Genomic DNA, 230,686 nt, shown 5'->3' with positions numbered 1-230,686 from the left:
TCGTGGAATTGAACCGCGCGGTGGCGATCGCGATGGCCTTCGGCCCGGCGTTCGGCCTGCAGCTCGCGGACGAGCTGGCCGCGGGGCGGGCGCTGAAGGATTATTACTTGCTGCCGAGCGTCCGCGGCGATCTGCTCGCCAAGCTCGGTCGCCACGCGGAGGCGCGCGCCGAGTTCGAGCGGGCGGCGTCGCTGACGCGCAACGAGCGCGAGCGGGCGCTGATGCGGAGGCGCGCCGCGGAATGCGAGGCCGCGGCAGCCGGCGGGGCAGACGCCGGAACCGCCGCGCCGGAACAACCGCCGAACTCAACACCGTAACAGCCATCGGAACAAACGCCGGAACACGGAAACAACCGCCGAACTAAACTCGAACACCGAATATCGAAACAACCGCCAAAAACACGGAAACAACGGTCGGAACAACCGCCGCAACATTCGCCGAAAGCGAGCGCCCACGGGCCTCGCTTTTTTTTTGCCCGCGATGTCGATTTCGCCGCCGGAGCTTCGTCGCTCCAGTAGAGGCGAAAGCGGGGCGGCGGCGCGAGCGCGCGGCAGCCGCGGATCATTCGCCCTAACGAGGGCAGGACGGGAAGGAGAGGGATCGCCATGCGGTACATGCTGCTGGTGAAGGCGACCGCGCGCTTCGAAGCGGGCATCGCCGGAGGAGCGCCGCACGCCCTGGCGTGGGCGGCGTTCCGCGAAGCGCTGGCGGACGCCGGCGCGCTGCTCGCGGAGGAATGGCTGCGCCCGAGCGCGAGCGGGGTGCGGATCGCCTACCCGGCGCCGGGGTGCCGGCCGGAGCTGACGGCGGGACCGTTTGCCCCGGAGACCGGCACGGTCGCGGGTTACGTGCTGATCGAGGCCGGATCGGCGGAGGAGGCGACGGCCTGGGCGCTGCGCATGCCGGAGCCGGACGTCGGCGGCGAGGTCGCCATCGAGGTGCGCGAGCTGGCCGAGCGCGAGGGGCCGCGAAACTGGCGGAACGAGGCGTCGGCGGCCGAGCTGCGCGACCATCTCGGCATGCTGCGGCGCTTGTAAAAGAGTCATTCGCTTTTTTTTATCGCCGCCGCCGTCGATTTCGGAAATCGCCGTTCGTCGCTGTAGTAGAAACCGAGTTACGCCACCTTACACGAGAGAGGATGTTCGAATCATGGGAGCGCAATTGACGCCGTATTTGATGTCGGAGGACGCGCGGGCGCAGGCGGATTTTTACGTAAAAGCATTGGGCGGGGAGATTCAGTCCGTCATGACGTTCGGCCAGATGCCGGGCGCGCCGGAGGAGATGGCCGATAAGGTCATGCACCTGGCGATGACGGTCGCGGGCGGCAGCGCGCTGTTCTTCTCCGACGGCGGGCCGGCCGGCTATACGCGGAGCATCTCGCTGTCGCTGTCGTACGGCGACGAGGCGGAGGCGCGCGAGGCATTCGCCAAGCTGAGCGACGGCGGAGACGTGAAGCATCCGTTCGCGCCGCAGCCGTGGGGCGCGTATTACGGCGAGGTGCAGGATAAGTTCGGCGTCGTTTGGCAAATCGTCAAGCACCTGTAACGCGCGGAAATCGAATCTACACTAGACATACGCGAAGGAGCGAATCGAAAACATGAACGCGGAAGTGACGACTTTTATCGAAACCATTCAAGAGCCTTGGCAGCGGGAGCTGTGCGCCGGCCTGCGCGAGACGGTCCGCGGCGCGGTGCCGGACGTGCAGGAGCGCATCCAGTACAAGAAGCCGCATTTTCTGAAGAACGGCAAATACGCCGCCGTCATCGGCACCTCGAAGGACGCGGTCAGCTTCACGATCTTCAACGCCGCCGGGCTCGAGCTGCCGGCCGGGCGGTTCGACGGCCCGCCCGAGCGCAAGACGATGAAGCTGAAGCGGGGAGACGCGTTCGACGCGGCGCAGCTGACGGCGCTGGTCGGACAAGCGGCCGCGGGACTGTAAGCGGAGACGGTTCGCCGTCCGCGAACGCACGATCGGATCGACCGGCTCGGGAGCTTCGGCGCCCGGCCGGTCTTTTCGTATGGGCCCGTCTTCGGCCGGGCACGCCCGCGCGCGCCCGCGAGACTCGCGGCCATTGCCCCGGATGCCGTCGAACCCGGTAGGGAAAAGGGGCGATTTGCGGTATAATGGCAGCATCATGGTTTAACGGAGAGGCAGTGAGGAACGTGGAAAGCAGACCTGGGCAAGCGCTGACGTGCGAATGGCAGAAGTACGGCGTCGTGAACTACGCGATGCAGCAAAACTTCGTGCCGGTCGTCCAGAAGATTACGCTGCATAACGCGTCGGAGCGCGATTTGACGGGGATCTCCGTGCAGATCGCGGCGGAACCGGCGTTCGCGCCGCCTTGGCGCGCGGAGGTCGATGCCGTGCCGGCGGGCAAGACCGTGGAGCTGGCGCCCGTCCACGTGCAGGTGAACGGCGTCTACCTGGCGGGGCTCACGGAACGGCTGACGGGCACGCTGACGCTGACCGTGTCGGGGGAAGGACGGGAGCTGTTCGCGGAGACGGCGCCGCTGACGCTGCTCGCTTACGACCAGTGGGGCGGCTTGGCCGCCATGCCCGAGATGGCCGCGGCGTTCATCATGCCCAATCATCCCGCGGTGCAGCAGCTGGTCGGCGAGGCGGCGCCGATTCTCGGGAAATGGACGGGCAACCCGTCGTTCGACGCGTACCAGAGCAACAACCCGAACCGGATCCGGCATCAAGCCGCCGCGATCTATGCCGCGATTCAAGCGAAGCAGGTCACGTATTGCGTGGCGCCGGCGAGCTTCGAGGAGGTCGGGCAGCGCGTCCGGCTTCCGGATGCCGTCATCGGCGGGCGAATGGGCAATTGCCTCGACTTGACGCTCCTCTATGCCGCTTGCCTGGAGGCGGTCGGCCTGCACCCGCTGGTCGTCTTTACGAAGGGCCATGCGTTTCCGGGCGTGTGGCTGGTGCCGGAGACGTTCGCCGAGACCGTGCAGGACGACCCGTCGCTGCTCGCGAAGCGGCTCGCCTCCGGCGTGCACGAGATCAGCCTCGCGGAAGCGACCCTGATGTGCGGCGGGCACGACGAGGCCTACGCGGACGCGGAGCGGGCGGCGATCGGCCATCTGGGCGATCCCGACGCTTTCGTCGGCTTCATCGACGTCAAGCGTTCGCGGGCCAGCGCGATCCGTCCCCTTCCGCTGCGCGTCCAGGCGCCGGGCGGCTGGGAGATCGTGCCGGACCGGACCCCGGCCGCGGGTACCGGCGGAGCGCCGGACGAAGTGACGATCCATGCGCGCCCGGCGGAGGCCGCCTCGATTCCGGTCACGAAGCAGAAGCAGTGGGAACGGCGGCTGCTCGACCTGACGCTCCGGAACGGACTGCTGAACTTCCGGTTGACCAAATCCGCGCTGCCGCTCCTCCAGACGAAGCTAAGCGAGCTCGAAGACGCCCTGTCCGGCGGACGGGAATTCCAGCTCCTGCCGCGGCCCGCGGATTGGGCCGATACGCCCCGGAGCGCGGAGCTGTTCCGGAGCGTCGGCCGCGACGATCCGCTGAACGTGCTGATCGGGCAGGAATTTCTGCAGAAGCGGCTGCGCGCCGATGCCGGCGACCGGGAGCTCGCGGTCAAGGCGATTCATCTCTATCGCGCGGCGAGGGCGTCGCTGGAGGAGAACGGGGCCAACACGCTCTTCTTGGCGCTAGGGCTGCTCAAGTGGTACGAGACCCCGGCCAGCGAGCAGCCGCGGTATGCCCCGATCGTGCTCGTCCCGGTGGAGCTGACCCGCAAGACGTCGAGCGCGAGCTTCGTCCTGCGCGTCCGGGACGAAGAGCCGCAGATCAATATTACGCTGCTCGAGATGCTCCGCCAGGATTTCGGCAGCCAGATCGGCGGGCTCGATCCGCTGCCGCGGGACGAGAAGGGCATCGACCTCGCCGGCGTCTTCTCGGTCATTCGCCACGCCGTCATGCGGCTGCCCCGCTGGGACGTGGTGGAGTCGGCGCTGCTCGGCCTCTTCTCGTTCAGCCGCTTCGTCATGTGGAACGACATTCGCAGCCGGGCGGAGGACCTCGCCAAGAACAAGGTGGTCGCGAGCCTCATGGCCGGCCGTCTGGCCTGGCAGGCGGAGCAGCCGTTCCCCGAGCCGGGCGCGCTGGACGGCTTGTACGCGCCCGACCGGCTCCTGCTGCCGATCAGCGCGGATTCCTCGCAGATCGTCGCCGTGGGCGCCGCCCAAGCGGGGCACAGCTTCGTGCTGCACGGGCCGCCGGGAACGGGCAAATCGCAGACGATCACGAACCTGATCGCCGCGGCGCTGGCCGAGAATAAGACAGTGCTGTTCGTCGCGGAGAAGATGGCCGCGCTCAGCGTCGTGCAGGGCAGGCTCGAGGGAATCGGGCTGGGCGCCTTCTGCCTCGAGCTCCATTCGAACAAGAGCACGAAGAAGGCCGTGCTCGACCAGCTGAAGCGGACGCTGGAGACCGCCCGTTCGGCGTCGCCGGAGGACTGGCGCCGCGAGGCCGAGCGGTTGGCGGCGTCGCGCGGCGAGCTGAACGGCTACGTGGACGCGCTGCACCGGAAGCGCGGCTTCGGCGCGTCGCTGTACGAGGCGATCGCCCGGTACGGCGAAGTCAAGGACGCGCCGGCGCTGGCGCCGTTCGACCAGCCGGTCGCCGGCTGGACGGCGGACCTGCGCCTCGCCTGGAGCGAGCGCGCGAAGGAGCTGCGCATCGCCGGCGAAGCGGCGGGCGGGCCCGCGGGCCATGTCTGGTCGGACGCGTCCGGCTCGGCCTACTCGCCGGCGCTCCGGGCGCAGGCCGAGGAGGCGCTGGCGGCGTACGCGGCCGCGCTGCGGGACGTGAAGCAGGCCTACGGCGCGCTCGGCGGCGCGCTGGAAGGGCCGGCAACGGACCCCGACGGCGCGCAGCTGCGGCAGCTGGCGGCGGCGGCCGAGCTGCTGCAGGGCATGCCGGCCATCGTGCCGGCGGCGCTGCTCGGCGCCGATGAGCTGGAGCCGGCGCTCGGCGCCGCCATGCTTGCGGCCCGCCGCGGCGTCGCGCGCAATGAAGCCCGCGCGCGCGTCGCGGATCGCTTCTCCGCCGAGGCGCTCGCGTTCGACGCCGGCGCGGCGCTGGAGGAGTGGCGGCAAGCCGAGCGGAAGTGGTTTCTGCCGAAGCGGCTCCGGCAGAACCGGATCTACAAGCAGCTCAGCCGAATGGCCGCGGCGACACTCCGGAAGGACCAGACGGCCGAAGCGCTCGTCCTGATCGCCGTCTACCGGACCGAAGCGGCCGAGCTGAAGCAGGCCGCCGCGGCGGCCTCCGTCTGGCTGGGCGCGCGCTGGAGCGGGGAAGACGCGGACTGGGTCGCGGCGATCGCGCTGTGCGACTGGAGCCGGCGGCTCGAGCAGGTACTGCTGCGGCTGCATCCGGACGTCCGCGCGGCGACGGCCGCGCGGAAGCGGCTCGCCGACGCGGCGGCCGCCGGAGGCGCCGCGTTCCGGGAGCGCCACGGCGGCGCGCTGGCGCAGTTCGCGGCGGCCTGCCGGGAGTCCGTCCGGCTGGAAGAGAAGCTGGCCGAACTGCTCGGGATCGATTTCGCCGCCGTGGACCGGCGCCGGTCCGGCCGGCCTTGGCTGGACCATCGCGAGGCGCGGGCGCGGCAATGGACGGACGCTTTGGACGCCCTGCGCGATTGGTGCGGCTGGCGGCTGGTCCGCGAGCGCGCGGCATCCGCGGGACTGTCCTCGCTCGCGGCCGCGTACGAGCGCGGCGAGCTGCGGCACGACCAGGTGGAGCCGGCGTTCGAGCGGGCCTGGTGGCGCGCGGCCATCGACTTCGCGCTGGCCGAGGAGACGGAGCTGGCTTCGTTCTCCGGCCGCTTGTTCGAGGATAAGATCCGCAGCTTCCAGGCGCTGTCGGAGCGGTTCGAGCGCCTGACCCGCCAGGAAATCGCGGCGCGCCTCTCGGCGAACATCCCGCCGCTGCATCAGCAGGCCTCCTCCAATTCGGAGGCCGGCATCCTGCTGCGGGCGATCCGGAGCGGCGGCAGGGGGATGTCGCTGCGCAAGCTGTTCGAGCAAATTCCGAATTTGCTGAACCGCCTGTGCCCGTGCGTGCTCATGAGCCCGATGTCGGTCGCGCAGTACCTTGATCCCAAGTACGCGCCGTTCGATCTCGTCGTGTTCGACGAAGCGTCCCAGCTGCCGACGAGCGAAGCCGTCGGCGCCATGGCGCGCGGCCGCAACGTGGTCGTGGTCGGAGATCCGAAGCAGCTGCCGCCGACCAGCTTCTTCTCGGCCGCGGCAAGCGAGGACGGCGAGGAGGACGGCATCCCGGAGGACCTCGAGAGCATTTTGGACGACTGCCTCGCGCTCGGCATGCCGGAAGCCCATCTGCTGTGGCATTACCGCAGCCGGCACGAGAGCCTGATCGCGTTCAGCAACCGGCACTTCTACGACAACCAGCTGCTCACCTTCCCGTCGCCGTACGAGCGGAGGTCCAGCGTGCGCTGGCATCCGGTGGACGGCTATTACGACCGGGGCCGGACGAAGCAGAACCGGGCGGAAGCCGAGCAGGTCGTGGCGGAGATCGCGCGGCGGCTGCGGGATGCGGAGGGGCCGCGGCGGAGCATCGGCGTCGTCACGTTCAACAGCATCCAGCAGACGCTGATCGAGGACCTGCTCGACGAAGCGTTCCGCAAGGACGGCGAGCTGGAACGGCTGGCTTCGCGGCTGCATGAGCCGATTTTCGTCAAGAATTTGGAGAACGTGCAGGGCGACGAGCGCGACGTCATCCTCTTCTCGATCGGGTACGGTCCGGACGCGTCGGGCAAGGTGGTGCTGAACTTCGGACCGCTGAACCGGGAGGGCGGCTGGCGGCGGCTGAACGTCGCGGTCTCCCGGGCGCGGCACGAAATGCACGTCTTCTCCGCGCTGCGCGCCGAGCATCTGGACGCGTCGCGCACGCGCTCGAACGGCGTCGGCGTGCTGAAGGCGTTCCTGGAATACGCCGAGAAGGGCCATGCGGCGCTCGGGCTGAACGCGGCCCAGCTGAAGCGCGAGGAGACGGGGATCGAGGCGCAGATCGCGGAGGCGCTGACCGCGAACGGCTACAAGGCCGACCTGCATGTCGGAGAGTCTGGCTACCGCATCGATCTCGCGGTCGTCGATCCCGCGCAGCCGGATGCGTACCGGCTCGCGATTCTGTGCGACGGCGACAATTACCGGTCGGGCCGGACGGCCCGCGACCGGGATATGCTGCGCGAGCAGGTGCTGCGTCAGCTGGGCTGGCGCATTCATCGCGTTTGGTCGATGGATTGGCTGGATAATCCCGCGAAGGAGACGCAGCGCGTTTTGGCGGCGGTCTCGGAAGCCGAGCAGGCCGAACGCGCCGAGCAGGCGGAACGCGCCGCGCGGGCGGCGCAAGCGGCCCCGGCCGCGCCGGCCGAGGAGCGCGGCCCGGCGGCCGGCGAACGGCCGCAGGCGCGCGTCGCGGCCGTGCCGCCGCCGGCGCCGCCCGCGGACGGCGTCGAGCCCGCGGCGCCCGCCGCCGCGCGTCCGACGCGGAGAACGGCGTACCGCGCCGCGGAGCTGCCGGCTGTCGGCCGCGCGTCCGATGACTTTTACGCGCCGGCCAATACCGGGCTCGTGCGGGATCAGATCGCGACGGTCGTGCGGGAGGAGGGGCCGATCAGCCGGGCGCTGCTGGTGAAGCGGGTGCTCCAAGCCTGGGGCATCGCGCGTTCGGGGGCCCGCATCGAGCGGCGCTTCGACGAAGTCGCGGGCGGGCTGGCGCTGCGCGCGACGGAAGGGGACGGCACCGTCTTCTATTGGCCGGACGGGGTCGAGCCTGCCGAATACGGCGTGTTCCGCGTGTCCGAGGGCGAGCCGGAAAGGCGGAACGCCGAGGATCTGCCGCCCGAGGAAGTCGCGAGCGCCGTGAAGGAGACGCTGTTCCTGCACGGCAGCCTCCCGGTGGACGACCTGATCCGGGAGACGGTCAAGCTGCTCGGCTATTCCCGTACGGGCAGCGCCTTGGACAAGGCGCTGCGGAGCGGCTTGCAGGCGGCCGTGAGCCGCGGCGACGCGGAGCTCGAGAACGGGCGCGCGCATTATCGCAAAGGCTGACCGCGTTTGCGATCCGCTCGCGCGGACAATGACCGAAACGAAAACCAGACACCCCGCGGGGTGTCTGGTTTTTTGCGTAGGGGAACCGGACCGCTACGGCAGCGGCGCATTCGCCGAACCGGACGGCTGCTCCGCCTGAAGCGCGCGCCGGACCGCGTTCAGGCCGCCGGCTTCATCGATGGCGAAGAGGTCGACGACGACGTTGGCTCCCGTCACGTGGAATCGCGCCTCGTAAGCGGGAAAGCCGACGATGTTGATCGTTCGCAGCGTCGCGCTCAGCGGGGCGAGAGAGAACAGCTGGTGCGCGGCCGGAACGTTGGCGTCGTCCGGCGAGCCCGTCGGCACGAGGAACGCCTCCAGCTCGATGACCGCCTCGGTCGCATGATCTTCGTTGGTGATGAGGAGCTGCAGGCTGACGGCCGGACCGGGATCCGGGTTGGGCATGGCTCCGGTGCTAAAGGACGGCATGGCGGCGGGTCACCTCCTTCGTTAAGGAATGAACGACATGGCGAATCGCGTCCTTGCTTCCCGCGGCCGCATCCGCGCGGGGGGACGTGCTTCTCTGCTTCTCCAGCATATGCGCGTCCTATGAAAATGGCTTGGATATTTCATAGACAGCCGCAGGCAGTCAGTAAATATATGAAAAAAGAATAGAAGGGTACCGGAGCAGCCGACGAAGGAGATCGAATGGGACAAAAAAACAGCCGCGGGCCCGAAAGGACCCGCGGCTGTATCTCGTTCGCGCTTGGCGGAGTGCCGCGCGCGCCGGTCGGCAAGCTTGGCTTACGGCAGGATGTTGCCCGCCGCGCGGTAGATGGCGTACCAGTCTTCGCGCGTCAGACGGATCTCGGCGGCGCGGATGCAGTCTTGCAGACGCTCGATATTCGTCGTGCCGGTAACCGGCTGCATGTTGGCCGGATGGCGGAGCAGCCAAGCAATCGCGATCGTCGTGTTGCTGACGTCGTATTTCTTGGCGATTTCGTCGATTTGCGCGTTCAGTTCCGGGAATTTCGGGTTGTCCAGGAAGACGCCCTCGAAGAAGCCGAATTGGAACGGCGACCACGGCTGAATCGTGATATCGTGCAGGCGGCAATAGTCGAGAATGCTGCCGTCGCGGTTGATCGCGGAGTTGTTCTCCATGTTCACGTTGACGCCGTTCGAGATCATGTTGGCGTTCGTGATGCTGAGCTGCAGCTGGTTGGCGACGATCGGCTGTTTCACGAATTTCTTGAGCAGCGCGATCTGGTTCGGGTTCTGGTTGGACACGCCGAAGTGGCGCACCTTGCCCGAGCTCGCCAGCTGATCGAACGCTTCCGCTACTTCTTCCGGCTCGACGAGCGCGTCCGGACGGTGCAGCAGGAGGACGTCGAGGTAGTCGGTGCGCAGGCGCTGCAGGATTTTATCGACGGATCCGAGGATATGCTCCTTGGAGAAATCGAACTGTCCTTGGCGAATGCCGCACTTGGATTGCAGCATGATTTTCTCGCGCACGTCGTCGCTCATATGTATCGCGTCCGCGAAGATTTCCTCGCATTTGCCGCCGCCGTAAATATCCGCATGGTCGAAGAAGTTCGCGCCCGCCTCGAGCGCCGTTTGGACGAAGCGCTCCGCGCCCGCCTTGTCCAGCTGGTTGATGCGCATGCAGCCGACCGCGAGGACGGGGACCTCCAGATTGCTGGTTCCGAGCTTGATCGTTCTCATGATTCCTTGCCTCCCATTCAAATGAGGAAATTAGGTTCGGCCGGGCGGGTCGACGGTGAATACAAAGGTGGACGAGCCGGCGCTCCCCATCCGATTGTGACACACCGGACGCCCCGTTTCAAGGGCGCCCGGTCCCGCTCGGAAAACATTGCCGCCGATTCGGGACCCCGTCCGGGGCGATCTTTGCTATAATAGAGACGGCGTGCTTGATCGGAGCTTCAACCCAAATACGATAAAAAGAATGTGATGACGTGGAACAACCTGCTTACCGGCAGCGGAGGCAAGCGTTTCTGGAACGGTTTTTGGCGCGGATCGCCATCGGCGATTACCGCGCGCTGCTGTCGCTGTATCTCCCGATCCTGATCGACCAGGCGTTCATCATCGGCCTCAACATGCTGAACACCGCCATGATCAGCTCGTCGGGCGTGGCCGCGGTCAGCGCGGTCAACATCGTCGATTCGCTCAATATGTTTCTCATCAGCGTGTTCGTCGCCGTGTCGACGGGCGGCACGGTCATCGTGGCGCAGTACAAGGGGAGCGGGAATCTCCCCATGGTGCCGAAGGCGGCGGCCAGCTCCGTCTCGTCCGTGACGCTGTTCGCGGTCGTCATCGGCCTCGCGATGATCGCGCTGCACGGCCCGGCGCTGAACCTGCTGTTCGGGGCGGCCTCCCCGGACGTCTTCGCCAAGGCCAAGACGTACTTCATCGGCAGCTGCGCGTCCTTCGCCGGGATCGCGCTGACGGAGGCGGTCTGCGGCGCGCTGCGCGGCATCGGGCGGTCCCGGGCGTCGCTCACGCTGTCCTTGATCATGAACCTGTCGTACGTGCTGCTGAACGTCCTGTTCATCAACGTGATGCACATGGGCGTGCTCGGCATGAGCATCTCGATCAACATCGCGCGGTACGGCGCGGCGCTGTTCGCGCTCTATTACATCCTCAAGCTTGATAACAATCTGCATCTGCGGATCAAGGACATCGTGCGCGTGCGCTTCGAGATGGTGAAGCGGATTCTCCACGTGGGGCTGCCGTTCGCGGCGGAGCAGATGTTCTTCAACGGGGGCAAAATCGTCACCCAAATCTTCATCGTCCACCTCGGCACGAACGCGATCGCGGTCAACGCCATCGGCGGCTCGTTCGCCGGCCTGACGCAAATTCCGTCCGCGGCGCTCTCGATCGCCGCGATTACGGTCGTCGGCCAGGCGATGGGCCGGCAGAACGTGGAGGAGGCCCGCAGGTACACGCGGTTTTTCCTATGCGTCTCGACCGGGTTCCTGCTGCTCACGGCGCTGCTCGTCGTGCCGTTGTTCCACCCGCTCGTCAGCCTGTTCCATCCGCCGGAGGCGATCAAGCACGACATCTTCGTCATCGTGCTCATCAACGCCGCCATGCAGGTGCCGCTCTGGTCGATCAGCTTCATCATGCCGTCGGCGCTGCGGGCGGCGGGGGATTCGAAGTTCACGTCGATCGTCTCGCTGCTGTCGATGTGGCTGTTCCGGATCGTGCTCGGGTACATACTCGGCATCGTGTTCAAGTTCGGCATCATCGGCGTCTGGCTGGCGATGAACATCGAATGGGGCGTGCGGGGCACGATCTTCCTGTTGCGCTTCCGCGGCAAGAAATGGTACCGGCATAAGCTGATCTAACGGGCAGAGATGCTGGCGGAAGCGCTGGGCGGTACGGTGTACCGGAGCGAGCGGAAAGAAATCGGCTGCCGTGCGATGCGACGGACGGAAGCGCGCCATCCGGGCTTCGACGGCTTGCCGGAGACGTTCGCGAGCTTCCGGTGGCACGGCGACACGTTCGCGCTGCTTAGAAGAAGCCAGCCGCCGCAGGGGCGGCATGGCTTACGCGCGCAGGTATCGGATCCAGCCCACGACCGAGATCATCAAAGCCGTCCACAGCAATGCGCTGATCAGCGTTCCCCATATGAGCCCGATCAGAAATCGGGAGGATGAATTGTTCATGCCGCTCGCCGCCTCTCCTCTTATCAGTAAGAAGTATGGTTAGTAGGAAGTATGGCCAGAAACGCGGACCTTTAACGCGATTGCCGATGACTGATCCGGGCGCTTCGGCGCCGCGGATTTTTTTGTGCCGGCCCGGGCCGCGCGAAACCCCAAAATCCGCTCCGGCTGCGAATAGTGTGGGATAGCAAGACCGAAGAGGCCAAGCCCACATTCGAGAATCGGAGGAACGGAGCATGCCCCAGCTTGATAAGGAAATCGAACGATTGGTGCGCAGTCTGGACGAGGACAACGACCGCATCTTGAAGCGCTTTGAATTCGTGTCCGGCCACCAACGGCTGACGTTCGAGGAAGGTTCGCGGTTTCTCGATTTTCTGCGGCGGGCGTTGAGCGAGAAGGACGGCTCGCGCCCGGCGCCGCATTAACGGGGAGGACATGATTTTTTAAGCAGGGGGAGATCATAATGAACAAGGAGCAAACGCCGTTTTACTGCCTCGGCTGCCGCGCCTTTCCGGATCGGGAGGAAGCCGCGCGGACGTTCCGAACGGGCTTTTACCGGGTGATCCATCCCTTGGGCATGTGCCGCTCCTGCGCCGCGGGCCAAGCGAAATCCGCGGAGGAGGGAACGTCCGGGCATCGCGCCTTCGGGACGGACGGCAAGCAGGGGACGGCGCCGTTCCGGTTCGAGCCGCCCGTGCCGGATCGCCGCGAGACGCGCGATCTCGCCGCGACCGCGGGGATGGTCGTCGCGTAGGCGGGAGATCGGCCTGAACGGCGAACGAATATACCAATTTATGGGTAATTTTGGCGGCGCGATGCCCGAGATCCGCAAGAAGGCCGGAGTCGGGCTTCTCCCTTTTGCATGATTAATTATTTTTATTGTCATAATAAAAATAATTTTTAGATTTACCTATAGTCGCGCAGGGCAAAAAGCGATACAGTAGAGGAAGAAGAAAGGCTGCTGTCATCCTCGAAGGGTCTTGTGATAAATTTCACATTTCTCCCTTTTTGCGAATGCGCTTTACCGCGTTCCTCCATTAATGGGATTAAACTTGCTTGATGTCCGGGCAAGTTCATCTTTATGCGATGATTGCAGCTGAGTGAGTGACTACATCTGAAGGAGGCAATACAATGAGTGAAACTATGGTATCGAACCTGGAGCAGCAAGACTCCGCAACGGCTTTGGCGAAATCGGACGTGCTCGATCAACTGCTGAAGCCGGAAGTGCAGGAAGCGCTGACGCAACTGGTGGACCAGCTTCCTAAACTGTCCGAAATGATGGCTCTCATGACCAAAACGTACGATCTCGCGCAAAAGGTCGCGACGGACCGCGTCTTCATCCAAGACACGGTGGGCGGCATCCAAGAAGTCGTCAAGCCGCTGACGGAAAAAGTGAAAGGCTACGCGTCCGCGGCGATCGAAGCCAACGACCGCGCGGAGCAAAGCGACAACGTGATCGGCCTGTTCGGCATGATCAAGCTGCTGAAGGATCCGGAGCTGCAAAAGATGCTTCGTTTTGGCCAAGCGTACCTCGACATTCTGGGTGAAAGAAGAAACCAGGAGTAGCAATAAACGGTCTGCGTAATATAACCAGTTTGCCAAGCGATTCATACTAAGCGAAGCACGGAGGATGAGATCCATGAGAAAAGAAATTCTGATTCTGGGCGGCGGATACGGCGGCTTGCTCAGCGCGCTGTCCGCGCGTCAGCATCTGACCACGGAAGAAGCCGGCATTACGGTCGTTAACCGCGTCGGTTCGCACCAAATCATTACGGAGCTTCACCGTCTCGCGGCGGGCAACGTGGCCGAGAAAGCCGTCGCGCTGCCGCTCGAGAAGCTGCTGAAGGGCAAATCCATCAACGTCGTCGTCGGCGAAGTGCAGAAGATCGACGTCGAAGGCAAGCAAGTGGCGCTGAGCAACGGCTCTTCGTACCGTTACGACAATCTCGTCCTCGCGCTGGGCAGCGAAACGAACTACTTCGGCATCCCGGGCCTGCAGGAGAACAGCCTGACGCTGAAATCCGTCGCGGACGCCAACAAAGTGTTCGCCCACGTGAAAGACCGGATCAAAGCGTACGCGGCGAGCAAGAACAAAGCGGACGCGACGTTCGTTATCGGCGGCGGCGGCTTGACCGGCGTCGAGCTGGTCGGCGAACTGGCGGACGAGCTGCCGGCCGTCTGCCGTCAATACGGCGTTGATTTCGCCGACGTCTCCCTCTCGCTGGTCGAAGCCATGCCGACGATCCTGCCGATCTTCTCGCCGGATCTCATCCAACGCGCGGTATCGAGCCTCGAAGCGCGCGGCGTGGAATTCCTGACGGGCCTCGCCATCACGGAAGTGAACGGCAACGTCGTGACGCTGAAGGACGGCCGCACGATCGAAACGAACACGCTCGTCTGGACGGGCGGCGTACAAGGCAGCGCGCTGGTCGGCAACTGCGGCATCGAAGTCAACCGCGGCCGCGCGACGGTCAACGAGCACCTGCAATCCACGTCGCACCCTGAGGTCTTCCTGGCCGGCGACTGCGCGGTCGTCTTCGGACCGGAAGGCCGTCCGTACCCGCCGACGGCGCAGCTGGCTTGGCAAATGGGCGAGCTCGCGGGCGCGAACATCGCGGCGTCCATCAAGAACTTCAAGATGGACAGCTTCAACCCGGTCTTCTCCGGCACGCTGGCAAGCCTGGGCCGCAAAGACGGCATCGGCGCGATCGGCGAATCCGGCATCGAGCTGAAAGGCACGCCGGCTTCCCTGATGAAGAAAGCCTCCAACGCGCGTTACCTGACGCACATCAACGGCCTGTTCTCGCTGGCGTACTAATCCCGGCCCGAACGGCGCGGTTCGAATCAATAGCAAAAGCCCCGGCTCCATACTGGAGCCGGGGCTTTTTCGCGCGGCCTCGGACGCGCGCTATCCACGGTTCTATCCACTTATCAACAGGGTTATACACAATGCCGGCAGCGATAGAAGAAGGAAAATCCGCCGCTTTTTGATGTTTTGTCAACATATCCACAAGTGGATATGTACACAAGCCGGAGCCATGGTTGAACAGTCGCATGCTTCCCGCCTTCATGCTTACCCCTGGCGCCGTCAGCTCTTCCGCAGCCGCCGGCGCGCCAGGAACTGCTTCCACTGGAAGTACATGAAGCAGCCGAGGCAGAAGCCGCTCAGCGCCAGCACGACGGCCGCCGTGAGCATGCCGAGGCTGACGTAGGCGAGCGTCTCGATGCCGAGCGCGAAGCCGAGCAGCGCGACGGCCAGGAAGAGGATCGCGAGCAGGTTGTTGAACCGGAGCAGCTCGCGGCTCTCGGTCTTGGCGCTGGCCGGCAGGAGCGGCGAGAGCGCGCGAACGAACAGGTTGTACCGCACGCCGTACGCGCGGCCGACGAGCTGCACGGCTAGCGGCAGCAGGAGAATCCAATACTGCTGCGCCGCGATCGTCGCGATGACGCTCAGCAGGATGCCGAGCTGGTTGCCGCGGACGCGGTGGAGGGGCACTTCGTCGATGCAGGCATAAGGGTCAAGCTTCAAAGATGGCGTCGTCATGGGGGCTGCCTCCGTTCGGAATGAGGTCGTTGGTTCCATTATACACCTAATCCTTATTATTCGGGTAGGATATATCTGTCATAACCCGCCCGAATTCCCGCGTGCCATTCACCCTAATAACGGCCAATAATTTGAACAGCGGCCTTACGAAATATTGAATTGTGCGTTCGCGGCGCGGGCGCTATAATTCTATGATGCCTAACGGCATGAACGATTCATGCGCGCAGCGCTTGACGCGCTTAACGAGGCGCTTAACGCCGTGAACGAACGGCGGGCCGCCAATACGACGATTCCGGGCAAGCCCGGATTAAACGGGGGATCCCATAATGACGATGACGAACTGGACGCGAAGCGAAATCGAAGGCCGCAAGGCGTGGACGGGCGACAGCGGGCTGCTGTCCGTGACCGTCGTGCCGGAGCTCGGCGCGAAAGCCGTGTCGCTGCTGAACCGGCGGACGGGAAGGGAGTGGCTGTGGCGCAGCGGGAAGCCGCTCGGCGGCAAAGGCTTCGGCACGCCCTTCGGCGAGTCGGACGAGAGCGGCTGGGACGAGATGTTTCCCGGCATTAACGCGTGCGCGTACCCCGAGGCGCCGTGGCAGGGCGAAGCCGTGCCGGACCACGGGGAAGTCTGGTCGCTGCCATGGCAGGCCGAGACGGACGCGGACGGGCTGCTATGCGCCGTCGAGGGCAAGCGCTTCCCGTATGCGCTCGAGAAGCGTTACAGCTTCCCCGCGCCGGATACGGTGCGCATCGACTACGCCGTGACGAGCCGCGCGGACGCGCCGTTCTCGTTCCTCTGGGCGGCGCATCCGCTCATGCGCGCCTCCGCGGGGATGCGGCTGCGCGTGCCGGACGGCCTGGACGCGGTCGAGGTGTCGTACTCCGCGGGCGATCGGCTCGGCGCGTTCGGCGACGTGCGGCCCTGGCCGGAGGCGGCGCCCGGCGTCGACTTGTCCGTCGTCGAGCCCGATGCGGGCCGCCATGCGGAAAAATATTACTTTGCGGGCAAGCTGAAGGAAGGCTGGGCCGAGCTGGACGATCCGCGGACGGGCGAGGCGGTGACGTTCCGGTTTCCGGCGGAGCGGGTGCCGTACTTGGCGGTATGGGCGAATTACGGCGGCTACGGCGGCCATTACCACGTCGCGGTCGAGCCGGCGACGGGCCGGATGGACGACCTCGCGCACGCCATGAACCGCGGCGAAGCGGCGACGGTCGCGCCGGGGGAACGGTATCTGTGGCATCTGGAGCTGTCCGTACGCTAGAAGGGAAGGCGGGAGCGCATCATGATCAAATGGCTGTTCATCAACCGCAGCATCCGGACGAAGATCGTCTGGAGCACCATCCTGACCTCGCTGATTCCGATGCTCGTGCTGTCGTTCCTGTTCTACGCGACGAGCACCCGCTCGCTGGAGCGGACGATCTACAGGACGACGAACCAGAACGCCGAATATTTGGCCGGCTACCTGAACCAATACTTCCGCGACATCTCATCGTCCGCGCTGCAGGTGTACGGCTACGACAATCGCATCCTGGATCTGATGGCGCACGGCGGGAGCAGCGGCGACGCGGATTTTTTCAACAAGCGGGACGCCCTCAAGAACTACTATCAAGCGGTGGGAAACAAGAATAAAGACGCCATCATCCGCATCCTCATCTACGGCGCGGACGACCGGCTGCGGGATTCCTGGTCGCGCGCGGCGAGCTACGACGCCATCCCGTTCGACCCGAGCATTCCCCATTACGCGGAGATGCTCGATTTGCCGTTCCAGCAGAGCCTGTCGTTCACGTACGCCGACAAGGTGCTGAACCAGAACCTGTTCGTCTACGCGATCACGATCTACGATCCGTTCAAGCATACGAAGGTCGGCTCGCTCGTCTTCTACATCCAGGAGAAGGAGCTGATGAAGGCCGTCGAGGCGAATAACAAGGCGCCGAACGTCATCGTGCTGCAGAATTCCCGTGGCGAAGCGTTTTACGCGACGAACGACCGCTATGCGGACAGCGTTCCCGCGTACGCGCCGCCGCCGGACACGAACGCGCGGACCAATCCGAAGCTCATCGCGTTCGAGAAGCGGAAGGACCTGCTCGTGGGCACCTCCTACCTCGACAACGGCAATTTGTCGCTGTCGGTCGTCTATCCGAACGACGAGCTGGCCCGGCACCGGACGAACACGCTGTACATCACGGTCGGCGCGTTCTTCTTCGCGATGGCCTGCATCGCGCTCTTGTCGATGCTCGCGCAGCAATATATAACGCGTCCGATCCAGCGGCTCGGCGCGGCGATGAAGACGGTGCGCAAGGGCAATTTCCACGTGACGCTGAACCAGCCGATCCATTACCGCGACGACATCTCGGAGCTGACCCGCAATTTCAACTACATGACGGAGAAGATCCGCGAGCTGATCGAGATGCGGTTCCAGCTGCAGCTCCGCAACAAGGAAGCGCAGCTGCTGGCGCTGCAGATGCAGATCAACCCGCATTTCCTGTACAACGCGCTGCAGACGATCGGCGGCAAAGCCGTGCTGAGCGGCGATTACGACATTCACGAGATGTGCCGGGCGCTCGGCGACATGTTCCGCTACAGCTTCTACGAGGGCAACACGGAATCGACGGTCGGCCAGGAGCTCGCGCACGTCGGCAATTATCTCTATATCCAGCAGTTCCGGTTCGAGGACGCGCTCCGGACGGAGTTCGACGTGCCGGCGGAGCTCATGGACGTGTCCGTCGTCCGCTTCGTCATGCAGCCGGTCATCGAGAACGTCGTCGTCCACGCGCTCGGCGGGCCGGACGAGCGGCGGCTGCTCGTGCGCGTCCGCGCGGAGCGGGACGGCGAGGACGTCGTCCTGACCGTGCGCGACAACGGCCCGGGCATCGACGCGGCGCGGCTCGCCTCGCTGCGCAGCGGGCTGGAGCAGCGCTCGCTCGAGGTGTTCACCGGCGTCTCGATCGGCCTGAAGAACGTGCACGAGCGGATCCGCCTCATGTACGGCGACGCGTACGGGCTCGAGATCGACAGCGGCCCCGGCGCGGAGGCGGGCACGGCGATCCGCATCCGGATTCCTTATCGAAAGCGAGGCGAAGCGCATGCTTAAAGTGATGGTCGTGGACGACGAGCCGTGGGGCCGGAAGTCGGTCGGCAAAATGATCGGCGAGCTGGCGCTGGACGTCGAGGTGGCGGCGGAGGCGCGCAACGGCGCGGAGGCGCTGGAGCTCATCCCGATCGTCAAGCCGCAGATCGTCGTGACCGACATGAACATGCCGGTCATGAACGGCCAGCGGCTGCTGGAGGAGCTGTACCGCCGCCATAACGAGATCAAAGTCATCGTCATCAGCGGCCATTCGCAGTTCGAGTATATGCGGGCGGCCATCGCGTTCCAGGCGTGCGAATACGTGCTGAAGCCGGTCTCGCTGGCCGAGCTGAAGAACGCCCTGGTCAAGGCGATGGAGCTGAGCCGCAGCCACCTGAGCGCGCAGGAACGGCGCCGGTTCGCCGGCGAGATGCGCCAGCTGCGGACGGAGACGTTCCTGCAGCACGTGACGGCGCGGCGGATCGCGAACGCCTCCGACATTCTCGCGCAGTCGGCGGAGCTGCTGCCCGTGCCCCCGGCGGCGGGCTACCGCGTGGCGGTATGCATGCTGCGCCGGTTCGGAGACTTGTCCGCGACGAAGTTCGGCGGCAATTCCGACCTGCTCATGTACAGCGTGGACAACATGCTGCGCGAGCTCGCGGCGGGCGGCGAGGCGCTCGTCTACAAGTCGGACGACAAGACGAAGCTGTGCGTCCTGCTGCCCGAGCCGGCTTACGGCCTGGACGGCGCCGCGCGGCTGCTCGCGCCGTTCCACGACGCCGTCAGCCGGATGCTCGATTCGGGCGTCGCCGCGGGGCTGAGCGCGCCGTACGACCGGCTCGAGCGGCTGCCGGAGGCGTTCGCCGAAGCGAATGCGCGGCTGCTCGCCGGGCCGCTGCGCGAGGCCGGCTTCTCGCTCGTCGCGGCGGACGGGCCGCACGGCGCGGGGGGCGCGCCCGCGCCGGAGGTGCTGAGCGGCTTCGACGCGAAGCTGCTGCAGCAGGCGCTGGCCGCCGGCCAGGCCGGGACCGCGCGCCGGCTGCTCGGCGAGCTGCTGCGGCGCATCGAGGCGGCGCCGGGCCTGACGATCCAGGGCGCCCAGCGGGAGCTGCGCCGGCTCGCGGACATCGCCAGCGGCGAGCTGCCGGGCCTCGGGCAGCGGGCCGAAGCGGACGCGTTCGCGCCGCGCGCGGCCGACGCCGTGCTGAGCGAAGCCGGCGCGCGCGGCTTCGTCGAGGCGCTCGCGGCGGCGGTGGAGGAGCGGCTAGGCAGCCGGCCGGCCGCGGATGCGCCGAACCCGGTGCGCGACGTCGCGGCGTACCTCGACGCCCATTATTTCGAGGACGTCAGCCTGATCGACGTCGCGACCCGCTACCACATGGACGCCAGCTACTTGAGCAAGCAGTTCAAGGCCGTGACCGGCGAGAACTTCATCGAGTACGTGACGCGCAAGCGGATGGAGAAGGCGTGCGAGCTGCTGCGCGGCTCGGAGCTGAAGATCAACGATATATCCGAGCTCGTCGGCTACGAGAATCAGCGGTATTTCAGCCAGGTGTTCAAGAAGTTCACGGGCCTGACCCCGTCGGAATACCGCGACGGCGCGGCCGCGGCGAGCCCGGATGCAAAAAATTGAACATGGCGCCGACCATTTATTTTATTACGCGAAGGATGTCCGCGGCGGTACAGTAAGGGCAGGACGGAGACAGCCTCCGCCGTACCGACATTGGAGATAAAGGGGATATGCACATGAAAAGACAGCTGGGTCTCGGCTTGACCGCTCTGCTGCTGACGGCGGCGCTCGCGGCGTGCGGCAGCAACGGCGACGGCAATAGCAACGGCGGCAACGATACGGCATCGACGAACGCGAACGCGGCGGCGGGAACGGACAACGGCGCGGCGAACGGCGCGAACGGCACGGAAGACGCCGCGGCGGGCGGCGATGCCTCGGAGCCGGTGACGATTTCGTTCATGCACTTTAAGAGCGACGTCACGGACGGCATCAACAAGCTCGTCGAGCAGTTCGAAGCGGAGAACCCGAACATCAAGGTGGACGTGCAGCCGGTCAAATACGACGATTACTACACGCTGCTCAAGACGAAGATGGCCGGCGGCGACATCGTCGACGTATTCACGCTGAACGCGGGCGGCCAGACGAAGCTGTTCCGCGACGGCGGCTACCTCGAAGACCTGACGGGCAAGGATTTCATGGCCAACTTCGACGCGAGCGTCCTGAAGGATCAGGCGACGGACGGCAAGAACTACATCATGCCGCTGAACGCAGGCCCGATCGCGGTGTTCTACAACAAGCAGATCTTCAGCGACCTCGGCATCGAAGTGCCGCGCACGTACGACGCGCTCATGGCGGCGGCGCAGAAGATCAAGGACGGGGGCAAGACGCCGTTCGCGCTCGGCTGGAAGGACGGCTGGACGCTCGGCATGTGGCTGAGCCGCGATCTGCCGAGCAACGTGGCGCTCGTCGACAAGCAGGCGGATTTCTTCGACAAGCTGGAGAAGGGCGAGACGAAATTCGCGGACGCCGCGTCGACGAAGACGATGATCGCGCACGCGCAGGACCTGTACAAATTCGGCAACAAGGACCAGCTCGGCGTCGATTACAACGGCGCGGTCGACCTGTTCGCGAAGGGCGAAGCCGCCATGATGTACATGGGCACGTGGCCGCTCGCCGACATCCAGAAGAAGAACCCGGACCTGTACAACTCGCAGATGGGCTACTTCCCGTATCCGTTCAGCAACGACGAGAGCCTGAACAAGCTCGAATTCAACCCGGACGCCTCCCTGGCCGTCAACAGCAAGTCGGAGCATAAGGAAGCCGCGCTGAAATTCCTGGCGTTCATGGCCAGCAAGGAAGGCGGCGACGCGTGGGTCAAGAACACGAACACGCTCAGCTACGTCAAGGGCACGAGCACGGACATCGCGCCGGCGCTCAAGGACCTGCAGCCGTACTTCGACAACGGCCAGCTGTACAACTCCCAAGCCTACATCACGACGACGATCGACTGGACGACGCAGTTCTCGCAATACGTGCAAAAGGTGTTCTTCAACAGCGCATCGCCGGATCAGATCATCAAGGACATGGACGACTGGGTGTCCAAGAACCACAAATAACCGACGAACGGCATCGCGGATCGCCGGCGGCGCGGGCATGGGGCCGGCGCCGCTCGCGGCCCGGGGGAGGGAGTAAGGAATGCAAGCGCTTAGAAAATCGTTCAAACGCGAGATGTGGTACGTGCTGTTTCTCGTGCCGGGCTTGCTGCTGTTCACGTTCGCCGTCATCGTCCCGCTGGTCACGGGGGCGCGCTACTCGTTCTCGAGCTGGGACGGCATCTCGAGCAAGCTGACGTACGTGGGCTGGGACAATTACGTGAATGCGGTCCAGGACGCCTCCTTGTGGACGGCGCTGGGCAACACGTTTAAATATGCGATCATCATGACGGTCATCGTCAACGTCATTTCCCTGTTGTTCGCGCTGCTGCTGGACAGCTACCTGCCGCTGCGCAACCTGTTCCGCACGATGTTCTTCCTGCCGAGCGTCCTGTCGGTCGTGCTGGCGGGCTACATCTGGAGCTACAACTACAGCCAAGGGTTTCCGAAGCTGTTCGCCGCGCTCGGCATGGACGTGACGAGCCCGCTCGGCAATCCGCATCACGCGCTGTTCGGGCTGATCGTCGTCGCCGTCTGGCAGGGCATCGGCCCGCCGATGATCATCTACATCGCGGGGCTGCAGGGCATTCCGGGCGAGCTGCTCGAGAGCGCCAAGATCGACGGGGCGGGCGCCTTCCGCGCGTTCCGCAACGTGACGCTGCCGCTGCTCGCGCCGTCCATCACGATCAACATGCTGCTTACGCTGACGGGCGCGCTCAAAGTGTTCGATCTCGTCTACGTGACGACGAACGGCGGCCCGAGCTTCTCGACGGAAGTCATCACGACGTTCATCTACAAAACCGCGTTCTCGTCGTTCAAGGCCGGCTACGGCATGGCGATGTCGATGATCTTCTTCGCGGTGCTCGTCATCGTCACGGTCGTGCAGGTATCCATCTTCAGAAGACGGGAGGTGGACCTCTGATGCGAAGCGCCAAAATCATCGTATTCGCGGTCGTGCTGCTGCTCGCCGCCGTGTTCATGTTCCCGCTGTACGTGTCGCTGCTCATGGCGATGAAGTCCGCCAAGGAGACGTTCGATTCGTTCTACGCGCTGCCGGGCAGCCTCAACTTCGCGAATTTCGCCCATGCGTGGGAGACGTCCAAATTCCCGGAAGCCATCACGAACAGCCTGATCGTCACGGTGCTGTCGGTGGCGCTGATCATCGTCGTCTCGGCGCTGAGCGGCTACGCGATCGCCCGGGGCGGCAAGCCGTTCTACAACCTCGTCTACCTGCTGTTCCTCTCCGGCATGATGGTGCCGTTCCAGGTGACGATGCTGCCCTTGTACAAGCTCGGCAAGTCGCTGCATCTCTTGAACAGCCACTGGGGCATCATGCTCATCTACGGCGGCTTCGGCGTGCAGTCGGGCGTGCTGTTCTACACCGGCTTCGTGCGCGGCATCTCGCGGGAGATCGAGGAAGCGGCGCGGATCGACGGCTGCTCGACGCCGGGCATCTTCGCCCGGATCATCCTGCCGCTGCTGAAGCCGGTCACGGCCACCGTGCTCGTGCTGAACGCGCTGTACATCTGGAACGATTTCCTGCTGCCGCTGCTCTACCTGCAGGAGAAGGGCTACCGGACGATTCCGCTGCAGCAGTACTTCTTCTTCGGGCAGTACAGCAGCGACCTCAATCTCGCCTTCGCCTACGCGGTCATGGGCATGATTCCGATCGTCGCGTTCTTCCTGTTCATGCAGCGCTTCATCATCAAAGGCATCGCGGCCGGCGCGATCAAGGGCTGATCCCGAAGGAACGCGCGGCGTCTCGCCTCGTTCATGCGGTTAAACATTAGGGTCATCAAGCCGGACGGCATAGGGCGCCAAGCCTTGAGCCGTCCGGCTTTTTCGCGTTCCGGACCGGGTCCTGCAAAAAGTTGAACATCGGCCGCACAAAATTTTTGCTTCCTTTCCGGCGGACGCTGAGGCTAAAATGTTCCGAACGCGCACGCGCGAATCATGCAGTCGAAATGGGGGAGCTAACATTGCCGATTCAAGTTCTGGAGCAAGCGAAGCTGTTCGAGATCCGCACGAAACGGACCTCGTATCTGTTCGGCGTCAACGGGAAGGGCACGGTGCAGCACGTCTACTGGGGCGAGCACGTGGAGGCGGCGGAATGCGCCGACCTGCTGAAGGGGCGCTCGCACAGCTCGTTCGACGCGGACGTGGACCGCGAGACCGAGGAGTTCGGCGGCTGGGGCGGCAGCCACTACGCGGAGCCCGGCCTGAAGGTCGAATTCGGCGACGGCGTCCGCGACCTGAAGCTGGATTACGCGGGCTACGAGCGGACGGGCGAGGACGAGCTGACGATCCGGCTGGCCGACCGGCACTACGCGCTCCGCGTCGACGTGCACTACAAGGCGTACCCGGAGCACGACATCGTCGAGCGGTTCGTCCGCGTGCATAACGGCGAGGCGCAGCCGGTCCGCGTCGAGCAGGTCATGGCGGCCGTCTGGTCCGTGCAGGGGCTGCCGGACTACCGGATGACGCACGTGTCCGGCCGCTGGGCGGGCGAATACCAGCTGCGGACGACGGTGCTGACCGAAGGGAAGAAGGTGCTGGAGTCGCGGCGCGGCTTCACGGGCCCGCACGCCAATCCGTGGTTCGCGATCGACGACGGCCGGGCGGACGAGACGCACGGCCGGGTCTGGTTCGGCGCGCTCGGCTGGAGCGGCAACTGGAAGATCGTCGCGGAGAAATCGACGTTCGGCCATCTGCGGATCGTCGGCGGGATCAACGACTTCGACGGCGCGTTTCTGCTGGCGCCGGACGCGTCGTACACGTCGCCGACGTTCGCGGGCGGCTTCACGGCCGGCGGCTTCGGCGCGATGAGCCGGCAGCTGCACGCGTACGAGCGGGCGCACGTGCTGCCGGCGCGCGGGCCGCGCAAGGTGCTGTACAACTCGTGGGAAGCGACCGAATTCGACGTCCGCGCGGACGAACAGATCAAGCTGGCCCGCCGGGCCGCGGCGCTCGGCGTCGAGCGGTTCGTCGTCGACGACGGCTGGTTCGGGGCGCGCAACAATGACCGCGCGGGTCTCGGCGACTGGCAGGTCAACCCGGAGAAGTTCCCGAACGGGCTGCAGGCGCTCATCGACGAGGTCAAGGGGCTCGGCATGGAGTTCGGCCTCTGGGTCGAGCCGGAGTCGGTCAACCCCGACAGCGACCTGTTCCGGGCGCATCCGGAGTGGATCTACCGCTTCCCGACGCGCGAGGGCACGCAGCTGCGGAACCAGCATCTGCTGAACCTCGGCCTGCCGGAGGTGAAGGCGTTCGTGCTGGACTTCATGACGGAGCTCCTCGGGAAGCACGACATCGCGTTCATCAAGTGGGACATGAACCGCACCGTCACGGAGCCGGGCTCGTCCGAAGCGGGGCTGCCGGTCTGGCAGAGGCACGTCGAACACGTGTACGAGATTTGGGCCGAACTGCGGCGGCGCTTCCCGCGCGTCGAATTCGAGACCTGCGCCGGCGGCGGCGCCCGGATCGACCTCGGCATGCTGCGCTTCGCGGACCAGGCGTGGATCAGCGACAACACCGACGCGCGCGACCGGCTGGCGATCCAAGAAGGATTCGCGTACGCGTACAGCCCGTCCGTCATGATGTGCTGGGTGACGGAGTCGCCGAGCGGCTTCAACGGGCGCAGCCTGCCGCTCTCGTACCGGTTCCACAGCGCCATGATGGGCGGCCTCGGCATCGGGGCGAACATCGGCAAGTGGAGCGACGAAGAGATGGCGGAAGCGCGCGGCTTCGTCGCGCTGTACAAGGAGATCCGCGGCACCGTGCTGAACGGCGCGCTGTACCGGCTGGAGCCGCTCGGCCGCTCCAACGTGGCCGCGTACCAGTACGTGAGCGAGGACGGGGGCGAAGCGGTCGTCTTCTCGTTCCTGCAGTCGCAGCATTTCGGCACGGCGGAGCGCCGGCTGCGCCTGCAGGGGCTGGACGCGGAGACGAGTTACGAGGTGAGCCGGGACGGGGGCGAGCCGGTCTCGCGCCGCGGCGCGACGCTCATGGGCGCCGGCGTGCCGCTGACGCTGCGCGGCGATTACGGCAGCACGCTGCTGCGCTTGAAACGGCTGTAGGCCGGGGACGACCCGGGCGGACAATCGAATAGGGGAAAAGAGCTTGCCCGCTTGCGGTCGCATGACGCGACCGCGGGCGGCAAGCTCTTTTTGGCGTTGGGCGCGTGAGACGCGAACTGCCGCAGGCCGGCGGCGCGCGCCGGAAGCGGGGCACGGCCCCGGCGTGCCCGCTGTTCGAGGCGGACATTCGCTCCGACTAGTTACTCCTTCGGCCAGTTAATCCGCTATGATTGGGCACTTGGCCGGCCGCAAGCTCCGGCCGATTACGGGCCTTGCTTATTCGATCGAACCGGCCGGCTGCCGGCGCACGCCGGCCGCTCCGCGCCGGACTACCCCTTCGGCGCGTTGCGGTATTCCGTCGGCGGCACGCCCATCCGCTTCTTGAACAGCCGGGAGAAGTAATACGGGTCCGGAATGCCGACGGCGGCGGCGATCTCCTTCACGGTCAGGCCGGTGAGGCTGAGCAGCTGGCCGGCCTTTTGCATTTTCATCCGCAGGAAATATTCGATCGGCGGGAAGCCGGTCTCCTGGTTGAACAGGTAGATCAGATGCTGCTTGGAGAGCCCGGCGTGCGCCGCGAGCTCCGGCAGGCCGACGCTCTCGCCGAGCCGTTCGGCAAGATAGCGGACCGCCCGCTCGAGGTCGGAATCGCGCTTGCGGTCGCGCGCCGAGCCGCCGACGCCGAGGCCGATCCGGCCGAGCAGCTGCCCGAGCGCCTGCGAGACGTGGACGAGCACGGGCATGGAGTACGGCTTGTCCGCGAGCAGCGCGTACGCCCGTTCGAATTCGGCCGCCCAGTCGGCCTGCACGCGCGCGGGCAGCCGGACAGGGCCGGCGTCCAGGCCGTACAGCGAGACGAAGTCGGCGACGTGCGCGCCTTTCAAGTGGAACCAATAGATGCTCCACGGCCGCGCCGGGTCCGCGCCGTAGCGGTGCGGCGCCCATGCCGGAATGGCCGCGAGCGTCCCTTCGCCGACCGGCTGCGTCCGGCCGTCCAGCTCGAGCCAGCCCGCCCCGGCGAAGCAGTAGATGAAAATGTGGCTGTCGCAGCCTTCCGGCCGTTCGCGGTAATGGTATTCCGCGTGCGGGAACACGCCGATGTCGCTGACGAACAGGCCGCGCGTGAGCGGGTGGCGCGCCAGCTCCCCGGTCTGGTAGGCGGGGAGCACGTACAGCTTCTGCTCGGGAAAGCCTTCGGGCTTGCGGGGATCCTCCATGATTGGGTCGCCTCGATTCGTGAAAATAAGAACATCGTGCATGAACTGCCGTTATGAAAGCCCGCTGCGGCGATGTTCCAATATTGAAATCCGAATATCCTCCATTATAAACCGAATTTCGTGAATTGGAACGCGCGGCTTCGCGGCGTATTGTTAAAGCATACGAACCATCGAAGGAGGAATGCGTCTTGACGCAGCCGCAAGCGCAAGTCAAACCGGCCGTGAAGGTGTGGGAAGAGGCGGTCGCCATCCCGACGTACGGCATCGGGGAGCCGGACCGCAACCCGATGTTCCTGGAGAAGCGCGTCTATCAGGGCAGCTCGGGCAAGGTCTACCCGCATCCCGTGATCGACAGGATCGAGGACGAGAAGAAGCTTCAAACGTACGCCGTCGCCGTGCTCGAAAACGAATACGTGCGCATCGAAATCATGCCGGAGCTCGGCGGACGGATCTACCGGGCGCTCGACAAAACGAACGACTACGACTTCGTCTACTATAACCGCGTCATCAAGCCGGCGCTCGTCGGGCTCGCGGGCCCGTGGATTTCCGGCGGCATCGAGTTCAACTGGCCGCAGCATCACCGGCCGAACACGTACGGCCCGGTCGAATACCGGATCGCCGGGAACGCCGACGGCAGCGCGACCGTCTGGGTCAGCGAGATCGACCGGATGTACGGCACGAAGGTAACGGCGGGCTTCACGCTGCATCCCGGCAAGGCATACCTGGAAATCTCGGCGCAGCTCTACAACCGGACGCCGGTGCCGCAGACGTTCCTCTGGTGGGCCAACCCGGCCGTCGCGGTCAACGACCATACGCAGTCGGTGTTCCCGCCGGACGTCACGGCCGTGTTCGACCACGGCAAGCGGGACGTCTCGCGCTTCCCGATCGCCACGGGCACCTATTACAAAATGGATTATTCCGCGGGCGTCGACATCTCCCGCTACCGCAACATTCCGGTGCCGACGTCGTACATGGCGTACAAGTCCGACTACAACTTCGTCGGCGGCTACGACCACGGCGTGCAGGCCGGCCTGCTCCACGTCGCCAACCATCATATCTCGCCGGGCAAGAAGCAGTGGACCTGGGGCAACGGCGAATTCGGCCAGGCGTGGGACCGCAACCTGACGGACGAGGACGGGCCGTACATCGAGCTGATGACGGGCGTCTACACCGACAACCAGCCGGACTTCACGTGGCTGCAGCCGTACGAGGAGAAGTCGTTCAAGCAGTATTTCATGCCGTATAAAGACATCGGCGTCGTCAAGAACGCGACGATCGACGCCGCCGTCAACCTCGAGGTCGACGAAGCGACCCGCCAGGCGACCGTCATGGCGTACGCGACGTCCGTCTTCGCGGGCGCGGTCGTCGAGCTGCGCGGCGCGAAGCGCGAATACTTGAACGCGGCGGTCGAGCTGTCGCCGACGTCGACGTTCAAATCGATCGTGCCGATCGACGAAGCGGACCGCGCGCACGAATTGACGCTGACCGTCCGCGACGCGAACGGCCGCGTCCTTGTCTCGTACCGCCCGGCGAAGCCGTCGATCGAGCAGGTGCCGGACGCCGCGAAGCCGCTGCCGGAGCCGGCGGAGCTGCGCACGAACGAGCAGCTGTACCTGGCCGGTCTTCACCTGGAGCAGTACCGCCACGCGACCTTCGAGCCGGAAGCATACTACCTCGAAGGGCTGAAGCGCGACGCGTCCGACATCCGGATCAACGTCGCCTACGGCACGCTGCTGCTGCGGCGCGGGCTGTTCGCGGAGGCGGAGGGCCATTTCCGGACGGCGGTCAAGTCGCTGACCTGGCGCAACCCGAATCCGTACGACAGCGAAGCGCTCTACCAGCTCGGCCTCGCGCTGAAGCTGCAGGGCCGGCAGGAGGAAGCTTTCGCCGCCTTCTACAAGGCGGTCTGGTCCGTCGCTTGGCAGGACGCCGGCTACTTCTCGCTGGCGCGCATCGCCAGCGGGCGGGGCGCGTACGAGGAGGCGCTCGAGCTGTCCGGCCGCGCGCTCGTTCGCAATACGCGCAACTACAAGTCGCGCCATCTGCATGCGGCGCTGCTGCGCAAGCTCGGCCGGGCGGCCGAAGCGGCGGCCTACGCCGAAGAGACGCTGCGCCTCGACGTCGCCGATTTCGGCGCCGCATGGGAGCTGGCGCTTGCCGCTGCCGACCTCGGCGATCCGGTCCGCTCCGCGGCCGTATCGGCGGAGCTGGAGCGGCTCATGCGCGGCGACGCGCATAACTACCTGAACCTCGCCGCGGATTACGCCGAAGCGGGCTTGCTCGCCGAAGCGGTCGCGGTGCTCGGACAGCTCGCGCCGAACGCCGACGCGGACGCGTACCCGATGGTGCATTACGCGCTCGGCCACCTGCACGAGCTGGCCGGCGATGCGGGGAAGGCGGCGGCTTACCGCCGGGCGGGACGCGCCGCGAGCGCGGACTACTGCTTCCCGAACACGCTGTTCGACCTGCTCGTGCTGGAAAGCGCGGCGCGGGCCGACGAGACGGACGGACGCGCCCGCTACTATCTGGGCAACTGGATGTACGACAAGAAGCGGCACGCGGACGCGGTCGCCTACTGGGAAGCCTCGCGCGAGCAGGATGCCTCGTTCGCGACGGCGCACCGCAATCTCGCGCTCGCGTACTATAACAAGCTGGGCGACGCCGACGCGGCGCTCCGCTCGCTGGAGACGGCGTTCGCGCTGAACGACGGGGACGCGCGGGTGTTCTACGAGCTCGACCAGCTCTACAAGAAGCTCGGCGCCGAGGCGGACGTCCGGTTCGAGAAGCTGGAGCGCCACCCCGAGCTCGTGCGGAAGCGCGACGATCTGTACCTCGAGCGCGTCGCGCTGCTGAACGCGCTCGGCCGCCACGAGGAGGCGTCCGCCGCGCTCGCCTCCCGCCAGTTCCATCCGTGGGAGGGCGGCGAAGGCAAGGCGACCGGCCAGCACGTGCTGGCGCGCGTCGAGCTCGCGAAACGGGAGATGGACGCAGGCCGCTTCGAGGACGCGATCGCGCTGCTGAACGAAGCGCTCGTCTACCCCGAGAACCTCGGGGAAGGGAAGCTCGCCGGCGCGCAGGAGAACAACGTGAACTATTACCTCGGCTGCGCGTATCTCGGCCTGAACCGCCCCGAAGAGGCGGCGGAGCGCTTCCGCGCCGCGTCGCAGGGGCTCGAGGAACCGGCCAGCGCGATGTACTACAACGACCAGCCGCCGGATATGATCTTTTACCAGGGCATGGCGTGGCTGCAGCTCGGCAGCGAGCGGGAAGCGAACCGGCGCTTCAACAAGCTGGTCGACTACGGCGAGAAGCATCTGCGCGACGACGTGAAGTTCGATTACTTCGCCGTGTCGCTGCCGGACTTCCTCGTGTTCGAGGACGACCTGAAGAAGCGCAACGAAATCCACTGCCGCTACATGATCGGCCTCGGGCTCATCGGCCTCGGCCGCTACGAGCAGGCGAAGGAGCAGCTGGACGCCGCGCTGCGGCTGGAAGCAAACCATCAGGGCGCGCGGATCCACCGCCGCCTGTGCGAATAGACCGATAGACGCCGCGCCTCAAAGCGCCGGCATGCGCGGCCGCCGGCCGTTCCCCTCGGGGAGCGGCCGGCTTTCCGCGCTCCACCGTCCGCTCGGGACCGGCAGCGCCGACGGCAGGAATCGGCGCAAGCTTGTCCGTGGCAGCGCTCCGCCGGGCAGCTCCGCGCCGGGCCGCGGCGGATGCGTCCGCATGCCTCGGAACGGCGGTCCGTTTTGGCAATGGCCGCGCTTTCATTCCCTTTCAGCCCGATTGACTCGCCGATTTCGCATAGGTAAAATGACTGTAGTTAACCCGGCAAAACGATTGAAGAGGGAAAAGGGGCAGGAGCACGTTGATGGACGCGATCGGATTGGTGTTGGAAGGCGGGGGCATGCGGGCGATGTACACGGCCGGTGTGCTGGAGTATTTTTTGGAGCAGAACGTGTACTTTCCGTATACGGTCGGAGTATCGGCCGGCGCCTGCGTAGCGACGAGCTACCTGTCCCGCCAGAAGGGCCGGAACAAGATCGTGAACGTCGACATGGTGACGGACAAGCGGTACATCTCGTGGGGGAATTACTTCCGCATGGGGCAGATGTTCGGCATGGACTTTATTTTCGACGAAATTCCGAACAGGCTGGTGCCGTTCGACTTCGGGGCGTTCGCGGCGAGCCGCGAGGAATTCGTCGCGGCGACGACGGACGTCGCGACGGGGGAAACGGTTTTTTACCGCAAGAGCGACCCGGATTTCGACGTCCTGACGGTGCTTCGGGCGTCCAGCTCGCTGCCCTTCATCGCCCCGATCGTGGATTTCGACGGGCGCCGCCTGCTCGACGGCGGCATCTCGGATCCGATCCCGCTGAAGCAGGCGGAGAAGGACGGGATGAAGCGCAACGTCGTCGTGCTCACGCGAGACGACGGCTACCTGAAGTCGCCGAACCGGTTCGCCTGGGTCGTGCGGCGCGTCTACCGCAAATTTCCGGCGTTCGTGAAGGTCATGCTGCGCCGCCACCAGATTTACAATGGACAAACCGCGTATATTCGCGAGCAGGAGGCGCAGGGGAACGTCTTCGTCATTCGGCCCCAGCGGCCGCTCGAGGTCGGCCGGATGGAGAAGAACGCCGCGAAGCTCGACGCGCTGTACTGGCAAGGGTACGAGGACGCCAAACGGCTGCTGCCGTCGCTCCGGGCGTGGTCGGAAGCCGCGGGCGGCCGATAACGGCGAGACGCGCTACCGGACGGGCACGACGTCCGCCAGCAGAAGCGCGAGGAAGCAGGCCGCGCTGACCGCGTAGGCGAGCAGCGGATGCCCGAAGTGCAGCCGCAGCAGCAGGAACAGGCCGACGTTGAACGGCGCGGAGTACGGGAGCGTCCAGCCGTGGTCGTACCGAAACGTCCCGGTCAACAACGGAATCCATTCGTTCAGCGAATAGACCAGCACCCATAGGGCCGTCCACGGCCGGGATACGGCGCGCGCCCGCCGGGTACTGCCCCAGGTAGTACAGCAAATCCCCGATGATGAAGAATAAGATCGTCGCGTGGTACGCGCGCCAGTTCCGCCAGTCTCCCCATAGGAGCCCCGCAGCCGCCCGGCTGCTCGCCCCGATGATTTCCGCCATGCCGCTCTGCCCCGTTTTCTCGATGTTGTGTAGATTCCGTATCGTATGGCACCGCGAGGGCCGGGTTTATCCCCAAGCGGAGCCGGGTTATGCCGCCGCTCTGCTCCGCTACCGCTCCGGCAGCCCGCAAGGCACGGTCCGGGACATCCGGTCGAGCGATTGAACGATGCGCTGCAGCATGGGCTTCGATTTGAAATAGCCCCCATGAGAGGCGGGCGTCCAGCCCAGCGGACCGGGGCAGCGCACCTCCACGTCTTCCGTGACGGCCGCGGCGTACTCGGCGTTCAAGCCCTTGAGCGGGTAGGCGATGATGTCGTCCCGGTCGTAAAAGTTCAGCCATTCCCCGATGCCGAGCGGCCGCAGCGCCGGCGCGGGCACCGAGATGGGCAAGCCGAAATGCTCGAAGCGCATCGTCCACAGCGCGATCGGGCTCCCGACGGTGTAGAAATGGGTCAGCGTCTCCCCGCCGACCAGCCGCGAACGGCAGGACCGGACGAAATCGGCCGGTTTGGGCCGCATTTTGCGGTATTGCAGATCGTAGAAGTAATTGCTCGCGATGATCGTGCCGAGGCTGTGCGCGACGATGCAGAGCGGCGCGCCTTCGCCGGCCCTGCGAGACAGCCGCTGCAGCTGCTGGGCGAACCGCGCGTGGATGTCGTCGTAGATGTAATCGTGCGGGCAGGGGTCGCTCGTCTTCGGAATCGCCTGATAGGCGATGGCGTCGCCCAAATAATTGACGACGAACGCGCGCAGCTTCAAGGTCTCGTTCCACCGCAGCCGGCTTGCCGACGTCCGCTCCCACAGCTTCTTCTCCAGCGAATCCGTGATGTCCCCCCAGTAGATGCCCTCCACGACAAGCCGGACCCGCGGATTGAGCCGCACCATCGCTTCCTGCAGCTTCTCCGCGAACGCCGTATGAAAATCACCGGTTTGCTGCCCGATGCCGTGCACGATGCCGACCGCGATCCGCATGCCGCCGCCTCCCGAACGCAGGTCTGTTGTTCCCGTCTTCCATCCTATTCGGGGGGACGACGGGTTTAGACGCGGATTGACAAGAGCGGCGCGCGATTTTGCAAAATTTTCGCGAGCGGCATTCCCGGGCCGATCGGCTCCGTTGCGGCTCCGAGAGAAAGCTCCGGGCGCGTCTCGCCTAACCGATAAAATCGGGCTATTTTGCGCATCCTATCTTTTATTCGGCGCGGCGGAAGGGAATGGCAGCCATGAATGACCATTCGGTCTGGTATATCGGCCTTATCGTGATCAGCGTTACGCTGCTCCTGTTTACCTACTTCAAATCGGGCAACAAACGGAGCGTGCTGCTCTATTTCGGCATGAGCGGACTCGGCTACGGCATCGAATACGTCATTTTCATCCTGTTCGGGTGCTACAGCTACGAGCCGCGGCTTATCCGCGACAAACCGTATTACGACGAGTTGGCCGGCGCGATCGTGTCCAACGCGATGATCCTGCCGGCGATCGCGGTCGCGATCGCCGTGTTCCGCAAGCGGTGGATTCCCATTCTGGCCGCGATCGCGGCGATGTCCGCGGTGGAGTGGTTCTTTATCCGCATCGGCATTTACAAGCATTATTGGTGGCGGACGTGGTATACGTCGATCGGCCTCGTCTTCTATTTCTGGGCGGCGAAGCTGTGGTTCGCCCGGATCATGCGGCCGCAGCGGGGATTCATCCATGCGGTGACGATCATGATAATCCAGTGGGCGTTTACGTCGCCGCAGGCCCTCGAAATCATCTTGCTGGCGGGGCGGGACTACAACGTGCATTGGTTCGGCAGCCGGGAGCACGACAACATCGCCTTTTCCTCGACCTACTGCATCGCGATCTGCGTCTTCTTCACGGGGCTGCTCCTGCAGCGCGGGGGCACGCGTTGGCTCATCTACGTGCTCGGGCCTGCCGCGGTGCTGGGCGTCGACGGGATTCTGGCGGCTTCCGGCATTCTGCTGAGCCGGGGCTGGTGGGATTTCGCGTACCGGTTCGTCACGATGTTCCTGATGCTCTTGGCCGGGGACGCGATCAACCGGCATCTGCGCAAGGGACCGCCGGCGAAAGCGTGGCGGTGAGTCCCGAAAAAAAGGCCGGCCGCGGTCACCGTGACGATGACCGCGGCCGGCCTTGTTCCGCGCGGGAGCTTACAGCCACCAGCCGTGCTCCTTCTCTTCGAGCGTCTCCGCGTTGACGTCGTTCCAGGCGAACGACGTCTCTTCGCCGTTCAGCAGCCAGCGGGCCGGGCACGTATTGTCCAGCCAGTCGAGCGGCTCGGCGGCGGGCTGCGGCTCCGCGGCCAGCTCGAACGCGCGCCGGAGCGCGGCTTCCTGCTCCTTCGTCACGGCGGAAGGGGCGGCGGAGACGAACAGCGGGGTGCCGCTGCCGGCCAGCAGCCGCAGCCAACGCTCGTTCAGCGCCCACGGCACGTCCGGCGTCAGGCCGACGCAGTCCGCGTCATGGCTGTAGAAGGTGCCGTGCTGCGGCATGCGGAACGCCAGCGTGTTCACGCCCATGTAGCGCGTGCGCTCCCACCAGCGGCCGCTCGTGTCGTCGCCGGTGCGCTGAATCTCGAACAAGCCCGCGGACAGATGGCTGAACGTGTTGCAGCCGATGACGTCGGCTTGGCCGGACGCTTCGGCGATCGTCCGGTACAGCGCCAGCGTGATTTCCGCGGTCGTCCGGGACCCGTCGCGGAACGACGGCTTCAGCGCGTGGGGCCGCGACTTCATCGTGAAGCCCCATTGGCCGAGCAGGTCGTACGAGGTGAAGTCGTGCTTCAGCAGGTCGATGCCCCAGCCGGCCATCGCGGCGACGGACGCGCGCACATGCTCCAGCACCTCCGGCACGCTCGGGTCGAGCACGCGGCCGCCGCTGCCTTCGTAGCGGATCCAGTCCGCCGGCACGTCTTCCGCCGTGAGCAGCGGGCGGCACCAGAGCCCGGGCTTGACGCCGGCGGCCTTCATGTCGTCGACGAGGCGCGCCATGTCCGGGAACTTGGCGTTGCCGACCCACGGGCCGCCGTTGCACGCGCCGCCGCCGCTGACGAGCTGCCAGCCGTCGTCGATGACCATGTACGGCCGGTTCGTCGGATGGGCGGACAGCGAGGACATGAACCGCGAATCGGCCAGAATTTCCTCGTGCGAGCTGTTGCCGTACGCGTAGTACCAGTTATTGCCGCCGTAGACCGGCTGCTTCGGCAGGACGGGCCGGTCGCACAGGAGCCGGCAGAACCGCCGCGCCGCCTCGAACGGGGAGACGCCCTCCTCGCCGGGATCGTGCAGCAGCTCGGCGACGAGCAGCTTCCGCGCGCCGAGGCGGACGCCCTCGGCGCCGCTCGTCACGTCCGCCGTGAACGTGATGCCGTCGGCGTCGAGCTGCCAGTAGCAAAACGCGTTCGGGCCGGTCTTCACCCCGAAGCCCGCCGTGCGCGCGCCGTCATGCCGCAGGAAGTACCACGGCAGCACCCGTTCCGGCACGATGCCGCGCCATTCCAGCTCGCCGTAGCCGCGCTCCCAGTGGTCGCCCAGGATAAGAAGGCGGCCTTCCTGCTTCGCGTTCCAGCGCAGCTTGAGCTGGCGGACGGCATGCTCCGGCGCCTCGAGCTCCAGCGCGAACGCGCCGCCGGATTCGGCGAGGGAGACCGCCAGCCCTTTGGCCGTCCAGCCGCCGCCGCCGCCTCCGAGCGCCCGCCAGCCTTCTTCCGTCCGCGCGAGCACGGCGTCCGGCGCTCCCAATCGCATGATAGCTTCCATTTCGCTTCCTCCTTTATAATAGGGACAATGACACCAGTATAGCCGGGCTCGGCCGCGCGATGAATAACTAACCGGGTCGTAAACGGCGGCAATTATTAACCAACTGAGACATCGGGACGAAGGGGCGTGCGAACGGTGGCGGAAAACCGAAAAGCCGCGGGCCGGGCGGGAACGGCGGCGGGAGCGACGGCGGCGGGCGGCGCGGGAGCGGCGGGGATCGCGGGCGGGATGGCCGCGTCCGCGTCCGAAGCGGCGGAGGCCGGCGCGTGCGCCGCGAGCTCGGGCGGCGCGGCGCCCGCCGCCGCGCAAACGTCCGACGCCGCCGGAGCGGTAAGGCTGATCCCGAACCGGAAGTCCGAGGCTTATTTCTACGGGGCGCAGACGGGGCGCGTGCCGGCGGGCTGGTCGTGCCGGCGTCATCTGCATCACATGATGTTCGAGCTCAACCTGGTGCTCGAAGGCACGCAGCTGGCCGAGGTCGGCGGCGTCTCCTACCGCCAGGGCAAGGACGAGCTCATCCTGGTGCCGCCGATGACGCTGCACGCGTACAGGGCCGCGGAGCCGTTCGCCTTCTTCGTCATGCACGTGCAGGTCGACGATCCGGCGTTCCTGAACCTGCTGAACCGCGCCAAGCTGCCGCTGCTGAAGCCGGAGCACGGGCTGAGCCGGTTGCTGCTTCCGGAAGCGAAGCGGATTTTGCGGCTGGTCACGGAGGACGGCGAGGCGCCGAAGACGAAGCTGTTCCGCGCCGTCTACACGATCATGGACCTGCTCGAGACGCACATCGCCGGGCTGGAGGGCCCGGGGGCGCGAGCCGACGTGCTGCCGATCCGCATCGCGAAGGCGATCGAGTCGCTCGTCGCCGACCGTCAGGCCGAGGAGGCGATCGCGGCGGGGTGGATGGAGGCGCTGGCCGAACGGCTCGGCTTCAGCCGCCGCCACTGCTACCGCGTCTTCCGCGAAGCGTACAGCCTGTCGCCGCGGGAATACCTCGCCGTGCTGCGCCGGCAGGAGGCAATGCACCTGCTGACCGGCGGCGGGCACGCCGTCGAGGAGGTCGCGCGGCGCATCGGCTACGACAACGTGCAGAGCTTCATCCGGCAGTTCGTGAAGTGGACGGGGACGACGCCCGGCGCCTTCCGCAAGGAGCGCGCGGGCGAGACGGTCTACTTGACGCCGCTCGAGCTGGAGTGAGCAAGCGGGGGCATCGCCGCCGCATGCAGCGGAATTTCGCGGCCGCCCGGCATCCGCGCGCCGGCAGCCCGCGCGGCGTTGTGACGGCCGCCGCGATCGCGTATAGTGGAGAGGCGAGCGGCGGTGCCGGCGGTGCAGACAAGCGCGCGGGCGACGCCGCGACGGGACGGACAAAGCATGAATGAAGCGCGGGAGTGACGGCAGGATGAGACTTGACGAGGCCAAGAGGGCCGTGTTTTTCGATGTGGACGATACGCTGTACGATCATTTGATTCCGTTTCGCAAGACGGTGGAGCAGGTCGCGGGACCGCTGATCCCGCTCGCGGCGTTTCCGTACGAAGCGGCGTACGGCCGGCTGCGCTACCACAGCGACATGCTGTCGCTCGAGCTCGGCGGCGCGGGCGCCATGGAGGCGGGGGCGGCGACGGATTACATGCGGATGCGCCGGTTCCAGCTGACGATGGCCGAATTCGGGCTCGCGCTGACGGACGCGCAGGCGGAAGCGATGCAGGCGGCCTACATCGGCTGCCAATACGACATCGCGATGTTCGACGGGGCGCGGGAGCTGCTGGAGGCGCTGATCCGCCGCGGCGACGCGGTCGGCCTGATCACGAACGGGGCGCCGGGGCATCAGCGCCGCAAAATCGAGGCGATGCGGCTGGACGGGCTCATCCCGCGCGAGCTGCAGTTCGTCTCCGGCGCGCTCGGCTGGGACAAGCCGGACGCGCGGCTGTTCCGGCACGCGAACGCGCGGACGGGCACGCGGCCGGAGAACAGCGTCTACGTCGGCGACTCGTGGCGCAACGACGTGATCGGCGCGCTCGAGGCCGGCTGGCGGGTCGTCTGGTTCAACCATCGCCGGGCGGCGCGCGAGAGCGGGCACGAACCGACGCGCGAGGCGTCAAGCTACGCGGAGCTGCGCGCGCTGCTGCTGTAGGGCTGATACGATACGGAAGGGGCACGAAGGCCGCGGCCTGGCGTGCCTCTTTTTTGCGTTCGGCGAGCCGCCGGACGCAGAATCGCCGCGTTCGCGAGATTGATAGACAGCCGCCAGGCGTTCAAGGGCGGGCGCTGCGCGAATCCGCGAGCGGCGGCCGGTTTGCGAAATCTTAATCCTTCCGGCGAGCCGCCGCAACGAAGAGCCGCAATTTAATCAAAATGTGTAGGCAATGTTGTCGAATTCGGGTAATAATCTTTTACAAACCCGGTAGGCTTCTCTATAATAGACAATACTTGAATCTAGTTCTAATAGACTACTTATCCTAGAAAGATCTGGTATACTTCCGACGTCATACGACAACGGAACGTTCGGAAGGAGACGTCATGAACGCTACGAAACTCATTCCCGTTCTGCTCGCGGCCGCGTTGCTGTCCGGCTGCTCCCTGTTCGGGCGCGGCGGCGAGGCGACGCCGGGGGCTCCGAAAGCAGCCGGCGCGCCGGCCGTCGCGCGCTACGACGGACCGGAGAGCAAAACCGTGTCGCTCGTCTACACGACCAAGCGCGAGCTCTCGCTCACCTTCGACGGCATGGCCGACAAAGACGCGATGGAGCGGCTGCTGGACGAGCTGGACGCGTACGGGATCAAGGCCACGTTCTTCCTTCCGGGCATGCGGGTGGCGGAGGAGCCGGACATCGCCAAGGACATCCTGGCGCGCGGCCACGAGATCGAGAACAACACGCTGAGCCGGCCGGACGCCGCCAAGCTGACGTACGCCGAGACGTACCGGGAAATCAAGCTGGGCGGCGACGTCATCGCGCGCAAGACCGGCGCGGCGCCGCGCTACGTCCGGACGATGTCGGGCGCGATCACGGACGACGTGCGCCTGGCCGCCGCCCAGAGCGGGCTGCGGGCCGTCGTCGGCAGCAGCCTGTTCCTCCACAATTGGAAGGACGAGACGCCGGAGCAGAAACGGAATTACATCCGCAAGTACATCAACCGCGGCGGCATCCTCGAGCTGGATACGGAGGAGAACCGGACGATGGACGAAGACGTGAAGCTGATCGCGGAAGGCGCGAAGCGCGCCGGCTACGGCTTCGTCACGCTGGACCGGCTCGTCCGGGACGGCGGCGAACGCAAGCCGCTGGAGGATATTCCGGGCTGGGACGCCGCGAAGATGAATTCCGATTATGCGGATGCCGATTATAACGTCATGTACGACAAAGCCGGCGACGCCAAGAAGGAGGTCGTGCTGTCCTTCGACGATTGGGGCACCGACGAGACGGTCACGCCGATTCTCGACACGCTCGCCAATTACGGGGTGAAGGCGTCCTTCTTCCTGCGCGCCGACGGCGTGGAGCGGAACCCCAACTTGGCGAGGGCGATCGCCGAAGGCGGCCATGACGTAGGCAATCATACCTATTCGCATCCCGTCATCACGTCGGTTACGCCGGCGCAGCTGCAGGAGGAGATCGTGAAGGCGCACCGGATCATCACGGAAGCGATCCAAGCGCGGCCGGCGATGATCTTCCGGCCGCCGACCGGGGAGTTCGACGCCGAGACGCTGAAGGCGGTCGGAGCGACGGGCTACCGCGACGTCGCGATCTTCGACGTCACGCCGGACGACTTCGTCAAGACGCGGACCGCGGCGCAGATCGCCCGGGCGGTGAAGGCGCAGACGAAGAGCGGCAGCGTCGTGCTGCTGCACATGCTCGACGACATCCAGACGGTCCATGCGCTGCCGGCGATCATCGGGGAGCTTCGCGCCGAAGGCTTCGCGTTCGTGCGGATGTCGGAGCTGATGGGAGCGGGCGCGTCGAAGGGGAAGGCGCCCTAAGCGGCGCATCTTACTTGAAAGAAGAACGAATCGGGCGAAGAACCGGGAACGATCGAATCGACCCCAATCGGAGGGATTTTACGACTTGCAACAGGGGATGAACGAATGGAAACCGCCGCATGGCGAGGCGGCGCGTTTCGGCAAACGGTTCGCCGCGGGCGCGGCGCTGCTGCTGGCCGCCGGCCTGCTCGCGGGCTGCGGCTTGTTCGGCGTCGGCGGAGACGCGGACGGCGGAAGCGAGCCCGCGAAGCCGGCGGCGGAGATCGTCCGCTACGACGGCCCGATGAGCCGGGCGGTGGATTTCGTCTATACGGCGCGCAAAGAGCTGTCGCTGACGTTCAACGGCATGGCGGATCCCGCGACGATGGACCGGCTGCTGGACGAGCTGAACAAATACGGCATCCGGGCGACCTTCTTCCTGCCCGGCATGCGGGTGGCGGAGGAGCCGGACATCGCCAAGGCGATCGCCGCGAGAGGCCACGAGATCGAGAACAATACGCTGAACCGGCTCGACATGAGCAAACTGCCGTACGAGCAGGTGTACAGCGAGATCAAGCTGAGCAACGACGCCATTCGGAAGCGGACGGGCGCCGTCCCGCGGTACGTGCGGACCAAGTCCGGCGACTACACGGACGACGTCCGGCTGGCGGCCGCGCAGCTCGGCATGGAAGCCGTCGTCAGCTACAACATCAACCCGAAGGACCGGGAGATGCAGGGCGCGGCCGAGATCGGCAAGTACGTCGAACGGTTCATGACGCGGGGCGGGATCATTAATCTGGATACGGACGCGAACCCCGAGGTCATCGGCGCCATAGCGTACATCGCCCGTGCGGCGGACGATATCGGCTACAAGCTCGTGCCGCTGCGCGACCTGATGAAGAACGGCGGCGAGCGCAAGCCGCTGGAGCGGATTCCCGGCTGGGACGCGGCGAAAATCAATCCGGACTACAAGCGCGCGCAGTACAAGCTCGTTTACCGGAAGGACGGGCTGAAGGACAAGCAAATCGCCCTGACGTTCGACGATTGGGGCAGCGACAAGACGATTACGAAGATTCTGGACATTCTGGCCGCCGAGGACGTCAAGGCGACGTTCTTCCTTCGGGCCAAGGGGACGGAGAGCAATCCGAACCTCGCCCGGGCCATGATCGAGGGCGGCCATGACGTGGCCAACCACTCGTACAGCCATCCCGTCGTGACGACGCTGTCGCCGGAGGCGCTGCAGGCGGATATCGTGAAGGCGCACCGGGTCATCACGGAAGCGATCCAGCAGCAGCCGACGATGCTGTTCCGGCCGCCGACCGGGGTCATCGACGACGCGACGGGCAAGGTCGTCGCCGCGACGGGTTATCCCGTCATCGCGATGTACGAGGTGACGACGCTCGACTGGGACGCGAAGAACAGCGCGGCCGACATCGTCCAAGGCATCGTGAAGCAGACGACGGGCGGCAGCGTGATCCTGCTCCACATGCTCGACGACATCCATACCATCGAGGCGCTCCCGACCGCCATCGAGCAGCTCAAGAAGAAGGGCTTTACCTTTGTCAAAATGGCGGATCTGATCGGACTTCAACCACAAGGGAGCGGATAGCATGATTACGAGCAGGAGCACGGATACGGATTTGGAGCTGTACGCGCGCATCGCCTCCCGCCGGGAGCCGCTGGCCGTCATCGGCCTCGGCTACGTCGGGCTGCCGATCGCCGTCGCTTTCGCCCGGAAGGCGAACGTCGTCGGCTTCGACGTGAACGAGCGGAAGGTCGACGACTACCGCAAGGGCCTCGACGCGACGGGCGACGTGGGCGGCGAGGCGATCGCAGGCAGCGGCGTCGACTTCACCTCGGACCCGGACAAGCTGGACGGCGCCCGGTTCTTCATCGTCGCGGTGCCGACGCCCGTCAAGAGCGGCAACGTGCCGGACCTGCATTACGTCCGGGAGGCCAGCCGGCTCGTGGGCAAGCGGCTGAAGCCCGGCGCGATCGTCGTCTATGAATCGACGGTCTATCCCGGCGTGACGGAGGACGTGTGCGTGCCGATTCTCGAGGCGGCGTCCGGCCTGCGCTGCGGCGTCGATTTCAAGGTCGGCTATTCGCCGGAGCGCATTAACCCGGGAGACAAGGTGCACCGGCTGGAGAACATCGTCAAGATCGTCTCCGGCATGGACGCGCAGTCGCTCGAGACGATCGCCCGGCTGTACGAACTGGTCATCGAGGCCGGCGTCTTCCGCGCGGAGAGCATCAAGGTGGCCGAGGCGGCCAAGGTCATCGAGAACGCGCAGCGCGACATCAACATCGCGTTCATGAACGAGCTGTCCATGCTCTTCAACGGAATGGGCATCGACACGAAGGCGGTGCTCCGGGCGGCGGGGACCAAGTGGAACTTCCTGCCGTTCACGCCCGGACTCGTCGGCGGCCACTGCATCGGCATCGACCCGTATTATTTGACGTACAAGGCGGAGGACACGGGCTACCGCTCCCGGATCATTTTGGCGGGCCGGCACATCAACGACGGCATGGGCAAGTACGTCGCCCAGCAGATCGTCAAGCTGCTCGTGAAGCTGAAGCAGAACCTGGCGGACGCGCGGATCGGCTTCCTCGGGCTCTCTTACAAGGAGGACAGCTCGGACATCCGCAACACGAAGGTGACGGACATCATCAAAGAGCTGAAGGAATACGGGATCACGCCGCTCGTCGCGGACCCTTGCGTGGACAAGGACGCCGCTTACCGCGAGTACGGCATCGAGCTGTCCGGCATGGACGAGCTTCGCGGCTTGAACGCCGTGGTCGTCGCCGTGCCGCACGCGCCGTTCAAGCGGATGGGCGCGGCGGACTTCGAGCCGCTGTACGATCCGCGGACGGCGAAGATCATGGTCGATATCAAAGGCATTTACGACAAGAGCGACTACGAGCGCGGCGGGTTCCACTACTGGAGCCTCTAAGGAAGCGGGGAGCGGCGTTCGGCCGCGGAGGCTCCGGGAAGGATGAAACGAGTCATGCTGTTTAAACGAAACAAAAAACGCGCCGTCGAGGTGCTGACCGTGCCGCGCGGCGACCGCCGGACGCTCTCGAACGTGCCGGATCCCGAGCGAATCCGGACGCAGACCGACAGGCGGGGCGGCAAGGCCGAGGGGACGGACGACGACGGGACGCGGGACGCGAAGCGGCTGGAGCGCCTGCGGCTGCTGAGCCTGCGCTACACGGCGGATTTCGAGGTCGTCCTGACCGGCCCGCGGCAGACGAAGAAGTCGGCGTACCGGGGCAAGGCGGCGGACGTCTCCTCGACGGGCATCCTCGTGGCGCTGCCGCCGTCCGACGACCGGTACGTCGTCGGCCAGACCGTGAACCTGCGCTTCCAAATCCCGCCCGGCACGATGCCGGAAGGGTTCGAATCCGCGGTCCGGCTGGACGCGCGGCTCGTGCGGACGTTCGCCGGCGAGCAGGACGGAGAGGAACGGCTCATGCTCGCGTTCGAGTTCGCGAAGCCGCTCACGAGCTATTTTCAGCGCAAGCGGTGGGGGTATTCGGTCTATACCGCGAGCGGCGCGCTGTTCCTGGCGGTCTGCCTGATCATGCTCATGCGCGCGGAGAGCATCATCTATTTCAAATACAACCTGATGCTGTACCTGTACAGTCTCGTCGCCGCGGCGTTCCTGCTGACGCGCTACCTGTTCGGCGCCTTGTACCGGGAAGTGCCGATCAACCGCCATTACACGCCCGGCGTCTCCATCATCATCCCGTGCTTCAACGAGGAAGAGTGGATCCACCGGACGATTCTGAGCTGCGTTAACCAGGATTACCCGACCGACAAGCTGGAAATCATCGTCGTCGACGACAAGTCGCTCGACGACTCGGCGCGGCGGATCGAAGAGGTCATCGCCCTCATCCATAAAGAGGCGGAGCGCTACTCGACCAAGGACCGCGTGAAGTTCCACGTGCTCGAGGAGAACGGCGGCAAGCGCGTCGCGCTCGTCAAGGGCGTCGAGATGGCGAAGCACAACCTCGTCGTCTTCGTCGATTCCGACAGCTTCCTCGAGCCCACGGCGATCCGGCATCTGGTGCAGCCGTTCCAGGATCCGCGCATGGGCGGGGTCGCGGGCCGCACGGACGTCGAGAACAAGTACACGAACACGATCACGAAGCTGCAGACCGTCCGGTACTACATCGCGTTCCGGATCATGAAGGCGGCGGAATCGTATTTCGACAGCGTCACCTGCTTGTCCGGTCCGCTGTCGTGCTATCGCAAGGACTTGATCCTGCAGCACCGCGACGCGTGGCTGAACCAGACGTTCCTGGGCCAGCCGGCGACGTTCGGGGACGACCGCAGCATGACGAACTTCATTCTCCGCACGCACCGCACGGGCTACCAGGATTCGGCGATCTGCTCGACGATCGTGCCGTCGGACACCGGCGTGTTCCTGCGCCAGCAGATGCGCTGGAAGCGCTCCTGGCTGCGCGAATCGCTGCGCGCCGGCGCGTTCATCTGGCGCAAGGAGCCGTTCATGGCGCTGTTCTTCTACATCGGCCTGATCGTGCCGATCGCGGCGCCGGTCATCGTGCTGTACAACCTCGGTTACGTGCCGCTCGTGCATCACGTGTTTCCGAGCACGTTCCTGATGGGGCTCTTGATGATGGCGCTCCTCATGAGCCTCGCGCATCTGTTGTTCCGCAAGAGCAGGCTGTGGCTGTTCGGGCTCGTGTTCTGCATTTTCTACGAACTGGTGCTGCTGTGGCAGATGCCGGTCGCCTGGGTGACGTTCTGGAAGTCGACCTGGGGCACGCGCGAGACGCCGCAGGACATCGAAGCCCGCGAGCGCAAGGAAGCGCGGAGGAACAAATCAAAAAAGCGAATCGGATTGGGGCAGTAACGCAAGGGGCGCCGGATGATTCAGGGTGAGGGATGGCAGCAATGGCGATTTGGAAGAAACGCGACACCGTCCTGGACTACCGCAGGAAAAACCGCTTGAAGGCCGCGAAAACGGCCGTGCAGGCGATCGTGCTCGTCGCCGTGGCGGCGCTGGTCTATCGGGCGGTCTGGGGCGCGGCGGCGTACCGGGAACCGGACAAGAGCGCCTGGAGCAGCGACAAGGGGTTCATCGCCCTGTCGTACTTCGGCGTGGGGCGCTCGGGGACGCCGAAGCTCATCGCGAAGGACGAGCTGGACCGGCAACTGAAGGCGCTGCAAGGCCAAGGCTACCGGACGATCTCGCAGCAGGACATTCTCGATTATTACAAGGCGGGCAAGCCGCTGCCGGACAAGGCGCTGTTCCTGGCCTTCGAGGACGGCCGCAACGACTCCGCGCTGTTCGCCGACCCGCTGCTCGAGAAGTACAACGACAAGGCGACGTTCCTGTCGTACGCGGGCAAGCTGGGGAACGGGGACAACAAGTTCCTGCAGGCGAAGGACATGCTGAAGATGCGCAAGACCGGCTTCTGGGAGCTCGGCAGCAACGGCTACCGGCTGTCGTACATCAACGTGTTCGACAACGGCGGCGGCTTCCTCGGCCAGAAGACCGAGAGCGAGATGAAGAACAAGAGCGAGGTCGCGTATTACAACCATTATCTGATGGATTTCATCCGCGACGAGAACATGATTCCGGCGGAGGACCGGCAGCAGATGGAGGCGCGCATCGCCAAGGATTACGCGCTAATGAAGGACGCGTATACGAAGAAGCTCGGCTTCGTGCCCGGGCTGTACATGATCATGCACGCCAATTCGCTCGGAAGCGGCATGAACCGGCTCGTGACGGACGCGAACGAGCAGGACATCCGGGCGTTGTTCCAACTGCACTTCGCCCGGGAGGGCAGCGCGTTCAACGGCAAGGGCGGCAATCTGTACGACCTGACGCGGGTGCAGCCGCAGCCGTATTGGTCGACGAATCACCTGCTGATGAAGATCGGCAAGGATACCGGCCGAACGATGACGTTCGCGCGAGGCGAGAAGGCGCGGGCCGCGCATTGGGAGACGGCGTCCGGCGCGGCGGAATTCCGGGAGAACGACCTCGTGCTGACCTCGGCGCCCGGCGCGGCCGGGCTGGCGTCCTTGAAGGGGAGCGACGACGACGCCGACGTCGCGGTCGCGGCCAAGCTCGCGGGCAACGTCGTCGGCAAGCAGAGCCTCTATCTGCGCTACGACCGGGCGGCGGATTCGTTTGTCCGCGCGGTGCTCGCCGACAACGAGATCGCCGTGGAGCAGAAGAAGCCGGGCCAGGCGGTCGAGCGCCTGTACGGCGCGAAGCTGAGCGACGTGTCGTGGAACGAGGCGGATCTCGCGCTCAGCAAGGCGGCCGTCTACACGAAAGCGCAGACGGCGGCGGGGCTGGCGCCGGACGCGGGCATTCCCGCCAACATCAAGAAGACGCGGAACGTCGACCTGCAGGTCCTCGGCGGCAAGCTGACCCTGCGGGTGGATGGCAAGACGCTGCTCGCGGACCGCGCGATCGACGCGTCCATCGCGAAGGGCGGCGTCGCGCTCGCGGCGGAAGCGAGCAAGCAGAACGCCAAGGACGACATCTACGACGGGCACTTCGTCGACGTGACGGTGAGCGGCGTCGGCGCCGGCGGCGAGCGGACGCGGATCTACCGCAACGCGAACGAAGGGCTGCAGGGCGCGGCGACCGAAGCGATGCACGGCTTTGATCGGGTCGTCGACTGGGTTATCGAGACGTTTTAACAGGATTTCGCGCCCGCGCGGCGGACGGGAGGAACGGGGCATGCCCGGCATACGGAAGAGCGGACGGTCCGGCGGACGGACGGCGGGTCTCCTGGGACTGGCGGCCGCGGCGTTGGCGGCGATTATCGCGGTGATCTACGCGGCGTCGGACCGGCATGGCCGGGACGGCGCGGGACGGCCCCCCGGGGAAGGGGCGGTGCCGGCGGCGCCGCCGCTGACCTTGTCGGCCTGGATCGTGGATTGGCAGTGGGAAGCGGGGCTGGCGGATTTCGCCGCCTCCGCGTCCGGACTGGACGGCGTGCAGGCCTTCGCGGCGTACTTCGACGACAAGGACGGCTTGTACTTGACGGAGGAGGACCGCAAGGCGCTGCCGGAAGTGCTGGCCGCGGCGAAGAAGGCCGGGCTGCGGCGGACGGCGCTGACGGTCGTGAACGACCGGTACGCGGCGGACGGCACGCCGGCGGCGGAGAAGGATCCCGCGCTCGTCGGCCGGCTCCTGGCCACCGAGGCGAGCCGCGGCAAGCACTTGAGCGACCTGATGGCCGCGGTCGATACGTACGGCTTCGGCGGGCTGGAGCTCGATTACGAGCGGGTGCCGGACGGCGACTGGGCGAATTTCGCGGTGTTCATCGGCGACCTGTACGGGCGGCTGCGGGCCGAGGGCAAGACGCTGCGCGTCGTGCTGGAGCCGCGCGCGCCGCTCGCGGACGTCGGGCTGCCGGCCGGTCCGGCGTACGTCATGATGGCGTACAACCTGTACGGCGGCTTCAGCGGTCCCGGGCCGAAGGCCGACGAGGCCTTCATCGCGCAGGTCGCGGCGCGCATGGAAGGGCTCCCGGGCGACAAGGCGATCGCGCTGCCGCTCGGCGGGTTCGATTGGACCGCGGACAAGCAGGCGACCGCGGTCACGGAGGCGCAGGCGGCGGAGCTGGCCCGCGGCCCGGGCGCCGAGCCGGCCGCGCGCGACGCCGCCAGCGGCAGCCTGCATTTCCGCTACGCGGACGGGAAGGGCAAGATCCATACCGTCTGGTACGCGGACGCGGAGACGGTGAAGCGCTGGATCGGCGCGGCCCGGGACGCCGGCGTGCACGAGATCGCGCTGTGGCGGCTCGGCGGCCTGACGGCGGAGATGCGGGACTTCGTGCGCGGCGCGAAGGCGGCGTTCGACCCGTCGCCGGCCGGCGGCGAGGGGGCCGGCGGGGAATCGGTCCCGACAAGCAAAAGCAGCTCAGGCGACGCGCCGTGAGCTGCTTTTTTTTTGAGGGTGAACCGATGTCGAGCTTACGTCGTGCCCGCCGCGGCGGTGCCGTTGAACACGGCGGGGCCGGACAGGACCAAATCGATGAAGCCGTCCGTCGCGATGAACAGCGTGTAGCGGATTTCGCCCGCCAGGACGTCCGCGGCCGGCGGGAAGTCGGCCGCGGTGACGCTGATGGGAAACAGCGGGCCGAGCGCCGAAATTTCGAACTGCTGGTTCAGAATCGTCACGCCCGTTCCGGCCGATCCGTCTCCGCCGCGTTCCACCGTAAGCGACACGACGGTCGGCTCCGCCGGCGGCTCGACGACCGTCACGAAATCGATCGCGGCCGTCCCCGTCAGCGCCACGCGGACGCTCGACGTATTCGCGGGAATCGCGGCGCCGACTTGCAGGCCGATATCCCCGATCAAGAGCGGCAGATCGGATAACGGCTCCGCGCCGCCGAAGTTATCGCTGTGGATCGAGATGCGCGTGTCCAAAAATTGAATCGCCATCTTCATCACCTCTTTCTATCGTTTCTAGTATTCTATGAAACGCATGGCGAAGAGGGACTAGTCGTTGGCGAGTTGGGTGCGCCTGCAAGCGGCGGAAGCCGTCGCGGGTTCCCGGCTTTCGTTATCGGCGGCCGAAGGACCGGGGCTGCCCGATAAGGCGGGGGCGCACGAGGAGCGGTTTCGATCGGCGATATGCATCAAATCCGTCCGGAGCGGGTAAAGAATAACAAGCATGCGGATGCAAACTGCGGGAGGTGGAACGCGATGAACGAAGGAAACGACGTGCGTCCGGAGACGGTGCCGGCGGAAGACATTATCGCGGAGAAGCACGGCAACGGCTATATTTTGAAAGGCGTCGGCGGGCCGATCGGAGAGATCACGTACAAGCTGGTGGACGTGGATACATGGGTGCTGGACCACACGTACGTGGATCCGAAATACCGCGGTGGCACGCTCGCGAAGCAGCTGCTGAACCTCGTCGTGGACGAGGCGCGGGAGAAGGGCCGCAAGATCATCCCCGCCTGCTCGTACGCCCTGGCGCAGTTCAAGCGCCATCCGGAATACGCGGACGTATGGGACAAGTCCGACAAGGAAACGGATTACTCGGACCGTTACGGCTCGGACGGCAACGGGATCTAAGCGGGACGCGCCATTGGGGCGCCGGAAGGGACGGCGGCAAGCCGGTCTTTCGGCGCCTTTTGCGTTCGCCCTCCATGCCGCGGCGCATGCCGGTTCGTGTCGGCGTGCTCCTTGTCCGGCTTGTCCCGGCGCGGGGAAGCGGGTTGTGCCGCTCGTGAAAGCGTTATATAATGGGCGTATTCGTAGGAATGGAGGGGTTGTGCATGATGATGATGGCCGTGTTCTTGACGGTTGCGGTTCGTTAACGCAACCGAATAAGCCGAAGAGCAGCCAGGCGACCGATTCGATACCGTCAGGTTCGGGTTCTGTTTCGCCATGGCATCGCGCTGCTTGCGGCATCAAGAAACGGAACCGCCGTCATGTACAGCCGCGGGCTTCTCCCTCTCGGGGAGGGTCCGATTGGCGCGCGCCGAAGCGCGAATGGCCGTTTGGTCCATTCGCGCTTTTTTGCGTTGCGCCGCCTATTCCATGCGAAGGAGCGGGACGCGATGACGCCTTATTTTGCGACCGTATTGCCGGGGCTCGAGCCCTTGTTGGAACAAGAAATCCGATTCAAACTGCCGGGAGCGGCAGCGCTGGGGAGCGAGCGGGGCAAAGTATTCTTTGCGTCCGGCTTGCCCCTCGAGGCGTTGAAGGCGCTGCGGACGGCGGATAATCTGTACCGGCCGCTTCTCCGCTTCCGCGTCGGACCGCACAAGAAGCATTTGGCCGATCTTGAGGAGGCCGTATTCCGCGCCGGGCTGGAGGGGCTGCCGGCGGAATTCTTGCCGGGCCGCGGACCCGTCCGGTTCAAGGTCAACGCCGGCCGGACGGGGAAGCACGCGTACTCCCGGTTCGACGCGGCGGAGGCGGCCGCGCGGGGGATCGCGAGGCAGGGCGGGAGATGGCGGGCCGAGGCGCTCGGCGGGCACGAGGTGGAATTCCGCCTTGATCTCTGCCACGACGAGGCGCTCTTCGCGGTGCGGTTGACGGATGCCGCCTACCGCTATCGCGGCGGGGAGCGGGCATTCGCCGCGGCGGCGCTGCGCCCCACGGTGGCGCACGCGCTCGTCTGGGCTTCGCGCCCGGCGCCCGCGGACCGGTTCCTCGACCCGTGCTGCGGCTCGGGCACGATTCTGACCGAACGGCTCGGGTACCCGTACGCCCGCCTTGACGGCGGCGATCTGTCGCCGGAGGCGGTGGCCGCTGCCCGCGGCAACGCGGGGGGACGGGAGCGGCTGGCGATCCGGCAATGGGACGCCCGCCGCCTGCCGATCGATGCGGGCGCCGTGGACAAGGCGGTCACCAACTTGCCGTTCGGCCGCCAAATCTCGGCCGGCGAGGCGATGCCCGCGTTGTACGCGGATCTGCTGCGCGAGCTGAAGCGCGTCGTCGCGCGGGACGGCGGCATCCTGTGCCTCACCGATGCGGACGGCGCCCTGCGGGAGGCCGCCGAGCGGCTGCGGCTGGGCTGGGAAGCGGTGGCGACGCTGAGCTTGAAGGGGCTGCATCCGACGCTCTACAGGCTTCGGCACGCGTAAACGGCGGCTTGCCCGGCCGGCCGGTTAGGCGTCGCGTGTGGAATCGCGCATGCCCGAAGAACGACGACAAGCCGCCGAGGATCTCGGCGGCCTTTTCCTTGGGAAACGGAACGGCGCTCGCGTCTAGTGCGCGGCTGGCAGCGGCATCGGCGCTTGGCCGGTCAGGGCCTGCTCGAACAAGTCGATGATGGCAAGGAAATGAACCGCTTCCCGGTACACGTGATCGGCAAGCAGCGGATGGATGATGCTTTTGATCCGGCACGCCTCGATGAGGTCGCGAGCGGTCTTCTTGAAATCGCGCAGGCTCGCGACGGATACGCGGTTCTGGTCGAGGAACTGCGACAGCAGCGGCTTGGTCTGCGATTGCGGCCGCATCGAGCTCAAGTCTTGGGCTTGCCAGAGCAGCTGGTCGAAATCGTTGCTGAACTCCCGGGCTTGATCCACCAGCTTCCGTTCCGACGGATCGAGCAGATGCCCGATGAACTTCGCATGGTCGGCCATGATTTTCAAGAAGAACACGTTCTCGTCGATGATCGCGTCCGGCAGCGGCTCGAGCCGGCCGTTGTTGAGCTCCGCGAGACGATTCCGGAAGTAATTGGCCTCCCGGCTCACGTGGTCGACGAGCAGCGGGAAGTTATTGGCCCCGGGCAGCTGGCAGGTCAAGATCAGTCCCAGTACTTTGCGCTTGAACACCCAGATGTGAGAAACGGCGTTATGCACCTCCGCGTTGAACGCGCGGATTTGCTGCGGGTCGGTAGCTGCCGTAAAGGCATGCGCCCTCGCTTCGATCCCCTCGAACAGCGCATAGAAGCCGTTGGCTTCCTGAATCAGCTGCGTGTCTTCGCAGCGGAACCCCAACCGCAGGAATAAGGAATGCTCCTTCATGATCCTCGCCCAAAAACGGATTTCCTCCAGCGAACGCGCCACGAAAGCGTCCATGCTCCGCCTCCTCCTTTTCGAATCGCACACGGTAAGGATATGTGAGATCGGCGCTTTTCATGAAACCTGACATGCCCTCCCTCATTTCGGCCTTGTCGCTCAGGGGCGGTTTTAGATGGAGGCAAGGCCCGAATTGTCGCGCAGAATCAGCATTTTCGCGCGGTGCGTTTCGAGGCGTTCGAGGATGACCGCTTTGTCCCGCCGCGCATGGCCATAGCTTCATCGGTACATGTTGACGAGCATCGCGAGCGTCTGCTTGTAATTGCCGGGCTCGAGCCCCAGCTTCTGCCGCGCGTACCGTTTCAGGATTCGAACGCTTCTCCGCCAGACCGGCGTGTCCGAATAGACGATCAGATCGGCTTCCTCGAAGCGGCGGCGCGTCCACTTATCGTGCACGCCTGCGACGATCCAGCCGTTCGCGCCGATGGCCGCGTCCAGCAGGGCGTCGCGCGTCTTAACGTCGTTGCGGACATCCGGCCCACCAGGGCTTCGCCGCCAGGCGAGATTATCCGTCTCGCAGTCCGGCACGTCCAGCCGGGCGGACAGCTCGCGCGCCAGCGGGGACCTGCCGCTGCCGACCGAGCCGATGATGCGGATTTTGCGAGGGGCGTGATTCCTCTCGTTTTCGGCGTGAATGGCTGGTTCTTTGCGCGTTTGGCGCGAAAATTAATTTGCCTGTTTTTAATCAATGCCGGTCGCAGCAGGATTGTCGGCGAAATTGCAATTAGCAAAGGAATATAACGAAGTGTCGGGTCAGCGCATTCGGCGTTTTTGCATAATTGTACACAACAAGTATGGAGGCGGATCTGCGCAGGCAAGCGCCGGGGCCGCTTCTTCCTGCCCTTCCGCAAGGGAGGGATGATGTCCTGCCGTACGCCGGCCGCGGACGACGAAAAAGCCGGGACTCGTCCCGGCCGTCATGGCGTTTGCTATTCCTATTCTATACCTGTTCTTATAACTATTCCGCTTCGGCGTTCCGTTCCAGCTGGCGCCGGATGCCCTCGCGGTCGATCTGGATCCAATACTCGGCGATCTTCCCGTCCGCCACGCGGTAGACGGCGCTCGCCAGCTCGACGACCGGCTTGCCCGTAGGCGCGAAGCCGTCGACCTCGCCGATATGCGCGCCGGTCTGCCGCCAGCGGGCATAGACGCGGTCGCCTTGGGCGATCAGCTCCTCGACGGCGAGGTCGAATTCGCCATAGGCATCCTTCATCTCGCGCACATGCGCCGCGTAGTCCGCGGGCGACCGCTCGACGGTCGTCTCCCGCTCGGCCGTCACCTGGCGGGCCAGCACCCGCTCGGCCATGAAGGCCGCCGCCGCATCGGGGTTCCGCCCCGAACGCACCTGCTCGAAAAATCCCCGTACCACGCCGATCGGGTTCATGCCGCCGCCTCCTTATCGCTCATGCTAACTAACGTCCGGTAATGCCGTCCGGCAGCTCGCCGCCGCTCCTGGCGTATTTCTCCGTGAGCGTCGTCAGCAGCTCGATGCCGATCTGGTTTTCGCCGCCTTCGGGGATGATGATGTCCGCGTATTTCTTGGACGGCTCGATGAACGCCTCGTGCATCGGTTTTACCGAGGTCAAATATTGATGGTGAATGGACTGGATCGTCCGGCCGCGCTCCTCGATGTCCCGCAGCACCCGGCGGAGAATGCGCACGTCGGGATCCGTGTCCACGAACACCTTGATGTCCAGCAGCTCGCGCAGGCGCTCGTCCGAGAGCACGTGCAGCCCTTCGAGGATGACGATCGGATTCGGGCGCAGCCCGACCGATTCCGTCTTGGAGCGGGCATGGACGGTGAAATCGTAGACCGGCGCCTGCACGGTTCGGCCGTCCCGCAGCTGCTTCAAATCCGCGATCAGCAGCTCGTTGTCGAAGACGAGCGGGTGGTCGTAGTTGAGCGCTGCCCGTTCGGCCATGGAGAGATGGGGATGATCTTTATAGTAATTGTCCTGGGAAATGAACGTGACGTCGTTCGTGCCGAGCCGTTCGATGACGGAGCGCGCGACCGTCGTTTTGCCGGAGCCGGTGCCCCCGGCGATTCCGATGATGAGCATTGTGCAAAGCAGCCTCCTTGGCGGTGTTCAATCCTCGTATTGTAGCATAACCGAGCCCCCGATTTCATCCCGGCGGGGGGATGTACATGTTGCTAAGGCGCGCGAGGGAGGAACGGCTCCGGCGGATCATGCCCGATTCGGCGGCAGGCGCTTCGAGACGGCGGCGGAGCTTGGCGTGGGGTCGTCGGTAGAGGGGCCGCGGATGGTGACCCAGCAACCTTCATAGGGGGCGAACCGGCCGAAACCGAGGCAAGAAGGTGACCCGGCAACCTACATAGGGGGCGAGTCGGCCTACAACGACCGAAAAAGGTGGCCCAGCGGCATACATGGCCGGCTGAAAAGCCCGGGCAAAACAAACCCGGCGCCGCCCGCGGCATGGAAACGCATTTTCTTCAAGTTCGGACTTGAGCCGGGCCCTCCAACTATGCTATAAAAGGAAGTAGCGTTAGCACTCCGATGGCTTGAGTGCTAACATTATTCATTCCATTTTGGGGAGGGCATTCCGTAACATGGTGAAGCAAGAGTTCAAAGCCGAGTCCAAGCGGCTGCTTGAAATGATGATCAACTCCATCTACACGCAGCGGGAAATTTTCCTGCGGGAGCTGATCTCCAACGCCAGCGACGCTATCGATAAAATCTACTACAAGGCGCTGACCGACGACAACATCGCGTTCAACGCGGCCGACTATTTCGTCAAAATCACGGCGAACAAGGAAGCCCGCACGCTCACGATCGCCGACACCGGCATCGGCATGACCGAGGAGGAGCTCGAGAACAACCTCGGCGTCATCGCGAAGAGCGGCTCGCTCGCGTTCAAGAAGGAGAACGAGAGCAAGGACGGCCACAACATCATCGGCCAGTTCGGCGTCGGGTTCTACGCGGCGTTCATGGTGGCGGACCGCGTGACGGTCACGAGCCGCGCGCTCGGCAGCGGCCAGGCGTTCAAGTGGGAATCCGAAGGCGCCGACGGCTACACGATCGAGCCGGCGGAGAAGGCGGCGGTCGGCACGGAAATCGTGCTGCATATCAAGCCGAACGCGGAAGAGGACAACTACGACGAGTTTCTGGAAGAGTACCGCCTGCGCGCCATCGTGAAGAAATATTCCGATTTCATCCGCTATCCGATCAAGATGGACGTCTCGGGCCAGCGGCCGAAGGAAGGCGCCGCCGAAGGCGAGACGCCGGAATTCGAAGCGTACACGGAAGAGCAGACGATCAACAGCATGGTGCCGATCTGGCGCAAAAACAAAAACGAGCTGACCGACGCGGACTACGAGGCGTTCTACCACGAGAAGCGCTACGGCTTCGACAAGCCGCTCAAGCATATCCACATCAGCGCGGACGGCGCGGTCGTCTACCGGGCGATCCTGTACGTGCCGGAGAGCCCGCCGTTCGACTACTACACGAAGGAGTACGAGAAGGGGCTCGAGCTCTACTCCAACGGCGTCCTCATCATGGACAAATGCGCCGACCTGCTGCCGGACTACTTCAGCTTCGTGAAAGGGATGGTGGACTCCGAGGACCTGTCCCTCAACATCTCTCGGGAAATGCTGCAGCATGACCGCCAGCTGACGCTGATCGCGAAGAACATCAAGAACAAAATCAAGAGCACGCTCCTCGGCCTGCTGAAGGACGAACGCGAGCGCTACGAGACGTTCTATAAGGCATTCGGCCGCCAGCTGAAGTTCGGCGTGTACAACGATTTCGGCGTGAACAAGGACGTGCTGCAGGATCTGCTGCTGTTCCATTCCTCCAAGGAGAACAAGCTCGTCTCGCTGGACGAATACGTGGCGCGCATGCCGGAAGACCAGAAGTTCATCTACTACGCGACGGGCGGTTCGATCGAGCGCATCGAGAAGCTGCCGCAGACCGAGCTCGTAGCGGACAAAGGTTACGAAATCCTGTACTTCACCGACGACATCGACGAGTTCGCGATCAAGGCGATCATGACGTACAAGGAGAAGGCGTTCAAATCGGTCTCGAGCGGCGACCTCGGCATCGAGCCGGACGCGGACGAGAAGCAGGAAGCGGAGGAGCCGTCCAGCAAGGCGCTGTTCGAGCAAATGCAGACGCTGCTGAGCGGCAAGGTGACGAAGGTCAAGGCATCCAAGCGGCTGAAGAGCCATCCGGTCTGCCTTACGAGCGAGGGCGAGCTGTCCATCGAGATGGAGAAGATCCTGAGCGCGATGCCGAACAACGAAGGCATCCAAGCCGAGAAGGTGCTGGAAATCAACGTGAACCATCCCGTGTTCCAGTCGCTGAAGGAAGCCGCGGAGAAGGATAGCGAGAAGCTGGGCCTGTACACGCAGCTGCTGTACAACCAGGCGCTGCTCATCGAAGGGCTGCCGATCCAGGATCCGGTGGCGTTCACGAACGATATCTGCAAGGTGATGGTGTAAACGGAAGAAGCGAAAGGCAAGGCAGCAAAACAAAAGAGAAAATCTCCGCCGTGCGGGCCGATACGGGCCGCGCGGCGGAGATTTTTCGGTTGCGGGCGGTACGCGGACGCCAGACTGCTAGCCCGGAACGGCGAATGCCGGACGGGCAAATGCCGCCCGGGAGCCGCCCGGTTAGCGGAGCCGCGCGTGCGTATCGGGCAGCTGCCCTTCATGTCCATCGAGCGCCGCGACGAGCTTCGCTTTCGTGGCCGCGAGCCGTTCTTCGGCGCCGTGCGGACGGAGCGGCTCGCTCCAAGAGACCCCGTCCCCCTCGAAACGGGGAATGAGGTGCAGGTGGTAGTGGCCGAGGTCGTTGAACCGGCCGCCGTTCTGGCACATCGCGATGCCGTGCGGGCGGAACGTCCGCTTGAGCAGCGCGGACAGCAGCCGCGCGGCGTCCATGATCGCATAAGCGGCGGCGGAATCCATCTCCTCGACGTCGAGAACATGGCGCTTGGGCAGAAGGAGCAGATGGCCTTCGTTGAACGGGGCGATATCGAGCACGCAGGCAAGCGTCTCGTTCTCGTAGACGACGTTCGCGTCCGGCTCCAGGCCGTTCGCGATGCGGCAGCCGAGGCAGTCCATGGCGGCGCGCCTTCTTTCTCGTATTAGGGCAACGCATGGGCGCGTCCGCGCGCGAACCCGCGCGGCCGGCCGTTATTCCGGCTCCCGCGCGGCCGCGTCGCGCCGCTCCGCGGCGAGGCGCCGGAAGGCCGTCGGGCTCGCGCCGAAGGCGGCCGTGAACCGGCGCGTGAAATAATAGGCCGACTGGAAGCCGACATAGGCCGCGATCTCGCCGACGGGGCGGCTCGTCAGCTCCAGCAGCTTGGCCGCCTGATGCAGCCGCGTCTCCGTCACCCAGGCCGCGGCGGACTTCCCGGTCTCGGCCTTGAAGAGATGCCGGAACCGCGATTCCGACAGCCCGGCGCGGCGGGCGAGCAGCGCGGGCGCCAGCGGCTCGTGCGCATGGTCCGCGATGTAGAGGAGCGCCTCCGCGATGCGTTCGTCCTGGCCGACCGGCGCGTCGTCGCGGCGCCATTCCCGCTCGGCGTTCTCGTGCAGCAGGATGAGGATCTCCGCCAGCGCCAGCAGGGCCAGCGCCTGCCCCGAGCGGCTGCGGCGGCGGGCGTCGGCGATCAGGCGGCGGAACGCGTCCTCGAGGCGCGGCCGGCCCGGTCCGTCCGCGACGGCGACCGCGTGCAGCCCTTTCTCCGTCCGGGGCAGCCGGAGGTACGGGCGCCATTCCGGGAGCGGGAGGAAATGCGTCCACAGCAGCTCCCAGCCGCCGTCCTCGCCCGCCGCGTAATGATGCGGCACGCCGGGCGGCAGCAGCACGGCGTCGCCGGGCCCGGCGGTCAGCACCGCGTCGTCGACGCGGAAGGCGCCGCTTCCGGCGACCGTGTAGATCAGCAGCCAATCGACCGTGCCCCGCGGCCGATGGCCGTAGAAGCCGTAGGACCGGCGGAAATGGTCCGCCATGAGCACGCCGGACGTCGGCGAAGTTTCCTGCTCGTATTCGTACAGATATTTGTTCGGCACCGGCGGGCCTCCCCGGGCCGCGCGTTCCCGCGCAGCCGTTTTGTGCAACACGACAGCCGGCGCCTTCATTTCCGGGCGCGCCCGATGCCGCTTACAATAAACGTATCACAAAACGGGAGCGGTGAGCGATGGCGATCGGGACGATCTTGACGGAAGCGCAGCGGAGGCAGTTCGAAGAAGAGGGCTATGTGATCGCAAGGGGGCTGTTCGGGGCGGCGCAGGCGGAGGAGATTCGCGCGTGCTTCGCGCAGGTCGTGAAGCAAGGCGGCATCCCGGGGTATTTCGAGCCGAAGACGTTCGAAGCGGCGGGCGGGGAGCCGCTGCTGATGTATCCGCGCATTCTGTATCCGCACCGGATCTTGGCGACGGCGCGGGCGTGCATGCTGGACCCGCGGGTCATGGCCGCGCTCGCGGAGCTGTTCGGCGAGGAACCGCTGGCGGCGCAGAGCATGTTTTACTTCAAGCCGCCGGGGGCGCGGGGGCAGGCGCTGCACCAGGACAATTATTATTTGCAGGCGGAGCCGGGGACGTGCATCGCCGCCTGGACGGCGATCGACGACGCCGATCAGGAGAACGGCGGCCTCGTGCTCGTGCCGAAGACGCAGCGCGAGGCCATCCAGTGCCCGCACGAGGCGGATCCGACGCTGTCGTACTTCCCCGACGAAGTCGACCTGCCCGAAGGGGCGGTCGTCGTGCCGGCCGACATGCGGGCGGGGGACGTGCTGTTCTTCAACGGCAGCACGATTCACGGCTCGTATCCGAACCGCTCGGCGGACCGGTTCCGCCGGTCGTTCATCTGCCATTACGTCGGCGCGTCGACGCTGCGGCTCGGGCATCACATTCACGACGACCTGCACGCGGCGGACGGGCGCGTCGTCACGGTCGCCCGCGGCGAGGGCGGCGGGCCGTGCGGCACGCCGTACGCCGCGGAGCCGCACTGAGCGGCCGGACGCGGAAGCGAGGCCGAGAGGCCGCATCCTTCGCGGGCGTCCGCGGCCGATCGGACGCGGCGATGAAGACGCAGCAGCGGGAGAAGGCCGTCCGGCCTTCTTTTTCTTTGTCCGTCCATGAGGTGCTTGATCGGGAATTCCGAGCCGCCCGGGACTGGCAAGTCCGCGAAGGGACTGCCATAATAAGGGGATGATTGGATCGCGCCGAATTGGCGTACATCTAGAGGACGAAAGGAGGCGGGGACCGTGGAGTACGACATGCTGCTTCGCATCGTCGTCGCTGGCGCGTGCGGGCTGCTGATCGGCTACGAGCGGAAGAACCGGATGAAGGAAGCGGGCATCCGCACGCATTTCGTCGTGGCGGTCGGCTCCGCGCTCATGATGGTGCTCTCCAAATACGCGTTCGCGGACATGCTGGGCGACGACGGCGTCGGGCTCGATCCGTCGCGGATCGCGGCGCAGGTCGTCAGCGGCGTCGGCTTCCTCGGCGCGGGGATGATCTTCACGCAGCGGCAGACGGTCAAAGGGCTGACGACCGCCGCGGGCATCTGGGCCACGGCCGGCATCGGCATGGCGGTCGGCGCGGGCCTCTACGTGCTCGGCATCGGCGTGACCGTGCTCCTCTTGGCCGCGCAGAAGCTGCTGCACAGCGGCTTCGGCTGGATCGCGGCGCCGAAGAACGAGCAGCTGTCCGTGCGGCTGGCCGACGAGGACGGCGCGGTGGAGGCGCTGCAGGACGCGCTGAAGTCGGCCGGCATCGCCGTGCAGCAGTTCCATGCCGAGAAGCGGCGGGAGGGCGAGGCGCCGGAGCTGCGCTTGGACATCGCCGTCAAGGTGGCCGGCGCCGAAGACGCGGAACGGCTGCTGCGCCTCATCCAGCGGCTGCCGCAGGTGCTGCAGGTCGACCTGCAGTAGCCGCGGCGGATTCGGGCCGCGCGGCCGCGGCCGTTCCGCGCGCCTCGCGGCCCGAGGCGCGGCGCGGCCGCGGGCTTCCATCATTTGCACGGCGGATTTTCAGCTTCTCTTAAGCTAGCGGGCGTATAGTGGGGAAAACAGCGGACGGCGGACGTCCGTTTTGTTTTGACGCGGCATTATCGCCAACTACGCGCTAGCAAAGGAGAATCGTATGGACACGCAAACGCAGGCTCCGTTCGAGCCTCATTATAAAAGCAAACGGTATAAGAAATTAGGCAGGCCCAAGCGGTGGCGAAAACGGTTGTCGCTCTTGTTCGCCGGCCTTCTGGTCGCGATGCTCGGCGGGGCGGGCTGGTTTTACCTGACGCCTTCGGGCTCGGACATCCGCTACATGATGGCGGACACGCTCATCACGAGCCAGCACCGGTACCTGGCCAAGTACCTGATCGGCCAGAGCGAGCTCGACCGCCGGGTGGCGGAGTACGCCAAGAAGTTCGACGAGATGGGCCGGATCAAGGACGAGCATAACGTCGCCCTGGCCGCGCATCCCGACAGCGACGTGCAGCTGGAGCGGATCTCGACCGCGAAGTACAAGGGGTACATCATGTACGTGCACGATCCGAAAATGATCCGCGTCGCCACGACGAGCATCGTCGGCTCCGGCGAAACGGTGCTCAGCATGGTGAAGCGCACGGGCGCGATCGCGGGCGTCAACGGCGGGGCGTTCGACGACCCGAACTGGGACGGCAACGGCTTCAAGCCGGCCGGCATCGTCATGTCCGGCGGCAAGGTGCTCTACAAGGGCGACGGCATGCAGGCTTCGGTCAACGTCGTCGGCATCGACCGCGACGGCTTGATGGTGGCCGGCCGCTACAAGCCTTCGCAGCTGCTCGCGATGGGCGTCCGGGACGCCGTCACGTTCCAGCCGAAGTTCATCGTCAACGGCAAAGGCTTGATCAAGAACGAGGCCGACGGCTGGGGCATCGCGCCCCGGACGGTCATGGCGCAGCAGAAGGACGGCACGATCCTGTTCGTCGTCATCGACGGCCGCCAGCCGGGATATTCCGTCGGCGCGACGCTCTACGACATCCAGAAGCTGCTGCTGGCGCGGGGCGCGGTCACGGCCGCGAATCTGGACGGCGGCTCCTCGACGGTGCTCGTGAAGGACGACGCGGTCGTCAACAAGCCGTCGAGCCAATACGGCATGCGCTACCTGCCGTCCGCCTTCCTCGTGTTCGACCATCCGGAGGATTTCGACGCGGGCAACATCTGGAGCGGCATCGACATGGAGCATTTCGACTCCTCGAAGCCGCGGACGCAATCGGCGTCGTAAGCAGCGCGGGTTATCGCGGTTCGATTGACGGCGCGTATCATGGCGTGAAGCGCTTATAGGGTTTAGGATCGGGGAACGCCCGCGGGCGTTCTCTTTTTTTCGCGTCCGCGGGACGAAGGGAAGTTTCGAAGGGAAGTTTCGAACTTCGGCGGGCCGCGACTTTGCCGCGCACGGCATAAAATACCGGTTTCCGTGCCATAGTAAACGTTGATTGCAGTCGGGTTCTCCGACTGGGCAAGGGGGTAGCAGTATGCGCCATGTGGGGTTACGATTGCTGGCCGTCGCGCTTTGTTTGACCGTGCTGTGCGGCTTCGGCATTCCCCGGAAAGACCGGTATTTTTACGAAAGCAGGGGAGACATCATCTGGGAGCTGCCGCTCGAGCGCAAGGAGCTCGCCCTGACGTTCGACGACGGTCCCGAACCGCGGACGACGAACCAGATTCTCGATCTGCTCAAGCAGTACCACGCCAAAGCGACCTTCTTCGTCATCGGCTACCGGGTGGAGAAATACCCGGATATCGTCAAGCGGGAAATCGCGGAGGGGCACGAAGTGGCCAATCATACGTTCAATCATGTGTTCTTCACCAAAGGAGTCGGGTCCGAGACGATCCAGCGGGAAATCGCGCGCACCGACCGTTCGCTCCGGCAGCTGACCGGCAAGAAGCCGTTCCTGTTCCGTCCGCCCGGCGGGTATTATAACGACAAGTCGATCGACATCGCGCGGAAGCTCGGGTATACGACCGTGCTCTGGTCCTGGCACCAGGATACCGAGGATTGGCGCAGCCCCGGGGTGCGGCATATCGCGAACAAGGTGCTGAAGAACGCGCGCAACGGCGACATCGTGCTGCTGCACGACTATGTGTCGGGGGGCTCCATACATACGGTCAAGGCGCTGCAGGTGATCCTGCCGGAGCTGGAGCGCAGAGGCTTCAGGCTCGTGACCGTATCCGAGCTGATCCGCGATAAAACAGGAGAATTGCTGCCGGTCTCGAAATCATCCGGTGTAACAGGATCTTCGAAGAGAGCGGAGTGAACGCATGCAACCGAAATTCATCCGCGAGACGCGCTGCTTCAAGGTGTCCCGCGTGTTTCCGACCGACGTCAACAACCACAATACGCTGTTCGGCGGCAAGCTGATGGCCTACATCGACGACATCGCGTCGATCTCCGTCTCCAAGCTGTGCCGGGCCACGGCCGTGACGGCGTCCACGGACTCCGTCGACTTCCTGCAGCCGATCCGGCCGAGCGATTCCGTGTCGCTGGAGTCGTTCATCACGCACACGGGCACCAGCTCCATGGAGGTGTTCGTCAAAGTGATCCGCGAGGACATGCGCACCGGCGACCGGACGATCGCGGCCACGGCGTTCCTCACCTTCGTCGCCTTGGACGACGATAACCGGCCCATCCCCGTGCCGGGCGTCATCCCGGAGACGGACGAGGAGAAGAAGCTGTTCGAGACGGCGGAGTACCGCACCCAGCTGCGGAAGCACCGGCGGGAAGAGAGCAAGAAGTTCGCGGATTATTTGCTGACGAAGTATCCGTGGGAGTAGGGTAAGGACAGATTTCTACGCGAGCCCCGGGCATCCGATGATGCCCGGGGCTCTTCGCGTCGGCCGAAAGAAGAGATGGACGCGGCGTCGGCTTTTTGGTGGTCGGCTTCATGATTTACCTCATAAACGCTTCGCCAAAGCCTGCACCGCTTGCGCGACGCGGATATCCTCGCCCATCGCGCTCCGTGAGCTCGCATAATCGTACGCGACCAGCGCGTTCGCCGCCGCGTACCTGCCGTGGGCAATCACGTCCGCCGCCGCGGTTTTCTCCGCAAAATCTTCTTCCGCTCGCGTAACGCCCTTCGCGGACGCGTAGAGATAGACGGCGATGCGCTGACCGTCATGGATGACGAACAGGACGGGAGCGACGCCGTTCAATGGCATCGACAGGACGCTGGCGGTCCTTGCTTCGCCGGAAGTCTCCGGCTGCAGCGGAATGCCCTGGGCGGCGAAAGCCTCCTCGATCTGGGCGATGGTCAGAACCGTTTCGGGCTTGCCGGTCCAGGCGGGTTTACAACCCGTCATCAGCGCCAGACACAGACAGAGCATCGCTGCCGGCAGGATCGCGTTTCGCATGCTTCAGCCCCCTTTTTACTCCAAGACGCCTTGCCGCGCAGATAGGTTGCGGTCTGCCGTACGTTCGGCGAAGCGCGAGGGCGTGCGTCCGGTGGGGCGGATTGGCATGCTGAGTCGGACAAGCAGCGGCAAAAGGCAGTCCGCGAAAACGGAACAACGTACACGGGGCAGCCCTGTCGGCGCGCGAGGCGGCTAGCGCCCCGTAACCGCTTTTCCTCTCGCTGACATCTTGGTTCTACCGCCCGGCTTCCACACGGAGAGGATGAACATGAGGAGCAGGGAGATCGTTTGCAGCAGGATCCCGATCCACAGCCACGCATGGTTGACGGTGAAGCCGGGCTCCGCCCAGGCGTTCGCGACCGGCGCTTCGGACAGGCGGACGCCGCGCAGCGTCCATTCATAGAGGCCGACGAAGCCGATGCCGATCGTGACGAGCGTCAGGATTTCTTTGGCGATCAGCCAATAGTAGCGGAAGAGGCCCCACGAGGTGAGCACCGACAGCAGAATGCCGGTCACGGTCGTGCCGATCGTCGAGGCGCGTACGCTCGAGTCGGCGAGCAGGCGCATGACCGCGTAGCACGTGCGCAGCGTGTCCGCGCTGTCCGTCGCCGAGGCCGTCAGCGCGAGAATGATGAAGGTCGCCTGGCCGCCCAGCATGATGGATGCGAAAACAAGGTGGAGCAGCAGCAGGACGCGCCGCTGCGTCAGCGTGAGTTTGGACATGGGTAGCAGCCCTCCCGTTCGGATGTGATGGTTACAGGTTGAAACGGTAGCCGACGCCCCAGACCGTCTCTATGTAAGCCGGCTTGGACGGATCGCGTTCGATCTTGTCCCGCAGCTTGCCGATATGGACCGTAACGGTGGCATAGTCGCCCAGGGCGTCCATGCCCCAGATGCGCTCGAACAGCTCTTCCTTCCGGAACACCCGGTTCGGATTCGACGCGAGGAAGAGGAGGAGCTCGTACTCCTTGGCCGTAAACGCGACTTCCGCTTCGTTCACGTACACCCGGCGGGCTTGGCGGTCGATGCGGATGCCCGGCAGCCGCAGCTCGTCGCGCCGCCATTCGCCGCTGCCGACGAGCCGGTCGTAGCGGGCCAGGTGCGCTTTGACCCGGGCGACCAGCTCGCCGAGGCCGAACGGTTTCAGGATATAATCGTCGGCGCCGAGGCCGAAGCCGCGGATCTTGTCCACTTCCTCCTTCTTCGCGGACACGATGAGAATCGGCACGTTGCTCGCCTCGCGGACCCGGCGGCAAATCTCGTAGCCGTCCAGCCCGGGCAGCATCAGATCGAGCAAAATCAAATCGTACCGGTCGCGCAGCGCCAGCTCCAGCCCGGTCTCGCCGCGGTCCGCCACGTCGGCCTTGAAGCCGCTTGCCTCCAGGTAGTCGTGCTGCACCTCGGCGATGACGGGATCGTCTTCGATGATCAAAATCCGTTTCATGTCGGCGTTCCTCCTCCTGTGGGTTGTTTTCCCGGCGATTCCGTACTCCGGGAACTTCGGTCGGCCGGCAGCGCGATGACGATGGACGTACCCTCGCCGGGACGGCTGAAGGCGCGCACCCGGCCGCCGTGCTCCTCCACGATGCCTTTCACGATGGCGAGGCCGAGGCCGCTGCTCCCCGATTCCGTCCGCCGGGACGGCTCCGCGCGGAAGAAGCGGTCGAAGACATGCGGCAGCGCGTCCTCCGGGATGCCGGTGCCGTTATCCGCGATCCGGATGGCGACGGCCTCGTCCGGGGCGCCGGGCGCCAGGCGTTCCAGCGCGAAACGCAGAATGCGGGGCTCGCGCTCCATATGCTTCAGACTGTTTTCGACGACGTTCAGGATCGCCCGGCGCAGCTTCTCCCGGTCGGCCTGCACGCAGAGCGGCCTTGGATCGGCGGGGGCGGGGTCAAGCTGCGGCAGATCCAGCTCCAGCCGGACGCCGGCGAGGCGAGGGTCGAGCCGCAGCTCCTCGACCGTCCGCCGGACGTACTCGCCGAGCTCCAGCCGCTCGAACCGAAACGGCAGCCGGCCGACGTCCAGCGTGGAATAGAGCGACAGTTCCTCGATCATCCGGTTCATGTCGGAGGCCTTGCCCGCGATCATCGCGACGTACTTCCGCCGTTTCTCCTCCGTGTCCGCGACCCCGCCTTGCAGGCAGTCGACGCAGCCTTGGATGGCGGTGATCGGCGTCTTCAGGTCATGGGAAATGGAGGCGAGCAGCTCCTTGCGGCTGTGCTCCAGCTGCAGCCCGTCGCCGATGGAGTCCCGCAGGCGGACGCGCATCTCTTCGAACGCCGCGCCCAGCTGGCCGATTTCGTCCTGCCGCCGCAGGTTCACGGGCCGGTCCAGCTCGCCTTCGCGGATGTGGCCGGCCGCGGTCCGAAGCGCCTGCAGCGGCCGGATGATGCTGCGCGAGACGAAGTAGGTCAGGACGCCGTTCGTGAGCGCCAGCGCGCCGACGAGCGCGAGCAGCACGGTCGGGACGAAGCGGCGGAAGAAGCCGGCGACCGGCTCCATGTCCGAGGCGATGACGAGGGTGCCGCTTTGGCCGTCCGCGGCGGTGTAGGCGATGCGGTCCAAGCCGTAGCCCCCGGGCTTGCGCGGCGGCCAGGCGTTCGCCGCCTCGGCGCCGCCAGCCTGCAGCTGCCGCGTGATCGCGTCCGCGTCCAGGCCGGGCGACGCGTACGCCGTCCGCTCGCCGCGCAGCACGAGCAGCCCGGCGTCGACCTTCGCCAGCTCCGCTTCCGCGTCCGCGAGAAAGGCCGGATCGTCCAGCAGGCGCGGGTCGTGCGCGGCGACGAACCGCAGCCCGCCCGCGAGCTCGCTTCGCCCGCCGAACAGGTCGCGGAACGCCTCGAAGGGCAGGGCGGGGCGATGCTGCCGCGCGGCATCATGGCCGGATCCGGGCGCCATGTCCCGCAGGTACAGGCCGGCCGCGGTCATGACGACCGCGCCGAAGAGCACGACGGGCACCGCGATCATGGCGATATAAGAAAGCAACAATTTCGTTCGGATGGACATCGGCTTCACCTCCCTTCCAATTGTAGTCTCCAACCGTAAAAGGTCCATAAACCAATTCGAAAAAAAGGCTAAAATACGGCCCGACAGTTGCTTCCTTGGCTCCCGGGGAGGCGCTGCGGTAGGCTCGATGTCGCGAACAGCGACGCAACCGCGTTCGCCAATGCCGCGCCAACCGCCGCGACCCGCAGCCGCGCGCAGCCGGGCGCCAACGCCAAAAAGACCCGCAATCCCATGGGGACCGCGGGTCTCGCGCTGCCTAAAGCCAACCGGCATCGCTTCGCCGAGGCGTTAACTTCGCCCCGTCATGCTTCTCGCCTCGTCGAGCTCTTCGCCCCGTCGCGTTCCGCGCCCGGCCGTCCCTTAATCGAACTGCCAGCAGCTCAAGCTCAAGCTGCCCAGCTGATAGCTGCGGTGCAGCAGGGTGGCCTTGCGGTTCCGGCTGCCGGCGCCCATCGCGATGAGCAGCGGAATAAAGTGCTCGTTCGTCGGTACGGCATCGAGGGCGTAGGGCGCCTGGCTGCGGTAATCGAACAGCGCCGCGGTGTCCCATGCTTCGAGCTTCTCCTGCAGCCAGGCGTCGAACGCCAGCGCCCAATCGTCCGCGATCTCGGCGCCCCAGCTCAGCCGCCGCAGGTTATGGACGGTGCCGCCGCTGCCGATGATAAGCACGTCCTGCTCCCGGAGCTCCGCCAGCGCGCTGCCGATGCGGTACTGCTCCTCGTTGGTCAGGTGACGGTTCACGGACAGCGCCACGACCGGGATGCCGCCGGCGTCGGGGAAGAGCAGCTTCAGGACGGCCCACGCTCCGTGATCCAGGCCGCGCTCGCCGTCGAAGCGGCTCGGGATGCCGTGCTTGTCGAACAACGCGCGGATGTCTTCGCTAAGCTTACGGTCTCCTTTGGCCGGGTAGGTTATGCGATACAGCGCGTCCGGAAAGCCCGAGAAATCGTAGATCGTCTCGTACGTGTCGGCGGTGCTGACCGTCTGCGTCGTGTGCTCCCAGTGGGCGGAAAACAGGACGATCGCCTTCGGCTTCGGCAGACCGGCCGCGAAATCGCCGAGAAAATCGGTATAGGCATGCCGCTCCAGCACGAGGGACGGCGCGCCGTGCGCGAAGAAATAGGCGGGCATCATCGTACATCAACTCCTTCATGGTTTGTGGCCGGTTCGGCGTCCGCGCGAAGCCATGCCGCGAAATCGCGCTGGTTTTCGGGCGTGACGCCATGATCGGCCGGATACGTGTTGAACGTCAGGCGATCGGTCAATCCGCCGAAATATTCGGCGTTCTCGCGGCCGATGGCGACCGGGAACACGCCGTCGAACTCGCCGTGCGAAATGAACGCGGACACGTTCGCCACGTTGCGCAAAGGGTACTCCGTCTTCACGAAGCCCGGCACGTAGCCGTTCAGCGCGACGATGCCTTTCAGCTCGTCGCCCATCGTCAAGGCGAGGGACATCGCCAGAATGGCGCCTTGGCTAAAGCCGAGCACGTACCGCCGCTTCGGATCGACCGGATACGTCTCCGTCGCGTACCGGATGAAAGCCGTCAGCTCCGCCATCGCTTGGTCGAATTGCTCCCGGATCGGGTTGCCGAGGCTCTTCAGGTCGTAGTATTGAAAGCCACTGCCGAGGAGGCGGTTTCCGCGGATGCCGATCACGATGAAATCGTCGGTCAGGGGCTCGACGAGGCCGAACATGTTGCGTTCGTTAGACCCTTTGCCGTGCAGGGTGAAAATCACGGGATACCGCTGGCCCTCGTTGCGGCCCGGCGGCAGATGAACGTCGTAATGAAAAGCCGTCTTCATAAGATTCGCTCCTTCCGTGCCTGAAATATTAGCGATAACGAAATAAAATTTATATCCCTAATTTACTGCCGAACAGGATGGCGTGTCAACCTAAAAATTGATAATATAAATGGAACATACGTATCACTAATATTCAAGGAGGGGATCCGCGCATGGACATCGGCACGAACATTCGGGCGATCCGGAAGCGCAAGAACATGACGATCGCGCAAATTTGCGAAGATACCGGCCTGTCCCAAGGCTTCATGAGCCAGGTCGAGACGAATAAGACGTCCCCGTCCATCGCGACGCTCGAGAACATCGCCGGCGCGCTGGGCGTGCCGCTCGCGTATTTGCTGCTGAAGAAGGAGGAACGCATGCAGATCGTCCGCAAGGGGGACCGTAAGGTCACGACGAGCGGGCCGGAGCGGCTGAAGGTGGAGCACCTGGGCGCCGCGAAGAGCATGCGGATGATGCTCGTCGAGCTGCCGCCGGGCGGATCGACGGGAGAGGAGCCGCGGGCGCATGAAGGCGAGGAAGTGCATCTCGTCGTCCGGGGTCGGATCTACGCCGGACAGGGGGAAGACGCGGCCGAGTTCGGCGAAGGCGACTCCTTCAGCTGGAACGCCTGCATTCCGCATCTCGTGCGCAACATCGGCGAGGATACGGCGGTCGTGCTCATCGCGGTCTATACGGAGACGGAGCAGGCGGAACCGTATTACGATCGTCCTTGACGAAGGAGCCGCGCCAAGAACGCCCGACATGCTTGTCCCCTTGAAGTCCAGCGACGCGACAACGGCCCGGATCCGCCTGATGAGGCGATCCGGGCCGTTAGGGTCCGCGGCTAGGCTATTTCATTTGAGGCTTGGGCTTCGCCCGCCGCGGTTTTCCTTCGGGCCGGCGGGGCGCTTCTTCGAGCTTGTTGAACATGGCGTTGTAGATGACGGCCGACAGCACGGCGAGCAGCGCGAGCGCGGCGAACGTCCACTTGAAGCCGAGCATGCCCGTGAGCGGGATGGACATCGGCGCGATGGTGCGGCCGAGCGTGAAGCGCAGGCTCGCCGCCGCGAAATACTGTCCCCGCATCTCCTCGGGCGCGAGCCGCGCGACGAACGCCTGCTGCGGGCCGGCGGACATGAGCTCCGCCAGCGTGAACACCGCGATCGCGGCCGTGAAGCCCCAGAACGTCGACATGTTGCAGAACATGATCATGCCGAAGGCGTAGAAGAGCGCGCCGCCGATGAACACGATCCGGTCGCGATACTTCGTCATCCACTTCGTCACGATGACCGTGAAGAGGGCGACGAACAGGCCGTTCTCGGAGACGATGAGGCCGAACAGCTGCTGGCCGGTCAGCGTCAGGTCCCAGCCGCGGTACGAGAAGAGCGTCGACAGCGGCACGGTTTCCTTCAGGAAGACCGGGAACAGCAGGTCGAGCTGCATGAACGTCTGCGCGAGCAGCACGCCCGCGATGCTGAACAGCAGAAACACGCGGTCCGCGGCGATGACCCGGTAATCCCGCAGCTGGGCGGTCACCGCGGCGTACCAAGGCGCGCCGGACGCGGTCTTGTGCCGGTCCGCCACGTGCGCGGGCCGCGTCTCGCTCAGCCGGCCGCGCATGACGAGCGCGATCGCCGCGCAGATGACCGCGGCCGCGGCGAGCACGGCGTACGGGTTGTCCTTGTACAGAAGCGACCCGAGCAGCGGACCGACGACCACGGCCATGTTCGAGGCGGTATAGAAGATCGCGAAGACGCTCGACTGATGCTTCTCGTCGACGACGTCCGCGACCATCGCCTGGCTCGCCGGCCAGTACAGGGCGCCGAAGCAGCTCGCCAGCGTGAAGCCGACGAACGCCGGCGCGTGCAGATTCGCCCAGGGCGAAGCCGCGCAGGCGAACAGCGCGTAGCCGAAGGCCTGTCCGCTCGCGGCGAACACCATCATCCGCTTGCGGCCGAACCGGTCGGCGCAGTAACCGCCGATCAGATTGGCCAAAACCGACAGCAGCTGGGAGAGCACGAGCAGCATGCCCGTCCAGCCTTTGCCGAACGCATTCGTGAAATAAATGGACAGGAACGGAAAGAACGTCCAAAAGATGACGTTAAACGCGGTTTCTCCGCCGAGGCGGAGCTTTAAATTCGTATCCCAATCGCGGATTCGCATGTACAACTTCCTCTGGTTGCCGGATTTTCGTGGGTTGGGCTTCCCCATTATACACGGTCGTCCGCGGCGAAGGGAACATGCTTTCGCCCCTTTACCGCGTCGCAGCAGCCCCTCCGGAAGCCGCGCCCGGCTCAGGAATGAAGTTGCAGTAGTCCGTTCGCGGCGCCTGTCGTATGATAGAAGGACGCAAAAGGCACAGACAGCGGGGGAGTTGGCTATGAAGAAACGAAAAGTCGCGGCGATGACCGCCTTGCTGGCGTTCATGGCCGTTTCGCTGGCCGTCACGGCCGTTCAGCTGCTGCAGTTCAAGCGGACGGTCGCGTTCGCGTCGGCCGAGGCGTCCGGGGCGGGCATTCCGGTGCTGTGCTACCATTCGATCGCGGATAACGGAGGAAGCAACGAATACGTCGTCTCGCCGGAGCGGTTCCGCGAGGAGATGGCGTGGCTGAGCGGCCAAGGCTACCATAGCATCGATCTGAAGGAATTCGGGGCGCTCCTGTCGGGCAAGGAGAAGCCGAGCGGCAAGGAAGTCCTGATCACGTTCGACGACGGGTACGAGAACAACTACGCCGAGGCGCTGCCGGTGCTCGAGGAATACGGATTTCGGGCGACGGAGTTTCTCGTGACGAACTGGGTCGGCGGCGCCGGTTATTTAAGCTGGGACGAGGTCAAGGCGCTGCGGGGCGCGGGCTGGGACATCATGGCGCACACGCGCACGCATCCGTTCCTGCCGCTGCATACGGCGAGCGTGCAGCGCGACGAAATCGCCGGCTCCAAGGCGGCCATCGAGCGCGAGCTCGGCACCGAGGTGACCGCCCTCGCGTACCCGTACGGGCTGCGCAGCGAAGAGACGATGCGGCTCGTGAAGCAGAGCGGCTACGCGTACGCCTTCACGTTCGACGACGGCTGGACGGATCCGGGCCAGAACCCGTACCTGCTCAAGCGGCTGTTCATCTCGGGCGGGATGGGGCTGAACGATTTCGAACGCAAGCTGATGCATGGATAAACCGTCCGCCTGAAGGCGCCCCGAAGGGGAAGCGATGCGGATGACGCAAAATAAACCATTTCGGGTCTCCAAGACAGCCGCATGACGAACGAAAGCCGCTCGGGCAACCCGGGCGGCTTTTTCGCTTGCGCATGGCTTCAAGCCCGGCGGCTGTCAACCGCATGCGGCGCTCATGGCGCGTCAAGCATCGCGATGGCTGCATCCGCTATTCGATGCAGCTTCTTCTTGTCCGTGGACGCTCGGGTTAATACGCGCAAGCCGATTATCGTCGCCTGCAGACTGGCCGCAAGCAGGCTGGCATCCTTATCCGCCGGAATCTCCCCCGTCTGCTGGCCTGTCCGAATGATGTCGGTCAGGTATTGTTCTTCGACGTTAAAACTTTGGTTGGTTATTTCGCCAACTTCCGGATCCCTCAGAGCCAGCTCGGTGGCCGAATTGACGATTAAGCAGCCTAGCGGCCGCTCGTCGTTCGCTTCGATCAGATAGTCGATGATGTAGCGAATGGCTTCTTGCGCCGTACGCCCGCGTCTCGCTTCTGCTTTCACGGTTGCGACCGTCTTTTTGTACTGTTCCATCGCCTTCACAAAGAGGCTGTGCTTGTCGCCGAACGTATCGTAGAGGCTTCTGCGATGAATGCCCATATGCGTAACGAGGTCTTGAAGCGAGGTTTTTTCGTACCCCTGTTCCCAGAATAAACGCATTGCTTTTAGAAGGACGTCGTGTTCGTCGAATTCTTTGCTTCTTGCCATCGTGTTCACCCTCTTCGACCTGATTTTAGCATATGAGAACAACCGGTAAAAGATAAATTGTGCTTTCGCCTCAATCATCCCTGGGACTAGCGTACCGAAGCGATAATCGTTTCCCTTATAGGCGGGAATTTTTATGAAATATGAAGTTTGCGTTAGGTAAGTTGACAAAAGAGGCAAACGGGTTTTAAATATGGGAATGATCGATCTAAATACTGCGCAGGTAAAAAATCGACAGCTTAGAGGAGACGCGAGCAACCATGAACCATCCAAAAGCAGGTGCAATGCGCCGGAAGCCGGACAACGAAAATACGTATTTATTCCTGACCGACATTAATTCCATCCTGGTCAGCGGGGAAGACACGAACGGGGAATTTTGCGTGGTGCATTGCTCGGTTCGCGAGAATGACGGCCCGCCGCTTCACGTCCACGGAAGCGAAGACGAATCGTTCTACGTGTTGGACGGCGAGATCGAGATGACGCTTGGGGACGACACGTTTTCGGTGCGAAGCGGAGAGTACGTCTTCGCCCCCCGCGGCATTCCGCATACGTTCAAGGTTAGGTCCGAGCAGGCTCGTTTCCTGGTTACGGCCTACCCGGCGGGCTTCGATTCCTTTGTCAAGGAATTGGGCGTTCCTTACGAGGAGGGCATGGAAGCGAACATGGAGCCTCCAACGCCCGAGCTGCTTCAAAAACTCATCGAAGTATCCAAAAAATACAATATCACCTATCCGGGCCTCTAAAAATCTCTGAACGCTTGAACGGCTATGCCGCACTTCATGACAAGAACGGAGGAACACCTGATGACGAACGCTCTCTCTTCGTCGGAGCCCCTGCAGCACAAGATCACGATCGACGGCGTCATCCACAGCTTCCGCGTCGCCGGCAAAGGGCCGGTTTGCCTGGTCCACCCGGGCGGTCCCGGTTTCGATTGGAATTATATGCGCATGCCGCTGCTCGAACAAACCATGACCGTCGTCTATATCGAGCCCGCAGGGACGGGGGATTCCGGGCTGCTGCCGGACGGAGAATACACGATGCCGCGGTATGCCTATTACGCGCATGAGATCGCCAAGCGCGTCGGAGCCCGGAAGCCCTACTTCCTGGGCCATTCGCATGGCGGTTTTGTCGGACTTCAATATGCGCTCGATTACCCCGATGAGCTCGAAGGTCTCATTCTCTATAGCAGCGCGCCTTGCATGGTACAGGAGCTCGCGGAGGAGCAGGCTCGGCAAATCGAGCTCTACGCCCGGCGCTGGCCGGATCGTCCCGAGGCTCAAGACGCTTGGCAGGCGTGGAAGGACATGGGGTCGGGCGCGGCGCGAGACAATGAATCGTTCCTCCACCTGTTGGGACGGTTGCTGCCCGCTTTCTTCGGCGATTATCGGAACCTCCCGGCAGCCTTCAAGACGTGGCGGGACAACTTGAATTTTTACCTCGTTCCCCGAAAGCCGCATACGTGGGACGCGAGAGAGGTTTTAACCGGGATACGCGTACCGACGCTCATCCTGGTCGGCGAACATGATTTCAACTGCGGCCCGCGCTGGGCTGCGGAAATGGATGAGAAGCTGCCGGATTCGCAGCTTTATACGTTCGAGGCGGGCGGCCATATGAGCCATGTCGAGCGCCCGCGGGAATTCGCGGAAGCCGTGCGCGGCTTCGTCGCTCAGGCGGTCTCGCGGCCGTGAATCCGCGCGTCCGAACGGAGCGCGACGAACGAAAGGCCGCCCGGGCGATCCCGGGCGGCCTTATCGTTATGCGCATGCGCGGCGGCGCCTTGCGGCGCGGGCGCGATTATGGGTTGACCATTTTCGTCAGCGTCAAGGACCAGTCGAGCGCGCTGTAGTCGAGCTCCCAGCCGAGCTGCTCCGCGATGAAGCGCAGCGGCACCATGACCCGGCCGTCGTCGTTCAGCACGACCTTCGAGCCGATGGAGACTTTCGCGTCGTTGATGTCCATCGCGTCCCGGCCAACCCGGAATTTCATGACGTCCGGCCCGGCCCAGACGACCGTCGCTCCGGTCATCGCGTCCCACGCGACCTTCGCGCCGACGCCTTCGGCGAGCGCGCGCACCGGCACGTACACCATGCCCTTCCAGAACATCGGGCTCGTGTCCATCGTCACCATGCGGCCGTTATTGTTCAGCATCGGACTGTTCACCTTCAGCTTCACCGTGTACACGCTCATCGGAGCGGCCGGCATGTCCGCCGCGCTGGACGCCGGCGCCGCCGGTTCGTTCGGCATCGCGTCGGCGTTCGCCAGCGCGGGCATCATCAGGGTCAATCCGAGCAGGGGAAGAATCAGCTTTTTCGTCTTCAAATACGTCACGCTCCTTAATGAATGGGTAGGGTGGGCAAACCGTTCCTGCTGGTGCGTCGTGCCAAGCGGAGCGCATTTGAGATCGTCTGAGAAGATCGTAATGGCCGATGCTGCGGATTGATCCAAATCGCCTATGGGCATGGCGAAAAGTGGGTACGGAGGACTTGTCTGCCATGTAGTTTGATGTTACCCGGCGTAGCGGGCCATGAATCAATGGAGGGGGTACTGCGCGAAAAACGCAAAAAAGGATGGCGCGGGGCCATCCTGATGCCGCTATGCGTACGTTGCCGCGTTGCTCCGTTACTCCGACCAGTCGCGCCGCAGCGTAAACAGCTCGCGCAGCGCGTCCGTCGACAGCTCCGTGATCCAGCCCTCCGAGCTCGTGATGACGTCGTCGCTCAGCTGCTGCTTGCTCTCGAGCATCTCGTCGATCCGTTCCTCCAGCGTGCCGAGCGAGATGAACTTGTGCACCTGCACGTCGCGCGTCTGGCCCATCCGGTAGGCGCGGTCCGTCGCTTGGTTCTCCACGGCGGGGTTCCACCAGCGGTCGAAATGGAACACGTGGTTCGCCGCGGTCAGGTTGAGCCCGACGCCGCCGGCCTTGATCGACAGAATGAACACGTTCGGCTGTTCCGCGTCCGGCAGCTCCCGGGATTGGAACTGCTCGATCATCCGGTCGCGCGCCGTCTTGGACGAGCCGCCGTGCAGGTACAGAACGGGCTCGCCGAGCTCCCGGCCGAGCACGCGCTGCAGCATCTCGCCCATCCCGATGTACTGCGTGAAGATGAGGCAGCGCTCGCCCTCCTCGCGCAGCTCCTTCACGAGGTCGAGCAGCCGTTCGAGCTTGGCGGAGCGGCCGATCAGCATCGCCGATTCGGCGGCTTCCTCGCGCTCGTCCTCCGGCACCGGCACGGCCTCCTTCGTCAGCAGCACGGGGTGGTCGCACAGCTGCTTCAGCCGCGTCAGCGCGGAGAGGATCGCGCCTTTGCGCTGAATGCCCTCCAGCTTCTTGACCTCGTCCATCAGCTCCTTGACCGTCTGCTCGTAAAGCGCGCTCTGCTCGCCCGTGAGGTGGATGTACGTCTTCATCTCGTTCTTCTCCGGCAGGTCCAGCATGATGTTCGGATCCTTCTTCTTGCGCCGGAGCATGAACGGCTTCACGAGCCGCTGCAGCTCCTGCGTCCGCTTCTCGTCGCGCTCGCGCTCGATCGCCTGGCCGAAGCGCTCGGCGAAGGTACGGGCGCTCCCGAGATAGCCCGGATTGGTAAAATCGTAAATCGACCACAGCTCCGCGAGCCGGTTCTCGATCGGCGTGCCCGTCAGCGCGATGCGGTGCCGCGCGGGGAAGCTCTTGACCGCCATGGCCTGCTTCGTGCCGGCGTTCTTGATGTTCTGCGCCTCGTCGAGGCAGATCGCCGACCAGGTATAGCCGCCGAGCAGCTCCTGGTCCAGCGTCGACGTCGCGTACGAGGTCAGCACGAGATCGGCCTCCGCCGCTTCCTCGTAGAACGCGCCGCCGCTCAGCCGCTTGCTGCCGTAATGGAGCAGGATGCGCAGCGACGGCGCGAAGCGGCGCACCTCCTTCTGCCAGTTGCCGAGCACCGAGGTGGGGCAGATCAGCAGCGCGGGACGGCGTCCTCCGTTCGCGGCCGGTTCCTCCGCGACGTGCAGCAGGTACGCGATGAACTGAATCGTCTTGCCGAGGCCCATGTCGTCGGCCAGGACGGCGCCGAGCGCGAACCGGCGCAGAAAGGCAAGCCACGAGAAGCCGGCCTGCTGGTAGCTGCGCAGCTCCGCATGCAGCGTCGGCGGCACGGGGACCGACGGCCAGTCCGTCTGCTGCGTCAGCTGCGCCATGACGGTCGTCAGGCGGGCGTTCAGCTCGACGTCCACCTCCAGCTCGCCTTCGTTCTCGCCGTCTTCTTCGCCGCCGCGCTCGCCGGCCTTGTCCGCGCCCGCCGGCAGGAAGAAAGCGCGGTTGCGCCGCAGATGCAGCTGCAGCACGTCCTGGAAGGACAGCCCCCGCCGCGGATCGACGCCCGCCATCGCCTTGCGGATCTGCGCGAGCAGGGCGGGATCGAGCGGCACCCATTGGCCGCGGAACTGCACGAGCCGCTCGCCGCGGGCGACCAGCTCCCGGAACTCTTCCTCGCTGAGGTCCGTATCGCCGATGGAGACGCGCCAGTCGAAATCGATCAGCGCGTCGAGGCCGAAGAAGGACCGGCCGCCGTCCGCGCGTGCGCCTTCGCCTTCGCCTTCGCCGGGGCGGACTTTCGCGCGCAGGCGCGGTTTCTTGCGGCTCGCCTCTTCCCACCAGGCGGGCAGCAGCACCTGCCAGCCGGCGGCCAGGAGGCGCTGGCTGTCCGCAGTCAGGAACCGCCACGCGTCGTCGTCGGGCAGCGGGGTGTTCAGCACGTCCGCGGGGCTGCCGGCCAGCCGGTCGGCCGGCAGGCTCGCGCGCAGATGCGCGAGCCACGCCGCGGAGCGCTCGCGCACGTGCGGCGTCCAGCCGGAGGGCCACGTCCCGGAGGCTTCGCCGTCCGCGGCCAGCCGGACCGGCGCGAGCTTCGCCGGTTCGAGCTTGTCCTGCAGCAGGAGCGCGAGGCGCCAGCCGCCGGCTTCGCCGTCCTCCGGCTCCAGCAGCTGCAGGAGCGGCCGGAACGGCAGCGTGTCGGCCTTCCAGCCGGCGGCGACGAGCCAGCCGCGCTCGTCGAGGCCCGCGGCCGCCGCGGCGCGGTCGCGCGCGAACAGCAGCGGGAAGTCGCGGCGCAGGTCGCCGGCGGCTTCCTCCGTGCCGTAATGGCGCTGGAACACCGCCGCGGAGAAGGCGGCGCCGAGGCCGGCGAGGAAGGCGGCGTCCGCCGCATCCGACTCCGGGGCTTCCGCGTCCGCGGCATCGCCATCCCATACGCCGTGCTCGTCCCGCACGCCGTCCTCGTCCCGACCGTCGTCGTCCGGTCCTCCGTACAAGCCGCCGCCGCGCGCCCGGCCGGCGCCGTCCGCGAGCGCGCGCAGCGCCCGGCGCGCCTTCGCGTCCAGCGCCTCCGCGTCCCACGTCCACCGCAGCTTGCCGGCCTTGTAGGCCTCGAAGCTCGGGACGAATTTGCGCTCCGCGACGCCGCGCTCAAGCGCCGGCGCGAGCGCGGCGAGCCGCGCGGCGCCGCCTTCGAGCCGCCAGGTCACGTGCATCGGCAGCGATTCGGGGTCGGCGAAGAACGGCAGCACCATCTCCGCCGGCAGCACGACGAGCTCCAGCTCGTCCCGGAGCTTCTCGATCTCGAGCTCCGTGCCGTAGAACGACGGCTCGTGCCGCGCGAACAGCCGCTGCTTGACGAGCAGCCCCGGCGCGTAGCCGGACGCGTCCGCGCCGAAGATCAGCGCGTCGCCCTGTTCGGTCAGGCTCGCTTGAATCGTAAGCGTATCGGCGTACGCGTTCATGACAGCAGTCCTCCTTTGCGCAGTTCTTCCTGCAGCGCCCGCAGCCGGCTGTTCCGGCTCGCGAACGCGGCGATGAACTGCTCCCACCGCTCGCCCCGCTTCAGCCGGGCGTACAGCTTGGCAAGCCGCTTCAGCAGCTTCGCCGCGGCCTTGTAGCCGTCGCGGTTCTTCTGCAGCACGTACCGTTCCACCGCCTGATGGTAGAAGGGCAGCAGCAGCTCCGGCGCGTCCTTCTCGACCGGCTTCAGCGCGGTCGCGCGGAACGACAGCGGATCCTGGCCCATGCACATCTGCAGGTCGATCCACCGGTCCCACCGGCCGTGCGCCGCCAGCGCGTCCTCGTAGACGGTCCGCGAGAACGGCAGCATCGCCTTGAGCGTGCGCCACATCGCCGGTTCCGCCTCGGGCAGATGCGCCACGACCGCCTCCCAATAGTCGCCGTAGGGCGCCAGGTCTTCGCCGCGGAAGCCGACGAGCAGCGGGCCGGTCTCCGCGAGCCAATCCCGCAGCCGGGCCCATTGCCCGCCGCGTTCCAGGATGCCGAGCAGCGGCGCGAGATGCTCCGGCTTCGGCATCAGCGCGCTCCCGCCGCGGGCGAGCAGCGCCATCGCTTCCGCATCGCGCGCCAGATAGACCAGCGGCAGGCATTGCGCGAGCGTCCACGGCAAGCGCGACAAGGACGTTCCGAGCTCCGCTTCCGCCGCTCGCAGCTTGCGCAGCTCCTCCTCGTATAGCGGCGCGCTTCCGGCCGAGCCGGGACCAAGCCAGTGCAGCCACAGCGACGCGTAGACCGACGCGAAGCAGCCGAGCGTTTTGTCCTCGGTCAGCATGCGCTCCCGGAGGAAATCCGCCGTCTCCATCAGCCGGTCCCAGTATGCCGAGCCGTCGCCCGCCAGCGCGAGCTTGTCCTCGAGCAGGCTTCGCGCCTGGCCGCGCAGCCCGTCCAGCGCGAGCTGCGTATGGTAGCCCATGAACAGGCCCGATTGGCGCCAGTCCGCTTGGGCCGGCTTGACCATCCGCTCCAGCACGAACAGCAGGGCGTGGAGCGTGAACAGCTGCTCCAGCGCCAAGGGCAGCTCGGGCCGCATGGCCTGCAGGTCGGCGAGCAGCTCGCCGGCCTCCTGCGCCGTGCGGACGTGCAGGTGCATCGGCCCGCGGCGCGCCTGAAACCGTTCGTGCCACTCGGCCACGGGAAGCCCGGTCAGCTCCGCCTCCGTCAAGGTCGGCCGGACGGGACGGGGGGCCGCCGGGGCGGCGCCGCGGTTCGCGCCCAAGCCGTCGCCCGGCCGGGACGGCGCCTCCGCGCCGGTCCCGATCACGCCGGCGCGGACCGCGCCGCGCCCGCCGTCCGGCGCGGCGCCCGGCTTGCCGCCTGCGGACGCGCTCTTCAAGGCGCTGCGCGCGTTGGCGAGCGCCTGGATCGGCCGGCCGCACAGCTCCGCGTAGCGCATCAGCGCGGCGGCCATGTGCGCGCAGGCGCGGTTCGCGGAGCAGGCGCATTCGCTCGCCGCGAGGTCGTCCAGATCGACGGCGACGTCGTACATCCGGTTGTCCTTCACGCGCGCGTCCACGTGCGCGCCGTCGTCGCGGAGCGCGAGCTCCTCGACCCGGCCTTGTTTCACGTATTGAAAGCCCCGAATGACCGTCAGTTCGTCGAAGCGCTCGGCGACGCCCTCCAGCAGCCGCCGCCACGCGCCGTCATCCAGCATGTAATCCATTTCCATATCCGTTGACTCCCGGTTACGTCGTCATGTAATCTTAAAACTTCGCTCTCTATTATACCAGCTTATTATACCAGCTCTGCCGCCCGCGGGACCCGAACGCCCCTTAAAATTCGGCCGCCGGGCCTCCGCGCGCGGCGTTTCGCGAGATTACGGCATCCGCGATACGGGCAGAGATAGAGGATATCGATTGTATAGTGGCCGTATAATGTATGGCGGCCGTCTAGCGTATAACGGCCGGGCGGGAAGCCCGCGCCGCAGAGGAGGCATCTTGCATATGGATCGGTGCTCCGGTTCGCTCCATTCGATTCGCCGGAGCACGTCCAGCATGAGGAAACCGACGATGACGAGCGCCGGCGCCGTGATGGCGGGAATGCCCGCTAGCACGGACACGACCGGCGAGAAGAACAGCGTCATCGCGAGCAGCGCGCAGACGACGACCGCCGTCAGCCCCGTGCGGCCGCCGATCGCGACGCCCGCGCTCGACTCGATGTACGCCGACGTCGGGCTCGTGCCGAGCAGCGCGCCGGCCGAGGTGCCGACCGCGTCCGCCAGCCGCGCGCCCTGCGAGCGCGGGAATTTGCCGTCCTGCAGCAGCTTCGCCTGCTCCGCGACGCCGAGCATCGTGCCGGTCGTGTCAAACAGTATGATAAGCAGGAACGTGAAGATGACGGCGTACAGCCCTTTCGCGAACACGCCGCCGAGAGGCGTTCAGCCATTGAGCGGGGCGCGGCGGCGCGCGTTTTTTCGCGCGGGCAGGGAGGGATTGGCGGCCGGGCCGTCGAAACGGTCAGGGAGCTTGTCCGCCGGCTCCCGGTTCGGGGAGCGGCAGGAAAAGGGCGGCCGGCGATTCGGGCCGGCCGGACCCAAGAGAAGCGGAGGAAGGGCAGCATTCATGGCGAAGCAAAAATTTTACGTGGTCTGGGTCGGCCGCAAGCCGGGCGTCTACACGAGCTGGGGCGAGTGCCAGGCGCAGATCAATAAGTTCGACGACGCGAAATTCAAATCGTACGAAAGCCGTTCGGAAGCGGAGGACGCGTACCGCGGCGGCTGGCAGAAGCATTGGGGCCAGGGCGGCGGAGGCGCGGCCAAGGCCGGCGGCTTCCGCCGGAGGCCGGCCGCCGCGTTCGAGGAGCCGGGCGAGATCGACTACGACAGCATCTCCGTCGACGTCGGCACGAGCGGCAATCCCGGCCCGGTGGAGTACAAGGGCGTGGACACGCGGACGGGCGAGGTCATTTTCGCGGTCGGTCCGGTCAAGAAGGGCACGAACAACCTCGGCGAATTCCTCGCCATCGTGCACGCGCTGGCGCATCTGAAGCAGCAGGGCAGCGACAAGACCGTGTACAGCGATTCCGTCAACGCGCTCAAGTGGGTGAAGCAGAAGGCGGTCTCGACGACGCTCCCGCGAGACGCGTCCACGGCGGAGATCTGGGGCATGGTCGACCGCGCGCTGCGCTGGCTGCAGACCAACACGTACAGCAACAAAGTGCTGAAATGGCAGACGAAACAGTGGGGCGAGATCAAGGCGGATTACGGCCGGAAATAAGCGCCGGCACGGCAAAAAGGGACTTCGCGGCGAAGTCCCTTTTTGTCGCATCCGGACCGGCCGGGGTCAACGCGCGAAGCGCATCCGGCGCTCGTCGTAGGAACGCTCGTCGGCGGTGCCGAAGCCGTAGCCGCCCTCGATGAAATGCGCCGCGGGGGCGACGGAGCATTGGCAGACGCGCCAGTGCCCGTTTTCCTTGACCAGGACGAGGAACACGTAGTTAATGCCGTTGAGCATGTATTTCGATTCGTTAAATACGTCGTAACGGATGGCGGTGTAGAAGAACCTGCTTTCCGCGCCGGGGGTTTCCAAGCATCGGCCCGTGCCGTTTCCGACGAAATTCAGGCCGAATGCCTTGGGCACTTCGTGATAGCCGACCAGCTTGGCGCGTTTGATGCCCAGCACGCCGACATGGTTATTGCGATTGTCCCCGCTGCCGAAGAAGCTGCTCCACATCGGCTGCAGGCCGGCGGACCACAATCCGGCGAAGGCGGGCCAGTTCTTCTGGTTGATGTAATCGACATATCGGTGCAGCACGACTTCGGCGGCATCGGCGCGGGCGTGACGGGCTTCGGCGTGGGCGGGCCGGCCGGCCAGGCCGAGAAGCAGAAGCGGGACCAGGAGGAGCGAGGCGAAGGATTTGGACATCGGAAGCACTCCTTTCGGATGGTACGAGGATGCCCGTTTTGGGCGGCTCGTAGACCCGCGGAGCCGGTCTTTCGATCCCCGCGCCTTCGCAAACGCTTCGCGAAGCCCTATAATGGTCCTAACGGCCGTCCGGCTCGCGACGTCGGGCGGGCGGCCGCGGCGCCCCGCTCGCGGAGGCGGCAAGTCCGACGGAAAGGCGGCGGCATCCATGGCCATCGAGGAACAGACGGAACGGGAATGGCTGGCGCGGGAGAAAGCGCCGCGCGAGGCGGTGTTCTTCTTCACCCCGCTGTGCGGCACGTGCAAGATCGGGCTGCGCATGCTCGAAATCGCCCAGGCGGCCGGCGCCGACGTGCCGATCGCCAAGATCAACATCAATTACGCGCCCGAGCTGCGCGACGCTTGGCGGATCGCCAGCGTGCCGGCGCTCGTGCTGGTTCGAGACGGCGAGCCCGAGCAAGCCGAATACGCCATGCGGTCGGTCGATACGCTGTACCGGCTGCTTCAAACGTTCTCTTCGTCGTGACGGAGAGGGCGTTTTTGTTTGCGCGGCGTGCAGCCGCGACCCGAAGCGCGCAGCGCGCCAAGCGGCGCCGCAAGCGCCTCCGGGCGAGAGTCAAGCGCAAGCGCCGTCATGCCGAACGAGAGCGGCTTTGGTGCGAAGCACCACGGGAGCGCTCGTCGGCATTGACGGCCCTGGAGCGCGGCTGCCGAGCCGCGATGAGCGCGAAGCGCGGCCACCAAGAGCGGCGAGGAGTCGCGACCCAAAGCGCGCAGCGCGCCAAGCGGTGCCGCAGGCGCCGGGCGAGGGCCGAAGCACAAGCGCCGCCATCCCGAACGAGAGCGGCTTTGGCGCGAAGCCCGCGGGAGCCGCTAGTCGGCATTGACGGTACGGGAGCGCAGCTGCCGAGCCGTCCGGAGCGCGAAGCGCCGCCTTGTTTTTAGCGCCGGCGAAGCTTGACAGGCCGTGGCCGACGGGATAGCATAGGTTCCAGATTGAACCAATAAAGCGGTTTCATCCGTTCGCAAAGGGAGAGGAAACGATGGTTGGTTTTAACGGCTTGGATATGGGCTTGGGCAACCTGGCGAGACTGTCGGACGCGAAAAGCAGGTCGATCAGCGCGGAGAACTTCACGGGCGAGGCGGGCAAGGGCGGCATGGCCGCCGAAGGCACGGGCGCGAACTGCGCGCGCGACCTCGGGCTCGGCTGGAAAGTGTCGCCGTCGGTGGAGATCGAGGCGGGCCAGACGTTCACGATGGGCGAGATCGCGGGGCCGGGCGCCATTCAGCATATTTGGCTGACGTGCGGGCCGAACCTGTGGCGCAACTTCATCCTGCGCATGTACTGGGACGGCGAGGAGACGCCTTCCGTCGAAGCGCCGGTCGGCGACTTCTTCTGCAACGGCTGGCAGGAGCGCTGCAACGTCAATTCCTTCCCGGTGGCCGTCAACCCGGCGGGCGGCATGAACTGCTACTGGCAGATGCCGTTCCGCCGGTCGGCCCGCATCACGATGGAGAATACCGGCACCGAAAAAGGCGTGCTCTACTACCAGATCGACTACACGCTGACGGACGTGCCGGACGACATGGCGTACTTCCACGCGCAGTGGCGCCGCAGCAATCCCGTGGCGTACAAGGACGTGCACACGCTCGTGGACGGCGTCTCGGGCAAAGGGCATTACGTCGGCTGCTACCTCGCGTGGCAGGTCAACAACACCGGCTGGTGGGGCGAGGGCGAGATCAAGTTCTTCCTCGACGACGACAAGGAATTCCCGACGATCTGCGGCACCGGCACGGAGGATTATTTCGGCGGCGCTTGGAACTGGGAGCATCCGCGGGGCGAGTACGGCACCTACTCCACGCCGTTCCTCGGCATGCACCAGGTCATCAAGCCGGACGGGCTGTACCGGAGCCAGCAGCGCTTCGGCATGTACCGCTGGCACGTGCAGGATCCGATCCGCTTCGAGAACGGGCTGCGCGTGACGATCCAGGACCTCGGCTGGCGCTCCGGCGGGCGCTACCTGCCGCAGCAAAGCGACATCGCGTCGACGACGTTCTGGTATCAGTCGGAGCCGCATGCCGCGTTCCCCGAGCTGGCGGACAACGACGGCCGCGAGGTCATTTAGCGCCTGAATCGTTCACGCCGCGAACGGCTCGCGCCGTTCATTAACGCACGCCATAGCCTGCCTTAACCGAGCGCTCCGGGGCACGCGTCCCGCGGGCGCTCGCATTCTGTTTTCGCGGGGAAACATGCTATGATAGGCGTGTCGTTACACTGGAAGAAACGGGAGATGGTGGCATGCCGGCGCGCACGCGCTTTAAGAAAAGATGGCTGCTGCTGCTGTTGGTCTACGCGATAGCCGCGGCCGCCTATGTCTGGTATACCTCGCCCAATAACGTGCCCGCCGCGTACAAAGGCACGCCGGCGGACCCCGCGACGTACTTCACGCCCCGGCAGCTGAAGGACAGCGAGACCTTGAACCCGATCCGCAACTGGATTTTCTTCACCAGCGTGCCGTGGGAGTGGCTGATCTACCTGCTGATGCTCTCCGCGGGCTGGGCCAAATCGTGGCGCTACGCGCTGGGCGGCCTGCCGCTGATCCTCCGCTTCCCGCTGTTCGTGCTGCTCGTGGACGCCGTGTCGTTCGTGCTGTACCTGCCCCTGCAGATCTTCAGCTACGCCTTGTCCAAGAGCTACGGCATCACGACGCAGCCGGTGCCCGGCTGGATCCGGGACAAGCTCGTGGCGTTCGGAATCGGCTACTTGACGATGCTCGCGGTGTCGGCGGTCGCGTTCTGGATCCTCTCGCGGCGGGGCCGCTGGTGGCTGAAGCTGTGGCTGATCTCGGTGCCGTTCACCGTGTTCATGATGTACGTCGAGCCGGTCGTCATCGACCCGCTGTACAACAAGTTCACGGCGCTGTCCGACCCGCAGCTGGAGCGCAAGATCCTCGACCTCGCGGCCAAAGCGGACATCCCGGCGGACCACGTCTACGAAGCGGACATGTCCAAGAAAACGAACGCGATCAACGCCTACGTCACGGGCATCGGGCCTTCGCTGCGCATCGTGCTGTGGGATACGACGCTGAAGCAGCTGACGGAGCCGGAAATCCTGCTCATCATGGCGCACGAGATGGGGCATTACGTCATGCACCATCTGGAATGGAGCGCGGCCGGCGCGGTCGGCTCCTCGCTCGCCGTCATTTGCATCGGCGGGGGGATCTACGTCTGGAGCCTCCGCCGCTGGGGCGAAGCGTGGGGCATCCGCGGCCGGTCCGACGTGACGGCGCTGCCGCTCCTGCTGCTCATCATGGCGGTGCTGTCGTTCGTTTCGCTGCCGGCGAGCAACGCCGTGTCCCGCAACGCGGAATCGTCCGCGGACGCCTACGCGATGCGGCTGCTGAACAGCGCGGAGGGCTCCGTGTCCATGCAGCAGAAGACGGGCGTCATCACGTTGAGCGACGTTAATCCGCCGCTGCTCGTGCGTTGGTTCCGCGACGACCATCCGAGCGACATGGAACGGATCGTCGCCGCGATGAAGTTCGCCCAAGCCCGCGGGCAGAAAGCGGACTAGCATGAGCGCGCGCGGAGACGAGGAGGCGGTGTCGCTGTACCTGCTCGCGGGGCTGGCGACCGCGCCGCAATTCATGGAGAGCTTTCGCGGCGCGTTGCATGCTATACTGGAGCGTGAAGGGTTCACCGTGCGGACGTCGCAGCTGCTCTTCCCGTACGGCGATTGGAGCCGCCGCGCCGTGCCCCAGCTGTGGGAGATCGGCCGGGACATGCGGCTCGCCCCCGGGCGGATCATCGGGCGCTCCATCGGCGGCCGAAGAGCCGTGGACGCGATCGGCGCCGGCTGGCGGCCCGAGCCGGGCAAGGCCGGCCGCATCGCGCTGATCGGCCATAGCGGCGGCGGCGTCGCGGCGGTCCACGCCGCGTGGATGCTGCACGACCTGCTCGGCGGGCCGCCGAGCCCGGTCGTCATGATCGGCTCGCCCCGCTGCCGCATCCCGGCCGCCATGCGGGCGTCGACGCTGTTCGCGTACGCCGGCGGGGCGGAAGGCGCGGCGGCGGGCAGGCGGGCCGACGGCGTCAGCCGGCTGGGCACGTTCGGCGGCTGGCGGCGGGACAAGCACGCCCCGGGCGAGCGCCGCGAGGTGCCGATCATCGGGAAGCACGCGGACTATTTTCGCGAACGGGAACCGTTCATCAACGAGCTGGGGCTGACGAATCTGCGGTTGACGCTGAGCGTCGTCTGGCCATGGCTGAGAGAGAGAATCTGAGGAGGACGAGTGAGGCATGCGCATTGGAGCCATTGAAGCCGGAGGCACGAAGTTCGTCTGCGGCATCGGTATCGAAGACGGCACGATTTTGGAGCGGGTGAGCTTCCCGACGGAGCGTCCGGAAGCGACGCTGGCCAACGTCGTGAATTATTTTGAAGATAAAGGCGTCGACGCGATCGGCATCGGGTCGTTCGGCCCGATCGACATCGATCCGGCGAGCCCGACGTACGGCTACGTCACGACGACGCCGAAGCCGGGCTGGGGCAACTATCCGTTCCTGCCCGAGCTGAAGAAGGCGTTCGACGTGCCGTTCGGCTGGGATACGGACGTGAACGCGGCGGCGCTCGGGGAAGCGACCTGGGGCGCGGCGGCCGGACTCGACAGCTGCCTCTACTACACGATCGGCACCGGCGTCGGGGTCGGCGTGTACGCGGAAGGCAAGCTCGTGCACGGCTTGGTTCACCCCGAGGGCGGCCACGTGCTGACGCGCCGCCATCCGGAAGACGCGTACGAAGGCTTCTGCCCGTACCACGGCGACTGCCTGGAGGGCATGGCGGCCGGTCCGGCGCTGGAAGGCCGCTGGAAGGCGAGAGGCAGCGAGCTCGGCGTCGATCACCCGGCGTGGGGCATCGAAGCGTTCTACATCGGCCAAGCGGTCGCGAACGCGGTGCTGCTGATGTCGCCGAAGCGGGTGATTCTGGGCGGCGGGGTCATGCACCAGCTGCAGCTGTTCCCGCTCATCCGCGCGGAAGTGCGCAAGAACCTGAACGGCTACGTCAACGCGAAAGCCGTGCTCGACGACATCGACGCGTACATCGTGCCGCCGGGCCTTGGCGACAACGCCGGCCTCAGCGGCTCGCTGGCGCTCGGCCTGCGCGCGCTCGGCGCGAAGTAAGGCGCCGTATTGCCCGAAACCAGTCCCGTCCATGGCGGGGCTGGTTTTTTTGGGTTGGGGCGGTGCCGAGCCACGGCGCGCGGGCCGGCGTGGGGGGCGGCACCTGGCGGCGGGGCCGGGGGGCGCAGCAGGGCAGCGGGGCCGAATCCCGGCGTGCATGCCCGCGTGAGTGCGGTACGTGGCTCGGTGAGGGTCGGCCGCTCAGCGCTGCGCTCCGCCGCCTCCGTCACGCCGCCTCCGTTACGCCGTCTTCGCCACGCCGCCTCCGTTACACCACCCCCGCCACGCCGCCGCACCGCTTCCGCCACGTCGCGGTCGCGGTGAGCGCCTTGCCGGCTGCGTTCGGCATAACCCGGTCCGACGCCGCGCAGCGTTCGCGGGGATTTGGCGGCCATGACAGCCGTTATTTGCGCGATGACGGTTTTTTGCGTTTCGCGGCCACGGATGCGCTTATCGGCACTCCGCGGAGCCCGATCGGCTGCGAATCGCGCGGATAGCGGATCCTGTGTCCGCTCAGCTTGCGAATTTCCGCTTTTCGCCGAAATAGCGGATCCTGTGTCCGCTGGATCGTGCCGCAAAGCCGGAGAAGAGTCGGGGCCTGGATGCGGGATCTCGAGGTTTCCAATCGGCCGCCGTGCCGACGCCGGCGCACGCTGCGGAGCGCAGTGGCCGCGCCGCGGTCGCGCGGGTATAATGGTGACAACAGACGAAGCAGGGGAGGCGGGCGCATGTCCACGGAAAACCAAAAAGCGAAGCTGCTCGGCGCTTTCCTGAAATCGCGCCGCGAGAAGCTGAGCCCGCCGGAAGCGGGACTGCCCGCCGGCTACGGCAAGCGGCGAACGCCCGGGCTGCGGCGGGAGGAAGTGGCGCAGCTCGCCCACGTCAGCACGACGTGGTACACCTGGCTGGAACAGGGACGCGCCGCCGCGCCATCGCGGCAGGTGATGGACAGCGTGGCGCGGGCGCTGCAGCTCGACGACCACGAGCACCAGCACCTGCTGCATCTCGCGAGCCTGGACCTCCCGGCGGGCGACAGGGCGGAGGAAGCGGAAGCGGTCTCGCCGGACCTGGCGCGTCTCGTCGCGCAGCTGCCGGGTCCGGCCTTCGTCGCGACGGACAGCACCGAGGTGTTGTGCTGGAACGAGCAGGCGCGCCGCGTCATTTGCGACTTTCCGTCCTTCGCGCGGGAGGACCGGTACATGGCCTGGCTTACGTTCATGGACGGGCGGCTGCGGCGGTCCATCGTCAATTGGGACGCGTACGCGGGGTACACCGTCGCCGTGCTGCGCGGACGGTACGATCGGAATTTGAGGGACGCCGGATTTCAGCGGCTGATCGAACGGCTGCTCGCGGCCAGCCCGGATTTCAAAGCGCTGTGGGACACGCACGACGTCGCCGAGAAGAGCGGCCGCTCGTTCGGGCTGCGGCATCCGGAGCGCGGGGAGCTGTCGTTCGCCGTCAACACGTTCTCGCAGATCAACGGCAACGCGAACATCCACTGCTGCATCTTCGTCCCCGCGGAAGGCACGGGCACGGAGGAGCGGCTCCGGGATTTGTAAACCGGGGCTTGCACAGAACCGGGGCCTCTCGGAACCGGCTGCGGCCGCCCCGCTCAGCGCACCTTCAGCGCCAGCTTGCCGGTCGTCCGGCGCGCTTCGATGCGGCGATGGGCTTCCGCCGCTTCGCGCAGCGGCAGCACGCCGGTCACGTCCACGCGGATCTCGCCGCGCAGGGCCATGGCGAGCGCCGTCGTCGCGGCATCCGCGACGAGCCGCGGCGCGTAGCCGCTCAGCTGCTGCAGGTTGAACCCCAGCACGGCTTTGCTCGCGAACCAGAGCTCGTTCACGGACTGCCGGACGTCGCCGGCGCCGCCGGCGTTGCCCATGGCCACCAACCGGCCCAGCGGCTTGAGGAGCCGCAGCGCTTCCTCCCGCAGCGCGCCGCCGACGGGGTCCACGACGATATCGGCGCCTTCGCCCGCGGTCAGCTCCATGACGGCTTCGGCGTATCCGTCCCGCAGGAAGACCGCGTCGTACCCCAAGTCTTGGGCATACGCGACTTTGTCCGGGCTGCCTACCGTGCCGATGACGCAGGCGGCGCCGAGGCGGCGGGCCATTTGCCCGATCAGGCTGCCGACGCCGCCCGCCGCGGCATGCACGAGCACGGTTTCGCCCGGCCGGATGCGGGCGACCTCCCGGAGGATCAGATAGGCGGTCGCGAGATTCGACGGGCTCGCGGCCGCGATTGCAAGCGCTTCCTCGGAGATCCGGTCCGGCTCGAGCGGAAACGCGAGCTCCGCCGGCACGGTGACGACTTCGGCGTACCCGCCGCCCCCTACGATCGACAGCGCGGCGACGGGCTGGCCGATCTCGAACGCCGTCACCTCCGCGCCCAGCGCCCGGACGGTGCCGGACACCTCGATGCCGGGCACGAACGGCAGGGGCAGCTCCGGCACGCCGCCGCTGCGAAAGAGCACTTCGGCGTAGTTCACGCCGGCATAGGCGACGTCGATGGCTATTTCGCGCGGGCCGGGTTCGGGAACGGGGACCTCGCGGAGCGACAGCACGTCGGCTTCGCCGAACGCGGGGATGACGATGGCGCGCATCGTTTGAACGGCATGCATAAAAAGAACGCCTCCTCGACATGATTTCATGGGTATGGCGTCATTATGAAGCAATGCCCGGAGGCCAGCCAGTCAGCGGTTATGCCGGTATCGGCAGTAACAGGCAACCGCCATATTACACACGAAAAGGGGAGAAGCCATGCGGGGAATCGCGCTGGACTTGGACGGAACGCTGCTCAATTCGGCGAGGCAGGTGTCGGAGCGGAACGCGAACGCGCTGCTGGCCTGCAAGCGCCGAGGAATGCGGATCATTTTCGCCACGGGGCGGCCGCCCCGCTCGGTGCGGAACCTGCTGCCGCCGGAGCTGCTGGACGGGGCGGCGTTCGTCTATTACAACGGGGCGCTCGTCGTGGACGAGGCGGCAGGCCTCCTGCTGCACACGCCGATCGAGCGGGAGACGGCGGCGGAGATCCTCGATTATTGCGCGGAGCGGCTGCCGGGGGATGCGCGGGTCAGCCTGGAGTCGAACGACCGGCTGTTCTCGAACCGCGCCTTGCGGGACTCGGCGTTCTTCAGTCCGTGGAACAAGCCGACGATTTGCGGGCTTAACGACATGAAGCGCCAGACGGCGACGAAGCTGCTGCTGACGGAATTCGGCGATGCCGAGCCCCGGCTGCGGGCGGCGTTCGCCCCCAAGACGCGCTTCATCGCGACGGATCAAGGGAAGCTGATCCAGATCATGCACGCGTCGGTCTCCAAGCTGACCGGCATCCTGGCCGTGTGCGAACGCGACCGCATCGCGGCGTCCGAGCTGCTTGCGTTCGGGGACGATCACAACGACCTGGAGATGTTCGCGATGTCCGTCCACGGCGTCGCGATGGGCAACGCCGTCCCGGAATTGAAGGCGGCCGCGGCCGAGGTCGCCGACACGAACGACAACGACGGCGTGGCGCGGGTGCTGGAGCGCTACTTGAGCTAAACGAAACGCGCGGCGAAGCTGAAGACGGCGTCCGGGAAATCCCGGGCGCTTTTGTTATGCCGATTTTTGCGCATATACATAATTTTGGATTTTTTGCGCATAGTAACCTTGGATTAATTATGAAAGCATACCGATCGATCGCGAAAGGGGGAGGATTTGCATGTCCATGCGCAGCTGGTTAACGTCGAAAGACTCGAAAGGCTCGAATGGTTCGAAAAGCCCGAACCGGAAGACATCCTCCCCTATTTTGGAGCGGCTGGCGGAGCAGCACATGAACGGAAACCTCGAGGACACGCTGAAAGCGCTCGAGGACGTCATGGCGGACGAGTACGATTTTATCGTGCGGCGTTTCAAGGTGTTCGGCCGTTTCGAGGCCGCGCTGATCTATTATTCCAGCATGAACGACCAAAGCATGATCAACCACGATCTCATGAGGCCGCTCATGAAGAAGCCGTCCGACGAGGAAGACCAGACGATCGAAGCGAAAGAGCTGCCGGACCTCATCCTGAACGACACGCTGTACCACAGCAACGTCAACGTCGAAGGCCAGCTGAACTTGGTGGTCGAGGGCATCCTGTGCGGCAATACGGCGCTGCTCGTCCAAGGCCTGGAGCAGGCGATGCTCATCCGGACGTGCAATATCGACAAGCGCGCGATCGACCAGCCGGCGACCGAGCAGGTCATTCGCGGCCCGCGCGAAGGCTTCATCGAACTGCTCGACACGAACATCGCGCTCGTCCGGTACCGCCTGCAGACGCCGGAGCTTCGCGTCCGCTCGATGGTCATCGGCCGCCGCAGCAAGTCGCGCGTCGCCGTCTGCTTCATCGAAGGCATCACGAACCCGGAGCTGCTCGAGGAGGTCGTCCGCCGGCTGTCCGTGATCGATATCGACGCGGTGCTCGATTCCGGGTACTTGGAGCAGTATATCGAGGACAACCATTACTCGCCGTTTCCGCAGGTGCAGTATACGGAGCGCCCCGATAAAGTCGCCGCGAACCTGCTGGAAGGCCGGATCGCCATCTTCGTGAACGGCTCGCCGCTCGCGCTGATCGTGCCGACGGTGTTCAACCAGTTTTACCAAACGGTCGAGGATTACACGGAACGGTTTCTGCTGATGAGCGCCATACGCGTCGCGCGGTTTATCGCGCTCGTGTTTTCGCTCATTTTCCCGTCCCTGTACGTGTCGATCATTTCCTTCAACCCCGAGCTCATCCCGACGGAGTTCGCCGTCGCGGTCGCCGGCGGGCGCGCGGGCGTTCCGTGGCCCGCCGTCGTCGAGGTGCTCATCATCGAAGTCTCGATGGAGGTGCTCCGCGAAGCGACGATCCGCCTGCCGCAGCAGGTCGGGGGCGCGCTCTCGATCGTCGGCGTCCTCGTCGTCGGCCAGGCGGCCGTCGCCGCGGGCTTCGCGAGCCCGATCACCGTCGTCATCATCGCGCTCACGACCATCGGCTCCTTCGCGACGCCGGCGTATAACTCGGCGCTCGCGCTGCGCCTGCTGCGGTTTCCGCTCATTATCATGGCGGGGGTGTTCGGGCTGTACGGGGTCATGATCGGCTTCATCCTGATCGCGAACCATTTGCTGTCCCTGAAGTCGTTCGGCGTGCCGTACCTCAGCCCGCTCGTCCCGGGCAGCTTCCAGGGAATGAAGGACTTGGTCATCCGCGCGCCGCTGTCCTGGATGCCGGAGCGGCCGTCCTTCATGATGCCGCAGGATAAAACCCGCGTCAGCCGGGCGACGATGGACGAAATGAAGAAGCCGGTGCACGACGTGCTCGACCCCAGCACGATCATGGCCAAGCAGAGCGACACGCGGCAAGGACAGACGAACGAGCATAGCCAGCAGAACGCCCACCAAAGCGGCCAAACAAACGGCGGGCAAGGCGGCCAAGGGCAGCCTGGCGGCCAGGAAGGCGGAGGCGGGCAAGACGGCCAAGGCCAGCAAGGCGGCCCGGAAGGCGGAGGCGGGCAAGGCGGTCAAGGCCAGCAAGGCAGCCCGGAAGGCGGAGGCGAGCAGGGCAGCCAAGGCCAACCGAAAGGCCCGGAGGGCGGAGGCGGGCAAGACGGCCAAGGCCAGCAAGACGGCCAGGAAAGCGGAGACGGGCAAGGCGGCCAAGGCGACCAAGGCCAGCCGGGCAGCCCGGCCTCCGGTCAACAACAAGCTGCGCCATCCGGTCAGCCGAACGCGGGGACGAATCAACCGTCCGGCGGCGGAAAGGAGACTTAAACGATGGACCATTTACGCCGTATCACGGCGATTCAATCGTCGGCGGTTTTAGCCAGTACCATCATCGGCGTCGGCGTGCTCGCGCTGCCGCTCTTCGCCGTTCGGGCGGCGGATTCCGGCGCGCCGCTCGTCACGCTGCTCGGCGCGGGGCTCGGTTACGTCGGCCTCTTTCTCATCACGCTGCTGGGCGTCCGGTTTCCCAATCAGTCAATCGTCCAGTACAGCGAGGACATCATCGGCCGCGGGCTGGCGTGGATCGGCAGCGCGGCGATCATTCTCTTCTTCGCCGTCCTGACGTCGCTGGCCGCGCGGGAATTCGGGGAGGTCGTCGTCACCTCCGTCTTGAAAACCACCCCGGTCGAGGTCACGGTCATCGTCATGCTGGCGCTCGCGACCATCTCCAGCCGCAACGACATCATGACGTTCGCGTACATCCACCATTTTTATTTCCCGCTGCTCCTCGGTCCGGGGTTTCTCATCGTGGGGCTGTCCATGAAGAACGCGGACATGATCAACCTGCAGCCGGTCTGGGGCAACGATCCGAGCGGCATGCTCCGGGGCATTATGACCGTGGCGGCGCTATTCCAGGGCTCGTTCGTCATGACGCTCGTCATTCCCGCCATGCGCCGGCCCGACCGGGCGATGCAGGCCAGCTTCTGGGGCATCTTGATCGCCGGCGGGATGTACATGTCGATCGTCATCGCGGCCGTCGGCGTGTTCGGCGCCGAGGAAATCAAGCACTTGCTCTGGCCGACGCTGGAGCTGGCGAAGGCGACGACGCTGCCCGCGAACGTGCTGGAACGGCTGGACGCGGCTTTTCTGGCGGTCTGGGTCACGGCGGTCTTCACGACGCTCCTGTCCACGTACTTTTTGACGATCCGGCTGAGCAGCGAGCTGTTTCGGCTGCGGGACCATAAGCCGTTCTCGACCTTCGTGCTGCCGTTCGTCTTCGTGATGGCGCTCATTCCGCGGAACATCTTCCAGATGTATGACGTCATCGAGCTCGTCGGCACGGTCGGCTTGGCGATCACGATCGGCTATCCCGGGCTGCTGCTGATCGTGGCGCTGATCCGCAGGAAGCGGGGGAATCAACCGAATGAACAGACGATGGAGCAAGCTCGTTAAGCTGTCCGCCGCGTTGTCGATGCTCGTTCCGCTGCTTACGGGCTGTTGGGACCGGCTCGAGATCGAAGACCGCGCCGTCGTGCTCGGCGTCTCGATCGACAAGGCCAAGGGGAACAGCGACAACGACGAGGTGACGCATCATAGCAATACTATGCCGGCTCCGAAAATGGGCTTGATTCGGGTCGCGGTCCAAATCGCGCTGCCCGGCCGGATACCGCTCGGCCCCGGGGAAGGCGGCGGCGGAACGACGGATCCGCAGCAGACGGTATGGGTCATCAACGTGGTCGGCTTTACGCTCGACGACGCGTTCATGAAGCTGCAGCAGCAGGTGTCGAGCCGGATCTTCCTCGGGCATTTGCGCGTTATCATCATGTCGGAGGAATACGCCAAGGGCGGCATCGACAACGTGAACGACTTCTTCCGGCGCAATTCGGAGGTTCGGCGGATGGCGTGGCTCATGGTCTCCAAAGGCAGCGCGCTCGCGCTCCTGAAGGCGGGTCCGAAGCTGGAACGTATCCCGACGCTCTACCTCATGTCCGCGCTGGACGAGGGCATCAACATGGGCAAGTTTCCTCGGGATTACATCGGCATTTTTTGGAGCAACTCGTCCAAAAAAGGCGAGGAAGGCTATTTGCCGTACGTGGCGCTGCGCAAGGAGCAAAACGTCGAAATCATGGGTCTCGCGTATTTCCAAGGCTCGCGGATGATGGGCAAGACGAAACCGCTTCAGATCGGTTCGTTCATGGCGATCAAAGGCTCCAATCCCGCCGGCTATCGCGTCTACGTCATGCTCGAAGGGACCAAGAAAATGGTCATGACCACGACGACGCACCGCAATACGAAGTGGAAGGCGAGCATCAAGGACGGCAAGACCCACTTCTCGATCAAGATCGTCCTGGAGGTCAACATAGAAGAGAAGATGAGCCGCAGCTTCAATCTGAACAACGCGGGCATCGTCCGGCAGATTCAGGACATCGAAGCGAGGAAGGCGGAGAAGTTCTGCGCGCAGCTGATCCGGCAGACGCAGACGGCCGGCAGCGACATATTCGGCTTCGGCGAATACATTCGCGCGAAGAAGCCGAGTTATTGGAACGCCAATATCAAAACGAAGGAAAAATGGCAGGAGGCCTATAAGGAAATGACCTTCGACATCCACGCCTTCGTCAACGTCAGACGCGTCGGCATGAAAGCGACTTGACCGCGCGGAAACCGGAGGGAACGGATGCTAATCAGCGGCTATACCATCAGCTTCGTCAGTTATGCGGCGCCCTTGCTGCTCGTGACCGGTTTCATATTGGTCCGCTTCGACGCCGCCGGCTACAAGAAGAAGAACATGCCGGCGGAGCAGAAGCTGTCCCGGTTCCTCGGCTGGACGAACGTCGTGCTGGGCGTCGGCATGTACGTGTTGAAGGGCGTGTATTTCTGAAACGGTCCGGCGGAGTGCCGCGGAGGCGTGCAGGATGCCCCCGGCGCCCGCGGCCGGTAGGTTCGCGAAAGGACGAGCTTGCCGTTGAGCGGCAGGCTCGTCTTTTGTTGTGCGCCGGCGGGGGGCGGCTGCCCAGGGCTCCCAAGCACGGGGGCTATCGCGGGGCGCAATGGGGAACAAGGAAGGTAACTACGGTGTCAGGTACGGTACGTGCGTCGCCGAGGGCGATTTTCGGAGCAAGAGCGAGCGGTACTTGGTACGGTGCATGCGTCACTATGGGAAAATTTCTGAGAAAGAACGGTACGCGGTACGGTACGTGCGTCGCCAAGGGCGAATTTCGGAGCAAGAGCGGTACGCGGTACGGTACATGCGTCACTATGGGCGAATTTCTGAGAAAGAGCGGTACGTAGTACGGTACATACGTCGCCTAGCGCGATTTTCGGAGCAAGAGCGATACGGATTACGGTACATGCGCGGCGAGGTGCCTTTAAGCCCGTTCATGCTTTGCGGGCCGCTAGGGTATACTTGCTATAGCAAATCATGCCAAAGGAGGAAATGACCATGCATCCGATTGCCGGGTCCGTTCCGTACGGCTACGAGCCGCCGGCGGACAACCGCAAAGGCACTTTAGCCGTGTACGATACGTTTCAGCAGCTGGCCGACGATGCGCTCGCGCGGGCGGCGGAGACGGCGAAGAAGCGCGATTTCGCCGCGCTGGTGCTGTACCCGCTGCACGAAGACACGGTGCGGCGCATGACGAAGGAAGCCGTGCTGCCGTACCATAAGCGGCTCGACCGGCTGCACGAGTGGAAGCGGAGCTATGAGGAGACGCTCATTCGGGCCGGCGTCCGGGTGTTCGTCGAAGGGCTGGAGGGCAAACGCAAGAAATACACGCCGATGGAAACGGCGCTTCGCCATTTGGCGGACGCGTATCCGTCCCCGCTCTTCCTGTATCTCACGCCGGAGATGGCGAATCGGTTCGCTTCGTTCTCCTCGTTCGAGTCTTGGATCGTCAAGGTGCGCCTGCTGCTCGCGTCGGAGCCGTCGACCCTGCATCCCCTGCTGGGGAACATGCCCGCCGCTGGGAAGTCGCGGACCGGGCGTAACAGAGCGGGAACGGGAGCGCGGCCCTGTCCAAGCGAAGAATTCGCGCATGGCGGCACCGATGTCGGAAGGAGGTTGCGCGCGGGTAGGCCAGACCGTTGCAGGCAAGCAGATAACAGCGGAAGGTTCCGGCGCGAAAACCGGACAGCGTCTCGCGCATACCGGAAGATGCGCGCGGGTAAGCCAGGCAATCGGCGACAAACCGGCAACCGGGGAAGAATCCGGCGGTAAGCCGGGAAGCGGCTCGGGTCAAGCGGCAGTCTTGCGCGGGTTGGCGTGGGTTGATAGCGTTTTGGAGACGAACCGGCCAAAAGCCGGAGAGCGGCGCGTGCTAAGCGGCGGTCTTGCGCGGGAGGGAGGGTTCTTCGGAGGCGAAACGGTCGGCTTTTGCGCGAAGCTCGTTCAGGAGGTCGTCCAGCTCGCGGCGGAGCTCGCTCAGCTCGCGGTTGCAGCGGGCTTGCAGCCGGTCCAGCTCGGCGGGGGTGAGTTGGTGTTGGCGAATGCGGTAAATCAGCTTGGTCGTCATCGTATCGCTGTCGCACAGACGGTCGGCGTACACGATGGCCGGGTTCGAAATCATGATTGCGAAGACTCCTTTATCCGTTGAATTGCTCCCAGTATAGCGGCGCTCTATTAACGGGCGATGCCGAAAGTGTGAACGGAATGTAAGAATCGGGACCGTTTGTTCGGCGAATGTTTACCCGCCGCGCCCGTCACGGCGCCCGCGGAATATCCGGGCCGGCGCGGATTTCGGGCCAGCCGGTGCCCCGCGCCCGCAACTTGACGAGCCGTCCCGGCGTCAAGGAAGTAGATAGAAATCGGCCCAAGAAGGGTAATACATGGACGAGGTGATGACCATGAAAAAAGCATTGACCGGCCTCGCGCTCGCCGCCGTGCTGGCGGCGGGCGCGCTGACCGGCTTCGGCGCGGCGGCCCCGGCGCCCGCGGCCGCGGCTTCGGCGTCCCCGGCGCCGGCCTGCCGCACCGACGCGCACGGCCTGCAGCTGAAGGCGATGAAGGACACGTCGGACCCGTACCTGCAGTCGATCCAATTCCTGAGCAAGACCATCGGCCGCGCGGCGGGCAACGGATTCATGATCGGCACGTCGGACGGCGGCTGCCATTGGCAGACGATCTACAACACCGGAACGCTGAACTTCGCGCAAATGCAATTCTTGACCAATACGACGGGCTACGTGCTGGCCCAAGTCGCGTACGGCAAGCCGAACACGCTGCTGAAGACGACGGACGGCGGTTCGAGCTATACGTGGATTCCGACCGGAGCCCATCCGTTCGACCGCATCGCATTCATGAACGGCCAAACGGGCTTCGGCTTCACGCGCGCGTTCACGTACAAGACGGCGGACGGCGGCAAGACGTGGACGAAGCTGCCGACGCCGCCGAACACGCGTTACGCGCATTTCATGACGGAGCAGAAGGGCTGGGCGCTCGTGCTGGCCGCCGGCGGCTATGACGTGAAGCGCACCGTCGACGGCGGGCGGCATTGGACCGGCTCGCTGCGCGTGAAGTCCGATACGGTCGTCGGCGGCATGATCTACGGCACCGACAGCGCGGACGTCTGGGTCCTGCTGTACGGCGCTTCCGGCATGTCGCAGACGTCGTACGCCGTCTACCACACCTCCGATGCGGGCGCGCGGTGGAAGCAGATCCTTTCCCGCCCGACGGCGGGCGGAGGCCCGGCGCCCGGTCCGGTCGTACCGGCCGGCAAGCTGGCCGGACCCGCCGGCAGACCGACCGACATGGCGGTCGTCGGACGCCAGGCGGCCTTCCTCGTCGCGGGCAGCGGGGCGCTCGACGCGCTGCAGTTCGGCCGCTCGCTCGACGACGGCAAGACGTGGACCAACCTGCCGGGCGCCGCGCCGGGCTACGACGCGAAGCTTTCGTTCTTGACGCCGACGACGGGCTACCTGGCGGTCACGAGCTTCGAGAAGCCGGGCATTTACAAGACGGCCGACGGCGGCAAGACATGGACGAAGCTCTTCTCGCTTCCGGCCCGTTCCTAGGCCGGAGGTTGCAGGCGGAAGCCCTCGGGGACGCGGCGAATCGCGGCTTTCGGGGGCTTTTTCCCGCGCCGCGCGCTCATTGCGGAGCAGGCATCAGGCGAGTGAGAGCGCCTTCATGGTGACGGCTTGAAAAAATAAGCCGTTCTTCCTGCTTTTTTTCAGAAAACGCCTCATAAATGGGTCGAAAGCTGTCGATATCACTTCCAAAAGAGACCATAGGAGTGATACCGATTGAAACCAGGCATCATGACATTCGGCGTAGGAAAAAAATTGTTTTTGTCGTTCATGGCGTTAATCGTGCTGATCGGGGCGTTGGGCGCGATCTCGCTGCTGTCGGAGCGGCGGATGGCGGACAAGACGGACAGCATCGCGAAGAACTGGATGAACGGGGTCGAAATCGCGAATAACGTGAATTACTTGACGGAGCACGTCATGACGTTTCAATACAAGATTTTGGCGAGCGTCGATCCGGGCAAAAAGATGAATTACATGGTCGACGCCTCGAGCACGATCATGGCGGTCGACCAGCAGTTGGACGGGTACGCCGCGACGTACGCGAACGCCGAAGACAAGGCGACCGCGGAAGCGCTGCGGGACAAATGGGCGGCCTACAAGGAGCTGTACGACAAAGCGATCGCGTATAGCGAGCATGTCGACCTCATTCACGGGGCGAAAGCGAACGGCGACGAACTCGTCCAGCTGCTGCAGCAGACGGAAACGGCTTACGCCGCCATGCAGCAGGACATGTCGAAGCTGGTGCAGCTCAACCACAAGGGCGCGGCCGACGCGGCGAAGGAAAGCCGCGACATCTACCGCAGCAGCGTCATCGAAGCGATCGTCGTGCTGGCGGCCGCCGTCCTGATCGCCGTCGGGCTCGCGGCGTTCTTGAACGCCCGGATTTCGCGGCCGCTCAAACGCGCGTCGTCCGCGCTTCGCCGAGTCGCGGCGGGCGACCTGACGGTCGAGGCGCTGAAGGCGCGCTCGAAGGACGAGATCGGCCAGCTCGCCGCGTCGGTGAACGAGACGACGGCGAATTTGCGGGCGACGATGCGGCGGATCCACGAGACGGCGGCGTCCGTCGCCGCGTCGTCCGAGGAGCTGCTCGCGAGCTCCGGGCAGAACGCGGAGGCGACGCAGCACGTGGCCGAGGCGGTGCAGGAGGTGGCCGCCGGGGCGGAGCGCCAGCAGCATAGCGCCGATGAGACGGGCCGGGCGATGGAAGAAATGGCGACGGGCATCCAGCGCATCGCCGAATCGTCCTCGACCGTATCGGATTTGTCGGTGGAGGCGAGCGAGCTGGCGGAGCGGGGCAACGTCTCCATCGGGGCCGCCGTCGAGCGAATGAACGCCATCGGCGGCTCGGTGGGCCGCGCCGGCGCGGACATCCGGCAGCTGGAGGCGCATTCCGGCCGCATCGGCGAGATCGTCGGCCTGATCGGCGACATCGCCAAGCAGACGGGTTTGCTGTCGCTGAACGCCTCGATCGAGGCGGCGCGCGCCGGCGAGCACGGCAAAGGCTTCGCCTTCGTGGCGGGCGAGGTCAAGAAGCTGTCCGAGCAGTCGGCGCAGTCGGTCGGCGGCATCGCGGAGGTCATCGAGCAGATTCAGCGGGATACGCTGAAGGCCGCGCGCGCGATGGAGCAGAGCCAGGGCGAGGTGCGGCTCGGCATCCAGGCCGTCGCCGACGCGGAGGAGGCGTTCCGCGGCATCGCCGGGACCGCGCGCCAAGTGTCCGAGCGGGTGCAGGAGGTCGCCGCGGCGGCGCAGCAGATGGCGGCCGGCTCCGAGCAGGTGTCCGCGTCCGTGCAGGACATGAGCGCGATATCCCGCGACGCCGCGGGCGCGACGCAGTCCGTCGCGGCCACGACGGAAGAGCAGCTCGCGTCGGCGCAGGAGATCGCCGCGGCGGCCGAGTCGCTGAGCGCCATCGCGCAGGAGCTGTCCGACATGGTGGGCCGCTTCAAAATCTGACGTCCGCAAGCGGTCCGGCCATGCTATAATAGGCGAAAAAGGCGGTGGACCTCCGCGATGATTCGCCACGAAGGTATTCATCATGTCAGCTTGATCGTAACCGACCTGGAACGGGCAAAACGTTTTTACGAAGACGTTATCGGCCTCCGGGAAATCCCGCGGCCGGCATTCGATTTCCCCGGCGCGTGGTACGGCATCGGGGAAGGCGGGCAGCAGCTGCATCTGATCGTGCATCCGGGCGAGACGCTGCGCGGCGGCGGCATCGACACGCGCGACGGGCACTTCGCGATCCGCGTCGCCGATTTCGACGAGACGATTGCTTGGCTGTCGGAGCACGGCATCGAGCACCGGCATAACCGGAACAGCATCACGGGCTTCGCGCAGATCTTCCTGACGGATCCCGACCGCAACATCATCGAACTGAACGCCGCGCGCTGAAGCGCGGCCGCCGGGCCGGCTGGCCGGGAGCGCCCCTGGGGCGTCCCGGCTTTTTTGCGTCCTGCGCTTTGCATACTTGGGAGAGAGGCGAGCAGCCACGGGCGCGGAAACGATTCGGCGAAGGGGCATTGACTCTCCGCTTAGAGGAGGCTTTACACTACGGATTGAAAGGAGCGAAGGCAAGTGAAGCATACGGTCAAGGAGCTGTCGGAGCTGTCCGGCGCGACGATCAAGACGCTGCACCATTACCACAAGATCGGGCTGCTGCTCCCGGGCGAAATCAGCGAGGCGGGCTATCGCTACTACGGCCGGCGGGAGCTGGAGCGGCTGCAGCGGATCCTGTTCTACAAGGAGCTGGATTTTCCGCTCGAGCGGATCCGGACGCTGATGGACGGCGAGCAGGATCCCCGGGAGGCGCTGGGCGCCCAGAAGCGGCTGCTGCAGGAACGCCGGAAGCGGCTGGACGCGGTCATCGGGACGTTGGCGAAGACGTTGGAATCCATGGAGAAAGGCGAGGCGATGCAGGTGAGCGAGATGTTCGAAGGCTTGAAGAGCGAAGCGGAATGGCGGGAGGCGCTGGACGAGCAGCGGACGTATCTGAAGGATAATTACGGCGTGGATATTTTGGAGACGGCGCCGGACGCCGCGGAGATGAACGAGCAGGCGCGGGAAGCGATGCTGTTCATGAACGGCATGGCGGACGCGCTGCGGGGCGGCGCGATGCATGCGGACATGCGGGTGCGGGAGCTGGTCGGCGGGCACCTGGCGTTTCTGAACGCGCGCGGGCACGCGGTTACGCCGGAGGCGTTCGCGGCGCAAACGGCGTTCTTCCTGCAGGACGCCTTCCACCTGCGCATGCTGGAGGAGCAGCAGACGGGGCTGGCGTATTATCTTCAGGCCGCCGCCGCGGCATATGCGGCGGGGTATTGAGCTGCCTGCCAGGGGGCGTGCTGACCTCCGGGCGCCGAAGCTCCGGGCCTGAGCCGGTTCATCGCAACGCCGCGTCCGCCGTTCGGCGGACGCGGCGTTTTTGGCTACGCATCCGTTCCAAGGCCCCGCGGAATTGTTCCGACATAGCGGTTGTGGTACACTGTTTATGGCGTATACAATTTCGCGAAAGCATCATAACGGAGGATATTGCCCATGCCAGACGGCCATGATTTGGAAGATGAAGCGCTCCGGCGGCTGCCGGTCGGCGTCGCCCTCGCCTGGGGCCTCGTGAAGCAGGGGAAACGGGGGCCGAAGGGCGAGCTCAGCATCAAGCAAATCGTCGGCGCGGCCGTCGCCATCGCCGACGCGGACGGGCTGCAGGCCGTCTCGATGAGCCGCGTCGCCCAGTCGCTCGGCTACACGACGATGTCGCTGTACCGCTATATCACGAGCAAGGACGACCTGCTGCTGCTGATGCAGGAGGCCGTGAGCGAGATTCCGATCCCGCCGGAAGATCCGGCTCAGCATTGGAGAGACGGGCTTCGCGCCTACGTGGACGCGTGCGTCGACGTGTTCGTCAAGCATCCGTGGTACGGCGACATTCCGGTGAAGAGCGTGCCGGTCACGCCGAACGTCCTGCGTTTGATCGACTGGGTGATTCGCACCTTGCGCCCGCTCGAGCTGGACGATTACGAGAAAATGTCCGTGCTGCTGCTGCTGAGCAGCTACGGCCGCTCCGTCGGCCTCATCCGGCGCGACATGGAGACGGCCTTTCGCGCGGGAGGGACGCCCGAGGATTTCGCGGGCCTCTCCATGAGCCCCGCGCTGAAGAAGCTGGTGACGCCGGAGCGCTTCCCCGACCTGTATCCGATCGTCATGTCCGGCATCTATGGCGGCGAGCGCGAAGCCGAAAGCACGGTCGGCGACGATTTGGCGTTCGGGCTGGAGCGTATTCTGGACGGCGTCGAGCTGTATGTGGAGCGCCGGCGGCAGGCGCCGAAAGGCGGATCGGCCGGGCCGGACGAAGGTTAACCGCAGCCGGCCGCATGGCCGCCGCGTAGCCGCATAGTCACGCAGCCGCGCAGCCGCATGGACCGGCATGCCGGTCCGAAGGCGCGGCGGTTGACGCCGTTAACCGTGAACGGCGTTAATCGCCGCCTGTCCTGCGGCGACCGGCCGGCATGAACGAAAACAAAAAGCACGCCCGTTCCGCATCCAGCGGAACCGGCGTGCTTTTTTACGCATGCGCGAACGAATTGGCGAATATCGTTACCGCGAACGCGGCGTCGGGCAGCGCCTCTCTAGCGCTTGCCGGCTTTCCGGCGGAAGGCCGCGATGCTCCACACGATGGCGACCAGCAGAATGCCGAGGCACCAGACGGCAGCCAGCCAGGCGCTGTCGCCGATCGGCGTGCCGGTGAGCAGCCCGCGGATCGTCTCGATGACCGGCGTGATCGGCTGATGGTTCGCGACGCCCTGCAGCCAGCGCGGCATCGTCTCCGTCGGCACGAACGCGCTGGAGAGATAAGGCAGGAAGAGCAGGATGAAGCCGTAGCCCGACGCCGCGGACGGGGAGCCTGCGATAAGGCCGATGGCCGCGAACAGCCAGGTGAGCGCGAGAATGAACAGCGCGATGAGGCCGATGGCGCCCAGCCATTCCAGGAAGCCGGCGGACGAGCGGAAGCCGACGAGGAACGCGACGCCGATGACGACGCCGGTCGCGAGCAGGTTGCGCGCCAGGCTCGCGGCGACATGGCCGGTGATGACGCTCAGGCTGCGGATCGGCATCGTGCGGAAGCGGTCGATGATGCCGTTCGTCATGTCGTGGGCGACGTCCACGGCGGTGCTGGCGGAGCCGAACCCGGCGCACAGCAGGATGATGCCGGGCACGACGTAGTCGACGTAATCGCCGCCGGGATCGATGGCGCCGCCGAAGACGTAGGTGAACAAGAGCATCAGCATGACGGGGAGCATGATCGCCATGATCAGCGCTTCGGCGTTGCGCAGGCTGAGGCGGATGCTGCGGGCGATGAAGACGGCGTTCACGGCGCCGAGGGACGCGTTGCGCGCCGGGACGTTGCGGTCGGCGTTCATCATTGGGCGGCCTCCTTATAATCGGCGGATGTCAGGGCGACGAAGACGTCGTCCATGCTCGGTTTGCGCAGGGTGATCCGGGTGCCGGCGGGCGCTTTGCCCGCGAGCTCGTTCAGCGTCCGGCGGATGTCGTGGAGGGTGCCGTCGGTGGCGTAGACCGCGAGCGCCTCGTCGTCCTCGCCGACGAGCTCGATCCGTTCGCCGCCGACGCGGGCTTTCAGCTCGTGCGCGGTGCCGGACGCGACGATGCGTCCGCCGGCGATGACGGCGATGCGGTCGGCCAGCTGGTCGGCCTCCTCCAAGTATTGCGTGGTGAGAAATATCGTCATGCCTTCGTTCCGCAGCTGCAGGATGGTATCCCACAAGGCGCGGCGGCTGACGGTGTCGAGCCCGGTCGTCGGCTCATCCAGGAACAGCACGGACCGGCGGGCGACGAGGCTGATCGCCAGGTCGAGGCGGCGCCGCATGCCGCCGGAGTAGGTTTTGGCCAGCTTGCCGGCGCTCGCCTCCAGGTCGAACAGCGCGAGCAGCTCCGCGGTCCGGACGCGGGCTTCGGACGGCGAGAACCCCGACAGCCGGCACATCATGGTCAGATTCTCGCGGGCGGTCAGCATGTCGTCGACGGCGGCGAATTGGCCGGTGAGGCTGATGGCGCGCTTGACGGCATCGCGCTCGCGGACGACGTCGCGGCCGGCGACGGCCGCGGTGCCTCCGTCCGGCCTCGTCAACGTGGAGAGGATGTTGATCAGGGTGGTTTTCCCGGCGCCGTTCGGGCCGAGCAGGGCGAAGATCGTGCCGGCTTGCACGTTTAGATCAATGCCGTTCAGCACCGTCTGCTTGCCGAACGCTTTGCGAAGCCCTTTCGTTTCGATCGCGAATGCGGTCATGTGCTTCATGCTCCTTTTCGTTATGGTGTATGTTATAAACAGTATATTGTAATAACAGTATATTATGCATACAGAATTTGCGCAACCGGGAAAATAAAAAATCCGCCAAGTCGTTCTTGGCGGATAACGCGGTCGTATTCGTCGCGAGTCTGGACTGGAGAACAGCGATCCGAGAGCCGGGAGCGGAAGCCGCGAGCCTAACGGTTTCGGCGGGACGGACGGAAGACGCGGAGCCGGGTCAAGCGAGCGTCAGCAGCTCCTTGATCTCGTCCTCGGTCAAGGCGGCGAGCGGCTCCTCGCCGGGGCGGACGACGTCGTCGATCAGGTTCTTCTTGCGCTCCTGGAGCTCGATCATCTTGTCTTCGACGGTGCCTTGGGCGACGAGGCGGATGACCTGCACGACCTTCTTCTGTCCGATCCGGTGGGCGCGGTCGGCGGCCTGCTGCTCGACGGCGGGGTTCCACCACAGGTCGTACAGGACGACCGTGTCCGCGCCGGTCAGGTTGAGGCCCGTGCCGCCGGCCTTCAGCGAGATGAGGAACAGGTCGCCTTCGCCGTCGTTGAACCGGTTGCTCCGCTCGAGCCGCTCGCTCGGCGGGGTGCTGCCGTCCAGGTAAAAGTACGGCACGTTCCGCTGCTGCAGCTCCTGCCGAATCAGCTTCAGCATCTCGACGAACTGCGAGAAGACGAGCATCCGACGTCCCGCGGCGCGGCATTCGTCGATCAGCTCCAGCAGCTGGCGCAGCTTGCCCGAGCCGCCCGCGTAGTCTTCGACGAACAGCGCGGGATGGCAGCAGAGCTGGCGCAGCCGGGTCAGGCCGGCGAGGATGCGGATCCGGTTGCGGTGCAGCGTGTCCTTGTCCAGGTGCCGGAGCGTCTCTTCCCGCAGCTTGGCGAGGTAGGCGGCGTAGAGCCGCTTCTGCTCGGGCAGCAGCGCGGACGCCTGGACGGATTCGATTTTGTCCGGCAGCTCCTTGAGCACGTCCGCCTTCACCCGCCGGAGCAGGAACGGCCGCGCGCGCTTCGCGACCGTCTCGCGGGCGAGCTCGCCGAACGCCTTGCGTCCCGGGAACAGGTCCGGGCAGACGGCGTCGAACAGGGACCACAGCTCGACGAGCCGGTTCTCGATCGGCGTCCCGGTCAGCGCGAACCGATGGCGGGCCTGCAGCAGCTTGACGCTCTTCGCCGTCTGCGTCGCATCGTTCTTGAACGCCTGCGCCTCGTCCAGGATGAGCGTGTGGAACGAATGCGCCGCGTATGCGGCGATGTCGCGGCGCAGCAGCGGATAGGACGTGATGACGACGTCGACCGACGCCCCGGCGGCGAGCGCCGCGTCCCGCTCGGCCTTCGTGCCGTCGGCGACGGCCGCGCGGATATGCGGCGCGAACTTGCGGAGCTCGCTGCGCCAATTGTACGTCAGCGAAGCCGGGGCGACGATGAGCGCGGGCAGCCGCTCCTCGCGGATGGCCGGCAGCATGGCGGCGAGGAAGGCGATGGCCTGCACCGTTTTGCCGAGGCCCATGTCGTCCGCGAGAATGCCGCCGAAGCCGTAGTGGGCCAGCGTCCGCAGCCATTGGTAGCCGTACGCCTGATAATCCCGGAGCGGATGCAGCAGCCCCTCGGGCTCCGGGAAATCGAGGTTGTCCGGGTTGCGCAGGTTTTCCAGCAGCCGGCGGAACGCTTTGTCGAGCTTGACGGCGCCGCCGCGCGGCGCGTCGATCAAGTGCAGGCCGCGGAAGAGCGGGATTCGGATGCCCGAATCGCGCAGGTCCTTCGCCGTGATCCGGCCTTCGTTGATGAACCGGGCGATCTCCCGCATTTCCTCGGTGTCGAGCGGCAGGAGGGCGCCGGTGGGCAGCCGGTGGTAGGCCCGTTTCTCCTCGAGCGATTTCAGCACCGCTTTGATCTCCGCCGCGGGAATGCCGTCGATATCGAACTTCGCCTCGAGCCAGTTGGTGCGTTCGTTCATCGTGAGCGTCACGTTCGGCGGCGCGGCGCCGAGCTGGATGCGCGTCCGGACGGCGGAGGTGGCGTGGACGGTCAGCAGCTGCTCCAATTGCGGCACGACGCGGCGGAGAAAATGGTACTCCCGCTCCTCGTCGCCGAGAAAATACCCCGATTCCGTCTTGGCCATCGCCGCTTCCTCCATCAGGGCGAGGATCCGGCGTTCCTTCTCGCCGTCCCTCACGAGAATCGGTCCGCCGCGGCGCCGTTCGGCTTCCGGCTCCAGCGGATTGACGACCAGGTCGCCGTAGTGGAATTCCAGCGCCGCGAGCAGCCGGTCGCGCACGCGGTCGAGAAACAGCTTCGCCTTCAGCGGCCGGTGCGCGACCCGCTCCGCGACGTCCTCCGCGATCCGGACGCTGCCGAGCTTCAGCAGGCCGGGCATGACGCGCTCCATGAACGGCTCGATTTGCGCCTGCGGCAAGGGCAGCTCGTCCGGCTCGGCGGCGCGTTCCAGCAGCGCTTGCAGCTCGAGCAGCCGCGCGCACGCCTCGGGCGTCTCCCGCAGCAGCTTGCCCTCGGCGAGGACGAGGCCGTAGTCGTCCAGCACCGTCATGTCCGCCAAGCCGCGCACGCGCAGGCGGTACCCGGCGTCTTCGGCCGTTTCCGAGCCCGGCCGTTTGCGCTGCTCCAGCTCGAAATGCAGCGGAAGGCGTTCGTCCGCGGGCGCGATGCCGGCGTAGACGACGTTGTCGAGCTCCAGCACCGCGGACGGCGCCGCGGCGAGCGCGGGCAGGAACGCGTCCCAGGCGCCGGGCGGCACGGGCAGCATCCGCTCGCCGGTCACCGGCGCGGCGTGGGCGGCGTACACGCCGGCGGTGTCGCGGTAGAGGCGCTCCTGCTCCTCCATCGCGATCAGCCGGGCGACGACGGCATAGTCCGCCGCTTGGATGCTGTGCTGCCGCGGATCGTACGTCAGCGACTTGGACAGGACGCACGGCTCGCCGTCCGCCGCGCAGCGCAGAAACTCGCGGATGCGCGGGATCGCGGCCGGCCGCTTCGCGCCGGCTTTGATCTCGATGCCGAGCATCCGTTTGCCGCCGGCGCGGACGAACGGCTTGCAGACGAACGTGAGCTCGAGCGGCGGGCGCGTATCGAAGCGCGTCTCGGCCGCGGGCGCCTGCCGCTCCGGCGGCGCCGGCGGGGCGAACAGGCGCAGCAGCCCGTCCGCGAGCTCCGCGCCGCGCCGGGCGTCGGCTTCGCGCGCGTCGGCGGCGGCGTCCGCGGAAGCGCCGGAGCCGCGGCGGTTCTCTCCCGCCGGGCGGGCTTCCGCCGCGGGCGCGCCCGGCGCGCGGCCCGTCTGCCGCGCGTCGTGGATCAGCAGCAGCACCGCGGCGACGTGCGAGCAGTACTTATCGTAGGACGACAGCGACGGACAGCTGCAGCGGGCCGCGACGTCGCCGTCCTCGTCGATGCGCAGCGCCACGTCGAACGCGTCCTGCTGTTCGACGGTCGCCTCGCACCGGCCGGCTGCGGCGTCGTAGTACGTGACCGCGACCTTGCCGGCGCGGAACGCGGCCTCGCCGCGCTTATAAGAAAGCCGGCCGCACATGGATTGGATGGCGGACAGCGTGAGGGGATGGGTCATGCGGCGATCGCCTCCTTGGTTTTGCCGATCAGGTCCGGGGGTTCGCTTTCAGGGCTCCTATGCCCCGGGTGCCTGCTTGCGATAGTGCCGTCGGCTCAAGTATACCTTCCCGTCCGGCGGTTTGAAAGGGGCGGGGGGCGGGCGCGGGCCGCCGCGCGGCTGTGGGAAAATCAGGGTTGACGCGCCGCCGGCCGCTTAGGTAAGATGATGACGACGATAAAGGAGGTGAGGGCAATGAAGACCAATCGCATAGCATCGATGTCGCAATTCGCCCCCCTTACGGATCGGATGTCCCTCTAGGACGCGCCGCGCGTTCGCGCGGATTCCGGCCGCGGGCAGATTGCCCGCGGTCTTTTTTTGCTTTTTTTTCAATCTCAAACGGAGCAGGAGGCTAAACGAATGTTGAAATTATTCGCCTATAACTGGCAGGTTCGGCAGGATTGGTTCGCTTGGTGCCAAGACGTGCCCGAAGAAGAATTGCTCCGGGAGCGGACGGGCGGGGTCGGCGGTATCCTGCATACGCTGTTCCATGTCGCGGACGTGGAATACAGCTGGCTGTCCGTGCTGCAAGGGAAGCCGGAGTTCACGGAGCCGTTCGACAACTACGCCGATTTGCGGCGCGTGACGGAACTGTCGGCCCGCTTTCACGAGGAGGTGCGCCCGTTCGTCATGGCGTGGACCGGCGAGATGGAAGACAGGGTGCTGTCGGAGATCGCCCCGGGAGGCGACCCCGTCTCCTTCAAGCACGGCGAAATCATGCGGCACGTCATCGCCCATGAAATCCATCACATCGGGCAATTGTCGGTGTGGTCGAGGGAGATCGGCAAAGTCCCCGTGACGGCGAATCTGATTCGCAGGGGATTGTTTTGACCGAAGGCGGCAGCGGCGAATACCCCCGCCTTCGGCTGCGGCCGACCGCGTTCGTTTCATTTAGCCAGCCAGATAGGAAGCTTCTTATTTGCGGCTAACGGATGCCAAAAGCCGGTCCCTCCCCTCCGGGAAGGACCGGCTTCTTTCGCATTTCGCGATTCACGCCCCGCCGGGTTCGGCTTGCCCGGGCATGGCGTCCGGCGCGGCCGTGCGCCGCTCCCGGAGCCGCCGCCAAGCCAGCGCCCCGAAGTAAAACGCCGCCTCCAGCGCCGTGATATAGAAGCTGACCGGCGCGTTCATGTAGTAGCTGAGCGCCAGGCCGCCCCAGACGCCGGTCACGCCGAAGGCGACGGACCAGGCGATCATGCGGGAGACCGCGTGCGACATCTGCCGCGCGGCCGCGGCCGGCGCGGTCATCAGCGTGAACACGAGCAGCGCGCCGACGATGAGGATCGCCTCGGACACGGTGACCGCGAGCAGCAGCAGGAAGCCGATGGACAGGAGGCGGACCGGGAGCCGCGCCGCTTGGGCGCCGGCGGGGTCGAACGAGTCGAATTTCAGCGGCTTATACAGGAGCGCGAGCGCCGCGAGCACGGCGGCCGACAAATACACGATCTCGAGCACGTTGTCCCAGCTGATGCCGACGACGCTGCCGAACAGCAGCGCGGTCATGGCCGTCGCCTTCTTCGTCGACAGCGAGAGGAAGAGCAGGCCGAGGCCGAGGAACAGGCTCAGCACGACGCTGATCGTCACTTCCCGCCGGAACGCTTTGACGCCGAGGCCGCCGATGGCGAAGGCGCTCGCGACCGGGAACAGCAGCAGCCCGCCGATGGGAGTCCACCCCGCGTACACGGAGAAGGCCGCCCCCGAGAAGCCGATATGCGAGAACGTATGGGCGATGAACGATAGCTGGCGGGCAATGACGAACACCCCGATGACGCCGGCCATGACGGCGACGAGCGTGCCCGCCAGCAGCGCGTGCTGCATGAACGCATAATGAAGCATGGTACTCCTCCTCTTCGCGGCGTTACAAGTTAACGGCGGCAAAGGTGATTGGTTTGCGTTCGCTGGCGAAGGCCAGGGAATGCAGCATTCACCGGTACAAACGGTTAATGCCGGCAAATGCCGGGGGCCGGCTCGCCGGTAATGGTCACGAGCAGCTTGCCGTCGGCGCGCAGGACGTCGACCTTGCCGCCGTACAGCCGCTGCAGCACCTCGGTCCGCATCACCTCGTCGACGGTGCCGACCGCGTGACGGCGCGGCGTGAGGTACAAAATCCGGTCGGCGTAGCGGTTCACGAGGTTCACGTCGTGGCTGATCAGCAGCACGGCGACGTTCCGCCCGCGGCGGACGCGGTCGATGACCGCGGCCATCTCCTCCTGCGCGCCGGGGTCCAGGTTGGACGTCGGCTCGTCGAGCAGGAGCAGCCGGGGATTGCGGACGAGCGCCTGCGCCAGATAGATCCGCTGGCGTTCGCCGCCGGACAGCCGGCCGACGGACTTGCGGGCGAGCCGCGCGGCTCCGGTCAGCTCCAGCGCCTCTTGCACGGCGCGCTTATCCGCGCGGTTCAGCCAGGGCCGGACGGCGTGCGGCAGGCCGAGGCAGACGAAGTCCCAGGCCTGCATCGGCAGCTCCGGGTCGATCTGGCGCGACTGCGGGACGTAACCGACCGCCGTTTGCCCGGCTTCCGCCGGCCGGGGGAGGACGATGCTGCCCGCCTGCGGCTTGACGAGGCCGAGCAGGGCGCGGAAGAGCGTCGTTTTGCCGGCGCCGTTCGGGCCCAGAATGCCCAGGAATTCGCCCGGGTTCACATGGAACGAGAGATCGTTCAGGATCGGTCTGCCGTCCAAATGCACGGTTAGCTGCCGGACCGCGAGCGCGGCGCCGCTTGCGCCGTCCGCCAAGGGCGGCACGGGAGCCGGCGAGGGCGGGGCGGCAGGCGGAGCCGGCGCGGGATAAGGCGCGTTGACGGCCAAGGGGTTCATGGCGGTTCCTCCTTCGTGCGTAATCGGCCGAAGCCGGGAGTCAGTCCAGCGCGGCTTCGACTTGGCCCAGAATGTCCGTCATCCACGCGACGTAATCCTTGCCGGCGGGCAGCGTTTCGGTCACCTCGACGACCGGGACGCCGCTTTGCCCGGCGAGGTCGACGAGGTTTTGCACGGTCGGGCTGGTGGCCTGCGCGTTGTTGACGAAGAAGGCGATTTCTTTGCCCTTGATCTCGTCCTGGAGCCGCGCGATGTCCTGCGGGGCCGGGTCGGTTTCTTCTTCGGCGGCCATTTTGAACGTATCGTCCGTGATGCGGAGGTTCAGCGCCCGCGCCATGTAATCGAACACGGGCTCGGAGACGGCGACCGGCAGCGGCTCCGCCTGCTTGAGCGACGCGACCGCCTCGGTCAGCGGCGCCAGCGACTGTTTGTAATCGGAAGCCTGATTCGCGTAGTCCGTCTTATGGTCCGGATCGAGCCGGCCGAGCCGGTCGGCCAAATAATCCGCGTATTTGCCCATCGTGTCCGGGTTGTACCACACGTGCACGTTGTCGCCGTCCTTCCGCGCCATGACGTCGCTCGCGACCCGGATGACCGTCTTGTCCGCGGCCTTGCCGGAGGCGTCGATCAGCTTCTGCGCCCATTCGTCGTAGCCGATCCCGTTGAAAATCACGACGGATGCCTCGTCGACCGCCTTGGACGCGTCCGGCGTCGGCTCGTAATCGTGCGGGTCGGCGTCCGGGCTCGTCAGCAGGGACGTCACGTCGACGTACGCGCCGCCGACCGCCTCCGCGACCTCGCCGTAAAAGTTTTCCGCCGCGACGATGCGGATTTTGCCGGCGTCCGCCGCGCCTCCGCCGGTCGCGCCGTTGCCGCCTGTTGCGTTGGAGCGGTTGGTTGCGTTGCCGCTGTTGCTTGCGCCGTCGCTGCCGTTCGCGTTGTCGCCGCCGGCTCCGCAGCCGCCGGCCAGCACGAGAAGGGAACCCAGCAGGACCGCCGCGGCGCCCCGTTTCATGGCATGCTTGTGAATCAGACGTTTGTTCATTCTTATTCTCTCTCCGTTCCTTATTTGTAATATTTACGATTTAAGGACATGACGCCATTATAGGCGCGGCGACTTTCGGACGTCAATGCCTTTTCGTAAAGTTTACAAATAAAATCGCGCCGAAAAGGCGCCAAACCGTTTGACGCGCTTCGGAAAAGCTTCGTTTCCCGAAGCACCGGCAGCGCCGACAATCGCTACGAAACGAAGGAGGTGTCCGTAGATGGATGCGGAAACGTCCGGGCCGTTCGTATATTTCTTCGTGCGGGGCGATCAGCCGCGAGGCGGTTCCCCGGCCGCTTCCGCGCAGGTGCCGGAGCATGCTTCCGCCCGTCCTCAAGTTCACGCTCACGACCATCATCATGAAACACTCGCATCCTAACCCGCATCATCCTGCTCATCAAAAGCATCCGGCGCATCGAACGCATCGCCACGATCATTCGCGGGGCGCAAGCCACGGACGCGGCCATGGGAGCGGCAACAAGCTCTTCGCCGTTCTTCATCATGCCGGCGGGGAGCTGTTCGACATGGGCGGCTACCTGATCTTCGGCGCGGCCGTCGCCGCCGCGGCGCAGGCGTTTCTGCCCCGGGCGGAGCTGGCAGGCAATCGCCGCAAGAGCGGTACGAGGTACGGTACATGAAGCCGAACTGGCCGAAATCGCCGCAAGAGCGGTACGAGGTACGGTACATGAGACCGAAATTGGCGAAATCGGCGCAAGAGCGGTACGAGGCGCGGTACATGAAGCCGAAATTGTCGAAATCGGCGCAAGAGCGGTACGAGGTACGGTACATGAGGCCGTAATCGGCGAAATCGCCGCAAGAGCGGCACGAGGTACCGCTCTCGCCATCAGCAATCCAAAAAAGGCTAGCCCGCATCATAGCGGACCAGCCTTTTCGCGTTTACTTCGTGCCTTCGATTCGCGCCAGCTCCTGCAGCACGAGCGGCTTCACCTTCGTGCCGAGCAGCTCGATGGCGCGCAGCACGTCCTTGTGCGGCATCGTGCCGACGTTCACGTGCAGGAAGAAGCGCGTGATGCCGAGGTTTTTGCGCAGCAGGACGATCTTCTCCGCGACGTACTCGGGGTCGCCGAGGTAGAGGGCGCCGCGAAGGCTGCGCGCGTCGTCGTACGTGGCGCGCGTGTATGGCTGGTTCCAGCCGCGCTCGCTGCCGATTTTGTTCATCTGCGCCTGCGTCGGCTTGAAGAACAGCTCGGCCGTCGCCTCCTTGTCGTCGCCGACGAAGCCGTGCGAATGCGTCGCGATCGGCAGCTTCTCCGGGTCGTGTCCCGCCTGCGCGGCCGCCCGCTTATAGAGGTCGACGAGCGGCGCGAATTTCTCCGGCATGCCGCCGATGATCGCGAACGCGATCGGCAGGCCGAGCAGCCCCGCGCGAATGGCCGACTGCGCATTGCCGCCGCTCGCGATCCAGACCGGGAGCGGATCTTGGACGGAGCGCGGGTAGACGCCGAGGTTTTGAATCGCCGGCCGGTGCCCGCCGCGCCAGGTCACTTTTTCGGAGGCCCGGATCTGGAGCAGCAGCTCCAGCTTCTCCTCGAACAGCTCGTCGTAATCCTCGAGGCTGTAGCCGAACAGCGGGAACGATTCGATGAACGAGCCGCGGCCCGCCATGATTTCCGCCCGTCCGTTCGAGAGGCCGTCCAGCGTCGCGAACGACTGGTAGACCCGTACCGGATCGTCCGAGGACAGCACGGTTACGGCGCTCGTCAGCCGGATGCGCTGCGTCAAGCCGGCGGCCGCCGCCAGCACGACGGCCGGCGCGGTGCCCGCGTAATCGGGGCGATGATGCTCGCCGATGCCGTACACGTCCAGGCCGGCGCGATCGGCAACGACGATCTCTTCCACCGCCCGGCGCAGCCGCTCGGCGTGGCCGATCACCGCGCCCGTCTCGGGGTCCGGCGTCGTTTCCAAAAACGTACTGATCCCGATTTCCATCGCTTTTGCCAATTCTGCCATGTGAGTGCCCCCTCCATTTTCTCCAGTGTACGCAATAACGGATAGTTTCTCAAGAATAGTAAGTAAATTTCGAATTGGAAAGTCGATGATCGGCCCTGCAGCCCGACTGTTTTCCTAAAAGGACTATGGCGGCGGCAGGAAGAACGCGCATGCATCGCTCGCTAACAAAGAAATATGGTGCGAGACCGCAAAACCGTGTGCGAACCTTTTCTTTTAGTATGGTTCTCCAACGCAGAGGAATAGCGGGATTCCGAAACTTTCCAGCCGAACCCGGCGTCTGGAGAGCAAAGGGGGAGATGGCATGCGCGCGTGCTTATTGCTGTTGCTGGCGGTATTCTTGGTTCTGCCGGCGTCCGGGTGCTCGGGCGGCGGCGAATTCGACCTGCACGGGTATGTCGCCAAAGTCGAAAAGAAGCGGCTGCTGATCGTCTGGGGCGTGTCCAAGGAGGACGTCGGGACGCTATCGCTGAATGAGCTGCTGGATAAGGCGGCGCCAAACGCGGGGGAGTTGAACTACGGCGGCGCGAGCAAGTTCAAGGCGGGGGACAAAGTCCGCGTACGGACGACCGGGGTGTCCGATGATTCTTACCCGGCCATCATGGACGGGAAAAAGGTCGAGCTAGCCGAACCGTAACGCATATCCGCAATCGCGCCGCTGTCCTGCAATCCGTGGCCGGCAGGCCCGCAGCTACAAAAAGCCTCCGAACTCCGCGTCGATAACGGGCTTCGGAGGCTTATGTCAAAGGTTTCGCGAGGTGATCATGCCGCACAGCGGCCTACTTCACCATTCCGTGCCGCAGCGCCGCCACGACGACCTGCGTCCGGTCCTCGCAGCCGAATTTCTGCAAGATCCGGTGCACGTGGGACTTGACCGTGCCTTCGGTGATGAACAGCTTTCGGGCGATGCGGTCGTTGCGCAGCCCGTATGCCATCTCCTGCAAGATCTCCCGCTCCCGCTCCGTCAGCGGCTCCAGCAGCGGGGGCGCCGCGCCCGCATCCGGCACGAGGCAGGCGGACGACACCGCCCGGGACAGCGCGCCCGCCGCGAGGTCCGTCCGGTACACCGCTTCGCCGCGATGCGCGGAGCGGACCGCTTCGAGCATATCCTCCACGTCCGCGTCCTTCAGCAGGTACCCGACGGCGCCCGCGCGGATGACCTCGTAGATGTAATCCGGGTCGTTGAACGTCGTCAGCACGACGATTTTCACGTCCGGCAGCTGCCGCAAAATCGCCTTCGCGGCCTCGATCCCCGTCATCTCCGGCATCTGGATGTCCATCAGGATGATGTCCGGCCGCAGCGCGAGCGCCTGCGCGACCGCTTCCCGCCCGTCGGCCGCCTCGCCCGCGAGCGTCATGTCGTCCTGCAGGCCGATGACGTAGCCGAAGCCCTGCCGGATCATCTTCTGGTCGTCCGCCAGCAGCACCTTGATTTTACCGTCCGTCGTCGTCATCGCGATCCCCCGTTTCCTCGCCGGAGCCGTCCGGCAGCTCCGCTTTGATCTCGAACCCGTGCGGCTCCGCCGCTCGCCACGTCAGCCGGCCGCCCTGTTCCTCGAGCCGCGCCCGCATCGTTTTCAGCCCGAAGCCTTCCCGCACGCCGCCGGCCGCCCCGGCCCGGCCGTCGTCCCGGACAAGCAGGACGATCCGTCCGTTCTCGCGATACAACCGCACGTCGGCGCGCGTCGCCCCGGAGTGGCGGACGAGGTTGGTGATCGCTTCCTGCAGCACGCTGAAGAGCAGCGCGCCGTCCGCTTCCCCGGCTTCGTCCTCCGCCAGCTCCGACCGAAACGCGTAGCCGACGCCGGCCGTCGCCTCCATGCGGGCGAGCAGCGCCCGAAGCGGCGCCAAGCCGGACACCGCCCGATCGTCCGCGAGCGCGTGAACCGACGTCCGGATGTCCTGCAGCCCCTGCCGGGCCACGCCAAGCATGCCGGACAGCGACTGCTCCGCCTGCGCCGGGTCCTGCGCGATCATGTAGCGCAGCGCCTGCATTTGCACGATCAGCGAGGTCAGGCTGTGCCCGACCGCGTCGTGGATGTCGCGGGCGATCCGCGCGCGTTCGTCCAGCACCGCGTTGCGCATCGACGCCGCGGAAGCCTCCTGCAGATGGGCGTACGCCTCCTGCAATTCCGCCAAATGCCGCTTGTTCGCCTCGTACGCGCTGTCGCGCTCGCGGCGGCTCCGCACGTTGACATAGAAGAAGACCGCGATGATGACGAACGAGGCGAAGCTGGTCAGGTTCACTTCCCCGAGCGCCGTGTACAGCAAAGTGACCGCGATCATCGCGGCGAGCAGCGGCACGCGCCTGGGGCCGAGAAACAGTCGGATGGCCGTCGTGACCACGATCGCCGCGAGATAATAAATCAGGACGTTTTCCTTGAACCAGATGATGCCCGCCGCGGTTTCCAGCGCGACCAGTCCGACGAACGCGATCGACATCGCGCGGGGCTGCCAGAACGCCCGCAGGACGAACCGGCTGACGAACGTCGCCCAGATGAGGACGTTCAGCGCGATTTTGACGGGCGAACCCGCGAAGAATCCGTTCAGATGCATCAGCAGGGCGATGAATACCGTGACGGCGGCCGCGCGGATGACGAAGCGCCGGTCCTGCAAGTCCATAAGAGTGTCGCCCCCGTTCGCCGCGCATTCTTGCGCCGGCCGTAATCGTACGTACGCGATTCGATACGTTCATTGTAGCCGCGCCGCAAGCCGGAACGCAACGCGGCCCAAGACCGCCGCCGGCTGTCTCTATCCGTGGATAGAGGCGCGGCTTCGCCGGGTTCTATCCGTCGGCGGTCGAGCGGACAAGCCGGTTCGGGCTATGATGGTACCAGTTCGGCAGCGATTAGACGGGGAGGCGGCAGCAGTGCAGCAGCTTATCATTTTAGTGTTGGTTGGTTTCGTGGGGTATCGGATCGTTCGCAGGGTGAAAGGCAACTTCTCGTGGAGCGCGATTCGTCCGGGCAGGATGGGGACGCGGATGCTCCTGCTGGCGGCGGTCGGCGCGATATTTTTGGCGGAGGGCGGGTTCGGCGCGGTCGGCGTCGTCTCGGATATCCTGGGCATTCTGATCGGCGCGGCGCTCGGCATCGTCGGCGCGGCCATGACGTCGTACGAACGGCGCGGGGCGGATTTGTACTATAAAGGCAACGCGTGGATCGGCGGCATCGTGACCGTGCTGTTCATCGGGCGCTTGGGGTACCGGGTCTACGAGATGACGACGGCTTCCGGCGGCGGCGGCTGGAGCAGCGCGAGCTTCGCCGCGGGCAGAAGCGGCTGGGCGTCCGGGCTCATGCTGATCATGTTCGCTTATTACATCGTTTACTATGCGCTCCTGCTGCGGCAGGGCAAAGGCGCGCCGGTTCGTACGCGGTAAGCGGGGTTATGGCGCAGAACGGGGTGGGGGATCATGGTAAAATCGCAGTAGGCCGGCATCCGCAATATTCAGCGCCGCCAATAATTAACGCTTCTCACGATTAACCGCATGGTCCTTCATGCGGTTTTTGGTTTGCGCCGTTAACCGCTCGGGTACGCTGAGGACAAACGGGAGCCATGCACTCCCTCTCGGAGGTATACGCGATGAAAATCGGCATCATCATCGGATTGACCGCGGTAGCCGCATATGCGCTTCTGCCTGCGGTCTACGGGGCGCTCGTTCGTTGGGACGGGTATGCCGCGGAGCGGCGGACGGAAGCCTTTTTGAAACACGTCCAAGACCAGCGCTTTCAAGCGGCGGCACGGGCGGCGGATGCGTCCGGGCACGCGCCGGAACGGGAACGACGAATGGCGGAGGTCCGCCGAATGGGACTGCGCCTCGCCGCCTACCGGCAGGTCAGCGCCGACTACGACGATGGCGGGTACAATACGGGACATGCGCGGCTTACGTGGGAGCTGAACGGGCGAACGCTCGAGACGGAAGCGATTCTCGCCTTCGGACCGGGCGGCAAGCCCCGCCAGGTATGCGCCGTGACGCCGGCGGGACGCGCGCCGGGCTCGATCCCCGCGCTCGCGGCATGGAACCGCATCCTGTGCGGAAGCGGCTTCTAGGGAAGCCGCGGGCGCACCGTCCTCACGTCCGATACCGCTGGCGGAACGCCTTCGGCCGCGTCCCCGTATGCTTGCCGAAGCAGCGGACGAAGTACGAGAACGTGACGAACCCGGTGTCCTCCGCGATTTTGCCGATCGGCTCGCCGGTGTGGATGAGCAGCTGCTTCGCCTGCTCGATCCGGTAGCGGGTCAAGTAATCGAGCGGCGTGCAGCCGAACGCCTTCTTCATGCAGAGCGCGATGTAGTTGGGGTGAAAATGCAGCTGCTCCGCGAGCGCCTTGTAACCGATCGGCTCCCGGTAGCTGCGCCGCAGGTACGCGGCGGCCTCGTCCGCCAGCGCGAGCTGCGGGTCCTTGGCGGACGCGCCGCCTTCCTCCTGCAGCCGTTCCAGCAGCTGCTGGAACATCCCCTGCTGCCGGAACCGGGCGCCCGCCCCGGGCGTCGCCTGCAGCCGCATCAGCTCCTCGAGCCAGGCGTACGCTTCCTCCTTGACGGGCAGCGCGCCCGCGCGCGGCACATGGTAGACGAACGTCTCGATTTGCAGGTACGGCGCGGAACCGTCCGACGCCGCATAGGGCTCCCGCTCCGTGACCTCGCTCCAGCTCCCCAGCGTCTGAAAATGCAGCCAATAAAAATGCGTTTCCGCGTCGCACGGCTTCAGCGTCCGGTGGGACCGGTCCGGGCGCAGGATGGCGAAGCCGCCGGCGGGCACCGGCAGCGGCAAGCCTTCCTCCTCGAGGTACAGGCAGCCGCGCGTCGTCGCGAGCAGGTCGAACACGCCGATGCCGGTCCGGGCCGCGTGGCCGCCGCCGGCCGGGTACGTGTCCTGTCCCGACGCGATGTAATGCGGCATGGGCGGAGAAGTGAATCGGAACATTGGGTTGCCTCTCCTTTCGATGAACTTTCCTCTAGTATACGGGCCTATCGGGTCTCCCGCCAACCGTTGCTTGTTGCCGGAAAGGTTGCGATCGGTCAATTCGGCGTTGTCATCGGCTATCGGTCCGAGCTGCCTTCGCGTGCTATATTCGGGACAGGGGCAAGGCAAATCGCGAGGCGCAAGGGAGACGTGAACCGATATGCAAACGACGACGAACAAACAGGCCAATGCGGCGTTCCGGGAGCTGCCGCTCGGCGCGGTCAAGCCGGCCGGTTGGCTGCGCGACCAGCTGCGGATTCAGGCCGACGGCCTGACGGGCCATCTGGAGGAGCACTGGGCCGACGTGGGGCCGGACAACGGCTGGATCGGCGGGACGGGCGAGAGCTGGGAACGGGGACCGTATTATTTGGACGGCCTGCTGCCGCTCGCGTACGCGCTCGGCGACGAACGGCTGATCGCGAAGGCGCAGCGCTGGATCGAATGGTCGCTGGCCAGCCAGCGCGAGGACGGCAATTTCGGTCCGGCGGGACCGATCCAGACGGTGAACAACGACCTGAACAAGCAGCAGGATTGGTGGCATTACATGATCATGCTGAAGGTGTTCACGCAGTACGGGGAAGCGACGGACGATCCGCGGGTCGTGCCGTTCCTGACGAAATTTTTCGGCTACCTGGCCCGTTCGATCGAGCGGCATCCGCTGCAGGGCTGGGCGAAGGCCCGCGGCGCGGAGCTCGTGCTGAGCATCCTCTGGCTGCACCGCAGGACGGGCGACGACGCCCTGCTGGCGCTGGCCGGCATCGTGGCCGAGCAGACGACGGACTGGACGGACGTGTTCCACGACTTCCCGTATTGGCGCAAAGTCGAGGAATGGGACTGGACGACGCACGTCGTCAACGTGGCGATGGGCATCAAGGCGCCGGGCGTCCGCTACGAATTGACCGGCGAGGACGTCGAGCGGGACGCGGTGCACCGCGGCATCGACAGCTTAATGACGTACCACGGCCAGGCGCACGGCATGTTTTCCGGGGACGAATGGCTGTCCGGGACGAGCCCGAGCCAAGGCGTCGAGCTGTGCGCGGTCGTCGAGTACATGTTCTCCATGGAGCAGCTGACCCGGGTGTTCGGCGAAGGGCGCTTCGGGGATATCTTGGAGAAGGTCGCCTTCAACGCGCTGCCGGCCACGATCGCCAAGGACTGGGGCTCGCACCAGTACGACCAGCAGGTCAACCAGATCCTCTGCAACGTCGCGCCGCGCAATTGGAGCAACGGGCCGGACGCGAACCTGTTCGGGCTGCAGCCGAACTTCGGCTGCTGCACGGCGAACATGCACCAGGGCTGGCCGAAATTCGCCTCGCATCTCTGGATGGGCGACGGCCGCGGCGGCTTGGCCGCGGTATCCTACGCGCCGTGCGAAGTGACGGCCGAGGTGGGCGGCGGCGCGTCCGCGACGATCGCCGTCGGCGGGGCGTATCCGTTCCGCGACGCGGTGACGATGGACATCGGGCTCGACCGGGACAGCGAGACGTTCGCGCTCTCGCTCCGCATCCCGGGCTGGTGCGAAGCGCCGGAGCTGACGGTTAACGGCGCTCTGGCGGCGCTTAACGTCGTGAACGGGTACGCCAAGGTCGAGCGCGCGTGGGGCAATGGCGACCGCTTGACGCTGACGCTCCCGATGGCCGTGAAGACGGTCTCGCGCAACTTGTACGCGGTCAGCGTCGAGCGCGGTCCGCTCGTCTACGCGCTGCCGATTCGGGAGAACTGGCAGCGGCTGACCAAGCGCGAGCGGTTCCACGATTGGGAGCTCTACCCGGGCTCCGCCTGGAAATACGGCCTGCTCGCGGACGGCGGCTTCGCCGTGCGGGAGAGCGACGTGCCGTACCAGCCGTTCGACGCGGAGCAAGCGCCGGTGACGCTCAAGGCGTCCGGCAAGCTCGTGCGCGGCTGGAAAATGGAGGGCAACAATGCCGGCACGCCGCCGATCTACCCGGACGTCGAGGGGCAGGAGACGGAGGAGCTGACGCTCGTGCCGTACGGCAGCGCCCGTTTGCGCATCGGCGAATTCCCGCTCGTCGGGGAGCGGGAGAAGGCGTGGAAGCGGAAGCTCCTGCAAGGCGGGTTCTGATTCGGCGTATGCACACGAAAACCGCACGGCGGCTATGGCCCCGTGCGGTTTGTTTTTGACGGGTCTTCCAAACGGGGTAAAAAAGCACTTCCTTGAATCCCAATTAATGGTACGATAGGGAGGAGGAATTGATCTTGTCCCGCCAAGGAGAAGCCATGAGCGACAACCGGTACCATCTGCAAATCGCGAAGCTGTGCGAGCGGCTGGGACTCGGCCCGCTCGCCGGGAACCCGGCGGAACGATCCGGAGGTCTGCTGCATCGCACGTTCGCGCTGACGACCGCGAGCGGCAATTACGCGGTCAAGGCGCTGAACCCCGTCGTGATGAGCCGGCCGGCCGCGAAGGCGAATTTCTTGCGGTCGGAACGAATCGCGGCGCGCATGGAGGCGCGCATCCCCGCAATGGCGGCCAAATCCCTGGGCGGAGGCGTGCTTCATGACGTTCAAGGGCAATGGTACATGGTTTTCGACTGGGTCGAAGGCAGAGCCTGTTCGCCGGGCGAGATCAATGAAGGCCATTGCGCGCGCATCGGCGGGATTTTGGCCGAGATTCACCGGATGGACGTCGCGGGATTCGAACTGCCCGGCGAGCAGCCGACCGGCGAACCGCCCGCGCCTGCCGATTGGCTGGGCCTGCTGGCGAAAGGCTTGGACGGCGGATTCGTCTGGGCTCCGCGGCTTCAGGAACTGGCGGAACGATTGTACGCGTGGGAAGCGCTGGCGAACCGGTCCGCCGCGGCGCTCGCACCGGAAGCGGTCGTCAGTCATCGGGATTTGGGTCCCAAGAACGCGATGTGGCATCACGGACGCCCGGGTCTCATCGACTGGGAGGCAGCCGGCCTTATTCACCCGCTGCTGGATACGGCGGAAACGGCGCTGTACTGGGCCGAAGACGCAGCCGGCTTGATCGACCGGGACAAGCTGGGGGCGTTTATGTCCGGGTATGCCCGGGGCGGGAGACTGCCGCGGCACGCCGAATGGCGTCCCGTTCTGGAGCATGGCTTCTTGGGCAAGCTGGGCTGGCTCGCCTACAACCTGGAACGCTCCGCCGGCAGCGGGACCGCAGCCGCGGACGAGCGCCGAATCGGGACGGAACAAGCGGTCGCGACGCTGGAAGCCGTCGTACGGCATGCGGAACGGATCGACGCGCTGGCGCAATGGCTGGAGGCTTTCGGCAGCGAGCAGGACGGACCGGACGCGAAGACGATCGTTTAATTTTTGAACAAGGATGAGGAGGAATCATATGCTGCAGCGCAAACTGGGCAAGACCGGAATCGACATTCCGGCCATCGGGCAAGGCACGTGGAAATTCGGCGAGGATCCCCGGCGCGAGCGGGAAGAGATCGAGGCGCTGCGCTTCGGCATCGAGCAGGGGCTGACGCTGGTCGACACGGCCGAGGATTATGCGAGCGGCGGCTCCGAGCGGGTCGTCGGACGGGCGATCGGCGACGTGCGCGACCGGGTGTTTCTCGTGACGAAGGTCGCGGCGCGCAACTGTTCGTACGAAGGCGTGCTGCAGGCGGCGGAATCGAGTCTCGAGCGGCTCGGCACGAGCCATATCGACCTGCTGCTGCAGCATTGGCCGAGCGACCGGCACGAGGTCGCCGAGACGATGTCGGCGATGGCCGAGCTGGTCAAGCGCGGCATGGTCAAGCATATCGGCGTCAGCAATTTTTCGGCCGCGCTCATGGAAGAGGCGCGGCGGGGGCTCGGCGACGTGCCGCTCGCGTGCAACCAGGTGCCGTACCATCTGAACGACCGGAGCATCGAGCGCGGGATTTTGCCGTATTGCGAGGCGAACGGGATCACCGTGATGGGCTATTCGCCGTTCGGGTACGCGCCGCAGGTGTTCGGCGGGCAGGGCTTCCCCGAGCCGGGCACGGAGCAGCGCCGGCTCTTGGACGACATCGGCGCCAAGCACGGCAAAACCGTGTACCAAGTGGCGCTGAACTGGGTGCTCCGGCCGGAACGGCTCGTGACGATTCCGAAAGCCGCGAGCCGCGCCCACATCGAAGATAACATCCGCGCCATCGGCTGGGAGCTGGACGGCGAGGATTTGGCGCGCATCGAAGCGGCGTTCCCGGTCAAAGCGTAGGCGGGCTGCCCTGCCCGGCTTGGCAGGAGTCCGCATTCCCCGTCGCCGTGGCCGTTCCGAGACTCCGGCCCTATCTTTCGGGATGGGAGCCGGGGTCTTTGCGTTGGGAGAAATCGGTTGAAAATAGTCGGGAATCCGGTATAATGGGAATATATGTTCGCATTCATGAAGGGGGTGTTCGCGCATGCTGACGGAACGGGACATCATCCGGCTGGTCGAATCGGATGCATGGCGGATGGAGGCGCTGCGCGCCGCGCGGGCGCTGGAGCTGCCGGATTGGTGGATCTGCGCCGGCTTCGTCCGCTCCCTCGTCTGGGACGCGCTTCACGGCTATGCCGAGCGGACGCCGCTCGCCGACGTGGACGTGGTCTATTACGATGCCGGCTGCTTGGACGAAGGCGTCGAAAAGGCGCTGGAACGCAAGCTGCGCGACCGGCTGCCCGGCGTGCCGTGGTCCGTCAAGAACGAAGCGCGCATGCACGTCCTGAACGGCAGTCCGCCGTATGCGTCGTCCGTCGACGCCATCGGCAAATTCCCCGAGACGGCGACGGCGCTCGGATTCGCGCTGGACGCGGACGACCGGGTCCGGCTGACGGCGCCCTGCGGCATCGGCGACGCCGTCCGGATGATCGTGCGGCCGACGCCCTATTTCCGGTCGCGTCCCGAGCTGGCGGCCATCTACGAGAGACGTCTCGCGAGCAAGGATTGGTCGCGCCTATGGCCGAAGATTCGCGTGCGGCCGATTCGGGACGCTGATCGGGAAGTCTTCTCCCGGCGCGCCGCGGGCTGCTTCCGCGCGCGTTACGGGCAGAAGCGGCCGGCGTTGAGGCTGCCCGCCTTGATGCGGAACAGCTGGTGCTGCAGCACGTTGTTGCCGAACTGCGGGACCAGCGGTTCCGAGCTGAGCCCCCAGACGTTCAGGACGACGTTGTTGTTGCGGGCGGGCTTCGCGATCCGGACCTCGTACTTGAATTGCACGGAGGAGATATCCGCGTAGACGAAGTTGGACGTACCGGGCGCAAGCGATACGTTGCATTTCTTCGCGTCGCACGGTGTTACGTTCAGGGCCACCGGAAGGCCGCTCGACCAGTCGAAGATTTGCACCGTCATGCACCGCGCGACCCTTGCGCTCAGGTTGACGAAGTCGACGAGCGCGTACGTCGTGCCCGGATGGCGGCGGAGAATCCCGGTCGTAAAGACCGTTCGCGCGCGCCTGATGAATCTGCGCGGCCGCGGCCGGCGGCCGAAGGAGGGCACCGGCTTGCAGCACCGCCACATTCTGCAAGCGGTCGCGGCCGACGGTTTGCCGTCCGCCGCGACCGCTTGGCGCGCGGGCTTCCCGTTCGTGCCGCCGCGCTTCGCCGTCCGGCTTCGCGCGGAGGCGTTCTTCCGGGGCTTGCGCGACCCGGTAGGTTTGGCGATCGTCATCGGTTATCCCTGCTTTCTATCATCTCTTAATCTACCTGAAATGGTTGCTAGTAGTAATAGATGCAGGGACCGGCGAAGTTGATAGGGCGAATGGCCGGCAATGGAGGCATGCCGGCCAGCCGCCCCTCCGGGTTATTTGGCGGGCTTCCAGACGTACTTGCCTTGTTTGTCGATGTAGCCGTAGGCATCGTCATCCTCTAGGGGATAGACCATGGACAACCCGCCGTGGAACGGTTCGACATACTGGAACGGCTGCGGCTTGATTACGAGTTTCCCCTTAGCGTCGATAAACGCCCATTTGCCTTCGGCAACGCTGACGGCCGCGAGGCCTTCCGAGAAGGGAGTCGTTTCCTCGTAAATTGCCGGGATGACCAGTGCGCCCTTCTTATTAATGAACCCCCATTTTCCGTTGATTTCGACCTCGGCCAAGCCTTCGCTGAAAGAGTCCGCATGCGTAAATTGCGGCGTAATCACATAATGGCCTGACGTATCGATATACCCCATCACTTCGTCGTCGGCCATCACGAGCGACAGACCTTCTTGAAACGGTCGGGCAGCGGTGACGCGTAAGTTTTGAAATATCTGTTGGCCTTTTTTATTAATGTAAATGATCTTTCCGTCGCGCATAACCGGCGATATGCCTTGCTTGAAGGAAGGACCGAACTGACCGGTTTTCGTTTGGAATTGTGGTTTTATGACGAAGCGGCCGCTTTTGTCGACGAAGCCGAGTTTTGCCTCGCGCGGATCCGCATTCGCGCCGAAGATGTTGTGGGGCGTGAAAGCGGCTAAGCCCTCCGAAAAACCTCCAAACGGGATTCCGTCGCCAAGATCCGCAACGACTTTGCCTACTGGATCGATGAACAGCGTATGCACGCCGTTCTCTTCGAAGAGCATGGCCACCGCCAGCCCTTCATGAAAATCTTCGACGAAGCTGTAGATCGGCTTCATGACGGTTTTCCCCGTTGCATCGATAAATCCGTATTTTCGGTTTTTTTCCGAAGTCCCGGTACAGATTTGGGCGAGTCCTTCCGAGAAATCTTCCGCACAACGAAACTGCGGTTTGATTATCACTTTACCGGATGCATTGATATACCCGTATTTACCGCCTTGTTCGATGATGAACAGCGGCTCTGGCTTGGCGGGGGCCGCCCAGGCGCCGCCGCGCGAAGTCAATAAAGCGCCGATAAGAACGATGGTAAGTACTTTAATGGCGGTACGCTTCAATATTGCAGCTCCTCTTCAAAGTAGATCCTTATACAATACCATCCAGTTCCTGTAGCTGTAATGGATGTTTTGTAAAGCTGGATGGTCTTCCGCAAGACGGCAAGAATCATCAAGAATCCGCACGGCGGGCCGCGATACAATGAGAACCGAACAAGAGAGGAGCCGGACATTCGGATGAGAACTGACTACCTGCGGCAGATTCAGGCGACCATCGACCACATCGAGACGCACTTGGACGAAGAGCTGTCCTTGTCGCGGATCGCGGCGGTGGCCCGGATCTCGGATTTTCATTTTCACCGCGTCTTCCTGGTCATGGCCGGCGAGACGGTGATGGAATACGTGCGCAAGCGGCGGCTGGCGCGCTCCGCCTATGCGGTCGCCCATACGGACGAACGGCTCCTCGATATCGCGCTCGCGCACGGTTTTCAAAATCACGAGACGTTCACCCGCGCTTTCAAGCGGATGTTCGACATGACGCCGGCCGACTACCGCAAGAGCGGCATCCGGCCGCCGGCGTACGGGAAGCTGGACGTGCTGCAGCGCAATACCAATCCATATTTGGGAGGCATTCACATGGAGTATCGGATCGTCACGAAACCGGCATTCAAGGTGATCGGCTACGAGCTGCAAACGACCAACGACGGGGAGAACCTGAAGCAGATTCCGGCCTTTTGGCAGGAATACCTTCGCAATGGCTGGGGACATAAGATTCCGAACCGCGTTCACGCCGACAGCCCCGCGGAGCTGGGGATCTGCCACGGCTTCAACATGGAGGAGGGGACGTTCCTCTACCTGATCGGCATGGAAGCCACGGACTTCGACAACGTGCCGGAAGGCTTGGCGTGCCGCGAGTTCGGCGAAGCGGAGTACGCGGTCTTCACCACGCCGAAGGTGCCGGAGCAGGAGTTCTCGCCTTCCATCCAAAACACGTGGAACGCGATCTTCACCGAGTGGTTCCCGCATTCCGGCTACGAGCACGCGGGCAAGCCGGAGTTCGAGCTCTACGACGAGCGCTGCGGCCCGGGCAACGAGCTGTGGGAGATGGACATCTACGTGCCGGTCAAGCGCAAAAGCGCGTAATTCGCCGCATGTCGATGCGCTGCGTGCGGCTGCCGCGGCCGTTGCGATAAGCAGCGGCCGCAAGTCCCGCGCCGCGAACGCAAAAAGGATGCCTTCCCGTTGGGAGGGCATCCTTTTTGCTTGCTCGGCCTGCTTCGCGCCCGGCTCACTGCCAGACCGCAGCGATTTTCACGCCTTATGCCTGCTTTGCCTGCGGCCGGCGCTTGAAGCAAGGGGCGTCTGGGCTTCTTGGCGCGCAGCATTCTCCGCGCCGCTCAGCGCCGGCGAATTTCAAAAAACTCGCAGGCCGCGCGGTCGTGGTACGTCACGTCGCTGACGCTGGATTGGCTGACGACGAGTTGGTCGTCGAACCGGATAATAATGCCGCCGGAGTCGACGATATGGTCGTCCTTATAGACGCGCAGCCGAAACTGCCGCTCCATGGCCTCCGTAAAATCCTCGTCCGATACGAGCCGCCGGTATAATGCCATTCCTCATGCTCCTTTCCGTAAAGCCGTGTCCTCGGCTTGCCCCTTACAGGCTGCGCTCGACGCGAACCGCCGTGCCGCCCGTGGGCGCCGCCGTCCCGGCCTCGCGGTAATCGTGGAGGTGCAGCAGCTCGAATTCGCCAAAATCCACTTGCTTATAAAACTCATAGCACGGAAAGCCGTCATGGCCGCCGCGAAGCTCGACGGCGCCGTCTTCGCCGCGCACGGTCACCCGCACCGCGTATCCCGCGGCCGGCGCATCGGGCCGAAGCGGGTTCCCGACGCTTGCCCGCATCGTGAACGAGACCGCCGCCGCTTCCCAGGATTCGTCCTCCGCGACGATGCCGTCCGCGGACGGTTTAGCCTGCCGCTTGACCGATACGCCGTCCGCGCCGGTCTCCCGGATAATCGTCTCGCCGGTATCCGCGAACCGGAACAGCTTGCGCTTCGCGAAATCCACGACGACTTCCTGCTCGGCGCGCGAGCGGCCGGCATGGGCCGCATGCGGCGTGGATTCCCGCGCGTCCCCGGCTTCCTCGTACGCGAGGCCTGTCTCCGGGTCCCGCACGGCGGGCAGCCAGTGCACGCCGCCGACGAAGACGCCGGCCCTGATTTTGACGATCGTCGCCACCGCGATTCCGCCTCCTTTGCGCTTGGTTGTCGGTTCTATTGTAGCACAAGCCTCCGGGCGCCCGCTTCCCGATCGCGGCCTCACATAATTTCCCTCGGCTTGAGGCATAGTACGCGTATGGAAACATCGTTCAACCTGGGAAAGTGGTGGAGACTATGATTAAACGTCGAGAATGGATCATCATTTTGCTGGCGCTGCTCATCGCCTCGGGGTTCGCCTACCTGCGGCCGGCATCCGCAGCGCCGGGCGGCGGGCCGTTTCATTTCGGCTTCAAGAAGAGCGTCGGCGGCGCCCTGCCGTCCATCAAGGAGGAAGGGTTTCAAAACATCCTGCAGCAGCACGGGGCGATCTTCCTCGGGGACACGACGCAGCGCGAGCTGTACCTGACCTTCGACAACGGCTACGAGAACGGCTACACGCCGGGCATCCTGGACGTGCTGAAGGCCAAGGGCGTGCCCGCGATCTTCTTCGTCACGGGGCATTACGTGAAGGATAAGCCGGAACTCGTCAAACGCATGGTCGCGGATGGGCATCTCGTCGGCAACCATTCGTGGAGCCATCCCGACATGAGCGTGATTTCGAGCAGTCAAATCGGCGCGGAGCTGGCGAAGGTGAAGAACGCGGTCGCCGAGCTGACGGATCAGAAGGAAATGACGTTCCTGCGTCCGCCGCGGGGGATCTTCAACGACCGGGTGCTCGCGGTCAGCAAGGAACAGGGCTATACGAGCGTCTTCTGGTCGGTCGCGTACCGCGATTGGGAGCCGAGCGCGCAGCGCGGCTGGAAATATGCCTACGACAACGTGATGGCGCAGCTGCACCCCGGCGCCGTGATTCTGCTGCATTCGGTGTCCAAGGACAACGCCGACGCGCTCGGGCGCATCATCGACGCCGCGCGCGAGAAGGGGTATACGTTCAAGCCGCTGAGCGAGCTGGCGAGCAAGACATATTGAAAAGCAAGTAGAGAGAGAAGCTTCCGGAACCGCGGCCGACGCGGGGACGGGGGCTTCTTCGGCGTGGCGGGGGCGCATCCATGGCGGGGTGGCCGCGTTTCTTAACGGAGACGGATCGAACGGACCGAGCGGCTCCGCTCCATGCCCCGGACGCGCGAAAGCCCCGGCCCCCGGCAAGGGTCAGGGCTTTCGGCGATCCAAGCCTGCCGGCATCGGCATGCCTCAAAACCACATGAACATCGACTTGAACAAGCCCCGCTTGCGGGCGGGCGCATGGACCGGCGGCTTCGTCTCCGCCGCGCTGCGGCGCAGCTCCTCCGCGGGCGTCGGCTGGCGCGTCTGCTCGACCGAGGCGGCCAGCCGCTCGACCATGCGGCGCAGCTCCTCCAGTTCTTCGCGATGCTGGCGGATCTGCGCGTTGACGACCTCGTCGGCCTTCTGGTCCAGGCGTCGCTCCACCTGGAGAATCCGGGTCAGCACGTCGTTCTCGGCGGTTTGGAGCAGCGAGGAGCTGGCGGCCGTCTCGAGGAACGCTTCGAGCAGCCGCGGCTGCTGATCCGCTTCCCCCGCCGGCGCTCCTGCGGGCATCGGCAGCTGGATCTGTTCCATCGTTTCGCCGCGCTCGATCGCGGCCTTGATGAAGCCGAGCAGCGCCAGGTCTTGTTCGTTGAAAATATAATGTCCGAACTGGTCTTTGCGAAATACCGTCGGGTAGTAGGAGGCCCAGCGTTTTACCGTCGTTTGACTGACGTTCAGCGTGACAGCAGCGTCTTTGCTCTTCACGAGACTCAATCCTCATCACTCCGCTTCCGTTGGATTGCTAAGGGTATTCGCGACGCGAACGCCGCGTCCCTGCAAGGGTGACAAAGGTAGTGCGCATTCGCTAAACAAAGTGGTTTTGCGCGAATCCTCGGCACTTCGGACCGTCTGTCATGCGGCTTGGGGCGGAATTTCGGTCATTCGGGCGATCCCCGAGGCGGGAGGCCGCGTCAACGCCGAACGGGCAGCAAGCCCCGTAGGACTTGCTGCCCGTTCCCGCATGCGCCGCGCTTAAGGCCGCGCGCCATGCCGGCGCGGCCGCCGTTTGATTGCGCCGCGCGGCTCGATCGCGCCGCACGGCGCATGCCGAATTCGGAGGCTGCGCCTTTCTTCTCGGCGCGCCGCCGGCCGCGCCGGGCGCTTAAGGCTGCGCCGTGCCGCTCTCCCGCGCCGCCGCGTCGTTCGAGGCATCGGCGGCCGCGCCTTCCTCGTCGGCGCCGTTCGCGCCCGAAGCGGCCGCGCCGCCCGCGCCGGCGCCGAGCGCGTTCAAGTCGATGAACGGCGTCGCCCCGCCGGTGACGCTCGGCAGCCGGCCGTCCCACTTCTCCACGGCCTGCTCCTGCACTTCGATCTGCTTCAGCTGGATCAGCTCCGGCGTCACTTCCTGCTTCTTCAGCTTGAGCGATTCCGCGTCCGCCTGCGCTTGCGCGACTTTTTGCTGCGCCTCGATCTGCACGCGCTTCAGGTCGTTCTCGGCCTTGAGCGCCTGCTGCTGGGCGACCTGCTTCGCCTCGATCGATTGGTTGAACGCATCGGAGAACTTGAAATTGACGATATTAATGTCGTTTACGACCAGGTCGTACCGCGCCAGCCGCTTCGTCAGCGCGTCCCGGACCTCGGCGGCGACGACGTCCCGCTTGGCGATGAGGTCCTCCGCCGGGTAGCGCGCCGTCACTTCCTTGACGATCTCCTGGATCGCGGGATTCACGATGACGTTGTCGAACGCGCCGCCGACGTTGTTCATCAGCTTGTAGGCCGACTCCTTGTCGACGGAGTAGTTGACGGCGACGTGCGTCGAGACGGGCTGCAGGTCCTTGGACGACGCGGACGTGTCGGTCTCCGCCTTCGTCACCTGCACGTTCACTTGGATGATGGTTTGCACGAACGGAATTTTGAGATGGATGCCCGGCGCCAGGACGTTGTCGTTCAGCTTGCCGAACGTTTTGTACAGCCCCACGTTGCCGTACTGGACGGTCGCGAACGAATTGAAGACGACGAGCAGCAAGGCCAGCGCGAGCAGGACGGTCCAGACGACCGTCCGAACCGGAAAGCGCGGCCGGTTGACTTGCGGTTCCACGACATGCATCGATACCCCTCCCATGAATAGCCCTTGCCGGCACGGCCATCGGCGCCGGGCGGGCGTGTAGTAGAAGATACGCCCGGGGAGCGGGAAAGTGGCAACAAATTTTGGTAAACTAAAGGAAAATCGCCGGAGGTGAACGAAACGGATGGAACGCGAGCAAACGGCGGAGGAAATCGCGCGGTGGATGTTGGCGGAGCTGGAAGCGTCGGGCAGGCTGGAGCAGGACCGGGCGGTCGCGCATATCCTGTCGCGCTACGGGGATAGCTACCTCTACCGGCACGAGAACGGCAACGTCTCGATCGACAAGGACGTGAAGAAGCGGTTCAAGAAGCTGCACGGCGGCCGCGCGGCGTGGGAACGGGACGGGTTCTTCTGGGCATGGACGTAGCAGGGCGAACGGGCGGGCATCCGGCCCGTTCGGATCACGCCCGGAAGACGATCACGCTCGGGAGACGCGCCCGCCCGCCGCTCGGCGCATCACGCGTCGTGATCGATGCGTGATGCGCCGAGCGGACTGGCATCGTCGGATAGCGCCCGGAAGACGTTCGCGCCCGGAAGACGCGCCCGCCCGCCGTGCCCGCGCGTCACACGTCGTAATCGATGCGCCCGTCGGCTTCAATGACGAGCTTGGCGGCGGCGGGGTCGTACGCGACTTCCCCGTGCGTGGAGAAGTACCACGTCTTCCGGTCGGTCGAACCCGCCGGTACGAAGAAAATATTCAGCTCGTCGCGATGACGGACGACGCTCTCGGCGAGCGCCGCGTCGTGCACGTCGATCGCGATCGTCCAGCCTGCCCGGCCTTCGGCGGGCGCGATGGCGAAAGGCAATTCGTGCTTCTTGGAATCGAGGAACAAGCGGCCGCCGACGGTATGGCGGATGTACAGATGGTCCATGATTTTACTCCTCCTTGACATGCTAACTATAGCACACTATGATACTTACATAAAGTAAGTTAATGAGCGTTTCGTTCGTAAATTTCTGGGTCCCGCGGGACCAAAAGGAGCGGATATCCTTGATTAGCGTTTACCCGGCTTCATCCCGTTTTTCCGGCGATCTCGGCTGGCTTCAGTTTAATTTTAGTTTCTCGTTCGCGGATTATTACGATCCGGACAACGTGAATTTCGGCCCGCTGCGCGTATTTAACGAAGACTACATCCAGCCGGGGCGCGGCTTCGGCACGCATCCTCACCGCGATATGGAGATCGTCACCGTCGTCCTGAGCGGGGAAGTGAAGCACGAGGACAATTCCGGCGGCTCCGGCGTGATCCGTTCCGGCGAAGTGCAGCGGATGACGGCGGGCTCGGGCATCCTGCACTCGGAGGTCAATCCGTCCGAGACGGAGGTCGCCAACCTGCTGCAGCTGTGGTTCCTGCCGGAGCGCAAAGGGCTGACGCCGTCCTACGAGCAGAAGGCCTACGATCGCGCCGGCATGAAGAACGCGCTCGCGCCGATCGTCTCGAATACGATCCGCGGCGAGTCCGTGCTCGATATCCACCAGGACATGACGATCTACCTGTCGGAGCCGGACGCCGGCGTCACCGTCGCGTACGAGGGGGACGCGTCCCGCAAACTATTCCTCTTCGTCATCGCGGGCAGCGTCTCGCTGAACGGCGGGGAGCCGCTCGGCCGCAGCGACTCCGCGCGCATCGCGGATACCGCGAAGCTGGACGTGCGGGCGCTGTCGGACGCCCGGTTCATGCTGATTGACCTTCCTTAACCGGCAAGCCTTCCGCTTCCGCGCGGTATAACGCCTCCCCGTCCCGTCAACACTGAAGTTAGACGGGAAGCGACGCATTCGGGAACGAAGCGTACCCGGGAGGGGGAGAAGCGGATGGAGTTCAAGCCGGCCATGCTGGACCGCGCCGCGCTGGCGCAGCTGCAGCGGTTCGAGAGCGAGCTGCGCGAGCAGACGTCGGAGGAGATCGTTCTCGTGGCGTATCAGTCTTACGGGAGCGTGCCGAACGGCGCGCAGCCGGACGCGAATCGCGAGCCGTAATCGGTTTGGAAGCGGTCTTGAAGGCGCGAACTGTAACAGGTTCGTGCCTTTTTGCGCGTCTCGGGAGCAGGATTCGCGGGACGGCGGGGCGAAGGGAGTAGGCGGCAACGGCCGATAAGCGAGGAGCGGATAGGGGAATGAAACGCAAGAACACACGATGGATGCCGCCGCTCGCTTGCGCGGTCCTGGCGATCGTCCTTCTGCTGGCGGGCTGCAGCAAGACCGAAACGCCGCTCGCGTTCGCGGACAAGGTAGATTCGGCGAATCTCGGGGCGGAGCAGGCGCAGGTCCCGCTCGGCATCGACGAGCAGGAGCTCGTCAAGCGGCTGGGCAAGCCGATCCGGACGCTCAACGACGGCGGGCGGAGCTTCCTGTTCATGTACGAGGACTACCAATACGCGTCGGTCGACAACGAGGTCGTCGGCTACTCCCTCGGGCCGCGGTCCGCGACGGGGAAAGGGCTGAAGCTCGGCGCGACCAAGGCCGACGTCGTCAAGGCGTACGGAGAAAGCTACTACGAGCGGGGCGGCAGCGGGCCGTCGGCCACGATCGGCTATCTCGACAAGACGAACCGGCTCGCGATGGAATTCGAGCTGAAGGACGACAAAGTGAAGGCCATCAGCGTCGATTCGTTCAAACTCTACGAGTAAGCGATCCCTCGTGACGAAGCGAGAGAGCCTCGCCTGCGCGGCGCGACGCAGCCGGCGGGGCGGCGGTCGCGACGGCTCCTGAATTGATGGAAAAAGCGGCCCGCGCGGGCCGCAACAAACCAGAAGGGCCATCCTGCCGAATCGCGGCGGGATGGCCCTTCTTAGTTTCGCGCGTCTTAGCCGAGGTTCACGTACAGCGGCCCGAACGTCTCTTCCTTGCCGCCCACCGCCAGCTTCAGCTCCAGCTCGTCGCCGTCCGCGAGCGGACCGACCCCCGCCGGCGTGCCGGTGTAGATCACGTCGCCCGCGCCGAGTCCGAGGCGCGGCCCGATGAAGTCGATCAGCCGCTGCAGGGAGAAGATCATGTCGCACGGGGAACCGTGCTGCGCGACTTGGCCGTTCTTGACGAGGCTGAACGCCAGCGCCCCGAACGCGTACTCGCCGGGGAACGGCCGGAACGGCCCGAGCACGGCGGAGCCGACGAACCCTTTGGCCAGCAACCACGGATGGCGCTTCTCCTTCAATTGCGATTGCACGTCGCGCGCGGTCAGGTCGAGGCCGAGCGCGATGCCGTCCACGAGCTCGGCGGCGCCCATGCCCGGCTTATAGTCCTTGCCGATGCGGACGACGACCTCCAGCTCGTGGTGAATGTCGCCGATCTTGCCGGGCAGCGTCAGCTTGCCCGCCGCCGGGTGCAGCGCGTGCGTCGGTTTGGAGAAAATCATCGGCTCCTCCGGCACGTCGTTGCCGAGCTCTTTCGCGTGCAGCGCGTAGTTGCGGCCGACGCAGTAAATGTTGCGGATTGCTTCCATGTTCGCGTTCTCCTTTGCGGCGTTCGTTTCGATTGCGAATGCCCGCGTCCGGCCCGGCGCCGCCTGCGGCAATCGCCGCGTCCGGGCGGCCGCGCGGTCCGCAGGCCATATTTACCAAGCTGCCTTCATCATAGCACGAAGGTGGGCAAACTTCACTTTTCTCCGCTACCGACCTTGAAAACGCAAACCTCACTCCTTAATTTCGCGCATTGTTGAAAAAAGGTTGGTACATGATAATAAGCGTATATTAACCCAAGGGGGAACCAACAGATGGTTAAGAAATCGACGAAAACCGCCGCCATCGCACTGACCGCGGCAGCGCTGGTCATGGGCATGACGGCTTGCGGAAGCAAAAACGAAACCAACACCTCGAACAATACAAACGCGGGCAACACCTCGACCGGCGCGGGCGGCAACGCGAGCAGCGGCGACAAGAACGTGACGATTACGTTCCAGAACATCTACCCGGACCCGGCGACGCCTTCGTACAAAATGCTCCACTCGATCGTCGACCAGTACCAGAAGGATCACCCGAACGTCAAGATCGAGCTGGACTCCCTCAACACCGACCAGCAGAAGCTGAAGCTGAAGACGCAAGCGGCGTCCAAGGAAGTGCCGGACATCACGATCGTCAACCCGGCCGCGCAAATGAAGCCGTTCGTCGACGCGAAGCTGTTCGCTCCGCTGAACGACATGCTGGACCAAAACGGCCTGAAGGACACGTTCCAAAAAGGGCTGCTCGACTACTACAGCTTCGACAACAACATCTACGCCCTGCCGGACGGCAACAACATCGAAGTCGTGTACTATAACAAGGACCTGTTCGCGCAAGCGGGCATCACGAATACGCCGACGACGTTCGAAGAGCTCGTGAACGACGTGAAGAAGCTGAAGGCGAAAGGCATCACCCCGATGGCGATCGGCGAGAAGGATTCCTGGACCGGCTCGTTCCTGTTCATGAACATCCTGCTCCGCACGAACGGCGGCCCGGGCTTCCTGCAGGACGTGCTCGACGGCAAGAAGACCTTCAAGGACGCGGCGTTCACGGACGCGGTATCCGCGATGCAGGACCTGATCCAAGCCAAAGCGTTCGAAGACGGCGCGACGTCCATCGACTACAACACGGGCGGCAACCTCTTCAAGACGGGCAAAGCGGCGATGATGGTCATGGGCACGTGGGAAACGGGCGCCATCGACTCGTCCACGGTCGGCCCGAAAGTCGGCGTCTTCAAATTCCCGACGGTCGGCGGCAAAGGCGATCCGGACCAATTCATGCTCGCGCCGGGCTCCGCGTTCGCGGTATCGGCCAACAGCAAGCACCTGAAGGAAACGAAGGATTTCCTGAACTACTTCATGACGGAAATGCCGAAGAAGCAGTTCGAGCTGAAGAACGCGGTCGGCAGCGGCCAAATCATCACCGGGGACTTCAAAGCGGCGGGCTACTCGCAGCTGGCGCAGGACGTCCTGGCGCTGTTCCAAAACGTCAAAGGCGGCGACCTCGCGTTCGACAACACGATGAAACCGGCCATTGCCCAAGCGCACCTCAGCAGCATCCAAAACATGTTCGTGCAGAAAGTCGATCCGGCAGCCGTCGCGGCCGAGCACCAATCCGCGTACGACGCCAACAAATAAGCACCTTGTGAGCCATGAAGGCGGATCGGGTGGAGCGGCTCCGGCGGCTCCGCCCCGATCTCCTTTCGACACCGAAGAAGCCGTGCCGGCCTCCGGGCCGGCCGCGCGCTTCTCGCAATCCCGCTAAGAATCAGGAGGCAACCCCAGTGAATGTTTTAAAAGTACCGGCCCGTACAATCGCAGTATTCGTCCTGCCGAGCCTGATTGTGTACATCGGACTCGTGTTCGTTCCGATTCTCGTTTCGATCTACGACAGCCTGCTGGATTGGGACAGCATCAATAAGGCGAAATTCATCGGGCTGGACAACTTTAAAACGATGTTCGCCCACGACGCGAACTTCTGGCCTTCTGTCCGCCATACCTTGCTGTACGCCGTGTTCTCCATGGCGGAAATTCCGATCTGTCTGTTCATGGCGGGCTTGCTGAACCGCTACGTGAAACGGGGCAACACGCTCGTTTCGATCTACTTCGTGCCGGTCATCCTGTCCACCGTCATCATCGGTCAATTGTGGAAAACGATCTATAACCCCGCCGACATGGGCGGCATGCTGAACGGCATCCTGACGACGATCGGCCTGGACAGCTGGACGCACAGCTGGCTGACGGAGCCGAAGATCGCGATGTACTGCTTGTATTTCGTATCGCTGTGGCAATACTTCGGGTATCACCTGCTCATTCAATTCACGGGCGTGCAAAACATTCCGTCCGACGTGTACGAAGCCGCGAAGATCGACGGCGCCGAAGGGTTCAAGGCCGACTGGTACATTACGTACCCGATGGCCGTGCCGATCTTCAAAATTTCCATCGTGCTGGCCTTCATCGGCTCTTTGCAGCAGTTCGACCTCGTTTGGGTCATGACGGGCGGCGGACCTGCGCACGCGACGGATACGATCTCCACGCACATGTACAACAGCTCCTTCCTGTCCCTGAAATACGGTTACGGAAGCGCGCTGGCGACGTTCCTCGTGTTCGTGTGCCTGGCCTTTACGGTCGTCATCAATTTCGTGTTCAAAAAAGTCGAAGCGAAGTACAGCTGAGGGGAGAACGGCAATCATGAAAGCATTATCGAAAGGAATCGTCTACGCCGTATTCGCGATTCTCGTGATCACGCAAATTTATCCGTTGTTCTGGCTCATTCTGTACTCGCTGAAGAACAACGAGCAGATTCTCGGCTCCAGCTTCTTCTCGCTGCCGACGACGCCGCAATGGACTAACTATAGAGACGCCTACAAGAGCGGTCACTACTTGCAATACCTGGGCAACAGCGTGTTCGTCACGCTCGTCACGCTGATCTGCGTCATCGTGCTCAGCTCCATGGTCGCCTACGCGATCTCGCGGTTCAAGTGGCGGTACGGGCCGATCGTCACGCTGATCTTCCTGATGGGCATGATGATCCCGATGCAGGCGACGCTGCTGCCGCTGATGGTCATCTTCAAGCACATGCACATCCTGGATACGCGCTGGGCGCTCGTTCTGCCGTACATCGCCTTCTCGACGCCGATCTCCGTCTTCATCCTGAGCGGCTTCATGCGCGGCATTCCCGCTGAGATCGAGGAGTCGGCGTTCATCGACGGCGCGAACGTGTACCGGATTTTCCGCAGCATCATCCTGCCGATCTCGGTTCCCCCGATCATGACGGTCGTCATCCTGACGTTCATCACGATCTGGAACGAGTACATCATGGCCGCGACGTTTATTTCGTCGGAGAAGTTGAAAACTCTCCCGTTCGGCATATATACTTTTGTGAGCCAGTACAACGTCAATTATGGCGCAATCGGCGCATTCCTCGTGCTCGGCGCGCTGCCCGTACTGCTCGTGTACTTCGTCCTCTCCGAACGGATCACGAAAGGCATGGTCGCCGGCGCGGTAAAAGGCTAAGGGGCCGGCGAGGGATGCTGCCACGGAAGGGCGGTAACGGCGGTGACGCGCGGATTTCATTCCATTCAATACCGGTTGTTCGTGCTGTTCCTGATCAGCATGTCCGCAATCGTGCTGACGGTCAGCATCCTGTACTATAACCGGACGACGGTCCAATTTCATCAGAAGATCAGCAGCCTGTCGAAGCAGAACGTCTCGCAGACGGCAGGCTTGTTCGATCTCCTGCTGAAAGGATACGACAGCCTGTCGAAGGCCGTCATCGGCAATAACGATCTTGCTCGCATTCTGAGCAATCCCCAAGTCGACAGCCCCGCTGTCGATTATTTTAATGAGCAGGCCATCACCAATATTTTGGGGGCCGCTTTTTTGTCGCAAGAGGACATTATCGGCATCCACGTGCTGACCGATAAAGGCAAAGTCTACAACTACAGCAATTATGCCAACGTGATCAGCCCGGACTACAAATCGACTTCGTGGTACGCCCAGATCGCGGCGTCGGCCGGCAGCATGGCGTGGCTCGGCGTGTTCGACCATTCCATCATCGATCAGGTCGACGACCGGCCCGTCTTCGCGTTCGGCCGGCCGATCTACGACCTGAACAACCACCGGCCCGTCGGCATCGCCCTGTTCGAGACGAACCCGCAGGCGATCATCGCCGCGATGGATAACCTGAAGCTCGGCGAGCACAGCGAGGTGTACCTGATGAACCGCGAGGGGAATATTATCTCCACGACCGCGTACCATTGGGACCCCGCCTGGCTGAGGAGCCTGCCGCGCCCGCAGGAAGGCGCGCCGGTCGTCGAGGAGCACGACGGTCAGCTGGTCGTGTCGTCGCAGCTGCCGTTCGCGGATTGGACGGTGCTCGGCGTCACGCCGGACCGCGACCTGAACGTCGAGCTGACGGAGACGAAGCGGTTCCTGATCATCGTCGGGGCGATTCTCGTCATCTTCTCGGTGCTGCTTGCGTCGGTCTTCTCGCGGACCCTCTCGTCGCCGCTCAAGCGGCTCATCTCGGAGATGAAGCAGGTCGAGATCGGGAACTTCCGCGGCTCGCTGAACGTGACGTCGTACCGGGAGATCAATATTTTGGTGGCGTCGTTCAATCAGATGGTCAATCACATCGCGGAGCTGATCGAGCGGGTGAAGGTGGCGTCCGTGAGCGAGAAGAACGCGGAGCTGCAGGCGCTGCAGTCGCAGGTCAATCCGCATTTTCTGTACAACACGCTCGACATGATCTACTGGATGCTGGACGAGAAGGGGCATGACCGGCTCGGCGAGGTCGTGCTGTCGCTGTCCCGGCTGTTCCGCTACAGCAGCCATTGGGAGCCGGGAGCGGCGGTCACCCTGCGCGAGGAGATCGAGCAGATCCAGCACTACCTGACGATCATCGTGACGCGGCTCGAAGGCCGGCTGACGGTGGACGTGGACGTGAGCGAGACCTGGCTGACGCGCATCGTCCTGCCGAAAATGACGCTGCAGCCGATCATCGAGAACGCCGTGAAGTACGGGCTCGAGCCGCTGTTCGACCGCCCCGGCGTCCTCCGCGTGCACGTGGAGGAAGGCGACCGGCAGCTGCGCATCCTCGTGGAGGACAACGGCGCCGGCATGGACCGGGCAACGCTGGCGCGGCTGAACGCGCTGCTCGCGCGGGCGAAGGACGATACCGTCCGGGACGTGAACGCCGAGTCCGAGCGCCGGGAAGGCGGCATCGGGCTCGTCAACCTGCAGCGCCGGCTCCAGCACATGTTCGGCGAGGCATACGGGCTTGCTCTGCGGAGCGAGCCGAATCAAGGGACGACGGCGATCATCGCGATTCCGCTCCCGCTGCATAAGGAAGGGGGCGCTGCGCTTGACAGCGAACATCCTCATCACGGATGACGAGCACGTGATCCGCGAAGGCGTGAAACGCACGATCAAACGGGCTTTTCCCGATATCACGGTCCATCTGGCCGCATCCGCCGAGGAGGCGGTGCGGATCCTGGACCAGCATCCGGTCGACATCGTGCTGACGGATATTTTGATGCCGGGCATCGACGGCCTGGAGTTCATGAAGATGTCGCGGCGGCGCTATCCGCAGGCGAAATGGGTCGTCATCTCCGCGCACTCGGAGTTCGCCTACGCGCAGACGGCCGTGCGGCTCGGCGCGCGGGACTACCTGCTGAAGCCGATCGGCAAGCAGCGGCTTGTCGAGCTTATCGCGCAGCTGGCCGAGGAAGCGAAAGCGGAGTCGGAGCAGACGGCGGAGAGCGAGATGATGAAGCGGAACCTGAAATATCTCCGCGAGGCGGTGTTCCAGCGGCTCGCGTCCGGGCTCGACATCGGCAACATGGACATCGCGCCGCTGTTCGAGCGGTACCCGGATTTTCATCTCGTCCTCGCGCATCTCGAGGAAGCGGTCAAGCCGGTGCATCTGGAGCATTTCATCATCGAGAACGTGCTCTCCGAGCTGGTGGACCGCCACGGAGAAGGGTTCGTCGTCAATTTCGACCGGCAGAGCCTGCTCGGCATCGTCCATTTCCCGAGCGCCGCCGCCCAGGACGCGCTGCTGACGGAGCTGAAGACGCATCTCGGGCATTACTTGAAGGTGCCCTTCCACGTGACGCCGTCGTGCAAAATATCGGACTATCGCAACATCGCGGCCGAAGTGAAGAAGCTGCGCCAAGCCAGCTCCGTCCCCGGCCTCGACCGGCCCGAAGGCGGCGACAAGGCGATCGAGGTCGCGCTGCAGTACCTGAAGGCGCACTATAACGAGGAGCTGTCGCTGGAGAAGGTCGCGTCCGTCGTGTTCTTGAACCCGATCTACTTCAGCCAGCTCTTCAAGCAGAAGACGGGGCAGGGGTACAAGGACTACGTCATCAGCCTGCGCATGGAACAGGCCAAGGAGCTGCTGCGCCGGCAGGGGCTCAAGCTCGCCGACATCGCGGAGCGCATCGGCTACGGGGACGTGCGGCATTTCACGCAGGTCTTCCGGAAGAAGATGAACGTGACGCCGACGGAGTACCGGCAGCAGTTTCTCGCGGAGCGGTGACGGGGGGATTTCTCCCCCCCCCCCTGAGCCCCTTCATTTTAATGAGCTAAAATTTATAAGTACATGAGCTTAAATATTACGGGCGTGAAATTCGAAAGCGTTTCGCAACCCTCTAAATTCACAACCTTAAGCGTTTCGCAACCCCCTAAATCCCCCTTGCCTAAGGGGGACCCCAGGGACGCCGTCCCTGGACCCGGAAGGGGCGTGCCCGCGACGGGGCCGTCTTCGAAGCTTGGTTCGGGGGCGGCCCGTTTTTGTCCGCCGGCGCGGACAAGACTTGGGTGCGCGATTCTTACCCGGCTTGTTGCCGCAGCCCTGCCGCCGCCATACCAAAAAGGCCGCCGAACCCGGCGGCCTTCGTCGTTATCCCTGCGGGAAGAACGCCGGCAAATACGCCCGGTTCGCTTCCAGCATTTCGTCCAGCATCGGAGCGGCCACGTTTACGTTCGGCACCAGCGGGTGGTGGACCATTGCCTGCAGCGCGATGTCGCGGTCGCCGGTGACGGCCGCTTGGATGGTCAGGCGCTCGTACGTTTTGACGGCGTGGATGAGCCCTTTGACGTTCTCGGGCACCCGCGTGAGCGGGAGCGGCAGCGGACCGTTCTTCGTCACGAGGCAGTTGACCTCGATCGCCGCGTCGTCCGGCAGGAAGCCCAGCGTGCCGCGGTTCGCGACGTTCAGCGTCTGGATGTCGTTCGTGCCGTTATGGAGCGACTTCATCAGGTTGACGGCCGCCTCGGAATAGAACGCGCCGCCGCGCTGCTCCAGCTGCTTCGGCTTCTCGGCGAGGTTTGGGTCGGCGTACAGCCGGAACAGTTCGTCCTCGACGCGCTTGACGACCGCGGCGCGGTTGCCGTCGCGGCGGAACGCCTCCTGCTGCTCCGCGAGCATTTCGTCCGTCATGTAGAAATACTTCAAATAATACGACGGCAGCCCGCCCAGCGAGCGGATGAACCGCGGATTCCAGCCGGTCGACGGGACGTTCTTGCCGGTGAAGCCTTCGGTCTGCCCGAGCAGCTCCGGCAGCTTGTCGTCGCCGTTCACGTCGACGCGCGTCACCCAGTGCAGGTGATTGAGGCCGACGAACTCGGTATCGATCGCGGACGGCTCCGTCCCGTATGTTTTCGACAGCCACTTCGTCAGGCCGATCGGGGCGTTGCACAGGCCGATGCTGCGCACGCGCGAATGGCGCTGGATCGCTTCGGTCACCATGCCCGCGGGGTTGGTGAAATTCAGCAGCCACGCGTTCGGCGCCAGTTCTTCCATGTCCCGGCAAATGTCCAGCAGCACGGGAATGGTCCGGAGCGCCTTCAGCATGCCGCCGGGGCCGGTCGTTTCCTGGCCGATGACGCCGTACTTCAGCGGGATCGTCTCGTCGCGGCCGCGCGCCTCGAGCATGCCGACGCGCATCTGCGTGCTGACGAAATCCGCGTCCTTGACCGCGGCCCGGCGGTCGGTGGTCAGATGGACCTCGATCGGGAGCCCCGAGCGTTCCACCATGCGCTTGGCCAGGGCGCCGACGATGTTCAGCTTATGCAGGCCGGCGTCGATGTCGACGAGCCAGAGTTCCCGGACGGGCAGCTCGGCATGGAACCGGATGAACCCTTCGACCAGCTCGGGGGTGTACGAGGAGCCGCCCCCGATGACGGCGATTTTCAACCCTTGTTTCTTCATGTACGGTCACTCCTATCCAATCTTGTGTGCGTAAAGGCGCTAGCGGGAAGGGCGGTCAAATAGCGATCTCGTCGAATTGGCCCAAGGCGCGCATGCGCGCGTAGACGTCCTCCGATATCGTCCGGCCGTCCGCTTCCATCGCCGACCAGACGGCGCCGAATACGGGATCGACCGTCAGCTTGACGACCGTGGCACCGGGGGCGACGGCGCGCACCGCGGTCTCGATCGGGCCGCGGATCCAGCCGCCGCGGTCGCCGCGGGTCACGAGGCTGCCGGCGAGCACGACGTCGAACGCGTCCCGCTCCATGCCGAGCCGCCGGGCGACGGCCGCGGCGGACCGGCCGAGCTCCTCGCCCTGCGTCCGCAGAATCGCGAGCGCCGTCTCGTCGCCGGCTTCCGCCGCGTCGAACAGCAGCTTGGCCGCGTCGACCGGTACCCGCTTGTCGTGGTCCAGGAAGTCGTGGAACATCGTCTCCACGTCGGGGTACCCCAGCAGCGCGAGCAGCGGCTCCGTCAGGCGCGTCGGCCGCTCGCGGCCGTCCCAGGCCCGGACGACCGAGCGGAACACTTCGACGCTGAGCGAGCCGCCGCCGCCGAAGTCGCCGTGCATGTAGGCGAAGCCGCCGACCTGAAGATGCTCGCCCTGCTTGTTGCGTCCCGCGCAGTTCGTGCCGGTGCCGCAAATGACGGCGATGCCGTACGGCCGGTCGGTACCGGCGCGAAGGCCGATGATCGTGTCGCATTCGATGGAATGGCGCGGGAGGCCGACGGCGGCCACCATGGGCCGCAGCACGCGGTAGTCCGCTTCCCGGTCCGCGCCGGCGAGACCGAAGTAGGCGTGGCGCACGTCGTCCTTCGCGACGCCCGCCTGCCGCAGCGCTTCCTCGGCCGCCTCCCGGATGCTGCGCGCCGCGCCGGCGGCGTCGATCTGATGGTTGCCGTTGCCGCTCCGGCCTTTGCCGAGCGGACGGCCGTGCTCGTCGGTCAGCAGCGCGTGCGTCTTGGTTCCGCCGCCGTCAATGCCGAGATAATACGTCATGGCGATTGCTCCTTATCGGGTAGAGTGGAATTCGCGGCAGAGGGGGCCGTCGTCTCGCGGCGGAGCAGCTCCGCCGCGAGGCGTCCGCCGCCGGTCCGCTTCGGCGCGCCGTCGATCCGCTTCAAGAGAAGCGAGACGGCTTCGGCCGCCATCCGTTCGGTCGGCTGCCGGACGGTCGTCAGGCACGGCCGCAGCATGGTCGCGATCCGCTGGTCGTCGAAGCCGACGACGGACACGTCCTCCGGCACGCGCAGGCCGGCCCGCTGCAGCGCGTTGATGACGCCCGCGGCGATGTGGTCGTCGCCGGCGAACACCGCGCCCGGCAGCTTGCCCGACGCGGCCCAGCGGCTCGCTTGCGCGTAGCCGAACGCCGCGGAATAGTCCCCGGCGGCCAGCTCGAACGGCTCGAGCCCGGCTTCCCGCAGCGCCTGCAGGAAGCCGCCGCGCCGTTCCCGCGTGCTGCGGTACGGCTCGCTGCCGCTCAGATGCGCGATCGCCGTATGGCCGAGCGCGATCAGATGCATCGCCGCGGCGTAGCCGCCCGCGAAATTATCGACGTTGACGGCGAACGCGTCGTGCTCCGCCAGCTGGTTGTCGATCAGCACGAACGGGATGCTGCGGCGGTTCATTTCGTCGATGTAGGGCGATTCCGCGAGCGGCGAGAGCAGCACGATCCCGTCGACGCGGTCCTCCTGCAGGAGGTAATGGATATCGCCCGGGCCGGGGCTCGCGTAGACCGAGACGGCGAGGAAATACCCGCTGTCCGCCAGGATGCGGTTCATCTCGCCCGCGATCGCGTCGAAGAACGAATCCTGCAGCGTGGGCAAAATCAGCCCGACGACGCCGGTCTTGCCCCGCGCCAGGCTGCGCGCCGCGGCGTTCGGCCGGTAATCCAGCGCCTTCATCGCCGCGAGCACCTTCTGCCGGTTCGCCTCGCGCACCGATTCCGCGCCGTTCAGTACGCGGGAGACGGTGACGACGGACAGGCCGGCTTTTTTGGCGACGTCGAAAATGCTGACTTTCATGCGGCCTGCGTCAGCTCCCTTCAATAATGGTCGGATGTATAAAGTTTAAGCGCTTTAACTTTCGGGGTATAAAATAAACCAGCCCAACGCGGCGCGCGATGCGGCAAATCTCTTTACGGCATTAAAAGTTTAAGCGTTTTAACTTTTGGGTTATGCATTCATTGTAGCGAAGAAGGCAGGGATGCGCAATCGCGAATTTCGGGGGCTGAACCCCATCCTCAACGCCTGTCGCAGTTCCTCCTAATGAACGATTGAAATCGTCGAAAATCCCGGCTACACTCATCGTATTGATGGGCAAAGGATGCGATGCAGCGTATATAACGCGATTGAACGCAGGGCTGCCGGCGCGGCGTTAATCGGAAGTCACGATTCATCATTGCCGGAAGCGGATGCAGGCGCGTCATGTCCGCGCGAGCTTCCGGCTTACCCTTACGCCAACGGAAGCCTTAATCGACAATGAGCGACTATCGCAATCAATGGGAAGCTTTCTTCGACGCGCATGCCCCGCATTATATGGAAAACGGATTTACGGCGAACACCGAGGCGGAGGTGGCCTTCATCGTCGAGCAGCTGCGGCTGAAACCGGGCGACGCCGTCCTCGACGTCGGCTGCGGCACGGGCCGGCACGCGATCGGGCTGGCGCTGCGCGGCTGCGCGGTCACGGGCATGGACCTGTCGGCGGGCATGCTGGCGGAAGCCCGGAAGGCGGCGGACGCGGCCGGCGCCGACGTCGAATGGATCCGCTGCGACGCGACCGCGTTCGTGCCGGCGAAGGCTTACGACGCGGTCGTCTGCCTGTGCGAAGGCGCGTTCGGCCTGATCGGCCGGGACGAGGATCCGGCGGCGCACGACATGGCCATTCTCCGCGGCGTCGCGGCCGCGCTGAAGCCGGGCGGCGGGTTCATCCTGACGACCTTGAACGCCTACGCCAAGCTGCGTTCGCTGACGCAAGGAGACGTGGCGTCGGGCCGCTTCGATCCCGTCACGATGCTGGAGCACTACGTGGAGGAGCTCGATCTGCCCGAAGGCAAGCGGCGGGTGGAGATCAAGGAACGCCGCTACCTGCCGGCGGAGCTGACGCGCATGTTCGCGGAGGCGGGCCTCGCGGCCGAGCATGTCTGGGGCGGCACGGCGGGCCGGTGGAACCGCGGCCCGATCGGGCTGGACGAGGTCGAAGTGATGCTCGTCGCGAAGCGAACGTGACGCATACGGGACTGCCGCGCGGGCGGCGGTCCCGTTTTCCGTCGGCCGTCGGTCGCGCGGACGCGCGGGGCGCGCGGCAGGCCGGATTTTTGCAAGAGCCGCGTCCGTAATGGTATGGTGTAAGTAGCAATCCTAGGAGGATACTCATGGCGAAGGTAAAGAAGAGAAACAAGCAAATGGCCAATCTTTCGCTCGGCGCGATGGCCGCGGGCTTCGCGGCGACGCTGCCGTTCCGCGGCGGCGGGCTCGGGCTGCTTCACGCGGGCTTCGAGGCCGGCGTCATCGGCGGGCTGGCGGACTGGTTCGCCGTGACCGCGCTGTTCCGCCATCCGCTCGGCATTCCGATTCCGCACACGGCCCTGCTGCCCCGCAACCGGAAGAAGATGTCCGACGGCATCGTGCGCGTCCTCGAAGAGCGGCTGCTGGCGAAGGAAAGCATGCTCGAGAAGCTGCATCAGGTCGAGCTGGCCGAACAGCTCCTGCCGGTCGTGCGCGGCGCCCTGCGCTCGGCGGTCGCCAGCGAACGGCTGCCGCTGCTGCTGGCGGACGTGCTGCGGAGCGTGGACGCGGATCGGATCGTGCCGCTGCTGTCCGGCGAGATCGAAGCCGCGGTGCGGCGGATCGACCTGGAGGCGGCGCTGCGCGGCTTCATCCGCAAGGCCGAGGAGGACGGGACGGACGAGCGGATGCTCGATCTGCTGCTGGAGCGCGCCGAGACCTGGGTCGCCACGGAGGGCATGCAGCGCGAGCTGGGCAGCGCGGTGATGACGCTGATCAAGGGGCTCAACCTCGGCGGCTTGATGTCGTTCGCCGTGAACGCGTTCATCGGCTACCTCGAGGAAGACAAGCTCGGGGCGATGCTCCAGCAGTTCGCGCTCTCCAAGCTCGCCGAGCTGAAGCTTCCGGGGACGGAGCGCCGCCGGATCGTCATGAGCAAGCTGCGCGAAGCGCTGGATACGCTCGTGACGCGGCTTGCGGAGTCCGGCCGGCTGGACCTGATGCGCGAAGAGCTGCTGCAGGCGTTCGACGTCGAGAGCGAACTGCGCAAACTGTTCGAGCGCCTGCGGGAGAAAGGACTCGAATTCTTGCGCGCGCCGGATTTCGGCGAGAAGGCGTGGCCGGCCGTCGAGGGGATTATCGACCGGATCGAAGCGAACGAAGGGCTGGTGCGGGACGCCGAGCATTGGCTGAAGAAGCAAGCCGCGGCGTTGATCGAACGCAACCACGCCCGGATCGGTTCGTTCGTGAAGGAGAATCTGGACCGGCTCGACAACGACCAGCTCGTCGAGCTGATCGAGGACAAGGTCGGACAAGACCTGCAATGGATCCGCGTCAACGGCGCGCTCTGCGGCTTCCTGATCGGCCTCGCGCTGCGGGGCATCGAGATGGCGACCGGGAACGTCTGATTCCCGGGCCGCCCCCGCGGCGGGCCGGGGGCCGGACCGGGCGAGCGTTCCGAAGCCCGGCCGCAGGCAGCTCCTGGCAATCGCGGTAATTACGGAAACAGGCCATAAAGTGAGGTAGCGCGAGATTTCTGAAGCTCGTTGCCTTTGTAAGCGTTATATTTGCTCTCGTTGCACGCACAGCGGGATGGAGTGCGCACGGGATTCCTTTACAAACGGCAGGCTCTGGCGTAACATGAGTCATGCTTAACAACGTAATCGACAACGCTGAATTTCCGAACAGGAAAACGGGGGAACCAACGGCATGTCAAGTCCTTCCGAAGCCGCGCGCTTCAAGGCTTGCCATCAGGGGTGAATCGCGGGCGGAGGCGCATGGCCTCGCGTCCCGGGTAGGGCGGCTCTCATGTCCGAATCCGACAGCTAACCTCGTAAGCGACCGAGAGAGGCGACGAATGTGCGTGCGAACAGCCACTTTGGATATAGTGTGCCTAGAAGCCGCGAGAAGCGTTCTCTGAATTGGAGGCCGTCTTTCGCTGGCTTCTTTTTTGATGTCCGTTTTCGTGTCGAGCATAAGATTCCAGGCAACATGCAAATTTATAGGTATAGGCATGAAAGGGGTACAACGTTATGGCCGGCTACCGGCGACAAACTCCGGAGGAACTGCTGTTATCCATCTCCAAAATCCACCGCGGGCGTCTGAAAATTTACGTGGGCGCCGTCAGCGGCTCGGGCAAAACCTACCATATGCTGCGCGAAGGCCAGGCGCTCAAGCAGCAGGGCATCGACGTGGCCGTCTGCGCCGTGTCGACGATGCGTCGCCCGGAAACCGTGGAGCAGCTGGCGGATTTGGAGCGCATTCCGAGCATCCGCTGGATGAAGGGCGACGTCGAGAAGAAGGACCTGAACCTGGATGCGATCGTCGAGCGCAACCCGGAGGTGCTTCTCGTCGATTCGCTGGCGCACGAGAACCGGCCCGGCGCCAAGTTCCCGACGCGCCGCGAGGATATCCGGTTCCTGCTGAGCCGCGGCATCAGCGTCATCACGACCGTCAACGTCTACGAGCTGGAGGGCGTGAAGGAGCAGGCGCAGAAGCTGACCGGCATCGCGCCGGAATGCACGGTGCCCGCGGATCTGCTGGAGATCGCCGACGAGGTGCGGCTGATCGACGTATCGCCCGAGACGATCCTGAACCGGCTGAGCGAGGGCCGGCTGAACAACGTCAAGGACCCCGAGCTGCTGAAGCGCGGCAACGTCGGCAAGCTGCGCGAGCTGGCGCTTCGCCTCATGGCGGAGGGCGTGAACGAGTCGTTGGAGAAATACCGCGAGGAGCAAGGGTTCATCGGACCGTCCGGGGCGTCCGAGCGGATATTGGTCGCGGCGCAGTACCACGTCAACGGGTCGATCTACATCCGCCGCGGGCAGCAGATCGCGAAGCGGCTCGGCGGAGACCTGCAGGTCGTCGTCTTCACGGACGCCTCGCAGGAGCCGACGAAGGAACGGGAAGCGTTCAAGAAATCGATTTTGAAACTCGTCGAGAAGGTCGGCGCGGGCTTCCGGGAAATCGCGATTACGAGCCGGAAGCAAGTGCCGCGCGCGCTGATCCGCTACGCCATGCTCATCAACGCGACGCGGATCGTCATGGGCCATTCGAAGCAGACCCGCACGGAGGAGCTCCGGCAGGGCTCCATCGCCCGCAGTCTGCTGAAGCACGTCCGCAACATCGACGTCTTCTTCATGGCCGACCGCGCGGAGCACGAGGGCGAACGGGTGCTGCCGACGAAGCGGGCCGTGCCGAAGCCGCCGTCCGAGCCGTACCGGCGCTTGAGCGAGCAGGAGGTCGAGAAGAAGATCGAGCGCATCCGCCGCGGCCGGTTCAAGGTGTACATCGGCGCCGCGCCGGGAGCGGGCAAGACGTACATGATGCTGCGCGAGGGCAACGACCTGCTCCGCAAGGACATCGACGTCGTCATCGGCTTCGCGGAGACGCACGGCAGGCCGGACACGGAAGCCCAGATCGGCAAGCTCGCCGCGATGCCGCGCCTGAAGGTCGAAGCGAACGGCTCGCAGGACGAGGAGATGGACGTGGCCGCGATTCTCGCGCGCAATCCCGAGGTCGTGCTGATCGACAATCTGGCTCATCTGAACGCGCCGGGCAGCCGCAACATGCACCGTTACGATGACATCCGCGAGCTGCTGGACGCGGGCATCTCCGTCATCGCGACGCTGAACGTGCAGCACCTGGAGAGCCTGAAGGATTCGATCGAGAAGATTTGCGGCACGACCGTGACGGAGACGGTGCCCGACCAGGTGCTCCGTCTGGCGGACGAGATGGAGCTGATCGACGTCGCGCCGAGCGCGCTGCAGGAGCGGCTGAAGGAAGGCCGGATCTACGGCCCCGACAAAATCGAGGAGAAGCTCGCGGGCGCCTTCAAGACGGGCAACCTGATCGCGCTCCGCGAGCTGGCGCTGCGCGAAATCGCCGACGACGTGGATGAGCGGCTGGAAGCGTGGGAGCGCAACGGCTCGCTGCGCGGCCCGTGGCGTCGCCACGAATCGATCTTCGTCGCCGTGACGACGAGCCCGAACGCGGAGCGCCTCATCCGCCGCGGCTTCCGCATCGCCTACCGCCTGAAGGCGGAATGGCACGTCCATTACGTGCGGACCGAAGGGGACCGCTCCGAGACGTGCACCAAGCGGATCGAGGAAATCAAGGCGCTGGTCGACCGGCTCGGCGGCCGCTTCGAGACGCAGAGCGGCGTGTCCGGGAACCACGTCGCCGACGCGCTGCTCGCGAAGGCGAACGAGCTGAAGAGCACGCAGATCATCCTCGGCCAGTCCCGCCCCGGCTTCTGGCAGCGCATGACGCGCACGCCGGTCATCGATACGATATTGCGGGAAGGCCGCCATATGGACGTGCTCGTGGTGGCGGACTTCAATCCGAACATGGCGCTCGGGGAAGAGGACGAATAGGCTTCCTCCGTCCCATCGGCGGCGCGCATGCGGCCACGGTTCCGCTTGCAGCTATCCGGGGCCGCAGCCGCGCGATAATGGCAAGACGGCATGCATAGATGCGGCGAGCATGCGACGGGGAAGGGTACGCCCGGGCGGCGGGCGTGCCCTTTTTTACGTCCGCGCGGCCCCAAACCTTCCATAAAAGCGTATAATCCGTAGATTCACGGAACCTATGTTAGATTACGTAACAAATTAAAAAATTAATTTGATATTTTCCCTGTGTTCTTGGTAGAATCATCGTAACAGAATCCGAATATTAGAGGGGGAACCACCATGAAGAAACGAGTAACGTTAGGTATTATTACGTTAATAACGGCCGTCTTGCTGTCGGGCTGCGGCGCGAAAAATGAAGCACCCGCCAATAATGCAGCGGACAACGGCACGGCCGGCGGAGGGGACGAGACGACGTACCAATTCGCGAGCGACGCTAGTTACCGCCCTATGGAATACATGGACAAGGACGAGCTCAAGGGCTTCGACATCGATTTCATCGCGGCCGTCATGAAGGAGGCCGGGTTGAAGTATAAGGTTAGCAACGTCGGCTGGGACGCGATGCTCGAGAGCGTCAAGCAAGGCACCGAATATCAAGCGGGCCTGTCCAGCATTTCGATCACGGACGACCGCGCGCAGACCTATGATTTTTCCATGCCGTACTTCGAATCCGTGAACGTGATCATGGTGAAGGAAGACAGCGACATCAAGAGCGCGGGGGACCTCAAGGGCAAGAAGGTCGCCGTGCAGAGCGGGACGACCGCCGACATTCTGATGACGAAGATCATGGGCGAGGGCAACACCGACCTGAAGCGCTTCGACAGCAACGCGGTGGCGCTGCTGGAGATGGATCAGGGCGGGGCCGACGCCGTCGTGGCGGATATCGCGATCGTGCGGGATTACATCAAGGGCAATCCGGATAAGAAGTACAAGGAAGTACAGGATACCACGAACTTCACGCCGGAGTATTACGGCATCGCGTATCCGAAAGGCAGCGAGCTGAAGGCGAAGCTGGATCCGGCGATCAAGGCGATCATCGAGAACGGCACGTACGCGGAGCTCTACAAGAAATGGTTCGACGAGGAGCCGAATACGGCCGCTTTGTTGGAAACGAAATAACGGACGAATAGCGGAGCATGCGTAATCGAACGTTGCGCATGCTCTTTTTATCGTTACAATGCAGGAGAAAGGGCGAATCGGCATGGATTTCAGATTCGATATCATCGGAGATTACTTCCCTCTGATCATGCGAGGGACGTTATACACCATCTGCATCTCGTTCGCGTCGATCATTCTCGGCTCGATGCTCGGCCTCGGCGTCGGCCTCGGCAAAATGTCGCGCTTTTGGATTCTTCGCTGGCCGATGCAAGCCTACATCAACTTCTTCCGCGGGACGCCGCTGCTCGTGCAAATCTTCATCGTGCACTTCGCGTTCGTGCCGCTCGTCTACGGCAAGACCAACGCGATCGCCGCGGCGGTCGTCGCGCTGTCGCTGAACGCGGCGGCGTACACGGCGGAGATCTTCCGGGCCGGCATCCAGTCGATCGACAAGGGGCAAACGGAGGCCGCCCTGTCCATCGGCATGACGCATTGGCAGGCGATGCGCTACATCGTGCTTCCGCAGGCGGTCAAACGCATGATCCCGGCCTTCGGCAACGAATTCATCGTGCTGCTGAAGGATTCGTCGCTGCTGACGTTCATCACGGTGCCCGAAATCATGTACTGGAGCAACGCGATGAAGGCGCAGTACATTCGCGTGTGGGAGCCGTACCTGACGGCGGCGCTCGTATATTTCGTGCTGACGTATACGCTCAACAAGCTGCTGGTGTGGATCGAAAGGCGGGTGCAATAACGATGGCTGCGAAACCGATTATACAAGTGAAGGGGCTGGCCAAGGCGTTCGGCAAGAACGAGGTGCTGAAGAACGTCACGGTCGACGTGGCGCCGTCGGAGGTGCTCGTCGTGATCGGGCCGTCCGGCTCGGGCAAGTCGACGTTCCTCCGCTGCCTCAATCTGCTGGAGCAGCCGACGGGCGGCGAGATTGTCGTCGACGGCACGCCGCTGCTCGCCAAGGGCACGGACATCGTCGCGGTGCGGGCGGAACTCGGCATGGTGTTCCAGCAGTTCAACCTGTTCCCGCATCTGAAAGTGCTGGACAACCTGACGCTGGGGCCGATCAAGATTCGCAAATGGACGGCCGAAAGGGCGCGGGAGAAGGCGCTCGAACTGCTGCGCAAGGTTGGGCTGGAGCACAAGGCGGATGCCTATCCGTCCTCGCTCTCCGGCGGCCAGGCGCAGCGCGTCGCCATCGCGCGGGCGCTGGCGATGGAGCCGAAGATCATGCTCTTCGACGAGCCGACCTCGGCGCTCGACCCCGAGATGGTGGGCGAGGTGCTCGGCGTCATGAAGCAGCTCGCGAAGGAGGGCATGACGATGGTCGTCGTGACGCACGAGATGGGCTTCGCCCGCGAGGTCGGCGACCGCGTGCTGTTCATGGAGCAGGGCCGCGTCGTCGAGGAAGGCCCGCCGGAGGCGCTGTTCGAGCGGCCGCGGGAAGAACGGACGAAGGCGTTTTTGTCGAAGGTATTGTAAGGATACAAACGAATGAAGACAGCCGCGCATGGGGGACCGTCGGTCCTTCGCTTCGCGGCTGTTTTGTTGCGCGCGGAACCCGCCGAAGGATCGCTGAAATTCGTCGTTGACATGTAAAAATTATCCTTATAACATATGTTATATAACGGATGTCATTGTTCATGCGTTTAACGATTGTCGTTCACGATTTTAATTATCCATGTCATTAACGACGCGGAGAGATGCCGATGCCCCCAAAAGCGGAAATCACGAAGGAAAGCGTCCTGAACGCGGCCTTCGACCTCGTACGGGAGGAAGGGTTCGAAGGGCTGACGACGCGCCGGGTCGCGCGGCGGCTGAATTGTTCGACGCAGCCGATCTACAGCGTGTACGGCAGCATGGAGGCCGTCAAGGAAGACGTGTTCGGCCGGGCGGTCCGGTTCGCGCTGGCCCGCATCGAGACGTACGAGAACGCGGACAACGAGCCCGTCATGAACATGGCGATCGGCTGCCTGCTGTTCGCGAAGAACGAGAAGCGGCTGTTCCGGGCGATCTTCCTTTCCGAGTACGGAGCGTACGACAACAACAAGCTCTACGAGGCCATGCGCGCGGCGTTCCTGCAGCTCGACGACCGGTTCGGCGACATGGAGGAACGCCGCTTGCGGCGCCTGTTTTTGAAGCTGGCGATGTTCTGGATCGGCATGGGCGCGATGATCAACGCAGGGGCGCTGGAGCTCGACGTCGAGGAAGCGACGAAGATGATCGAGGAGATGTACGAGGCGTTAAAAGCGCAGGAAGGGTTGGCTTGAGGAATCATTCCATAACCGAGGAGACGTGATCGCGATGCAAGAGTTGCCGGCAGCCTTCGCAACATCCGACATTGAAGCGTGGTTCCGAACGTATTCGCCCCGATTGCACGGCAGTCCGAACGAATTCTATGCCTATCTGCTGGAAAGCGAGCCGCTGTCCGACGTCGCGGACGCCGGATTCTGGGTCGCGTCCCGGTACGAGGACGTGAATCGGATCTTGAAGGACCCGGTATTCGTCCGCGAATACCGCAACGCGCTGCCGGAGCCGCAGCGGCAGGAGCTGCCGCCGCCTTCCGAGGAATGGAAGCCGGTCGGCGAGCTGCTGGACAATTGGATGCTGTTCCGCGATCCGCCGGCGCATACGCGTCTGAGAAGGCTGGTCAGCCACGCGTTCCTGCCGCGCGCGATGGACCGGCTCGAGCCCAAGGTCCGCGGGATCGCGGAGTATCTGGCCGACGAGATGGCCGAGGCATCCCGTCCCGACCTGATCGCGTCGTTCGCGTTCCCGCTGCCGGTCATCGTCATCGCCGAGCTGCTCGGCGTGCCGCCGGAGGACCGCGAGCTGTTCAAAGCGTGGTCGCATGTCTTCGCGGGCGTGCTCGAGGGCGGCGACCGGCCGGCGGGGTTCGCGCAGCGGGCGAAGCAAGCCGCGGAAGAGATCTCCGCCTACTTCCGCGATCTGATCGCGCAGCGCAAGTCCGCTCCGCGCGAGGATATGATCAGCGAGCTGATCGCGGCGCACGAGCAGGGGGAGCGGCTGACGGAACAGGAGCTCGTCGCGACCTGCGTGCTGATGCTCGTCGCCGGCCACGAGACGACCGTCAATCTGATCGGCAACGGCGTCTACTGCCTGCTCCGGCATCCCGATCAGCTTGCCCTCCTGCTCGCGCGTCCGGAACTGGCCGCCTCCGCCGTCGAAGAGGCGCTGCGCTTCGAAAGCCCCGTGCGGATGACGTCGCGCATCGCGTCCGCCGATTGCGCGATCGGCGGACGGACGATCCGCCAAGGCCAGTCCGCGAACGTCATCCTCGGCGCGGCCAATCGCGATCCCGCGCAGTTCGAGCGTCCGAACGTCTTCGACATCGAACGTTCGCCGAACCGTCATTTGGCGTTCGCGTCCGGTCCGCATTTCTGCCTGGGCGCGCCGCTCGCGCGCATGGAAGGCGAGCTCGCGCTGTCCGCGCTGCTGTCGCGCTATCCGCATATGCGCCTCGCGGACGCCGAGCCGAATTGGCGCCAGAGCCTGCTGTTCCGGGGCTTGGAGACGATGCCGCTGTACCTTTGAGGGCTTTTGTCCGCGGCTGTTCGCGTCCGGCCGAGCCGTCCTAGCGTCAACTAAAAAACGGCCGTACGGGAATTCGTTCCCGTACGGCCGTTCTTTATCGCGTTCGGAATCAAATCGCCCAGTTGCCGCCGCGGAACAGCGGCTCGGCCGTGCCGTCGGCGCGGATGCCGTCGATGTCGAGCTCGGCGGAGCCGATCATGAAATCGACGTGCACGAGGCTCGAGTTGAGGCCCGCGGCGATTTGCTGCTCTTCGTTCATGGCTTTGCCGCCCTCGACGCAAAAGGCGTACGCCTTGCCGATGGCGAGGTGGCAGGAGGCGTTCTCGTCGAACAGCGTGTTGTAGAAGATGAGGTTCGTGTCCGAGATCGGCGAGCGGTGCGGCACGAGCGCGACTTCGCCGAGGAACGCGGCGCCATCGTCGGTGCCGATCAGGTTTTGCAGCACTTCAAGGCCTTCTTCGGCCTGAATGTCGACCACTTTGCCGTCCTTGAACGTCAGCACGAAGTCCTTGATCAGGTTGCCGCCGTAGCTGAGCGGCTTCGTGCTGGTGACGGTGCCGTTCGCGCCGCCGCGGAGCGGGGCGGTGAACACTTCCTCCGTCGGCATGTTGGCGACGAAGATATCGCCCTTCGCGTTCTCGCTGCCGGCGCTGATCCAGATATGGCCTTGCGGCAGCTCCAGCGTCAGATCCGTGCCCGGACCGGTGTAGCGGAGCGCGAAATATTTCTTCTCGTTCAGGATGGACGCCTTCCGGTCGAGCACGTCGATGTGCGTCTTCCACGCGGCCACCGGATCGGGTTCGTTGATGCGCGTCGCGGCGAAGATCGCGTCCCAGAGCGCGTCCTGCCGCGCTTCCGGCGCGACGTCCGGGAACACTTTCGCGGCCCAGTCCGCGGACGGCACGGCGACGATCGACCAGCTGACCTTGTCCGACATCGTGTATGTACGCCACGTCTTCAGCGCGATGCCCGCCGCCTTGTTGGCGTTGGCGATCCGCTCCGCCGGGATGCCCTTCAGCAGGTCGGGGTTGGCCGCGACGATGCTGAGGAACGCCGCGTTGTCTTCGGCCATGTCTTCCCAGCCTTTGGCGCGCCATTGCGGATACTCCTGGAACGCCTCGTCCGGGGCAAGCTCGTATTTCGTGCGCGTCACGACGTCGTCGCTCCACTCGACGTGGACGTTTTTGGCGCCGGCTTCGTACGCCTTCTTCACGACCTTGCGCACGAAAGGCGCGGACGTGATGCCGGCGGTGACGACGAGCGTCTGGCCGGGCCGGACGTTCACGCCGACCTCCACGGCGAGAGCCGCGTAGCGCTCGAGTTTGGCTTCGAAATCATTGATCATAGTACAAACACTCCTTACTTCCGGATAGCGTTATTTTACCACAAAAGGCGCCTAAACCCTAAAGCGGAAGACGGCGTGACCGCACCGGCCCGCGGGACCCCGAGAACGGCAGCGGGGGCGGAGCGCAAGCGAACAGTCGAAAATTTTTACGAACATATTTTCGCATAAAATGCGGCATAAACCGAAAGGTTAGGCTATAATAGGTAGAAATCTGGCATTTCGCCCCATGAACGGCCAGCGCCCGCGGGATCTGGCGGGAGGACGTTCGGGGCCGCGGCGCGAAAGGACGGGCGCGAGCATGACGCCTTTTACGGCAGACGTATTGAAGATCGTTTCGAACATCCCGGCCGGGCGCGTCATGACCTACGGCGGCATCGCCGAGCGGGCGGGCAGCCCCCGGGCCGCGAGGCAGGTCGTGCGCATCCTTCATTCCATGAGCGACAAGCACGGCCTGCCGTGGCACCGGGTCATCAACGCGAAGGGCGAGATCGCCATCGGCAGCGACGAGGGCCGGTTCCTCCAGCGCGCGCTGCTGGAAGAGGAGGGCGTGTACGTCAATCCGGCGGGCGTCGTCGATTTGGACGAGTACCGGCATGTACCGGACGCGCCGGAGCGCCAAGAGTAAGGAAGGCAAAGTAAAGCAAGGCAGGGCAGGGGAGTCAAGCCAGATAAGGGCAAGGCAAGGAAGGCGCCGCTTCCCGCCAAGGCGGGGGACGGCGCGGAGCGACGGGGACCGCTTCGCAGAACCGTTCCCGCACTCGAATCGAAACGGAGGAATACGGCGTGTCGTTCGTAACGCGGCTGCAGTGGTTTTTCAAAACGAGATGGGGGTATTACGCGGTGGCCATCGCCTTGATGGCGACCGTGAACCTGCTTCAGACGATTCCGCCCAAAATGATCGGCAACACGATCGACCATATCCAGCGCGGCAAGCTGACCGCGTCCGAGCTGAGCCATACCGTTCTGCTGCTGGCCGGCCTCGCGCTGCTCATGTACGGGCTCGTCTACGTCTGGATCACGACGCTCTACGGCAATTCGGTGCTGCTCGAGAAGCTGCTGCGCGGCCGCTTCATGGCGCATCTGACGCGGATGACGCCGAGCTTCTTCCAGCGCAACAGCACGGGCCAGCTGATGGCGCTCGCCACCAACGACATTCTCGCCATCGGCAATACGGCGGGCTACGGCGTCATGACGCTGGTCAACACGCTGGTCGGCGCGTCGGTCGTCATCATCACGATGATCTCGCTCATCGACTACCGGCTCATGCTGGCGGCGCTCGTGCCGCTGCCGCTTCTGGCGGTCGCGATCAGCTACCTCGGGCGCAAGGTGCGCACGCGCTTCCTGGCCGCCCAGGACGCGTTCGGCAAGATGAACGACCACGCGCTGGAGTCGATCTCCGGCATCCGCGTCCTGCGCTCCTACGTGCAGGAGCACCGGGACCTCGACGCGTTCGACGCCGTGACGACCGGCGTCATGGACCGCAACCGCGAAGTATCGGTGCTGAACGCGATGTTCCAGCCGATCATTTCGCTCATCGTCGGCGTCAGCTATTCGATCGGCATCGGCTACGGGTCTTATTTGGTGTTCACCCACGACATCTCGCTCGGGCAGCTCGTCTCGTTCAACATCTACTTGGGGATGCTGATCTGGCCGATGATCTCGTTCGGGGAATTCATCAACGTGCTGCAGCGGGGCAACGCCTCGGCCGACCGCGTGGAGCGGTCCTTCCGCCAGGAGCCGGATCTCGCCGATCCCGAGCGGCCGGTCGACGTCGAGGTGCCGGAGCGGATCGAGATGCGCGAGCTCTCGTTCGCGTACCCGGCCGCGGAGCATCCGAGCCTGCGGGGCGTCTCGTTCCGGCTGGAGCGCGGGCAGACGCTCGGCATCGTCGGGCGCACGGGCAGCGGGAAGAGCACGCTGCTGAAGCAGCTGCTGCGGCAGTATCCGCTCGATCGGGAACGGCTCTTCTTCTCGGGCGTGCCCGTCGAGGCGATCGCGATCGACCGGGTGAAAGCATGGGTCGCCTACGTGCCGCAGGAGCATCTGCTGCTGTCCAAGACGATAAGCGACAATATCGCGCTCGGCAAACCGGACGCCTCGGACGCGGAGATCGCCAAGGCGGTGGACATGGCGTCCTTCGCCGCGGACGTCGCGCTCATGCCGGAAGGGCTCGGCACGATCGTCGGCGAGAACGGCGTCATGCTCTCCGGCGGGCAGAAGCAGCGGCTCGCGATCGCGCGGGCGCTCCTGATGAACGCCGAGATTCTGGTCATGGACGACTCGCTCTCGGCCGTCGACGCGCGGACCGAGACCCGGATTTTGCAGCATATCCGGCAGGAACGCGCCGGCAGGACGACCCTCATCGCGACGCATCGCCTGTCCGCCGTCAGCCACGCCGACTGGATCCTCGTGCTCGACGAAGGCCGGATCGCGGAGGAAGGCACGCACGAAGAGCTGATGCACTTCGGCGGCTGGTACCGGAAGCAGTGGGACCGCCAGCAGATGGAAGCCGGGCTGGAGGAGTAGCCATTACAAGCGCCCTTGGAGGCACAGGAGGTCGTCCACGATGAAGTCAACGACCGCGGGCAGGCTGGCACGCTATGCCCTCGCGTACAAATACCGCATTCTCGCGGCCATGCTCATTCTCTGCTGCGCCGTCGGCGCGGAGCTCGGCGGGCCGTACATCGCCAAGACCATTATCGACAACCATCTTTCGCAAGACAAAGACGACATCGGCGCCGTCCTTCGGCTGCTCGCCCTGTACATGGGGCTGCTGCTGACGGCGAGCGTTTGCAATTTCTCGCAATCGTATTTGCTGCAGACGACGGCGCTTCGCATCATTAAGAACATGCGGATGGACCTCATGAAGCATATCTCCCGCATTCCGGTGCGGTACTTCGACAATACGCCGATCGGCCAGGTCGTTTCGCGGATCGCGAACGACACGGAAGCGATCCGCGACCTGTTCATGAGCTTCATGGCGACGTTCGTCGTCAGCCTCGTGCAGCTCGCCGGCATCTACGTGGCCCTGTTCGTGCTGGACGCCCGGCTCGCGCTGATCACGCTGGCGCTGCCGCCGCTGTTCGTCGCCATCATGTACGTCCACCTGAAATATTCCAAGATCTATATCACGATCATGCGCGCCCGGCTGAGCGACATGAACGCGATGTTCAACGAGACGATCAACGTCATGCCGGTCATCCAGGCGTTCCGCCGCGAGAAGACGACGATTCGCGAATTCGAGACGCTCAACCACGACCGGTACGCGAACCAGGTGAAGCAGTTCCGGGTGTTCTCGCTCTCTTCGCGCAACATCGTCGGCACGATCGGCGGGCTGTTGACGGCGCTGGTCATCTGGTATTTCGGGAACGAGTCGCTGACGGCGGCGTCGATCTCGTTCGGGGTATTCTACGCGTTCATCGATTATCTGGGGCGGATCTTTAACCCCATTATCGGCATCTTCGACCAGCTCATGAACGCGCAGCGGGCGTTCGTGTCCGGCGAGAAGGTATTCGCCATCATGGATCTCGAAGGCAAGGACGTGGAGGAAGCGGAAGGGACGCCGCGTCCGGAGGGCGCCGTGAAGTTCGACGGCGTCACGTTCGCCTACAAGGAAGGCGAGAACGTCTTGAAGGGCATTTCGTTCGAGGCGCGCAAGGGCGAGACGGTGGCGCTCGTCGGCCATACCGGCTCGGGCAAGAGCTCCATCCTGAATCTGCTGCTCGGCTTCTACGAACCGCAGCAGGGCGTCATCTCCATCGACGGGCGGGATATCGGGACGTACTCGAAGCAGGAGCTGCGCAAGCATATGGGCATCGTGCTGCAGGATCCGTTTCTGTTCGCGGGCGATATCAAATTCAACGTCAGCCTTTATAATAAAGACATCACGTTCGAGCGGGTGAAGGCGGCGCTGCGCGAGGTCGGCGCGTCATCGTTCGTCGAGCAGCTGCCGAACGGGTACGACGAGCAGGTCGTGGAGCGGGGCAGCACGCTGTCCTCGGGCCAGCGGCAGCTCATCTCGTTCGCGCGGGCGCTGGCGTTCGATCCGTCGATTCTCATCCTGGACGAGGCGACGGCGAACATCGACAGCGAGACGGAGGGCTTGATCCAGCAGGCGCTCAAGGTCGTGAGCGCCGGACGGACGACGCTCGTCATCGCGCACCGGCTGTCCACGATTCGCGAGGCGGACCAAATTCTCGTGCTGCATCGCGGCGAGATCGTGGAACGCGGCAATCACCGCGAGCTGATGGCGCTGGAGGGGCGCTATTATAAAATGTACCAGCTGCAGACGGGCGAGACGGCCGCGGCGCAGACCGGGGAAGGCGCCGCGCGGCCGGCGGAGGGCGGATCCCAGGCGGGCGGCTCGCCGGTCGTCATCTGACGCGGCGGGCAAGACGGCACAAGGAAGCTATCGGAGAGGGCGAATGGACGATGGGCGAATGGGCGGCAAGCGATTTCAAGAAGCCGGACGGCACGCTGAACGAAGCGTTGATCGCGGGACGGGAGACGTTGTATACGGGCATGAACGGGCAGCGGGTGGAGCGGTTGTTCCTGAGCACCGGGGCGCTGGTCATCTATAAACCGCTCACCAACGACAGCCAGCTGGGGCGGGAAGCGTGGGTGTACGCCCGCGTGCTCCCGCTGCTGCCGCCGATCTATCCGAAGCTGCTGGCGTTCTCGGGCATCGCGCTGCCGGACGCGGAGCACGCGGGCCAGGACGTCGCGGCGGGAGCCGCGGATCCGGCCGGGCATGGCGGAGCGGGCGAAGCCTGCGGCTGGTGCCTGTTCGAGGACCTGGGACCGCTGTCGCACGCCTTCGATGCGGCAACGGCCGAAGCGCTCGTTCCGTATATCGCGCAGTGGCACGCGCTGCCCGTCGACGGCTTGCTGGACGCCCCGCTGCTCGGACCGAAGCCGATGATCGAAGCGCTGCTCGCGGACGTGCTGAACCGGGAAGACGCGCTGCGCGCCGCGTTGTCCGCCGCCCTGCCGGAGGGGGCGGCCCTGCTGGAGCGGGTAGCGGCACCGCTGCGGGCCGGCGGCGCGCTTCATGCCTCGGCGCCGGGCTGGTCCCGGCGGGTGCTGTCGCACGGCGACCTGCATCTCGGCAACTACGCGCTCGCCGCGGGCGGCGTGAAGGTGCTGGATTGGGAGCATGCGCATCTGAACTGCCCCTACTGGGATTTATACCATCTGATCGATCTGTCCCATCCCGTGTTCCCGAAGACGATGGACGCGGACGTCCGGTCGCGGCTGCTGGACGTCTATGTCTCCGAGGCGGCCCGCGGGGGCATGCCGGCGGACGGAGCCGATTTCAAGCGGGAGTATGCGTTATTCGCCGCCGTGTTTTCGCTTTGGATGCTGCTGCTGATCGAGAAGGATCTTGCGGCGCTTCGGCGGGACGCGGCGTTGCCCGCCAAGTGGTCGCCGGAGCAGCTGCGCCGGCAGCGGACGGAAACGCTGGCCAGCTTCGCGCAGTGCGCGGCGCTGCTGGATGCGGCGGACTAATCGTGAGAGAAAGAGGAGGCGCTTGCCGATGGGAGAAGAATCGCAATCGGAGCTTGAAACGAGCCCGGCCCGCCTGCGCCGGCCGGACGTCGTCCGGCTGCTGGCGGAAGAATTGTCCGGCAGCGAGCTGAATACGCTGCTGTTGGAGGTGTTCCGCGCGCGGACCGCGGCTTCGTCCGCCGCCGACCTGCTGCGCCGGTACCGGGATAACCGCTTCGTGAAGCCCGCGGCGGCCGATCCGATCGCGCTGAAGCGGCTGGAGCTCGAGCTATTGTCGATCGCGGTCCGGCAAGGCGCCGCGCCGGTGCAGCTCTCGCCGGTCGCGCCGCTCGGAACGGCGTCGGTCATCGCGGAGGTCGACCAGAACAACGTCGTCTCCGCTCTGCGGGGGACGGAGGTCGTCTCGGACGCGACCAATTTGCTGGCGCTGCATGCGTGCGAACTGATCCGGGCCGAGGGAGCATCGCGCCGGAGGGACGAGCGGCTGCGGCTGTGCACGACGCACCGGCACGTGCGCGCGCAGTTCTTCGGGGACGCGCCGGGCATGCTGCCGCACTTCCATCTCTTCGGCCAGGTAACCGCCGGACGCGACACCGGCTCCTACGGCTTCGAGAAGCCGGCGTTCTGGGAGCATGTCGCGGTCTACCGGGCGATCTTCCGCGAGCGCTTCGATTCGGACATCGAGGTGGTTCTGAGCGCGCGCGGCGGGTATCCGGACGCCGAAGGGCTGGTGGCGCGGATCGCCGCGGACGGCGAGGCGAACGGCGCGGGCATCCGCGTCTCGATCGGAGAAGCGAAGCCGGACCACCGCTATTACGCGGGGCTGCAGTTCGCGGTCAAGACGACGATCGCGGGCAGGGAGCTGACGATCGGCGACGGCGGCTTCGTCGATTGGACGCAGCGGCTCCTCGGCAGCAAGAAGGAACGGCTGCTGATCAGCGCGATCGGGCTGGATCGGCTGATGAACTGACGGCGATGCCGACAAAAAAGCACTCCGCGAACGGCCATGAAGGCGGTTCGGGAGTGCTTTTTGACGTCTCGCGTTAGTCGGCGGCTTGCAGCCCGCCGGCTTCGGCGATGATTTCGAACGAGCGCAGCCGGGCTTGGTGATCGTAAATCTGGGACGTGACGATCAGCTCGTCGGCCATCGTGTCCCCGAGGATTTCCTGCAGCCGGTTCTCGACGGCGGCTTTGGCGCCGATGACGCCGAACTGGAATTTGGACCGCAGCGCTTCGCGCTCGTGCGGCTGCCACAGCGCGTCCATGTCGGCGACCGGCGGCTTCAGCTTGCCGGGACGGCCGCGGATCAGGCTGAGGAATTGCTGCTGCTGCGACGTCGCCAGGAATTGGGCTTCTTCGTCGGTGTCGGCCGCGACGATGTTGACGCCGATCATGACGTACGGCTTCGCCAGCGCGCCGGACGGGCGGAAGCTGCTGCGGTACAAGTGGATCGCCTGCATCAGGTACTCCGGCGCGAAATGGCTCGCGAACGAGAACGGCAGGCCGAGCTCGCCGGCCAGCTTCGCGCTGAAGCCGCTCGAGCCGAGCAGCCAGATCGGCACCTGCTGTCCTTCGCCCGGCGTAGCCCGGACCGGCATGTACTCGCCCTCGGGCGGATTGAAGTAATGCCGCAGCTCGCTCAGCAGCTCGGGGAAGTCCTCCCCGTGCGTCCGCAGGTCGCGGCGCAGCGCCCGCACGGTCGATTGGTCGGACCCGGGCGCGCGGCCGAGGCCGAGATCGATCCGGCCGGGGTACATCGACTCCAGCGTGCCGAATTGCTCCGCGATGACGAGCGGCGCGTGGTTCGGCAGCATGATGCCGCCCGAGCCGACGCGAATCCGCTTCGTGCCGCCGGCCACGTAGCCGATGACGACGGACGTGGCCGAGCTCGCGATGCCGGCCATGTTATGATGCTCGGCGAGCCAGTAGCGATTGTAGCCAAGACGCTCGGCCAACCGCGCGAGCTCCATCGTATGGCGGAAGGACTCCGCCGGCGTCCCGCCTTCCACGACGGGCGCCAGGTCCAGGACGGAAAGCGGAACGGAACGTTCAAGGGGCATAGGAAGACCTCCTAAAAGTGGTGGGATGATGCGATGCCGGGCATCCGGCGAGATGAGCGGCAACGGCATCGAAAGCCTAATTCGTTTTTGCGAGCGAAGCTCACACCAGGGAATCCCGAATGACAAGCACGCCGCGTCCATGCGAGCGAAGCCTGCCGCAGCTCCCCCGCCTCGAGGGGCCCGGCCTCTATCTCAAACGACAGTAAGACAATCATGAAAGGATACGTTCATATTATGGAACAGGGGTGGGTAAATAGCAAGCAGCTAACCTTTTGTTAGTGCTACAATCCTCAAATCCAGCCGATCGCCACAGCATGCCGGACAACGCGCCAGCCCGTGTATTCTTCCCGAAAATCCCCCTTTTCCGTTTCCATGGAAACGTCCCGCCCATCCCTCGCCGTTGCTGTCGAAATACCGGGCGAAATGGCAGAAACGGCCATATTATTTACCCCCTATTTTTGCTATAGTGGGGGAAAGTTATCCGTGTCCCGGGGGTGTCCGCGCTGACGATCCTGAAACGACTGGCTTCCTTGTCCATCCTGCCCAAGCTTGTCCTGACCTTCCTCCTGACCCTCACGCCGCTCTACATCATCGGCTGGCGAATGAACGAAATCGGCTCGCGCCACGTGCAAAAAGAGCTGACCGATTCGCTCGTTTCCCGGACCTCGCTCTATATGAACATGCTGGAATTCGACCTCGACGGCGTCATCCGGCAGCTGCAGGAATACGTCAACGACGACGACTTGCTCAAGCTCACCTCCTCCTCCGAAGTCATGACCGAAATCGAGAAGATGCAAGCCCAGCTCCGCATCAAGAGCAAGCTCGACCTGCTCAAAAAGTCCAGTAAATTCGTCGAAGATGTGATCGCTTTCATCCCCGTGATGGACCGGACCGTCTCCGCGAACGACAATATCATCGGCGATTTCGACCAGGCGCAGTTCGAGGCGCTGACGCAGTCGACGAACCGGTTCGAGGCGCCGTTCCTCGTCTGGAAGGACCGGATCTTCATCAGTCTGCCGTATCCCGATCCGGCGGTGTCCGGCCGGCAGAAGCCGGTGTTCCTGCTGGCCGTGGAGGTATCCCGGACCAAGCTGGAAGCGGCGCTGCAGGAATTCACCAATGAAGGCGGCCGGACGGCGCTCGTCGGCAACAAGCAGCCGTTCATCATCACCGGCGGCGAGACGGCGGTCGACGAGGCGCTCGTGCGCGATTTTCAGCGGGAGGGCGAAGGGGCCGCGGAGAATCAGCTGCAGTCCGTCAGTTGGAAAGGGACGTCGTATTTGCTCGTCTCCAACCATTCCCCGCGCCTCGACATGTCGCTGCTCATGTACGTGCCCGAAGCGAAAGTGAACGCGTCGCTCGAGGTGTACCGGTTCTGGTTCTACGTGCTGTCGGTCGTCTCCGTCATCCTGGTGCTGCTGTTCTCGTACAGCATCTACCTCATCATCCACCAGCCGCTCAAGCGGCTCGTCCGCTCCTTCCGCCGCATCGAGCAGGGGCAGTTCAACCTGGAGGTGCACTACCCGCTGCAGGACGAGTTCGGCTACCTGTACGGCCAGTTCAACGGCATGGTGCGGCGGCTCGACGTGCTGGTCCACGAGGTGTACGAGCAGCAGTACCGGGCGCGCCTCGCGGAGCTGCGGCATCTGCAGTCGCAGATCAATCCGCATTTCCTTTATAACAGCTACTTCATCCTGTACCGCATGGCGAAGCAGAAGGATCACGACAACGTCGTCTACTTCACGAAGCATCTCGGGGAGTACTTCCAATACATCACGCGCGACGGCTCCGATGAGGTGCCGCTGCGCAGCGAGGTCCAGCACGCCCGCACGTACGCCGAGATCCAGTCCATCCGCTTCTCGGAGCGGATCACGGTGGATTTCGACGAGGTGCCGGAGGCGATCCGCGAATTCCCGGTGCCGCGGCTGATCGTGCAGCCGATCATCGAGAACGCGTACAACCACGGCTTGGAAAACAAACGCCGCGACGGCCTCATCGCCGTGCGCTTCCGCGAGCGGGAGAGCGCGATCGACATCATCATCGAGGACAACGGCGACGACCTGAACGAGGAGAAGCTCCGCACCATGCAGGCGGGCCTGCTGGACAAGGCCGAGCCGTCGGAGCATACGGGGATGCTGAACGTCCATCGGCGCATCATCATCCGGTACGGCGGGGGCGGGCTGACGCTCGAGCTCGGCGCGGACCGCGGACTTAAAGTGACCATGACGATTCCGAGAGAGGCAGGTGGCGGCCATGTACCGCTTATTGATCGTTGACGACGAGCGCTTCACGGTGGACGGACTGTACGAGATGATCGAGGAGATCGAAGAGTTGGAGCTGGACCTGTACCGCGCCTACTCGCCGGAGGAAGCGCTGGACTGGCTGGCGCGGGCCAAAATCGACATCGTGCTGAGCGACGTGCGCATGCCCGGCATGACGGGGCTGGAGCTGCAGAAGCGGATCGTCGCGCAGTGGCCGCGGTGCAAAATCATTTTCCTGACCGGCATCCATCAGCTCGAGACCGCGCAGACGGCGATGCGGACGGGCTCCATCGACTATATTCTCAAGACCGAGGGCGACGAAGCGATCGAGCGCAGCATCCGCAAAGCCGTCGCGGCGCTGGACGCGGAGACGGCGAGCGAAAGCTTCCTGCTGCAGGCCAAGCGGCGCGTCAGCGAGGCGATGCCCCTGCTGCACCGCGACTGGCTGCAGGCCGTGCTGGAGCGGCAGGCGCCGGCCGCGACGGACGGGAAGCTGGCGGAGCTGAACGTTCCGCTGCGCCGCGGGCTGCAAGTGCTGCCGCTCATCGGCCGGATCGACTGGCCGGAGGCGGCGGGCTATCGCGACCGGTCGCTGCTGCTGTACGCGGTCCAAAATATCGCGGCCGAATATTACGAGCCGCTGGCGTTCTTCTCGGTCAGCCTGGACAGGAGCCATTTCATGTGCCTGCTGCAGCCGCGGGCGGCGGCGGACGGCGCGGACATGGCGGATACCGGGGCTCCGGAAGCTGCCGGAGCCTCGGAAAGCGCCGGAACCGCGGAAAAGGCCGGGGCCTCGGAAAGCGCTGCGGCCGCGCGCGATGCAGAAGTCGCGACCGATGTCGGAGCCGCGGACGATGCCGCGTACGAGGCGGACCCGGCTTGGCCGCAGACGGTCGGTTTCGCGCGCGGGACGATGGAATCCGTGCAGCGGACCTGCGAACGGCTGCTGCAGCTGGACGTTTCGCTGATCGGCTGCGTCCGGCCGGTCGCGTGGACGGCGCTGCCGGACGCGTACGACGCCATGCGGCGGCAGCTGCAGATCGGGCTCGGCTCCCGCGACCGGATGCTGCTGCTCTGGCGGCCGGACGAGGGGGACGCCCGGCCCCGGGAGCCGGAGCTGCAGCCGCCCCCGCCGCCGCGCGTCATCGGCTCGCAGCTGGAACGCCTGCTGGAGGAGGGGAACGAGGCGGCATTGACGGAAGCCGTGCGGGAGCACGTCCTGCAGCCGGCCCGTTATGCGGACTATGCGCGGGCGTACTACGCGATCGCCGGCCTGCTCCTCGGGCATCTGGCGCCCGAAGGGGCGGAGCGGGCGGAAGACGACGGGGGCGCCATCGACGCGTTGATGAACCTGTCCGCGCATCGCAGCCGGGAAGACGCGCTGCAGCAGCTGCTGGGCGTCGCGTCGGACATCCTCGCGCGGCGCCGGTCGGTGCAGACGGAATGCACGCGGCAGGTCATCGCGAAGCTGCACGCTTTCATTCGGGCCAACCTGGCGGGCGATCTGTCCTTGACGCGGCTGTCCGAGGTCGTCTATTTGAATCCGGCGTACTTGTCCGTGCTGTACAAGCAGCAAACCGGCCTTAACCTGTCCGAATACATCGCGGAGGCGCGGCTCGAGAAGGCGAAGGAGCTGCTCGCGACGACGCCGCTCAAGATTCAGGACATCGCCGATCGGGTCGGCTTCGAGACGGCGGGCTATTTCAACCGCTTCTTCAAGAAAAGGCTGCGCGTCACGCCGCAGGAATATCGGGCCCGGGCTTAGTCCCGGGCCTTTCCGCGAACAGATTCTATACAAGAGAGAAGAAATCTAAAGATTGTTCAATCGTTCTTGCAAACGCTTCCTTTTATACTGAAAGAGAAAGAAGAAGCAATCAAAGGGGAGGATTCTTGCATGCATAAGACTGTAAAGTGGACGGCGGCGACGGCGATGGCATCGTTACTGATTGTGGCAACCGCTTGCAGCTCCGGCAACAACGAAACCAACAACGCTTCCGATTCAAACGGCACGACAACCAACACGACGAACACGACCAACGCGACCGATACGACGAACACGACCGACGCGACGAACGCGGGCAACGGCGGGAACGCGGCGGCCGAGGCCGACCCGTACCTCGGCAAGTACGATCCGCCGATCACGCTGACGAGCGTGCGGATCATCAACGACACGTTCAAGTTCATGGAAGGCCAGACGATCGACAACAACATGTGGACGAAGGCGCTCGAGGATAAGCTCGGCATCAAGATCAAGTACGACTGGGTCGTCAGCGGCGACCAGCCGGGCGGCCAAGGCGAACAGAAGATGAACGTCTCCATCGCGTCGGGCGACCTGCCGGAAGTCATCCCGGTCAACGCGAAGCAGCTGCAGCAGCTGCAGGACGCCGGCGAACTGGAGGATCTGACGGCCGTCTACGACAAGTACGCGTCCCCGTTCCTGAAGGAAATCCTGAACCAGGACGGTCCGGCGGCCTTGTCCTCGGCGACGTTCGGCGGCAAGCTGATGGCGATTCCGAACACCGGCTCCTCCATGGACGGCGCGGCGATGATCTGGATCCGCACCGACTGGCTGCAGAAGCTCGGCCTCGAACCGCCGAAGACGATGGCCGACGTGCTGAAGATCTCGGATGCGTTCACGAACCAGGATCCGGACGGCGACGGCAAAAAGAACACGTACGGCATCGCGATGAACAAGGACCTGTACGGCGGCTTCGCCGACATTACCGGCCTCCTGAACGGCTTCCACGCCTATCCGAAGCAGTGGATCAAGGACGCGAGCGGCAATCTCGTGTACGGCAGCGTGCAGCCGGAGATGAAGCAGGCGCTCGGCGCCCTGCAGGAGCTGTACAAGAAAGGCCAGATCGACAAGGAATTCGGCGTCAAGGACGGCGGCAAGGAAGCCGAGCTGACGACCTCCGGCAAGATCGGCATGGAATTCGGCCAGATGTGGAACCCGCTCTTCCCGCTCGTGGACAACAAGAAGAACGATCCGAACGCGCAGTGGCAGTCGTTCCCGCTCGTCTCGAACGACGACCAACCGGTGACGCCGCAGGTCGGTTTCTCGACGGGTCAGTACTTCGCCGTGAAGAAGGGCGCCGAGCATCCGGAAGCCGTCGTTAAGGCGATGAACCTGTTCGTCGAGACCGGCTGGGGCGAGACGACGACGCCGGAGAACTACGCGGCCTACTTCACGAGCGAAGGCTTCGAGAAGTTCAAGATGATGCCGTTCCAGGCGTGGCCGTCGCGCAAGAACCTTGACATCTACCTCCACATCACGGCGGCGATCGACAGCAAAGACACCTCCAAGCTGAACGCCGAGGAGCAGGACAACTATGGCAAAATCGCCGCGTTCCTCGACGGCTCGAGCAAGGATCCGCTGGGCTGGGCGTACGAACGGATTTTCGCGAAGGAAGGCTCGTTCAAGGTCATCGACGGCTACGTCAGCGGCAACCTGCTGCAGATGACGGAATTCTACGGCGCGCCGACGCCGGCGATGGTCGAGAAGGACTCCAACCTGCAGAAGCGCGAGATCGAGACGTTCACGAAAATCATCATGGGCGACTCGCTCGACAACTTCGATAAATTCGTCACGGAGTGGAAGAAGCTCGGCGGCGACCAGATCGCGCAGGAAGTCAACGATTGGGCGAAGAGCAAGTAACAGGCGGCGCGGGCAGCGGGGGAAGCCGGTCTTCCCCTGCCCGTCTTGCCGTCCGAACGAAGCGGAGCAGGGAGGAACAACCCCATGTTATGGAAAAAAAAGAGCGAGCGGCTCCCGCTGCATCTGATGATTTTGCCGGGGCTCATTCTCATCGTCGTCTACTGCTACGGCCCGATGCTGGGACTCGTGATCGCATTCGAGAAGTTCGTGCCGGCGAAGGGGATCTTCCATTCCAAATGGGCGGGCCTCGACAACTTCCGTTACGTGCTGGAAATGCCGGAATCGAGCCGGATCATCTACAACACCATCCTGATCGCCATCATGAAAATCGTCGTCGGCCTCGCGGCGCCGATCGTCACCGCGCTGCTCCTGAACGAGGTGCGCAAGGAAGTGTTCAAGCGGGGCATCCAAACGGTCATCTACTTGCCCCACTTTCTGTCGTGGATCATTCTCGGCGGCATTCTGATCGACATTCTTTCGCCGACGGACGGCATCGTCAACCAGGTGCTGGGCTGGTTCGGCATCGAGCCGATTTATTTTCTCGGGGACAACGGCTGGTTCCGGTACGTGCTCGTGGCCACGGATACGTGGAAGGAATTCGGCTTCAACACCATCGTGTATTTGGCCGCGCTGACGAGCATCAACCCGTCGCTGTACGAGGCGGCGATCGTGGACGGCGCGGGGCGCTGGAAGCAGACGCTGCACGTGACGCTGCCGGGCATGATGCCGATCATCGTGCTCTTGACGACCCTCAGCCTTGGAAACGTGTTAAACGCCGGGTTCGACCAGGTGTTTAATTTATATAGCCCGCAGGTGTACGAGTCGGGGGACATCATCGATACCTTCGTATACCGGATCGGCCTCGTCGATTCGCAGTTCGGCGTCGCGACGGCGGTCGGGGTGTTCAAGTCGGTCGTCTCGCTCGTGTTCATCTCCGCGTCGTATTACCTGGCTTACCGGTTTGCCAAATACCGCATTTTCTAGGAAGGAGCGAGTTTGAATGCTGGAGCATTACACGTTTAGCCGCAGGCTGTTTCTGTCGTTCAACTACGTCTTCCTGGCCTGTCTCGGCATTCTCTGCATCTTGCCCATCATCCACGTCCTGGCCTTGTCCTTCAGCTCCAGCGCCGCCGCCCAGGCGGGCTACGTCAAGCTGTGGCCGGTGGAGTTCACGCTGAGTTCGTACGATTTCGTCACGCATAAGGCGGCGTTCTGGAGATCGATCGTCGTGACGCTGAAGCGGGTGGCCGTCGGCGTGCCGTTCAACATGCTGCTGACCGTGCTCGTCGCCTACCCGCTCTCGAAGGAAGTCAAGAAGTTCCCGATGCGCACGCTGTACGCCTGGGTGTTCGTCGTCACGATCCTGTTCGGCGGCGGCCTCATCCCGCTCTACATGACGGTCAAGTACACGGGCATCATGGATAGCCTGTGGGCGATGATCCTGCCGGGCGCGGTGCCGGTGTTCAACGTCATCCTGCTGCTCAACTTCTTCCGCGGCCTGCCGAAGGAGCTGGAGGAGGCGGCGTTCATGGACGGCGCCGGCCACTGGACGACGCTATGGCGCATCTTCCTGCCGCTGTCGCTGCCGGCGCTCGCGACGATCACGCTGTTCGCGACGGTCGGCCACTGGAACTCGTGGTTCGACGGCATCATCTACATGAACTCGCCGGACCATTATCCGCTGCAGAGCTACCTGCAGACCGTCGTCATCAACCGCGACCTGACGCTCATGTCCTCCTCGGACATGAAGTCGCTCGCCGAAGTCAACGACCGCACCGCCAAAGCGGCGCAAATCTTCCTCGGCGCCCTGCCGATCCTGCTCGTGTACCCGTTCCTGCAGCGGTTCTTCATGAAAGGAATCGTGCTCGGGAGCGTGAAAGAGTAGGCGGTTTTGCGTTGGAACCCTCGTGGCCGGACGTCTGTCCGGGCGCGGGGGTTTTTTGGCGTTGGTGGCATGGCGCGGGAGGGCGTGCGCAGCCGCGCAGGCGGCGTGGGCCGGCAGCGGGTCGCCGCGGCGGACGGGGCGCGATGGCCGCGCAAGTGCCGCGGCCGGGCGTGGCGCCGGATGGCAGCGGCGGCTGTGGCGCGATGGCTGTGCCCGGCGCGAAGGCGTGGCCGTGCGGCGGTAGCGCGCCTAGCCGCGCGAGCGATGCGGCCGGGCGCCGCCGGGCCGCCAAGCCGCCGCGACGGTTGGTAGCGCGATAGCCGCGCAAGCGCCGCGGCCGGGCGTGGCGCCGGATAGCAGCGGCGGCTGTGCCCGGCGCGAAGGCGTGGCCGTGCGGCGGTAGCGCGCATAGCCGCGCGAGCGATGCGGCCGGGCGCCGCCGGGCTGCCAAGCCGCCGCCACGGTTGGTAGCGCGATAGCCGCGCAAGCGCCACGGCCGGGCGCCGCCGGGCCGCCGGGTCGCCGGGTCGTCGCGGCGACTGTGGCGCGGATCCATGTCGTGCACGAAATTACGCGAGGAACTACCCCTCAACATACATTTGGCGGCCACCACAGCGCTTATTTCGCCGAAACGGGTCATTCTGCCGAACTGAACCTTCAAAGCTCAGCGGCTAAAAACTAGCTGCCAAAAGACGATCGGCCGAAAGCCGAACCGTCGAAGGGTTGCTGCCAAGCAGCAACTCGCTGATGGTCGAATCCGGTAGGTTCGTGCGCCCGCATGCAGCCAAGCAGCAACTCGCTGATACTCGAATGCCGTGGGCTCGCGCCCGCCTGCTGCCAAGCGCCAACCCGCTGATGCTCGAATCCGGTCGGCTCGCGCCGGCTTGCAGCCAAGCGCCATCCGACTCAGACCCGAATCCGGTACGTCCGCGCCCGCTGACTGCCGCTCGCGACATCGAGCAGCTGCCGCTCGACCAAATCATGCAGCACCCGCCGCGCATGGCGGTCGCTGACGCGCAGGTGACTTTCGAGCTCCACGGGTGAGAAAGGCCGCAGCAGCCGGCGCGCGAAACGGACGGTCTCGGCCTCGAGCCAGGACAAGGAAGCCGGAACGTCCGTTGCCACGAATTTGTCGATGAACGCCAAGACCAGCTGTTGGCATGCCTTGGGCTCGTCTACGATCGAGGGATAGGCGATGGGAAGAAAGGTCCATCCGTCCAGCGCCAGCAAGCAGTGCCGGCGGCATAAGTCCTTGAACCGCACGATGTCCAAGTCGCGGGCGTGCGGCCCGTAGCCTTGTATCTCGATGGCGCCTTTCGCGCCCCCGGGGCGATAGGCGAGATCCAAGTAACGGTAACCGTTGCCGAAATCCCGCACTTCCCACTCCGCGTGCAGATCGTGGAAGTGGCCGACCGCCGGGAACCACACCGAGCGGAGGAAGGCGACGCTGCCATGCCCGAGTCCTCTTCGCGGCAGCTCGTTCCGCCGCGCGTTCGGCTCCTCCGCGAGCTGCCGCTGCATCCATTCCTCATACTGCTGTCCGAATCTCGTCATCGCGATCCCGCCCCCTGAAAATGTGCGCAAAAAAGCCGCCTCGCCGATGCGTCCGGTTCTACGGATGAGCATCGTATCGAGACGGCGTGTGCTTCACGACCTATGAGGGTCATTATCACGTAGGAGGCTGAAACGGACAATAATCTACGCCTCCGCATCTGCCGATATCTGCTAGAATGAAGCGTTGCTCCGCCGGGGCCATTCGTACGCTTGCCGTAAAATGCAGGCTGCGAAGCAAGCGCGCGACCGTAACGTGCCGAAACGCCATCCGGTCCGGGAACGAGCAATCGGAAAAGCGCAGACCGCGGAACTGCCCGCCGTCGAGGACTTCGAGACGTCCGATGGGCTCGAACCGGCCAACAAGCCGGCCGAGCTGCCCGGCAACTCGCGTTTCGCCCGGCTCGCGTGCGACGGCGCCGAACGCGATACCCTCGGCCAACCCGATTACATCGCGGCCGCTGGGGTAATAAAGGATATCGAACCGATGGACCTGCCATCCGAAGGAGGTGCGCCATGAACGTGCTGCCAAACATCGTCCGCGCGATTTCCGCGCTCGCGACGCTGGGCGCGCTGCTGCTGCTCGGCGTCGCGTTCCTGTTCAACGATACCGGCGAACCCGCCTCGACGCTGCTCGCGATCTACGGCGGCTATGCGCTGATCGGGCTGAGCGTCTTCGTCGGCAACGAAATCCTGATCGGCAAACGCGCCTTCGCGCACCGCCCCGTCCGCCGGGCGTACCGGATCTTCTGGGCCTGCGTCGCGCTCGCCGGGCTCTGCGTCTGGGCGGCGGTCGCCTATCGCTGAACAAGCGAGGGCACGCGAGGTTGACGAGGAAGCAGGAACCTGCGCCGAGCAGGTTGGGCGCCCGCAAGTGTACATAAAGCATGTCGGGGCGGTCGGCCCGCCGATCGCTCCAAGTACGCCAAGCCGGCCGGATAAGAAACCGCGACGCCGGCGAGCCGAAGGAGGCTCGTCCCCTTCCGACTTTACGCGGCCTCGTTCGCGCCGACGCAAGCGCAACCGGAAGCCGAGCGTCCGTTCCGACAGAGGAGCGGGCGTTTTCGATTTGTTTCGGCAAATTTCGAACGTTTTATGACAGGACTGATAGCCTTCTCCCAATTGTGGCATAATAAGCGCAATCAAGCGCGACTTCCGTCCTAAGCGGTCCCCGTCAAGACGCGTTTTCCCCATTGCAATTCCGACTAAACCAGTATACAATACTAGGCATTAGAGAGATTTCATGTTAGCTAAGAGAGGGAGAGACATCATGCGTAAACGCACGAGTATTATCGGGGCCGTCATGCTGTCGTTGACGGTGCTGCTGAGCGCTTGCTCGGGCAACAACAACGGCGGAACGAACACGGGCAACACGACGACCGGCAACGCGCCGGCGAACAACGGACAAGCGGCCGACAACGGCCAGCCGAAGGACGGCGGCAGTCTGATCGTCGCGGTCGGCGCGGATCCGGTTATTCTGAATCCGAACTACGCCGGCGACCGCGTCAGCCTGACGATCGACCAAGCGCTGTACGCGCCGCTGTTCCAAGTCGATAACGGCAAGAAGACGTTTTACCTCGCGGACAGCCTGGACCTTTCCGCGGACAAGCTGACCTATACGCTCAAGCTGAAGGACGGCCTGACGTGGCATGACGGCCAGAAGCTGACGGCCGACGACGTCGTGTTCACGATCGACAAGATTCTCGACGAGAAGCAGAACAGCTTCCTGCGCGCGAACTTCATCATCAACGGCAAGCCGATCCAAGCGGTGAAGAAGGACGACCTCACGGTCGAATTCAAGCTCCCGCAGGTCGCGCCGGCCTTCGAGGCGACGCTCGTCCAAGTGTCGCCGATTCCGAAGCACGTCTTCGAGAACGAAGCCGACATCGAGAAGAGCACGAAGAACGCGACCCCGGTCGGTTCCGGCGCCTTCAAGTTCAAAGCATACAAGACGGGCGAGTACGTGACGCTGGAGCGCTTCGATAATTACTTCGGCGGCAAGCCGCATCTGGATTCCATCACGTACCGCATCGCGAAAGACACGAACGCCGCCAACCTGGCGCTGCAGAACGGCGAGATCAACGTGAAATACCTTGATCCGCAGGACGTGGCGACGATTCAAGCGACGAACAATTTCGAAATCCTGCCGTATAGCGAAGGCCGCCTGTCGTACCTGCTCTTCAACGAGAACAGCGACACGGGCGCGCTGAAGAAGAAGGAAGTGCGCCAGGCGCTGTCCTACGCGCTGAACCGCGAGGAGCTGATCTCGACGGCGTACATGTCCGGCGATTACGCGGATCCGGCCAAGTCGATCCTCGCCTCGGACAACATCTACTTCGATAACGACGTGCCGAGCTTCGACAACGACGCCGCGAAAGCCAAGGAACTGCTGCAATCGGCCGGCGCCGGCAATCTGAAGCTGCGCTTCATCACGTCGAGCGGCAACAAGGCGCAGGAAGCGATCGCCCTGTACGTGCAGCAGAAGCTGAAGGCGGTCGGCGTGGACGTGCAGATCAACGCCATGGACGCTTCCGCGTACGGCACGAAGTTCTCGGATCTCAAGTCGACCGATTACGAGCTCGCGGCCGGCGGCTACATCATGGGCTACGATCCGGACGCGTACAGCATCCTGTACGCGACGAACGGCGACGCCAACTATACGCATTACTCCAACCCGAAGGTCGACGACCTGTTCAAGCAGGGCGGCGCCGAAGGCGACACGACGAAACGCGGCGAGATCTACAAGCAGCTGCAGGAAATCGTCGCCGAAGACGCGCCGGTCTACCCGATCGCCTACACCAAGACGATCGTGGCGGTGGACAAAAAATACGGCGGCCTGGATGAAGCCATCCTGAAGCCGGTCGTGATTTTCGAAGATCCGTCCAAACTTTATCTGAAATAAGGATGCGCGGGAAAATAAGCTGGTTCATCCGGCTTATTTTTTTGCTTCATGCAGCTGGGAGAGCGACATTATGCGACGACTCATCGTTCGAAGACTCTTGCAAACCGTGCCGATGCTCTTTTTCGTCTCGCTCGTCTGCTTCGCGCTCGTGAAGGCGGCGCCGGGAGACCCGGTGCTGTCCTTCGTGACGCCGAACATGCACGCGGACGACATCGAGCGCGTCCGGCACAACCTCGGCCTGGACCAGCCCGCGTACGTGCAGTACGTCAAGTGGCTGAAGGAAGGCCTGAGCGGCAATTTCGGCTATTCGCTCGTGAACCATCAACCGGTGCTCGGGCAGATCGTCGACCGGCTGCCGGCGACGGCCGGGCTGGTCGGGGCCGCCATCGCGCTCGCGGTGCTGCTGGCCATTCCGCTCGGGCTGCTCGCGGGCGCGAACCGGAACAAGTGGGTCGACAAGCTCGTCAACCTGCTGGCTTACATCGGCATTTCGGTGCCGCTGTTTTGGCTCGCGATTCTGTTCGTCTATTTATTCGCCATCCGCTTGCATTGGCTGCCCAGCCTCGGCATGCATACGATCGGCAAGAACGGCGCGCTCGACGTGATCAAGCACGGGATTTTGCCCTGCGCCGTGCTCGCGATCGGCTTCCTGTCCGTCTACGTGCGCTATATCCGTTCCAGCACGATCAGCCAGCTGAAGGAGGACTACGTGCAGATCCAATACGCCTTCGGCTCCGCCAAGCGGACGATCCTGTTCCGCCACGTGCTGAAGCATGTGCTGCTGCCGGTCATCACCCTGCTCGGGATGTCGCTCGGCGACCTCGTGACGGGCGCGATCGTGACCGAGACGGTCTTCTCCTGGCCGGGCATCGGCTCCCTCGGGATGACGGCGGTCCGCGGCTTCGACTACCCCGTGATCCTGGGCATCACGCTCTTGTCCTCCGTCATGCTGATCGTCGGCAATCTGCTTGCGGACATGCTGTACGGCTTTGCCGATCCACGAATCAAACTTACGAGGTGACACCATGAATCGGAGCAAATGGCGCAACGTCGGCGCGGAGCTGATGGCCAACAAGCTGGGGATCGCCGCGGCTGCGCTGCTCGCCGTCTTCGTCCTGGCCGCGGCCTTCGCGTTCCTGACGAACAAGGATCCGAACGCGCTGAACGTGCTGGAGAAGCTGAAGCCGCCCGGAGCCGGCCATTGGTTCGGCACGGACGACTACGGGCGGGATTACTTCGCCCGTGCGCTGTACGGCGGCCGCGTGTCGCTCACGGTCGGCTTCCTGGCGATGATCCTGTCGACCGGCATCGGCGTGGCGGTCGGCGTCGCGAGCGGTTATTTCGGCGGCTGGATCGATACCGTGCTGATGCGGATCGTGGAAATCATATTGTCTATTCCGACTTTTCTTATCCTGCTTTTGCTGAGCGTCTACCTGAAGCCGAGCGTCGGCAACCTGATCGTGATCATCTCGCTGCTCATGTGGATGAACATCGCGCGGATCGTCCGCGCGGAGACGCTCGCGCTCAAGGAGCGCGAATACGTGCTGTACGCCAAGGCGTCCGGCCAGGGCGCGTTCGGCATCATCGGCCGGCATGTGCTGCCGAACCTCGCGCCCGTCATCATCGTCAGCGCGACGAACAACATCGCCTCCGCGATCATGATGGAGTCGTCGCTCAGCTTCCTCGGCTTCGGCGTGCAGGCGCCGAACGCGACGTGGGGCAGCATGCTGAACGGAGCGCAGGGCTATATCGTTCAAGCGCCGTATCTGGCGATATTTCCGGGCGTCCTCATATTTCTGACGGTGCTCTGCTTTAACATGCTGGGCAATATTTTGCGCGTCGGCTTCGAACCGAAGCTCGGCAAACGATAGACGCGGCGGCCGAAGGGCAAAGGAGTGAAGAGACCATGACAGAACAGCTGCTGACAGTCGACGACTTACGCGTCTCGTTCCATACCCGCAGCGGGGAAAATCAAGCCGTGCGCGGCGTCAGCTTCCGCGTCGGCGCCGGGGATACCGTCGGCATCGTCGGCGAATCCGGCAGCGGCAAGAGCGTGACGGCCAAGGCGATCCTGGACCTGATCGCCGCGCCGGGCGAAATCAAGAGCGGCGCCATCGCGTTCCGCGGCGAGAGCCTGCGCGGCCTGCCGGCGAAGAAGTGGCGGAGCCTCCGGGGCAACCGGATCGCCATGGTATTCCAGGACCCGATGACGTCGCTCAATCCGGTCAAGACGATCGGCTTCCAAATGGCCGAGGTGATCCGCCGGCACCGGGGGCTCGGCAAGGACGCGGCGCTGAAGGAAGCAACAGAGATGCTGCGCAAGGTCGGCATTTCCGAGCCGGAGCGCCGGATTCGCCAATATCCGCACGAATTCAGCGGCGGCATGCGCCAGCGCGTCATGATCGCGATGGCGCTCTCGTGCGGCCCGGAGCTGCTGATCGCGGACGAGCCGACGACCGCGCTCGACGTGACGATCCAAGCGCAGCTGCTGGACCTGCTGCAGCGGCTGAAGGAGGAGTCCGGCACGGCGATCGTGCTCATTACGCACGACCTCGGCGTCGTGGCGAAGGTATGCACGCGCGTCGTCGTCATGTACGGCGGCATGGTGATGGAAGAGGGCAGCGTCGAGGACATCTTCTACCGCACGGGCAATCCGTACACGCAGGGGCTGCTGCGCTCGCTGCCGAAGCACGGCGGAGCGGGCCGGGAGCGGCTCGTCCCGATCGAAGGCTCGCCGCCGGATCTGATCGATCCCCCGCCCGGCTGTCCGTTCATGGAACGCTGCCCGCACGCGTTCGCGAAGTGCAAGGCGCTCCCGCCGATGTTCGGGCTCGGCGAAGGCCATGCCTCCCGCTGCTGGCTCGTGGACGGCAAGGAGACGCTGGCGCAGGCGCTGGCGGAAGGAGGCGAGGCGCGATGAGCGAGGTCACGAACGGCGGCCTGCCGGCCGGTTCGGCGGGCGAGGCGCAATCAAGTGGCGCCGGCGAGGTGCTGGTGGACGTGCGGAACCTGAAGAAGCATTTCGCGAAAGGGACGGATCTGCTGGGGCGCGGCCGGGACGTGCTGAAGGCGGTCGACGGCGTCAGCTTCCAGATCCGCCGCGGCGAGACGTTCGGCCTCGTGGGCGAGTCCGGCAGCGGCAAGTCGACCGTGGGGCGGTGCCTGTTGCGGCTGTACGATTACACGGACGGCGAAGTGCGTTTCGACGGGCACGATCTCGCGAAGCTCGGCGACAAGCAGCTGAAGCCGTTCCGCCGGCGCATCCAGTCGATCTTCCAGGACCCGTATTCCTCGCTCAACCCGGGGATGAACGTGCTGGAGCTGATCGGCGAGCCGATGAACATTCACGGCGTTCATAAGGGCGACCGGGAACGGAAGGAGACGGTCGGCGCGCTGCTCGAGCGGGTCGGGCTGAAGCGGGAGCATATGCTGCGGTATCCGCACGAATTCAGCGGCGGCCAGCGGCAGCGGATCTCCATCGCGCGGGCGCTGGCCGTGCGGCCGGAGTTCGTCGTCTGCGACGAGCCGATCTCGGCGCTCGACGTATCCGTGCAGGCGCAGGTCATCAACATGCTGGAGGACCTGCAGGCGGAATTCGGCCTGACGTACTTGTTCATCGCGCACGACCTCTCCATGGTGCGGCATATCTCGGACCGCATCGGCGTCATGCACGGCGGCCGGCTCGTGGAAGTGGCGGAGAGCGACGAGCTGTACGAGAATCCGCTGCATCCGTACACGAAGGCGCTGCTCTCGTCCATCCCGATTCCGGATCCGCGCCTCGCGCGCGAGCAGCGTCCGCTGGTCTACGATCCGCGGGCCTCGGGCGAGGGCGGCGGAGACGGCGGGCTGCGGGAGGTCCGTCCGGGCCATTTCGTGGCGGGCCATTGATCTCATGAAGGAGGAAGGGCTCATGGAAACGAAAGCGAAACTGTCCCAATGGGACGCGCTGATGCTGGAAGGGCTGCGCGGGCTGGGCTGGACGGACGAGGAGATCGTCCGCCGCATCCGGGAACGCGACGGACTGCCGGCCGACGACAGCATCTATGAATTCGACTACGCGCAGCTGGCGGACTTCGCGGCCGCGAACCCGGAGACGTTCGAACGGGCGGTGCGCGAAGGCTACGCCATCAAGTACAACACCGTGCGCGGCATCCGCTCGTGGATCAACGTCGCGTTCGCGCAGGAGCCGGAGCTCGTGCTGGAAGCGGGCAACGAATCCGTCGTCGCCAAGCTGACGCCGGCGGAGCGCGAACGGCTGCTGTCCGTCCTGTCGTACGGCTGGGCGGTGCGCGAGGAGCGCCCCGGCGAGGCCGGCACGTACCGGATCGAGCCGATCCAGCGGTAACGGAACGGACGAGCGGGTCATGAAGAGGCGCGGGCGGTTCTCGACCTCGAGCCGTCTGCATAAGCATAGCGGAAGCTGGAGAAAAGCCTCGGAACGCATACGGCGTTCCGAGGCTTTTTTGTCCGCGTCGGGCGCAGGCAGGCGATAATCGGCTTCTTCCGAATCCCGCGAGGCTTCGCCCCGAAACGGTCGAAAAGCCGCGAAGCTGCTCGATGAAACTCACAAAACCCCAATATTAAGCTGCGTTTAAATCCACAAAACCCCTAATTTGTTGTTTACAAGTTGGCGTTGTGCGGGTATTATGTACCCATAAGGCTTCAACAGCCCACATTGAAAGCGCTTCATAGTCGCGAATGCCATCTATGAATGCGGGTTGTTGCGCGTGCGCCTGAAAAATCATCAATTGGGGGAGGATTTTATGAAAGCGCTACAAAAATCTTCGTTCGCGCTCCTGGCCATGGGGTTGGCCGCGGGCACCATCCTGACGGGATGCGGAGGCAACGACAACGCCGGCACGGCCGGCAACGCGGGCACGGCCGGCAACGCTTCGGCGGCGAACGCCGACGTCAAGAAGGAGAAGGTGCAGCTCGACTTCTGGACCTTCTGGGGCTCGACGACCCGCAGGCCGATCATCGAGAAGATCATCAGCGACTTTAACGCCTCGCAGGACAAGATTTTCGTCAAGCACACGTACCTGCCGTTCGGCGACATCTGGACGAAGGAGCTCGCGCAGGTCGCGGCCGGCAATCCGCCGGACGTCATCGTCAACGACATCTCCACGGTGGCGCAGCGCGCGTCCAAGAACCAGAACACGAACCTGAAGGACCTGATCGGCAGCGAGGACATTCAGAGCCGCTTCTTCCCGGAATTATGGAAGACCGCCCTTTATAACAATGAACCGTACGCGCTTCCGTTCGTCACCGATACCCGCGTCATGTTCTACAACAAGAAGATGTTCCAGGAAGCGGGCCTCGACCCGAACAAGCCGCCGGCCACCTGGGAGGAGCTGGAGGCGGACGCCAAGAAGCTCGACAAGATCGGCGGCGACGGCAAAATCGAACGGCTCGGCTACGAGCCGACGATCGCGGGCGGCTGGGACCTGTTCCTCGCCAATTCCGACGGCCAGGCGCTCGTCGACGAATCCGGCGCGCACATCAACACGCCGTCCAAGATCGAAGCGCTGTCTTGGGTGAAGAGCTGGGCCGACCGGCTCGGCAAGAAGAACCTCGACGCGTTCAAGGCCGGCTTCGGCAGCAAGCAGAACGATCCGTTCATCGCCGGCAAGCTCGGCATCAAGATCGACGCCGCGACGTTCTGGACGCAGATTCGCGATTTCGCCGCGAACAAGGACGACGTCGGCATCGCGCCGCTGCCGGAATTCAAACCGGGCACGGGCCACAACAGCGTCGGCGGCGGCTTCGTCGTCGAGATTCCGAAGGGCGCGAAGCATCCGAAGGAAAGCTACGAATTCATGAAGTACTTGACCGACGTGGCCGCGCAGAAGTATTGGGGCCAAATGAACTTCGACAACGTGGCGAACGTGCAGGCCTCGAACGATCCCGAGCTGCAGGCCGATCCGGTCTACAAAGCCGCGGTCGATAACCTTCAGTTCACGAAGGTCGCGACGGTGCCGGTCAACGCGCCGGACTTCCGCAACCTGATCAATCCGGAGGTCGACGCCGTCCTCTTGGGCAAGGAAGAACCGAAGGAAGCGCTTGACAAAGCGCAGAAGGCCGTCGAGAACCTGATGGCCATGAATGCCAAGTAGCGATTCGCGCGACTGGGCACGGAAGCGGCGGAGCGGCGTCAGTGGCGCCGCTCCGCTTTTGCTTGGCGGAGGCGTCCGCCATCATTTTGACCGGGAGGGATAAACCATGAGTCGAATTTGGCCCCGGAAGGGCATCAAGCGGGCGACGATGGAACGGCGGGAGATCGCCTGGGGCTATCTGTTCGTGTCGCCTTGGGTGCTCGGCTTCCTGGCGTTCACGGCGGGTCCGCTGCTGTTCTCGCTGTACGCCAGCTTCACGAACTACGACGTCACGTCGCAGATGGACTGGGTCGGGACCCGCAACTACCACCGGATGTTCAAGGAAGATCCGCTGTTCTGGATTTCGCTTCGCAACACGCTGTACTACGTCGTGCTGATGGTGCCGCTCACGACCTTGTCGTCCGTGACGATCGCCATGCTGCTCAACCGGAAGATTCCGGGCATGCGGCTGTTCCGCACGATGTTCTACCTGCCGTCCGTCCTCTCCGGCGTCGGCGTCTACCTGCTGTGGATGCAGCTGCTGAACCCGGAATCCGGCCTCGTCAACCAGATGCTCTCGTTCGTCGGCATCGACGGCCCGTCGTGGCTGACGGACCCGGCCTGGACGAAGCCGGCGATCATCTTCATGAAAATGTGGAGCGTCGGCGGGGGCATGCTCATGTACCTGGCGAGCCTGCAGGGCGTGCCGGAGCAGCTCTACGAGGCGGCGGAGATCGACGGCGCGGGCGCGTTCCGGCGGTTCCGCACGATCACGCTGCCGATGATCAGCCCCGTCATTTTCTTCGAGGTCGTGACCGGCTTGATCGGCGGCTTCCAGATTTTCCAAGAGGGCTATATCATGTCGGACAATTCCGGCCCCGGCGCGCCGATGAACTCGCTCATGTTCTACAACCTGTACATGTACCTGAAGGCGTTCAAGGTGTTCGACATGGGGTACGCGATGGCCATGGCCTGGTTCCTGTTCCTGATCGTCATCGTCATCACGATCGTCAACATGCTCGTATCCAAGTATTGGGTGCACTATGAAGGAGGAGATCAGCGATGAACGCCGCAACGGTCCGCTCCGGCCGCGGAAGCTTCTACCAGAGCCGGAAACTGAAACGCAGCCTGTCCACGCTCGCCGTGCTCGTCGTTCTGATCGGCGGCAGCATCCTGTTCATCCTGCCGTTCTGGTGGATGGTCTCCACGTCGCTCAAGACGCCGCAGGAAATCGCCCAATACCCGCCGGCGTTCTTCCCGGCCGAATGGCATTGGAAGAACTACGAGGAAGCGTGGCACCTGGCGGACTTCACCCGCTACACGCTCAACACGCTGACGATCGCGGTGTTCGCCGTCATCGGCCACGTGCTGTCCAACACGTTCATCGCGTACGGCTTCGCGAAGCTGAAATTTCCCGGCCGGCAGCTCCTCTTCTCCGTTCTGCTCGGCACGATGATCATTCCGGGCTTCGTCACGCTCATCCCGCAGTACATCCTGTTCTCGAAGCTGCACTGGGTCGGCACGTACCTGCCGCTCATCGTTCCGGGCTTCTTCGGCGGACCGTTCTCCGTGTTCATGCTGCGGCAGTTCTTCATGACGATTCCGAACGACCTCATCGAGGCCGCGAAGATCGACGGCGCGAACCACCTGTACATCTGGTCCCGCATCATGGTGCCGCTGGCGAAGCCGGCCGTGGCCACGATCGCGATCCTGACGTTCAACGGGGCGTGGAACGATTTTCTCGGGCCGCTGCTTTACGTGAACGACGTGTCCAAGTACACCCTGCAGATCGGCCTGGAATCGTTCAAAGGCGCGGTCGGTTCGGAAGGCATGCAGTGGCATTACCTGATGGCCGGCTCGCTGATCGTGCTCGCGCCCGTCGTCGCGCTGTTCTTCCTCTTCCAGCGCTACTTCATCGAAGGCATGAACATCTCGGCCGGCACGAAGGGGTAAGCGGCAGCGAGGGGGAGAACGCGTTTGTAATTAGATAAAGGCAACTGACTTCAATTCATTTACTAGATGACGGTTAATTTCGTCCATTATTCATTGCGATCCAAGCATCAAACCCAAACAGAGACCAATTCAGGATGGAGATGACCTTCCATGCAAACCCGTACCAAACCGGCCAACGTCATTACGCTCAAGGAAGCGCTCGTGCTGGCGGAGCGCCACGGCTACGCGACGGGCTCGTTCTCGCCGCGCTACACCCCGATGATCGTGCCCGTGCTTCGCGCGGCGCAGCAATCGGCTTCGCCCGCCATCGTGCAAATTTCCCACAAGGAGCTGCTCCGGTACGGCATCACGCCGCGGCAGTTTGGCGACGCGTTCTACGAGGCGGTCCGATCGGAAGGCATCACCGTGCCGGTCGTGCTGCATCTTGACCATACGAAGGAAATGGACACCATCGCCCTCGCGATCGAGGCCGGCTTCACGTCGGTCATGATCGACGCCTCCGAGCAGCCGCTCGAGGCGAACATCGCCCTGTCCAAGGAGGCGGCCGCATACGCGCATGCCCGCGGCGTCTCGGCGGAGGCGGAGCTCGGCATGATCGGGACGACCGATTTCGTGGAGACGGACAAGGACGAGGAGCTGTACACCGATCCGGTCGAAGCGAAGCGCTTCGCCGAGGAGACGGGCGTCGACGCGCTCGCCGTCTCGTGCGGCACCGCGCACGGCGTCTACATGGTGAAGCAGCCGAAGATCGACTACGGCCGGCTGCGGCGCATCCGCGAGCTGACGCCGGTGCACCTGGTGCTGCACGGCGGCTCCGGCGTGCCCGCGGACATGATGCGGCAGGCCATCGCGCTGCCGGGCGGCGGCGTCAGCAAGGTCAACATCGCGACCGATCTGGAGCTTGCGCTCCTTGCGGCGCTCGGCCGGACGGAGCGGATGACCGACGCGGAGTGCCGCGCCCTGCCGGCGGAGCGGCTGGAGACGGGCCGCGCGGCGGTCGAACGGACCGTCGCGGACAAGATCGCGGACTTCCTCGGCAGCAAGGGCGCGGCGGCGTTCTTCGCGCGTTAGGGCGGGTGCGGCCATGAGCAAGGAGACGGAATATCCCCCGCACGCGGTCCGGCTCGCGGAGGGCTTCTACGCCGTCGCCGGCGATAAATTGACGCATCCGTGGGACGCCAGCGCGTACCTGTTCACGGGCGACGAGCCGGTGCTGGTCGACTGCGGGAGCGCGGAAGGCTATCCGGCGCTGAAGCGGAACCTGGCGTCGCTCGGCGTGCGGCCGCAGGACATCCGGGCGGTCTACGCGACGCACGGACACTGGGACCATCTGTCCGGCTTCGCGCGCTTGCGCGCGGAGAGCGGCGCGAAGCTCTACGTGCACGAGCTGGACCGCCGGCAGGTCGAGACCGGGGATCCCGAGCGCACCGGCGCGTTCCTGTACGGCCGGCCGTTCCCGCCGGCGGCGGCCGACGGCCTGCTGCGCGAGGGCGACGCGCTGCCGGCGGGCCGATACCGGCTCGAGGTCATCCACACGCCGGGGCATACGCCCGGAAGCGTCTCGTTCCTGTTCGACGCGGCCCCGGGTCCCGTGCTGATCGCCGGCGATGCGCTGTGGGGCGGTTATCATCCCAAGGTCGGCTCCGACCTGGACGATTGGCAGGCTTCGCTGGACAAGCTGCTGGCCCGCCGCTTCGAGCTGATGACATTCGGCCATTTGCCGCCGACGCTCGCGTACGACGCGCATGCGAAGGTCGGAGAAGCGCGCCGGCAGCTCGGCACGTACATGAACCCGTGGTTCAAGCCGTTTCACGAACGGTTTCGGTATTGAACGAAGAAGCGGCTCGCGGACGCGCGCGCGCGAAGCGGCAGGCGAAACGAATGAACAATGGCGATACCATCGAAACCCAAGAAGAGTCGAAACGAACGGACAGAAAGGATGCTGCGTCCATGAAGCACCGCAAGCTCTACATGATCGGCAACGCCCATCTCGATCCCGTCTGGCTGTGGCAGTGGCAGGAAGGCTTTCAGGAAACGAAGGCGACCTTCCGCTCCGCGCTCGACCGGTTGAAGGAATACGGCGATTTCATCTTCACGAACAGCTCGGCGGCCAACTACGAATGGGTCGAGCGCAACGACCCGGCGATGTTCGAGGAGATCCGCGCGCGCGTCGCCGAAGGCCGCTGGCAGATCGTCGGCGGCTGGTGGGTGCAGCCCGACTGCAACATCCCCGGCGGCGAATCGTTCGCGCGCCAAGGCTTGTACGGCCAGCGCTATTTCAAGGAGAAGCTCGGGGTGACGGCGAAGGTCGGCTACAACGTCGACAGCTTCGGCCACCACGGCATGCTGCCGCAGATCCTGAAGAAGAGCGGCATGGACTATTACGTCATGATGCGGCCGATGCCGAACGAGAAAGGCCTGCCGTCCCGGCTGTTCCACTGGGAATCGGACGACGGCAGCCGCGTGCTGGCCTTCCGCATTCCGTTCGAATACTGCACGTGGGGCCAAGAGCTGGAACATCACGTCCGCCGCTGCATGGGCGAGATGAAGGCGCCGCTCGACGACCTGATGGTGTTCTACGGCGTCGGCAACCACGGCGGGGGGCCGACGAAGGCGAACATCGAGAGCTTGCGGGCGATGAACGCGCGGCCGGATTTCCCCGAAATCGTCTTCGCCGGGCCGAACGACTTCTTCGCCGACGTCGAGCGCAAAGGGCTTCGGCTTCCGGTCGTCCATGACGATCTGCAGCATCACGCGAGCGGCTGCTACGCGGCCCATTCCGGCATCAAGCAGTGGAACCGCCAGGCGGAGAACCGCCTGATCGCCGCGGAGAAATGGTCCGCGCTCGCGCAGCGCGTCACGGGCCTGCCGTATCCGGAAGACTTCCGCCGGGCGTGGACGAACGTGCTGTTCAACCAGTTCCACGACATCCTGGCGGGGACGAGCCTGGAGGCGGCCTACGAAGACGCGCGCAACATGCACGGCGAGGCGATGAGCATCGCCGACCGGAACTTGAACGACGCCGTCCAGTCGCTGTCCTGGAACATCGGCATCGAGCAGGTCGAGGGGATGAAGCCGATCGTCGTCTTCAACCCGCATGCCTGGAACAGCACCGTCAACGTGGAGCTCGAGATCGGCGGGCTGAAGGACGGCATGGCGCTGACGGACGACGCCGGCCGGCGGGTCGCGTACCAGACGGTGCAGTCGCAAGCGACGGCGGGCGGCCGGTCCCGGCTCAGCTTCGTCGCGGATCTGCCGCCGCTGGGGTACCGCGTGTACAAGCTGCTTCCGGCCGCGAAGGAAGCGCCGTCCGGGGAACGGCCGTTCGGCTGGCAGCCGGAGGGACAACCGGTCGAAGCGGGCGACCGCCGGCTCGAGAACGATCGCCTGCGGATCGAATTCGATCCCGCGACGGGCTTCATGACGAGCCTCTACGACAAACGGGCGGGCTTCGAGGTGCTGCGCAGCGCGGGCGCCCGGCCGGTCGTGCTCGAGGACCGCTCCGACACGTGGAGCCATAACGTGATTCATTTCAACAAAACCATCGGCGACTTCGTCGCGACGAGCGTCCGACGCGTGGAGCACGGGCCGGTCAAGTCGGTCGTCCGGGTGACGAGCGAGTACGGGCGGTCGACGCTGGTGCAGGACTTCACGCTGTACCGCGAGCTCGATTACGTCGACGTGGCGGTGACGGTCGATTGGCGCGAGCGGTTCAAGATGCTGAAGCTCGTCTTCCCGGTCAATCTCGTGTTCACGAAGCAGACGTACGAGATTCCGTACGGCTTCAAGGAGCGCGAGCATAACGGCGAAGAAGAGCCGGGCCAAAGCTGGGTCGACTACGGCGGCATCGTGCGCGATGGTACCGCGGTATACGGCCTGTCGCTGATGAACGACGCCAAATACAGCTACAGCATCCACAACAAGGAGCTGGCGCTGACCGTGCTGCGCAGCCCGATCTACGCGCATCACGACCCGCTCGTGCCCGATCCGGACGGCCATTACTCGTTCATCGACCAAGGCATTCAACGGTTCCGTTACCGGCTGCTGCCGCACGCGGGGAGCTGGGAGGAAGCGGGCACGGTCAAACGCGCGCTGGAGCTGAACCAGGCGCCGACCGTCGTCATCGAAACGTATCATGACGGCGAGCTGCCGCAGCGCGCGTCCTACTTGAGCGTCGACCGGGATAACGTCGTCGTCAGCGCCGTCAAGCGGTCCGAGGACAACGACGACCTGATCGTGCGCTGCTACGAGACGGCGAAGGAGGCGGTCCGGGCGACGATCGCGCTGCCGCGGGCCGGCCGCTCGTTCGAAGCGGACTTCGGGCCGTGCGAGATCAAGACGTTTCGCGTGCCGGCGGACCCGTCGCGGCCGGTGACCGAGACGAATCTGCTGGAATGGGAGCAGGAAGCATGATTCCGGCCCGAATCAGCCTGAACGGCGGAGATTGGCTGCTGAAGGATTTCGTCGGGGAAGACTGGGTCTGGCGGAACGCGGAGAAGCCGGACACCGCCGACGTCCGCTGGTGGCGGCCCGCCTCCGTGCCGGGGACCGTGCTGCACGATCTGCTGGCGAACGGCGAGGTGCCCGATCCGTACGTGGAGCGCAACAGCCTGCTCGTCGAGTGGGTGCCGCAGCGGACGTGGGTGTACCGCAAGACGTTCGAGGCGCCGGCGGATTGCCGCGGCCGGCGGGTGAAGCTGCATTTCAAGGGCGTCGACTACGCGGCGCAGTTCTTCTTGAACGGCCGCCGGCTCGGGGCGCATGAAGGCATGTACACGCCCGCCGAGTTCGAAGTCGGGGAGCTGCTGAACGCCGGGGGAAGCAACCTGCTCGCCGTCGTCGTCGAGAAGGCGCCCGACGAGCAGCCGCAGGTGAGCAAGACCGCGTACGTGCGCACGCACAAAAGCCGGATGACGTACTGGTGGGACTTCTGCCCGCGCATGATCCATCAGGGCATCTGGGACGAGGTGTATCTGGACGTCTCCGGACCGGCGGCGATCGAGGACGTCTACGTGCGGCCGGTGTTGGCGGACGATTGCGCGCGCGCCGACGTCGAGGTCGAGACGGCGCTGTCCGTCTCCGCCGCCGTGCGCGCCCGGGTGAAGGCGGTGCTGCGCGACGCCGGGGGGCGGCGGGTGGCCGAGCATACCGGCGAGCACGCGCTGGGCGCCGGGGAGACGACGCTTCGCCTGCGGCTGCCGGTGGAGCGGCCGAAGCTGTGGCAGCCGAACGGTTCGGCGCCCGAGGCGGAGGCTTACCGCTACGAGGCCGAGGTGCGGGTATACGTCGCGGCCGGGGCGGAGGCGGACGGCGGGGAGGCGGGTCCGGGGACTGACCCTGCTTCGATGCCGGCTGTCCCGGAGCTGTCCGCGGCGCGCACGGTGCCGTTCGGCATCCGCAAGGTCGCGTTCGCCCGCAACGAGGGGGCGGATCCGTCGGCCCGGCCGTACACGCTGGTCGTCAACGGACGGAGAACGTACGTCAAAGGCTGGAACTGGGTGCCGCTCGACGCGATGTACGGCGTGGAGCGCCCGGCGAAGCTGGAACGGCTGCTGACGCTGGCGAAGCGCGCCGGGGTCAACATGCTGCGCGTCTGGGGCGGGGGCTTGATCGAGAAGGATGCCTTCTACGAGCTGTGCAGCCGGTACGGCATCATGGTATGGCAGGAGTTCGTCCAATCGAGCTCCGGCATCGCCGACAAGCCGAGCGAGGCGCCCGAATTCCTGGCGATGATGGCGCGCGAGGCCGAGGCGATCGTCCCGCGCAAGCGAAACCACGCGTCGCTCGTGCTCTGGTGCGGCGGCAACGAGCTGCAGGACGCCGGGAACCGGCCGCTGGACGACGGCGAGCCGGTGCTCGGCCTGCTTCGCGCCGCCGTGGAACGGCTCCATCCGGACGCGCTGTGGCTGCCGACCTCGCCGACGGGCCGGGTATTCATGAACAGCCTCGAGACGATCGCCCGCGACCCGGACGGCCTGCACGACGTGCACGGTCCCTGGGAGCATCAGGGGCTCGCCGGCCATTACGAGCTGTATAACAACGGCACGTCGCTGCTCCATAGCGAGTTCGGGGTCGAAGGCATGACGAACCGGCGGGCGCTGGACCGGACGATCCCGCCGGAGCGGCAGTGGCCGGCGACCAAGGACAATCCGGTCTATTTCCACCGCGGGGCGTGGTGGATCAACGAGCCGCTCGTCCAGCGTTCCTTCGGCGAGGCGCTCGGCGACGTCGGGACGCTGATCCGCGCGAGCCAGTTCCTGCAGGCCGAAGGGCTCCGCTACGCCGTGGAGTCCAGCATTCGCCGGCAGCCGCGCAGCAGCGGCACGCTGCCCTGGCAGCTCAACGAGCCGTATCCGAACGCCTACTGCACGTCCGCGATCGATTACGACGCCTGCCCGAAGCCGGCGTATTACGCGGTGGCGCGGGCGTACCGGCCGGTCGCCGTGACGGCGGCGTTCGCGGCGCAGGCCTGGGCCGGGCGCGACGCCTTCGCCGCCGAGCTGTGGGCGGCCTCGTCGCTGCCGCGCGCGGCGGACGGCGCGCGCGCGGCATGGAGCCTCGCCGGCGCGAGCGGCCGCGTCTACGCCGCGGGCGAGACGGCGCCCGCGGCGCTGCCGGACGGCGGCGCCGTCCGGCTCGGGGCGGCGCGATGCCCGCTCGCGGACATCGGCGAGGACGCGTTCGTCCTCACGCTGTCGCTCGCGGATGCCGGCGGCCGGCCCCTCGCCGGCAACCGGTACGTCTTCTCGGCGGCCGGCGATCTGACGCCGCTGCTGCGCGTGCCGGAGACGACGCTGCACGCGCGGCTGCTTCCGGCCGAGGACGCCGCGCCGGAAGCAGCATCGGCCGCCGCATCGGCCGCCGGCGCCTCCGCGCTTGGCGGCGCGGCTCGGCCCGCGCACGCCGCCGCGCGCGCCGCGGCCGCGCCGGTCCGGGCGCGGCTCGAGCTCGTCAACGCCGGCGAGGCCGCCGCGCTGAACGTGCGGCTGGACGAACCGGACGGCCCGGCCGACCCGAACGGACCGTCCGCAGGCACCGGTTACGCCTATTTCGAAGACAACGGCTTCACGCTGCTGCCGGGCGAGCGGCGCGCGATCGCCGTCGACTGGCACGGCGTGCCGGATGCCTTGCGGGGCGTGGCCTATTCGGCTTGGAACGCCCCGGCCGCCGCCGTCCTCCTTTCTTCGCCGCGGACATTCGACTAGCTCCCAAAAAATGCGTATAATGAAGCCAATTCATTATAGGCCGAAGTGAGGGTTCCTTATGATCGCGGTCCAGCGCCGGAATAAAATCAAAGAAATGCTGCTTCAGGAGCATAGCGTCAAGGTAGCCGATCTGGTCAAGGAATTCCGCGTGTCCGAAGAGACGATCCGCCGGGATTTGCAGCAGCTGGAGAAGGAAGGCATGGTGCAAAAAAATTACGGCGGCGCGATCCTGACCGACGATTATCAGCAGTCGCTCGCTTCCGTCCTCCCCGTCCAGCAGCGCAAATTCCAGTATTACGAGGAGAAGGAAGCGATCGGCAAGCTGGCCGCTTCGCTCGTCGGCGAAGGGCAGATCGTCGTGCTGGATTCCGGCTCGACCACGTGGTGCATGGCCCGCCATCTGAAGGAAATTCCGAATCTGGTGCTCGTGACGAACGGCATGAACGTCGCGGAAGAGTGCAGTCAGAACGAAGCGGCGTCGATCTTCGTGCTCGGCGGCAAACTGGTCACGAAATCGATGTCGCTCGTCGGCCCGCAGGCGGTCGGGGAGCTGAACACGTACAGCGCCCACTCCACCTTTCTCGGCACCTCCGGCATCGCGCTCGGCAAAGGCTTCACCAGCTCCGACCTGTACGAGGCCGAAGTGAAGCGGGCGATGATCAAGGCCGGCAGCCGCATCGTCATTCTGGCCGACCACAGCAAGTTCGAACGGCAGGCGCTCGTGTCGTTTGCGGGCTTTCAGGACGTTGACGCGCTGATCACGAGCGACCTGACGGACCCGGGCTTGCTGCGGGAAATCGAGGCGTTCGGCGTGCAGGTCATGGTTTGTCCCGTCAAGGGAAAGCTGAAGGAGAGCCTCTGATAAGGAAGGGATCGCGAAGATGGAAACGATCAAACGAATGTTCGACCATGTGAACTGGGCAAACGAGCGAATCTTGAGCGCGCTGTGCGCCGACCGTTCCGGCAGCGCCGAAGCGGCGGGGCTCTTCGAGCACGTCCTGCGCGCGGAGCAGGTCTGGCATGCCCGGCTGCAGGGGCAGGACAGCGCGCACGTGCCGCTTTGGTCGGAGGACGGCGTGGACGCCTGCGTCGAGCTGGCGAAGCTGAACAAGGAGGCGTTCGCGTCCTACCTGGCGCGGCTGAAGCCCGAACGGCTGGACGACGTCGTCGTCTACGCGAACCAGACGGGCCGCGAGTTCCGGACGTCCATCCGGGACATTCTCACGCACGTGGCGCTGCACGGCCAGTACCACCGCGGGCAAGTGAACGCGAAGCTGCGCCGTCTCGGCGGCGAGCCGGTCAACGTGGATTACATCACTTTCGTGCGCTAGCGCCGCGGGCCGCCGCAACAAAACAACCGCCCCGAACGTCAGGAAAGCATGGCGTTCGGGGCGGTTGTTTGCATATGGACTAGATCGTTTACGGGATTATCCGAAGTCGCGCCGCTATACCTGCAGCATCAGCAAAATGATCGAGGACAGGCTCAGGACGCCGCTGATCAAGTACAGGAACGCGACGGCCTGCTTCGGGCTGAGGCCCGCCCGCAGCAGACGGTAATGCGCCTGGCTGGCATCGGCCTGGTAGATCGGCTTGCCGCCGAGGAGCCGTTTGACCACGACGAACAGGTTGTCGAAGATCGGTACGCCGAGGGCCAGAATCGGAATGAAGATGGACAGCACCGTCGCCTGCTTGAACGCGCCGTCGAGCGCGATGACGGCGAGGATGAAGCCGAGGAACGTCGCCCCCGCGTCGCCCATGAACACCTGCGCCGGCGGCTTGTTGAACCGCAGGTACGCGATCGTGACGCCGACGAGGATGATCGCCATCATGGCGGAATCGGACTGCCCTTTGGCCAGCGCGACCACGAACAGCGTCCCCGCGGAGATCGCCGACAGTCCGCCGGCCAGCCCGTCCATGCCGTCCGAGAAGTTGATGACCGTCGTCACCCCGAAGATCCACAGAATCGTCAGCGCGAACTGCAGCCATTCCGGCAGGTTCACGAAGCCGCCGGTGATCGGGTTGTAGAATCCGCTGAACGTAATGCCGGCGGCATAGACGATGACCGCGGCCGAGATTTGCACCAGGAACTTCGGCAGCGTCGGGAAATCCTTGCCCCGCGTCTTGTACCAGTCGTCGACCGTGCCGATCGCGAGCAGCAGCAGGGAGCCGAGGATGATCGCGCCGGTTTGCAGCGTGAAGCCTTTCAAGTAGAACAGATAGGTGACGATGAAGCCCGCGAAGATGGCATAGCTGGCCGTCAGCGGAATCGGCTTGCGGTGGATTTTGCGCTCGACGTTCTCGCGGGGCTTGTCCACGAAATCGAGGCGGAACGCCAGCCGTCCGAGCGGCGGGATAAGCAGGTATACGATGGCGAACGAAACGAGAAACGCGATGACGTACGACATGATTTCATCTCCAATGGCAAGTTTTGGATAATCGGGTCCGAATGTAAGGATGCGCCAAAAGCCGTTCTGCTATTCTCGTCCTGTAAGACGGCCGGATTCGGCAAAAGGTTTCCGAGAACGGCGATTTTGGATTCCATAATATGCTAAACTAGAAAAAGAAACGGGCAAAACCGACAATCGGGCAAGGCAGCGCGCGCCAAACCGGCAGGAATCGTTCGAAACCGGGAGGAATAACGTCATGACGACCTTTCAGAGCTGGCTTGGACTGGTTATTCTGATGCTTGGCTCGATCGCGGGCATCTACGTGCGCAACGTGACGGTCATCGTGCTGTGCGTGACCATCGGGCTCGTCCTGCTGTCGCTGGCGACGATCGCCGAGAGCGCGCAGGGCGCGTATCATCGCTCGCTCGGGCTTCCGATGACGCGGAACCAGCTGCGGACGATCCTCCGGCAATCGCCGACGTACGCGTTCGAATCCGGACTGTTCGAAGCGTACCCGAACGCGGACCGCGCACCGGGGTACCCGCTGCTCCGCTTGGACGGCGAGTACTACGTGCGCGTGAAATTATTTTACCCGTATTTGCGGCAGGAGGACACCGCCTACACGTTCGCGCTGCCCGGCCGCGCGCCGGCCGTGTTGGACTGCGAGGCGTATTACCGCGCCGGCGCGGACCTGTTCGAGCATGACGAGCGGGTCTACGTCAGGCTCGCCGCGCTCGGGCTGCGGTTGCGCGTCCGCGGCGCCCGGGCCGAGCTGTAAGGGGCGGAATCCGCGGATAACCGCGGATTCGGCGACCGGGGGGAGAAGCCATGACGCGCATGCGCGTCGCCGCCGCGCGAAGGGCGCGATACGGTCCATCCACATCCGCGCCCCGGACGGCAATTTGATCGAGATCTCGAATTACCGGGGCACCCGGGCCGCCGCGCCCGCCATGCCGATCGATCCGCACGCGAATTGCAGCAGCCAAATCTTCCAGGCGGGGGGCGCTCGTAGTGAAAAGAATGTTGGCCAAGTTCCTTTTGTGGATCGGGTTATTCGGAATGCTGTTCAGGACGGCGATCGCGTTCATCGAGCGCAAGTACCAGTATTCGCTGATCGACGGCCGGCTCCTGGACGGAATCGAAATCTTGCTCGCCCTGGAATGCCTCCTGGTGGCCGCCATGCTCCTGCACAAGTACGCCGCGCGGGCGAGGTTCTACTGGATCCTGCTCGCGCTCGGCGCGGCGGTGTTGTTCTTCGAATTTCGGGCGGCCGGCTTCGGCGACCTGTTCGAATCGAACGCGAACCGCTATTATTACGACTCGCCGACCCAGCGGTACCGGCTGCTGCTCGAAGAATCGGGCAGCGGCGGTTCGGCGGACGTCCGGGCGTACCAGGTCGAGAACCGGTTCTTCAAGCGGACGTCCGACCGGGCGTTCGTCGCGCTCGGCGCGTCCGGCGAGCCGATTTCGGGTTCGGATCTGGCCGTCGACTGGACACGCGAGAACGTCGCCAAAGTGACCGTCACGAGCGGCGGCAAGTCGCGGAGCTTCGAGCTGACGTTCAACGACAACGGCGTGCTGAAGGCCATCATGGACCGGGCCGACTTATTCTCCGGGGAGGACGAGGCGCGGGCGGCGTCCTAGCCGTTCCCTCGCTTCTTGCATCCCCCGGTACCTAATCATTCGAAACCATCTCGGGATTTCCGGGGAACGCATCGCGCGCCTAAGACATTCGGCGGAGGAGGGACGGCCATGAGCGTCACGACGATTTATGCGGCCCGGCACGGGCAGACGGAGTGGAACGTCGAGCAGCTGGGAGCCGCCGTACATTCATCCGGCCAGCCTGTGCAAGCTCGAGATCGGGAAGGGCGGACGGACATCCTGCTTCACGGCGATATCGGCCATTATCCGAACAGCCGGCGACCGCGGACTAGCATCGCAACACGACCATCTTACACGGAACGAGGCGAGAAGCAGCATGGACATCGTATTGAAGCAAGTGGAGAGCGAAGCGCTGAAGGCGCAGTGGCAAGCGGCGTTCGAGGAACAGCGCATCGGGCGGCCGGACGGCTATTTCGACCGGTGCCTGGCGGAGAACCAGGCGGGGACCCGGGTGACGCTGCTGGCGTTCGCCGACGGGCGCGCCGCGGGCTGCGCGCATTTGAAGTACGCTTCGGACTACCCGCATTTCCGCGACCGGCATATCCCCGAGATCAACGACCTGCACGTGTTTCCGGCCTTCCGCAGACACGGCGTCGCCAACCGGCTCATCGACGAATTCGAGACGATCGTGAACCGGCACCACAATCAAATCGGAATCGGCGTGGGACTCTATAAGGATTACGGCGCCGCTCAGCGCATCTATTGCCGCCGGGGGTACATTCCGGACGGGCACGGCGTCATGTACCGGGACGAGGAAGTGCGCCCGGGGCAGACGGTGCCGGTCGACGACGAGCTGGTGCTTTATTTCGTCAAGGAGCTGGATTACGATTAAAGAGGCGCCGAAGGAAGACTAAAGGGGGCAAAAAGGGCTAACGGGGACGAAGGAAGGCACCTTCGCCGCGCAGCCGCTTTGCCCGCCCGCCGGCGACGCCGTCCCGATGAGGGCGTTCAACGACATCCCGGACCGAGAGGAGCAGCCGCATTGATCATGCCAACCCGCCGCACCGTCGTCTTCTCCGTCGCGATTTTGATACTGGCCGCGCTGCTGGCGAACCGGGCCGTGCAGCAGCACCGGGCCCAAAACAACTTGAGCGCGCTTCAGCAGCGCGTCGACGAGGCGTTCAGAACGCAGCTCAGCCTGGCGGCCTCGAGCCTCGGCACGGACTTCGACGAGGACGAGTCCAACTTCAACGCATGCGTGGCGTCCGTGTCCGCCGCCGCGGCCTTGGCCGGCCAGACGAGCTTCGAGTCGCGCAACGACGTGCTCGACGTCGCGCTGGACCGCTTCGGCAAAATTCTGCTCAATCCCGTCAACCGGCAAGCCGTCACGCAGAACGCGCCGACGCTCCGGGCTTTGTTCGTCAAGCTGAGCGCCGATCCGGCGGACGCCGACACGACGCGGCAGCTGTCCGCGTTTACCGGCAACGTCCGATAATCCCGCAGCGCACGCCTTTGCCGGTACGAACGCGAATCGAATCCCCACCCACGAGGAGAAGCAGCCGGGCGGCCGCTTCTTTTGTTTTGCGCGGCGCGCGGGGAAGGCGCGGCGAGGTCGGTTCCGGGCTCCATGCGGCTTGGCAAATGGCATGCGAAAGCATATATTGATATAAGAATAGCGACGAACGGAGAGGCGGAAGCCGGCTCCGGCGCCTGTCGCGCCTGGAGGTCGACCGAGAATGAGCGAATCCGCTTCGAAGCCGATGTACGAACGCATTTTCGAAACGCTGCGCGACGCGATCATCGCGCGCCAATACGACGTAGGGGACCGCGTCCCCTCGGAGAAAGAGCTCGGAGACGCGCACGGCGTCAGCCGCATCACGAGCAAGAAGGCGCTGGAGCTGCTGGCGGGCGCGGGCTACATCGTCCGCCAGCCCGGCCGCGGCTCCTTCGTCGCGGACCCGGCGGCGGCGAAGGAGCCGGCCAAGGGCCCTGCCGGACAGCGGGTCGTCGCCCGCCGTCCGGCGCGCGCGGACGGCAAGCTGCTGATCGGGCTCGTGATCACCGATTTCGCGGACAGCTACGGCACGGCGCTCATCTACGGCATGGAGGAGGCTTCGCGCCTGCACGGCGCCTATCTCGTGCTCAGGCGCTCGTTCGGCGTTCCCGCTTACGAGGAGGAAGCCATCCGGGGGCTGCTCGCGCTCGGCGTGGACGGGCTGATCGTGTTTCCGGCGCAGGGGGAATATTTCAACGCGGAAATTCTGAAGCTCGTCATCGCGAAGTTTCCGCTCGTCCTCGTCGACCGGCATTTGAAGGGCGTGGCGGCCGCCTCCATCAGCACGGACAACGTCAAGGCGGCCAAGGAAGGGACGCATTACCTGTTCGGGCTCGGGCATGCGTCGATCGCGTTCCTGACGCCGCCGCCGGCGGACACGACCGCCATCGAGGAACGGATCGAGGGCTTCATCCAGGCGCACGCGGAGAAGGGCATCAAGGTCGACCGCGCGCTGTGGATCGAGGACATCGCCTCCTCGCTGCCGCAGGCGAACGCGGAGGACAACCGGCGGCGGGATATCGCGAAGATCAAGGACCATCTGGAGCGGCACCCGGAGATCACGGCGATGTTCGCGACGGAATACAACATCGCGCAGCTGGCGTTCCGCGCGGCGCGGGAGCTCGGGCTGTCCGTGCCGGACGAGCTCTCGATCCTGTGCTTCGACAGCCCCGAGATCAACGGCGCCTTCCCGCTCACGCATCTGAAGCAGGACCAGCACGGCATGGGCACGCTGGCGTTCGAGCACGTGCTGAAGCTGCGGGACGGCGAGCCGCTGCCCCGCAAGACGCTGCTGGACGCCGCGCTCGTCGTCGGCGAATCGACGGCGCCGATGAAGCCGCGCCGGCGGGACGTCTGAGTCCCGCCGCGCGGCACGCGCGGGGCGGGAGAGCCGCGCGAACAAGCAGGCGGCTCGCAAGCCTCCCGGCTTGCCGCTGTCGCCGGAGGCTTGTCGTCCGCCATGCGCGCCGGGATTAGGAAATTGAAGGTCGACATACCGGATGCAAGCTGATATAACAGAATTTGTAACCGTTTTATTTTCCGTCCGCGGACCGCGGGGATTGACGGAAGTTTAATCGGCGGAGCGGCATGCGCGTCTGATCTTGCCCGCTTCGGGGCGGCGGCGAATCCGCGTACCGCCGGCCGCGGACGGACTTTGCGTCCGCCCGCCGGATATGGCAAGATAAAGTGCACACATCGAACGAGGGAGAGTGGAACGCATGCGCAAGGTGCTGGTGTTGGGCGGGACGCGGTTCTTCGGCCGGAAGCTGGCCGAACGGCTGATCGCGGCCGGGGACGACGTGACGATCGTGACGAGGGGCGGGCTGCCGAATCCGTTCGGAGACCGCGTGCGGCACCGACAGGCGGACCGCAAGGACGCGGCGGCCCTGCGCGAGGCGCTGGGGGACGCGGCGTACGACGTCGCGTACGACAACATCTGCTATCTGCCGCAGGAGGCGGAGGAGGCCGCGGAGCTGTTCGCGGGGCGCATCGGCAAGTACGTCGTCACCTCGTCGCTCAGCGTCTATCCGTTCGGCGGACCGGCCAAGACGGAAGCGATGTACGACGCGCGCGGGCGCGAGCTGCCCGAGGCGTACCCGGCCGACATCGACTACGGCGAGGGCAAGCGGCTGGTCGAGTCGGTGCTGCTGCAAAAGGCGCCGTTTCCGACGGCCGCGGCGCGCTTTCCGATCGTGCTCGGCACGGAGGACTATACGCGCCGGCTGCATTTTCACGTCGAGCACGTACTGAAGGGGCAGCCGATCGGCATTCCGGCGCCGGACGTTCCGATGTCGTTCATTCTCGCCGACGAAGCGGCGGAATTTCTCGATTGGCTCGGCCGCACGGGCGCCGAGGGGCCGTATAACGCGTGCTCGAACGGGGAGATCTCGCCCGGCGCCATCGTGCGGCTGATCGAGGCGGCGACCGGCAAGCGCGCGATCGTCGCGCCCGAAGCGGAGGAGGCGGACATGTCGCCGTTCGGCATTCCGGCGCCGTGGGTCATGGATACGGCCAAGGCGCGGGCCGAAGGCTTCGCGTTCCGCGAGCTGGACGGCTGGCTGCCGCAGCTAATCGAGCGGCTCGCGAAGGAGGCAAGCGCGTCATGATCGCGAACGAACGGATCAAGGCGTCCGAAGTGCGGCTGACCGGCCTGGACGGCGAGGACCTCGGGGTCATGACGCGGGACGATGCGCTGGCGCTGGCCAAGAAGCACAAGGTCGACCTCGTCTGCGAATCGCTCATGAGCAGTCCGCCGCCGTGCCGCCTGATCGGCCGGGGCGCGGCGAAGCAGGACATGAACGCGCGCAAGCAGGCGGAGAAGCGCAAGGACGGTCCGCTGAAGGCGAAGGAGATCCGGCTCGCGCCGCATATCGAGGAACACGACTACGAGACGAAGCTGCGGCAGCTGGAGAAGCTGCTGGACGGCGGCTTGGCCGTCGACCTGACGGTGCGCGCGCAGGGCAAGGAGAGCCAGCAGGCCAAGGCGCTGCTGGAGCGGCTGTTGGCCGACCTGAAGGGCCGCGGCAGCCGCGAAACCGGCATCCAAACGAGCGGCAAAGGCGCCGCCGTGCGGGTCGTGCCCGCGCGGCGGCCGTAGCCGCGGCGGGCGGGGAAGCTTCGGCCGGACCGGCCGAAGCTTCCTCACATGCCATGGGAGCGTTTATTGACAATTGGATACGGCTCCATTACGATTAACCTGTCTGATAGGCTGTTGGGAGGAGGAGTGCTGAAATCATGCGAAAAATTCAAAAGGTTCTCGTGCACGAGCAAGTTTCGCAGGAAATCCAGAATTACATTCAAGAGAAAGAACTAGCCGAAGGCGACAAACTTCCCTCCGTCGAAGAGATGACGCATATGTTCGGCGTCGGGCGTTCCTCGCTGCGCGAAGCGCTGCGCTCCCTGGAAGCCCTCGACGTCATTCAAGTGGAGAACGGCAGAGGCATCTTCGTCCGCGACGTCAACACCTTCCGCTTCATGGGCAAGGTCAAGATCGAACGGGAACGCAACTTCCTGCTGGACACCCTCGAAGTCCGCAGAGCGCTCGAAGGACAGGCCGTAAGGCTGGCGGCCAAGCGGATTTCCGACAAGCAGGTCGCGGAGATCGAAGCGGTGCTGGCGGAATACAAGCGGCAGAAGGAAGCGGGGCTCGACACGTCGCAGATCGATCTGACCTTTCACCAGCTCGTGATCAAGGCGACGGGGAACCACGTGCTGCAGAGCGTGCTGGATTCGTTCTCGGTCATGTACGAGCGGTTTTTCAACGAGCCGATGGGCGACAAGCAGCTGTTCGACGACACGTATCCGTACCACATCACGATGTTCGACGCGATCAAGACGCACAACACGGAAGGCGCCATGCAGGAGTTTTACAAGATGATGGATCTCATTGAAAATAAATTGAAAAGCGTAAAATAGTACAAAATTCGTCAACATCTCGCAACTTTTTCATTGACAGGGTGTAGCGCTTTCAATATAATCAAACCTATCAGACAGGATGACTGTATGATACATCTGATGGGGGGAAATCGATATGGCAAAGCGTAAAAAGTACTCGGCTTTACTGCTCTGCGGTGCTTTGTCTGCCGGACTTTTGGCGGGCTGCGGCAGCAACAACGAATCGACCGGCGACAACGGCGCCGGAAGCGGCGACGAGCAAGTCACGCTGCGGATGATTGAAAGTTTGACCAGTCCGAAACGGACAGAACTCATTCAGGCTTCCATCGACAAATTCGAAGCCGCGAACCCGAACATCAAAGTGGAATTGATCTCGCCCCCATTTGACCAAGCCGACAATAAAATCAGAACGATGCTTGGGGCCAAGGAAGATCTGGACGTCGTGGAAGTGCGCGATCTGACCGTAGCGGAATTCGTGAACAACGGGTTCGTCGAGCCGCTCAACGCTTACGCCGACAAGTGGTCGGACTACGCGTCCGTCAGCGCGATCTCGAAATCGGTCGGCTCCATCGGGGACAAGCTGTACTTCATTCCGAACGGCCTCTACGAGCGCCAGCTGTTCTACCGCGCGGACTGGTTCAAAGAGAAAGGCCTGAATCCGCCGGCCACGTGGGACGAGCTGTACGAAACGGCCAAGAAACTGACCGACCCGTCGCAAAACCGGTACGGCTTCTCCTTCCGGGGCGGCTCGGGCTCGAACGGCACGACCGACGCGATGATCCTGGCTTACAACGGCGACAACGTCAACCTCGAGGACTCCATGTTCACGAAGGACGGCAAGACGATCTTCTCGACGCCGGAAGCCAAGCAAGCGATGGACCTTTACCTCAAATTGTATAAAGACGCTTCGCCGCCGGACTCCATCAACTGGGGCTTCCAGGAGCAGGTGCAGGCGTTCACGTCCGGCGTGACGGGCATGCTGCTTCAGGATCCGGACGTCATTCAATCCTTGACGGAGAAGATGACCGAAGGCACGTGGGCGACGGCGCCGCTGCAAGCCGGTCCGTCGGGCAAAGCGCTGCTCGCCGCGGGCGGAGCGGGCTGGGGCATCACGGCCAACTCCAAGCATAAGGAAGAAGCTTGGAAGCTCGTATCGTTCTTGTCCAGCCCGGACGAGAACACGCAATTCTCGAAAGACTTCGGACTCATTCCGATCCACACGTCGGCGACGGAAGACGACTTCTTCAAATCCGGCCCGTACAAAACGCTGATCGACATGTCCAACGCACCGGACAAGTTCGTGAACTACAAGCCGCCGTTCGCCTACCCGGGCACGGGACAATGGGGACAGACGGAGATGGAATCAGGTCAGGCGCTGCTGCTTGGCCAGGCTTCCCTGGACGACACGCTCAAGAAATGGGACGCCTACTGGACCGACCAGAAGTCCAAGGTAGGCAGCAAGTAAGCGACGCGCGTTCAACGATTCGAGGAGGGCGGCGATAGCCGCCCTTACTATATTCCAGAAGCAAGGCGGTGCGAAAACATGAAAAACAGGATTTTTATTCTATCGGGGCTGCTCCCCGCCTTGTTGCTAGTGCTGGCGTTCACGTATTATCCCTTCCTGAAGGGGATCGTCATGGCGTTCCAGGAATACAAGCTGTTCGATCTGCGGAACGTCCACTTCGTCGGCCTGTCCAACTTCAAGGCGGCCTTCCACGATCCGAAGTTTCTCCACGCGCTGACCAACAGCGGCTATTGGGTTTTCTTCTCGCTGATCTTTCAATTCCTGTTCGGCCTGGCGCTCGCGCTTCTCCTGAAGAAGCCGTTCCGCGGCAGAGGCATTTTCCAAGGCTTCGCGTTCTATTCCTGGGCCTTGTCCGGCTTCCTGATCGGCATGATCTGGAAGTGGCTGTTCAACTCGCAAATCGGCGTCATCAACGATCTCCTGCTTCGCATCGGCCTCATCCACGAGCGGATCGGCTTCCTGTCGAATCCGAAATGGGCCATGACCTCCGTCATCATCGCCAACGTCTGGTACGGCATCGCGTTCTTCGCCATCATGCTGCTCGCCGCGCTGCAGTCCGTGCCTTCGGAGCTCTACGAGGCGGCCGACATGGACGGCGCGACGGGCGTCCGCAAGCTGTGGAACGTCACGCTCCCGTACATTTTACCGACGATCATCGCCACGACGCTGCTGCGGGCGATCTGGATTTTCAACGACCCGACAATCATCTACGGCTTGACCAACGGCGGTCCTGCCGGCAGTACCCATATTCTGTCCTCCCTGATGCTGGACCGGATCATTTACGCCGGCGACTACGGCGCGGCCTCGGCCATCGGCGTCATCATGATCGGCATCCTGCTGCTGTACACGATCTTCTTCCTGTCCGTCACCAAGGCGGAGAAAGTGGGTGACTTCTAATGAAGCAGCGGCTCGGCACGGCGTTCAAGGTCGTTTTCCTGGCGGTCTACCTCGTCGTGATGATCTTCCCGCTTTATTGGATCGTCATCACGTCGTTCAAGCCGCAGAAGGACATCTTCTCGTTCCCGCTTCGCTATTGGCCGGAGCGCTTTACGTTCGACAACTACGAGAAGATCTTCAAAATCTCGAAGTTCCAGATCTATATCGGCAACAGCCTGGTCGTCGCGATTCTGGCGGCGCTGGTCGTCATCGTCATCGCCGTGCTGAGCGCGTACGTGCTGGCCCGGTTCAAGTTCCGCGGCCACGGCCAGATCATGCTCGCGTTCTTCGCGACGCAGATGCTGCCGGGCTTCATCGCCCTCGCGCCGCTGTACCTGATGATGAGCCATCTGGACCTGCTGAACAACCGGTTCTCGCTCGTGCTGATGTACACCGTCGGCTTGATCCCGTTCTCGACGATCATGCTGCGCGGCTTCTTCCAGCGGATCCCCTCCAGCCTCGAGGAAGCGGCGATGATCGACGGCTGCTCGCGCTGGTCGGCGCTCCTGCGCGTCATCATACCGGTCATGCTGCCGGGGATCGCGTCCACGTTCATTTTCGCCTTCGTGCAAAACTGGAACGAGCTGTTCCTGGCGGCGATGTTCATCGACGACGACAAGCTGAAGACGCTCCCGGTCGCGATGAACTCGTTCATCTTGAAATTCGACGTCGACTGGGGCTCCATGTCGGCGGGCGTCGTGCTTTCGATAATTCCGACGGTGATCATTTTCGCCTTCGCGCAGCGCTTTATCGTTGAAGGCTTGACACAAGGAGCAGAAAAAGGATGAGCAACGAAGACCAGCGACCTCATGAAGACAGAGAAGGCCGTCTCGAGCGGCAATTCACGCAAGCGGCCCACGATCCTTTCGATTCCCGGCATCACGGCGCGATTCACGTCCCGCTCTATCAGAACAGCCTGTTCGCGTTCGAGACGTACGCGGCGTTCGAGGACGCGTTCAAGGATCTGATGCAGAACCACGTTTATTCCCGAGGAAATAATCCGACCGTCGCGGCGCTGGAGCAGAAGCTCGCGGCGCTGGAGGGCGCCGAGGCGGCGAAATGCTTCGCGTCCGGCATGGGCGCGATCTCCGCGGCCATCATGGGGGCCGTGGGGCAGGGCGACCACGTCGTCTGCGTCGATCAGGCATATGGTCCGACGCGGGAGCTGCTGTCCGTCTACCTGAAGCGATTCGGCGTCGAGACGACGTTCATCGACGGCCGCCTGCTCGACAACTGGCGCGAAGCCGCTCGGCCGAACACGAAGCTGTTCTACCTCGAGAGCCCGACGACGATGCGCTTCGAGCTGCAGGACCTGCGGGCGTGCGCGTCCCTCGCGCGAAGCATCGGCGCCCGGACGATCATCGACAATACGTGGGCGACGCCGATGTACCAGAATCCGCTCGCGCTCGGCGTCGATCTCGTCGTGCATTCCATCACCAAATACATCGCCGGCCACAGCGATTGCGTCGGCGGCGTCATCATGGGCTCGCGGGAGCTGGTCGACGCCATCGGCAACCAGGAGTACATGCTGCTCGGCTCGATCATGACGCCGCAAACCGCGGCGCTCGTCGCCAAGGGGCTGCGGACGCTGCCGCTGCGCATGGAGAGGCACGAGGCGAGCGGCCTGACCGTCGCGGAGCATGTCCGTTCGCTGCCGTTCGTGGAGCGCGTGAACCATCCCGGCCTTCCGTCGCACCCGCAGCATGAGCTGGGCCGCGTCCAGATGGCGGGCTACAGCAGCCTGTTCTCGTTCATGACGAGCCGGCCGCCGGCGGTCATGAAGGAGTGGGCGAACCGGCTGCGGTATTTCAAAATCGGGGTGAGCTGGGGCGGCTTCGAAAGCCTCGTCACCGTCAATCAAGCCGGCAAAACGCCGGAGGACGGCAGCATCGTCCGGCTGTATATCGGCCTTGAGAGCCCGCAGGACTTGATCGCGGACATCGGGCAGGCGGCGGAGTCGCTCGGGCTGAACGATCCGGCGGCCGGCGGCGCGAACGAGGCGCCGAAGCACGAGTCGGCGTAACCGGCTTGGCTTGGCGCAGCTCGGCCGCCAAAGAAGAACGGAAAGACGAAAGAAAAGAAAAATCGCCCTCCCTTGGCCGATCTTCGGCCTAAGCGGAGGGCGATTTATTTGCGTGCCGGCGACCACCGGTCAATAGGAATGCCGGTCATGGCGCTGCTGCCGCTGCACGTGTTCGCGGTGATCGTACGCATCCGTCTCGTCGTCGAGGGCGCCGTGTTCGTCGCGCCGATCGGCGTGGTCGAACGTATGCTGCACGTTGTCGACGAACGCTTCGACCGCGTCGCTGACCATATCGATCGGGCCGAAGCGTTCATGGTCCTTCGGGGTGTTGATGCCGGCCGCGGTGTTCGAGGTCTCGTTGTACATTTCGCCGTATTCGTCCCGGTTTCGCTTCGTCATGAGCGAACGCCGCCTTTCTGCGTGAATTGGAGAGCCATTCCAGCTGCCCCCTATAATATTACCCCGATTCGGGAAAATACACGCAGCGGCCGCCGGCCAAGCGGCCGTCATCGCAGGGCGATGTCGTTGAAACGGTTGCGGAGACGCTCGCTCATGTACGCTTTCGTCCGCATGATCGCTACTTCCTCCGCCTCGGCGGCCTCCCGGAGCAGGGCGATCGCGTAGCAGGAAGCGATCGGCTGCCCGTAGCGGCGCGCCAAATAGTTCGAAATCTTCTGCTCCTCATCCGTCATATATAGAAGCGAAAACGCGTATGTTTTATCCTCGTAGCAATACCCGCGGTACTTCGCCACGTAAAGCAGGGGGGCTGATAAAGAATAGGCCAAGTACTCGATGTCGCGCTGCGCCTGGCGCCTCGAGATTTCGAACCGCTCCGCGAGCGCGGCGCTGTTCGGATACCGGCCTTCTCTGATCTGACCGTCGAACCACCGGATCCGGTGCAAATCGCTCATGGAACCACCCCTTTTATGCAAACGCATTCCGATAGGCGTATTACACCACCGGCGATGCCGTAACGCGTCGTACCGGAACGGCAATTTTTGGCCTTGCGAGGGCGGCTGTGGTATAATCACAGGCAATTCTATTCCCGTTATTCCGGAGGCGATTATGCTTAGTTTCGAACAGAAGCTTTCGATTATGGAGTCCTTCCCCGAGCTCAGCCGGAAGGACGTGTCGCTCGGACGCGTCAACTATCAGTACGAGGAGAGCCTCTACGATAAGAAGAACGTAGCGTTCCACCTGCATCCCAACGGCAACGGCTTCGTCTACGCGGGCCAGCTGGCCGGCTACGAGACGGACGACAAGGGCTTCGTGAACATCCGCGATTTCGACGAGGCCGCGCTGCGCGCGCTCGTGACGGAATCGATCCGCTCCTTGTCGGTCCGCGAGCCCGAACCGGCGCTGCCCTCCCGCAAGCGGGCGGCATCCGCGCGCGGCGGCAAGGCGAACGCGACGGTATGGCACGGCGCGGGCAAGCAGACGCTCACCTTGAAGCACGAGGACGACCTCTGGTACGTATACGCCGGCGCGAACCTGGAAATGGTGCTGGAAACGTACGAGGAAGCGGAGCAGTACCTGCACGAGGAAGGCTTCTTCCTGGTGTAGCGCGGACGGCGCGGTCGGCGCCGAAAGCAAGGCGGCATGCGAAGAGCCCGATCCCGTTCGGTTGAACGGGGCGGGCTCTTTGCGCGCGGGCGCGGCGGAAGCGGCGGAGCAGGGGAGAATGGGGTGCAGGGGAGCGGGCGAACATGGGAGCTTCAAGCTGGCCGCGGGGCACCCGACCGGAAAACGCGCCGCGCGACCGGGACCGGGCGCTCCGCGGCGAGCGGACGTGCGGACTAAGCGTCCGCTCCGCGCGCGGCTTGCTTGCTCCGCCATGCCGTCTGTCCCATCAGCTCCCGCATGGCCGCCATGTAGCGGTCCTCCGATTGCGTCCACCTCAGCCGCGCCATTTCTTCCGCGTCCGGCCCCGCGAGGTAGCGCAGCCGGTCGGACGCGTCATCGGCGGCCAGGAAGATCTGCCCGGCGACCTGCCGCTCGTCCGCATCCTCGAACGGATAGTCCGTCATCGCCCGCAGCATATGGTCGAAATACGCCCGGTACGCCGGCGGAACGGACAAGCCTTGGGAGGCGGCCATCGTGTTCGACGCGAAGCCCGTGGTGCGAATGGCGCCCGGCTCGACCAGCTTGACGGCGATATGCTGGGATTCCAGCTCGTACGCGAGCGACTCCGAGAGGCCTTCGACCGCGTGCTTGGACGCGACGTAAGCCGTGAGCAGCGGGGCGGCCGCCAAGCCGACGCCGGAGCTGACGTTGACGATCGTCCCGCCGCCCCGGGAGCGGAAGTGCGGCACGATCGCCCGGATGACGTTCATGACGCCGAAGACGTTCGTCTCGAAGACCCCGCGCATGACGTCCATCGGCGTCGCTTCGAATATCGAGACGACGCTCGCGCCGGCGTTGTTCACGACGGCGTCGATCCGGCCGAACCGGGAGATGCCCGCCTCGATCGCGGCCTCGATGCCGGCGGGGTTCGTGACGTCGAGCGCCGCTACGAAGATCCGGCCGGGTCGCTCCGCCGCTAAGCGCTCGTCCGGCTTGCGCATCGTGGCGACGACGTTCCAGCCCTCGTCCGCGAATGTCAGGGCCGCCGTTCTCCCCAGTCCGTTCGAGCAGCCCGTAATCAGTACCGTTTTTGTCATGATCGATCTCTCCTCTTTGTTAGGCTTTTGGCGGTGCTGTTCCAGCTTACCGGATGAGAGAAGCTCGAAGTCAACGGCGGTTCGCGACGCCTTGGGAATCGGGGATTTCTTTGCTCGGGCAGCCTTCCGGGCCTTATAATGGCTTAGAGTAACTCTAAGCTTAGCAACGGCCAAAGGAGAGACGCGGCATGGGGTACACGGTCAAAGAAGCTGCGGAGAAGGCGGATATTTCGCCGTATACGCTGCGGTTCTACGAGAAGGAGGGCGTGCTGCCGAGCGTCGAGCGGGACGCGAACGGCGTGCGGCTGTTCAGCGAGGCCGACCTCGAATGGATCGAGACGGTGCAGGCGCTGCGTTCCACGGGCTTGTCGCTGGCCGAGATCAAGCGGTACCTGGCGCTGTACAAGGGCGGGGAGGCGACCTTAGGGCAGCGGAAAGAGATGCTGACCCTTCAGAGGAACAAGGTGGAGGACCAGATCGGCAAGTTGATGAAGACGTTGGAGCGGCTCAATTACAAGCTGGCCTTGATCGACGCGCAGGACAACCGGTTCGACAAGCTGCCCTAACGGCAGCGGTAGGGGCGGCGCCTTGGGAAGGCAAGCCCGGCTCCGTATGATTTGCGCCGCAGGCCTTTGTCTGCGAGGGATGCTGAGCGCGGACGAAACAACGAACAGCGGACGCAATAACGAATAGCGGACGCAATAACGAATAGCGGACGCAATAACGAATAGCGGTTTCAATAACGAAGAGCGGAAGCATACGCAACGATGAAAAGCGGTCGCAATAACGAATAGCGGAAGCAGATGCAACGATGAAAAGCGGTCGCAATAACGAAAAAGCGGAAGCATACGCAACAATGAAAAGCGGTCGCAATAACGAAAAAGAATCCTGCGCGTGCGCAGGATCCGTTCGAGAGATCGCCGTTCTCTTGCCGGCGGCCGAAGGGTGAAGTGCCAAGCCGCCCGAGCCGAATGCTCATGCCCGGTGCGGCTCAGGCGCGGCCTAGCGGCGGCTAGAGGGCGCGCTTTATTCGCCGTCCGCCGGCAGCTTCTTGCGGAGCTGCTCCAACTGCTCGTCGACGAGCGAAGACTTCGACGGGCCGGGCGTGCCGGCATACGTTGAGCCGCTGCCGTACGCGGCGCCGTAGCCCTGCGCGCCGAACGGGCCGCGGGACGCTTCGATGTGGGCTTCCCACTGCGCGATCTTCTCCTCCATGCGCTGGAAGCCGCGGGACGCGCCGCCGCCGTCCAAAATGTTCGGGCCGACGCTGAAGCTCGGCATGGACGTGCGCGATTTGGCGGCGGCTTGCTGCATGCGGTTCACCAGCTCGTCGCGCTTCTTCAGCAGCTGCGGCAGCTCGGATTTGGCCGATTCCAGCCGGATCGTCAGCTCGGCGATTTGGCGTTTGGCGTTCTCGTGCCATGCGCCGTATTCCCGTGCTTTCTCCTCGTAATGCAGCTTCGCCGTCAGCGCCTCGCGGGCATGGGCCTCCTGCCCGGCCTTCATCGCGTCCAGCGCGCGAGCCTCGCTTTGCTCCGCCAGAATGGCGGCTTCCTGCGCCTGCTGCTGCACGCCCTTGGCGAGCGCCTCCTGCTTCAGCAGCTCATGCTGCGCGTTCGCGATCTCGTCCTGTATGCGGCGCACGTACTGGTTCATCATCATGGCCGGGTCTTCCAGCTTGTCGAGCAGCTCGTTGGCTGCGGCTTGCGTCATGTTGAACAGGCGGTTCAAAATTCCCATTTCGCTCATCTCCTAGGTAAGGTGTTCAAATTTGGCGTTTCTTATGAGGCGTTCGTAAGTGATGCGGATTGGCTGGGCGCGATCGGCGGTTAACCGTAGTACCGGAACGGATGGTCCGGCGTCATGACCTCGAACGGCGCTTTCGGCACCAGCACGCTGGCGACGACGTAGACCAGCAGCGTGGCGCCGAAGCTGAACACGCCGGATACGAGAAGGAGCAGCCGGACGATGGTGGGGTCGACCCCGAGCCAATCGCCGATGCCGCCGGCGAGTCCGGTCAATTTGCGGTTCAGCGTGGAACGGTACAGCTTTTTCATAATGAAATCCTCTCCTTTATTGGTGTTCGCTTATGTGGAAGGCCTGCTTGCTTGCGAGCGTCTTTGCGACTGTGTCAACCGATATCCTTATCTTAAAGGGAACGGGGAATCGCCGAAACGGTCCCGCGGCGGTTTTGGCATCTGGCCTTAAGGCGGGGAACGGCTACGACCTAAGACGGCCCGGCGGTAACCAAAACGCCCGCATCGCCGGCCAACCGGGCGGGGGGCGGGCGTGAATGAACGGCCTGCCGTCGCGGTGCGCGCGAGTAATCGGCGCCTCCAAACAAGCGATTCGGGGCAGGCGAACGAAGATCGAGCGGCAGCAGAAAGAGACTCGCATCGGCTGCTTTCACGCAGCGGACGCGAGTCTTCATCCCATTAAAGTTTCAATCAAAGCTTAAAGATAAGGCCTCCATCAAGGCTACCATCGAGAAGGCTACCATCAAGGCTCCCATCAAGGCTTCCGTCGAGGCCCTCCATCAAGGCCCCATCAAGGCAGCAGCTTCACGACGGAGAAGTTGTCTTCGAGCAGCAGCCAGTTTTGCGGGAAGCTCAGGCCGAGCTTCCAGTAGCTGATGCCCCGCAGCTTCAATTCCTTCAGCAGATCGAACTTGGCCTGGACCGAGCGGGCGTCCTCGAACCAGACGCGGTGCTCCTTGCGGTTGTCGTCCCAATAGGTGAAATGGGGCGCCTGGGCTTCCGCGTCGTACAGAATCTCGGCGTTCCGCTGCCGCGCGAGCGAGATGGCCGCCTGCGGGCTGAGCGCCTTCGCGTACGGCCCGCCGTGCACGTAGGGCAGCGTCCAGTCGTAGCCGTACAGGTTTTGGCCCATGAGGATCTTGCCCGCGGGCATTTCGGTCAGCGCGTAGTCCAGCACGTCGCGGACGGGGCCGATCGGCGAGACCGGCATCGGCGGACCGCCGCTGTAGCCCCATTCGTAGGCCATGACGACGACGAAATCCGCGATTTCGCCGTGCGCCCGGTAGTCGTGGGCTTCGTACCACGCGCCCGCTTGGTCCGCGCTCGTCTTCGGCGCAAGCGCCGTGGACATCGTCAGGCCCGCGGCGCGGATCGGCCCGGCGGCCTTGCGCAGAAACGCGTTATACGGCTCGCGGTCCGCCGGAAGAAGATGCTCCAGGTCGAAATGGACGTCGAGGAACCGCAGCCGCTTCGCCGTCGCGACGATGTCGGCGATCAGCTTATCCTGCAGCGCGGGATCGCTCAGAATCAGATGCCCGAGCTCGTCGCTGAACTGATCGCCTTCGAGGTTGGTGACGGCCATCATCATCGCGGCGCGCCGCCTCGCCGCGATGTTCGGAGGTCGCCGAGCGGCGGCGGCTTCACCGTCCCGTCCCGCTGGATGCGGAAGCTCGACGGGGCCAGGTACGTCAGAAGGGGCGCCGCGCCGCGGGCGGCTTCCGTCAACGCGGCGGACACCGCCGACGGCCCGGGGTCGAGGTACGCGTTGACGTACGCCTTGCGCTTCGGCGCCGGCGGAACGTACAGCCTTGTCCCGGCTTGGAGCACCGCGCCGGGCGCGATGCCGTTGACGGCGGCGAGCTTGGCCGCGGTCGTGCCGAACCGGGCCGCGACGGACGTCAGCGTGTCCCCGCGAACGACGAAGTAGTAGCTTCCCGCGACGGGAATGACCAAAGCCTGTCCGATCACCAGCGTCTGCTCGGGCGATAGTTCGTTGGCGGACGCGATCGCGTCCACCGGAATGCCGTATGTCCGCGACAGCCGCCACAAGGTTTGACCGGCCCGCACGACATGGATTTGCATGGTGGTTCCCTCCCCGGTTCGGCCGACGAATCCCGTAAAACGCCTGTTCTAGCGTATTCGTCCGCTCCTCGCCGCATGACCGCGATTTCGCGCCGCCGGCCGGAAGGGGGCGTTATTTGGCCGGAATTTGAGCGTTGACGCCGTTGATGACGGCGGCGATGCCGTTCTCGTAGCCGACGATGCGCGCCTTCTGGTCCGCGATGCCCTTGGACGACGAGACGAGCGCGTTCAACGCCTCCAGCGTGCCGGCGAAGGAGCCGCTCTTGACGCAGGCGTTCATCGTCTTCACGATGCCGGGGAGGTTCTTCTTCATGCCGGAGACGGCGGATTGCGCGACCTTCGTCTGATCGCGAAGGGGGTCGATCGCCGCGAGCTTCGTCTTCAGCGCCTTGACCGTCTTGGCGGTCGACGCCTTGGCGTCCTTCAGCGCGTCGTCGCGCATCCGGATTTCCGCGCGGGCCAGCTGCACGGCGACCTTGACCGTCTCCGCCTGGCGCGAAAGGACGGCGGTCAGCTCCTTCAGCTTGAGCTTGCGGGCGTCCGCGATCCGCTTGTTGAGCGACGCATAGAGGTCGAACAGCGGCTTGTACTTCTCGCGCGCCGCGTTCGCTTCGTTGGCGAGCCGGGCCAGCTTCTCGGCGTCGATCGCTTTGATCCGCTTGTTCACGGCGTCCAGCAGCTGCCCGTTGCCCGCGTGCAACGACTTGTAGCGCTCGTCCAGGCTCGTCTCCTGCCGCTGGTACGATTGCAGGGCGAGGTACTGGGCGTTCAGCTTGTCCTTCGTCGCGGCCGGCGCGGCGGCGATATGCTTGGCCAGCGCCGTCTCGGCGGTCTTGGATATCGAGACCGAGGCGGCGGAGGCCGAGCCGGGAATCAGCAGGGCGAAGGCAAGCAGCGCAAGCAGGATGGATGAAAACGCGTTCATTCTCATAGCATTTAACATAAACTTTTTTTCCTCCTTTGCCGCGGATCGCTTCGGCAGAACGCAAAAAACCCGTAAGAAAGGCAAGATGCCTTTGCTTACGGGTGCTTCCGTCGTAAGTGAAACGCGAACATATGTTTTTGTTTACTATAACCGATCATGCGGGATCCGTCAAGCCGGAAGGCGAATGCGGATTGCCCGATTTTTGCGGCATACGTTATAATCGGAGTATGTAAATCGCTGGAAACGCATGCCGGATGCTTCAGTCACGCAGATTGGCGGACACGCAAATCGAACGATTTTCAGGGAGGCTGGGACGATGAACAATCAACCGGATCGCAAGCTGATTTTCGTATTCACGGGACCGGACGGCTCCGGGCGCAAAACGGTGGCGGACAGCGTCGGCACGACGCTCGGCATCGCCAAGGTGCTTTCGTACGCGACGCGCAAGCCGCGGCCGGGCGAAGTGAACGGCCAGGACTATCATTTCATTACTCCCGAGCTCTACGAGCAGCTCGAAAGCTCGGGCGACTTCATCGAGAGCATCGCCTTGAACGGGAACCGCTACGGCCTGCGCGGCATCGACATCGAGCAGCGCCTGGGCAAGGGCGGCAGCATCTTCCTCATCGTCAACCCCGAAGGCGCGCAGCTGCTGAAGGAGCAGTACGGCGACCGGCTCGTCCGGCTTTTCATTTACGCGGACAGGCGCACGGTGGAAGAACGCCAGAAGGAGTCCGGCGTGGCGCCCGGCATCGTGCAGGCGCGCATGAACCAGTACGAGTCGGCGATCGCCTACCAGTCGAGCTGCGAGCACGCCTTCGAGAATTACGACCTTGCGCATACGGTGTTCGAGATCACGAACACGCTGGAGCACTATTTGCAGCGCAACTTGGTGGAGCGGGATTAACCGTCCCTTCCATCGCGTTTCGCCTTGGGCCGCCCCTTCGTCCGCGAAGGGGCGGCCTTTTCCGTCTTCCGCCGCGTCAGCGCCCCATTTGCGACCGGTACGCCGTCGGCGCCGCGTCCGCGAATTTCTTGAAGATCCGGGAGAAATAGAACACGTCGGAGTAGCCCAGCAGCCCCGCGATGTCCATGACGCTCCTGTCCGTGTTCAGCAGCAGCTTCTTCGCCTCCGCGACTTTCAGCCGGTGCATGAATTCGCCGAGCGGATGGCCGGTGTAATCGTGCACGATCCGCCGCAAGGTCGGGACGGAGATATGATGCCTCGCGGCGATTTCCGCTCCGCTCGGCTTGCCGTACACGGCGCCGGCGAGGTCGTCGAGCAGCCGGTGGACGAACAAGGCGCGGCTGTCCGTCTCCGCGCGGCTGAAGCGCAGCGACATGTCGAAGAGCAGCGCTTCCAGCGCGAGGGCGGCGCGGTCCTGATTGGCCGGGACGGCGCTGTCGAGCAGCCGGAAGATGAGCTCGATTTTGCCGAAGAAGCTCTCGTCGGTGCCGACCGGCCTGACGGTCTCCGGCTCCCCGTACCAGCCGGCCAGCCATTCCTGAACCCGCGCGCCCTCGAGCGAGAAGTAATATTCGTCCCAGAAGCCGCCTTCCTCCGGCCCGTATTGGAACGTCTCGCCGGGATACAGGCAGAACAGCGAGCCGGCCTCCACGGACTGCCGCGGGCCGCTCCCCGCCTGGTAATAGCCGCGTCCCCCGCCGATATAGACGAACGCCCAATGCTCGAACCGGGCGTCGGTCCGCTGCTGGATGCGGCCGGGCAAATGGCCGGCGCCTTGGATGACGAGCGACTGCACGCGCAGCTTCTTCAGATCGATGACGCCGCCGAACAGCCGGATGGGCAGCGGGCTGATCATATTATCCATGTAGGTTGGCATAATGTGCATTCTCCCGTTGGAAACGACGTGGTAAGGTAGAGGCAGGTTTAATTACGATAGTCATGCTTACGTCTTGCAAGGCCATTATAGCCGGCATGGGGCCGGAGGGGAAGGGAGCATTTTATCGTGGCGACGGAGAACGGCAAGCTGCGCGTGGGCGTCATCGGCGCGGGATCGATTTCGGGATTGCATTTGGAGGCGTACAAGCGGTGTCCGGACGCGGAGATCGTGGCGATTTGCGACTTGAACGGGGAGCGCGCCCAAGCGGCGGCGGACAAGTACGGCGCGGCGCGGGCGTATACGGATTACCGGGAGCTGCTGGCGGATCCCGGCATCGACGCGGTCAGCGTCTGCACGTGGAACAACACCCACGCGGAGATCAGCATCGCCGCCCTGGAGGCGGGCAAGCACGTCTTGTGCGAGAAGCCGATGACGCGGACGGTCGAGGACGCGGAGCGGGTGGTGGAGGCGGTCCGCCGTTCGGGCAAGGTGCTGCAGGTCGGCTTCGTGCGGCGCTACGCCGGCAGCGTGGACGTGCTGAAGCGGTTCATCGACGCGGGCGAGCTGGGCGAGATTTACTATGCCAAGGCATCGTGCCTGCGCAGGCTGGGCAATCCCGGCGGCTGGTTTTCGGACAAGGAGCGTTCCGGCGGCGGGCCGCTGATCGACCTCGGCGTCCATATCATCGACATCTGCTGGTACCTGATGGGCCGGCCGAAGGTGGTATCCGTCAGCGGCAACACGTACAACCGGCTCGGCAACCGCGCGCATATCCAGAACCTCTCCTTCTATAAAGCGGCGGATTACGACGCGTCGCGCAACGACGTCGAGGACGCGGCGAACGCGGTCATCCGCTTCGAGAACGGCGCGTCGCTGCTGGTCGACGTCAGCTTCACGCTGCACGCGGCGAAGGACGAGCTGTACATCAAGCTGTACGGCGACAAAGGCGGCGCGGAAGTCGAGCCGGCGCTCCTCGTCATGTCCGAGAAGCACGACGCGATCGTCAACGCGACGCCGCAGATCGACCATGCGAGCTTCGACGCGACGGAAGCGTTCGGCCGGGAAATCGCGCATTTCGTGAACAGCGGCCTCGGCCGCTGCGAGACGCTCAGCCCCGTGGAGGACGGTCTGGAAGTGACGCGCATGCTGAGCGCGGTGTACGAATCGGCGGCGTCCGGCAAGGAGATTCGGTTCGACTAAATTCGGTTCGACCAAGGCCGGCCGATGGGCGGGCAAGCGGCGCGCCCCGGGGCGGCGGCGAGGCGGAAGGCTCGATGCGCCCGTCCCGGCGCGGGTAATTTTCGAAGAGACGAAGGGATGATGGACATGGCGAATCCGCTTGACAATAAAATCGGCGTCATCGTCGACAGCTTCAACGTCGGCGTGCGCGAAGGACTGCGCAAGGCGAAGGACGTCGGCGCCGAAGGCGTGCAAATCTACGCGGTATCCGGCGAGATGGACCCGGCTCGCCTGGACCAAGCGGCGCGCCGGGAGCTGCGCGGCTTCATCGCGGACTTGGGGCTCGAGATCTCGGCCCTGTGCGGCGATCTCGGCGGCCACGGCTTCCAGGACGCGGCGGCCAATCCGCTCAAAGTCGAGAAGTCCAAACGGATTCTCGACCTCGCGGTGGAGCTCGGCACTCCGATCGTCACGACGCATATCGGCATCGTGCCGGACGACGAGCGGAGCGCGGTCTACGCGGCCATGCAAAGCGCCTGCGAGGAGCTGGGACAGTACGCGAAGAGCATGAACGCGTACTTCGCGATCGAGACGGGACCGGAGCCGGCGGCGCATCTGAAGCGGTTTCTGGACACGCTGAGCACGAACGGCGTATCGGTCAATTTCGACCCGGCGAACATGGTCATGGTAACCGGGGACGACCCCGTGCAGGGCGTCGTCACGCTGAAGGACTACATCGTGCACACGCACGTGAAGGACGGCCGCCGGCTGCGCGCCGTCGACCCGCGCGAGGTGTACGGCTTCCTCGGCTACGAGGGCATGTCGCACGAGCAGATCGCGGCGATGGCGTCGGGCGGCCCGGATTTCGCGGAGCTGCCGCTCGGCGAGGGCGACGTCGATTTCGGCGCGTATTTCAAGGCGCTGCAGTCGATCGGCTACGGCGGCTACCTGACGATCGAGCGCGAGGTCGGCGACAACCCGGAGCAGGACATCCGCAAAGCGGTGGAATTCATTAAACGGTACCGGTAAGGTGCCCGGAGAGGCGGAAACGCGGTTATGAAAATCGGGGTCAGCGTATGGAGCTGCCATAAGTATTTGCAGGACGGCACGTGGACCAATGCCGACTTTATCGACTACGCGGCAAGCGTCGGGGCGCAGGGCGTCGAGCTGCTGAGCATCTTCTGGAACGCCGAGACCGACGTTCCGGCGGTGCGCGAGGCGCTGGCCCGGACGGGGCTGGAACTGGCGTGCTTCGGGGCGTGCAACGACTTCGTCCGGCCGTCGGAGGCGGAGCGCGCCGCCGCGCTCGCGGATATCAAGAACTCGGTCGACATGGCGGCGCTGCTGGGCGCGCGGATCGTGCGCGTGTTCGCCGGCGACGTCAAGGACGGCATCGGCTACGACCAGGGCAAGACCTGGATCGCGCAGGGACTGACGGAAGCCGCGGCTTACGCGCAGAGCCGGGACATCGTCCTGTGCCTCGAAAATCACGGCGTGTTCGCCGGCCGGAGCGAGCAGGTGCTGGAACTGATCCGTCAGGTGGACTCGCCGGCGCTGCGCAGCACCTTCGACATGGGCAATTTCCTGCTCGTGGACCAGGAGCCGGGGCCGTCTTTCCAGGAGCTCGGGCCGTATATTTCGCACGTGCACGCCAAGGACTTCAAGCGGGTGCCGGAGGGCACGCCGGGAACGTACCGCACGCTGGGCGGCCAGGCTTATTACGTGGGCGTGGCGCCGACGGAAGGAGACGCCGGCGCGGCCGACATCGTCGCGCGGCTCGAGGGCATCGGCTACATGGGCTGGCTGAGCGTCGAGTACGAAGGGCAGGAAGAGCAGAAGGCGGGCACGGCCAAAGCGGTGAAGCTGCTGCACGGCCTCGTGCCGGATTCGAAGAAGCACGCGTAGCTTCGCGGCGATGCGGGTAATGATCCTCGTACGCGATCGCGACCGATCGCCGAAAGCGAGGGGATAGCCTATGAAGCCGCTAGTGAAGCGGGAACTGTTCGGCGTGATGCATTACGTCCGGGATTTGGACCATGCGAGCGCCTGGTACTGCGAGAAGCTCGGCCTCGAGCTGCGGGGCTACGGCAAGAACGATTTCGTCGAGCTCGGCCTCGGCGGGGAGTACGTCATGCACCTGTTCAAGGACGAAGCCGCGCAGCCGGCGCAGCGCGCGTCGTTCGCGTTCGATACGCCGGATATCGAGGCGGCGCACGGCATGCTGCACGACAGAGGCGTGACCGTCGGTCCGCTCGCGCGCTATAGCGACCATGCGGCGTTCACGTTCCGGGATTGCGACGGCAATCCGCTCATGATGTGCCAATATTTTGCTAATCGGGACCCCGTCTGAACGGGGCGCCGCGAAGTCCGCGGCGGTTGCGATTCCGGGCCTTGAAGGCCACGGCGCAGCCGCCGCGGGCTTTTTTGTTTCTGCCAAATACTTGCTGTTCGGTTATAGAATCGCGAAAGGCATGCAACCTTTTTCCGGGCTCGGGCGTCAACGTGTAAAAGATGGTTCACCTACCGAAAGGAGCGCTGCACATGGCCTATCGTTACCCTAAATTGCTCTCGGCCGCGCTCGCGGCCGCGGCGCTGACGGGCGCCGTCGCCGCGGCGCCCGCTTCCGCGGCGCAGCCGGCCCTATCGCCGGCCGCCGGAACGGCGTTCAGCCAACTCATCGCCGGCAGCTACTACTCCGCCGCCTTGCGCGCGGACGGCACCGTCTGGTCGTGGGGCCGCAACCTGTACGGCGAAATCGGCGTGCTCGCGCAAAACGCGGTGACGAGCATCGCGGCGCCGGTCCGGTTGCCGAATCTGTCCGGCATTGCCGCCATCGCGACGAACGGAAGCGGCATGAACGTCGCGCGCAAGGCGGACGGCACCGTCTGGGAATGGGGCTCCGTGCCCGGCCTGAAGCCGACGCCGCGTTCTTCGACGCTGCCGGCGCAGGTGCAGGGCCTCGCCAACGTCACGGCCGTGACCGCCGTGGAAGCGGGAACCGGCATCGCCCTGACCGGCGACGGCCGGCTGTTGACCTGGTCGCATGCCGGCGCTGACGGCAAGGCGGCCGTAACCGCCGTGCTCGGCACCTATAAATGGACGAATCTGATCGCCTGCGGCGATCTGGCGTTCGCGCTCGATGCGTCCGGCGGCGTATGGGGGCTCGGCGTGCGCCGGGACGCGAACGGCGTCACGACGCTCGCGCAGCCGTTCAAGCTGGCGGGACTGCCGGCCATGAAGCAGTTGTCGGCGCAAGCGAATGACGGCCGGCTGTACGGCGTGGACCGCAGCGGCGGCGCGTGGACGTGGAAGCTGGACCTGTCCGCGTTCCATCGCGAAGGCAAGCCCGGGGCGGCGCGCGTCGACGGCAAGCCGGCCCGGCTGTATCCGCAGCTGAAGGCGAAGGAAGTGCAGGCCGGCGGATACGGCCTCCTGCTGACCGAGAACGGCGAGGTGTGGACGATCGGCAAAGGCCCGAACGGCCAGGAAGGCCGGGTCAAGGGGCTTTCCCGCATCGTCTCGATCGCGTCCGGGGGGTACCATGACCTCGCGCTGGACGCCAAAGGACGCGTCTGGGGCTGGGGAGCGGACAATTGGAACGAGACGGGCAGCGTCCGGCCGTCCGGCGACGGGATGCTGTACGCGCCGACGCCCGTTCAGCCGGCGATCGACGTCTACGTGAACGGCAAACGGCTCTTGTCTCCGTTCCCGGCCCGAATCGACGGGGGGAACGTTTCGGTCCCGATGCGGGACGTCCTGCAAGCGCTGGGCGGCAGCTTCGCGGTCGCGCCGGATTACGCGACGACGCTGACGTACGGCGGCTCGACGGCGGTGCTGACGCAGGGCGGCGGCACCGTCGACGGCAAGCCGGTCGTACTGGCGCCCGTGCGGCGGAGCTTCTCCGGGGTCTCGATGATTCCGGCGGGGCTGCTGAGGCAACTGGGCGTACAGGCGGCGTGGGACGGCAAGCGCGGCGAGCTGAGGCTCGCCGGCCGCTGACGCGGCGGCGCTTCGCGGCAATAGGACGGGGACGGGAAGGTAATCATGCAAACGGAAGCCATAAGCAATTATATCGCCAACATGCAGCTGCATATATCGGAAGCCGCGTACTTTCAGAGTACGGCGAGCTGGCGTCAAACGGACGTGGTATCGGATTTCAATCGGCTTTATTATTTTTTGGGCGAAGGCGCCCAGCTGAAGATCGGAGAGGAGGAGCTGTCTCCGCGGGCCGGCCAGCTCGTCGTGCTGCCCGCCGGAACGACGCTGTCGGTCCGGACAATCGACAACCGCGAGTTCTCCCATTATGTCTGCCATTTCAACGCCAGATCCGGCGATCAGGAGCTGTTCGAGCTGCTGGAGACGCCGAGCTGCGTGACGGCGGCGGATCCCGAGGCGACGACGCGCGCGTTCGGCGAACTGGTGCGCCATTACCGCGGCGGCGAGCTGACGTCGAACTTGCGGTCGAAGCTGCTGCTGCAGGAGCTGCTGTGCGAATTCCTGGAGCAGGGCGGGGGCGCGAACCTGCGCCGGCCGGCCGGCGGCCACGTGGATAAAGTCAGCCGGGTGTTGGCCTTCATCGACCATCACCTGTCGGACGACGTGACGCTCGAGCAGCTGGCGGAGCTGGCGCATTTCCATCCGAATTATTTCATCCGGTTCTTCAAATCGGCGACCGGGCGTTCGCCGATGCAATACATGAACCAGCGGCGGATGGAGATGGCGAAGCAGTGGATGGTCGAGACGAACATGTCCGTCTCCGAGGCGGCCGAGCGGGTCGGCAGCTCGCTCTATCAATTCTCCAAGATGTTCAAGCAGTACACGGGCTCGAGCCCGAGCGAATACCGCAAGACGATGCGCGCGCAGCCGAACGTTTGACGTCGGAGCGGCGCCGGGCGTCGCGCGGCGGCACGGGCGCATCATGCGCGCGTGCCGCCGCCGCGTTCGGAAGGAAGCCTCCGGGCTTCCGGTCCGCGCAGCGGGAAGCGCTGTCAACTTCGAAGCCCCTTAGGGTTTCGGTGCCGGCAAAAGTCGGGTATAGGCGGAGTAACGGATACTTTGTGTTAAATGAAGGCAATTATGCCTAAAGCGAAACCTTTCGCGCGAAGGACCCGTCTACTTACCAACATGAACGGAGAGGGGGTGCCGGCCATGCGGCCTATGAAGCTGGCCTCGGTCGTGCTGGCGTTGACGATCTTGGGGAGCGCGACGACCGTTCTGGCGGACAGCGCGGGCCGGCATGCCCCGTCCGGCGGGCGAGGCGCCGCCGGCGCGGCCCTAACGCCCGACGCGGCCATGGCCTGGACGCATGCCGCGGATCAACCGGGCGACGAGGATCCGACGGGCGGCGGCAGGGTCGCCGCGGACGCGCAGCGGGTGTTCTTCCTGGAGCGCGGGAAGCTGACGGCGGTCATGGCCGGCACGGGCAAAACGCTCTGGTCGTCCGGCGCGAAGCTGAAGGCGCCGCTGCTGGCCTCGGGGGGACGCATATATGCCATGTCCGAGGACGGCCGGGCGGTCGAGGTGGACGCCAAGACCGGCAGGACGCTATGGACGGCCGATAAGCCTGTCCCGGACGCCCGCAAGCTGTACGCGAACGGCGGACGGCTGTACGTTCAGGGCACCCAGGTCGCGGCGTTCCGGCTCGCCGACGGCGCCTTCCTGTGGAAGCAGGGCGAGTTTTACGGCGATCTGTTGTTCGCCGGGCATTACCTCCTGGCGTCGAGCGTCGATTCGGGTGCTTACAGCTCCTACGAGCTGCATGCGATCGACGTCCGCAGCGGCAAGCAGGCGTGGCAGCTGGCAAACGAAAGCCTGCCCATCGACGTGCGCGGCGGGATTGCGTACGCCGCGCGGGAGCAGACGATCATGGATCACGCGCTGCTGACGACGCTGGACGCCATCGACCTCGCGACCGGCAAGATCGTCAAGTCCCGCGTGTACAATCCAGAAGGCGTCAATCCGGCGGCGGTGGTGTATTACGGTCCGGGACAGCTGATGCTGCAGGGAGACGACGTCTTCGTCGCCTACGGCCATGTCGCGTACCGGTACCCGCTGAACGCGGATCCGTCCAAGGTCCGGCCCGACGTTTACGTCGCGAATCAGGCCAGGGGACTGCGGTATGCGGCCGGTCCGTACGACGGGCGGCTGCTGTTCTCCGACGGGGACGGCATCTACGGCGTGAAGACGGCGGACGGCGCGCGCGTCTCCTACAACGCGGGGCTCGAGAAGCCGATCGCGCGTTTCGACCTCATCGGGCAAGGCCTGTACGTCGCCCAGACGGACGGCGCGCTGGCGGTCGTCGACCTCGCGACGGGACGGCCGGCGATGCGGGTGCGGACGGGCGCGCAGGTGACCGGGCCGACGTTGAAGGCCGGCGACATGATCATCGTCCAGGCGAAGGGCAAGCTGCTCGCGTTCAAGGAGCCGGCGGGACTGTCGGCGAAGCGAGCGGGCTGAGACGGAATGCCCGTGCGCATAGAAGATTGGAAAACGGCAAACTAAGGAGCGGCGTCCCCGGCGGACGGCGCTCCTTTTGCGTTCCCGCCGAGGCAGCCGTTCATGAGGGGAAGCGCCGGATAAACTTTCGCTTTTCAAACGGTTTTTAATTGTTTAAAATAACATTGTATAAAATTAAACGAGGTGATTCGTGATGAGCGTGTACGATTTCACGGTCAAGACGTCCCGCGGCGAAGCGAAGCCGCTGGCCGATTACCGCGGCCAGGTGCTGCTGATCGTCAACACGGCGACCAAATGCGGCTTCGCCCCGCAGTTCCGGGAGCTGCAGCAGCTGCACGAGAAGTACAAGGACCAGGGACTTACGGTGCTCGGCTTTCCCTGCAACCAATTCCGCGAGCAGGAGCCGGTCAAGGACAGCGAGATGCAGGAAACGTGCCAGATCAACTTCGGCGCGACGTTCCCGCTGCTCGGCAAGATCGACGTCAACGGCCAGGACGCGGACCCGCTGTACCGCTATCTGAAGAAGGAAGCGCCGGGCTTCTTCGGCTCGTCCATCAAGTGGAACTTCACGAAGTTCCTCGTGGACGCGGAAGGACGCGTCGTGAAGCGCTACTCGCCCGCGACGAAGCCGCTGAAGTTCGAAACGCACATTCAGAAGCTGCTCGCGGGCGCCAAGAAAGGCACGCCGACCGGCTAAGAGCGGTCTATCGAAGCCGCCGGGAGCGGGCCTTCGGTCCGCAGTTCGCCGCGCAGCGCGAACTCCCCGATCATTCCGGCAGCCAACCGGGCGTTGCCGGTTGGCTTTTTTGGCAAGCTGCAGCTCAAGCTGCTTGCCCCGCGCGTTCGGCGCCCGATCAGACCAACCGGCTCCCCGGTTGGTCTTTCTTCATGCCCGCGTCTACGGCGCCAAGCCGCCTCTTCCCGGCGCGGCTTTTTTCGCGGCGGGCGCGATTTTCCGCGCGTCCGGCACGCATCCGGCGAAAAAGGTGAAGTCGCCGAAAAAATCCCATTGAGCGCGGCGCGGGCGCGTTTTATCCTTATACGGAAGCGTTCGACGGAAAAAAAGCGAAGGATCGGCGAGAAACGGGAACATTCGCCGCCTGCGTCGATTTCCGTTCGGACGGCGGTAGAATTACGCAGGCGAATGGTGTAAAATGGACGTTTCTCGGGATTCGTGCCGACATGTCAGCTAATCTGCCATCGCACCGCCGGCTCCGGCAGGATGCGCGGTCCATGCGGACGATCTCGTGTTCTTCCTGGCAGGATGAATTTCGGCGCGCGGCCGGAAAGGCGGAGGAGATCCCATGAACAGCAGCTGGTTTCGCAAATTGCTCTTATCTTATCTTCCCGTGTTCGTCGTGGTCGTGACGATTCTGTTCGTCGCCTTCTTCCAGTCGTTGAGCGAGCAGAACCGGAAGGAGGCGCTGAAGGCCAACGCGTTTCTGGCGGAGCAGGCCGTGCGGTACGCGGACAATTCTTTGAAAGCGCTTGATTACCAGGTGCTGCGGGACACGCTGTCTTCCGCCGACCTGAAGCGGTTCTTCCGCACGAACGGCGACGACGTCTACGGCAACATCCAAGCGACCAAGAAAATCGACGACTGGAAGCTGAATTACGGCATCATCGATTCCGTCTATTTCATCCGGGCGAAGGACCGGTTCGTGCTGGGCGACGGAGCGGGGCAGCGGGCGGACTTCCCGGACGAGCCGTTCATCCGGCCGTACCTTGAGGGCCGCGAGGTCGCCGAGAAGTGGTCGGGGAAGCGTGCCTTCCGGCCGTACGCGGCAAGCACGCCGGCGGACGTGATCTCGCTCGTGCAGGGCTATCCGCTGTTCACGACCGAGAAGCAGGGCTATGTCGTCGTCAACGTCAGCTTGGCGAAGCTGAAGCAGACGATCGCGCCGATGTACAATCCCGAGCAGACGTTCATCCGCATCGGCGACCGGGACGGCGGCGTCCTGATGGACGACCTCCCCGCCGGGCAGCGGACGCGGAGCGTGCTGTCGCGCTACGTGTCGCCGTACACCGGCTGGGTGTTCGAGAGCGGCCCGGCGAGCGGGGGACTGTCGAAGTTCGCGCTCGACTTCTACAGCATCTGGATGATGACCGCCATCGCCGTCGTGCTGCTCGGCGTCGCGTGGGTCGTGCACGTCACGCGCCGCAATTACCGGCCGATCAGCCAGCTGGTGTCGCTCATCCGGACGAGCGCGCTGCTGAAGCACGACATCGGCCCCGGCCGCAACGAGTTCGGCTTCATCCGCGGCGCGCTCGAGCACCTGATGGAGGAGACGACGCGGACGCGGCAGAAAGACAAGGAAACGATCATTTTAAGGAAGAAGCACCGGTTCCAGGAGGCGGTCGAAGGCATGGGGCCGATCCGCGAATCGGAGTGGCAGACGGATCTGCTGGCCTTCCATATCAACCCTGCCGGGGCGCTGGCGTTCATGCTGGAGCTGGAGATCGACCGGTACGCGCGGTTTGCCGAACGTTACGGGCTGCAGGATCAATCGATGCTGAAATTCGTCGTCTCGAGCGTGACGCAGGAGATCGCCGGCCTGGAGGGCGCCTCGGCTTGGGCCGAATGGGTGTCCGACCGGCGGCTGTCGGCGATCGTCTGGGTGCCCGACGGCGAGGACGGGGAGGCGCTGAGCGCCGTCATCGGCGAGCAAATCGTGGAATGGGTGCGCGCGAACCTGTCGTTCACCGTCACGGCGGGCCTGCACGGCATGGCGGCGAACCTCGAGGAGATCCGCCGGTCGCACGCCATCGCGCGCAATCTGCTTCAACATAAAGCGGTGCTCGGCACGGGACGGCTGCTCGTCTCGGCGGACGCGGACGGAACGGACTACCGCGCGCACGATTATTTCGGCACGATCCATGCGCTGACGCAGGCGATCCGGCTGGCCGACGGCGCGTGGCGGAAGCGGCTGGACGAGCTGTTCGGCCAAATCGCGGACGCCGTCTCGTCGCGCAAGGAGATCGAAAGCTTCATGCAGTTCCTGCACCAGCAGCTGAACCGCGCGTTCCTCGAGCTGTCCAAGGATTACCGGAACGTCTGGAAGGAAGCCGACGACGAGCTGCTCGAGCTGCTCGGCGATTGGGAGACGCTGGCCGAGCTGAAGCAGGGCTGCACGCTGATCTTCGAAGCGGCGGCCGGCCGGCTGCAGGCGCTGAAGGATTCGCAGCGGACCCGCACCGTCATCGCCGACATCCGGGCGTATATCGAGGACGATTATTCGAACCCGGAGCTGTCGCTCGATTACTTGAGCGACAAGTTCGCGATTCACGCCAAGAACATCAGCAAGCTGTTCAAGGAGGAATGCGGCTGCAATTTCGTCGATTTCCTGATCGGCTTGCGGATGGACAAGGCGAAGCAGCTGCTCCTCTCGACGGGCGACTCGCTGCAGGAGATCAGCGCGCAGGTGGGGTATTTCAACTATAATTCCTTCAACCGGGCGTTCAAGAACGTGGCCGGCTTCTCGCCGAGCGATTACCGCAAGCAGCAGGCGGCCCGATAGACAGCGCAACCCCGGAATCGCCCGACCTCGGCGGCTTTCGGGGTTGTCTTCGTTTCGAAGGCGGTAAGCGCGGCAGCCGGCTCGCGGCGGGCGGCACGGCCGTCGGATCGCCGCGCCCCGTCCTGGCGAATAACGCGAAGCGTAGAAAAACGCGAAGTCCCCGCGCCGGCTCACCCGTGCACCGTCCCGGCTGACCCGCGCCCCGTCGCGCGGCGCCGCCGGAGAAAATTGCATGCTCCGCGAATCATGCGCGTTGCCGATTCGCGGCGCGGCGGGCTAGAATCGGGCTATCGATCGGCAGCGGCCGGCGCTGACGCGCGCCGACCCGGGATCGCCGAGCGGGCATGATTCTTAGCGAAGGAGAGCTGCGGATGGCGCAAGCCTGGATCAAAGCGAAGCGAAGCTGGGAGCTGTATCTCCTGGTGCTGCTTCCGGTACTCTATCTGATTATTTTCCAATACATCCCGATGTTCGGGGTGGCCATCGCCTTCAAGGACTTCAACGTCGTCAAAGGGATTCTCGGCAGCCCGTGGGTCGGCTTCAAGCATTTCCACGAGCTGTTTCGCTCGCCGAATTTCCCGCTGCTGATCAAGAATACGCTGCTCATCAGCCTGTACTCGCTGCTGGCGGGCTTCCCGATTCCGATCCTGCTGGCGCTGGCCTTGAACGAAATTCGGACGGGCTTCTTCAAACGGTCCGTGCAGATGATCACGTACGCCCCCCATTTCGTCTCGACCGTCGTCATGGTATCGATCATCATTCTGATGCTGTCGCCGCACGTCGGCGTCGTGGACCGGGTGCTGACGTTCTTCGGCTGGTCGTCGACGAACTTCATGGGCGAGCCCAAGCTGTTCAAGTCCATCTACGTCTGGTCCGGCGTCTGGCAGGAGATGGGGTACGCGTCGATCATCTACATCGCCGCGCTGGCCGGCGTCGATCCGTCGCTGTACGAGGCGGCGCGCATGGACGGGGCGTCCCGGTTCAAGAAAATTCTCCACATCGACTTGCCGTCGCTCGTTCCGATCGCGGTCACGATGCTGATCCTGAGCTTGGGCAGCGTCATGGCGGTCGGCTTCGAGAAGATCTACCTGATGCAGAACCCGCTCAACCTGAGCACGTCGGAGGTCATCTCCACCTACGTCTACAAGGTCGGCCTGGTCGGCGCGAACTTCAGCTTCTCCTCGGCGGTCGGACTTTTCAATTCCGTCATCAATCTCGCGCTGCTCGTCGCCGTCAACGCCGTCGCCCGCCGCGTGTCGGACAACAGCCTATGGTAGGAAGGAGGCCGCCCATGCCGGCCAACGTCAAGATTCGGGAACCGTTCGGCGACCGCCTGCTGCTCGGCGCGATCTACGCGCTGCTGGGCGCGATCACGCTGACCGTGCTCTACCCGCTGCTCTATATTCTCAGCTCCTCGCTCAGTTCGCCGAACGCGGTCGTGTCCGGACAGGTGTGGCTGGTGCCGGTGGAGTTCTCTCTGCGCGCGTACAAATCGATCTTCCAGAGCTCGCAGCTGATGCTCGGCTATTACAACAGCATCGTGTACACCGTCGTCGGCACGTTCATCAACGTCGCCTTCACCGTGCTGATGGCGTTCCCGCTGTCGCAGCGGACGATGGCGGGCCGCAAGTACGTCATGATCCTGATGATGATCACGCTGTTCTTCAGCGGCGGGCTGATTCCGACGTACCTGCTCGTCAAGAACCTGCACATGCTGGACACCCGCTGGGCGCTCTGGCTGCCCGGGGCGTTCTCCGTCTTCCAGGTCATCATCGCGCGCACCTTCTTCATGGCGTCGATTCCGCAGGAGCTGCAGGAGGCTTCCCAGATCGACGGCTGCCGCGACACCCGTTACCTATGGAGCATCGTGCTGCCGCTGTCGAAGCCGATCCTCGCCGTCATGACGCTCATGTACGCGGTCGGCCATTGGAACGCCTACTTCGACGCCCTCATCTACCTGCGGTCGGAGCATCTCTTTCCGCTGCAGTACGTGCTGCGCAACATGCTCATCCTGAACGCGGCCGATCCCGAGATGCTGGCCAACACGGCGCAGCAGCTGCGCGACAAGGGTTTCGAGCAGGTGCTCAAGTACGCGTTGATCGTCGTCGCCTGCGTGCCGGTGCTGATCCTGTACCCGTTCGTGCAAAAGCATTTCGTCAAAGGCGTCATGATCGGCTCCTTGAAAGGCTGACGGCAGGAACGGCGGACGCAGCGAATAGTAGGCACGGAGGTGAGGCGCGGCAAAAAGGCGGCGAGACGCGCAAGGGAGGCAAGGGGAGGCCGGCCCGGATTCGCGGGGGCGGACCGACATTCGTACGATCCAAGGAGGAGAGAGCAGGTTGAAAAAGTCCATATGGGTATCGCTTATGCTAATCGTGATCGCGAGCCTCGCGTTATCGGGCTGCGGAGGGAGCGGTTCGGACAACGCCGGCGGAGCGTCCGGCACGGCCGGTTCGGCGGCGCCGGAAGGGACGGCGTCGAAGCCGGTGACGATCGGATTCTTCGCGCCGCAGGGGAAGGCGCCGCTCGAGGATAACGACTACACCAAGTACGTCGAGCAGAAATTCAACGTATCCATCAAGTGGGACCTCGCGCCGACCGACGCGCTCGTCGACCGGCGGCAGCTGCTGCTCGCGAGCGGGGATTATCCGGAGGTGTTCCTGGAAGGGAAATTCACCAACGCGGACCTGTTGACGTACGGCAAGCAGGGCGTGCTGATCCCGCTGAACGGCCTGATCGACAAGTACGCGCCGAACCTGAAGGCGATGATGGACAAGAAGCCGTACCTGAAGGAAGCGATGACGGCGCCGGACGGCAACATCTACGGCATTCCGCGCTTCAACGAATGCTATCACTGCACCTTCTCGCAGAAGTTCTGGATCAACAAGGAATGGCTCGACAAGCTCGGCCTCTCCGTGCCGACGACGACGGACGAGCTGTATGCGGTGCTCAAGGCGTTCAAGACGAAGGATCCGAACGGCAACGGCAAGGCGGACGAAATCCCGCTGACCGGCGCGCCGAACAAGTACGTCTGGAACGGCAACATCGACGCCTACCTCATGAACGCGTTCATCTATAACGACAACGACAAGTATTTGACCGTCGCGGACGGAAAGGTCGATTTCGCGCCGAACAAGCCGCAGTGGAAGGAAGGCCTCGCGTATATGCACAAGCTGTACGGCGAGGGCTTGATCGACAAGGCGTCGTTCACGCAGAACGACCAGGCGGTCGGCCAGCTCGGCAACCGCGAGGGCGACGAGGTCGTCGGCTCCATCACGACGGCGCTGCTCAGCTACCTCGTGAACACGTACGACGACGCCATCACGCGCCATAAGCACTGGGTCATCGTGCCGCCGCTGAAAGGGCCGGAGGGCGTCCGGCTCGCGGGCATGTCGCAGGGCTTCGGCGAGTTCGCGATGGCGATCACCAACAAGGCGAGCGAAGCGCAGCAGATCGCGGCGATTCGGATCGCGGATTACGCCTTCAGCGAGGAAGGCGCGCTGCTGAGCGAATACGGCGTCAAGGAGGGCATCGGCTGGAAGAAGGCGGAGGCGGACGAGAAGAACATCGACGGCAAGCCGGCCAAGTACAGCTTCTCCAACCTGCAGCCGGTCGACCCGAACGTCGTGCGCAACGACAGCTGGACGCTGCTCGGGCCGAAGGACCTCTCGAAGGACTTCCGCGACCTGTTCGCGACGGCGCAGGATCCGCTGACCTCCGCCGGCTACGAGAAGCGTCTCGCCGACGCGACCAAGACGTACGCCCCGTACGCGCCGAAAGCCTTTTATCCGTCCAGCACGTTCATCCGTCCCGAGGACACGGACACGATGGCGCAGCTGTCGACGTCGATCAAGGACTACGTGCAGTCCAACATGGCGCAGTTCATCATCGGCGACAAGAGCTTGGACAAGGATTGGGACGCGTACGTGAAAGGGTTCGACGGCTTGAACCTCGCGCAGTACGTGCAGATCTACCAGTCGGCCCTGGAGAAAAAGTAAACCGGCGCATGCGCCCGAGCCGGCCTTCGGGCCGGCTCTCTTGTTTCGGCGCTCCGGGGCCGTCCCGAGGGAGGCCCAAACGGTACGGACGAACGGAAACACGGAACGCGGCGAACGGGCGAAGGAAGCCGGCAGCCCGCCGTCGAAATGATCCATGCAGAGCGACAATAATCGAAAGGCGGGCTGACGATGACAACGGAAACGAATCCGCGCGTCGTGCCGACTGCGAAGCAACTGGCGTTTCAAGATTGGGAGTTCGGGCTTTTTCTGCATTTCGGGCTGCGCACGTTCTACGAGGGGTACGCGGATTTCGACGTGCGGCCGATGACGCCGGAGGCCTTCGATCCGGCTCGGCTGGACTGCGAGCAGTGGATCCGCGCGGCCAAGGAAGCGGGGATGGCGTACGCGGTGCTGACGGCGAAGCATCACGACGGATTCTCCAACTGGCCGTCCAAGTACAGCCGGTTCACGGTCGCGGCTTCGCCGTGGAAGGACGGCCGCGGCGACGTCGTGCGCGACTACGTCGACGCCTGCCGGAAGCACGGCTTGAAGGCGGGGCTGTACTACTCGCCTTACGACGGCTCGGCCGACTTTTACACGCAGGATGCCCAGGCGTACGACGATTACTTCGTCAACCAGATCACGGAGCTGCTCTCCGAGTACGGCGACATCGGCATGCTGTGGTTCGACGGCTGCGGCTCCGAGGACCACGCGTATGATTGGAACCGGATCATCGGCACGATCCGCGGGCTGCAGCCGGACATTCTGATCTTCAACATGGGCGATCCCGACTTCCGTTGGGTCGGCAACGAGGACGGCATCGCGCCGGTGCCGTGCTGGAACGTCGCGGATTCCGCGGACTTCTCGATCTACACGGAGGAGAAGGAACGGTTCGGCGAGCGGCTGTGGCTGCCGGCGGAATGCGACGTGCAGATGCGGGCGAACGGCAAGAGCTGGTTCTACAGCGACGAAGACGAGCATCTCGTCAAGAGCGTCGACGAGCTGATGGGACTCTACTACTTGTCCGTGGGGCGCGGCGCGAACCTGCTGCTCAACATCGGCCCGAACCGCGAAGGCCTGCTGCCGGCCAAGGATACCGCGCATCTCGCGCGCTTCGGCGAGGAGATCCGCCGCCGCTTCGGCTCGCCGCTCGCGACGCTCGCGGACTTCGCGCGGGAGGGCCGCCAGTGGCGGTACGACGCGGCCGAGCCGCGGCTCATCGACCACATTGTCCTTCAGGAGGAATTGGCGGACGGCGAGCAGGTACAGGCGTTCACCGTGTCGATCGTGTCGGCGAAGTCCCGCCGGCTCGTCGCGATCTACGAAGGCCGCAACATCGGGCATAAAGCGATCGTCCGCATCCCGGCGGTCAAGGCCGCCGGCGTCATCGTGGAAGTGACGGCCGGCAGCGGAGAGCCGAAGCTGCGCGGGCTTTCGGTCCATTACGCGGGCGACCCGGCGCTGCCGTTCTAGAGGCGCGGGGTACGGACAATCGGGCATAAGAAGGCGTCTGCCGTTATCGGCAGA

Annotated in this window: 203 protein-coding genes, 2 pseudogenes and 1 riboswitch (1 of these 206 running past the window's edge); of the genes and pseudogenes, 144 read left to right on the top strand and 61 right to left on the bottom strand. The window is 64.6% G+C overall.

Translation table 11 applies throughout. From position 1 onward, the window contains the following. From BMZ79_RS11035 to BMZ79_RS11015, 5 genes are all read left to right on the top strand, one after another. On the top strand, window positions 1–317 hold the 3' portion of the coding sequence (locus BMZ79_RS11035; RefSeq protein WP_090639719.1) for an RNA polymerase sigma factor. Its footprint begins 1,003 nt before the window's first position; the window shows 317 of its 1,320 coding nt (coding positions 1,004–1,320); its start codon lies beyond the left edge, outside the window; its stop codon occupies window positions 315–317. A 288-nt stretch (window positions 318–605) separates the two neighbouring features. Continuing rightward, window positions 606–1,037, top strand: a complete 432-nt coding sequence (locus BMZ79_RS11030) for a YciI family protein (RefSeq protein ID WP_090639716.1) — start codon at window positions 606–608, stop codon at window positions 1,035–1,037. A 112-nt stretch (window positions 1,038–1,149) separates the two neighbouring features. Beyond that, on the top strand, window positions 1,150–1,545 hold the full coding sequence (locus BMZ79_RS11025; protein ID WP_090639714.1) for a VOC family protein: 396 nt from the start codon (window positions 1,150–1,152) through the stop codon (window positions 1,543–1,545). 52 nt (window positions 1,546–1,597) lie between these two features. Continuing rightward, window positions 1,598–1,939 carry a DUF1801 domain-containing protein gene (locus BMZ79_RS11020; RefSeq protein WP_090639711.1) on the top strand — a complete coding sequence of 114 codons (342 nt, stop codon included), beginning with the start codon at window positions 1,598–1,600 and terminating at the stop codon, window positions 1,937–1,939. 224 nt (window positions 1,940–2,163) lie between these two features. Next, complete coding sequence (locus BMZ79_RS11015) at window positions 2,164–8,094, top strand: DUF3320 domain-containing protein (RefSeq protein WP_177222103.1); 5,931 nt, start codon at window positions 2,164–2,166, stop codon at window positions 8,092–8,094. Window positions 8,095–8,187: 93 nt separating this feature from the next. On the opposite strand, the gene BMZ79_RS11010 is transcribed toward BMZ79_RS11015, so the two are convergent. Both BMZ79_RS11010 and BMZ79_RS11005 read right to left on the bottom strand, forming a co-directional pair. Next, window positions 8,188–8,538: a hypothetical protein gene (locus BMZ79_RS11010; protein ID WP_256252657.1), complete on the bottom strand. Its 351-nt coding sequence runs from the start codon at window positions 8,536–8,538 to the stop codon at window positions 8,188–8,190. Between the two features lie 339 nt (window positions 8,539–8,877). Further along, a complete protein-coding gene (locus BMZ79_RS11005; protein WP_090639702.1) occupies window positions 8,878–9,795 on the bottom strand; it encodes an aldo/keto reductase in 918 nt (305 codons plus the stop codon). A gap of 251 nt (window positions 9,796–10,046) precedes the next feature. Here BMZ79_RS11005 and BMZ79_RS11000 point away from each other — a divergent pair, with 251 nt between their 5' ends. The 5 genes from BMZ79_RS11000 (at window position 10,047) to BMZ79_RS10980 (ending at window position 14,574) form a co-directional block, all read left to right on the top strand. After that, window positions 10,047–11,438: an MATE family efflux transporter gene (locus tag BMZ79_RS11000; RefSeq protein ID WP_090639698.1), complete on the top strand. Its 1,392-nt coding sequence runs from the start codon at window positions 10,047–10,049 to the stop codon at window positions 11,436–11,438. A gap of 554 nt (window positions 11,439–11,992) precedes the next feature. Beyond that, window positions 11,993–12,181 carry a hypothetical protein gene (locus tag BMZ79_RS33575; RefSeq protein ID WP_143088929.1) on the top strand — a complete coding sequence of 63 codons (189 nt, stop codon included), beginning with the start codon at window positions 11,993–11,995 and terminating at the stop codon, window positions 12,179–12,181. A gap of 38 nt (window positions 12,182–12,219) precedes the next feature. Next, window positions 12,220–12,510: a hypothetical protein gene (locus tag BMZ79_RS10990; protein WP_090639695.1), complete on the top strand. Its 291-nt coding sequence runs from the start codon at window positions 12,220–12,222 to the stop codon at window positions 12,508–12,510. A 377-nt stretch (window positions 12,511–12,887) separates the two neighbouring features. Next, the gene (locus BMZ79_RS10985) at window positions 12,888–13,322 is read left to right on the top strand and encodes a helical membrane plugin domain-containing protein (protein ID WP_177222102.1); all 435 of its coding nucleotides are present in this window, start codon (window positions 12,888–12,890) and stop codon (window positions 13,320–13,322) included. A 73-nt stretch (window positions 13,323–13,395) separates the two neighbouring features. Then, a complete protein-coding gene (locus BMZ79_RS10980) occupies window positions 13,396–14,574 on the top strand; it encodes an NAD(P)/FAD-dependent oxidoreductase (protein WP_090639691.1) in 1,179 nt (392 codons plus the stop codon). A 270-nt stretch (window positions 14,575–14,844) separates the two neighbouring features. Here BMZ79_RS10980 and BMZ79_RS10975 read toward each other — a convergent pair whose 3' ends face one another. Further along, complete coding sequence (locus tag BMZ79_RS10975; protein ID WP_090639689.1) at window positions 14,845–15,300, bottom strand: DUF4395 domain-containing protein; 456 nt, start codon at window positions 15,298–15,300, stop codon at window positions 14,845–14,847. Between the two features lie 326 nt (window positions 15,301–15,626). Here BMZ79_RS10975 and BMZ79_RS10970 point away from each other — a divergent pair, with 326 nt between their 5' ends. The 7 genes from BMZ79_RS10970 (at window position 15,627) to BMZ79_RS10940 (ending at window position 25,606) form a co-directional block, all read left to right on the top strand. Continuing rightward, window positions 15,627–16,562, top strand: coding sequence for a DUF4432 family protein (locus BMZ79_RS10970; RefSeq protein ID WP_371263668.1), 936 nt, complete (start codon window positions 15,627–15,629; stop codon window positions 16,560–16,562). Between the two features lie 21 nt (window positions 16,563–16,583). Then, window positions 16,584–18,392 (top strand): sensor histidine kinase, encoded by a 1,809-nt coding sequence (locus BMZ79_RS10965; RefSeq protein WP_090639684.1) that lies wholly within the window; start codon window positions 16,584–16,586, stop codon window positions 18,390–18,392. Continuing rightward, the gene (locus BMZ79_RS10960) at window positions 18,385–20,001 is read left to right on the top strand and encodes a helix-turn-helix domain-containing protein (RefSeq protein WP_090639682.1); all 1,617 of its coding nucleotides are present in this window, start codon (window positions 18,385–18,387) and stop codon (window positions 19,999–20,001) included. Before BMZ79_RS10965 ends, BMZ79_RS10960 begins: the two co-directional genes overlap by 8 nt. Window positions 20,002–20,114: 113 nt before the next feature. After that, a complete protein-coding gene (locus tag BMZ79_RS10955; RefSeq protein ID WP_090639679.1) occupies window positions 20,115–21,494 on the top strand; it encodes an ABC transporter substrate-binding protein in 1,380 nt (459 codons plus the stop codon). 79 nt (window positions 21,495–21,573) lie between these two features. Further along, window positions 21,574–22,452, top strand: coding sequence for a carbohydrate ABC transporter permease (locus BMZ79_RS10950; protein WP_090639678.1), 879 nt, complete (start codon window positions 21,574–21,576; stop codon window positions 22,450–22,452). Beyond that, a complete protein-coding gene (locus BMZ79_RS10945; RefSeq protein WP_090639676.1) occupies window positions 22,452–23,270 on the top strand; it encodes a carbohydrate ABC transporter permease in 819 nt (272 codons plus the stop codon). The genes BMZ79_RS10950 and BMZ79_RS10945 overlap by 1 nt, the downstream gene beginning before the upstream one ends. A 239-nt stretch (window positions 23,271–23,509) precedes the next feature. Beyond that, window positions 23,510–25,606, top strand: coding sequence for an alpha-galactosidase (locus BMZ79_RS10940; RefSeq protein WP_371263667.1), 2,097 nt, complete (start codon window positions 23,510–23,512; stop codon window positions 25,604–25,606). Window positions 25,607–25,935: 329 nt separating this feature from the next. Here BMZ79_RS10940 and BMZ79_RS10935 read toward each other — a convergent pair whose 3' ends face one another. After that, the gene (locus BMZ79_RS10935; RefSeq protein WP_090639671.1) at window positions 25,936–26,823 is read right to left on the bottom strand and encodes an AraC family transcriptional regulator; all 888 of its coding nucleotides are present in this window, start codon (window positions 26,821–26,823) and stop codon (window positions 25,936–25,938) included. Between the two features lie 188 nt (window positions 26,824–27,011). On the opposite strand from BMZ79_RS10935, the gene BMZ79_RS10930 reads away from it, so the two are divergent. Together BMZ79_RS10930 and BMZ79_RS10925 are read left to right on the top strand one after the other, a co-directional pair. Next, the gene (locus BMZ79_RS10930) at window positions 27,012–30,362 is read left to right on the top strand and encodes a DUF5107 domain-containing protein (RefSeq protein ID WP_256252654.1); all 3,351 of its coding nucleotides are present in this window, start codon (window positions 27,012–27,014) and stop codon (window positions 30,360–30,362) included. 332 nt (window positions 30,363–30,694) lie between these two features. Then, window positions 30,695–31,561 carry a patatin-like phospholipase family protein gene (locus tag BMZ79_RS10925; RefSeq protein WP_143088928.1) on the top strand — a complete coding sequence of 289 codons (867 nt, stop codon included), beginning with the start codon at window positions 30,695–30,697 and terminating at the stop codon, window positions 31,559–31,561. Window positions 31,562–31,573: 12 nt separating this feature from the next. On the opposite strand, the gene BMZ79_RS10920 is transcribed toward BMZ79_RS10925, so the two are convergent. Beyond that, window positions 31,574–31,783: a hypothetical protein gene (locus BMZ79_RS10920; protein WP_090639666.1), complete on the bottom strand. Its 210-nt coding sequence runs from the start codon at window positions 31,781–31,783 to the stop codon at window positions 31,574–31,576. A 286-nt stretch (window positions 31,784–32,069) separates the two neighbouring features. Further along, window positions 32,070–32,933 carry a hypothetical protein gene (locus tag BMZ79_RS10915; RefSeq protein ID WP_090639663.1) on the bottom strand — a complete coding sequence of 288 codons (864 nt, stop codon included), beginning with the start codon at window positions 32,931–32,933 and terminating at the stop codon, window positions 32,070–32,072. A gap of 239 nt (window positions 32,934–33,172) precedes the next feature. On the opposite strand from BMZ79_RS10915, the gene BMZ79_RS10910 reads away from it, so the two are divergent. Then, window positions 33,173–34,039, top strand: coding sequence for a hypothetical protein (locus tag BMZ79_RS10910; RefSeq protein ID WP_256252653.1), 867 nt, complete (start codon window positions 33,173–33,175; stop codon window positions 34,037–34,039). Window positions 34,040–34,108: 69 nt separating this feature from the next. Here the strand turns inward: BMZ79_RS10910 and BMZ79_RS10905 are convergent, their stop codons facing one another. Further along, window positions 34,109–35,716, bottom strand: coding sequence for an alpha-amylase family protein (locus tag BMZ79_RS10905; protein ID WP_177222101.1), 1,608 nt, complete (start codon window positions 35,714–35,716; stop codon window positions 34,109–34,111). Window positions 35,717–35,851: 135 nt separating this feature from the next. Here BMZ79_RS10905 and BMZ79_RS10900 point away from each other — a divergent pair, with 135 nt between their 5' ends. From BMZ79_RS10900 to BMZ79_RS10865, 9 genes are all read left to right on the top strand, one after another. Next, window positions 35,852–36,910: a helix-turn-helix transcriptional regulator gene (locus tag BMZ79_RS10900; RefSeq protein WP_090639658.1), complete on the top strand. Its 1,059-nt coding sequence runs from the start codon at window positions 35,852–35,854 to the stop codon at window positions 36,908–36,910. A gap of 23 nt (window positions 36,911–36,933) precedes the next feature. Then, entirely contained in the window at window positions 36,934–37,095 is a 162-nt protein-coding gene (locus BMZ79_RS34255) for a hypothetical protein (protein ID WP_177222100.1), read from the top strand. A gap of 20 nt (window positions 37,096–37,115) precedes the next feature. After that, window positions 37,116–37,847 (top strand): HAD family hydrolase, encoded by a 732-nt coding sequence (locus BMZ79_RS10895; protein ID WP_090639655.1) that lies wholly within the window; start codon window positions 37,116–37,118, stop codon window positions 37,845–37,847. 386 nt (window positions 37,848–38,233) lie between these two features. Continuing rightward, window positions 38,234–39,685: a polysaccharide deacetylase family protein gene (locus BMZ79_RS10890; RefSeq protein ID WP_090639652.1), complete on the top strand. Its 1,452-nt coding sequence runs from the start codon at window positions 38,234–38,236 to the stop codon at window positions 39,683–39,685. Window positions 39,686–39,782: 97 nt separating this feature from the next. After that, on the top strand, window positions 39,783–41,273 hold the full coding sequence (locus BMZ79_RS10885; protein WP_090639649.1) for a polysaccharide deacetylase family protein: 1,491 nt from the start codon (window positions 39,783–39,785) through the stop codon (window positions 41,271–41,273). 31 nt (window positions 41,274–41,304) lie between these two features. Then, window positions 41,305–42,618 carry a nucleotide sugar dehydrogenase gene (locus tag BMZ79_RS10880; RefSeq protein ID WP_371263675.1) on the top strand — a complete coding sequence of 438 codons (1,314 nt, stop codon included), beginning with the start codon at window positions 41,305–41,307 and terminating at the stop codon, window positions 42,616–42,618. Between the two features lie 54 nt (window positions 42,619–42,672). Next, window positions 42,673–44,544, top strand: coding sequence for a glycosyltransferase family 2 protein (locus tag BMZ79_RS10875; protein WP_371263666.1), 1,872 nt, complete (start codon window positions 42,673–42,675; stop codon window positions 44,542–44,544). 41 nt (window positions 44,545–44,585) lie between these two features. Next, window positions 44,586–46,349 (top strand): polysaccharide deacetylase family protein, encoded by a 1,764-nt coding sequence (locus BMZ79_RS10870; RefSeq protein WP_090639640.1) that lies wholly within the window; start codon window positions 44,586–44,588, stop codon window positions 46,347–46,349. A 40-nt stretch (window positions 46,350–46,389) separates the two neighbouring features. Then, on the top strand, window positions 46,390–47,595 hold the full coding sequence (locus BMZ79_RS10865; RefSeq protein WP_090639637.1) for a glycoside hydrolase family 18 protein: 1,206 nt from the start codon (window positions 46,390–46,392) through the stop codon (window positions 47,593–47,595). A 35-nt stretch (window positions 47,596–47,630) separates the two neighbouring features. Here BMZ79_RS10865 and BMZ79_RS10860 read toward each other — a convergent pair whose 3' ends face one another. Next, the gene (locus BMZ79_RS10860; protein WP_090639634.1) at window positions 47,631–48,101 is read right to left on the bottom strand and encodes a hypothetical protein; all 471 of its coding nucleotides are present in this window, start codon (window positions 48,099–48,101) and stop codon (window positions 47,631–47,633) included. A 264-nt stretch (window positions 48,102–48,365) separates the two neighbouring features. Between BMZ79_RS10860 and BMZ79_RS10855 the strand changes: the two genes are divergently transcribed. Both BMZ79_RS10855 and BMZ79_RS10850 read left to right on the top strand, forming a co-directional pair. After that, window positions 48,366–48,740 (top strand): GNAT family N-acetyltransferase, encoded by a 375-nt coding sequence (locus tag BMZ79_RS10855; protein ID WP_090639631.1) that lies wholly within the window; start codon window positions 48,366–48,368, stop codon window positions 48,738–48,740. Between the two features lie 488 nt (window positions 48,741–49,228). Further along, window positions 49,229–50,260: a methyltransferase domain-containing protein gene (locus tag BMZ79_RS10850; RefSeq protein ID WP_177222099.1), complete on the top strand. Its 1,032-nt coding sequence runs from the start codon at window positions 49,229–49,231 to the stop codon at window positions 50,258–50,260. A gap of 123 nt (window positions 50,261–50,383) precedes the next feature. On the opposite strand, the gene BMZ79_RS10845 is transcribed toward BMZ79_RS10850, so the two are convergent. The 4 genes from BMZ79_RS10845 to udk all read right to left on the bottom strand — a co-directional run bounded on the left by BMZ79_RS10845 (window position 50,384) and on the right by udk (window position 53,259). Beyond that, window positions 50,384–51,199 (bottom strand): DUF2935 domain-containing protein, encoded by an 816-nt coding sequence (locus BMZ79_RS10845; RefSeq protein ID WP_090639626.1) that lies wholly within the window; start codon window positions 51,197–51,199, stop codon window positions 50,384–50,386. A gap of 219 nt (window positions 51,200–51,418) precedes the next feature. Continuing rightward, window positions 51,419–51,727, bottom strand: coding sequence for a P-loop NTPase family protein (locus BMZ79_RS10840; protein ID WP_090639623.1), 309 nt, complete (start codon window positions 51,725–51,727; stop codon window positions 51,419–51,421). Window positions 51,728–52,157: 430 nt separating this feature from the next. After that, a complete protein-coding gene (locus BMZ79_RS10835; RefSeq protein ID WP_090639621.1) occupies window positions 52,158–52,583 on the bottom strand; it encodes an ester cyclase in 426 nt (141 codons plus the stop codon). Between the two features lie 28 nt (window positions 52,584–52,611). Further along, the gene (gene udk / locus BMZ79_RS10830; RefSeq protein WP_090639619.1) at window positions 52,612–53,259 is read right to left on the bottom strand and encodes a uridine kinase; all 648 of its coding nucleotides are present in this window, start codon (window positions 53,257–53,259) and stop codon (window positions 52,612–52,614) included. A 509-nt stretch (window positions 53,260–53,768) separates the two neighbouring features. Between udk and htpG the strand changes: the two genes are divergently transcribed. Next, window positions 53,769–55,658: a molecular chaperone HtpG gene (gene htpG, locus BMZ79_RS10825; protein WP_090639617.1), complete on the top strand. Its 1,890-nt coding sequence runs from the start codon at window positions 53,769–53,771 to the stop codon at window positions 55,656–55,658. Window positions 55,659–55,829: 171 nt separating this feature from the next. On the opposite strand, the gene BMZ79_RS10820 is transcribed toward htpG, so the two are convergent. Further along, window positions 55,830–56,282, bottom strand: coding sequence for an HIT family protein (locus BMZ79_RS10820; RefSeq protein ID WP_090639615.1), 453 nt, complete (start codon window positions 56,280–56,282; stop codon window positions 55,830–55,832). Between the two features lie 72 nt (window positions 56,283–56,354). Further along, window positions 56,355–57,236, bottom strand: coding sequence for a helix-turn-helix domain-containing protein (locus tag BMZ79_RS10815; RefSeq protein ID WP_177222098.1), 882 nt, complete (start codon window positions 57,234–57,236; stop codon window positions 56,355–56,357). A gap of 128 nt (window positions 57,237–57,364) precedes the next feature. Here BMZ79_RS10815 and BMZ79_RS10810 point away from each other — a divergent pair, with 128 nt between their 5' ends. The 5 genes from BMZ79_RS10810 to BMZ79_RS10790 all read left to right on the top strand — a co-directional run bounded on the left by BMZ79_RS10810 (window position 57,365) and on the right by BMZ79_RS10790 (window position 61,984). After that, window positions 57,365–58,177, top strand: coding sequence for a phytanoyl-CoA dioxygenase family protein (locus BMZ79_RS10810; RefSeq protein ID WP_090639610.1), 813 nt, complete (start codon window positions 57,365–57,367; stop codon window positions 58,175–58,177). Window positions 58,178–58,444: 267 nt separating this feature from the next. Next, entirely contained in the window at window positions 58,445–59,101 is a 657-nt protein-coding gene (locus BMZ79_RS10805; protein ID WP_090640193.1) for an MgtC/SapB family protein, read from the top strand. A gap of 211 nt (window positions 59,102–59,312) precedes the next feature. Further along, window positions 59,313–60,434 (top strand): phosphodiester glycosidase family protein, encoded by a 1,122-nt coding sequence (locus BMZ79_RS10800; RefSeq protein ID WP_090639608.1) that lies wholly within the window; start codon window positions 59,313–59,315, stop codon window positions 60,432–60,434. A gap of 250 nt (window positions 60,435–60,684) precedes the next feature. Then, window positions 60,685–61,467 (top strand): polysaccharide deacetylase family protein, encoded by a 783-nt coding sequence (locus tag BMZ79_RS10795; protein ID WP_090639606.1) that lies wholly within the window; start codon window positions 60,685–60,687, stop codon window positions 61,465–61,467. A 4-nt stretch (window positions 61,468–61,471) separates the two neighbouring features. After that, window positions 61,472–61,984, top strand: coding sequence for an acyl-CoA thioesterase (locus BMZ79_RS10790; protein WP_090639604.1), 513 nt, complete (start codon window positions 61,472–61,474; stop codon window positions 61,982–61,984). A 120-nt stretch (window positions 61,985–62,104) separates the two neighbouring features. On the opposite strand, the gene BMZ79_RS10785 is transcribed toward BMZ79_RS10790, so the two are convergent. The 6 genes from BMZ79_RS10785 to BMZ79_RS10760 form a co-directional block, all read right to left on the bottom strand. After that, on the bottom strand, window positions 62,105–62,560 hold the full coding sequence (locus tag BMZ79_RS10785; protein ID WP_090639602.1) for a hypothetical protein: 456 nt from the start codon (window positions 62,558–62,560) through the stop codon (window positions 62,105–62,107). A 192-nt stretch (window positions 62,561–62,752) separates the two neighbouring features. Beyond that, window positions 62,753–63,283: a hypothetical protein gene (locus tag BMZ79_RS10780; protein ID WP_090639599.1), complete on the bottom strand. Its 531-nt coding sequence runs from the start codon at window positions 63,281–63,283 to the stop codon at window positions 62,753–62,755. A 31-nt stretch (window positions 63,284–63,314) separates the two neighbouring features. Continuing rightward, on the bottom strand, window positions 63,315–64,004 hold the full coding sequence (locus tag BMZ79_RS10775) for a response regulator transcription factor (protein WP_090639597.1): 690 nt from the start codon (window positions 64,002–64,004) through the stop codon (window positions 63,315–63,317). Then, window positions 64,001–65,569: a sensor histidine kinase gene (locus BMZ79_RS10770; protein ID WP_143088927.1), complete on the bottom strand. Its 1,569-nt coding sequence runs from the start codon at window positions 65,567–65,569 to the stop codon at window positions 64,001–64,003. Before BMZ79_RS10770 ends, BMZ79_RS10775 begins: the two co-directional genes overlap by 4 nt. Window positions 65,570–65,929: 360 nt before the next feature. After that, on the bottom strand, window positions 65,930–66,703 hold the full coding sequence (locus tag BMZ79_RS10765; protein WP_090639594.1) for a DODA-type extradiol aromatic ring-opening family dioxygenase: 774 nt from the start codon (window positions 66,701–66,703) through the stop codon (window positions 65,930–65,932). Beyond that, window positions 66,700–67,374, bottom strand: coding sequence for an alpha/beta hydrolase (locus BMZ79_RS10760; protein WP_090639592.1), 675 nt, complete (start codon window positions 67,372–67,374; stop codon window positions 66,700–66,702). Before BMZ79_RS10760 ends, BMZ79_RS10765 begins: the two co-directional genes overlap by 4 nt. A gap of 152 nt (window positions 67,375–67,526) precedes the next feature. On the opposite strand from BMZ79_RS10760, the gene BMZ79_RS10755 reads away from it, so the two are divergent. Continuing rightward, on the top strand, window positions 67,527–68,087 hold the full coding sequence (locus tag BMZ79_RS10755) for a helix-turn-helix domain-containing protein (protein ID WP_090639589.1): 561 nt from the start codon (window positions 67,527–67,529) through the stop codon (window positions 68,085–68,087). A 115-nt stretch (window positions 68,088–68,202) separates the two neighbouring features. Here the strand turns inward: BMZ79_RS10755 and BMZ79_RS10750 are convergent, their stop codons facing one another. Beyond that, window positions 68,203–69,516 carry an MDR family MFS transporter gene (locus BMZ79_RS10750; RefSeq protein WP_090639587.1) on the bottom strand — a complete coding sequence of 438 codons (1,314 nt, stop codon included), beginning with the start codon at window positions 69,514–69,516 and terminating at the stop codon, window positions 68,203–68,205. Between the two features lie 217 nt (window positions 69,517–69,733). Between BMZ79_RS10750 and BMZ79_RS10745 the strand changes: the two genes are divergently transcribed. Beyond that, window positions 69,734–70,522, top strand: a complete 789-nt coding sequence (locus BMZ79_RS10745) for a polysaccharide deacetylase family protein (RefSeq protein ID WP_177222097.1) — start codon at window positions 69,734–69,736, stop codon at window positions 70,520–70,522. A 170-nt stretch (window positions 70,523–70,692) separates the two neighbouring features. Here BMZ79_RS10745 and BMZ79_RS10740 read toward each other — a convergent pair whose 3' ends face one another. Continuing rightward, complete coding sequence (locus BMZ79_RS10740) at window positions 70,693–71,271, bottom strand: TetR/AcrR family transcriptional regulator (RefSeq protein ID WP_090640186.1); 579 nt, start codon at window positions 71,269–71,271, stop codon at window positions 70,693–70,695. 257 nt (window positions 71,272–71,528) lie between these two features. Between BMZ79_RS10740 and BMZ79_RS10735 the strand changes: the two genes are divergently transcribed. Further along, window positions 71,529–72,011: a quercetin 2,3-dioxygenase gene (locus tag BMZ79_RS10735; protein ID WP_090639585.1), complete on the top strand. Its 483-nt coding sequence runs from the start codon at window positions 71,529–71,531 to the stop codon at window positions 72,009–72,011. A gap of 36 nt (window positions 72,012–72,047) precedes the next feature. Continuing rightward, window positions 72,048–72,956, top strand: coding sequence for an alpha/beta fold hydrolase (locus BMZ79_RS10730; protein ID WP_218154681.1), 909 nt, complete (start codon window positions 72,048–72,050; stop codon window positions 72,954–72,956). Between the two features lie 106 nt (window positions 72,957–73,062). Here the strand turns inward: BMZ79_RS10730 and BMZ79_RS10725 are convergent, their stop codons facing one another. From BMZ79_RS10725 to BMZ79_RS10710, 4 genes are all read right to left on the bottom strand, one after another. Next, window positions 73,063–73,587, bottom strand: coding sequence for a stalk domain-containing protein (locus tag BMZ79_RS10725; RefSeq protein ID WP_177222095.1), 525 nt, complete (start codon window positions 73,585–73,587; stop codon window positions 73,063–73,065). Between the two features lie 300 nt (window positions 73,588–73,887). Beyond that, entirely contained in the window at window positions 73,888–77,025 is a 3,138-nt protein-coding gene (locus tag BMZ79_RS10720) for a DEAD/DEAH box helicase (protein ID WP_090639579.1), read from the bottom strand. After that, the gene (locus BMZ79_RS10715) at window positions 77,022–78,749 is read right to left on the bottom strand and encodes a hypothetical protein (RefSeq protein ID WP_090639577.1); all 1,728 of its coding nucleotides are present in this window, start codon (window positions 78,747–78,749) and stop codon (window positions 77,022–77,024) included. Before BMZ79_RS10715 ends, BMZ79_RS10720 begins: the two co-directional genes overlap by 4 nt. 147 nt (window positions 78,750–78,896) lie before the next feature. Beyond that, window positions 78,897–79,442: a solute carrier family 23 protein gene (locus tag BMZ79_RS10710; protein WP_371263665.1), complete on the bottom strand. Its 546-nt coding sequence runs from the start codon at window positions 79,440–79,442 to the stop codon at window positions 78,897–78,899. A 199-nt stretch (window positions 79,443–79,641) separates the two neighbouring features. Here BMZ79_RS10710 and rnhA point away from each other — a divergent pair, with 199 nt between their 5' ends. Further along, a complete protein-coding gene (gene rnhA, locus BMZ79_RS10705; RefSeq protein WP_090639575.1) occupies window positions 79,642–80,295 on the top strand; it encodes a ribonuclease H in 654 nt (217 codons plus the stop codon). A gap of 66 nt (window positions 80,296–80,361) precedes the next feature. On the opposite strand, the gene BMZ79_RS10700 is transcribed toward rnhA, so the two are convergent. Then, window positions 80,362–80,943 (bottom strand): hypothetical protein, encoded by a 582-nt coding sequence (locus BMZ79_RS10700; RefSeq protein WP_090639572.1) that lies wholly within the window; start codon window positions 80,941–80,943, stop codon window positions 80,362–80,364. Window positions 80,944–81,151: 208 nt separating this feature from the next. Here BMZ79_RS10700 and BMZ79_RS10695 point away from each other — a divergent pair, with 208 nt between their 5' ends. From BMZ79_RS10695 to BMZ79_RS10670, 6 genes are all read left to right on the top strand, one after another. Continuing rightward, window positions 81,152–81,469, top strand: coding sequence for a thioredoxin family protein (locus tag BMZ79_RS10695; protein WP_090640184.1), 318 nt, complete (start codon window positions 81,152–81,154; stop codon window positions 81,467–81,469). A 517-nt stretch (window positions 81,470–81,986) separates the two neighbouring features. Next, window positions 81,987–83,069 carry a glycoside hydrolase family 172 protein gene (locus BMZ79_RS10690; protein ID WP_090639570.1) on the top strand — a complete coding sequence of 361 codons (1,083 nt, stop codon included), beginning with the start codon at window positions 81,987–81,989 and terminating at the stop codon, window positions 83,067–83,069. A 173-nt stretch (window positions 83,070–83,242) separates the two neighbouring features. Beyond that, window positions 83,243–84,517 carry a M48 family metallopeptidase gene (locus BMZ79_RS10685; RefSeq protein WP_090639568.1) on the top strand — a complete coding sequence of 425 codons (1,275 nt, stop codon included), beginning with the start codon at window positions 83,243–83,245 and terminating at the stop codon, window positions 84,515–84,517. A gap of 1 nt (window position 84,518) precedes the next feature. Continuing rightward, on the top strand, window positions 84,519–85,226 hold the full coding sequence (locus BMZ79_RS10680; protein ID WP_090639566.1) for a hypothetical protein: 708 nt from the start codon (window positions 84,519–84,521) through the stop codon (window positions 85,224–85,226). 16 nt (window positions 85,227–85,242) lie between these two features. Next, entirely contained in the window at window positions 85,243–86,121 is an 879-nt protein-coding gene (locus BMZ79_RS10675; protein ID WP_090639564.1) for an ROK family protein, read from the top strand. 728 nt (window positions 86,122–86,849) lie between these two features. Next, a complete protein-coding gene (locus BMZ79_RS10670; RefSeq protein WP_177222094.1) occupies window positions 86,850–87,680 on the top strand; it encodes a helix-turn-helix transcriptional regulator in 831 nt (276 codons plus the stop codon). Window positions 87,681–87,733: 53 nt separating this feature from the next. Here BMZ79_RS10670 and BMZ79_RS10665 read toward each other — a convergent pair whose 3' ends face one another. Next, window positions 87,734–88,744, bottom strand: a complete 1,011-nt coding sequence (locus BMZ79_RS10665; RefSeq protein WP_256252647.1) for a quinone oxidoreductase family protein — start codon at window positions 88,742–88,744, stop codon at window positions 87,734–87,736. Window positions 88,745–88,883: 139 nt separating this feature from the next. On the opposite strand from BMZ79_RS10665, the gene BMZ79_RS10660 reads away from it, so the two are divergent. The 6 genes and pseudogenes from BMZ79_RS10660 to BMZ79_RS10635 all read left to right on the top strand — a co-directional run bounded on the left by BMZ79_RS10660 (window position 88,884) and on the right by BMZ79_RS10635 (window position 95,776). Next, complete coding sequence (locus BMZ79_RS10660; protein WP_090639561.1) at window positions 88,884–89,663, top strand: HAD family hydrolase; 780 nt, start codon at window positions 88,884–88,886, stop codon at window positions 89,661–89,663. A gap of 160 nt (window positions 89,664–89,823) precedes the next feature. Beyond that, window positions 89,824–91,446 (top strand): annotated as a pseudogene (locus BMZ79_RS10655) (spore germination protein); the annotation flags it as partial. A gap of 447 nt (window positions 91,447–91,893) precedes the next feature. Continuing rightward, window positions 91,894–93,015: a GerAB/ArcD/ProY family transporter gene (locus tag BMZ79_RS10650; RefSeq protein ID WP_090639557.1), complete on the top strand. Its 1,122-nt coding sequence runs from the start codon at window positions 91,894–91,896 to the stop codon at window positions 93,013–93,015. Further along, window positions 92,987–94,213, top strand: a complete 1,227-nt coding sequence (locus tag BMZ79_RS10645) for a Ger(x)C family spore germination protein (RefSeq protein WP_090639556.1) — start codon at window positions 92,987–92,989, stop codon at window positions 94,211–94,213. Before BMZ79_RS10650 ends, BMZ79_RS10645 begins: the two co-directional genes overlap by 29 nt. Before the next feature lie 24 nt (window positions 94,214–94,237). Further along, the gene (locus BMZ79_RS10640; protein ID WP_090639554.1) at window positions 94,238–94,441 is read left to right on the top strand and encodes a CLC_0170 family protein; all 204 of its coding nucleotides are present in this window, start codon (window positions 94,238–94,240) and stop codon (window positions 94,439–94,441) included. A 561-nt stretch (window positions 94,442–95,002) separates the two neighbouring features. After that, window positions 95,003–95,776, top strand: a complete 774-nt coding sequence (locus BMZ79_RS10635; RefSeq protein WP_371263664.1) for a hypothetical protein — start codon at window positions 95,003–95,005, stop codon at window positions 95,774–95,776. A gap of 100 nt (window positions 95,777–95,876) precedes the next feature. Here the strand turns inward: BMZ79_RS10635 and BMZ79_RS10630 are convergent, their stop codons facing one another. Beyond that, entirely contained in the window at window positions 95,877–96,125 is a 249-nt protein-coding gene (locus tag BMZ79_RS10630) for a hypothetical protein (protein ID WP_090639552.1), read from the bottom strand. 277 nt (window positions 96,126–96,402) lie between these two features. Here BMZ79_RS10630 and BMZ79_RS10625 point away from each other — a divergent pair, with 277 nt between their 5' ends. The 5 genes from BMZ79_RS10625 (at window position 96,403) to BMZ79_RS10605 (ending at window position 101,940) form a co-directional block, all read left to right on the top strand. After that, a complete protein-coding gene (locus tag BMZ79_RS10625; protein ID WP_177222092.1) occupies window positions 96,403–97,569 on the top strand; it encodes a WD40/YVTN/BNR-like repeat-containing protein in 1,167 nt (388 codons plus the stop codon). Between the two features lie 246 nt (window positions 97,570–97,815). Beyond that, window positions 97,816–99,540, top strand: coding sequence for a methyl-accepting chemotaxis protein (locus BMZ79_RS10620; RefSeq protein WP_256252687.1), 1,725 nt, complete (start codon window positions 97,816–97,818; stop codon window positions 99,538–99,540). A 57-nt stretch (window positions 99,541–99,597) separates the two neighbouring features. Then, window positions 99,598–99,978, top strand: coding sequence for a VOC family protein (locus tag BMZ79_RS10615; protein ID WP_090639545.1), 381 nt, complete (start codon window positions 99,598–99,600; stop codon window positions 99,976–99,978). A 183-nt stretch (window positions 99,979–100,161) separates the two neighbouring features. Next, a complete protein-coding gene (locus BMZ79_RS10610) occupies window positions 100,162–100,908 on the top strand; it encodes a MerR family transcriptional regulator (RefSeq protein ID WP_090639543.1) in 747 nt (248 codons plus the stop codon). A gap of 213 nt (window positions 100,909–101,121) precedes the next feature. After that, window positions 101,122–101,940 (top strand): TetR/AcrR family transcriptional regulator, encoded by an 819-nt coding sequence (locus tag BMZ79_RS10605; RefSeq protein ID WP_090639541.1) that lies wholly within the window; start codon window positions 101,122–101,124, stop codon window positions 101,938–101,940. Window positions 101,941–102,209: 269 nt separating this feature from the next. On the opposite strand, the gene BMZ79_RS10600 is transcribed toward BMZ79_RS10605, so the two are convergent. The 3 genes from BMZ79_RS10600 to BMZ79_RS10590 all read right to left on the bottom strand — a co-directional run bounded on the left by BMZ79_RS10600 (window position 102,210) and on the right by BMZ79_RS10590 (window position 107,480). Then, the gene (locus BMZ79_RS10600) at window positions 102,210–103,001 is read right to left on the bottom strand and encodes an ABC transporter permease (RefSeq protein ID WP_090640179.1); all 792 of its coding nucleotides are present in this window, start codon (window positions 102,999–103,001) and stop codon (window positions 102,210–102,212) included. After that, window positions 103,001–103,888 carry an ATP-binding cassette domain-containing protein gene (locus BMZ79_RS10595; protein WP_090639538.1) on the bottom strand — a complete coding sequence of 296 codons (888 nt, stop codon included), beginning with the start codon at window positions 103,886–103,888 and terminating at the stop codon, window positions 103,001–103,003. The genes BMZ79_RS10600 and BMZ79_RS10595 overlap by 1 nt, the downstream gene beginning before the upstream one ends. A 238-nt stretch (window positions 103,889–104,126) precedes the next feature. Next, window positions 104,127–107,480, bottom strand: a complete 3,354-nt coding sequence (locus tag BMZ79_RS10590; protein WP_090639536.1) for a DEAD/DEAH box helicase — start codon at window positions 107,478–107,480, stop codon at window positions 104,127–104,129. A 399-nt stretch (window positions 107,481–107,879) separates the two neighbouring features. Between BMZ79_RS10590 and BMZ79_RS10585 the strand changes: the two genes are divergently transcribed. Next, window positions 107,880–108,350 (top strand): DinB family protein, encoded by a 471-nt coding sequence (locus BMZ79_RS10585; RefSeq protein ID WP_090639535.1) that lies wholly within the window; start codon window positions 107,880–107,882, stop codon window positions 108,348–108,350. A gap of 159 nt (window positions 108,351–108,509) precedes the next feature. Here the strand turns inward: BMZ79_RS10585 and BMZ79_RS10580 are convergent, their stop codons facing one another. The 3 genes from BMZ79_RS10580 to BMZ79_RS10570 all read right to left on the bottom strand — a co-directional run bounded on the left by BMZ79_RS10580 (window position 108,510) and on the right by BMZ79_RS10570 (window position 111,380). Next, entirely contained in the window at window positions 108,510–109,355 is an 846-nt protein-coding gene (locus BMZ79_RS10580) for a metal ABC transporter permease (RefSeq protein ID WP_090639532.1), read from the bottom strand. 104 nt (window positions 109,356–109,459) lie between these two features. Beyond that, a complete protein-coding gene (locus BMZ79_RS10575) occupies window positions 109,460–110,335 on the bottom strand; it encodes a metal ABC transporter ATP-binding protein (protein WP_090639530.1) in 876 nt (291 codons plus the stop codon). 40 nt (window positions 110,336–110,375) lie between these two features. Continuing rightward, the gene (locus tag BMZ79_RS10570; RefSeq protein WP_090639528.1) at window positions 110,376–111,380 is read right to left on the bottom strand and encodes a metal ABC transporter solute-binding protein, Zn/Mn family; all 1,005 of its coding nucleotides are present in this window, start codon (window positions 111,378–111,380) and stop codon (window positions 110,376–110,378) included. Window positions 111,381–111,604: 224 nt separating this feature from the next. On the opposite strand from BMZ79_RS10570, the gene BMZ79_RS10565 reads away from it, so the two are divergent. Both BMZ79_RS10565 and BMZ79_RS34250 read left to right on the top strand, forming a co-directional pair. After that, the gene (locus BMZ79_RS10565) at window positions 111,605–112,018 is read left to right on the top strand and encodes a hypothetical protein (RefSeq protein ID WP_090639526.1); all 414 of its coding nucleotides are present in this window, start codon (window positions 111,605–111,607) and stop codon (window positions 112,016–112,018) included. After that, window positions 112,015–112,179: a hypothetical protein gene (locus tag BMZ79_RS34250; RefSeq protein ID WP_177222091.1), complete on the top strand. Its 165-nt coding sequence runs from the start codon at window positions 112,015–112,017 to the stop codon at window positions 112,177–112,179. Before BMZ79_RS10565 ends, BMZ79_RS34250 begins: the two co-directional genes overlap by 4 nt. 98 nt (window positions 112,180–112,277) lie before the next feature. Here the strand turns inward: BMZ79_RS34250 and BMZ79_RS10560 are convergent, their stop codons facing one another. Beyond that, entirely contained in the window at window positions 112,278–113,351 is a 1,074-nt protein-coding gene (locus tag BMZ79_RS10560) for an LLM class flavin-dependent oxidoreductase (protein WP_256252646.1), read from the bottom strand. A gap of 301 nt (window positions 113,352–113,652) precedes the next feature. Between BMZ79_RS10560 and BMZ79_RS10555 the strand changes: the two genes are divergently transcribed. Next, window positions 113,653–113,985, top strand: coding sequence for a DUF3221 domain-containing protein (locus BMZ79_RS10555; protein WP_090639523.1), 333 nt, complete (start codon window positions 113,653–113,655; stop codon window positions 113,983–113,985). Window positions 113,986–114,127: 142 nt separating this feature from the next. On the opposite strand, the gene BMZ79_RS10550 is transcribed toward BMZ79_RS10555, so the two are convergent. Further along, complete coding sequence (locus BMZ79_RS10550; RefSeq protein WP_090639521.1) at window positions 114,128–114,802, bottom strand: response regulator; 675 nt, start codon at window positions 114,800–114,802, stop codon at window positions 114,128–114,130. After that, window positions 114,783–115,970 (bottom strand): sensor histidine kinase, encoded by a 1,188-nt coding sequence (locus BMZ79_RS10545; RefSeq protein ID WP_090639518.1) that lies wholly within the window; start codon window positions 115,968–115,970, stop codon window positions 114,783–114,785. Before BMZ79_RS10545 ends, BMZ79_RS10550 begins: the two co-directional genes overlap by 20 nt. A 247-nt stretch (window positions 115,971–116,217) precedes the next feature. Here BMZ79_RS10545 and BMZ79_RS10540 point away from each other — a divergent pair, with 247 nt between their 5' ends. Both BMZ79_RS10540 and BMZ79_RS10535 read left to right on the top strand, forming a co-directional pair. After that, complete coding sequence (locus tag BMZ79_RS10540) at window positions 116,218–116,727, top strand: CcdC protein domain-containing protein (RefSeq protein ID WP_143088926.1); 510 nt, start codon at window positions 116,218–116,220, stop codon at window positions 116,725–116,727. 203 nt (window positions 116,728–116,930) lie between these two features. After that, window positions 116,931–117,398 carry a hypothetical protein gene (locus BMZ79_RS10535; protein WP_090639514.1) on the top strand — a complete coding sequence of 156 codons (468 nt, stop codon included), beginning with the start codon at window positions 116,931–116,933 and terminating at the stop codon, window positions 117,396–117,398. 22 nt (window positions 117,399–117,420) lie between these two features. On the opposite strand, the gene BMZ79_RS10530 is transcribed toward BMZ79_RS10535, so the two are convergent. After that, window positions 117,421–118,251, bottom strand: coding sequence for a helix-turn-helix transcriptional regulator (locus BMZ79_RS10530; RefSeq protein ID WP_256252645.1), 831 nt, complete (start codon window positions 118,249–118,251; stop codon window positions 117,421–117,423). 223 nt (window positions 118,252–118,474) lie between these two features. Between BMZ79_RS10530 and BMZ79_RS10525 the strand changes: the two genes are divergently transcribed. The 5 genes from BMZ79_RS10525 (at window position 118,475) to BMZ79_RS35045 (ending at window position 124,001) form a co-directional block, all read left to right on the top strand. Beyond that, on the top strand, window positions 118,475–120,397 hold the full coding sequence (locus tag BMZ79_RS10525; RefSeq protein WP_090639508.1) for a beta-L-arabinofuranosidase domain-containing protein: 1,923 nt from the start codon (window positions 118,475–118,477) through the stop codon (window positions 120,395–120,397). 134 nt (window positions 120,398–120,531) lie between these two features. Beyond that, window positions 120,532–121,611, top strand: coding sequence for a phosphotransferase (locus BMZ79_RS10520; RefSeq protein ID WP_143088925.1), 1,080 nt, complete (start codon window positions 120,532–120,534; stop codon window positions 121,609–121,611). A 28-nt stretch (window positions 121,612–121,639) separates the two neighbouring features. Beyond that, on the top strand, window positions 121,640–122,491 hold the full coding sequence (locus BMZ79_RS10515; RefSeq protein ID WP_177222090.1) for an aldo/keto reductase: 852 nt from the start codon (window positions 121,640–121,642) through the stop codon (window positions 122,489–122,491). A 184-nt stretch (window positions 122,492–122,675) separates the two neighbouring features. Next, window positions 122,676–123,488: a nucleotidyltransferase family protein gene (locus BMZ79_RS10510; protein ID WP_371263663.1), complete on the top strand. Its 813-nt coding sequence runs from the start codon at window positions 122,676–122,678 to the stop codon at window positions 123,486–123,488. Between the two features lie 6 nt (window positions 123,489–123,494). Beyond that, the gene (locus BMZ79_RS35045; protein WP_256252644.1) at window positions 123,495–124,001 is read left to right on the top strand and encodes a hypothetical protein; all 507 of its coding nucleotides are present in this window, start codon (window positions 123,495–123,497) and stop codon (window positions 123,999–124,001) included. A gap of 50 nt (window positions 124,002–124,051) precedes the next feature. Here BMZ79_RS35045 and BMZ79_RS10500 read toward each other — a convergent pair whose 3' ends face one another. Then, window positions 124,052–125,143 carry a WG repeat-containing protein gene (locus BMZ79_RS10500; protein WP_090639500.1) on the bottom strand — a complete coding sequence of 364 codons (1,092 nt, stop codon included), beginning with the start codon at window positions 125,141–125,143 and terminating at the stop codon, window positions 124,052–124,054. 174 nt (window positions 125,144–125,317) lie between these two features. On the opposite strand from BMZ79_RS10500, the gene BMZ79_RS10495 reads away from it, so the two are divergent. Next, the gene (locus BMZ79_RS10495; RefSeq protein ID WP_090639497.1) at window positions 125,318–126,223 is read left to right on the top strand and encodes an effector binding domain-containing protein; all 906 of its coding nucleotides are present in this window, start codon (window positions 125,318–125,320) and stop codon (window positions 126,221–126,223) included. A 254-nt stretch (window positions 126,224–126,477) separates the two neighbouring features. Here the strand turns inward: BMZ79_RS10495 and BMZ79_RS10490 are convergent, their stop codons facing one another. Both BMZ79_RS10490 and BMZ79_RS10485 read right to left on the bottom strand, forming a co-directional pair. Continuing rightward, a complete protein-coding gene (locus BMZ79_RS10490; protein WP_090639495.1) occupies window positions 126,478–126,693 on the bottom strand; it encodes a hypothetical protein in 216 nt (71 codons plus the stop codon). Between the two features lie 43 nt (window positions 126,694–126,736). Then, window positions 126,737–127,321 (bottom strand): DUF3238 domain-containing protein, encoded by a 585-nt coding sequence (locus BMZ79_RS10485; RefSeq protein ID WP_090639492.1) that lies wholly within the window; start codon window positions 127,319–127,321, stop codon window positions 126,737–126,739. A gap of 155 nt (window positions 127,322–127,476) precedes the next feature. Here BMZ79_RS10485 and pdaA point away from each other — a divergent pair, with 155 nt between their 5' ends. After that, entirely contained in the window at window positions 127,477–128,271 is a 795-nt protein-coding gene (pdaA, locus tag BMZ79_RS10480) for a delta-lactam-biosynthetic de-N-acetylase (protein ID WP_090639490.1), read from the top strand. A 222-nt stretch (window positions 128,272–128,493) separates the two neighbouring features. Here the strand turns inward: pdaA and BMZ79_RS10475 are convergent, their stop codons facing one another. Both BMZ79_RS10475 and BMZ79_RS10470 read right to left on the bottom strand, forming a co-directional pair. Next, window positions 128,494–129,054: a MerR family transcriptional regulator gene (locus BMZ79_RS10475; protein WP_177222089.1), complete on the bottom strand. Its 561-nt coding sequence runs from the start codon at window positions 129,052–129,054 to the stop codon at window positions 128,494–128,496. Window positions 129,055–129,451: 397 nt separating this feature from the next. After that, window positions 129,452–130,396, bottom strand: a complete 945-nt coding sequence (locus BMZ79_RS10470; protein ID WP_090639486.1) for a prohibitin family protein — start codon at window positions 130,394–130,396, stop codon at window positions 129,452–129,454. A 142-nt stretch (window positions 130,397–130,538) separates the two neighbouring features. Here BMZ79_RS10470 and BMZ79_RS10465 point away from each other — a divergent pair, with 142 nt between their 5' ends. Continuing rightward, a complete protein-coding gene (locus BMZ79_RS10465) occupies window positions 130,539–130,781 on the top strand; it encodes a DUF6953 family protein (RefSeq protein ID WP_090639484.1) in 243 nt (80 codons plus the stop codon). 196 nt (window positions 130,782–130,977) lie between these two features. Here the strand turns inward: BMZ79_RS10465 and BMZ79_RS10460 are convergent, their stop codons facing one another. After that, complete coding sequence (locus BMZ79_RS10460; protein WP_090639482.1) at window positions 130,978–131,286, bottom strand: hypothetical protein; 309 nt, start codon at window positions 131,284–131,286, stop codon at window positions 130,978–130,980. Between the two features lie 119 nt (window positions 131,287–131,405). On the opposite strand from BMZ79_RS10460, the gene BMZ79_RS10455 reads away from it, so the two are divergent. From BMZ79_RS10455 to BMZ79_RS10450, 3 genes are all read left to right on the top strand, one after another. Continuing rightward, window positions 131,406–132,110, top strand: coding sequence for a pirin family protein (locus tag BMZ79_RS10455; RefSeq protein ID WP_090639479.1), 705 nt, complete (start codon window positions 131,406–131,408; stop codon window positions 132,108–132,110). 114 nt (window positions 132,111–132,224) lie between these two features. After that, window positions 132,225–132,389, top strand: coding sequence for a hypothetical protein (locus BMZ79_RS34245; protein WP_177222088.1), 165 nt, complete (start codon window positions 132,225–132,227; stop codon window positions 132,387–132,389). A gap of 137 nt (window positions 132,390–132,526) precedes the next feature. After that, entirely contained in the window at window positions 132,527–133,039 is a 513-nt protein-coding gene (locus BMZ79_RS10450; RefSeq protein WP_090639477.1) for a hypothetical protein, read from the top strand. A 176-nt stretch (window positions 133,040–133,215) separates the two neighbouring features. Here BMZ79_RS10450 and BMZ79_RS10445 read toward each other — a convergent pair whose 3' ends face one another. Further along, on the bottom strand, window positions 133,216–133,851 hold the full coding sequence (locus tag BMZ79_RS10445) for a fumarylacetoacetate hydrolase family protein (RefSeq protein ID WP_090640172.1): 636 nt from the start codon (window positions 133,849–133,851) through the stop codon (window positions 133,216–133,218). Window positions 133,852–134,121: 270 nt separating this feature from the next. On the opposite strand from BMZ79_RS10445, the gene BMZ79_RS10440 reads away from it, so the two are divergent. From BMZ79_RS10440 to BMZ79_RS10420, 5 genes are all read left to right on the top strand, one after another. Then, complete coding sequence (locus tag BMZ79_RS10440; protein ID WP_090639474.1) at window positions 134,122–135,483, top strand: extracellular solute-binding protein; 1,362 nt, start codon at window positions 134,122–134,124, stop codon at window positions 135,481–135,483. A 146-nt stretch (window positions 135,484–135,629) separates the two neighbouring features. Beyond that, a complete protein-coding gene (locus BMZ79_RS10435) occupies window positions 135,630–136,520 on the top strand; it encodes a carbohydrate ABC transporter permease (protein ID WP_090639471.1) in 891 nt (296 codons plus the stop codon). Window positions 136,521–136,536: 16 nt separating this feature from the next. Continuing rightward, window positions 136,537–137,361, top strand: coding sequence for a carbohydrate ABC transporter permease (locus tag BMZ79_RS10430; RefSeq protein WP_090639469.1), 825 nt, complete (start codon window positions 136,537–136,539; stop codon window positions 137,359–137,361). Window positions 137,362–137,403: 42 nt separating this feature from the next. Further along, window positions 137,404–139,239 carry a sensor histidine kinase gene (locus tag BMZ79_RS10425; protein ID WP_090639467.1) on the top strand — a complete coding sequence of 612 codons (1,836 nt, stop codon included), beginning with the start codon at window positions 137,404–137,406 and terminating at the stop codon, window positions 139,237–139,239. Beyond that, window positions 139,211–140,389 carry a response regulator gene (locus tag BMZ79_RS10420; protein WP_090639465.1) on the top strand — a complete coding sequence of 393 codons (1,179 nt, stop codon included), beginning with the start codon at window positions 139,211–139,213 and terminating at the stop codon, window positions 140,387–140,389. The genes BMZ79_RS10425 and BMZ79_RS10420 overlap by 29 nt, the downstream gene beginning before the upstream one ends. Before the next feature lie 363 nt (window positions 140,390–140,752). Here BMZ79_RS10420 and BMZ79_RS10415 read toward each other — a convergent pair whose 3' ends face one another. Genes BMZ79_RS10415 through BMZ79_RS10405 form a run of 3 tightly spaced genes read right to left on the bottom strand, consistent with a single transcriptional unit; the run spans window position 140,753 to window position 144,127 of the window. After that, window positions 140,753–142,063, bottom strand: coding sequence for a 6-phospho-beta-glucosidase (locus tag BMZ79_RS10415; RefSeq protein WP_090639463.1), 1,311 nt, complete (start codon window positions 142,061–142,063; stop codon window positions 140,753–140,755). A gap of 55 nt (window positions 142,064–142,118) precedes the next feature. Then, complete coding sequence (locus BMZ79_RS10410; protein WP_090639460.1) at window positions 142,119–143,102, bottom strand: N-acetylglucosamine kinase; 984 nt, start codon at window positions 143,100–143,102, stop codon at window positions 142,119–142,121. After that, window positions 143,099–144,127 (bottom strand): LacI family DNA-binding transcriptional regulator, encoded by a 1,029-nt coding sequence (locus BMZ79_RS10405; RefSeq protein WP_090639458.1) that lies wholly within the window; start codon window positions 144,125–144,127, stop codon window positions 143,099–143,101. Before BMZ79_RS10405 ends, BMZ79_RS10410 begins: the two co-directional genes overlap by 4 nt. Window positions 144,128–144,583: 456 nt before the next feature. On the opposite strand from BMZ79_RS10405, the gene BMZ79_RS10400 reads away from it, so the two are divergent. The 8 genes from BMZ79_RS10400 (at window position 144,584) to BMZ79_RS10365 (ending at window position 154,401) form a co-directional block, all read left to right on the top strand. Further along, on the top strand, window positions 144,584–145,330 hold the full coding sequence (locus BMZ79_RS10400) for a class I SAM-dependent methyltransferase (protein ID WP_090639456.1): 747 nt from the start codon (window positions 144,584–144,586) through the stop codon (window positions 145,328–145,330). A gap of 146 nt (window positions 145,331–145,476) precedes the next feature. Then, window positions 145,477–146,736 carry a DUF445 domain-containing protein gene (locus tag BMZ79_RS10395; protein ID WP_090639454.1) on the top strand — a complete coding sequence of 420 codons (1,260 nt, stop codon included), beginning with the start codon at window positions 145,477–145,479 and terminating at the stop codon, window positions 146,734–146,736. A 252-nt stretch (window positions 146,737–146,988) separates the two neighbouring features. Beyond that, window positions 146,989–147,183: riboswitch (cyclic di-AMP (ydaO/yuaA leader) on the top strand. A gap of 177 nt (window positions 147,184–147,360) precedes the next feature. Then, a complete protein-coding gene (locus BMZ79_RS10390) occupies window positions 147,361–149,703 on the top strand; it encodes a histidine kinase (protein ID WP_090639451.1) in 2,343 nt (780 codons plus the stop codon). Between the two features lie 315 nt (window positions 149,704–150,018). Next, complete coding sequence (locus tag BMZ79_RS10385) at window positions 150,019–150,855, top strand: basic amino acid ABC transporter substrate-binding protein (protein WP_090639449.1); 837 nt, start codon at window positions 150,019–150,021, stop codon at window positions 150,853–150,855. An 82-nt stretch (window positions 150,856–150,937) separates the two neighbouring features. Next, complete coding sequence (locus BMZ79_RS10380) at window positions 150,938–151,588, top strand: amino acid ABC transporter permease (RefSeq protein ID WP_090639447.1); 651 nt, start codon at window positions 150,938–150,940, stop codon at window positions 151,586–151,588. A 17-nt stretch (window positions 151,589–151,605) separates the two neighbouring features. Further along, window positions 151,606–152,328 carry an amino acid ABC transporter ATP-binding protein gene (locus BMZ79_RS10375; protein ID WP_090640169.1) on the top strand — a complete coding sequence of 241 codons (723 nt, stop codon included), beginning with the start codon at window positions 151,606–151,608 and terminating at the stop codon, window positions 152,326–152,328. Window positions 152,329–152,555: 227 nt separating this feature from the next. Continuing rightward, window positions 152,556–153,116: a TetR/AcrR family transcriptional regulator gene (locus BMZ79_RS10370; protein WP_090639445.1), complete on the top strand. Its 561-nt coding sequence runs from the start codon at window positions 152,556–152,558 to the stop codon at window positions 153,114–153,116. 34 nt (window positions 153,117–153,150) lie between these two features. After that, a complete protein-coding gene (locus BMZ79_RS10365; RefSeq protein WP_090639440.1) occupies window positions 153,151–154,401 on the top strand; it encodes a cytochrome P450 in 1,251 nt (416 codons plus the stop codon). A 109-nt stretch (window positions 154,402–154,510) separates the two neighbouring features. On the opposite strand, the gene BMZ79_RS10360 is transcribed toward BMZ79_RS10365, so the two are convergent. Next, window positions 154,511–155,743 carry an aminopeptidase gene (locus tag BMZ79_RS10360; protein ID WP_090640166.1) on the bottom strand — a complete coding sequence of 411 codons (1,233 nt, stop codon included), beginning with the start codon at window positions 155,741–155,743 and terminating at the stop codon, window positions 154,511–154,513. 301 nt (window positions 155,744–156,044) lie between these two features. Here BMZ79_RS10360 and BMZ79_RS10355 point away from each other — a divergent pair, with 301 nt between their 5' ends. From BMZ79_RS10355 to BMZ79_RS10335, 5 genes are all read left to right on the top strand, one after another. Then, window positions 156,045–156,371 carry an MGMT family protein gene (locus BMZ79_RS10355; RefSeq protein ID WP_090639438.1) on the top strand — a complete coding sequence of 109 codons (327 nt, stop codon included), beginning with the start codon at window positions 156,045–156,047 and terminating at the stop codon, window positions 156,369–156,371. A 158-nt stretch (window positions 156,372–156,529) separates the two neighbouring features. Continuing rightward, window positions 156,530–158,272, top strand: a complete 1,743-nt coding sequence (locus BMZ79_RS10350; RefSeq protein WP_090639435.1) for an ABC transporter ATP-binding protein — start codon at window positions 156,530–156,532, stop codon at window positions 158,270–158,272. A gap of 40 nt (window positions 158,273–158,312) precedes the next feature. Beyond that, window positions 158,313–160,127, top strand: coding sequence for an ABC transporter ATP-binding protein (locus tag BMZ79_RS10345; protein ID WP_090639433.1), 1,815 nt, complete (start codon window positions 158,313–158,315; stop codon window positions 160,125–160,127). Window positions 160,128–160,177: 50 nt separating this feature from the next. Further along, on the top strand, window positions 160,178–161,254 hold the full coding sequence (locus BMZ79_RS10340; RefSeq protein WP_090639431.1) for a phosphotransferase family protein: 1,077 nt from the start codon (window positions 160,178–160,180) through the stop codon (window positions 161,252–161,254). Between the two features lie 28 nt (window positions 161,255–161,282). Beyond that, window positions 161,283–162,224 (top strand): hypothetical protein, encoded by a 942-nt coding sequence (locus BMZ79_RS10335; RefSeq protein WP_090639429.1) that lies wholly within the window; start codon window positions 161,283–161,285, stop codon window positions 162,222–162,224. Window positions 162,225–162,297: 73 nt separating this feature from the next. Here the strand turns inward: BMZ79_RS10335 and BMZ79_RS10330 are convergent, their stop codons facing one another. Next, on the bottom strand, window positions 162,298–163,314 hold the full coding sequence (locus tag BMZ79_RS10330) for an LLM class flavin-dependent oxidoreductase (RefSeq protein WP_090639426.1): 1,017 nt from the start codon (window positions 163,312–163,314) through the stop codon (window positions 162,298–162,300). A gap of 494 nt (window positions 163,315–163,808) precedes the next feature. On the opposite strand from BMZ79_RS10330, the gene BMZ79_RS10325 reads away from it, so the two are divergent. From BMZ79_RS10325 to BMZ79_RS10305, 5 genes are all read left to right on the top strand, one after another. Continuing rightward, window positions 163,809–165,590 carry a sensor histidine kinase gene (locus BMZ79_RS10325; protein ID WP_090639424.1) on the top strand — a complete coding sequence of 594 codons (1,782 nt, stop codon included), beginning with the start codon at window positions 163,809–163,811 and terminating at the stop codon, window positions 165,588–165,590. After that, window positions 165,568–167,340, top strand: a complete 1,773-nt coding sequence (locus BMZ79_RS10320) for a response regulator (RefSeq protein WP_090639422.1) — start codon at window positions 165,568–165,570, stop codon at window positions 167,338–167,340. The genes BMZ79_RS10325 and BMZ79_RS10320 overlap by 23 nt, the downstream gene beginning before the upstream one ends. 129 nt (window positions 167,341–167,469) lie before the next feature. After that, complete coding sequence (locus BMZ79_RS10315) at window positions 167,470–169,233, top strand: extracellular solute-binding protein (protein ID WP_090639419.1); 1,764 nt, start codon at window positions 167,470–167,472, stop codon at window positions 169,231–169,233. A gap of 84 nt (window positions 169,234–169,317) precedes the next feature. Further along, window positions 169,318–170,217: an ABC transporter permease gene (locus tag BMZ79_RS10310; protein ID WP_090639416.1), complete on the top strand. Its 900-nt coding sequence runs from the start codon at window positions 169,318–169,320 to the stop codon at window positions 170,215–170,217. Between the two features lie 16 nt (window positions 170,218–170,233). Further along, window positions 170,234–171,118 (top strand): carbohydrate ABC transporter permease, encoded by an 885-nt coding sequence (locus tag BMZ79_RS10305; RefSeq protein ID WP_090639415.1) that lies wholly within the window; start codon window positions 170,234–170,236, stop codon window positions 171,116–171,118. Window positions 171,119–172,024: 906 nt separating this feature from the next. Here BMZ79_RS10305 and BMZ79_RS10295 read toward each other — a convergent pair. Further along, entirely contained in the window at window positions 172,025–172,672 is a 648-nt protein-coding gene (locus BMZ79_RS10295) for a transcriptional regulator (RefSeq protein WP_090639410.1), read from the bottom strand. Between the two features lie 220 nt (window positions 172,673–172,892). Between BMZ79_RS10295 and BMZ79_RS10290 the strand changes: the two genes are divergently transcribed. From BMZ79_RS10290 to BMZ79_RS10210, 17 genes are all read left to right on the top strand, one after another. Then, the gene (locus tag BMZ79_RS10290; RefSeq protein ID WP_090639407.1) at window positions 172,893–173,189 is read left to right on the top strand and encodes a hypothetical protein; all 297 of its coding nucleotides are present in this window, start codon (window positions 172,893–172,895) and stop codon (window positions 173,187–173,189) included. After that, a complete protein-coding gene (locus tag BMZ79_RS10285; protein ID WP_090639404.1) occupies window positions 173,186–173,476 on the top strand; it encodes a hypothetical protein in 291 nt (96 codons plus the stop codon). Before BMZ79_RS10290 ends, BMZ79_RS10285 begins: the two co-directional genes overlap by 4 nt. Before the next feature lie 463 nt (window positions 173,477–173,939). Further along, window positions 173,940–175,571, top strand: coding sequence for an ABC transporter substrate-binding protein (locus BMZ79_RS10280; RefSeq protein WP_371263662.1), 1,632 nt, complete (start codon window positions 173,940–173,942; stop codon window positions 175,569–175,571). Between the two features lie 70 nt (window positions 175,572–175,641). Next, window positions 175,642–176,592, top strand: coding sequence for an ABC transporter permease (locus BMZ79_RS10275; RefSeq protein ID WP_090639402.1), 951 nt, complete (start codon window positions 175,642–175,644; stop codon window positions 176,590–176,592). A 4-nt stretch (window positions 176,593–176,596) separates the two neighbouring features. Beyond that, window positions 176,597–177,442 (top strand): ABC transporter permease, encoded by an 846-nt coding sequence (locus BMZ79_RS10270; protein ID WP_090639398.1) that lies wholly within the window; start codon window positions 176,597–176,599, stop codon window positions 177,440–177,442. A gap of 35 nt (window positions 177,443–177,477) precedes the next feature. Then, window positions 177,478–178,491 carry an ABC transporter ATP-binding protein gene (locus tag BMZ79_RS10265; RefSeq protein WP_090639396.1) on the top strand — a complete coding sequence of 338 codons (1,014 nt, stop codon included), beginning with the start codon at window positions 177,478–177,480 and terminating at the stop codon, window positions 178,489–178,491. Beyond that, entirely contained in the window at window positions 178,488–179,459 is a 972-nt protein-coding gene (locus BMZ79_RS10260; RefSeq protein WP_090639394.1) for an ABC transporter ATP-binding protein, read from the top strand. The genes BMZ79_RS10265 and BMZ79_RS10260 overlap by 4 nt, the downstream gene beginning before the upstream one ends. Window positions 179,460–179,481: 22 nt before the next feature. Further along, entirely contained in the window at window positions 179,482–179,916 is a 435-nt protein-coding gene (locus tag BMZ79_RS10255) for a hypothetical protein (RefSeq protein ID WP_208848486.1), read from the top strand. Window positions 179,917–180,334: 418 nt separating this feature from the next. Beyond that, window positions 180,335–181,684, top strand: coding sequence for an ABC transporter substrate-binding protein (locus BMZ79_RS10250; protein ID WP_090639389.1), 1,350 nt, complete (start codon window positions 180,335–180,337; stop codon window positions 181,682–181,684). A gap of 106 nt (window positions 181,685–181,790) precedes the next feature. Further along, complete coding sequence (locus BMZ79_RS10245; RefSeq protein WP_090639387.1) at window positions 181,791–182,729, top strand: carbohydrate ABC transporter permease; 939 nt, start codon at window positions 181,791–181,793, stop codon at window positions 182,727–182,729. Beyond that, the gene (locus BMZ79_RS10240; RefSeq protein ID WP_090639384.1) at window positions 182,726–183,616 is read left to right on the top strand and encodes a carbohydrate ABC transporter permease; all 891 of its coding nucleotides are present in this window, start codon (window positions 182,726–182,728) and stop codon (window positions 183,614–183,616) included. The genes BMZ79_RS10245 and BMZ79_RS10240 overlap by 4 nt, the downstream gene beginning before the upstream one ends. Before the next feature lie 150 nt (window positions 183,617–183,766). Then, window positions 183,767–184,687 carry a class II fructose-bisphosphate aldolase gene (locus BMZ79_RS10235; protein ID WP_090639382.1) on the top strand — a complete coding sequence of 307 codons (921 nt, stop codon included), beginning with the start codon at window positions 183,767–183,769 and terminating at the stop codon, window positions 184,685–184,687. A 13-nt stretch (window positions 184,688–184,700) separates the two neighbouring features. Next, a complete protein-coding gene (locus BMZ79_RS10230) occupies window positions 184,701–185,447 on the top strand; it encodes an MBL fold metallo-hydrolase (protein WP_090639380.1) in 747 nt (248 codons plus the stop codon). Between the two features lie 119 nt (window positions 185,448–185,566). Then, window positions 185,567–188,029, top strand: coding sequence for an alpha-mannosidase (locus tag BMZ79_RS10225; protein WP_090640161.1), 2,463 nt, complete (start codon window positions 185,567–185,569; stop codon window positions 188,027–188,029). Continuing rightward, window positions 188,026–190,821: a glycoside hydrolase family 2 protein gene (locus BMZ79_RS10220; RefSeq protein WP_177222087.1), complete on the top strand. Its 2,796-nt coding sequence runs from the start codon at window positions 188,026–188,028 to the stop codon at window positions 190,819–190,821. Before BMZ79_RS10225 ends, BMZ79_RS10220 begins: the two co-directional genes overlap by 4 nt. A 58-nt stretch (window positions 190,822–190,879) precedes the next feature. After that, a complete protein-coding gene (locus tag BMZ79_RS10215) occupies window positions 190,880–191,683 on the top strand; it encodes a DeoR/GlpR family DNA-binding transcription regulator (RefSeq protein ID WP_090639376.1) in 804 nt (267 codons plus the stop codon). Window positions 191,684–191,702: 19 nt separating this feature from the next. After that, window positions 191,703–192,152, top strand: coding sequence for a DinB family protein (locus tag BMZ79_RS10210; RefSeq protein WP_090639374.1), 450 nt, complete (start codon window positions 191,703–191,705; stop codon window positions 192,150–192,152). Between the two features lie 114 nt (window positions 192,153–192,266). Here the strand turns inward: BMZ79_RS10210 and BMZ79_RS10205 are convergent, their stop codons facing one another. Continuing rightward, window positions 192,267–193,226: an MraY family glycosyltransferase gene (locus tag BMZ79_RS10205; protein ID WP_090639372.1), complete on the bottom strand. Its 960-nt coding sequence runs from the start codon at window positions 193,224–193,226 to the stop codon at window positions 192,267–192,269. A 238-nt stretch (window positions 193,227–193,464) separates the two neighbouring features. On the opposite strand from BMZ79_RS10205, the gene BMZ79_RS10200 reads away from it, so the two are divergent. The 12 genes from BMZ79_RS10200 (at window position 193,465) to BMZ79_RS10145 (ending at window position 204,743) form a co-directional block, all read left to right on the top strand. After that, window positions 193,465–193,986 (top strand): hypothetical protein, encoded by a 522-nt coding sequence (locus BMZ79_RS10200; RefSeq protein WP_090639370.1) that lies wholly within the window; start codon window positions 193,465–193,467, stop codon window positions 193,984–193,986. Between the two features lie 233 nt (window positions 193,987–194,219). Further along, complete coding sequence (locus BMZ79_RS10195; protein ID WP_143088924.1) at window positions 194,220–194,852, top strand: hypothetical protein; 633 nt, start codon at window positions 194,220–194,222, stop codon at window positions 194,850–194,852. Window positions 194,853–195,186: 334 nt separating this feature from the next. Beyond that, window positions 195,187–195,702, top strand: coding sequence for a GNAT family N-acetyltransferase (locus tag BMZ79_RS10190; protein WP_090639366.1), 516 nt, complete (start codon window positions 195,187–195,189; stop codon window positions 195,700–195,702). A gap of 150 nt (window positions 195,703–195,852) precedes the next feature. Further along, on the top strand, window positions 195,853–196,305 hold the full coding sequence (locus BMZ79_RS10185; RefSeq protein WP_090639363.1) for a hypothetical protein: 453 nt from the start codon (window positions 195,853–195,855) through the stop codon (window positions 196,303–196,305). Between the two features lie 241 nt (window positions 196,306–196,546). Further along, entirely contained in the window at window positions 196,547–197,722 is a 1,176-nt protein-coding gene (locus tag BMZ79_RS10180; RefSeq protein WP_090639360.1) for a GntR family transcriptional regulator, read from the top strand. Window positions 197,723–198,083: 361 nt separating this feature from the next. Next, a complete protein-coding gene (locus BMZ79_RS10175) occupies window positions 198,084–198,971 on the top strand; it encodes an NAD-dependent epimerase/dehydratase family protein (RefSeq protein ID WP_090639358.1) in 888 nt (295 codons plus the stop codon). Then, window positions 198,968–199,462, top strand: coding sequence for a translation initiation factor IF-3 (infC, locus tag BMZ79_RS10170; RefSeq protein ID WP_090639356.1), 495 nt, complete (start codon window positions 198,968–198,970; stop codon window positions 199,460–199,462). The genes BMZ79_RS10175 and infC overlap by 4 nt, the downstream gene beginning before the upstream one ends. A 137-nt stretch (window positions 199,463–199,599) precedes the next feature. After that, window positions 199,600–200,280: a FadR/GntR family transcriptional regulator gene (locus BMZ79_RS10165; RefSeq protein WP_256252639.1), complete on the top strand. Its 681-nt coding sequence runs from the start codon at window positions 199,600–199,602 to the stop codon at window positions 200,278–200,280. 115 nt (window positions 200,281–200,395) lie between these two features. Then, window positions 200,396–201,724 carry an ABC transporter substrate-binding protein gene (locus BMZ79_RS10160; protein ID WP_090639352.1) on the top strand — a complete coding sequence of 443 codons (1,329 nt, stop codon included), beginning with the start codon at window positions 200,396–200,398 and terminating at the stop codon, window positions 201,722–201,724. Between the two features lie 78 nt (window positions 201,725–201,802). Beyond that, the gene (locus BMZ79_RS10155; RefSeq protein ID WP_090639349.1) at window positions 201,803–202,681 is read left to right on the top strand and encodes a carbohydrate ABC transporter permease; all 879 of its coding nucleotides are present in this window, start codon (window positions 201,803–201,805) and stop codon (window positions 202,679–202,681) included. Further along, on the top strand, window positions 202,681–203,508 hold the full coding sequence (locus BMZ79_RS10150) for a carbohydrate ABC transporter permease (RefSeq protein WP_090639347.1): 828 nt from the start codon (window positions 202,681–202,683) through the stop codon (window positions 203,506–203,508). Before BMZ79_RS10155 ends, BMZ79_RS10150 begins: the two co-directional genes overlap by 1 nt. Continuing rightward, a complete protein-coding gene (locus BMZ79_RS10145) occupies window positions 203,505–204,743 on the top strand; it encodes a trans-sulfuration enzyme family protein (protein WP_090639345.1) in 1,239 nt (412 codons plus the stop codon). The genes BMZ79_RS10150 and BMZ79_RS10145 overlap by 4 nt, the downstream gene beginning before the upstream one ends. Before the next feature lie 129 nt (window positions 204,744–204,872). On the opposite strand, the gene BMZ79_RS10140 is transcribed toward BMZ79_RS10145, so the two are convergent. Together BMZ79_RS10140 and BMZ79_RS10135 are read right to left on the bottom strand one after the other, a co-directional pair. Next, a complete protein-coding gene (locus BMZ79_RS10140) occupies window positions 204,873–205,142 on the bottom strand; it encodes a hypothetical protein (RefSeq protein WP_090639342.1) in 270 nt (89 codons plus the stop codon). A gap of 107 nt (window positions 205,143–205,249) precedes the next feature. Beyond that, on the bottom strand, window positions 205,250–205,654 hold the full coding sequence (locus BMZ79_RS10135; protein ID WP_090639340.1) for a hypothetical protein: 405 nt from the start codon (window positions 205,652–205,654) through the stop codon (window positions 205,250–205,252). Window positions 205,655–205,808: 154 nt separating this feature from the next. On the opposite strand from BMZ79_RS10135, the gene BMZ79_RS10130 reads away from it, so the two are divergent. Next, window positions 205,809–206,306, top strand: coding sequence for a hypothetical protein (locus BMZ79_RS10130; RefSeq protein ID WP_090639338.1), 498 nt, complete (start codon window positions 205,809–205,811; stop codon window positions 206,304–206,306). A gap of 233 nt (window positions 206,307–206,539) precedes the next feature. On the opposite strand, the gene BMZ79_RS10125 is transcribed toward BMZ79_RS10130, so the two are convergent. Beyond that, window positions 206,540–207,403, bottom strand: a complete 864-nt coding sequence (locus BMZ79_RS10125; protein ID WP_090639335.1) for an SDR family oxidoreductase — start codon at window positions 207,401–207,403, stop codon at window positions 206,540–206,542. 188 nt (window positions 207,404–207,591) lie between these two features. On the opposite strand from BMZ79_RS10125, the gene BMZ79_RS10120 reads away from it, so the two are divergent. Further along, window positions 207,592–207,969 carry a MerR family transcriptional regulator gene (locus BMZ79_RS10120; protein ID WP_090639333.1) on the top strand — a complete coding sequence of 126 codons (378 nt, stop codon included), beginning with the start codon at window positions 207,592–207,594 and terminating at the stop codon, window positions 207,967–207,969. Between the two features lie 460 nt (window positions 207,970–208,429). Here the strand turns inward: BMZ79_RS10120 and BMZ79_RS10115 are convergent, their stop codons facing one another. The 4 genes and pseudogenes from BMZ79_RS10115 to BMZ79_RS10100 form a co-directional block, all read right to left on the bottom strand. Further along, the gene (locus tag BMZ79_RS10115; protein ID WP_177222086.1) at window positions 208,430–209,143 is read right to left on the bottom strand and encodes a PspA/IM30 family protein; all 714 of its coding nucleotides are present in this window, start codon (window positions 209,141–209,143) and stop codon (window positions 208,430–208,432) included. An 89-nt stretch (window positions 209,144–209,232) separates the two neighbouring features. After that, window positions 209,233–209,460, bottom strand: coding sequence for a PspC domain-containing protein (locus BMZ79_RS10110; protein WP_090639328.1), 228 nt, complete (start codon window positions 209,458–209,460; stop codon window positions 209,233–209,235). Between the two features lie 490 nt (window positions 209,461–209,950). Next, window positions 209,951–211,242: pseudogene (locus tag BMZ79_RS10105) on the bottom strand (LysM peptidoglycan-binding domain-containing protein). Window positions 211,243–211,354: 112 nt separating this feature from the next. Beyond that, on the bottom strand, window positions 211,355–212,167 hold the full coding sequence (locus BMZ79_RS10100) for a hypothetical protein (RefSeq protein ID WP_090639327.1): 813 nt from the start codon (window positions 212,165–212,167) through the stop codon (window positions 211,355–211,357). 316 nt (window positions 212,168–212,483) lie between these two features. Between BMZ79_RS10100 and BMZ79_RS10095 the strand changes: the two genes are divergently transcribed. Then, the gene (locus tag BMZ79_RS10095; RefSeq protein ID WP_090639326.1) at window positions 212,484–213,071 is read left to right on the top strand and encodes a guanylate kinase; all 588 of its coding nucleotides are present in this window, start codon (window positions 212,484–212,486) and stop codon (window positions 213,069–213,071) included. Window positions 213,072–213,147: 76 nt separating this feature from the next. Here the strand turns inward: BMZ79_RS10095 and BMZ79_RS10090 are convergent, their stop codons facing one another. After that, on the bottom strand, window positions 213,148–214,008 hold the full coding sequence (locus tag BMZ79_RS10090) for a helix-turn-helix domain-containing protein (protein WP_090639325.1): 861 nt from the start codon (window positions 214,006–214,008) through the stop codon (window positions 213,148–213,150). A gap of 126 nt (window positions 214,009–214,134) precedes the next feature. Between BMZ79_RS10090 and BMZ79_RS10085 the strand changes: the two genes are divergently transcribed. The 13 genes from BMZ79_RS10085 to BMZ79_RS10020 all read left to right on the top strand — a co-directional run bounded on the left by BMZ79_RS10085 (window position 214,135) and on the right by BMZ79_RS10020 (window position 230,632). Beyond that, the gene (locus BMZ79_RS10085; RefSeq protein WP_090639324.1) at window positions 214,135–215,208 is read left to right on the top strand and encodes a Gfo/Idh/MocA family protein; all 1,074 of its coding nucleotides are present in this window, start codon (window positions 214,135–214,137) and stop codon (window positions 215,206–215,208) included. A 126-nt stretch (window positions 215,209–215,334) separates the two neighbouring features. After that, window positions 215,335–216,216, top strand: a complete 882-nt coding sequence (locus BMZ79_RS10080) for a sugar phosphate isomerase/epimerase family protein (protein ID WP_090640158.1) — start codon at window positions 215,335–215,337, stop codon at window positions 216,214–216,216. A 27-nt stretch (window positions 216,217–216,243) separates the two neighbouring features. Then, complete coding sequence (locus tag BMZ79_RS10075; protein WP_090639323.1) at window positions 216,244–217,092, top strand: sugar phosphate isomerase/epimerase family protein; 849 nt, start codon at window positions 216,244–216,246, stop codon at window positions 217,090–217,092. Between the two features lie 70 nt (window positions 217,093–217,162). After that, window positions 217,163–217,537 carry a VOC family protein gene (locus BMZ79_RS10070; RefSeq protein ID WP_090639322.1) on the top strand — a complete coding sequence of 125 codons (375 nt, stop codon included), beginning with the start codon at window positions 217,163–217,165 and terminating at the stop codon, window positions 217,535–217,537. A gap of 191 nt (window positions 217,538–217,728) precedes the next feature. Next, window positions 217,729–219,186, top strand: a complete 1,458-nt coding sequence (locus BMZ79_RS10065) for a stalk domain-containing protein (RefSeq protein WP_177222085.1) — start codon at window positions 217,729–217,731, stop codon at window positions 219,184–219,186. A gap of 45 nt (window positions 219,187–219,231) precedes the next feature. After that, window positions 219,232–220,062, top strand: coding sequence for a helix-turn-helix transcriptional regulator (locus tag BMZ79_RS10060; protein ID WP_090639319.1), 831 nt, complete (start codon window positions 219,232–219,234; stop codon window positions 220,060–220,062). Window positions 220,063–220,335: 273 nt separating this feature from the next. Then, window positions 220,336–221,643 carry an outer membrane protein assembly factor BamB family protein gene (locus BMZ79_RS10055; protein ID WP_177222084.1) on the top strand — a complete coding sequence of 436 codons (1,308 nt, stop codon included), beginning with the start codon at window positions 220,336–220,338 and terminating at the stop codon, window positions 221,641–221,643. 193 nt (window positions 221,644–221,836) lie between these two features. Beyond that, a complete protein-coding gene (locus BMZ79_RS10050; protein WP_090639317.1) occupies window positions 221,837–222,340 on the top strand; it encodes a glutathione peroxidase in 504 nt (167 codons plus the stop codon). A 607-nt stretch (window positions 222,341–222,947) separates the two neighbouring features. After that, window positions 222,948–225,161, top strand: coding sequence for a helix-turn-helix domain-containing protein (locus tag BMZ79_RS10040; protein ID WP_090639314.1), 2,214 nt, complete (start codon window positions 222,948–222,950; stop codon window positions 225,159–225,161). Window positions 225,162–225,532: 371 nt separating this feature from the next. Next, window positions 225,533–226,438: an ABC transporter permease gene (locus BMZ79_RS10035; protein WP_371263661.1), complete on the top strand. Its 906-nt coding sequence runs from the start codon at window positions 225,533–225,535 to the stop codon at window positions 226,436–226,438. Window positions 226,439–226,452: 14 nt separating this feature from the next. Beyond that, window positions 226,453–227,352 carry a carbohydrate ABC transporter permease gene (locus BMZ79_RS10030; RefSeq protein WP_090639312.1) on the top strand — a complete coding sequence of 300 codons (900 nt, stop codon included), beginning with the start codon at window positions 226,453–226,455 and terminating at the stop codon, window positions 227,350–227,352. A gap of 148 nt (window positions 227,353–227,500) precedes the next feature. After that, entirely contained in the window at window positions 227,501–229,159 is a 1,659-nt protein-coding gene (locus BMZ79_RS10025) for a type 2 periplasmic-binding domain-containing protein (RefSeq protein ID WP_371263660.1), read from the top strand. A 189-nt stretch (window positions 229,160–229,348) separates the two neighbouring features. Next, window positions 229,349–230,632 carry an alpha-L-fucosidase gene (locus BMZ79_RS10020; protein WP_090639311.1) on the top strand — a complete coding sequence of 428 codons (1,284 nt, stop codon included), beginning with the start codon at window positions 229,349–229,351 and terminating at the stop codon, window positions 230,630–230,632. Window positions 230,633–230,686 lie beyond the last annotated feature (54 nt).

The organism is Paenibacillus sp. UNC496MF (assembly GCF_900113915.1).
Taxonomy (GTDB): domain Bacteria; phylum Bacillota; class Bacilli; order Paenibacillales; family Paenibacillaceae; genus Paenibacillus_Z; species Paenibacillus_Z artemisiicola.
This window is presented reverse-complemented; position numbering and strand designations above follow the sequence as displayed.

Coding starts and splice junctions, on each gene's coding strand:
- BMZ79_RS11030 (WP_090639716.1), top strand. CDS start 606: ATGCGGTACATGCTGCTGGTGAAGGCGACCGCGCGCTTCGAAGCGGGC.
- BMZ79_RS11025 (WP_090639714.1), top strand. CDS start 1,150: ATGGGAGCGCAATTGACGCCGTATTTGATGTCGGAGGACGCGCGGGCG.
- BMZ79_RS11020 (WP_090639711.1), top strand. CDS start 1,598: ATGAACGCGGAAGTGACGACTTTTATCGAAACCATTCAAGAGCCTTGG.
- BMZ79_RS11010 (WP_256252657.1), bottom strand. CDS start 8,538: ATGCCCAACCCGGATCCCGGTCCGGCCGTCAGCCTGCAGCTCCTCATC.
- BMZ79_RS11005 (WP_090639702.1), bottom strand. CDS start 9,795: ATGAGAACGATCAAGCTCGGAACCAGCAATCTGGAGGTCCCCGTCCTC.
- BMZ79_RS33575 (WP_143088929.1), top strand. CDS start 11,993: ATGCCCCAGCTTGATAAGGAAATCGAACGATTGGTGCGCAGTCTGGAC.
- BMZ79_RS10990 (WP_090639695.1), top strand. CDS start 12,220: ATGAACAAGGAGCAAACGCCGTTTTACTGCCTCGGCTGCCGCGCCTTT.
- BMZ79_RS10985 (WP_177222102.1), top strand. CDS start 12,888: ATGAGTGAAACTATGGTATCGAACCTGGAGCAGCAAGACTCCGCAACG.
- BMZ79_RS10980 (WP_090639691.1), top strand. CDS start 13,396: ATGAGAAAAGAAATTCTGATTCTGGGCGGCGGATACGGCGGCTTGCTC.
- BMZ79_RS10975 (WP_090639689.1), bottom strand. CDS start 15,300: ATGACGACGCCATCTTTGAAGCTTGACCCTTATGCCTGCATCGACGAA.
- BMZ79_RS10970 (WP_371263668.1), top strand. CDS start 15,627: ATGACGATGACGAACTGGACGCGAAGCGAAATCGAAGGCCGCAAGGCG.
- BMZ79_RS10965 (WP_090639684.1), top strand. CDS start 16,584: ATGATCAAATGGCTGTTCATCAACCGCAGCATCCGGACGAAGATCGTC.
- BMZ79_RS10960 (WP_090639682.1), top strand. CDS start 18,385: ATGCTTAAAGTGATGGTCGTGGACGACGAGCCGTGGGGCCGGAAGTCG.
- BMZ79_RS10955 (WP_090639679.1), top strand. CDS start 20,115: ATGAAAAGACAGCTGGGTCTCGGCTTGACCGCTCTGCTGCTGACGGCG.
- BMZ79_RS10950 (WP_090639678.1), top strand. CDS start 21,574: ATGCAAGCGCTTAGAAAATCGTTCAAACGCGAGATGTGGTACGTGCTG.
- BMZ79_RS10945 (WP_090639676.1), top strand. CDS start 22,452: ATGCGAAGCGCCAAAATCATCGTATTCGCGGTCGTGCTGCTGCTCGCC.
- BMZ79_RS10935 (WP_090639671.1), bottom strand. CDS start 26,823: ATGGAGGATCCCCGCAAGCCCGAAGGCTTTCCCGAGCAGAAGCTGTAC.
- BMZ79_RS10915 (WP_090639663.1), bottom strand. CDS start 32,933: ATGCGGATCGCGGTCGGCATCGTGCACGGCATCGGGCAGCAAACCGGT.
- BMZ79_RS10910 (WP_256252653.1), top strand. CDS start 33,173: ATGGCAGCCATGAATGACCATTCGGTCTGGTATATCGGCCTTATCGTG.
- BMZ79_RS10905 (WP_177222101.1), bottom strand. CDS start 35,716: ATGGAAGCTATCATGCGATTGGGAGCGCCGGACGCCGTGCTCGCGCGG.
- BMZ79_RS34255 (WP_177222100.1), top strand. CDS start 36,934: ATGCAGCGGAATTTCGCGGCCGCCCGGCATCCGCGCGCCGGCAGCCCG.
- BMZ79_RS10895 (WP_090639655.1), top strand. CDS start 37,116: ATGAGACTTGACGAGGCCAAGAGGGCCGTGTTTTTCGATGTGGACGAT.
- BMZ79_RS10890 (WP_090639652.1), top strand. CDS start 38,234: ATGAACGCTACGAAACTCATTCCCGTTCTGCTCGCGGCCGCGTTGCTG.
- BMZ79_RS10885 (WP_090639649.1), top strand. CDS start 39,783: ATGAACGAATGGAAACCGCCGCATGGCGAGGCGGCGCGTTTCGGCAAA.
- BMZ79_RS10875 (WP_371263666.1), top strand. CDS start 42,673: ATGCTGTTTAAACGAAACAAAAAACGCGCCGTCGAGGTGCTGACCGTG.
- BMZ79_RS10870 (WP_090639640.1), top strand. CDS start 44,586: ATGGCGATTTGGAAGAAACGCGACACCGTCCTGGACTACCGCAGGAAA.
- BMZ79_RS10865 (WP_090639637.1), top strand. CDS start 46,390: ATGCCCGGCATACGGAAGAGCGGACGGTCCGGCGGACGGACGGCGGGT.
- BMZ79_RS10860 (WP_090639634.1), bottom strand. CDS start 48,101: ATGGCGATTCAATTTTTGGACACGCGCATCTCGATCCACAGCGATAAC.
- BMZ79_RS10855 (WP_090639631.1), top strand. CDS start 48,366: ATGAACGAAGGAAACGACGTGCGTCCGGAGACGGTGCCGGCGGAAGAC.
- BMZ79_RS10850 (WP_177222099.1), top strand. CDS start 49,229: ATGACGCCTTATTTTGCGACCGTATTGCCGGGGCTCGAGCCCTTGTTG.
- BMZ79_RS10845 (WP_090639626.1), bottom strand. CDS start 51,199: ATGGACGCTTTCGTGGCGCGTTCGCTGGAGGAAATCCGTTTTTGGGCG.
- BMZ79_RS10835 (WP_090639621.1), bottom strand. CDS start 52,583: ATGAACCCGATCGGCGTGGTACGGGGATTTTTCGAGCAGGTGCGTTCG.
- udk (WP_090639619.1), bottom strand. CDS start 53,259: ATGCTCATCATCGGAATCGCCGGGGGCACCGGCTCCGGCAAAACGACG.
- htpG (WP_090639617.1), top strand. CDS start 53,769: ATGGTGAAGCAAGAGTTCAAAGCCGAGTCCAAGCGGCTGCTTGAAATG.
- BMZ79_RS10820 (WP_090639615.1), bottom strand. CDS start 56,282: ATGGACTGCCTCGGCTGCCGCATCGCGAACGGCCTGGAGCCGGACGCG.
- BMZ79_RS10810 (WP_090639610.1), top strand. CDS start 57,365: ATGGCGATCGGGACGATCTTGACGGAAGCGCAGCGGAGGCAGTTCGAA.
- BMZ79_RS10805 (WP_090640193.1), top strand. CDS start 58,445: ATGCTGCTTCGCATCGTCGTCGCTGGCGCGTGCGGGCTGCTGATCGGC.
- BMZ79_RS10800 (WP_090639608.1), top strand. CDS start 59,313: ATGGACACGCAAACGCAGGCTCCGTTCGAGCCTCATTATAAAAGCAAA.
- BMZ79_RS10795 (WP_090639606.1), top strand. CDS start 60,685: ATGCGCCATGTGGGGTTACGATTGCTGGCCGTCGCGCTTTGTTTGACC.
- BMZ79_RS10790 (WP_090639604.1), top strand. CDS start 61,472: ATGCAACCGAAATTCATCCGCGAGACGCGCTGCTTCAAGGTGTCCCGC.
- BMZ79_RS10785 (WP_090639602.1), bottom strand. CDS start 62,560: ATGCGAAACGCGATCCTGCCGGCAGCGATGCTCTGTCTGTGTCTGGCG.
- BMZ79_RS10780 (WP_090639599.1), bottom strand. CDS start 63,283: ATGTCCAAACTCACGCTGACGCAGCGGCGCGTCCTGCTGCTGCTCCAC.
- BMZ79_RS10775 (WP_090639597.1), bottom strand. CDS start 64,004: ATGAAACGGATTTTGATCATCGAAGACGATCCCGTCATCGCCGAGGTG.
- BMZ79_RS10770 (WP_143088927.1), bottom strand. CDS start 65,569: ATGTCCATCCGAACGAAATTGTTGCTTTCTTATATCGCCATGATCGCG.
- BMZ79_RS10765 (WP_090639594.1), bottom strand. CDS start 66,703: ATGATGCCCGCCTATTTCTTCGCGCACGGCGCGCCGTCCCTCGTGCTG.
- BMZ79_RS10760 (WP_090639592.1), bottom strand. CDS start 67,374: ATGAAGACGGCTTTTCATTACGACGTTCATCTGCCGCCGGGCCGCAAC.
- BMZ79_RS10755 (WP_090639589.1), top strand. CDS start 67,527: ATGGACATCGGCACGAACATTCGGGCGATCCGGAAGCGCAAGAACATG.
- BMZ79_RS10750 (WP_090639587.1), bottom strand. CDS start 69,516: ATGCGAATCCGCGATTGGGATACGAATTTAAAGCTCCGCCTCGGCGGA.
- BMZ79_RS10745 (WP_177222097.1), top strand. CDS start 69,734: ATGAAGAAACGAAAAGTCGCGGCGATGACCGCCTTGCTGGCGTTCATG.
- BMZ79_RS10740 (WP_090640186.1), bottom strand. CDS start 71,271: ATGGCAAGAAGCAAAGAATTCGACGAACACGACGTCCTTCTAAAAGCA.
- BMZ79_RS10735 (WP_090639585.1), top strand. CDS start 71,529: ATGAACCATCCAAAAGCAGGTGCAATGCGCCGGAAGCCGGACAACGAA.
- BMZ79_RS10730 (WP_218154681.1), top strand. CDS start 72,048: ATGACAAGAACGGAGGAACACCTGATGACGAACGCTCTCTCTTCGTCG.
- BMZ79_RS10720 (WP_090639579.1), bottom strand. CDS start 77,025: ATGAACGCGTACGCCGATACGCTTACGATTCAAGCGAGCCTGACCGAA.
- BMZ79_RS10715 (WP_090639577.1), bottom strand. CDS start 78,749: ATGGAAATGGATTACATGCTGGATGACGGCGCGTGGCGGCGGCTGCTG.
- rnhA (WP_090639575.1), top strand. CDS start 79,642: ATGGCGAAGCAAAAATTTTACGTGGTCTGGGTCGGCCGCAAGCCGGGC.
- BMZ79_RS10700 (WP_090639572.1), bottom strand. CDS start 80,943: ATGTCCAAATCCTTCGCCTCGCTCCTCCTGGTCCCGCTTCTGCTTCTC.
- BMZ79_RS10695 (WP_090640184.1), top strand. CDS start 81,152: ATGGCCATCGAGGAACAGACGGAACGGGAATGGCTGGCGCGGGAGAAA.
- BMZ79_RS10690 (WP_090639570.1), top strand. CDS start 81,987: ATGGTTGGTTTTAACGGCTTGGATATGGGCTTGGGCAACCTGGCGAGA.
- BMZ79_RS10685 (WP_090639568.1), top strand. CDS start 83,243: ATGCCGGCGCGCACGCGCTTTAAGAAAAGATGGCTGCTGCTGCTGTTG.
- BMZ79_RS10680 (WP_090639566.1), top strand. CDS start 84,519: ATGAGCGCGCGCGGAGACGAGGAGGCGGTGTCGCTGTACCTGCTCGCG.
- BMZ79_RS10675 (WP_090639564.1), top strand. CDS start 85,243: ATGCGCATTGGAGCCATTGAAGCCGGAGGCACGAAGTTCGTCTGCGGC.
- BMZ79_RS10670 (WP_177222094.1), top strand. CDS start 86,850: ATGTCCACGGAAAACCAAAAAGCGAAGCTGCTCGGCGCTTTCCTGAAA.
- BMZ79_RS10665 (WP_256252647.1), bottom strand. CDS start 88,744: ATGCATGCCGTTCAAACGATGCGCGCCATCGTCATCCCCGCGTTCGGC.
- BMZ79_RS10660 (WP_090639561.1), top strand. CDS start 88,884: ATGCGGGGAATCGCGCTGGACTTGGACGGAACGCTGCTCAATTCGGCG.
- BMZ79_RS10650 (WP_090639557.1), top strand. CDS start 91,894: ATGGACCATTTACGCCGTATCACGGCGATTCAATCGTCGGCGGTTTTA.
- BMZ79_RS10645 (WP_090639556.1), top strand. CDS start 92,987: ATGAACAGACGATGGAGCAAGCTCGTTAAGCTGTCCGCCGCGTTGTCG.
- BMZ79_RS10640 (WP_090639554.1), top strand. CDS start 94,238: ATGCTAATCAGCGGCTATACCATCAGCTTCGTCAGTTATGCGGCGCCC.
- BMZ79_RS10635 (WP_371263664.1), top strand. CDS start 95,003: ATGCATCCGATTGCCGGGTCCGTTCCGTACGGCTACGAGCCGCCGGCG.
- BMZ79_RS10630 (WP_090639552.1), bottom strand. CDS start 96,125: ATGATTTCGAACCCGGCCATCGTGTACGCCGACCGTCTGTGCGACAGC.
- BMZ79_RS10625 (WP_177222092.1), top strand. CDS start 96,403: ATGAAAAAAGCATTGACCGGCCTCGCGCTCGCCGCCGTGCTGGCGGCG.
- BMZ79_RS10620 (WP_256252687.1), top strand. CDS start 97,816: ATGACATTCGGCGTAGGAAAAAAATTGTTTTTGTCGTTCATGGCGTTA.
- BMZ79_RS10615 (WP_090639545.1), top strand. CDS start 99,598: ATGATTCGCCACGAAGGTATTCATCATGTCAGCTTGATCGTAACCGAC.
- BMZ79_RS10605 (WP_090639541.1), top strand. CDS start 101,122: ATGCCAGACGGCCATGATTTGGAAGATGAAGCGCTCCGGCGGCTGCCG.
- BMZ79_RS10600 (WP_090640179.1), bottom strand. CDS start 103,001: ATGAACGCCGACCGCAACGTCCCGGCGCGCAACGCGTCCCTCGGCGCC.
- BMZ79_RS10595 (WP_090639538.1), bottom strand. CDS start 103,888: ATGACCGCATTCGCGATCGAAACGAAAGGGCTTCGCAAAGCGTTCGGC.
- BMZ79_RS10590 (WP_090639536.1), bottom strand. CDS start 107,480: ATGACCCATCCCCTCACGCTGTCCGCCATCCAATCCATGTGCGGCCGG.
- BMZ79_RS10585 (WP_090639535.1), top strand. CDS start 107,880: ATGTTGAAATTATTCGCCTATAACTGGCAGGTTCGGCAGGATTGGTTC.
- BMZ79_RS10580 (WP_090639532.1), bottom strand. CDS start 109,355: ATGCTTCATTATGCGTTCATGCAGCACGCGCTGCTGGCGGGCACGCTC.
- BMZ79_RS10575 (WP_090639530.1), bottom strand. CDS start 110,335: ATGAACCCCTTGGCCGTCAACGCGCCTTATCCCGCGCCGGCTCCGCCT.
- BMZ79_RS10570 (WP_090639528.1), bottom strand. CDS start 111,380: ATGAACAAACGTCTGATTCACAAGCATGCCATGAAACGGGGCGCCGCG.
- BMZ79_RS10565 (WP_090639526.1), top strand. CDS start 111,605: ATGCGGAAACGTCCGGGCCGTTCGTATATTTCTTCGTGCGGGGCGATC.
- BMZ79_RS34250 (WP_177222091.1), top strand. CDS start 112,015: ATGAAGCCGAACTGGCCGAAATCGCCGCAAGAGCGGTACGAGGTACGG.
- BMZ79_RS10560 (WP_256252646.1), bottom strand. CDS start 113,351: ATGGCAGAATTGGCAAAAGCGATGGAAATCGGGATCAGTACGTTTTTG.
- BMZ79_RS10555 (WP_090639523.1), top strand. CDS start 113,653: ATGCGCGCGTGCTTATTGCTGTTGCTGGCGGTATTCTTGGTTCTGCCG.
- BMZ79_RS10550 (WP_090639521.1), bottom strand. CDS start 114,802: ATGACGACGACGGACGGTAAAATCAAGGTGCTGCTGGCGGACGACCAG.
- BMZ79_RS10545 (WP_090639518.1), bottom strand. CDS start 115,970: ATGGACTTGCAGGACCGGCGCTTCGTCATCCGCGCGGCCGCCGTCACG.
- BMZ79_RS10535 (WP_090639514.1), top strand. CDS start 116,931: ATGAAAATCGGCATCATCATCGGATTGACCGCGGTAGCCGCATATGCG.
- BMZ79_RS10530 (WP_256252645.1), bottom strand. CDS start 118,251: ATGCCGCATTACATCGCGTCGGGACAGGACACGTACCCGGCCGGCGGC.
- BMZ79_RS10525 (WP_090639508.1), top strand. CDS start 118,475: ATGCAAACGACGACGAACAAACAGGCCAATGCGGCGTTCCGGGAGCTG.
- BMZ79_RS10515 (WP_177222090.1), top strand. CDS start 121,640: ATGCTGCAGCGCAAACTGGGCAAGACCGGAATCGACATTCCGGCCATC.
- BMZ79_RS10510 (WP_371263663.1), top strand. CDS start 122,676: ATGCTGACGGAACGGGACATCATCCGGCTGGTCGAATCGGATGCATGG.
- BMZ79_RS10495 (WP_090639497.1), top strand. CDS start 125,318: ATGAGAACTGACTACCTGCGGCAGATTCAGGCGACCATCGACCACATC.
- BMZ79_RS10490 (WP_090639495.1), bottom strand. CDS start 126,693: ATGGCATTATACCGGCGGCTCGTATCGGACGAGGATTTTACGGAGGCC.
- pdaA (WP_090639490.1), top strand. CDS start 127,477: ATGATTAAACGTCGAGAATGGATCATCATTTTGCTGGCGCTGCTCATC.
- BMZ79_RS10470 (WP_090639486.1), bottom strand. CDS start 130,396: ATGCATGTCGTGGAACCGCAAGTCAACCGGCCGCGCTTTCCGGTTCGG.
- BMZ79_RS10465 (WP_090639484.1), top strand. CDS start 130,539: ATGGAACGCGAGCAAACGGCGGAGGAAATCGCGCGGTGGATGTTGGCG.
- BMZ79_RS10460 (WP_090639482.1), bottom strand. CDS start 131,286: ATGGACCATCTGTACATCCGCCATACCGTCGGCGGCCGCTTGTTCCTC.
- BMZ79_RS34245 (WP_177222088.1), top strand. CDS start 132,225: ATGGAGTTCAAGCCGGCCATGCTGGACCGCGCCGCGCTGGCGCAGCTG.
- BMZ79_RS10450 (WP_090639477.1), top strand. CDS start 132,527: ATGAAACGCAAGAACACACGATGGATGCCGCCGCTCGCTTGCGCGGTC.
- BMZ79_RS10445 (WP_090640172.1), bottom strand. CDS start 133,851: ATGGAAGCAATCCGCAACATTTACTGCGTCGGCCGCAACTACGCGCTG.
- BMZ79_RS10440 (WP_090639474.1), top strand. CDS start 134,122: ATGGTTAAGAAATCGACGAAAACCGCCGCCATCGCACTGACCGCGGCA.
- BMZ79_RS10430 (WP_090639469.1), top strand. CDS start 136,537: ATGAAAGCATTATCGAAAGGAATCGTCTACGCCGTATTCGCGATTCTC.
- BMZ79_RS10415 (WP_090639463.1), bottom strand. CDS start 142,063: ATGAAGAAACAAGGGTTGAAAATCGCCGTCATCGGGGGCGGCTCCTCG.
- BMZ79_RS10410 (WP_090639460.1), bottom strand. CDS start 143,102: ATGACGTATTATCTCGGCATTGACGGCGGCGGAACCAAGACGCACGCG.
- BMZ79_RS10405 (WP_090639458.1), bottom strand. CDS start 144,127: ATGAAAGTCAGCATTTTCGACGTCGCCAAAAAAGCCGGCCTGTCCGTC.
- BMZ79_RS10400 (WP_090639456.1), top strand. CDS start 144,584: ATGAGCGACTATCGCAATCAATGGGAAGCTTTCTTCGACGCGCATGCC.
- BMZ79_RS10395 (WP_090639454.1), top strand. CDS start 145,477: ATGGCGAAGGTAAAGAAGAGAAACAAGCAAATGGCCAATCTTTCGCTC.
- BMZ79_RS10390 (WP_090639451.1), top strand. CDS start 147,361: ATGGCCGGCTACCGGCGACAAACTCCGGAGGAACTGCTGTTATCCATC.
- BMZ79_RS10385 (WP_090639449.1), top strand. CDS start 150,019: ATGAAGAAACGAGTAACGTTAGGTATTATTACGTTAATAACGGCCGTC.
- BMZ79_RS10380 (WP_090639447.1), top strand. CDS start 150,938: ATGGATTTCAGATTCGATATCATCGGAGATTACTTCCCTCTGATCATG.
- BMZ79_RS10370 (WP_090639445.1), top strand. CDS start 152,556: ATGCCCCCAAAAGCGGAAATCACGAAGGAAAGCGTCCTGAACGCGGCC.
- BMZ79_RS10365 (WP_090639440.1), top strand. CDS start 153,151: ATGCAAGAGTTGCCGGCAGCCTTCGCAACATCCGACATTGAAGCGTGG.
- BMZ79_RS10355 (WP_090639438.1), top strand. CDS start 156,045: ATGACGCCTTTTACGGCAGACGTATTGAAGATCGTTTCGAACATCCCG.
- BMZ79_RS10345 (WP_090639433.1), top strand. CDS start 158,313: ATGAAGTCAACGACCGCGGGCAGGCTGGCACGCTATGCCCTCGCGTAC.
- BMZ79_RS10340 (WP_090639431.1), top strand. CDS start 160,178: ATGGGCGAATGGGCGGCAAGCGATTTCAAGAAGCCGGACGGCACGCTG.
- BMZ79_RS10335 (WP_090639429.1), top strand. CDS start 161,283: ATGGGAGAAGAATCGCAATCGGAGCTTGAAACGAGCCCGGCCCGCCTG.
- BMZ79_RS10330 (WP_090639426.1), bottom strand. CDS start 163,314: ATGCCCCTTGAACGTTCCGTTCCGCTTTCCGTCCTGGACCTGGCGCCC.
- BMZ79_RS10320 (WP_090639422.1), top strand. CDS start 165,568: ATGTACCGCTTATTGATCGTTGACGACGAGCGCTTCACGGTGGACGGA.
- BMZ79_RS10315 (WP_090639419.1), top strand. CDS start 167,470: ATGCATAAGACTGTAAAGTGGACGGCGGCGACGGCGATGGCATCGTTA.
- BMZ79_RS10310 (WP_090639416.1), top strand. CDS start 169,318: ATGTTATGGAAAAAAAAGAGCGAGCGGCTCCCGCTGCATCTGATGATT.
- BMZ79_RS10305 (WP_090639415.1), top strand. CDS start 170,234: ATGCTGGAGCATTACACGTTTAGCCGCAGGCTGTTTCTGTCGTTCAAC.
- BMZ79_RS10295 (WP_090639410.1), bottom strand. CDS start 172,672: ATGACGAGATTCGGACAGCAGTATGAGGAATGGATGCAGCGGCAGCTC.
- BMZ79_RS10290 (WP_090639407.1), top strand. CDS start 172,893: ATGCAGGCTGCGAAGCAAGCGCGCGACCGTAACGTGCCGAAACGCCAT.
- BMZ79_RS10285 (WP_090639404.1), top strand. CDS start 173,186: ATGAACGTGCTGCCAAACATCGTCCGCGCGATTTCCGCGCTCGCGACG.
- BMZ79_RS10280 (WP_371263662.1), top strand. CDS start 173,940: ATGCGTAAACGCACGAGTATTATCGGGGCCGTCATGCTGTCGTTGACG.
- BMZ79_RS10275 (WP_090639402.1), top strand. CDS start 175,642: ATGCGACGACTCATCGTTCGAAGACTCTTGCAAACCGTGCCGATGCTC.
- BMZ79_RS10270 (WP_090639398.1), top strand. CDS start 176,597: ATGAATCGGAGCAAATGGCGCAACGTCGGCGCGGAGCTGATGGCCAAC.
- BMZ79_RS10265 (WP_090639396.1), top strand. CDS start 177,478: ATGACAGAACAGCTGCTGACAGTCGACGACTTACGCGTCTCGTTCCAT.
- BMZ79_RS10260 (WP_090639394.1), top strand. CDS start 178,488: ATGAGCGAGGTCACGAACGGCGGCCTGCCGGCCGGTTCGGCGGGCGAG.
- BMZ79_RS10255 (WP_208848486.1), top strand. CDS start 179,482: ATGGAAACGAAAGCGAAACTGTCCCAATGGGACGCGCTGATGCTGGAA.
- BMZ79_RS10250 (WP_090639389.1), top strand. CDS start 180,335: ATGAAAGCGCTACAAAAATCTTCGTTCGCGCTCCTGGCCATGGGGTTG.
- BMZ79_RS10245 (WP_090639387.1), top strand. CDS start 181,791: ATGAGTCGAATTTGGCCCCGGAAGGGCATCAAGCGGGCGACGATGGAA.
- BMZ79_RS10240 (WP_090639384.1), top strand. CDS start 182,726: ATGAACGCCGCAACGGTCCGCTCCGGCCGCGGAAGCTTCTACCAGAGC.
- BMZ79_RS10235 (WP_090639382.1), top strand. CDS start 183,767: ATGCAAACCCGTACCAAACCGGCCAACGTCATTACGCTCAAGGAAGCG.
- BMZ79_RS10230 (WP_090639380.1), top strand. CDS start 184,701: ATGAGCAAGGAGACGGAATATCCCCCGCACGCGGTCCGGCTCGCGGAG.
- BMZ79_RS10225 (WP_090640161.1), top strand. CDS start 185,567: ATGAAGCACCGCAAGCTCTACATGATCGGCAACGCCCATCTCGATCCC.
- BMZ79_RS10220 (WP_177222087.1), top strand. CDS start 188,026: ATGATTCCGGCCCGAATCAGCCTGAACGGCGGAGATTGGCTGCTGAAG.
- BMZ79_RS10215 (WP_090639376.1), top strand. CDS start 190,880: ATGATCGCGGTCCAGCGCCGGAATAAAATCAAAGAAATGCTGCTTCAG.
- BMZ79_RS10210 (WP_090639374.1), top strand. CDS start 191,703: ATGGAAACGATCAAACGAATGTTCGACCATGTGAACTGGGCAAACGAG.
- BMZ79_RS10205 (WP_090639372.1), bottom strand. CDS start 193,226: ATGTCGTACGTCATCGCGTTTCTCGTTTCGTTCGCCATCGTATACCTG.
- BMZ79_RS10200 (WP_090639370.1), top strand. CDS start 193,465: ATGACGACCTTTCAGAGCTGGCTTGGACTGGTTATTCTGATGCTTGGC.
- BMZ79_RS10190 (WP_090639366.1), top strand. CDS start 195,187: ATGGACATCGTATTGAAGCAAGTGGAGAGCGAAGCGCTGAAGGCGCAG.
- BMZ79_RS10180 (WP_090639360.1), top strand. CDS start 196,547: ATGAGCGAATCCGCTTCGAAGCCGATGTACGAACGCATTTTCGAAACG.
- BMZ79_RS10175 (WP_090639358.1), top strand. CDS start 198,084: ATGCGCAAGGTGCTGGTGTTGGGCGGGACGCGGTTCTTCGGCCGGAAG.
- infC (WP_090639356.1), top strand. CDS start 198,968: ATGATCGCGAACGAACGGATCAAGGCGTCCGAAGTGCGGCTGACCGGC.
- BMZ79_RS10165 (WP_256252639.1), top strand. CDS start 199,600: ATGCGAAAAATTCAAAAGGTTCTCGTGCACGAGCAAGTTTCGCAGGAA.
- BMZ79_RS10160 (WP_090639352.1), top strand. CDS start 200,396: ATGGCAAAGCGTAAAAAGTACTCGGCTTTACTGCTCTGCGGTGCTTTG.
- BMZ79_RS10155 (WP_090639349.1), top strand. CDS start 201,803: ATGAAAAACAGGATTTTTATTCTATCGGGGCTGCTCCCCGCCTTGTTG.
- BMZ79_RS10150 (WP_090639347.1), top strand. CDS start 202,681: ATGAAGCAGCGGCTCGGCACGGCGTTCAAGGTCGTTTTCCTGGCGGTC.
- BMZ79_RS10145 (WP_090639345.1), top strand. CDS start 203,505: ATGAGCAACGAAGACCAGCGACCTCATGAAGACAGAGAAGGCCGTCTC.
- BMZ79_RS10140 (WP_090639342.1), bottom strand. CDS start 205,142: ATGACGAAGCGAAACCGGGACGAATACGGCGAAATGTACAACGAGACC.
- BMZ79_RS10135 (WP_090639340.1), bottom strand. CDS start 205,654: ATGAGCGATTTGCACCGGATCCGGTGGTTCGACGGTCAGATCAGAGAA.
- BMZ79_RS10130 (WP_090639338.1), top strand. CDS start 205,809: ATGCTTAGTTTCGAACAGAAGCTTTCGATTATGGAGTCCTTCCCCGAG.
- BMZ79_RS10125 (WP_090639335.1), bottom strand. CDS start 207,403: ATGACAAAAACGGTACTGATTACGGGCTGCTCGAACGGACTGGGGAGA.
- BMZ79_RS10120 (WP_090639333.1), top strand. CDS start 207,592: ATGGGGTACACGGTCAAAGAAGCTGCGGAGAAGGCGGATATTTCGCCG.
- BMZ79_RS10115 (WP_177222086.1), bottom strand. CDS start 209,143: ATGGGAATTTTGAACCGCCTGTTCAACATGACGCAAGCCGCAGCCAAC.
- BMZ79_RS10110 (WP_090639328.1), bottom strand. CDS start 209,460: ATGAAAAAGCTGTACCGTTCCACGCTGAACCGCAAATTGACCGGACTC.
- BMZ79_RS10100 (WP_090639327.1), bottom strand. CDS start 212,167: ATGAACGCGTTTTCATCCATCCTGCTTGCGCTGCTTGCCTTCGCCCTG.
- BMZ79_RS10095 (WP_090639326.1), top strand. CDS start 212,484: ATGAACAATCAACCGGATCGCAAGCTGATTTTCGTATTCACGGGACCG.
- BMZ79_RS10090 (WP_090639325.1), bottom strand. CDS start 214,008: ATGCCAACCTACATGGATAATATGATCAGCCCGCTGCCCATCCGGCTG.
- BMZ79_RS10080 (WP_090640158.1), top strand. CDS start 215,335: ATGGCGAATCCGCTTGACAATAAAATCGGCGTCATCGTCGACAGCTTC.
- BMZ79_RS10075 (WP_090639323.1), top strand. CDS start 216,244: ATGAAAATCGGGGTCAGCGTATGGAGCTGCCATAAGTATTTGCAGGAC.
- BMZ79_RS10070 (WP_090639322.1), top strand. CDS start 217,163: ATGAAGCCGCTAGTGAAGCGGGAACTGTTCGGCGTGATGCATTACGTC.
- BMZ79_RS10065 (WP_177222085.1), top strand. CDS start 217,729: ATGGCCTATCGTTACCCTAAATTGCTCTCGGCCGCGCTCGCGGCCGCG.
- BMZ79_RS10060 (WP_090639319.1), top strand. CDS start 219,232: ATGCAAACGGAAGCCATAAGCAATTATATCGCCAACATGCAGCTGCAT.
- BMZ79_RS10055 (WP_177222084.1), top strand. CDS start 220,336: ATGCGGCCTATGAAGCTGGCCTCGGTCGTGCTGGCGTTGACGATCTTG.
- BMZ79_RS10050 (WP_090639317.1), top strand. CDS start 221,837: ATGAGCGTGTACGATTTCACGGTCAAGACGTCCCGCGGCGAAGCGAAG.
- BMZ79_RS10040 (WP_090639314.1), top strand. CDS start 222,948: ATGAACAGCAGCTGGTTTCGCAAATTGCTCTTATCTTATCTTCCCGTG.
- BMZ79_RS10035 (WP_371263661.1), top strand. CDS start 225,533: ATGGCGCAAGCCTGGATCAAAGCGAAGCGAAGCTGGGAGCTGTATCTC.
- BMZ79_RS10030 (WP_090639312.1), top strand. CDS start 226,453: ATGCCGGCCAACGTCAAGATTCGGGAACCGTTCGGCGACCGCCTGCTG.
- BMZ79_RS10020 (WP_090639311.1), top strand. CDS start 229,349: ATGACAACGGAAACGAATCCGCGCGTCGTGCCGACTGCGAAGCAACTG.